This is a genomic window from Streptomyces showdoensis (assembly GCF_039535475.1).
Classification (GTDB): domain Bacteria; phylum Actinomycetota; class Actinomycetes; order Streptomycetales; family Streptomycetaceae; genus Streptomyces; species Streptomyces showdoensis.
Window position 1 is genome coordinate 112,774 of sequence record NZ_BAAAXG010000012.1, and the last position, 223,089, is coordinate 335,862.

Consider the following 223,089-nt stretch of genomic DNA (forward strand, 5'->3'; position numbering starts at 1 on the left):
AGAAGGGGGCCGGGCGTCCTTACCACCGCACTGGCTCGGCGCCGCCGCGGTCCTCACGCTGTCCGGTTCACCGACCACCCCTCATCCGGGCCGGTGTCCCGGACCGCGTACGATGCTGACCTCCCGTCAGGCACCGTACGCAGTCTGGATGTTCGCAGGATCAGTCCTCGCGCAGAGCGCGGACGGCCTCCTCGACGCGCTTGCCGTAGTCGGCGTCGGCGGCGGCGAAGTGGGCGATGTTCTTCTCGATGACGTCCTCGCGGGAGACCTGGGAGAGGCCGCCGGCGATGTTGGCGATCAGGCGGCCCTTCTCGTCCTCGGACATCAGGCGGTAGAGCTCGCCGGCCTGGAAGAAGTCGTCGTCCTTGGCGTGCTGCGGCGCCGCGTGGGTGCCGGTCCAGCCGTGGATCGCGAGCGGCGCGGAGAGCGCGGCGTCGGTCTGCGCCGGACCCGAGTACGAGTTGGGCTCGTAGTTCTTGTCGTGGCGCGAGCCGTTGCGGGTGGCCATGTGGCCGTCGCGGCCGTAGTTGTCCGCGGTGGTCGCCTTGGGGGCGTTCACGGGCAGCTGGGTGTGGTTGACGCCGAGGCGGTAGCGGTGGGCGTCCGCGTAGGCGAAGAGACGGCCCTGGAGCATCTTGTCGGGGGAGGGGCCGATGCCCGGAACGAAGTTGTTCGGGGAGAAGGCGGCCTGCTCGACCTCGGCGAAGACGTTGTCGGGGTTGCGGTCGAGGACCAGACGGCCCACGCGCTGCAGCGGGTAGTCGCTGTGCGGCCACACCTTGGTGAGGTCGAAGGGGTTGAAGCGGTAGTCGGCGGCCTCGGCGGCCGGCATCACCTGGACGTAGAGGGTCCAGGAGGGGCTCACGCCGCGCTCGATCGACTGGAGCAGGTCGGTCTGGTGCGAGTTGGCGTCCTTGCCGACGAGCTCGGCGGCCTGCTCGGCGGAGAGGGAGCGGATGCCCTGGTTCGTCTTGAAGTGGTACTTGACGAAGAAGGCCTCGCCCGCCTCGTTGGTCCACTGGTAGGTGTGCGAGCCGTAGCCGTTCATGTGACGGTACGAGGCGGGGATGCCGCGGTCGCCCATGAGCCAGGTGATCTGGTGGGTCGCCTCGGGGGCGTGCGCCCAGAAGTCCCAGACGTTGTCCGGCTCCTGCTTGCCCGTGAAGGGGTCGCGCTTCTGGGAGTGGATGAAGTCGGGGAACTTGATCGGGTCCTTGATGAAGAACACCGGGGTGTTGTTGCCGACGAGGTCGTAGTTGCCCTCTTCGGTGTAGAACTTCAGCGCGAAGCCGCGCGGGTCGCGGACCGCGTCCGCGCCGCCGAGCGAGTCGGCCACGGTGGAGAACCGCAGGAAGGTCTCGGTCTTCTTGCCGACCTCGGAGAGGAAGTCCGCCTTGGTGTAGGCGGTGACGTCGTCGGTCACCTCGAAGTAGCCGTACGCGCCGGAGCCACGGGCGTGCACCACGCGCTCCGGGATGCGCTCACGGTTGAAGCGCGCGAGCTTCTCCAGCAGGTGCTGGTCCTGCAGCAGGATGGGGCCACCGACGCCGGCGGTGGCGGAGTTCTGGTTGTCGGCGACAGGGGCGCCGGACTCGGTCGTAAGCACGCGCTTCGACATCGTGACCTTCCGTACGGGAGCTGCACTGCTGGGAGTGCTCTGGAGCGTATGTACGCCCGTCGAGCAGCGTCAACAGTTTGTTGAAATTGAAGTGTGGTGTTCCGGACGGCGGCGGCGCCTGGGCGCGACAGGACAGGTGTCAGCGCCACCGCCGCCCGGAAATCAGGGCCCCGTCAGGACGGGGGGCGGGTCAGACCTGGCTGCCGGAGAGGCGCTCGACGGCACGCAGCAGGGCCGAGTGGTCCAGGCCGCCGTCGCCCTGGGCGCGCAGCGACGCGACCAGCTGGGCGACCACGGCGCCGACCGGGAGGGCCGCACCGACGTTGCGGGCGGCGTCGGTGACGATGCCCATGTCCTTGTGGTGCAGGTCGATCCGGAAGCCGGGCTTGAAGTCCCGGTTCAGGAAGTTGTCCTTCTTGCGGGTCAGGACCGTGGAGCCGGCCAGGCCGCCGTTGAGGACGTCCAGGGCGGCCTGGAGGTTCACGCCGGACTTCTCCAGGAAGACCACGGCCTCGGCGCACGCCTGGATGTTGACGGCGACGATCAGCTGGTTGGCGGCCTTCACCGTCTGGCCGGAGCCGTGCGGGCCGCAGAGCACGATGGTCTTGCCGAGGGTCTCCAGGACCGGGAGGGCCTCGTCGAAGTCGGCCTGCTCGCCGCCGACCATGATCGAGAGCACGGCCTCGATGGCGCCGGCCTCGCCGCCGGAGACGGGCGCGTCGATGACGCGGATGCCCTTCTCCGCGGCGTTCTTCGCCAGGTCGACCGAGGTCTGCGGGGTGATCGACGACATGTCGACGATCAGCGCGCCCTGCCGGGCGTTCTCCAGGATGCCCTCGGGGCCGTAGGAGATGGCCTCGACCTGCGGGGAGGCGGGCACCATCGTGATGATGACGTCGGCGTCCTTGACGGCCTCGGCGATCGAGCCGGCGGCGGTGCCGCCCGCCGCGGCCAGGCGGTCCAGCTTGTCCTGCTCCAGGGTGAAGCCGGTGACCGGGTAGCCGGCCTTCAGGAGGTTCTCGGACATGGGGGAGCCCATGATGCCGAGACCGATCCACGCGATCTTGGGGAGGTTGCTCATGAGGGTGCCTCTCAAAACAAGGTGGTACGGGGAGGGGGCCTGCGTCAGCGGGCCGGGCGGGCCTCGGCGGGAAGCCACTCGAAGGACGCGGCGGCGTCGGCGGCCTTGTACTCCAGGCCGACCCAGCCGTCGTAGCCGGCCTTCTTCAGCTCGTCGAGCAGCTGTTCCAGGGGGAGCTCGCCGGTGCCCGGGGCGCCGCGGCCCGGCTTGTCGGCGATCTGGACGTGACCGGTCCTGTCCGCGTACTCCGCGATGACCCGGCTGACGTCCTCGCCGTTCATGGCCAGGTGGTAGATGTCGAGGAGGAACTTGGCGTTGCCGAGGCCGGTGGCCGCGTTCACCTTGTCGACGACCTCGATCGCGGAGGGGGCGCTCACCAGCGGGTAGAGCGGCGACTCCGGCTTGTTGAGGGTCTCGATCAGCAGGATCGCGCCGACCCGGTCGGCCGCACGGGCGGCCAGCACCAGGTTCTCCAGGGCGAGCTCGTCCTGGACGGCCGGGTCCACGCCCTCGACCCGGTTGCCGTAGAGCGCGTTGAGCGCCTTGCAGCCCACCGAGGCCGCGAAGTCCGCGGCGAGGTCGATGTTGGCCCGGAAGCGGTCGGACTCCTCGCCGGGCACCGAGACCGCGCCGCGGTCCGGGCCGGGGAGCTGTCCGGCGTAGAAGTTCAGGCCCACCAGCTGGGTGCCGGCGTCCTCAAGGGCCTTCTTGAGGGCGTCGAGCTCGCTCTGCTCGGGGGTGGCGGTGTCGATCCAGGGCCACCACAGCTCGACCGCGGTGAAGCCCGCCGCGGCGGCGGCCGCGGGGCGCTCCAGGAGCGGGAGTTCCGTGAAGAGGATCGACAGGTTCACATCGAAGCGCTGGTCCGTGTATCCCATGAGGGGCGGCGCTCCTTCCGTATTGCGGAAGTAAGTTTCTGTCTGACGGAATGTTGCAAGCGGACCGGCCGACTTGTCAAGAGGTCCCCGCAGGTCCGGGGCTCCCGTGGGCCGCGGGCGGGCCGTAGCGTGGGGGCATGGTGCGTTTGAGAGTGGAGTTCACGACCGAGCCGTTCGACCTGGACGAGGCGCCGGCGCACGCGGTCGTGGCCCGTGAGGTCATCCAGTCGGCCGAACTGGACGCGGTCGATGTGGGGCCCTTCGGCAACACGGCGGAAGGCGGTGCCGACGCGGTGCTCACCGCGGTGGACGCGCTGCTGCGCGAATCCCTGGCGGCCGGGGCGACCCGGGTCTCGCTCCAGGTGAACGTGATCGGGGAGACCGGCGGGGCCGAGGAGGGGGAGAAGTGAGCGAGCACCCTCTGGTGGCGGCCGTCAAGCCGCTGGTCGACGCGATGGGCGCCGAGCTGCTGGTGCCGGAGCAGGCCGGGGCCGACGACGTCGTCCTCGCCTGGGAGGGCGAGGACGTGCTCGCGGTGCGGCTGCCGCAGCTGTCCGAATCGCTGGATCACATTCTGGCCGCTATGGAGCGGCGGCACGGGATGCCGCTCGCCGAGCTGGACCGCAAGAGCAAGCAGGAGGTCGTCCGGATCCTGGAGGCACGTGGTGCCTTCTCCGTGCGCCATGGCGTGGAGACGGTCGCGGGGGCGCTGGGTGTCAGCCGCTTCACCGTGTACAACTACCTGAACAGGGAGACCGCCCTGAACAGGGAAAAGGCCCCCAAGAGCGGGTAGTTGATCATGAGTGGCCACAAGCCGTCGTCCAGATGTCGGGACGACGGCTTTTGTGTGGCCGACTTTTCAACAAAGTGTTGACGTCGTGTTGCGGAGGGCGTTAGCTATCCGCAGCCCGTCCGACGCACAGCGAAAAACAGCCACGGAGGCTTCCCGTGACTTCAGGTACGACACCGGGTCTCACCCGGTTCAACACCTCGGCGGACGGCGACGCCGTCGCCGCACTCCACGAGGTGTGCTCCAGTTCGGCGTGGGGGAGCAAGCTGCTCGCCCAGCGCCCGTACGCCACCGCAGAAGCCCTCTTCCTCGCCAGTGACGCCGCCATGGCGGAACTGACCGCCGAGGACCTGGCCGACGCGATGGCGGGCCACCCGCCGATCGGTCGTCCGAAGGCAGGGGACCCGACCTCCTCCCGCGAGCAGAGCGGGATGGCCGGCGCCTCCGCGGAGCTCAAGGCCGAGATGCTCGAACTCAACCTGGCCTACCAGGACCGGTTCGGCCATGTCTTCCTCATCTGCGCCACCGGCAGGACCGGCGAGCAGATGCGCGACGCGATCCGCGAGCGGATCGAGAACTCGCCCGAGCAGGAGCGGGAGATCGTCCGCACCGAACTGGGCAAGATCAACCGCATCCGCCTGACCCGTCTCGTCGAGAACGAGGAAGAGAACTGATGAGCACCGACACCACCGCTTCGGTGTCCACCCACATCCTGGACACCAGCGTCGGCCGTCCGGCCGAGGGCGTGGCCATCACGCTCGCGGCCCGCGCCGGCTCCGACGCCGGGTGGACCGCCCTGGGCGGCTCCGCCACCGACGCGGACGGGCGTTGCAAGGACCTCCCGGCCCTGCCGGAGGGCACGACCCACGTACGGCTCGACTTCCAGACCGAGGCGTACTTCCTGAGCAAGCAGGACAAGCAAGCCGAGGCGCAGCAGGACGCCCCCGCGAATCGGGACAGTGGTACGACCGGAGCGTTCTTCCCGGAGGTGGCGATCACGTTCGCCGTCGTCCCGGGCGAGCACTACCACGTACCGCTGCTGCTCAACCCGTTCGGCTACTCCGTTTACCGAGGGAGCTAGCAGACATGCCCACGATTCTCGGCCAGAACCAGTACGGCAAAGCAGAGAACCGCGTCGTCAAGATCACGCGGGACGGCGCGACCCACCACATCAAGGACCTGAACGTCTCCGTCGCCCTCTCCGGCGACCTCGACGACGTCCACCTCACCGGCTCCAACGCCCACTGCCTCCCCACCGACACGACGAAGAACACCGTCTTCGCGTTCGCCAAGGAGTACGGCATCGAGTCCGCCGAGCAGTTCGGCATCCACCTGGCCCGTCACTTCGTGACCAGCCAGAAGCCGATCCACCGGGCCCGCATCCAGATCGAGGAGTACGCCTGGGAGCGGATCGCCGGCTCCGACGCCAACTCCAAGTTCATCGGCTCGGACGAGGTCAACCACTCCTTCGTCCGCCAGGGCCAGGAGACCCGCGTCACCCAGATCACCTTCGACGGCACGAACTGGGAGGTCATCTCCGGCCTCAAGGACCTGGTCGTCATGAACTCCACCAACTCGGAGTTCTGGGGCTACATCAAGGACAAGTACACGACCCTCCAGGAGGCGTACGACCGCATCCTGGCCACGCAGGTCTCCGGCCGCTGGCGGTTCAACTGGACCGACGACGAGCAGCGGATGCCCAACTGGGAGCGGTCCTACGCCCAGACCAAGAAGCACATGCTCGAGGCCTTCTCGGAGACGTACTCGTACTCCCTGCAGCAGACGCTGTACCAGATGGCCACGCGGATCATCAACCACCGTTCGGAGATCGACGAGGTCCGTTTCTCGCTCCCGAACAAGCACCACTTCCTGGTCGACCTCGAGCCCTTCGGCCTGAAGAACGACAACGAGGTCTACTACGCGGCCGACCGCATGTACGGCCTCATCGAGGCCACGGTCCTGCGCGACGGCGCCACGGCGCAGATCCCGGTCGACATGACCAACCTCTAAGCGGCACCGAGTGACCGCCCCCGCCCCGCCCCGCAGTCGGGCGGGGGCGGTCGCACCGGAGGGAACTTCCATGGCACAGCCTGCAAAGGGGCCGGCAACCGCCGAAGGCCCGTGTTCCACCCCGTCCACCCCGGCCGCCTGCCACCCGGTGGACGAGAAACTCCCCGCCTCGCGGCTCGTCCCCGCGGCACTCCAGCACATCGCCGCCATGTACGCGGGCGTCGTCACCCCTCCGCTCATCATCGGTCAGGCGGTCGGCCTGGACGCCGCCGGAATGACCCGGCTCATCGCCGCCAGCCTGCTCATCGCCGGCTGTGCGACCATCCTGCAGACCCTCGGCCTCGGCCGCTTCGCCGGCAACCGGCTGCCCTTCGTGAACGCCGCCTCCTCGGCCGGCATCGCCCCCATGCTCGCCATCGCCGAGACCAGCGCCCCCGGGCACCAACTCCCCGCCATCTACGGCGCGGTGATGGTCGCCGGAGTCTTCTGCCTCGCCGTCGGTCCCTTCTTCGGCCGGCTCCTGCGGTTCTTCCCGCCGCTCGTCACCGGCGTCGTCATCACCCTCATCGGGGTCACCCTGATGCCCGTGCCGGTCGGCTGGGCCCAGGGCGGCGACAAGACCGCCGCCGACTTCGGCGCCATGACGTACCTGGCCCTCGCCGGCTTCACCCTCGTCGTCATCCTGCTCTTCCAGCGCTTCGGCAAGGGCTTCGTCAAGCAGATCGCCCTGCTGCTCGGTCTCTTCATCGGCACCCTCGCCGCGGTCCCCTTCGGCATGGCGGACTTCTCCGCGCTGCGGGAGGCCCCGGTCGCCGCGCTGCCCACGCCCTTCGCCTTCGGCGCCCCCGAGTTCCAGCCCGCCGCGATCCTCTCCCTGTGCATCGTGATGCTGGTCCTGATGACCGAGTCCAGCGCCGGCATGCTCGCCCTCGGCGAGATCTGCGAACGGCGCAGCGACGGCCGGACCATCACCCGCGGACTGCGCACCGACGGCATCGCCACCCTGCTCGGCCCCGTCTTCGGCGGCTTCCCCACCTCGGCCTTCGCCCAGAACGTCGGCGTCGTCTCGCTGACCCGGGTGCGCAGCCGGTACGTGGTCGCCGTGGCCGGCGGCGCCCTGCTGGTCCTCGGCGCCTTCCCGGTGCTCGGCGCGGTGGTCTCGATGGTGCCGATGCCGGTCCTCGGCGGAGCGGGCATCGTCCTCTTCGGCTCGATCGCCGTGAGCGGCATCCGGACCCTCTCCGAGGCCGGGCTCGACGACAGCTCCAACATCATCCTGGTGGCCGTCGCGCTCGGAGCGGGCATCATCCCGCTCGCCGCGCCCACCTTCTACGCCGGATTCCCCGCCTGGGCGCAGACCGTGCTCGGCTCCGGCATCAGCGCGGGAGCGCTCGTCGCCGTCCTGCTGAATCTGTTCTTCCACCATCTCGGCACCCGGAGCCGTCACGCGGCTCCGGCACTCAAATCCTCCTAGGGTCCTGCCGTGCCCGAACATCCCCCCCAGGAATGAAGGAAGCACCGCCATGGCAGCACCTTCGGCAGCCCAGCGCATCGTCATCGAGAACGCGGCGATCGCGACCGTCGACGCGCACGACACCGAGTACGCCACCGGTTACCTCGTCGTCGCCGACAACAGGATCGAGTCCATCGGTGCCGGCAAGGCCCCCGAGGGCCTGGAGAACGTGGTCCGGCGGATCGACGCCACCGGCCACCTGATCACGCCGGGACTCGTCAACACCCACCACCACTTCTACCAGTGGATCACCCGGGGTCTCGCGACCGACCACAACCTCTTCAACTGGCTGGTCGCGCTCTACCCGACCTGGGCCCGCATCGACGAGCAGATGGTGCGCGTCGCCGCCCAGGGATCGCTGGCCATGATGGCCCGCGGCGGTGTCACCACCGCCATGGACCACCACTACGTCTACCCGCAGGGCTCCGGCGACCTGTCCGGCGCCATCATCGGCGCCGCCCGCGACATGGGCGTCCGCTTCACCCTGGCCCGCGGCTCCATGGACCGCAGCGAGAAGGACGGCGGCCTGCCGCCGGACTTCGCCGTCGAGACCACCGAGGGCGCGCTCGCCGCGACCGAGGAGACCGTCAAGAAGTTCCACGACGCCTCCTTCGACGCCATGACCCAGGTCGCCGTCGCCCCCTGCTCCCCCTTCTCCATCTCCACCGAACTGCTCCGCGAGGGCGCCGCGCTCGGCCGCCGCCTCGGCGTACGGATGCACACCCACGGCTCGGAGACCGTGGAGGAGGAGAAGTTCTGCCACGAGCTCTTCGGCATGGGCCCGACGGACTACTTCGAGTCCACCGGCTTCCTCGGCGAGGACGTGTGGATGGCGCACTGCGTCCACATGAACGACTCCGACATCGAGGCCTTCGCCCGCACCAAGACCGGTGTGGCGCACTGCCCCTCCTCCAACGCGCGCCTCGCCGCCGGCATCGCCCGCGTCCCCGACATGCTCAAGGCGGGCGTGCCGGTCGGCCTCGGCGTCGACGGCACCGCCTCCAACGAGTCGGGCGAGCTCCACACCGAGCTGCGCAACGCGCTGCTCATCAACCGGCTCGGCGCCCACCGCGAGTCCGCGCTCAACGCCCGCCAGGCCCTGCGCCTGGGCACCTACGGCGGCGCGCAGGTCCTCGGCCGCGCCGACAGCATCGGTTCGCTGGAGGCCGGCAAGCTGGCCGACTTCGTGCTCTGGAAGATCGACGGCCTCGGCCACTCGTCGATCGCCGACCCGGTCACCGCCATCGTCTTCGGTGCGGCCGCCCCGGTCACCGCGTCCTTCGTCAACGGCCGGCAGATCGTCGAGAACAACCGACTGCTGACCGCCGACGAGGACGAGATCGCGCGCGAGGCGCGCACGGAGGCACAGCGCCTGGCCCGCATCGCGGCCCAGGGCTGACCCTCCCCATGGAGTCCGGTCGAGGGGGACGGCCCTCGACCGGTCGCCGCGGACCCGAGCGGGGTCCGCGGCAGCCCGACCGGGGGGTGACGTGCGCCCAGTCGTACGCACCCCCCGGGACGGTGAACGGTTTCCGTGCCCGACCCGGGCATTCCCCATCGGACACCCCGTCAGCGCCGCACCCCCTCCGCCGGCGACGCATGGCTCCACCCCGCAACGAGCCGCACCTCCTGCACTTCGCACCGCATCGCACCACCTCCCTGACACCCACGTCTCCGTCGACGTGTACCCGACCGGAGGAACCGCCGTGGCCGCCAAGCCCCAGGTTCGCAATGCACAAGACGCAGGGTCCGCCCCCGAGGCCCGGGACACACACCCGGTAGACGAGGTCCTGCCCCCACTGAAGATGCTCACCAGCGGTCTGCAACACGTGGCCGCCATGTACGCGGGGGTCGTCGCCCCGCCCCTGATCGTCGGAGCGGCCGTCGGCCTCTCCGGAACCGAACTCACCTTCCTCACCGGAGCGAGTCTCTTCACCGCGGGACTCGCCACCTTCCTGCAGACGCTCGGCGTCTGGAAGATCGGCGCCCGCCTGCCGTTCGTCAACGGCGTCACCTTCGCCGGCGTCGCCCCGATGCTCGCCATCGTCGACACCACGAAGGACAAGGCCGACGCGCTTCCGGTGATCTTCGGCGCGATCATCGTCGCCGGACTCCTCGGCTTCCTCGCCGCCCCCCTTCTTCTCCAGACTCGTACGCTTCTTCCCGCCGGTCGTCACCGGCTCCGTGATCACCCTCATCGGTGTCTCCCTCCTCCCGGTCGCCTTCGGCTGGGCCCAGGGGCCCAACCCCAGGGCGGACGACTACGGTTCGACCACCTATCTGTCCCTCGCGGGCATCACCCTGGTCGTGGTGCTGCTGCTGCGCCGCTTCACCCGCGGCTTCCTCAAGCAGGTCGCCGTCCTGGTCGGCCTCGTCGTCGGCACGCTCATCGCGATACCGTTCGGCGTCACCGACTTCAGCCCGGTGACCGAGGCGGACATCGTCGGCTTCCCGAGCCCGTTCCACTTCGGCGCCCCGCAGTTCGCCCTCGCCGCGATCGTCTCCATGTGCGTGGTCATGCTGGTCTCCATGACCGAGTCGACCGCCGACATGCTGGCGCTCGGCGAGATCGTGGAGCGGCCGGCCGACGAGAAGACGATCGCGGCCGGACTGCGCGCCGACACCCTCGGCTCCGCGCTCAGCCCGCTCTTCAACGGCTTCATGTGCAGCGCCTTCGCGCAGAACATCGGCCTGGTCGCCATGACCCGGATCCGCAGCCGCTTCGTGGTCGCCTGCGGCGGCGGCTTCCTGGTCCTGATGGGCCTGTCGCCGGTGGCCGCCTCGCTGATCTCGGTCGTGCCCCGACCGGTCCTCGGCGGCGCGGGCGTCGTCCTCTTCGGCTCGGTCGCCGCCAGCGGCATCCAGACCCTCGCCAAGGCCGGCCTGGAGAAGGACAACAACGTGCTGATCGTCGCCGTCTCGCTGGCGGTCGGCATCATCCCGATCACGAAGCCGGAGTTCTACCACGCCTTCCCGGAGACCGCGAAGATCATCCTGGACTCCGGGATCTCCACCGGCTGCGTCGCGGCCGTCCTGCTCAACCTGGTCTTCAACCACCTGGGCAAGCGCCGTGACGAGGACACGGTGACCGCGCCCATGGAGCCGGGCGAGGAGATCTCCGAGACGGCGACGGCCAAGGCGGCGCACGTCCACTGAGCCGGCGCCTCCCGCCCCCGACCGCCCCGGTCCCCGCGCACGCCGCGGGGGTCGGGGCGGTCGTGCTGGTCAACCCCAACACCTCCGCGGCGACCACCGCGATGATGACCTCCCTCGCCCGCCGCGCCCTGACGGGCACCGGACTGCGCGTCCGGGGCGTGACCGTCGCGCACGGCCCGGCGATGCTGACCGACCCGGAGGCCCTGCGCGCCGCCGCCCCGCGGGTCGTCGCCACCGCCCTGGCCGCCCGCGCGGCGGGGGACTGCGCGGCGCTGGTCGTGGGCGCCTTCGGCGATCCGGGGGCGGCGGAGCTGCGGGCGGCCGTCGGGGACGTCCTGCCCGTCGTGGGCCTCGGCGAGGCCGCGCTCGCCGAAGCCGCGGCCCACGGGCGCCGCTTCGGCGTCGCCACGACCACCCCGCGCCTCGCGGACGCGATCGCCGCCCACGTCGAACGGCTCGGTCTGGACGCGGCGTACACCGGCCCCCGCTTCACCGCCGGCGACCCCGAACGCCTCGCCGCCCGCCCCGAGTCGCTCCTCGCCGCTCTCGAGGCCGCCGCCCGCGACTGCCTCGTGCGGGACGGCGCCGAGGCCGTCGTCATCGGCGGCGGCCCACTGGGCGACGCGGCCGCCGCCCTGAGCACCCGCCTGACCGCCCCCGTGATCGCCCCGATCACGGCCGCCTGCCACCGCGTGGCGCGGCTCCTCGGCACCGCCGCGGGCTGACCGGCCGAACCGACCGCGCCCGCCCGGACCGCGCCTGCCCGCGCGGCGCCCGCCCGGACCACGCCCGCCCGGACCCGTGTTGCGCTGCCGAGGACCTCGGCCGCCCGGGCCCCGGCCTCCCGGGCCCGCGCCCCCCGGGACCCGGCCGCTCGGACCGCGCCCGCCCGGACCGCGCCCGCCCGGACCTCGGCCGCCCGGGCCCCGGCCTCCCGGGCCCGCGCCCCCCGGGACCCGGCCGCTCGGACCGCGCCCGCCCGGACCGCGCCCGCCCGGACCTCGGCCGCCCGGGCCCCGGCCTCCCGGGCCCGCGCCCCCCGGGACCCGGCCGCTCGGACCGCGCCCGCCCGGACCGCGCCCGCCCGGACCTCGGCCGCCCGGGCCCCGGCCTCCCGGGCCCGCGCCCCCCGGGACCCGGCCGCTCGGACCGCGCCCGCCCGGACCGCGCCCGCCCGGACCTCGGCCGCCCGGGCCCCGGCCTCCCGGGCCCGCGCCCCCCGGGACCCGGCCGCTCGGACCGCGCCCGCCCGGACCGCGCCCGCCCGGACCCCGGCCTCCCGGGCCCCCGCCACCCGTCCGCGCCCGCCCCGGCCGCGGGGTGTCCTCACCGTTCCGCCTCCGTCCGCCGTCGGCACTCGTGGGCCAGCCCCGGGTACGCCGCCGCGATCGCCTCGTACAGGCGGCGGCGCAGCAGGCGTTCGGCCTCGGCGCGGCCCGTGTCGCCGTACAGGCCGTCGAGCAAGGTCTCGTAGCGGGCGAGAGCCTGGCGCAGGTAGCCGACCTGCCAGCGGACCATCGCGCCCGCGGTGATGCCGCCCGGCCCGCGCGCCCCCAGCAGGTGGCGGTGGCGCACCGCGCGGCGCTCCAGCTCGGCGGCGGGCAGCCGGGGCACCTCGATGGGCTCGGCCCGGATGGCGGCGAGCACCGCCCTGCGCCTCCGCTCGGCGCCCGCCCCGGTCGCGGCCGAGCCCCGCCCGGCGACGGAGGCGGCGTGGAGGAACTCCGGCGTGCGCTCGACGGCCTCGACGCGGGCGAGCAGATAGAGCCGCACCGGGGCCGGGGACCAGCGTCTCGGGTCCCGGCCCTGCACGTCCGCCTGGCCCAGCAGCTCGCCGATCATCGCGTCGTTCCAGCCGCGCACGCGCAGCCCGGGCACGGTCACATAGGTCGTACGGTCCGTCACGGATCCCCCTGATTCGACTACGGAGAGTGATGAATCCAGTGAAGCGCACCCCACTGACAACGCCCCTCCCCGCCCGCCCCTTGTCGGGCCGCCCACCCCTGTGTCATACAGGTCCAGACCTTTCCCGGATCGTCCGGCCCGACGGAGGCGTCCCGTGCAACGCCCGCTCACAGCAAGCCTGTTGAACGCCACGACCGCGACCGTCACCGGCGCCGTCCTCCTCGCCCTCGCCGCCTGCTCGGCGGCGCCCGCGCAGGACACCACGGCCCCCACCGCCCCCACCGGGGTCACCGCCGCCGCGGGCAGCGCCAGCACCGTCCACGTCATGTGGAGCGCCGCCACCGACGACCGGGCCGTCACCGGCTACGCCGTCTACCGCCAGGGCCGCAAGGTCAAGGAGCTCCCCGCCGAGACCCTCATGACCGACGTCACCGGCCTCGCCCCCGCCACCCCGCAGATCTTCACCGTCCGGGCCCGCGACGCCGCCGGGAACCTCTCCCCGGACAGCGCCGCCGTCAGCGCCACCACCCTCGCCGCCACCGCCGAGGACCGCACGCCCCCCACCCGCCCCACCGCCCTGCGCGTCGCCCCCGCCGGACCCGACGGCGCCACCCTCAGCTGGCGGCCGGCCCGCGACGACACCCGGGTCACCGCGTACGACGTCTACCAGGCCGACGCCCGCGTCCACACCGTCCCCGGCACCGATACCACCGCCCGGCTCACCGGCCTGCGCCCCGGCACCGCCTACGCGTTCACCGTCCGGGCCCGCGACGCCGCCGAGAACTCCTCCCCGGACAGCGCCCCCGCCGACCTCACCACCGCCCCCGCCCCCGGCGCCCCGCCCAACACCGCCCCCACCGCCGTCACCGCCGAGGCCGTGAAGGGCGCCGTCACCCTCACCTGGACCCCGCCCCGCACCACCGCCCCCGTCAAGGAGCACCAGCTCTACCTGAACGGCCGATTCGCCACCACCATCGTCTGGGGCGCCCAGCCCCCGCCCGGGCCCGCCACCTACACCCTCACCGTCCCCACCACCCCCGGCAGCCGCTACACCGTCACCCTCCGCGCCCGGCTCCCCGACGGCACCTGGGGCGACTTCTCGGCGCCCCGCACGGTGGTGACGCCCTGAGGGGTGACCCCTTGAAGGCACGCACGCACACCGTGTCGGAACTACGCTGGGAAGCGTGGCCGAGATCGTCCTCACCAACACCGGGCTCGCCGCGTTCCTGGAGGCCAGCCCCGAGCTCCGCGGGCCTGGATCGCGCAGGGCCGCCGACGCCGTGCTGAGCCTGCTCGCGCTGCGCGGGGCGGACCGGGCGACGGGGGTGCCGGAGCCGACGCCGGGTCTGGTGCGACGGCTGCTCGTGGAGGACCTGCCCGCGTTCGTGTGCGCGGCCCCCGAGGAGCTGGCCGCCTACCCGGCCGTGCTCCGGGCGCTCGCCCGGCGCTTCGACGGCTCGGGCCGGGCGGTCGAGGGGGTGATCGGGGAGGCCGCAGACGACTTCGAACGGGCCATGGGCGACCCCGGGAACCTCACCTGGCCCCGCTGGTACGCCCAGCTCCTGCGGGCCGACGGCACCGACCCCGACGACCCCGCGGCCGTCCGGGCCTGGCTCGCCCGGCTCGACGGGCCGCCCGTCCCCGACGGGATGCGCCGCGCCGACCTCATGGGCCGCACCGCCGTCGCCGACGTGCTGCTCGCCGAGGCGCTCACCCGGGCGTACGTGCGCGACGCCCGGCAGGCGCCGCCCGCCGGACCGCTGCTGACCGACCACGACGTGGCCCAGGGCATCGGGACCGTCGCCGCCGCCCTGCTCGACCGGTGGACCGCGGCCGGCCTCGCCGAGGGCCTCGCGGGCGACTACGCCCACCTCGCGCCCGGACCCGACGCCTTCCCGCACCTCGTCCTCGCCGACGCCCTGCTCGACGAACACCTCGACTACTACGGCGATCCCGCCGAGCCCCTCCCGCCGCCGGAGCAGGAGGCCGTCCCGGCCGACCCGGAGGCCGACGCCGACCTGCTCGCCGCCGCCGTCGAGGAGCTGGCCGACGAGGGCACCTACGGCGGCGAGGCGGCCCACCTGCTCTACACCCTCTACCAGCGCGGCTGCTCCGCCGAGTCCGTCGCCCGCCGCGCCGCCGAGTTCGAGGACTGGCCGGTCGACCCGGCCCTGGAGGACGCCCCGGTCCGCGTACCGCCGCCGGGCTCGCCCGCGTACACGACCCCGACGGCCGGCGAACTCGCCCGGCTGCTCGGCGCGCCCGGCATCACCGACGCCGACCGGACCCGGCTCGACGGACCCGCCCACGAACTGGCCGCGGTCGTCGACCGGCTGGCCGGCACCGGGCTCGTCTTCCGCCGCGGCGACGCCTTCGGCCTCACCCCGCGCGGCTGCGCCGCCGTGCGCTATCTGCTCGCCGTCCGCGGGGTCGCCGTGCCCGACGCCGCCGAGACCGCCGCCTGGGACGCGTCCACGCTGGTGGCCGCCGCCTCCGGCTGGCCCCCGGCCGCCGCCGGGCGGGCGCTCGGGGAGTGGCTGCGGGCCCTCGAAGCCCCGCCCGGCGACGGTGACGAGCAGGCCTGGACGCAGCTGCTGGGCGCGGTCGGCCGCGTCAATGCCGGCACCTCGGACGCGGCCGCCACCCGGGGGCTGCTCGCCGTCCTCGACCTGGCCGAGGCCCCCGCCGGGGCCCTGCGCCACGCGCTCGCCGACCCGGTGACCGGGGCCCGCGCGGAGGCCGCGCTGCGGGCCCGGGGCGAGGACGTCGACCCGCGGCTGGTGCCGCCGGCCGCCCGGGCGCTGGCCGTCCTCGACGGGCTGCCCGGCAAGAGGGGGCCGCTGGAGTCCCGCCGTACCGCCTTCGACGCGGCGGCCGCGCGCTGGCCGGGCGGCTCGGCCGCGCTGGTGGCCGCGATGACCGCGGCCGACCCGCACGAGACCGCGCGCGTCCTGGGCCCGCTGGGCATCGGCCCCGCCGGCCCCGTCGGCCGTGTCAGCCCGCCGTGAGGTACATCCCCGAGGCGCCGCTGCCCGCCGTGTTGCGGCAGCTGTAGTTGCCGGTGGTCCGGGCGTTGACCAGGGCCAGGCAGCGGCCCAGCGCCAGCTGCCCGTAATAGTTGGGGTGCATGTCCTCCTGGAGCGGACCCTGGGTCTCGTTCTGGTCGATCCAGCGCGCCCACTCGCTCGTCGACGCCGAGGCCGGCGCGGTCGAGCTGACCAGCTTGCTGGACTTCGCGCACACCTCGCGGCCCTGGAGCATGTCGCGCAGATCCATGAACTGCGCGCCCTTGGCCTGTGCCACCGCCTTCAGCCGGTTGGCGATCTGCGGGACGAGGGAGTCGCGGGCCCAGTCGGAGTCGGCGTTCCAGAAGGGACAGCCACCGGTGTTCGTCCGGGTCCAGCCGCTCTCGCCGTAACGGTTCTCCGTGGACCGGGGGATGGGGGAGGGGTACGACTGGAGGACGATCCGGTAGTCGGCGGCGGCGTATCCGGCGCCGGTCATCACGGCCCGGATCTCGTCGATCGACTTGCCGACGGCGGCCATCGCCCCGTCGATCTTCGCGTCGACCGCGGCCTGCTGGTCGTCGTGGCAGTAGGAGTACCAGACGATGTAGTCGGTGGCGCAGGTCGTGATGACGTCGGCGAAGCCGAGGTCGTTGCCGCCGATGGACAGCGCGATCAGCTTCACGTCGCGGGAGGCGGCGACGGCGGCCAGCTGGTCGGCCTGCGGGGCCTCGCCCTTGTAGGCCACGCCGCCGTTCGAGGCGCGGAAGACGTTGCGGGTGGTGGCCCCGGAGCAGGCCAGGTTGATCAGCTCGGCGGCCAGGGCGCCCGCGCTCTTCACCTCCGCCGAGTCCGAGCGGTGGCAGCCGTTGGCCTCCGAGCTGCCGTACACGCGGCTCGGGTCGTAGCCGCCGCCGGTCCAGGCCCGGTCGGTGCCGAGCCGGCCGCCGCTGGTGGTGAGGCTGTTGCCCTGCCAGCGGCCGCCCTCTCCGGAGATGTAGCTGTCGCCCATGGAGACGACGGCGGTGGGACCGGTGCCGGGCGCGGCCGCGGCGGGGGTGGGGGCCAGCGAGGCGAGTCCGGCGGCGACGCACAGGGCGAGCAGTCCGCGCAGGGCGCGGTGGGGGGACGAAGACATGGCTGTGCTCCTGCGGTATGCGGTGCGCAGTGAGTGGGGGACAGCCGCCGGCCGGTGGCATGGCGGAATCTCGCACGGCGCGACTTATTACCGCTAGGTAGCTGCGTGTTTCGGTTACGTCACGTGACTTGTGAAACGCCATGGATCGAAAAGACGCGCAAAGGCGCGAACGCACGGAAAGGGGCTCCGCCCCCGCTGCCTGGGCAACGGGGGCGGAGCCCCTTCGAGAGCTTCGTGCGAGCTGTTCGGCCGCTGTGCGGTCAGCCGACCAGCTGGTCGTACGCGGGGAGGGTCAGGAAGTCCGCGTAGTCGGCGTCCAGGGAGACGTGCAACAGCAGGTCGTGCGCCTGCTGCCACTTCCCGGCCGCGAACGCCTCGTCGCCGATCTCCGCGCGGATCGCGGACAGTTCCTCGGCGGCGACCTCGCGGGCCAGCTCCGGGGTGGCCCGCTCGCCGTTCTCGAAGACGACCTCGGCGTTGATCCACTGCCAGATCTGCGAGCGGGAGATCTCGGCGGTCGCCGCGTCCTCCATCAGGTTGAAGATGGCGACGGCGCCCAGGCCGCGCAGCCAGGCCTCGATGTAGCGGATGCCGACCTGGACCGCGTTGCGCAGGCCCTCGTAGGTCGGGTGGGCGTCCAGGGAGGCGATGTCGATGAGCTCGGGGCCCTCGACGTGCACGTCCTCGCGCAGCCGGTCCTTCTGGTTCGGCTTCTCGCCGAGCACCGCGTCGAAGGAGGCCATCGCGATCGGGACCAGGTCGGGGTGGGCGACCCAGGAGCCGTCGAAGCCGTCGCCGGCCTCGCGGTCCTTGTCGGCCTTGACCTTCTCGAAGGCGACCTTGTTGACCTCGGCGTCCTTGCGGGACGGGATGAAGGCCGCCATGCCGCCGATCGCGTGCGCGCCGCGCTTGTGGCAGGTGCGGACGAGGAGTTCGGTGTAGGCGCGCATGAACGGGGCCGTCATCGTGACCAGGTTGCGGTCCGGCAGGACGAACTTGGCTCCGCCGTCACGGAAGTTCTTGACGATGGAGAACAGGTAGTCCCAGCGGCCCGCGTTCAACCCTGCGGCGTGGTCGCGGAGTTCGTAGAGGATCTCCTCCATCTCGTACGCGGCCGTGATGGTCTCGATGAGGACGGTGGCGCGGACGGTGCCCTGCGGGATGCCGACGTAGTCCTGGGCGAAGACGAAGATCTCGTTCCAGAGGCGGGCCTCCAGGTGCGACTCGGTCTTCGGCAGGTAGAAGTACGGGCCCTTGCCGAGGTCGATGAGGCGCTGGGCGTTGTGGAAGAAGTAGAGGCCGAAATCGACCAGCGCGCCGGGCACCGGGCGGCCCTCGACGGTCAGGTGACGCTCCTCCAGGTGCCAGCCGCGCGGCCGCATGACGACCGTGGCGAGCTCCTCGGCCGGCTTCAGCGCGTAGGACTTGCCCGAGCGCGGGTCGGTGAAGTCGATGTTCCGGCTGTACGCGTCGATCAGGTTGACCTGGCCGAGGACCACGTTCTCCCAGGTCGGCGCCGAGGCGTCCTCGAAGTCCGCGAGCCAGACCTTCGCACCGGAGTTCAGCGCGTTGATCGTCATCTTGCGGTCGGTCGGGCCGGTGATCTCGACCCGCCGGTCGTTCAGGGCCGCCGGGGCGGGCGCGACCCTCCAGGAGTCGTCGGCGCGGACCGCCGCGGTCTCGGGAAGGAAGCCCAGCGTGGAGGTGCGGGCGATCTCGGCGCGGCGCTCGGCGCGGCGGGCGAGCAGCTCGTCGCGGCGCGGGGTGAACCGGCGGTGCAGCTCGGCCACGAAGGCGAGGGCCGCGTCGGTCAGCACCTCCTCCTGGCGCGGCAGGGGCTCGGCTTCGACGACGACCAGGGAGGACGGCGCTGGTGCGGACATGAACTGTCACTTCCTTCAGCGGGCTTCACGGGCGGTGCCAGGCGGCCGCCGGGCGTCGCGATACGGCACGCAGTGCCACAGGCGCCGAGGTACGGCCGCGAGCGCCGTCTCGGAGATCAGGCGCTTCTGAACAGTGGATACTAGTTTCCTCATGGTGGAAGTTCAATGGTTTGTTGATGTCGAGATTCTTCGGGTCGACACAATGTGTCGCTCGGTGCCACCCCCCTCACTCCAGGTGCACCAGATCCGCCTCCGTGTCGATGTCGTAGGGCTCGGCCACATCCGAACAGTCCACGAGCGTGATCGCATCCCGGTGCGCCTTCAGGTAGTCGCGCGCCCCCTGGTCCCCCACCGCCCCCGCCGCGATCCCCGCCCAGCGCCCGGCGCCGAACAGCACCGGATGCCCCCGCTTCCCCTCGTACGAGGCGGCGGCGAGGGTGTCCCGCGAGCGGTACGCGGCCCGGACCCGGGCCACCGCGGCCGCCCCGATCCCCGGCTGGTCCACCAGCGACACCAGGGCCGCGTCCACCGGCAGCGCCGCCGCCTTCAGGGACGCCAGGCCCACCCGCAGCGAGGACCCCATGCCCTCGGCCCAGTCCGGGTTGTCGACCAGTACGCAGCCCGGCAGCAGCGCCTGCTCCCGCACCCGGTCGGCCGCCGCCCCGAGCACCACGTGCACCACCTCGCAGCCGCCCTCGCGCAGCACCCGCACCGCGTTCTCCACGAGCGGGCGCCCCCGGTGCGGGAGCAGTGCCTTGGGCCGGCCGCCGAGCCGCCGGCCGCCTCCCGCGGCCAGCAGCAGCCCCGCCACGAGGGGCTCTTCCGTCTCACCACTCGGTTCTCGCGTCTCACCAGTCATGGGGACTGCATACCGCATCACGCCCGGATCACACGGACGCCTGAATTACGTCCGCCCGCTGGCGCGCCGGGCGCGCGAAGGAGTTAACTGGCCCGCGACCCCGGGCGCCCGACCACCGCCCGACGGGCCGGCACAGGGACGTGCACGAGGGGGAGAGCCATGTTGCGAAGCGTGGGGCAGAGGCGAGTGACCGGCGAGGGCGTGGACCCCAGGGTGGACGGGCTGAGGACCGCCGTCTCCCGGCTCAGGCGCGAACTGGCCGCGCTGCGCACCGACTTCGCCGACCGGGGCATCGCCGAGGACGAGCTCGGCGCGCTGGACGCGATGGCCGCGGGCGGCGCCCCCGAGGTACGGCGGCTGCGCCGCTCCCTCCTGCTCGTCGCCGGCTCGGTCGGCTCCGTCAGCGCCCTCGCCGACGCCCTCACCGCCCTCCGCCGCGCCGTCGACCTGTTCGGCCCGCCGCCCCCGGCGGGAGACGCGGTGCCGGGACCGGTGCCGGGACCGGTGCCTGGATCCGGACTGGCGCCCGGATCCAGGCCGGTGCCGGGATCCGGGCCGGGTGCGGGGTCCGAACCGGGCCCGGGATCCGGCCCGGGGTTCGGCCCGGGTGCGGGGCCGGCCTCGCCTAGCGCCTGATCAGCCGCCGGGCCGTCGCCGCCGCCACCGCGGCCGTGCGCGAGTCGACGCCCAGCTTGGCGAAGATGTGCACCAGATGGGACTTCACCGTCGCCTGGCTCAGGAACAGCGCCTTGCTGATCTGCTGGTTCGACAGCCCCTCGCCCACCAGCTGGAGCACCTCCAGCTCCCGCTTGGTCAGCGCCTCGGCCGGGGTGCGCATCCGGTCCATCAGCCGGTGCGCGACCGCGGGCGCCAGCGCCGACTGGCCGGCCGCGGCGGTCCGTACCGCCGCCGCGAGCTCCTCCGGCGGGGCGTCCTTCAGCAGATAGCCCGAGGCCCCGGCCTCCACCGCGGCCAGGATGTCCGCGTCCGTGTCGTACGTCGTCAGGACCAGCACCCGCGGCCCGCCCGCGACGGCGGTGATCGCCGCCGTCGCCTCGGAGCCGTGCATCCCGGCCCCGAACTGGAGGTCCATCAGGACCACGTCCACGCCCCCGGCGGCGGCCAGCTCCACCGCCCGCTCGGCCGTCGCGGCCTCCGCGACCACGGCGAAGTCCGGTTCGGTGTCCAGGACGGCCCGGAGCCCGGCCCGGACCACCGGGTGGTCGTCGGCGAGCAGCAGTCGGATGGTCATGCGTCGGCTCCAGCGGGCAGCGGGGTGGCGGGCAGGGGAAGGGTCACGGCGACGGCGGTCCCCTGGCCGGGCGCCGACTCGACGGTGAAGGCGCCGCCCAGGGACTCGGCCCGGGAGCGCATCGCGGGCAGCCCGAAGCCGCCCTCGGAGGAGGGCCGCACCGCACCGGGCTCGAAGCCCTTGCCGTCGTCCACGACGTCCAGCGCGACCGAGCCGCCCATGAACGACAGCGTGATCTCCGCCCGCGAGGCCGCGGCGTGCCGGACGGTGTTGGCGAGCGCCGACTGGGCGATCCGCAGCAGCGCCACCTCGTACGGGGTGGGCAGCTCGGCCGGCGTGCCGCTCACCGAGAAGCGCACCCGGGGGCCGTCCGGCCCGGCCGTCCCGCACAGCCGCTCCAGGGCCCCGGCGAGCGAACCGTGCTCCAGGTCGGGCGGGGCGAGGGCGCGGACGAAGCGCCGGGCCTCCGCCAGGTTGTCCTGCGCGGCCCGCCGGGCCTCCTCGATGTGCCCGGCGGCCGGGGAGCCCTCCGGCAGTGCCCGCTCGGCGGCCCGCAGCAGCAGCTGGATCGAGGAGAGCCCCTGCGCCAGCGTGTCGTGGATCTCCCGGGCCAGCCGCTCGCGCTCGGCGAGCGTCCCGGCGTGCCGCTCGGCCGCCGCCAGCTCGGCCCGGGTCGAGATCAGCTCCTCGATGAGCCGCCGCCGCCGCTCGCTCTCCCGGTACAGCGCCTGGTAGCCGAGCACGGTCGCCACGGCCACCGCCCCGCCCAGGAGCGGCCCGATGAACACCCCCGGGTTGAGCTGGGCGCCGTGCCGCACGTACGACAGGATCGCCGCGCCCGCCGTCAGCGCCACGGCCGGCAGCGACCAGCGCACCGGCAGCAGGTGCAGCTGGAGGAAGTAGAGCGGGAAGGCCACCCACAGCCCGTCGGGCGTGGTCCAGAGCAGCAGCAGCCAGGCCGCGGACAGCGCGCCCAGCCAGATCGCGGCGCCCCGCTGCGAGTCCCGTACGGAGGGCAGCAGCGAGCCGGCCGCGTAGACCGCGGCGGTCAGCACGGCCGCCGCGACGCCGGCCGCCGACTCGGCGCGCAGGGCGGCGAGCGCCAGCAGCCCCGCCATCAGCAGGTGGACGCAGAGCCGCAGGGCGCGCAGGACGGGGGTGAGCGAACGGGGATCCATGGTCCGTCCAGCGTATGCGCGCGCGAGGGCCGGTCCGGACATTCCGGACTCAACCGAAAGTTTGATTGCGGAGCCATCCGTGGCGCGATGCCCGGGGGCACCCCCTCCGAGCAGGCTTGGCCCCATGTTCGTGGCATGGAGAGACCTGAGATTCGCCAAGGGGCGATTCACGTTGATGGGCACGGTGATCGTCCTGATCACCCTGCTGGTGGGACTGCTGTCCGGCCTCACCGCCGGGCTCGCGCGGGAGAACATCTCCGCGATCACCGGCCTGCCCGCGGACCGGCTGGCCTTCGCGGCCCCGCCCTCGGGCCAGTCGGTCTCCTTCACCAACTCGACCGTCACCGAGGGCCAGTGGCGGGACTGGGCCGCGCGGCCCGGCGTGGCGAGCGCCGAGCCGGTCGGCATCCGGACCCTCAACGCCACCGCCGGCGACCGCACGGCCGCGCTCTCCGCCTTCGGTACGGAGCCGGGCACCGGGATCGCCCCGCGGAGCGGCGAGCTGGGCCCGGGCAAGGCGGTCCTCTCGGAGTCCGCCGCGAAGGAACTGGACGTCGAGGCGGGCGACTCCGTACGCCTCGGCCCCGTGGAGGCCACCGTCGTCGCGGTCTCCGGCGACGCCTCGTACAGCCACACGCCCGTCGTGTGGACCTCCCTCGACGACTGGCAGAAGCTGGGCCACAGCGGCACCACGGCGGAGGAACAGGCCACGGTGATCGCGCTCAGCGGCTCCGGCGTGGACTGGGCCGCCGGGGACGCGGCGGAGAAGACCTCGTCCAAGACGCCGGACGAGGCGCTCACCGCCATAGGGTCCTACCAGGCGGAGAACGGCTCGCTGCAGATGATGCGCGGCTTCCTGTTCGCGATCTCCGCGCTCGTCATAGGAGCCTTCTTCACCGTCTGGACCATCCAGCGCAGCGGTGACGTGGCCGTCCTCAAGGCGCTCGGGGCCTCCACCCCGTACCTCCTGAAGGACGCGCTCGGCCAGGCCGTGATCATGCTCGGTGCGGGCACCCTGGTCGGCACCGGCCTCGCCACCGGCATCGGCGCGCTGATCAGCGGCGGGGACGTGCCCTTCGTGCTCCAGCCGCTGACCGTGCTGGGCCCGGCCGCCGTGATCATCGTGCTCGGTGTGCTCGGTGCGGCGCTTTCCATCCGGCGGATCACCGCCGTCGACCCCCTGACCGCCCTCGGGAGCGCGCGATGACCACGGACAACGGCCTCGTCCTCGACGACGTGACCCTGACCTATCCGGACGGCGACGGCCGGCTGACCGCCCTCGACGCGGTCTCCCTGGACGTCCCCGCGGGCACCCTGACCGCCGTGGTCGGCCCCTCGGGCTCCGGCAAGTCCAGCCTGCTCGCGGTGGCCGCGACGCTGGTGACCCCGGACAGCGGCCGGGTCGTGGTGGCCGGCACGGACGTCGGTCCGCTCACCCCGGCGGCCAAGGCGGAGCTGCGGCGGGAGAAGATCGGCATCGTCTTCCAGCAGCCCAACCTGCTGCCCTCGCTCGGCGCGCTGGAGCAGCTGGAGGTGATGGCGCACCTGTCCGGGCGGATGGGCCGGGAGTCGCGGCAGCGGGCCCTGGGGCTGCTCGACGCGGTCGGCCTCGCCGAGGCGGCGCACAAGCGCCCGCACCAGCTCTCCGGCGGCCAGCGCCAGCGGGTGAACATCGCCCGGGCCCTGATGAACGAGCCCTCGGTCCTCCTGGTCGACGAGCCGACCAGCGCGCTGGACCACGAGCGCGGGGCGGCCGTCATGGAGCTCCTGGCCGGCCTCACGCGCGAGCGCGGCACGGCGACGGTCCTGGTCACCCACGACCGCACCCACCTGGGGCGCGCGGACCGGGTGGCGACGGTGCGGGACGGGCGGCTGACGGAGGACGCGCGGGTGTGACGCCCGGACGCGCCGAAGGGGCGCCCGGAGTCCTCGGACTCCGGGCGCCCCTTCCGGTGCGCCGGCCTCAGCCCTGCGCGGTGCCCGACGTGTTGGCCAGGGCCGCCGACAGCTCCTCGGCCACCTGCTGGAGGATCGGCACGATCTTCTCGGTCGCCGCCTCCGTCACGCGTCCCGCCGGGCCGGAGATCGAGATCGCCGCCGCGGTGGGGGAGTCGGGGACGGAGACCGCCAGGCAGCGGACCCCTATCTCCTGCTCGTTGTCGTCGACCGCGTACCCGGTCTCGCGCACCGCGGCGAGCGCGTCGAGGAAGCCCTCGGGCGTGGTGATGGTCTTCTCGGTGGCGGCCGGCATGCCCGTACGGGCGAGCAGGGCGCGGACCTCGTCCGCCGGGGTGTAGGCGAGCAGCGCCTTGCCGACGCCCGTGGAGTGCGGCAGCACCCGCCGGCCCACCTCGGTGAACATGCGCATCGAGTGCTTGGACGGCACCTGAGCCACGTACACGATCTCGTCGCCGTCGAGCAGCGCCATGTTCGCCGTCTCGCCGGTCTCCTCGACGAGCCGGGCCAGGTACGGCCGGGCCCAGGTGCCGAGCAGGCGGGAGGCCGACTCGCCGAGGCGGATCAACCGGGGGCCCAGCGCGTACCGGCGGTTGGGCTGCTGGCGGACGTAGCCGCAGGCCACGAGGGTGCGCATCAGGCGGTGGATGGTGGGCAGCGGAAGCCCGCTGCTGGCGGAGAGCTCACTCAGCCCGACCTCGCCGCCTGCGTCGGCCATCCGCTCCAGGAGGTCGAAGGCACGCTCGAGGGACTGGACGCCACCGCTCGCGGCGGCGGGCTTGGCGGCGTCGGTGGTGCTGGCGCTGGACGTCGGCACGGCAACGGTCCTTTCGGGGCAGGCGGGCAAGGCAGCAGCCTACCGGGCGGGTGGGCCGTCCACACGGCCCGGTTCCGGCGTCCGGGCCGGTCAGGGGGGTGTTTGTCCGGTGTCGGAGGCCGCCCGGAGGGCTCCTGGTCCGCCCCGCATGTGCGGAGCTACGTTCTACTGTACGAAATTTACATTCCACTTCGTGGAAACGTCCAAGGTGGGTTCACGAGCGTCCCATGCTGGAAGTGTGCCCTTGACGACATGTCGTCTCGCGTGAAGACTCCTTCAACAGTTCGTTGAATTTCGTGGAAGAAGGGGTACGGGTGGACGTCAACCTGGTCCTGCGCTCGACGCGCGTCATCACTCCCGAGGGGACGCGCGCCGCGTCGATCGCCGTCGCCGGCGGGACGATCGCGGCCGTGCTGCCGTACGACGCCGAGGTACCCGCCGGCGCCCGGCTGGAGGACGTCGGCGACGACGTCGTCCTGCCCGGACTCGTCGACACCCACGTCCACGTGAACGACCCCGGCCGCACCGAGTGGGAGGGCTTCTGGACCGCCACCCGCGCCGCGGCCGCCGGCGGCATCACCACCCTCGTCGACATGCCGCTCAACTCGCTGCCGCCCACCACCACGGTCGACAACCTCCGGGTCAAGCAGGACGTCGCCCGCCCCAAGGCGCACATCGACACCGGCTTCTGGGGCGGCGCGCTGCCCGACAATGTCAAGGACCTGCGCCCGCTGCACGACGCCGGAGTCTTCGGCTTCAAGTGCTTCCTCTCGCCGTCCGGCGTCGACGAGTTCCCGCAGCTCGACCAGGACCAGCTGGCCGCCTCGCTCGCCGAGATCGCCGGCTTCGACGGTCTGATGATCGTCCACGCCGAGGACCCGCACGAGCTGGCCGCCGCCCCGCAGAAGTCGGGCGAGAAGTACGCGGACTTCCTCGCCTCCCGGCCGCGCGTCGCCGAGAACACCGCGATCGAGAACCTGATCAACCAGGCGCGCCGGCTGGGCGCCCGCGTCCACGTGCTGCACCTCTCCTCCTCCGACGCGCTGCCGCTGATCGCCGCAGCCAAGGCCGAGGGCGTCCGCATCACCGTCGAGTCCTGCCCGCACTTCCTCACCCTCACGGCCGAGGAGGTCCCGGACGGCGCCACCGAGTTCAAGTGCTGCCCGCCGATCCGCGAGGAGGCCAACCAGGACCTGCTCTGGCAGGGCCTGGCCGACGGCACCATCGACTGCATCGTCTCGGACCACTCGCCGTCCACCGCCGACCTCAAGACCCCGGACTTCGCCTCCGCCTGGGGCGGCATCTCCTCCCTCCAGCTCGGCCTGCCCGCCATCTGGACCGAGGCCCGCCGCCGCGGCCACGACCTCACCGACGTGGCCCGCTGGATGTCCGAGGCGCCGGCCAAGCTCGCGGGCCTCGCGCAGAAGGGCGCCATCGAGGCCGGCCGCGACGCCGACTTCGCCGTGGTCGACCCGGACGCCACCTTCACCGTCGACCCGGCGGAGCTCCAGCACCGCAACCGGGTCACCGCCTACGCGGGCCGCACCCTGTACGGCGTCGTCACCTCCACCTGGCTGCGCGGAGAGCGGATCGCCGACCGCGGCACCCTCGCCGAGCCCTCCGGCCGCCTCCTCGAAAGGAACAACTGACGTGTCGTCCATACCCAGCTTCACCGGTGACGCCAGCCCCTACGGCGGCGGCGACCCGTACGCCGACTACCGCACGTCGGACTTCCCCTTCACCCAGTACGCGGACCTCGCCGACCGCCGCCTCGGCGCGGGCGTCATCGCCGCCAACGACGAGTTCTTCGCCGAGCGCGAGAACCTGCTGAAGCCCGAGGCCGCCGAGTTCGACCCCGAGCACTTCGGCCACAAGGGCAAGATCATGGACGGCTGGGAGACCCGCCGCCGCCGCGGCGTCTCCGCCGCCGTGCCGCACCCCACCGAGGACGACCACGACTGGGCCCTCGTACGGCTCGGCGCCCCCGGCGTCGTCCGCGGCATCGTCGTCGACACCGCCCACTTCCGCGGCAACTACCCGCAGGCCGTCTCCGTCGAGGCCGCCTCCGTGGCCGGCTCGCCCTCGCCCGAGGAACTGCTCGCCGACGACGTGAAGTGGACGACGCTCGTCCCGCGCACCGCCGTCGGCGGCCACGCCGCGAACGGCTTCGCCGTCGACGTCGAGCAGCGCTTCACCCACCTGCGGGTCAACCAGCACCCGGACGGCGGCATCGCCCGCCTCCGCGTGTACGGCGAGGTCGCCCCCGACCCGCGGTGGCTCGGCGTGCTCGGCACCTTCGACCTCGCGGCCCTGGAGAACGGCGGCCGGGTCGAGGACGCCTCCGACCGCTTCTACTCCCCGGCCACCAACACCATCCAGCCCGGCCGCTCGCGCAAGATGGACGACGGCTGGGAGACCCGCCGCCGCCGCGACAAGGGCAACGACTGGATCCGCTACGGCCTCGCCGCCGAGTCCGAGATCCGCGCCGTCGAGATCGACACCGCGTACCTCAAGGGCAACAGCGCCGGCTGGGCCGCCCTCTCCGTGGCCGCCGAGGGCTCCGAGGAGTGGACCGAGATCCTGCCCCGGACCCGCCTCCAGCCCGACACCAACCACCGCTTCGTGCTCGACGTGCCGGCCGTCGGCTCCCGGGTGCGGATCGACATCTTCCCCGACGGCGGCATCTCCCGCCTCCGTCTCTTCGGCTCCCTCACCGAGGCGGGCACGGCGCGGCTGACCGCCCGCCACCAGGAGCTGGGCGGCTGACGCCACCCGGACCCACGACCTGGGCGGGCACGACACCCCGCCCGGCACACGAGGGCGCACCGACCCGACAGCACCGGTGCGCCCTCACCCCCTCTTCGAGGCTCGGTTCGCCTCCGGCCGCCTTGAGCCGGTCGCACGGCACCGACCGCGCTCGCCTCCCTCGTTCCTCGGGCGGCTCCGCGTGCTCGGCGCCGTGCGGCCGGCGCGCCCTTCGGCTCGCTCGCCGGGCCGGGTGGCGGCCCTACGCCGCGTGCCCGCCGTCCACCGAGAACTCCGCGCCCGTCACGTACGCCGCGTCCGGACCGGCCAGGAAGGTCACCACGGCGGCGACCTCCTCGGCGGTGCCGAAGCGGCCGAGGGCGGTCAGCTGGATCTGGGGTCCCGCGTACGGGCCGTCGGCCGGGTTCATGTCGGTGTCCGTCGGACCCGGGTGGACGATGTTCGCGGTGATGCCCCGGTCGCCCAGCTCCCGCGCCAGCGCCTTCGTCAGGCCGACCAGCGCCGCCTTGCTCGTCGCGTACAGCGTGCCGCCGGGGCCGGGGACCCGCTGCGTCATGCAGGTGCCGACGGTGACGATCCGGCCGCCCCGCTCCATCCGCGCGACGGCCGCCTGCGAGGCCAGGAAGGCCGCGCGGACGTTGACCGCGAGCACCCGGTCGACCTCGGCCAGGGTCAGCGTCTCCAGCGGGCCGAGCACCCCGACGCCCACGTTGTTGACGAGCACGTCGAGCCGCCCGAGGGCGTCCGCGGCCCACTCCACCGCGCCGGCCGCGTCGCCCGCGCTCCCGGCGTCGGCCCGGAGCGCCAGCGCCTTCCCGCCGGCGGCCTCGATGCGCGCGGCGACCTCGCGGGCCCGGTCCTCGCCCTGGACGTAGGTGAAGGCCACGTCCGCGCCCTCCCGGGCGAACCGGACGGCGGTCGCCGCCCCCACGCCCCGGCTGCCGCCGGTGACCAGAACCGCCTTGCCGCTCATGCTGGACATGTCGAACTCCTCCGAAGTCGTGCGGCGCGTGTGCCGCGCCGTGTCGTTGCGAGTTCAATCAAACGTGGGGCGAGGCCCCGTCGCTGGCGGGAATCGGACCCCGAGACGATCACCGCCCGGCGACCGATGAGTTCCGCCGGGCGGCACGGTCGAAAGGGGTGGGACACGATGGTCCGGAAGAGAAAGGGCACCCGCCATGGCCACCCTGAGCCTCACCCAGTTCCTCACCCTCGACGGCGTCCACCAGGCCCCCGGCGGCCCCGAGGAGGACCCCAGCGGCGGCTTCGACCTCGGCGGCTGGTCCGTCCCGTACGGGGACGAGGACTTCGGCCGCTTCATCACCGAGGTCTTCGAACGGCCCACCGCCTTCCTCCTCGGCCGCCGCACCTACGAGATCTTCGCCGGCTACTGGCCGCGGCAGGCCGACCCGGCCGACCCCGTCGCGACCAAGCTCAACGCCCTCCCCAAGTACGTCGCCTCGCACACCCTCACCACCGCCGACTGGAACGGCACCACCGTGCTCTCCGGCGACGTGGCGAAGGAGGTCGCCGCCCTCAAGGAGCGGCTCGACGGCGAGATCCAGATGCACGGCAGCGCCGGACTCGCCAAGACCCTGATGGCGCACGACCTCATCGACACCCTCCACCTGGCCGTGTTCCCGGTCGTCCTCGGCAAGGGCATGCGGCTCTTCGCCGACGGCGCCACCCCGAGCGCCTTCCGGCTCACCGCCGCCCGCACCACGGCCGCCGGGGTCGCCATCCAGACGTACGAGCGGGCCGGCCGCCCCGCGTACGGGAGTTACTGAGTCCCGCGCCCCCGAAAGGTGTAGCCACCACCGGCCGCTTTGGATACGGTGATCGTCCCGCGTGCGAGCCGCCGAAGTCTCCACCCCGTTCGTCGAGTCGGAGCAGGCCCCGTGTCCTCGTACGCCGTACCCGTGTCCCTCGGCGCGCCCCGCCGCGCCTGGCTCACCGACCTGCCCGTCCTCGTGGTCGCGGTCGTGTGGGGCACCAGCTACCTCGCCGCCAAGGGCATCACCACCACCCACACCGTCATCGCGGTGCTGGTCCTGCGCTTCGCGGTGGTGCTGCCCGTCCTCGTGGCGGCCGGATGGAGCCGGCTGCGGGCCCTGACCGCCGCCCAGTGGCGCGGGGCGGGGACCCTGGGCCTGATCCTCGCCGGGATCTTCCTCCTGGAGACCTACGGGGTGGTCCACACCTCCGCCACCAACGCGGGCCTGATCATCAGCCTCACCATGGTCCTCACCCCGCTGGCCGAGGCCGCCGTCACCCGCCGGAAGCCGCCCCGCGCCTTCCTCGCCGCCGCCGGACTCTCCGTCGCGGGCGTGGTGCTGCTGACGCAGGGCGGCGGGTTCACCGCCCCCTCCCTCGGGGACCTGCTGATGCTGCTCGCGGCGTTCGCCCGCACCGTGCACGTCCTCGCGATGTCCCGGATCAAGGCCGTCCGCAGCGCGGACTCGCTCTCCCTGACCACCGTCCAGCTCGGCTCCGCCGTCGCCGTCTTCGCCGTGCTGGCGGCCGTGCCCGGCACCGGGGCCTCGCCCTGGACCGTGGCGCTCGGCTTCGGCGCGCGCGAATGGGCCGGGCTGCTCTTCCTCTCCGTCTTCTGCACGCTCTTCGCCTTCTTCGTGCAGATGTGGGCGGTGCGCCGGACCTCCCCGTCCCGGGTCAGCCTGCTGCTCGGCACCGAGCCCCTGTGGGCGGCCGCCGCCGGCATCGCCCTCGCCGGCGACCGCCCGGGCGTCCTCGGCCTCGCGGGCGCGGTCCTCGTCCTGGCGGGCACCGGCTGGGGCCGCCGGGCGGCGGACGAGGCGGCGGACCGGGCGGCGGACCGGGCGGCCGACCGAGCGGCCGACCGGTCCGCCGGATAGGCGTCAGGACTTCGGCACCCGGTCCGACACGATCATGATCACCAGACCGAGGGCCGCGATCACGATGTTCGCGAACAGCTCCCGGCCCTCCAGGAACCCCACGTGGTCGGTCAGGAACCGGGTCACCGCCATCAGCCCGAACCAGCCCCCGGTGAGCTCGCGGATCACCCCGCACACGCCGAAGACCATGACCAGAAAGCCGGTGACCTCAAGGAATCGCTTCATGCCCCGAGCTTGATCCACTCGGGGCCCGGCCCGCGTCGGCCGCCGGTATCCCGTCCGCGGCCCCCCGTCCGACCGAAGTCGCGGCCGGTGCGACTTTGGTACCGACCCGCCGCTCCGCCCCCGCGCGGGCCGCCCCCGTCTGCGTACATTTCCGGTATGACACGCACGGCACGCCCGGAGCGGCTCACCTGGCTGCTCCCCTCCCACCTGGTCGAGGCCGCCGGGACCGAGACCTCCGGTCCGCGGGGCCGGCCGCGGCGCACCGTGCGGGACTGGATCGTCGACACCACGATCTTCCTGCTCGCCGCCTTCGTCGGGCTGCTCGCGGCCGAGACCAGCGTCAAGTACAGCAGCGAGCCGGTCGCCCTCACCGACCAGATCGTCGGCGGCCTCGCCTGCTGCGCGCTCTGGCTGCGCCGCCGCTGGCCCACCGGGCTCGCCGTCACCCTCTCCGCGGTCAGCGTCGTCGCACCCACCGCGAGCGGCGCCGTCCTCGCGAGCCTGTTCAGCGTCGCCGTACGGCGCCCCTTCCGCGAGGTCGCCTGGATCGGCGCCCTCGCCGCGGCCGCCTCCGTGGTCCAGGTCTTCGTCCGGCCCGACCCCACGATCAACGTCGTCGTCGCCATATGCCTCGGCATCGTCCTGATCCTCCTCGTCACCGCCTGGGGCATGCTGGTCCGCTCCCGCCGCCAGCTCGTCGAGGCACTGCGCGACCGGGCCCTGCGCGCCGAGGCCGAGGCCGAACTCCGCTTCGAGCAGGCCCAGCGGCTCGCCCGGGAGGCCATCGCCCGCGAGATGCACGACGTCCTCGCGCACCGGCTCACCCTGCTCAGCGTGCACGCCGGCGCCCTGGAGTTCCGGCCCGACGCCCCGCCCGAACAGGTCGCCCGCGCCGCCGGGGTGATCCGCGACAGCGCCCACGAGGCCCTCCAGGACCTGCGCGAGATCATCGGCGTGCTGCGCGCCCCGGGGGAGGAGGCCGCCGACCGGCCCCAGCCCACCCTCGCCACCCTCGACACCCTGGTCGAGGAGGTCCGCGAGGCCGGGATGCGGGTCGTCCTCGACAACGCCGTCACCGACCCCGGCTCCGTCCCCGCCTCCACCGGCCGCACGGTCTACCGGATCGTCCAGGAGGCCCTGACCAACGCCCGCAAACACGCCCCCGGCACCGAGGTCACCCTCATCCTGCGCGGCCGCCGGGGCGAAGGGCTGACCGTCGAGGTCCGCAACCCCGCCCCCACCGGACCCGTCCCGGCGGTCCCCGGCTCCGGACAGGGCCTCATCGGACTGACCGAGCGCGCCACCCTCGCCGGTGGCCGGATGGAGCACGGCCCCACCCCCGAGGGCGGGTTCGCCCTGCGCGCCTGGCTACCGTGGCCCGCATGACCATCCGCCTGCTCATCGTCGACGACGACCCCCTGGTCCGCGGGGGCCTCACCCTCATGCTCGGCGGCGCCGAGGACATCGAGATCGTCGGCGAGGGAGCCGACGGGGCCGAGGTGCCCGGACTCGTCGAGCGGCACGCCCCCGACGTCGTCCTCATGGACATCCGGATGCCGCGGGTCGACGGCCTCACCGCCACCGAACGGCTGCGCGCCGCGGCCGGCGCCCCCGAGGTCGTCGTCCTCACCACCTTCCACGCCGACGAGCAGGTGCTGCGCGCCCTGCGGGCCGGGGCCGCCGGCTTCGTCCTCAAGGACACCCCGCCCGCCGAGATCGTCACCGCCGTCCGCCGGGTCGCCGCCGGCGAGCCCGTGCTGTCCCCGGCCGTCACCCGGCAGCTGATGAGCCACGTCGCCGCGAACCCGCACGAGCCGCCCCGCCGCACCACCGCCGCCGAGCGCCTGGCCCTGCTCGCCGACCGCGAGCGCGAGGTCGCCCTCGCCGTCGGACAGGGCCGCTCCAACGCCGAGATCGCCGCCGCGCTCTACATGGGCGTCCCCACCGTCAAGACCCACGTCTCGCGGATCCTGGCCAAACTCGGCCTCAACAACCGTGTCCAGATCGCGCTGCTCGTCCACGACGCCGGACTGCTCGATCTTCCCGACGGCGAGGACCGTGCCTAGGCTGGACCGATGTCCGTCATCGATCTGGGGGAGTACGGCGCGGACTTCACCGCGAACCCGTACCCCTACTACGCCAAGCTCCGCGCGCAGGGGCCCGTCCACGAGGTCCTGACCCCGGACGGCATGCCGGCCTGGCTGGTCGTCGGGTACGAGGAGGTCCGCGCCGCCCTCGCCGACCAGCGGCTCTCCAAGTCCTTCTCCGCCTTCGGCATGCCCCTGCCCGAGGAGGAGATCATCGGGCCGAACCTGCTCATCGTCGACCCGCCGGACCACACCCGGCTGCGCAAGCTGGTCGCGGGCGAGTTCACCGGCCGCCGGGTCGAGGCGCTGCGCCCGCGCATCCAGCGGCTGACCGACGAGCTGCTGGACGCGATGGAGCCGGACGGCCGCGCCGACCTCGTCGACTCCTTCGCCTTCCCGCTGCCCATCACCGTCATCTGCGAGCTGCTCGGCGTCCCCGCAGCCGACCGCGACTCCTTCCGCGCCTGGTCCAACGAACTGGTCGCGCCCACCGGCGCGCTGGGCGACCAGGAGGCGGCCGTCGAGGGCTTCGGCGGCTACCTCGACGCGCTCATCGAGGACAAGCGGGCCGCCGGCCCCGCCGACGACCTGCTCTCCGCCCTCATCACCACCCGCGCCGAGGACGGCGACCGGCTCTCCCTGCCCGAACTGCGGGCCCTCGCCTACCTGCTGCTCATCGCGGGCCACGAGACCACCGTCAACCTGATCTCCAACACGGTGCGCGCCCTGCTCACGCACCCGGAGCAACTGGCGGCCCTGCGCGCCGACTTCGGCCTGATCGACGCCGCCGTCGAGGAGGGCCTCCGCTACGACGGCCCGGTGGAGAACGCCACCCTCCGCTTCGCCCCCGAGGCGCTCACCCTCGGCGGCACCGAGATCCCCGCCGGCGCGATCGTCCTGATCGGCCTCGCCGCCGGCGCCCGCGACCCGGGCCGCTTCCCGGACCCGGACCGCTTCGACATCCACCGCGACCCGCGCGGCCACCTCGCCTTCGGCCACGGCATCCACTTCTGCCTGGGGGCCCCGCTCGCCCGCCTGGAAGGCAAGATAGCGATTCGGACACTCGTCGAACGCTTCCCGCGGCTCGAACTCGACCCCGAGGCCGGCCCGCTGGAGTGGCTCCCCGGCATGCTGATCCGCGGCGCGCGCCGTCTGCCGGTCGTATGGTGACGCACATGAGCCTCGACCCGCGGACGGCGCAGAAGATCCTGGACGCCCAGCCCTTCAGCCGGCTCCTCGGCGCCCGGATCACCGCCTTCGGCGAGGGCGAGGCGACCCTGGAGCTCGACATCCGCGAGGAACTGCACCAGCAGAACGGGTTCGTCCACGGCGGGGTCCTCTCCTGCGCCGCCGACAACGCGCTCACCTTCGCCGCCGGCGCCGCGCTGGGCCCGGCCGTGCTGACCGCGGGCTTCTCCATCCAGTACGTCCGCCCGGCCCGCGGCACGCTCCTGCGCGCCCGCGCCTCGGTGGTGCACGCGGGCCGCCGTCAGGCGGTCGTCCGCTGCGACTTGCTCACCGTGGACGCGGATGCCGACGGGGCCGCCGCCGACGGCGGTACGGAGACCCTGTGCGCGGTGGCCCAGGGGACGGTGCTGTCGACGGCCACCTGAGGCCGCCCGGGGCCGCGGGAGGTGCCGGGCGCCGCCGACGACGGCCGGGTTCTCCCTCGCGGTTCCCGAAGACCCCACGGCCCGGCTCCCCCTCGCGCGGGGAGCCGGGCCGTACGCGTTCCGGCCAGATCGCTCGGGCGGCCCGCTCGCTGCGCCGCGGCCGTTCGCCCCTCCCCACCGCCTTTCGCGGACGGGTCGTTGGCGTGATCTCCACCCCGCGCTGTTGACCGTGATCACAGTGCGCCCGAAACTTTCACGCGACCCGCACAACCGTCACGTCGTCACCACGACCGCCCGCCAGGCAGGTCGACCGGTGGCCCGTCTCCGTAAGGATCCCGCGATGCGCCGTACCGCCGCACTGTTAGCCTCCGTCCTGCTCGCGGCAGCCGCCGCGCTCACCGCGCCCGCCGCCGCCACCGCCGCCGAGCGCCCGGCCCCCGCCACGGTCGCCGCGCAGTCCGCGGCGACCGTCCCGGGCCCCGGCGGCGTCGGGAGCTGTACCGAGTCCGGCTCGTCCGCCACCTGCACCGGCCTCGACCCGATGCAGACCTGGAGCGTCGGGGGATCCTGCGCGAGCTGGGACTGGAACACCAACACGTACACCTTCTCCCAGGCCTGGAGCGGCTGGGTCAGGGGTGACACCACCACCTCCGCGAGCTGCTTCGGCACGGGCACGTGGTGGGGCGGCGGCGTCTCGTTCGGGCCCGCGGTCCCGGCCGGCCCGGTCGGGCAGGTCACCGGCTTCGCGGGCAAGTGCCTGGACGTGCGCGGCGGCAGCATGGGCAACAAGACGCCCACCCAGATCTGGGACTGCCTCGGCAACGTCAACCAGAGATGGAAGATCGGCACCGACGGCACCATCCGCGCCGTCGGCGTGTGCCTGGACGTCTGGGACGGCCGCACCGGCAACGGCACCCAGGTGCACACCGGCCCCTGCAACGGCAACGTCGCCCAGCAGTGGTGGGTCCGGAGCGACGGCGCGATCGTCAACACCAAGTCCGGCCGCTGCCTGGACGTCCGGGGCTACGACAGCGCCAACGGTGCCATCGTGCAGATCTGGGACTGCAACGGCACCTCGAACCAGCTGTGGCAGCTGCCCGCCTGACACGCTCCGGCCACCCGGCCCCGGCCGTCGACCCGCAGGCCGTGGGCACCCCGCCGCGGGCCCGGCCTGACACGCCCAGGTCCTGCCCGGAAAGTCCCGCCCGGCTCTGTGGGCAGACGGCGCCGCTTTCCTGACACGACCTAAGGGATCTCCGCCACCCGCACCACCCGCCGCTCCCGCCGCGACAGCTCGCACGCCTCCGCGACGCGCAGCGCGGCGAGCGCCTCGGCCCCGTCGCAGGGGTTGTCGCGCTCGCCGCGCACCAGGCGTACGAAGGCGTCCAGCTCCGCCTCGTACGCCGGGCCGAAGCGGTCGAGGAAACCGCTCCAGGGCTTCGCGGGCGGGCGCGGTCCCAGGGGCTCGACCGACTCCACCGGGGTCCGGTCGTCCCAGCCCACCGCGATCTGGTCCAGCTCGCCGGCCAGCTCCATCCGCACGTCGTAGCCGGCCCCGTTGCACCGGGTCCCGGTCGCCGTCACCAGCGTCCCGTCGTCCAGGGTGAGGAGGGCGGCCGCCGTGTCCACGTCCCCGGCCTCCCGGAACATCGCGGGACCCGCGTCCGAGCCGGTCGCGAAGACCTCCACGACCTCCCGCCCGGTCACCCACCGCACGATGTCGAAGTCGTGCACCAGGCAGTCCCGGAAGAGCCCGCCCGACAGCGGCAGGTAGCCCGCGGGCGGCGGGGCCGGGTCGGAGGTGGCCGCGCGGACCGTGTGCAGGCGCCCGAGCCGCCCGTCCGCCACGGCCTCCCGGGCCGCCCGGTACCCGGCGTCGAAGCGGCGCATGAAGCCCAGCTGCAGCTCGGTGCCCGCGGCCGCCACGGCCCGCAGCGCCTCCAGCGTCCCGGGCACGTCCAGCGCGATCGGCTTCTCGCAGAAGGCCGGCAGACCGGCCGCCGCGGCGCGCCCGATCAGCTCCGCGTGCGCCGCCGTCGCCGAGGCGATCACCACGGCGTCCAGCGGGTGCCCGAGCAGCGCGTCGACCGACGGGGCCGCCCCGGCCCCCAGCGAGCCGGCCAGCCGCTCCGCCCGCACCGCGTCGGCGTCGGCCAGGACCAGCTCCTCGACCTCCGGATGCCGGGCGAGCACCCCCGCGTGAAAGGCCCCGATCCGTCCCGTGCCGATCAGTCCGATACGCATGGCCCCAAGGTGGTGCGGAAAGCACCCCCTGTCAAGGAAATGTCAGGACAACAGGACGCCACGCCTTCCCGGCGCCGAACCCCGGGGCTACGCTCCCGGACGTGCTTCCCCAGCCGCCGGAATCCCCTCCACCCGCATCCCCTCCACCCGCATCCCCCACCCCCCGCCCCGCCCGCACACCGCCCGACCTGTCCGTGGACCGCGCCAGCCCGGTGCCCCTCTACTTCCAGCTGGCCCAGCAGCTCCAGGCGGCCATCGAGAACGGCGCACTCACCCCCGGCACCCTGCTCGGCAACGAGATCGAGCTGGCCACCCGCCTCGGCCTGTCCCGGCCCACGGTCCGCCAGGCCATCCGCACGCTCGTCGACAAGGGCCTCCTGGTCCGCCGCAGGGGCGTCGGCACCCAGGTCGTGCACAGCGGCGTCCGCCGGCCCCTGGAGCTGAGCAGCCTGTACGACGACCTGGAGGCGTCCGGGCAGCAGCCCGCCACCCGGGTCCTGGCCGACCGGCTCGAAGCGGCGAGCGCCGAGGTCGCCGCGGCCCTCGGCGTCGCGGAGGGCACCGAGGTGCGCTGCCTGGAGCGGCTCCGCACCGCGCACGGCGAGCCCCTCGCGCACCTGCGCAACCACCTCCCGGCGACCCTGCTCGACGCGGACGCCGCGCGCCTCGCCGAGACCGGCCTCTACCGGCTGCTGCGCGCCACCGGACTGACCCTGCACAGCGCCCGCCAGACCGTCGGGGCACGCGCCGCCGGACCCGCGGAGGCGGAGCTCCTCGGCGAGCGCCCCGGCGCCCCGCTGCTCACGATGGAACGCACCACCTTCGACGCGACGGGCCGCGCCGTGGAGTTCGGCTCCCACCTCTACCGGGCCTCGCGTTACTCCTTCGAGTTCCAGTTGCTGGCGCGTGGGTAGGCCCCCTGAAGATCGGCACGACCCCCATGACCGATACTGCAATGCACGCAGAAGGACACAAAGGAGGGCACGGCCTCGTGACCAGGGTTCCTAATGGAGGGGTACGCGCGGCCATCGGCGCCGTGCTCGCGGTGGCGCTGACCGCCGCGCTCGCGGGATGCAGCAGCACCGGCGGCAAGCGCGCGGAGGACGCCCGCAAGGCGGCCGCGGCCCAGGGACGGGCAGCGGTGGACACCCCCCGCTGGACCTTCGCCATGGTCACCCACTCGGGCGATGGCGACACCTTCTGGGACATCGTCCAGAACGGTGCCAAGCAGGCCGCCGTCAAGGACAACATCAACTTCCTCTACGCCCACAGCGACGAGGCCCAGCAGCAGGCCCAGCTGATCGACTCGTACGTGGCCAAGGGCGTCGACGGCCTCATCGTCACGCTCGCCAAGCCGGACGCGATGAAGACCGCCGTGGAGAAGGCCGTGAAGGCCGGCATCCCGGTGATCACGGTGAACTCCGGCGCCGACGCCTCCAAGGCCTTCGGCGCCCTCACCCACATCGGCCAGGACGAGACCGTGGCCGGCGAGGCGGTCGGCGACGAGCTCGACAAGCGCGGCCGCAAGAAGGCCCTGTGCGTCCTGCACGAGCAGGGCAACGTCGGCCACGAGCAGCGCTGCGCCGGGGCGAAGAAGACCTTCGACGGCGCGCTGCAGAACCTCTACGTCGACGGCACCAACATGCCCGACGTCCAGGCCTCCATCCTGGCCAAGCTGCAGTCCGACCCGTCCATCGACGCCGTCGTCACCCTCGGCGCGCCGTTCGCCGACGCCGCCGTCCAGGCGAGGAAGAGCGCGGGCAGCAAGGCCGAGGTCGACACCTTCGACCTCAACGCCAAGGTCGCCGACGCGCTCGCCGCCGGCACCCTCGGCTTCGCCGTGGACCAGCAGCCCTACCTCCAGGGGTACGAGGCCGTCGACCTGCTCTGGCTCTACCGCTACAACGCCGACGTCCTCGGCGGCGGCAAGCCGGTGCTGACCGGACCGCAGATCATCACCAAGGACCAGGCCGCCGCGCTCAAGGGCTACACGGAGCGGGGTACCCGATGAGCGCCGCCGCCCCGCCACCGGCGCCCGCCGACGGCCTGGACCACGTCGACGAGCGGCTGCTGCGCACGTCCCCGACGAAGAAGCTGCTGGCCCGCCCCGAGCTGGGCTCGGTCGTCGGCGCGATCGCCGTCTTCGTCTTCTTCTCGGTGGCCGCCGACAGCTTCCTGAAGGCCTCCAGCCTCGGCACCGTGCTCTACGCGGCCTCCACCATCGGCATCATGGCGGTGCCGGTCGCGCTGCTGATGATCGGCGGCGAGTTCGACCTCTCCGCCGGTGTGCTCGTCACCAGCTCGGCGCTGATCTCCTCGATGTTCAGCTACCAGATGACCGCGAACGTCTGGGTCGGCGTCGGCGTCTCGCTGCTCGTCACCCTCGCCATCGGCGCGTTCAACGGCTTCATGCTGACCCGCACCAAGCTGCCCAGCTTCATCATCACGCTCGGCACCTTCCTCATGCTGACCGGCCTGAACCTCGGCTTCACCAAGCTGATCAGCGGCACGGTCTCCACCAAGTCGATCGCCGACATGGAAGGCTTCCCCTCCGCCAAGAAGCTCTTCGCCTCCACCTGGACGGTCGGCGGCGTCGAGCTCAAGGTCACCATCCTGTGGTGGCTCGCCCTGGTCGCCGTCGCCACCTGGATCCTGCTGCGGACCCGCTTCGGCAACTGGATCTTCGCGGTCGGCGGCGGCTCCGACGCCGCCCGCGCGGTCGGCGTCCCGGTCTACAAGACCAAGATCGGGCTCTACATGGGCGTGGCCTTCTGCGCCTGGATCGCCGGCCAGCACCTGCTCTTCTCCTTCGACGTCGTCCAGTCGGGCGAGGGCGTCGGCAACGAGCTGATCTACATCATCGCGGCCGTCATCGGCGGCTGTCTGATCACCGGCGGCTACGGCTCCGCCATCGGCTCGGCGGTCGGCGCCTTCATCTTCGGCATGACCGGCAAGGGCATCGTGTACGCCGAGTGGAACCCCGACTGGTTCAAGTTCTTCCTGGGCGCCATGCTGCTGCTCGCGACCCTCCTGAACGCCTGGATCCGCAAGCGCGTGGAGGCCACGAAATGACCACCGAAGCCCCGGCGAACCCGGCTCCCCTCGTGGAGCTCGACGACGTCAGCAAGTACTACGGCAACATCCGGGCCCTCGAAGGCGTCTCCCTGGAGGTCCGCGCGGGCGAGATCACCTGCGTCCTCGGTGACAACGGCGCCGGCAAGTCCACCCTCATCAAGATCGTCGCAGGGCTGCACAAGCACGACGGCGGCAGCTTCCGCATCGAGGGCGAGGACGTCGAGCTGGCCAACCCGCGCGACGCCCTGGACCGGGGCATCGCCACCGTCTACCAGGACCTCGCGGTGGTCCCGCTCATGCCGGTCTGGCGCAACTTCTTCCTCGGCTCCGAGCCCACGAAGGGCAAGGGCCCGTTCAAGCGCCTCGACGTCGAGCTGATGCGGGCGACCACCCGCACCGAGCTGCTGCGCATGGGCATCGACCTGCGCGACGTCGACCAGCCCATCGGCACCCTCTCGGGCGGCGAGCGGCAGTGCGTGGCCATCGCCCGCGCGGTCCACTTCGGCGCCAAGGTCCTCGTCCTCGACGAGCCGACCGCCGCGCTGGGCGTGAAGCAGTCCGGGGTGGTCCTGAAGTACGTGGCCGCCGCACGTGACCAGGGCCTCGGCGTGGTCCTCATCACCCACAACCCGCACCACGCGTACCTCGTCGGCGACCGTTTCGTGCTGCTGAAACGCGGCGTCATGGCGGGCAGCCACACCAAGGACTCCGTCACCCTGGACGAGTTGACCCGCCAGATGGCCGGCGGCAGCGAGCTGGAGGACCTGCGCCACGAGCTGGAGCGGCCCGCCGGCCCGGCGGATCCGTCCGGGCCGGCCTCCGCTTCGTAACGCGTCCCACACACCCCGCCTGGCAGAATCGAGCCGATGAGTACCTACCGTGACCTCACGCACCGCGGCTCGGCTCGCGGCACGGTCCTGCGGACCGTCGGCACCCGGGAGCGGCGCTCGCACCTGACGGCGCCCCGGGTGCCGACCGTCGGCATCGACATCGGCGGTACGAAGGTGATGGCCGGCGTCGTCGACGCGGACGGCAACATCCTGGAGAAGATCAAGACCGAGACGCCCGACAAGTCGAAGAGCGCCAAGGTCGTCGAGGACACCATCACCGAGCTGGTCCTCGACCTCTCCGACCGCCACGACGTGCACGCCGTCGGCATCGGCGCCGCCGGCTGGGTGGACGCCGACCGGGCCAGGGTGCTCTTCGCCCCCCACCTCGCCTGGCGCAACGAGCCGCTGCGCGACGCCCTCCAGGACCGGCTGGCCGTCCCGGTCATGGTCGACAACGACGCCAACACCGCCGCCTGGGCCGAGTGGCGCTTCGGCGCCGGCCGCGGCGAGGACCACCTGGTCATGATCACCCTCGGCACCGGCATCGGCGGCGCCATCCTGGAGGACGGCCAGGTCAAGCGGGGCAAGTACGGGGTGGCCGGCGAGTTCGGCCACATGCAGGTCGTCCCCGGCGGCCACCGCTGCCCCTGCGGCAACCGCGGCTGCTGGGAGCAGTACAGCTCGGGCAACGCGCTGGTCCGCGAGGCCCGGGAGCTGGCCGCCGCCGACTCCCCGGTCGCGTACGGCATCGTCGAGCGGGTCAAGGGCAACGTCCCCGACATCACCGGCCCCCTCATCACCGAGCTGGCCCGGGAGGGCGACGCCATGTGCGTCGAGCTCCTCCAGGACATCGGCCAGTGGCTCGGCGTCGGCATCGCCAACCTGGCCGCCGCCCTCGACCCCTCCTGCTTCGTCATCGGCGGCGGCGTCTCGGCCGCCGACGACCTGCTCATCGGCCCCGCCCGGGACGCCTTCCGCCGCCACCTCACCGGCCGCGGCTACCGTCCCGAGGCCCGGATCGCCCGCGCCCAGCTCGGCCCCGAGGCCGGCATGGTCGGCGCCGCCGACCTCGCCCGGCTGGTCGCCCGCCGCTTCCGCCGCGCCAACCGCCGCCGCGTCGAGCGCTACGAGCGCTACGGGCGCTACGCCCAGGTCCTGCGCGGGGTCCCCGCGGCGGACCGGGAAACCCGCAACCCCCAGGACCCGCCTTCATGACCCTGCACCACCCGACGGCCCCCCAGGACGGAAAGCTCCCCGAGGACCGGCGCCACATGCTGCGCCGCCGCTGGCTGACCGCGATCACCATCGTGCTCCTCGTCGGCATCCCGGCCGGCTACCTGGTCATCTCCGCGGGCCAGAGCCGGGACAGCGGACGCGACAAGGAGCGCGAGTCCTCGGCCGTCGGCCTCCAGGACAACTGGCCCTCCCAGATGAAGCGCCGGGTCTTCGAGATCCCCGTCCCCACCGGCGCCTGGGACGTCAGCTACTACGAGACCAGCAACTGGAAGACCAGCCGGCTCTACGTCCAGTTCACGACCACCGCGAACGGGCTCGACACCTACCTCCACGACAGCGGCACCAGCCGCGCCGCCCTCACCCCGGGCGTCTCGGTCGGCGACCACGACGCCGGCATCGTCGGCTGGGACTTCCACCCGGACCGCACCTGGAGCGGCACCACCGTCTCCCGCGAGCAGCCCCGCCCGACGAGCGACATCACCGTCGACCTCACGGACCCGGCCTTCCCGCGCGTGTACGTGGTCTCGGCGACCTCGCCCTGACGCACGGGGGCCGTGCCTTGTCGCCCGCCCGCGGAGACAGTACTGTCCGGCGTACCTAATCAACTCGTTGAGTATTGAGGGGTACGTGCCCATGCACCCGTTCCGCACCGCGGTCGAGGCCCGCGACCTCGACGCCGTCGAGGCGCTGCTCGCCGAGGACGTCGTCTTCACCAGCCCGGTCGCCTTCAAGCCGTACCCCGGGAAGGCCATCACCGCCGCGATCCTGCGCGCCGTGCTGCGGGTCCTCGAGGACTTCACGTACGTGCGCGAGATCGCCGACCCCGGCGGCCGTGACCACGCCCTCGTCTTCACCGCCACCGTCGGCGGTCGGCGGATCCAGGGGTGCGACTTCCTCCACTTCGACGAGGACGGCAGGATCGACGACTTCACCGTCATGGTCCGCCCGCTCTCGGCGGCGCAGGCGCTCGCCGAGGCGATGGGGGAGCAGTTCGAGCGGATCGCCCGGGAGGCGGCGGAGGTTTCCTGACGTCCGGGGAAGTCTCTACGTCGCCAGCACACTCCCGCGCGACGAAGGTCCGGTGCCATGGATCCGGAGACAGATGCCCTGAACGAGCTCCACCGGCGGCTGAGCGGCCTCCGGGACGGGCGGGTCGCCGACTACATCCCCCAGCTGGCCCTGGCCGACCCCGACGACTTCGGGATCGCCCTGGTCAGCATGGGCGGCAACACCTACCGGGCGGGGAAGGCCGACAGCGTCTTCACCCTCCAGTCGGTCTCCAAGCCCTTCGTCTACGCCCTCGCGCTGGGCGACCTCGGCCCGCGGGAGACCCTGCGCCACGTCGGGGTCGAGCCCAGCGGCAACGCGTTCAACGCCATCAGCCTGGAGCCCGGCACCGGGCGCCCGGCCAACCCGATGATCAACGCCGGGGCCATCGCCACCACCGCGCTGGTCCGGGCCGACGGCCCGGCCGAGCGCTTCGGCCGGATCCTCGCCTGTCTGTCGGCCTTCGCCGGCCGCACCCTCGACGTCGACGAGGACGTGTACGCCAGCGAGGCCGCCACCGGCGACCGCAACCGGGCCCTGGCCTACCTGATGCGCTCGGCCGGATCGCTGCGGGCCGACCCGGCGGAGGCGGCCGACACGTACTTCCGGCAGTGCGCGGTCCGGGTCACGGCCGCCGACCTCGCGGTCATGGCCGCGACCCTCGCCAACGGCGGCCGCAACCCCGTCACCGGCGTCCGGGTCGTCGCCGAGCCGGACGCCGTCCGCACCCTCGCCGTCATGGCCACCTGCGGGATGTACGACGGGGCCGGACAGTGGCTCCTGGACGTCGGCCTGCCCGCCAAGAGCGGCGTCTCCGGCGGCCTGATCGCCGCCAGTCCGGGCCGCTTCGGCGTCGCCGTCCACAGCCCCCCGCTGGACGCCTCCGGCAAGCCGGTCCGGGCCGTGGCCGCCCTCGGCGAGATGGCGGAGCGCTTCGGCCTGCACATCATGCACAACTCGGGACTGCACGCGGCGACGGTGACCGGCGCCGAACGCGTCGAACGCGAGGGCCGGACCGTCGGCGTGGTCACCGCCCAGGGACGCCTGGAGTTCACCGAGACCGAGGCACTGCTGTACGCCCTCCGGGACCTCACCCCGCCCCCGCTGGGCCGGCTGGTGCTCGACCTGACCGCGGTCTCCACCGTCCTGCCCGGCGCGGCGACGGCGCTGGCCGCGGTCCTGGCCGACCTCGTCGCCCAGGGGCACCGGGTCGCCGTCGCCGCCCGGCTGACCTTCGAGGCGGTGGGGGAGGAACGCCCGCGGACCTGGCAGGTGTTCGGCACCCGGGAGGCCGCGCTGACCTGGGCGGCGGGCGCCGACGGAGCCTGAGCGGCGGGACGGCCCGCCGGCGGACGGCTTACGACAACACCATTGACGTGTGCGGAGCGCGACGGCTTTCATGGCGCCCATCCGGACCGCGCATGCGTCAACAGGCCGTACCCATCGGGCAGTACGTCACAAGGAACAGACACATGACCGACACCACCGAGCTCGCCTACCTCCCCGCCACCGAGGCGCTGCGCCGGTTCCGCGACCGCACGCTGTCCCCCGTGGAGCTGATGGGCGCCGTCATCGCGCGCGCCGAGGCCGCGGAGCCGGTCGTCAACGCCCTGGCCGAGCGCACCTTCGACGAGGCGATGGCCGCCGCCCGCGAGGCCGAGGCCCGGTACGCGGGCAAGGGCGAGCCGCCGCGCCCGCTGGAGGGGCTCGCCGTCGCCACCAAGGAGGAGCAGCCGATAGCGGGCCGCCTGGCCACCGACGGCTCCCTCGCCTTCAAGGACGAGATCGCGGACGAGACCCACCCGGTGGTCGAGCGGGTGCTGGCCGCCGGCGGCATCGTCCACGCCCGCACCACCACACCGGAGTTCAGCAGCGCGGCCGTCACCCGGTCGCGGCTCTGGGGCGTCACCCGCAACCCGTGGAACCCGGCCTACTCGCCCGGCGGCTCCTCGGGCGGCGCGGGCGCGGCCCTGGCGGCGGGCGAGACCACCCTCGCGACCGGCTCCGACATCGGCGGCTCGATCCGCATCCCCGCCTCGTCCACCGGCACGGTCGGCTTCAAGCCCCCGTACGGGCGGGTGCCGGCCATGGCGCCCTTCAACCTCGACACCTACTGCCACGACGGTCCGATGGCCCGCACGGTCGCCGACTGCGCGCTGCTGCAGAACGTCATCGCGGGACCGCATCCGCTCGACGCGGTCTCGCTGCGGCCCAAGCTGGTGCTGCCCGAGCGCTTCGAGGGCGCCGCGGGCGTCACCGGACTGCGGGTCGCGCTCTCCGTCGGCCTCGGCGACTGGCCGGTCGACCCCGAGGTCGAGGCCAACACCCGGGCGGTCGCCGAGGCGCTGCGCGCGGCGGGAGCGGTCGTCGAGGAGGTCGAGGTCCCCATCACCCGGGCCCAGGTCCGCAAGGCGGCGATGATCCACTTCGGCTCGGTCTTCGGCCCGTACGTGGCCTCCGTCGCCGCCGAGCACGGCGAGCTGCTCACCCCGTACGCGCTCGCCTTCGCCGAGGACACCGCCCGGTTCGTGGCCGAGCCGGGCAGCTTCCTGGAGGGCCTGGTCGTCGAGGGCGAGGTGCAGGCGGCGCTCGGCACGCTGCTCGACCGCCACGACGTCCTGCTCTGCCCGACCCTCGCCATCCCGGCCTTCGACGCCGACGACGACTACGTCGGGACGAAGGTCGTGGTCGCCGGCGTCACCCTGGACCACTACCTGGACGCGGCCCTCACCACGGTGTTCAACATCGCGAGCCGCTGCCCGGTGCTGAGCGTGCCGTCCGGCTTCGCCTCCACCGGGGTGCCGACCGGGGTGCAGATCGTCGGTCGCACCTACGACGACGAGACGGTCTTCCGTACCGCCGCCGCGATCGAGGCCGTCCGCCCGTGGGGCGGCGTCCCGGCGCTCTGACGGATCATCGGGTCCGGCCCGGTGCCTGCGGTAGGTTCCGCCCATGACCGCACTCGGGCCCGCAGACTGGCCGCCTTCCGCCCCGATATCCACCCCTCGCCTCGTGCTGAGGCCCTCCGAGGCCCGGGACCGCCCGGCCTTCGTCGAGCTGTTCTCCTCGCCGGAGGTGGGTGCCCACATCGGCGGCGCCCGGCCCCGCGAGGAGGTCGAGGGCGCGATGCCCGAGGTGCCCGGGCGGCGCCCCGGCGCCTTCGTGGCCGAGCTGGACGGGGCGATGATCGGGCTGGTCACGCTCGATCCGCGCGACCCCGGGCGCCCGGACCCGGTCCGTCCGGAGGCCGGCGGGACCGAACTCGGCTATCTGTTCCTGCCGGAGGCCTGGGGGCGGGGCTACGCCGGCGAGGCGTGCGCGGCCGCCCTCGACTGGTTCGCGGCGACGCTCCCCGGCGAGCCGGTGGTGCTGTGCACCCGGACGGACAACGCGCGCGCCCTGCGCCTCGCCGAGAAGCTGGGCTTCACCGAGCTGGAGCGCTTCGAGGCGTACGGCGCCGAGCAGTGGCTCGGCGTGCGCTGAGGGCGCGAGGGGGCTCCGCTACCCCCGCGGTGCGGCGCTGAGCAGCGCGCCGATGGCGGCGTGCACCTGCCGGGCCACCGCCTCGGGGGTGGAGGCGTCCAGCTTGCCGTCGAGGTGCAGGAAGGCCAGGCCGTGGACGACGGCCCACACCCCCGTGGCCAGCGCCTCCGGATCCGCGTCGGGGAAGACGTCCCCGACGAGCCCCTGCACGTACTCCCGGACGGCCGTGGTGGCCGCGGCGCGCTCCGCGTCGGCCGGGTCGCAGGGCTCGGCGAACATCGCTCGGAAGACCGCCGGGTGCTCCAGCGCGAAGCGGACGTAGGCGACGCCGATCTCGGCGAGGTCCTCGGGGGCGCGCGGGGCGGGGTGCGCCGCCGTGAGGCACGTGGCGAGCTCGCCGTAGCCCTGCACCGCGACGGCCGAGACGAGCGCCTCGCGGTCGGCGAAGTGGCGGTAGGGGGCGGTCGCCGAGACCCCGGCCCGCCGGGCCACCGCCCGCAGCGACAGGGCGCCGCCGCCGTCCTCCTCCAGCAGCTCCCGCGCGGCCCGCAGGCAGGCGGCGCGAAGGTCGCCGTGATGGTACGAGGCGTTCGCCTGTGGCATGAGCCACTCCCTCTCGATGTGTGCACTGCTCACATCACGAGCTAATGTGAGCGCTGCACACATTCTATCGAGGAGCGGAGCCCCCATGACCGACGAACCGACCGACGACCTCTTCGCGCCGCTCCACCTGAGCTCGGGCCCGGCGCTGCGCAACCGGATCGCCAAGGCGGCGATGGAGGAGAACCTGGCCGGCGACGGCCAGCTCCCCGACGCCCGGATCGTCGCGCTCTACCGGCGCTGGGCCCGCGGCGGCGCCGGACTGCTGATCACCGGCAACGTCATGGTCCACGCCGAGGCGCTGACCGGACCGGGCGGCATCGTGCTCGACGAGGCCGCGCCGCTCGCCCCCTTCGAGGAATGGGCCGCGGCCGCCAGGTCCGGCGGCGGCGCGGTCTGGATGCAGATCAACCACCCCGGCCGCCAGGTCGCCTCCGACATGCCCGGCGTCGTCTGGGGCCCCTCCGAGGTCGGCGTCGACCTGGGCCGGCACAGCGGCCGCTTCGGCCGCCCCGTCGCCATGACCCCCGAGCAGATCGGGGCCACCGTCGCCCGCTTCGCGGTCACCGCGGCACGCGCCGAGGAGGCAGGCTTCGACGGGGTGGAGATCCACGCCGCCCACGGCTACCTGCTCTCGCAGTTCCTGTCCCCGCTGGTCAACCGGCGCACCGACGCGTGGGGCGGCTCCCTGGAGAACCGGGCCAGGATGCTGCTGGACGTGGTCCGTGCCGTCCGCGCCGCCGTCTCGCCCTCCTTCGCGGTCGCCGTCAAGCTCAACTCGGCCGACTTCCAGCGCGGCGGCTTCGACGCCGACGACGCCCGCCGGGTGATCGAGTGGCTCGCGCCCCTCGGGGTCGACCTGGTCGAACTCTCCGGCGGCAGCTACGAGAGCCCCGCCATGAACGGCCGCGCCGCCGACGCCCGCACCCGGGCCCGCGAGGCGTACTTCCTCGACCTCGCGAAGGAGCTGGCCGTCACCAGCCCCCTGCCGCTCATGCTCACCGGCGGCATCACCCGGCGCGCGACCGCCGAGCGGGTCCTCGACGGCGGCGTGGCGCTGGTCGGCATGGGCACGGCCCTCGCCGTCACCCCGGACCTGCCCGACCGCTGGCGCGACGGCCGCGAGGCCGCACACCGGCTGCGCCCGGTGACCTGGTCCGACAAGTCCCTCGCCTCGCTCGCGACGATGGCGCAGGTCCGCCACCAGCTGCGCCGCACCGCCGCCGGCCGCGCCACCCGCACCGGCGCCCACCCGGCGTACACCCTCCTCACGGACCAGCTCCGCCAGCGGCGGGCCCTGCGCCGCTACCGTGCCTGGCTGGCCGGGGAGCGGCGGCCCGCGCCCGCCCCCGTACGGCCCTCCTGACCGGCCGCAACCCGTACTCCACCGCGGCCGTCACCGCGAAGCCCGTCGAGACCCCGAGCGGGCCCCGGAGCGACCCGGCGGCACGGGGCCCGGCGGGAGATGAGAGGGTCGGGCGGGTGAGTGAGACAGCGACGAACACCCTGCAATTCCGATCCGACGGCCCGGAAGACGCCCCCGTCCTGGTCCTGGGCCCGTCCTTGGGCACCACCTGGCACATGTGGGACCGCCAGATACCGGAGCTCACCCGCGAATGGCGGGTCGTCCGCTTCGACCTGCCGGGGCACGGCGGCGCGCCCGCGCAGCCCGCCGCCTCGGTGGCCGAACTCGGCGACCGGGTGCTCGCCACCCTCGACGAGCTGGGCGTCCAGCGCTTCGGGTACGCGGGCTGCGCGCTCGGCGGCGCCATCGGGCTCGACCTGGCGCTGCGGGCGCCGCACCGGGTGGCCTCGCTCGCCCTGGTCGCCACCTCGCCCCGCTTCGGCACGGCCGACGAGTTCCGCCGGCGCGGGGTGATCGTGCGGACCAACGGCCTCGAACCGATCGCCCGCACCGCCCCGGAGCAGTGGTTCACCCCCGCCTTCGCCGCCGCCCAGCCCGCCATCGTCGACTGGGCCGTGCAGATGGTCCGCACCACCGACCCCGGCTGCTACATCGCCGCCTGCGAGGCCCTCGCCGTCTTCGACGTCCGCGAGGCGCTCGGCCGGATCGGCGTCCCCGTCCTGGTGCTGGTCGGCGCCGACGACCAGGTCACCGGCCCGGCCGAGGCCCGCACCCTGGTCGCCGGGATCGCCGACGCGCCGCTGGCCGTCGTCCCGGGCGCCTCCCACCTCGCACCCGTCGAACAGCCGGCCGCCGTCACCGAACTGCTCGTCGGCCACTTCGCCGGCCTCGCCCAGGACACCGGCGCCCTGACCGCCCCGCCGATGCCGCCGGCCGCCGCCCCCGCCGTGCCCGCCGGCGAGACCGCCGCCGCCCCGGCCGAGGAGGACGCGACGCCGCGCCCCGACCCGTACGAGCACGGGCTCACGCTGCGCCGGGAGATGCTCGGCGACGCACACGTGGACGAGGCCCTGGCCGACGGGTTCGGAGGCGACTTCCAGAGCCTGCTCACCCGCTTCGCCTGGGGCGAGGTGTGGAGCCGCGAGGGCCTCGACCGGCGCACCCGCAGCGCCGTCACCCTCGCCGCGCTGATCGCGGGCCGCCACCACGAGGCCCTCGCCGACCACACCCGGGCCGCCCTGCGCAACGGACTCACCCCGGACGAGATCCGCGAGGTCCTGCTGCAGACCGCCGTCTACTGCGGGCTGCCCGCGGCCGAGAGCGCGCTGCGGGTCGTCGGCCGGGTCGTCGAGGAGGACACCACACCGCAGGCCTGACGGGCCCGGGCCGTGTCCTCCGGATCGGGCCCGGCACGATCCGGAGGACACGGCCTAATGTGGGAGCCGTGAAGCTGACGAAGAACACGCACGCCTGTGTCCGGCTGGAGAAGGACGGGCGGTCGCTCGTCATCGATCCCGGCGCGTTCACCGAGCGGGACGCCGCGCTCGGCGCGGACGTCCTGCTCGTCACCCACGAGCACCCCGACCACTTCGACGAGGGGCGGCTGCGGGCCGCCCTGGAGGCCGACCCGGCCGCGGAGCTGTGGACCCTGCGGAGCGTCGCCGAGCAGCTGGCGGCGGCGTTCCCCGGGCGGGTCCACACCGTCGGGCACGGCGACACCTTCACGGCGGCCGGCTTCGAGGTCCAGGTGCACGGCGAGCTGCACGCCGTGATCCACCCCGACATCCCGCGGATCACCAACGTGGGCTACCTGGTCGACGGCTCCGTCTTCCACCCCGGCGACGCCCTCACCGTCCCCGACCACCCCGTGGAGACCCTGCTGCTCCCGGTGATGGCCCCCTGGAGCAAGATCTCCGAGGTCATCGACTACGTACGCGAGGTCAAGCCGCGCCGCGCCTACGACGTCCACGACGCCCTGCTCACCGACCTCGCCCGGCCCATCTACGACCGCCAGATCGGGTCCCTCGGCGGCACCGACCACGGGCGGCTCGCCCCGGGGGCCTCGGCGGAGCTGTGAACCGGTCGCGGGCCCGTCGCCCGGGCCGGGTCCCGGTGAGTGTCAGAGGGCGCGGCTAGGCTTGCGCTCATGCGCATCGCCACCTGGAACGTCAATTCGATCACGGCCCGACTGCCCCGGCTCCTGGCCTGGCTGGAGACCACCGGCACCGACGTGCTGTGCATCCAGGAGACCAAGTGCAGCGCCGAGCAGTTCCCCACCGAGGAGCTGCGGGCGCTGGGGTACGAGTCGGTGGTCAACGCCACCGGCCGGTGGAACGGGGTCGCCCTGGTCTCCCGGGTCGGCCTGGAGGACGTGGTCGGCGGGCTGCCCGGCGGCCCCGACTACGAGGGCGTGCAGGAGCCGCGGGCCATCTCCGCGACCTGCGGCGGCGTCCGCGTCTGGTCGGTGTACGTGCCGAACGGGCGCGAGGTGGAGCACGACCACTACGCGTACAAGCTGCGCTGGCTGGAGGCGCTGAGGGCCGCCGTCGCCGAGGACGCCGCGGGGGAGCGCCCCTTCGCCGTGCTCGGCGACTACAACATCGCCCCGACCGACGAGGACGTCTGGGACATCGCCGAGTTCGAGGGCCTGACCCATGTCACCGAGCCGGAGCGGGCCGCGCTCGCCGCGCTCCGCGAGGCCGGACTCGGCGACGTGGTGCCCCGCCCGCTGAAGTACGCCCACCCGTACACGTACTGGGACTACCGCCAGCTGCGCTTCCCGAAGAACAAGGGCATGCGCATCGACCTCGTCTACGGCAACAAGGCCTTCTCCGACGCCGTCAGGGACAGCTACGTCGACCGCGAGGAGCGCAAGGGCAAGGGCGCCTCCGACCACGCTCCGGTCGTCGTCGACCTCGACGTGTGACGCGCGCCCACCGATGATCTCCGCGCGCCGGGTGGTGCCCCGGGAGGGTGCGATGCGACGCTGTTCGGATGAACATTCCTTTCCTGGACAACTGGCGCAAGAAGCATGATGCGGGGCGTTCCCCTCTGGTCTCGGCCTTCGACCGGGACCCGGAGGGGGCCGCCGAACTGCTCGCCGAGTGCGAGCTGCTGCGCGCCCGTGCCCAGGAGGCCGGGGTGGCGCTCGACGACACCCCCCGCTCCCTCGCGGCGCTCGACCAGCTCCCGCCGCGCTGGCGCGACGACCCCGAGGAACTCCCCTGGATCGGCAACGACGCCGGGCTCTACCTGGGCACGGTCATCGTGCGCACGGTCCCGGCGGCCGGCTGGCGGCTGCGGCCCGACGGTCAGCCGGTCGTGCTGCTGCCCTCGGGGCGCGAGGTCAACGTGGTGGAGGCCGGGCTCGACTGGGCCGCGACCGGGGCCCCCGAGCTCTCCCAGGTCTACGCCGAATCGGCGGAGTACTGACCCGCCCGTTGACCCTTCCGCAGTAAATACGGCTTATCCCGCTTATCCCGCATTCATGCGTGTCGGCGGTGAAGTCCCTTTTCGAGCTGGATAGTTTGCGCTGACCTCGACACCAGCCGAGAGACACAGGGGCAGGGCAGCGTATGGCCGTCGTCGATGATCCGTTGATCGAACTGCGTGGCGTCAACAAGCACTACGGCACGCTGCACGTCCTCCAGGAGATCGACCTCACCGTCGGCCGCGGCGAAGTGGTCGTCGTCATCGGCCCCTCCGGTTCCGGGAAATCGACGCTCTGCCGGGCCATGAACCGCCTGGAGACCGTCGAGTCGGGCGAGATCCTCATCGAGGGCCGGCCGCTGCCCGAGGAGGGCAAGGCGCTCGCCCGGCTGCGGGCCGAGGTCGGCATGGTCTTCCAGTCCTTCAACCTCTTCGCCCACAAGACCGTCCTCGCCAACGTCTCCCTCGCCCAGATCAAGGTCCGCAAGCGCAAGCGGGAGGAGGCGGACCGGCGCTCGCTCGCCCTCCTCGAACGGGTCGGACTGGCCGCGCACGCCGACAAGTTCCCCGCCCAGCTCTCCGGCGGCCAGCAGCAGCGCGTGGCCATCGCCCGCGCCCTCGCCATGGATCCCAAGGCCCTGCTCTTCGACGAGCCGACCTCCGCCCTCGACCCGGAGATGATCAACGAGGTCCTGGAGGTCATGCAGCAGCTGGCCCAGGAGGGCATGACGATGGTCGTGGTCACCCACGAGATGGGCTTCGCGCGCTCCGCCGCCAACCGCGTGGTCTTCATGGCCGACGGGAGGATCGTCGAGGACCGCGCCCCCGAGGACTTCTTCACCGCCCCGCGCAGCGAGCGCGCCAAGGACTTCCTGTCCAAGATCCTCAAGCACTGACCGGACCGGGAGCCATGCAGCGTACGAAACGAACCCTCGCCGCGCTCGCCCTGCTGCTCGCCGCCGCGCTCGGCGGCACGGCCGGCTGCGGCAGGGAGGGCAGCCCGCCGGTCAAGGGCCCACAGCCCGGTCAACTCCCCGTCTACCAGGTCCGGTCGGGCTTCACCCTGCCCGACTCGCCGACCTGGAACCGGGCGAGGAAGCGCGGCCACCTGGTGGTCGGCGCCAAGGAGGACCAGCCCTACATGGGCGAGAAGGACCCGGCGACCGGCACCTACTCGGGCTTCGACATCGAGATCGCCCGCATGATGTCCGCCTCGCTCGGCTTCGACCCGGCCACCATCGGCTTCCGCACTATCGCCTCCGCCAACCGCGAGACAGCCCTGCAGAACGGCCAGATCGACTACTACGTCGGCACCTACACCATCAACGACAACCGCAAGAAGCTCGTCGGCTTCGCCGGCCCCTACTACATGGCCGGCCAGTCGCTGCTCGTGCGCACCGACGAGAACGACATCCACGGGCCGCAGGACCTCGACGGCAAGCGCGTCTGCTCGGCCGCCGGATCGACCCCGTACCAGCGGATCCAGAAGGAGTACCCGAAGGCCGAACTCGTCGCATACGACACCTACTCGGTCTGCGTCGACAACCTGCTCACCTACCAGGTCGACGCGGTCACCACCGACGACACCATCCTCATGGGGTACGCGGCCAAGGTCCCCGACGAACTCAAGCTGGCCGGAAAGCCGTTCTCGAAGGAGCCCTACGGCATCGGCGTGCCGCACGACGACGACGCGCTGCGCTTCGCCCTCGACGACGCCCTCGCGGTCCACGAGGCGAACGGCGACTGGAAGAAGGCCTACGACGCGACCCTCGGCCTGTCCGGGGTGCCCGCGCCGACACCGCCCGCCATCGACCGCTACCCGGCCGGCTGAGGAAGGAGCGCCCCCCACCCATGGACGTCCTGACACAGAACTTCTCGCTCTACGGCGAAGGCTTCCTCGGCACCGTCGAACTCACCTTCTACGCCTCGATCCTCGCCCTCGTCCTCGGCTTCCTCATGGCCTCCTTCCGGGTCGCGCCCGTCGGCTCCTTCCGCGTCTTCGGCACCGTCTGGGTCGCGGTCCTGCGCAACACCCCGCTCACCCTGCTGTTCTTCGCGGTCATGCTCGGACTGCCCCGGTTCGGACTCGTGCTGCCCTTCAAGCTGTTCGCGATCCTCGCCCTCGGCTGCTACACCTCGGCCTTCATCTGCGAGGTGCTGCGCTCCGGCATCAACACCGTGCCCCTCGGGCAGGGCGAGGCCGCCCGCAGCCTCGGCATGACCTTCGGCCAGACCCTCGGCGCCGTCGTCCTGCCGCAGGCCTTCCGCTCGGTCATCCCGCCGATCGGCTCCACCCTCATCGCCCTCGCCAAGAACTCGGCCATCGCCGGGGCGTTCAGCGTCACCGAACTCCTCGGCACCTACAAGACCCTGAGCGAGCTCGGCTACAACATCGTCTGGACCTTCGTCTGGATCGCCGTCGGCTACCTCATCATCACCCTCGCCATCAGCGCGCTCTTCCACGTCCTGGAGAAGCGCTGGGGAGTCGCCCGATGACCACCGCCACGACCGTCGCCTCCACCGCGCTCTACGACGTCCCGGGCCCGCGCACCCGCAGGCGCCACCTGATGTACGGCGTGATCTCGACCGTCGTCATCCTGGGTCTTGCCGCCTGGATCCTCTACCTCCTCTTCGACACCGGCCAGTTCACCGCCACCAAGTGGGCGCCCTTCACGTACGAGGGGATCCAGGAACTGCTGCTGCGCGGCCTGGGCAACACCCTGAAGGCCTTCGCGTACGCCTCGGTGCTCTCCCTCGCGCTGGGCGCGGTGCTGGCCGCCGGGCGGCTCTCCGAGCACCGGGTCTTCCGCTGGACCTGCACGGTGCTCGTGGAGTTCTTCCGGGCCATGCCGGTGCTGGTGATGATCTTCTTCATCTTCGTGGCGCTCAAGGTGCAGCCGCTGCCCGCGCTGGTGGCCGGCCTCGCCCTCTACAACGGCTCGGTGCTCGCCGAGGTCTTCCGCACCGGCATCCACGCGGTGGCCCGGGGCCAGCGGGAGGCGGCGTACGCGCTCGGCATGCGCAAGACGCAGGTGATGACGTACGTCCTGGTGCCGCAGGCGGTCCGGGCCATGCTGCCCGCCATCATCAGCCAGCTGGTGGTGGCGCTGAAGGACACCTCGCTCGGCTACCTCATCACCTACGAGGAGTTCCTGCACGCCGGCAAGCTCATCGCGTCCAACCTGGACTACGACCTGCCGTTCATCCCCGTCGTGATGGTGATCTCGCCCCTCTACATCGGGATGTGCATGCTGCTCTCCTGGTTCGCCACCTGGGTGGCCAGGCGGGAGCGGCGCGATCCGCGCACCAGGGCCGCGGACGTCGCCCCCGCCGAGCCGGTCACGGTGCTGCCGGGCCGGGAGTAGCCCGCCCCGCACGGGCCCTGCCCGCCCGGCAGCAGCCGGTGATCACTCCGCCCGCAGCGGGACCGACACGTAGGACGGGTCGGCCGTGGGGGAGGAGAAGGTCAGCTGCGCGCCGGTCGGGTTGTGCTCGATGTAGAGCGGGTCGACGGTGTCGACGACCAGGGCGAGCCGGTGTCCGGCGGGCACGTCGTACGCGGTGGAGAACAGGTCCAGGTCGACGGCGAAGGCCTTCCCCGGCGTCCGGTCGTGGAAGGTGTACGGGGCGTTGGTCACCAGCTTGCCCACGCCGAGCGGGCCCACGTCGTAGAGGTACGCGACGAAGGTGCCGCTCTCCGCGGTCGGGGTGACCGTCGTGTGCAGCCGGGCCGTGCCGCGCACCCGCTGCTCGGTGGCGTACCGCTCGGACTGCCACACGCCCGCGAAGGCGCGGGGGAGCAGCGGGATCGAGGCGACGGGCGGTGCCTGGAAGAACTGGTCGAGGAGGTTGGACAGCATGGTCACCCCGCCGTTGGCGCCGGAGTCCACGTTGGCCCACAGGTGCTCGGAGTCGCGGAGCGCGAACTTCCGCTGGTTCGCGTTGACCGACTTCCAGTCCGCGTAGCCCTCGTAGCCGGCGTCGGAGCGCGGCTTGAGCTGGACGGGCTGCTCGCGGTCCACGCCGTTGTCGGCGCCCTTGAGGTAGTGGTCGAACCAGCGGTGGGCGTTGGTCCAGGTGTCGTTGGGCAGCCCGAGCAGACCGGTGGCCTCGGCGGTGGCGTGGTCGCCGGGGCGGAACTCCAGCCGCTTGGGGCCGCTGAGCTTCTCGTAGAAGCTCGCGAACTGGTTGGGCGGGAAGATGGTGTCGCCCCAGGCGTTGCCCAGCATGATCGCCGGGCGGTTGGCGTTGAGGGCGTCGAGATGGGTCGCGGCGGAGCGCGCGCGCCCCCAGGCGATCATCTCGTCCTCCTTGTCCAGGTTGGAGGAGAGGAAGTCGTTCAGGATCTGCCGGAGTTCGGGTCCGGGGCGGCCGGTGAGGTAGCCGGCGCCGCCGAGCAGGGCGGCGGCCTGGAGGTGCTGGGTGCGCCCGCTGTAGATGGAGTCGATGAGGTCCGCCCAGCCGCTGAGCGCGGCGACGGCCTTGATCCGCTTGTCGTGGGCGGCGGCGAGCAGGCTGATGCCGGCGCCGTACGAGACGCCGGCCATGCCGACCTTGGCGGGGTCCGCGGGGGTGTTGGCCAGCGCCCAGTCGATGACCAGGGAGGCGTCGGCGATGTCCTTGGGGCCGGCCGTCTCGATCTCGCCGCCGGACTGCCAGAAGCCGCGCGAGTTGTAACTCACCACGACGTAACCGGAGTCGGCCAGCTTCCTGGCCTGGGCGAGGTATTCGATCTGGGGCATGGCCCAGCTGGTGGGGAGCACGATCACCGGGTAGCGGGCAGAGCCGTCGGCGCCGGCCGGGGTGACGACGTTGGCCTTGAGGACGGTCCCGCCCTCCCCGGCGATGTCGACGAAGCGGAGGGAAGCGTCGGTTCCGGCGGCCTGGGCGGCGGGGGCGAGCCCGAGGGCCGTCCCGGCGACCAGGGCGGCCGAGACGGCGAAGGCCAGGGCTGTGCGCACGGGTCACTCCTCACTGGTTCACTGAATGGGGGGCAGTGAAAGTGACCCGACGGTAACCGGGGTGGCTTACCTTAGGTAACTGGTCGGTAAGTTACGCGAGGGTAACGATTGCTCGCGCGATCCCGCGCGGGCGCGTCACCGGAGTGCGCTCCTGCTCCGCCACTCGTCCCACGAGAGGTTCCACTCGCCGTAGCCGTTGTTCAGGGCCTGGGTCCCCTTGGCGTCGGAACCGGTGATCTCGAACGGGTCGCCGACCTGCACCTGGTCGTATACGGCCTTCGCGTTCGCGTCGCTCATCCCGATGCAGCCCGAGCTCTTGTTGGCGCTGCCGAAGTAGGCCGCGTTCCACGGGGCCGCGTGCGCGTACATCCCGGACCAGGTCAGCCGCATCGAGTAGTCGACCATCTTGTCGTACGCGTCCCCGAGTCCGACCGTCTCGGAGCGCATGTTGATGGTGCCCTCCTTGGCCATCAGGACCGTCTTCCCGCGCCAGGACGCCTTCTCGCCGCCCGGCGTGCCGGCCGACATCGGCACGTCCGCCACCTCCTGCCCGTCCCGCAGCAGCCGCAGCCGGTGGGAGTCCAGGTCGACCTTCACGACCTGGCTCCGGCCGACGGTGAACATGGTCGTGTAGTCGCGCACGAACCAGCCGCCGGAGCCCGAGTCGATCCCGTTGAGGTCCGCGGCGAGGGTGACCTTCGTCCCGGACTTCCAGTACTCCTTCGGGCGCCAGTCGATCCGGTCCTTGCCCGACCAGTCCTGCATCCACCCCCAGGAGCCGACGGTGCCGTTCGAGGTGGTCACCTTCAGCTGCCGCTCCACCGCGGCCTTGTTCCTCACCGGGTGGTCGAAGACGATCGACAGCGGCTGGCCGATGCCGACCGTGGTGTTCTTCCCGGGCGCCAGCGTCAGCTTGTTCACCTTGTCCGCCGCCGCGGTGCCGAAGGAGGCCGTCGCGCTGCCGCCGTCCGCGACCCGTGCCTCCACCGAGTACGCGGTCCCCGGCGCGGCCGGCCGCTCAGAGGTCCAGCTCGCGCCGTCGGCGGCGACCTTGCCCGCCAGGTTCCCGCCCCGGGAGTCGGTCACCGTCACCTGCTCGAGCCGCTGCCCCTCGGCCGCCCGCACCACCACGGGCGTGCCCGGCGCCGCCCGGGTGCCGGTCAGGTTGACCGAGATGCGCACCGGCGGCGCCTCCTGAGCGGAGTCGCCCGCCCCGCCCTTGCCGCCGGATCCACCGGAACAGGCCCCGAGCGTGAGGGCGAGGGCGGTGGTGACGAGCAGGGCGGGGACGGGTATGCGGCTCACGGGAACGACCTCCGGTGGTGATCTCTTACGGGGGGAGAGAGTCCCGGCGGTCGGGGGTGGTTCCGCAAATATGAACTATTTCGGGGATGTCGGATGTGAGATGGGCGATACGGGGCCACCGGATACGAGCCCGTGGGATTCGGGCATGTCGGACGCGGGTGCGTCGGATGCGGGCTCCTCGGACACGCGCCCGCCGGACGCGGGGCCGTCGAGGAGTTCCACGGCCTCCGCGAAGTCCCGGCGCGCCTCTTCGTACCGCTTGACGGCCAGCAGGAACATCGCCCGGTCCGCCAGCGCCCGCGCCGCCGCGGACGGCGTGCCGGGCAGGCGGCGCGCCAGCGCGACCCCCTCGTCGAACTCCGGGAGCAGTTCCTCCTCGGCCCGGCGGCCCGAGGTCTCCCAGGCCACCGCCCTTCGGACGGTCAGGCGCCGGTGGACGGCGACCAGTCCGGGCAGGTCGCCGGCCGCGCTCAGGTCGGCGACCCGCCGTTCGAGCGCGGGGACGGATGCCGACCAGGCGGCGCGCGTGTCGAGGGACCAGCCGTGGCCGGCGTAACAGCCGAGTGCCGGGAGCGGGGCGTCGGGCGTGGCCGCCGGCTCGTCCGGCCGCCCCGACAGGGCGAACAGGGTGACCCAGGTCGCCTGGATGTTGCTCCAGCTCACCGGCTCGCCGCCCGCCGCGAGACGGTCGAGCAGGACCAGTGCCTCCCGCCGGGCGTCCGCCGCCCCGTCCTCGCGGCCTGCGGCCACGAGCATCCCGGCGTAGTGGTGCAGCTGCCACACCAGTGCGGCCAGCGGGCTCCGGTCCGCCGCCGCCCTGCTCCGCTCGTCGGCCACCAGACCCGCGAAGACCTCCAGGGCCCGCTCGCCCCGCCCGGCGGCGTCGAGGGCGGCGGCCCACTCGATCAGCGTCCAGTCGGACGCGTCCTCGCCGCCGCTCCCCAGGTGCCGGTCGTACAGGGCGGCCGCCTCCGCGTGCCGCCCCTCCTCGGCCAGCACCGTGGCCAGCGGCCCGTACGCCCCCTCCGACGCCAGCTCCTCGTACACCGCGCGCCCCTCGTCCCGCCGCCCGGCGGCGGGCAGGTGCCGCGCGCAGGCGCTCAGCGCGTTCCGCAGCAGCTCCGCCCGCTTCGGGTCGCCGGCGTCGAGCCGCCTGGCCGCGGCCGCCGCCTCCCTGAACAGCGCCAGCGCCGACTCGGGGTCCCGCAGCCGGTAGCCCTGCACGACCAGCGCGTGGGCCAGTTTGGGCAGGTACGCCCGCGGGCTCACCTCGGCGAGCACCCGGTACGCGGTCACCTCCTGCCACAGGCTCAGCCGCCCGGACCCGAGCAGCAGCACCCGCGCCCGCAGCACCGCGTCGTGATCGATCTTCCCCGAGTTACCCGAGTTGCCCATGTGCCCCCTGTTCTCCGTCTGATGCACGACGGAGATTCTGGGAGTCGCGGGGCAGTCCGGACAAGGCTCCCGAACTGTGCGTTCCGTCCTACGAAAAACGCCCCTGAGCTGTCATGATGGTGACGTCTTCACCCCGACGGGAGGGCCGGTGAGGGATCCGGGCGACGCACCCGACGTCTTCGACCCGCGGCTCTACGCCGCAGGCATCCCGCACGACCGGTTCCGCGTCCTCCGCGACCACCATCCCGTCGCCCGCCAGGACGAGCGCGAGATCCTCGGCTGGCCCGCCGGACCCGGGTTCTGGGCCGTCACCCGGCACGCCGACGTCGTGCGGGTCCTGAAGGACTCCGAGGCCTACTCCTCGTACCTCGGCGCCACCCAGATCCGCGACCCGGACCCCGCCGACCTGCCGTTCATCCGGCGCATGATGCTCAATCAGGACCCGCCGCACCACGGCAGGTTGAGGCGGCTCGTCAGCCGGGCCTTCACGCCCGGCAGGACCGGGCGGTTCGCCGGCACCGCGCGGCGGCGGGCGCGCGAACTGCTGCGCGAGGCGCGGGAGAGGGAGGGCGAGGGGGACGCGGGGGCCGGGACCGACCTCGTGCGGGCCGTCACGGACGACTACGCCCTGCTCAACCTCACCGACCTGCTCGGCGTGCCGCCCGGCGACCGCGCCCTGCTGCACGCCTGGACCGAGCGGGTCATCGCCTACCAGGACCCGGACGAGCCGCCCGTCCTGGACGCCGGGGGGCGGCCGGTCAACCCCCGCTCACCGGCCATGCTCGCCGAGATGTTCGGCTACGCGCGGGAGCTCGCCGCGCACAAGCGCGCCCACCCCGCCGACGACGTCATGACCGTGCTCGCGCACTCCGAACTCCGGGACGCCGAACTGGAGATGTTCTTCTTCCTGCTGACCGTCGCGGGCAACGACACCGTCCGCAGCGCCGCCCCCGGCGGGCTGCTCGCGCTCGCCGGGCACCCCGGCGAGCGGCGCCGGCTGTGGGACGGCGGGGCCGGATTCGACACGGCCGTGGACGAACTCCTGCGCTACCACCCGCCGGTGCTCTCCTTCCGGCGCACCGCCACCCGCGACACGGAGCTCGCCGGACGGGCCGTCGCGGCGGGTGACAAGGTCGTCGTCTTCCACGCCTCCGCCAACTACGACGAGCGGGTCTTCGCCGACCCCCTGCGCCTCGACCTCACCCGCGCCCCCAACCCGCACGTGTCCTTCGGCGACGGCCCGCACGTCTGCCTCGGCGCGCACTTCGCGCGGCTCCAACTCCGGCTGCTGTACGAGGAGACGGTGGCGGCGACGGTCGGCCTGGAGCTCGCGGGCCCGCCCCGGCGGCTCGTCTCCAACTTCATCAACGGGGTGAAGTCGCTGCCGCTGCGGGTGGAGTGGCGGGGCTAGGTGCCAGGGCCTGCCGGGTCACATCGGCCACCAGCTCGACGACGTCGGGGCCGTACGCGCGCGAGTTGACCACCTTGAGGAGCAGGACGAAGCTGCCGCCCCGATGGGTGCGGGCCAGCCGCTCGTGGTGCCGGGCCAGATAGCGGGTGGCCGCCTGGTTGGTGATCGCCCGCTGACCGCAGAAGAGGAAGACCGGGCGGCCGCCCTCGCCCGCGGTGATCCGGGCGAGGAGGACGTACTCGGAGAGGCCCGGGTCCATCAGGTAGCGGTCCTCGCCGACGCGTATCGCCCCTCGCTCCGCGACCGGCTCGCGCTCGGTGCTCATGGCCAGGCCCGGAAGCAGCGAGGACAGATGGGCCGCCATCCTCCGGTTGGAGCCCGGGCCGCCGACGCAGAACTCGGTGCGGTCGCCGAAGCCGAGCTGGGCCAGGTCGTGCTGGACGATCTGCGCGTGCGCCCCGCAGTCCTTGATCAGCGCGGCGAGTTCGAGCAGCGCCGAGACGTCGAAGCGGTGCACGGCGCCGTCGTTGCCGGCCTCCCGGTTGACGACGAGCAGGCACTCCGAGTGGCTGGGAAGACCGAAGAACGCCTGCTTCCTGCGGAGCCGCCGCCGCCAGAGGTGGGTGCGGGTCAGCCAGCCGAGGGAGCCGCTGACCCCGGTGGCGAGCACGCCCAGCACGATGTTGCGCAGGTCTTCGTTCATGGGCGCGCATGCTAGCGGGGGAGCGACCGGTTGTTCGAGCCGTGGGGTGCGGGGTGGGGCCGGAGCGCGAGCGTGACAGTCCTGTTGCGGCCCGGAGGCGGTCCTGACGGGGAGCGGGGGCAGAAGTTACGCTGCGCGGAAGGGCGTTGACTGGAGGTACGGATGCAGTCTCGGATGCGGCGTTCCACCGCACGGCACCTGGCGGTTCTCACCGTCGCCGCGACGGTCCTCTCGGTGGGGGCCGCGGCTCCGCCGACGGCCGCGCGGCACGGCTCGCCGCCGGTGAAGGTGCCCGTCGCCAGCGGCTGGGGCGGGGCGGTCGCGAGCGTCGACGCGGACGCCTCCGCCGCCGGGATCGAGGTGCTGCGCAAGGGCGGCAACGCGGTGGACGCCGCCGTGGCCGTCGCCGCGGCGCTCGGCGTCACCGAGCCGTACTCGGCCGGCATCGGCGGAGGCGGCTACTTCGTCTACTACGACGCCAGGACCCGTACCGTCCACACCGTCGACGGCCGCGAGACCGCCCCCGGCTCCGCCGGCCCGGAGCTCTTCGTGGAGAACGGCAGGCCCATCCCGTTCGAGGAGGGCCAGACCAGTGGCCGCGGGGTCGGCACCCCCGGCACCCCCGCCACCTGGGACACCGTGCTCGACGCGTGGGGCAGCAAGCCGCTGGGGAGGCTGCTCGAACCGGCGGAGCGGCTCGCCCGCGACGGATTCACCGTGGACGCGACCTTCCGCGCCCAGACCGCCGCCAACGAGGCCCGCTTCCGGGACTTCCCGGCCACCTCCGAACTCTTCCTGCCGGGCGGCCAGTTGCCCGTCGTCGGTGCCACCTTCAAGAACCCGGACCTGGCGCGTACGTACGCGAAGCTGGGCCGCGAGGGGGTGGGCGCGCTCTACCGGGGCCCGCTCGCCCGCGACATCGTGAACACCGTCCAGCGCCCGCCGGTCCGGCCGGGCGCCACCCGCGTGGTGCGCTCCGGCGACCTGACGGAACGCGACCTGGCCGGCTACGGGACGATCCTGCGCAAGCCCACGAAGGTGTCCTACCGGGGCCTGGACGTCTACTCGATGCCGCCGTCCTCCTCCGGCGGCACCACCGTCGGCGAGGCGCTCAACATCCTGGAGGGCGCCGACCTCTCGGCCGCCTCGCAGGCCCGCTATCTGCACCGCTTCATCGAGGCCAGCCGGATCGCCTTCGCCGACCGGGGCCGCTGGGTCGGCGACCCGGCCTTCGAGGACGTGCCGGCGCGCGAGCTGCTCTCCCAGCGGTTCGCCGACTCCCGGGCCTGCCTGATCCGCGACGACGCCGCCCTGACCAGCCCCCTCGCGCCGGGTGACCCGCGCCACCCGGCCCCCTGCGCGAGCGGCGGGACGGCGGCGCCGACGACGTACGAGGGCGAGAACACCACCCACCTGACCGTCGCCGACAAGTGGGGCAACGTCGTCGCCTACACCCTCACCATCGAGTCCACGGGCGGCAGCGGCATCACCGTCCCGGGCCGCGGCTTCCTGCTCAACAACGAGCTGACCGACTTCTCCTTCGCCCCGGCGAACCCGGCCGTCCACGATCCCAACCTGCCGGGCCCCGGCAAGCGCCCGCGCTCCTCCATCTCGCCGACGATCGTGCTCGACAAGACGGCCCGGCCGGTCCTCGCGCTCGGCTCGCCGGGCGGCGCGACCATCATCACCACCGTGCTGCAGACCCTGACCGGCGTCGTGGACCGCGGCCTGCCCCTGGTCGACGCCATCGCCGCCCCGCGCGCGAGCCAGCGCAACCAGGCCACCACGGAACTCGAACCCGCCCTGTGGAACAGCCCGCTCCGCGCCGAACTCGAGGCGATCGGCCACGGCTTCCGCCAGAACCCGGAGATCGGCGCCGCCACCGGCGTCCAACGCCTCCCGGACGGCCGCTGGCTGGCCGCCGCGGAGACCGTCCGCCGGGGCGGCGGCTCGGCGATGGTGGTGCGCCCGGCGCGCTAGGGACGGACGCGGGGCCGTTCGGACGGCCGCTACAGCGCCGTGAGGATGCGCGGCCCCTCGTCCGTGATGGCCACGGTGTGTTCGGTGTGGGCCGCGCGGGAGCCGTCGAGGGTGCGGATGGTCCAGCCGTCGCGGGCCGTGTAGTGGTCGTCGCGGCCGCCGCCGATGAGCATCGGCTCGATCGCGAGCACCATGCCGTGCCGCAGCGGCATGCCCCGGCCCGGGCGGCCCTCGTTGGGGACGCCCGGGTCCTCGTGCATCGTGCGGCCCACGCCGTGGCCGCCGAGGCCGTCGGGGATGCCGTAGCCGGCGCGGCGGCAGACCCGGCCGATCGCGTGCGCGATGTCGCCGACCCGGTTGCCCACCCTCGCCGCGGCGATGCCCGCCTCCAGCGCCTCGTACGCCGTGTCGATCAGCCGGGCGTCCTCCGGCCGGGCCCGGCCGACCGTGAAGCTCACGGCCGCGTCGCCGACCCAGCCGTTGAGGACCGCGCCGCAGTCGGCGCTGACCAGGTCGCCGTCGGCGAGCCTCGTGCCGTCCGGGACGCCGTGCACGATCGCGTCGTTCACGGAGAGGCAGACCACCGCGGGGAAGGGCACCGGGGCCCACTCCGGGTGGTAGTCCAGGAAGGGCGATCCCGCCCCCGCCCCGGCCAGTACCTCGCGGGCCGCCCGGTCCAGTTCGGCCGGCGTGACGCCGGGCGCCGCCTTCTCCCGTACCGCCGCGAGGGCCTGGGCCACCACCCGGCCCGCCTCGCGCATCGCCAGCAGGGTCGCATCCGTCTTGATCTCCACCATGCCAATTACTATACCGGTATTAGAATGGGTGACATGGTGCGCACCCCCCTCACCCCAGAAGAGCGCGAACGCGGCGAACGCCTCGGCACGCTGCTGCGCGAGGCCCGTGGCGGACGCTCGATGGCCGAGATCGCCGCCGCGGCAGGCCTCTCCGCCGAGACGCTCCGCAAGATCGAGACCGGCCGGGCCCCGACCCCCGCCTTCTTCACCGTCGCCGCGCTCGCCGGAGTGCTCGGGCTGTCCATGGACGAGCTCGTGACCCGGTGCGCACTCGCCCCCGTATAGGGCCCGGGGCGCCGAGTGGGCCGTCGGCCCTCCGGCCGACCGCCCCGCCCGACCGCCCTCCGGCCGACCGCCCCGCCCGACCGCCCTCCGGCCGACCGCCCCGCCCGACCGCCCTCCGGCCGACCGCCCCGCCCGACCGCCCTCCGGCCGACCGCCCCGCCCGACCGCCCTCCGGCCGACCGCCCCGCCCGACCGCCCTCCCGCACCGCCGGCAGCCCGGTGGCCTAGCAGGGGATGCGCGACCGGGTGGCCCGGGCCACCGTGGACGCGTGAACCGTCGTCAGAAGCCCCGCTCCGCCCGGCGCGCCCGCCCGGTGCGCGCCGCCACCGCCGCCGCGCTGCTGCTCGTCGCCACCGGCTGCGGATCGGGGTCCGGGGCACCCGAGACGGCGGCACCGCCCGCCTTCACCGCGCCCGAGCGCTTCACGCACCCCGGCGTCCTGGTCGGCGGCGCCCAGCTGGCGGCCGTCCGCGCCCACGTCGCCGCCGGACGGGAGCCGTGGAAGTCCGCGTACAAGGCGATGGGCGGGAGCAGGTACGCCTCGCTCGACTACACCCCGCACCCCGCGAAGGTCGTCGCCTGCGCCTCCAACGCCGGCACCGACGCCTGCGTCGCCGAGCGCGAGGACGCCATCGCCGCCTACACCCAGGCCCTGATGTGGTCCGTCTCGGGCGACCGGGACCACGCCGCCAAGGCCGTCGAGATCATGGACGCCTGGTCGGGGACGGTGAAGGAGCACACCCGCGACGACGCCGACCTCCAGACCGCCTGGTCCGGCTCCTCCTGGGCGCGCGCCGCCGAGATCGTGCACGCCGGGTACCCCGCCTGGAAGGGCCCGGAGGTGCAGCGCTTCAAGTGGATGCTCCGCAAGGCCTACCTGCCGGAGGTGTCCGCCGCGGTTCCCGACCACAACGGGAACTGGGAACTGGCGATGGCCGACGCCGCCATCGGCATGGCGGTCTTCCTGGAGGACCGCAGGGTCTTCGAGGACGCCGTGCGCCGCTACCGCGCCCGCGTCCCCGCCTACTTCTACCTGGCCTCCGACGGCGCACTGCCCAAACGTCCGCCCGGCGGGACCATCGACACGGCCGACGAGCTGGCCACGTACTGGTTCGGTCAGCGCACCTACCGCGACGGCGTCGGCCAGGAGACCTGCCGCAACTTCATGCACATCGGCTACTCGCTCGCCGCCACCGCGCACATCGCCGAGACCGCCTGGCACCAGGGCCTCGACCTCTACCGCGAGCAGGCCGACCGGCTCGCCGCCGCCCTGGAGTTCCACTCCCGCTACCAGCTCGGCGAGACCGCCCCGGTCTGGCTGTGCGGCGGCCGGATCGAGCGCACCATGGGCCCGGACGTCGAGGTCGCCCTCAACCACCTCCAGGGGCGGATGCACCGCAGGCTCCCGCAGACCGCGAAGCTGGCGCAGAGCCAGCGGCCCGGCGGCACCGACGACCTGTTCGTGGCCTGGGAGACCCTCACCCACGCAGCCAACCCGACTCCTGCGTAGGCTCGCCGGCATGACGCCCGACACGATCCCCGACGAGCTGCGCCGCGGCCGCTACGTCAGTCTGACCACCTTCCGGAAGAACGGCACCGGGGTCGCCACCCCCGTCTGGTACGCGGTCGACGGCGACCGGCTGTACGCCTGGACCCGCACCGACTCCTGGAAGGTCAAGCGGCTGCGCCGCGACCCCCGGGTCGTGGCCGCCGTCTGCGACGTGCGCGGGAACGTCGCCGAGGGGGCCGAACGGGTGGAAGGCACGGCCCGGCTGGTGACGGGGGAGGAGCTCCGCCGGGTGCGCCGGCTGCTCTCCCGCAAGTACACCTGGCAGTTCTGGGCGGTCGACTGGCCCGCGACCGTCGCCCGCCTCGGCAAGCGCCCGCACACCGGGATCGTCGTCAGCTTCCCGGGCTCCTGACCGAAAACTCTGCGTAGCCGTCCCGTAACACGACTGCGGTCCAATGCCGGTGGACCGAAAGGCAGTGGTATGACGGTGCATCAACTTCCGGTGGAAATGGTTGCGTTCGCCGGCTGGCTGAGCGAGCTCGCCGGCCGGCTGAGGCCGGGCGGGGGCTGGTACGGGGTCTTCGCCGCCCGTGACCCGGAAGGGCTGCGCGCCTGCTTCGACGGTACGGAGCTCCCGCCCTGGGACGTCGTCGAGTCCCTGCTCCAGGACCTCGGGGAGCCGCCCGGCGCGCCCCGGGCCGTACGGGGCCGGGTCCTGCACCAGGCCGCGGCCGCCGTCCACGACCGCGCCCCGGGCGCGGCGGACGACCTCGCCGACCTCCGCCGCCTGAGGGAGCGCGAGGCCCGGCAGGCCGAGACCCGCGTCCTCGACCTCGCCCGGACCCCGGGCCCCGAGCTGGCCTGGGCCCGCGACGACCTGTCCCGCGCCCGGGCCCGGATCGCGGAACTGACGGCCCGGCTCGCCCGCGTGGAGGAGAGGCGGACCCCCGCACCCGCCCCGGCCCCCACCCCCGCGCCGGCCAGGCGCCGCCCCCGTGGCGCCCGGTACGCGTGGCTCGACTACACCGATGACGCCGGCGACGCCGGCGACCTCGTGGACGCCCCCGGCGCCGGCCGCACCGCCACCGTGGCCGGCCCCGCACCGCAGGCCGTCCCCGAGCTGCCCGTGGCGGGCGCGGCTCCGCGGGGTGCCCGTTTCGGGGGCGCGGCCGTCGCGCCCCCGCCCGCTGCACCCGCCCCGCCCGCCGACCCCGGGCAGGCGGCCCGTGCCGCGGGCAACGCCGTCTACGCGCTGCGGCGGCTGCGCGCGCAGGGGCGGGGCGGCGACGCGCACGGGCTGCTCTGCGAGGCGCTCGCCGGGCCGCCCGCCTGGCTGCCGGTGCTGGCCGCCGAACTGCACCGGGCCGGCCTCGCGGCCGACTGGGCCACGCTGCTGTGGGAGGCCGCGTCGCTGCCCCCGGCCCGGCTGGCCGCCGTCGCGGGCGCCCTCGCCGACGCGGGCCGGCCGCACGACTGCGACCAGCTCCTCCGCCAGGGCGTCGCCCGCCCGGTGGAGGAGCTGGCGGGCGCCTGTGCCGCCCTGTTCGCCGAGGGGCACCAGCCCGAGGCGCAGGCGCTGTTGGCCGCGTTCCTCCGGGTCCGCACCCCGGAGGACGCCGCCCGCCTGGCCGCCCTCGACCCGGCCGCGCTGACCCCGCGGCTCCTCTCCGCCGCCCGTGCCGTCTCGCCGTCCCGCGAGCGGGACCTGCTGCACGCGCTGCGGGTGGCCGGTCTGGCCTGAGGCGGCGGGCCACCGGCGCCGTACTGCCCCGACCCGCCCGTCGCTACCCTTGCCTGCCCTTGCCCGCCCTTGCCCGCCCTTGCCTTCCTGGGCCCGCCCTTGCCTTCCTGGACCTGCCTTCGCCTTCCTGGGCTTGCCTTCGCCTTCCTGGACCTGACCTGACCTGACCTGACCTGGCCCGCCTGGACCTGCCCTGGCCTGCGAAAACCGTTCGTCCGTCGTCCGTCCGTGGGCGAGGATGGGGCCCATGCCCCTGCACGAGACCCTCGCCCGCGTCGACGCCGACCTCGCCGCCGGCCGCGTTCCCATGGCGCGCCAGCGGCTGCGCGGCCTCGTCGGCTCGTTCCCGGACGACCTGGCGCTGAGGCGCCGGCTCGGCGAGGTGTACCGGCTGTACGGCGAGCCCGCCGAGGCCGGCCGGTGGACGTATCTGGAGGAGGACCGGGACCCGGCGGAGGTCGCCGCCTTCGAGGCGCGCTACCACGCCCCGGGCCACCGGATGAAGGCCCTCGCCTGGAGCGGCCCCGAGTCCGCGGCCGGATCCGCCGTCGCGCGGACCCGGTTGGCGCAGGTGCGGGAGGAGTGCTCCAGGGCGCTGGGCCGGCCGGTCGACTGGAGCATGCCGCTGGAGGAGCTGGAGGCGTGCGAGCCCGTCGCCGAGGCCGGTGGGAAGGAGAGGCTCGCCGACCTCGCGGCCGGTGCCGGCTGCCTCCTCGCGGTGGTGGCGGCGATCGCGCTCTGGGTGAACGGGCTGGTCGCGCTCTTCGGCTGACGCACGGCGGCCTCGCACAAGGGCGCGATCGCTCGAAACGGACGTGTCGGTACGTGTCCGACGTGGACCACTCGGGTATGAAACATGATCGACTCCGCCGGTTCGCGGCAGTGGTCTTGCTCCGGGCTGTGACGGGGCTTACGTTCTCCTCCTACGCATCGCGTCTACGTGCGTAGAGGCTCTCTGACGCCGTGCCGAAGGAGCAGCTCATGACCGACGTCGTACGCGCCGCGCTCGTCCAGGCGACCTGGACCGGCGACACCGAATCCATGATCGCCAAGCATGAGGAGCACGCCCGCGAGGCGGCCCGGCAGGGCGCGAAGGTCATCGGGTTCCAGGAGGTGTTCAACGCCCCCTACTTCTGCCAGGTGCAGGAGCCCGAGCACTACCGCTGGGCCGAGCCCGTGCCCGACGGACCCACCGTGCGCAGGATGCAGGAGCTCGCCCGGGAGACCGGGATGGTGATCGTCGTCCCGGTCTTCGAGGTCGAGGGCGCCGGGTTCTACTACAACACCGCCGCCGTCATCGACGCCGACGGCTCCTACCTCGGCAAGTACCGCAAGCACCACATCCCGCAGGTCAAGGGCTTCTGGGAGAAGTACTACTTCCGGCCGGGCAACGCCGGCTGGCCCGTCTTCGACACCGCCGTCGGCCGGGTCGGCGTCTACATCTGCTACGACCGCCACTTCCCGGAGGGGTGGCGCCAACTCGGTCTGAACGGTGCCCAGTTGGTATACAACCCCTCGGCCACCTCGCGCGGCCTCTCCGCCTACCTCTGGCAGCTGGAACAGCCCGCCGCCGCCGTCGCCAACGAGTACTTCGTCGCCGCCATCAACCGCGTCGGCCAGGAGGAGTACGGCGAGAACGACTTCTACGGCACCAGCTACTTCGTCGACCCCCGCGGGCAGTTCGTCGGCGAGGTCGCCTCCGACAAGGCCGAGGAACTCGTCGTCCGCGACCTCGACTTCGGGCTCATCGAGGAGGTCCGGCAGCAGTGGGCCTTCTACCGGGACCGCCGCCCCGACGCGTACGACGGGCTGGTGCGGCCGTGAGCAGCCTCTACGAGCGCCACCGCGCCGTCATCCCCGACTGGGTCGCCCTGTACTACCGCGACCCCATCGAGATCACCCACGGCGAGGGCCGCCATGTCTGGGACGCCGACGGCAACCGCTACCTCGACTTCTTCGGCGGCATCCTCACCACGATGACCGCCCACGCCCTCCCCGAGGTCACCAAGGCCGTCGCCGAACAGGCCGGACGGATCATCCACTCGTCCACGCTCTACCTCAACCGTCCGATGGTGGAGCTCGCCGAACGGATCGCCACCCTCTCCGGCATCCCCGACGCCCGCGTCTTCTTCACCACCTCCGGCACCGAGGCCAACGACACCGCCCTGCTCCTCGCCACCGCGTACCGCCGCTCGAACCAGATCCTGGCGATGCGCAACAGCTACCACGGGCGCTCCTTCTCCACCGTCGGCATCACCGGCAACCGCACCTGGTCGCCCACCGGCCTCTCCCCGCTGCAGACGCTCTACGTGCACGGCGGCGTCCGCAACCGCGGCCCCTACGCCGCGTACAGCGACGAGCGGTTCACCGAGGCCTGCGTCGCCGACCTGGAAGACCTCCTCGGCCACACCCGCGACGTCGCCGCCCTCATCGCCGAACCCATCCAGGGCGTCGGCGGCTTCACCTCTCCGCCCGACGGCCTCTACGCCGCCTTCCGCCGCGTCCTCGACCGGCACGGCATCCTCTGGATCGCCGACGAGGTGCAGACCGGCTGGGGCCGGACCGGCGAGCACTTCTGGGGCTGGCAGGCGCACGGCCAGGCCGGTCCGCCCGACATCCTCACCTTCGCCAAGGGCATCGGCAACGGGATGTCCATCGGCGGGGTGGTCGCCCGCGCCGAGATCATGAACTGCCTCGACGCCAACTCCATCTCCACCTTCGGCGGTTCGCCCGTCACCATGGCCGCGGGCCTCGCCAACCTCACGTACCTGCTGGAACACGACCTCCAGGGCAACGCCCGACGCGTCGGCGGCCTCCTCATCGAACGGCTGCGCGCCGCCGCGGCCGGCTCCCCGCACGTACGGGAGGTCCGCGGGCGCGGACTGATGATCGGCATCGAGCTCACCGAGCCGGGCACCGACCGCGCCGCCCCCGAAACGGCCGGCGCCGTCCTGGAGGCCGCCCGCGCCGGTGGCCTGCTGATCGGCAAGGGCGGCGGCCACAACACCAGCGCCCTGCGCGTCGCACCCCCGCTCTCGCTCACCGTCGCCGAGGCCGAGGAGGGCGCCGCCGTCCTCGAACAGGCCCTCCGCTCGCTCTAGTCCGCCGCGGCGGCCGGCCCGCCCGTCCGCGGCGGCCGGCCCGGAAGTCCACGGCTGACGGCCCGGAAGTCCGCACCAGACCGCACCAGACCGCACCCGTCCAGTTCGCAGGGGAGAAGTCCGTGAGCACCCGTACTCTCATCCGGGGCGGTCTGGTGATCACCGCCGCCGACGAGCTCCACGCCGACGTGCTGATCGAGGACGGCCGGATCGCCGCCCTCGCCGCCCACGGCTCCGACGTCGCCGCCGGCTGGACCGCCGAGCGGACCATCGACGCCACCGACCGCTACGTCATCCCCGGCGGCGTCGACGCCCACACCCACATGGAACTCCCCTTCGGCGGGACCGCCGCCTCCGACACCTTCGAGACCGGCACCCGCGCCGCCGCCTGGGGCGGCACCACCACCATCGTCGACTTCGCCGTCCAGAGCGTAGGCCACTCCCTGCGCGAAGGGCTCGACACCTGGTACGCCAAGGCCGACGGCGTCTGCGCGGTCGACTACGCCTTCCACATGATCCTCTCCGACGTCGACGAGCACTCCCTGAAGGAGATGGACAAGCTCGTCCAGGAAGGCATCACCTCCTTCAAGCTCTTCATGGCCTACCCCGGCGTCTTCTACAGCGACGACGGCAGGATCCTGCGGGCCATGCAGCGCGCCTCCGGCAACGGCGGGCTGATCATGATGCACGCCGAGAACGGCATCGCCATCGACGTCCTGGTCGAACAGGCCCTCGCCCGCGGCGAGACCGACCCCCGCTACCACGGCGAGGTCCGCAAGGCGCTCCTGGAGGCCGAGGCCACCCACCGGGCGATCCAGCTCGCCCGGGTCGCCGGCAGTCCGCTCTACGTCGTGCACGTCTCCGCCGAGGAGGCCGTCGCCGAGCTTGCGGCCGCCCGCGACAAGGGGCTGCCGGTCTTCGGCGAGACCTGCCCGCAGTACCTGTTCCTGTCCACCGACAACCTCGCGGAGCCGGACTTCGAGGGCGCCAAGTACGTCTGCTCGACGCCCCTGCGGCCGAAGGAGCACCAGGAGGCGCTCTGGCGGGGGCTGCGCACCAACGACCTCCAGGTGGTCTCCACCGACCACTGCCCCTTCTGCTTCAAGGGCCAGAAGGAGCTCGGCCGCGGCGACTTCTCCAAGATCCCCAACGGTCTGCCGGGCGTCGAGAACCGCATGGACCTGCTCCACCAGGCCGTCGTCGACGGGCACATCTCCCGGCGCCGCTGGATCGAGATCGCCTGCGCCACCCCGGCCCGGATGTTCGGCCTGTACCCGCAGAAGGGCACCCTCGCGCCCGGCGCCGACGCGGACGTCGTCGTCTACGACCCGCACGCCCGCCAGACCCTCTCCGCGGCCACCCACCACATGAACGTCGACTACTCCGCCTACGAGGGGCGGACGGTGACCGGCCGGGTCGAGAGCGTGCTCTCGCGCGGCGAACTCGTCATCGACCACCGCACGTTCACCGGACGCGCCGGACACGGCAGCTTCGTACCCCGTTCCACCTGTCAGTACCTGAACTAGGAGACCGCCCCTTGGACTTCGGACTCGTCCTGCAGACCGACCCGCCCGCCTCGCAGGTCGTCGGCCTGATGCGCCGGGCGGAGCGCAACGGGTTCCGCTACGGCTGGACCTTCGACTCCGCCGTGCTCTGGCAGGAACCCTTCGTCATCTACAGCCAGATCCTCGCCCACACCACCAAGCTGCACATCGGCCCCATGGTCACCAACCCGGGGACGCGGACCTGGGAGGTGACGGCCTCCACCTTCGCCACCCTCAACGACATGTACGGCAACCGGACCGTCTGCGGCATCGGCCGCGGCGACTCCGCCATGCGCGTCGCCGGCCGCAGACCGAACACCCTGGCCCGGCTCGGCGAGGCCATCGACGTCATCCGCGACCTGGCCGAGGGACGCGAGGCGGAGGTGGACGGCAACCCGATCCGGATCCCGTGGATCAAGAACGGCAAGCTTCCCGTCTGGATGGCCGCGTACGGGCCCAGGGCGCTCGCGCTGGCCGGCCAGAAGGCCGACGGCTTCATCCTCCAGCTCGCCGACCCCTTCCTCACCGAGTGGATGGTCAAGGCCGTCCGGGACGCGGCACGGCAGGCGGGACGCGACCCCGACGCGCTCACCATCTGCGTCGCCGCGCCCGCGTACGTCACCGCCGACGACTCGCCCGAGGCCCTGGCCCACGCCCGCGACCAGTGCCGCTGGTTCGGCGGCATGGTCGGCAACCACGTCGCCGACCTCGTCGCCAAGTACGGCGAGCACTCCTCGATGGTCCCGGAGGAGCTGACCGCCTACATCAAGGACCGGCAGGGCTACGACTACTCCCACCACGGGCGGGCCGACAACCCCGACACCGCGTTCGTCCCCGACGAGATCGTCGACCGCTTCTGCCTCCTCGGCCCGGCGGAGACCCACATCGCCAAGCTCCGCCACCTCAGGGACCTGGGCGTCGACCAGTTCGCCGTCTACGACATGCACGACAACCGGGAGGGCACCATCGACGCGTACGGCTCCACGGTGATCCCCGCCCTCGCCGGCTGACGCCCCGCCCCGCCCGGGCCGCCGAACCCCCGCCGGCCCCGCACGGCTCGTTCCTTCCCCCGCCGGAGACGAACGAAGGGTTCCACCGCCATGACCGCCACCGCCCCCTCCGGAAGACCCGGCATACGCGACGGCCGCGTCGAGCTCAGGCCCGGCGCGGCCGGCACCGACCCGCGCTTCGTCAACGACGACCTGCTGCCCGTCCCGGTCGCCGACCGCCGCTGGACCACCTACAACTTCGCCGCCCTCTGGGTCGGCATGGCCCACAACATCCCGTCCTGGCTGCTCGCCTCCGGGCTCGTCGCCCTCGGCATGGACTGGCTCCAGGCCGTCCTCACCATCGCCCTCGCCAACCTGATCGTGCTGGTGCCGATGCTGCTCACCGGGCACGCCGGACCGAAGTACGGCATCCCCTTCCCGGTCCTCGCCCGCGCCTCCTTCGGGCTGCGCGGCGCCAACCTGCCGGCGCTGGTCCGGGCGGGGGTCGCCTGCGCCTGGTTCGGCATCCAGACCTGGATCGGCGGCCAGGGCATCTTCGTGCTGCTCGGCACCGTCTTCGGCGGCTGGGCGGAGGCGGCCCGGATCGGCGGCCAGCCCTGGACCCTGTGGCTCTGCTTCCTGCTCTTCTGGGCCCTGGAACTCGCCATCATCCACCGGGGGATGGAGACCCTGCGGCGCTTCGAGAACTGGGCCGCGCCCTTCGTCATCGTCGGCGCGCTCGTCCTGCTGGTGTGGATCGCGGTCAAGGCGGGCGGCTTCGGCCCGCTCCTCGACCAGCCCTCCCGGCTCGGCTGGGGCGCCGACTTCTGGCCCGTCTTCTTCCCCGCCCTCATGGGCATGATCGCCTTCTGGGCGACCCTCAGCCTCAACATCCCCGACTTCACCCGCTTCGGCTCCGGCCAGCGCGCCCAGATCCGCGGCCAGGCCCTCGGCCTGCCGACCACCATGACGGCGTTCGCCGTGCTCTCGGTGCTCGTCACCTCCGGATCGCAGGCCGTGTACGGGGCGCCCGTCTGGGACCCGGTGGCGCTCGTCGCCAGGACCGACAACGTCTTCGGGCTGCTCTTCGCCCTCGTCACCGTGCTGGTCGCCACCCTGTCGGTGAACCTCGCCGCGAACGTCGTCTCCCCGGCGTACGACCTCGCCAACCTCGCCCCCCGCTTCGTCGACTTCCGCAGGGGCGCCCTGATCACCGGGGTGGTCGGCGTGGTCATCATGCCGTGGAAGCTCACCGCCACCCCCGAGCTCTACATCTTCACCTGGCTGGGCCTGGTGGGCGGTCTGCTGGGCACGGTCGCGGGCATCCTCATCGCCGACTACTGGCTGGTCCGCCGGACCGTCCTCGACCTCGAAGGCCTCTACCGTCCCGACGGCCCCTACTGGTACCGGGGCGGCTGGAACCCGGCCGCCGTGCTCGCCTTCCTGGTGGGCGGCGTGCTCGCGGTGGGCGGTTCCCACTCGGAGCCCGGCGCGGGACCCTTCCCCGAGGAGGGCCTGATCCCCGTCCTGAAACCCCTCGCCGACTACGGCTGGGCCGTCGGCCTCGGGGCCTCCCTGCTGCTGTACACCGCGCTCATGAAGCGACGCCGTCCGTGAAGTGCAACCCTTCGGTTGCGGATGGGGGAGTGAAGTGCAACCCTTGAGTTGCACGTGAGAGTATGGCGCGAAGCTCAAGGAGTGTTTCCCATGAACGCGAACCTCATCGAACGAGAGACCCTGATCGAGGCCCCGGTGGACCGGGTCTGGCCGCTGGTGGCCGAGCCCGGCTTCTGGGTGGCCGACGACGGGAGCACCGCCGGCACCGTGGCCCGGGAGGGCGAGACGACGGTCGCGAAGAACGAGCGGTACGGGGACTTCCCGGTACGGGTCGAGAAGGTGCAGCCGCCGACCTACCTCGCGTACCGCTGGGCCAGTGCCTTCCCCGGCGAGGAGCTGCGCGAGGGCAACAGCACCCTCATCGAGTTCACCCTCACCGCCGAGGGCGACAGAACCCGGCTGCGGGTGGTGGAGAGCGGCTTCGCCGCGCTGGACGGCTCGGACGAGCTGCGCGGCGGGGCGTTCAAGGACAACACCGACGGCTGGGCCCAGGTCATGGCCTCGTTCAAGACCCGCGCCGAAGCGCCGTCCGTGTGACCGAGGAACAGCCGCAGGGCGTCGGGCCGACCGTGGACGCCGTCCTCGCGGCGCTCGCCGAGCCGACCCGGCGCCGGCTGCTCGACCTGCTCGCCGCGCGGGGCGCCGTCACCGCGACGGCGCTGGCCGAGGAGCTCCCGGTCTCCCGGCAGGCGGTCGTCAAGCACCTCGCCGTCCTGGAGTCCGCCCAGTTGGTGACCGGTACGCGGGCCGGCCGCGAGGTGCGGTACGCGGTGCGGCCCGCGGCGCTGGACGTCACGGCGCGGTGGATGGCCGAGCTCGCGGCGGACTGGGACCGGCGCCTGGCGCGGGTCAAGCGCCTCGCCGAGGCGGCGGAGCGCGACGGGCGGTAGGCCGGGGCGGGGGAGGCCGGAGTCGGGTCAGGCGTCCGCCGCCCAGGTCCGGCGCAGGTGGCCGAGCTCCACGGCGACGGCCTCCCGCATCAGGGTGCGGGCGTGGGCCACGGACAGGCCGTCGGTCAGCCAGCGCGTGCTCAGGCCCTCCAGGAGGGCCGTCAGCCGCTCCGCGGACGCGGTGAGGGTCGGGGCGGGGGCCGCGGGGCAGGCCTGGGCCAGCAGGGACGCGACCTCGTGCACCCAGGTGAGGCCGGCCCTGGCCAGGTCCGCGCGCAGCTCCGGCTCGAAGACCGCGCTGGCGCGCAGCTCGCCCCAGGCCGTGCTGTTCTCCCGGACCTCGGGGAGGTCCTGGAACTCCAGCAGCAGCGATCGCTCCAGCTCCTGGTGGGGGTCGAACGGCCCGTCCGTCCCCTCCGCGTCGGCGGTGTAGCGGTCGGCGCGGTCGCTGATGAACTCGAGCGTGTGGCGCAGGATGCCCGCCCGGTCCTTGAAGTGGTAGTAGATCAGCGCGGTGGACACCCCCGCCTCGGCCGCCAGTTCCTCCACCCGCAGTCCGCGCACTCCCCGCCGGGCTATCACCCGGGCGGCCCCCTCCAAGATTGCCGTTCGGCGGTCCGTGGCCAACTCTTCCTCCTCGTGGTCCGGACGATTGTCTCATGCTGACTGAATCTTCAGTTGGCATGTTGACTGAAAATTCAGTCCGGGCCAGGATGACGGGCGTCCTCCCGTCCCTCATCAGGGGAGTCCCATGAACACGCCCGTCACCTCCCGGCGCCGCCTGCTCCGGTTCGGCGCCGCCGCAGTGCCCCTCGCCGCTCTCGGGGCCGCACTGCCGACGGCCGCCCGCGCGGCCACCGCGCCGTCCGGCGCCACCCTCCGGATGCCCGCGGAGACCGACCCGCACGTCCGCACCTTCATGGCCTGGCCCGCCCTCTCGTCGGTCTGGCCCCGGTCCCTCGGCGCGGTCCGCCGGGACATCGCCGACGTCGCGTACGCCCTCTCGCGCTTCGAGCCGGTCGTGATGCTGGCCCGCCCGAGCCAGGCCGCCGAGGCCCGCTACCAGTGCGGCAGCGGCGCCTACTACGGCATCGAGGTCGTCGAGATCCCCAACGACGACCTGTGGATCCGGGACTTCGGCCCGACCTTCGTGGTCGCCCCCGGCGCCGTCGCGGGCGTCGACACCAACTTCAACGGCTGGGGCAAGGCCGGCACGAAGTACGCGCAGCCCTACGCGAACGACGCCGCCGCGGCCGCGACCCTGCTCGGCCAGTACGGCGTCGACCGCGTCCAGGCCTCCTTCGTCGGCGAGGGCGGCTCCCTGGAGACCGACGGCCAGGGCACCCTGCTCGCCACGGTCAGCTCGCTCGTCAACCCCAACCGCAACCCCGGCACGTCCCAGGACCAGGTCGAGCAGGCCATGAAGTCCGCGCTCGGCATCGACAAGGTCATCTGGGTGCCCGGCCTGGCCGGCCAGGACATCACCGACTGCCACATCGACTGTCTGGCCCGCTTCGTCGCGCCCGGGCGGGTCATCCTGGACAAGCCGGGCTCCAAGACCGACGCGCAGTGGGTCGCCGTCTACGAGGAGACCAAGCGGGTGCTGCAGAGCGCCACCGACGCGCAGGGCCGCCGGCTCACCGTCACCGAGCTCCCCGGCCCCGACCGCGCCGCCATCCGCCGCAAGGACGAGGACGGCTTCCTGTCCAGCTACACCAACTACTACACCGCCAACGGCGCCGTCCTGGTGCCGCAGTTCGGCGACGCCTACGCCGACGGCGTGGCCTACGCGATCCTGCAGGCCGCGTACCCCGACCGGACCGTCGTCCAGCTGAACATCGACAACATCGCGAGCGGCGGCGGGGGCATCCACTGCGCCACCCAGTCGCAGCCGGTCGTCCCGCCGGCCGTCTGAGCGACATGAGAGAACGCGTGTTCCGCACGGTCTCCGACGCCGTCCTGATCGCCGTGACCGCGGCGACGGTCGGCGCGCTCCTCGACTGGGACAGCTGGAGCTCCGAGCAGGACGCGCTCTTCGGCACCACCGGCCAGCTCGCGACCGCCGCCGGCGCGGCGGTCGCGGTGCTGGCCCGCCGGGCGGCACCCGCGACGGCCCTCGCGGGTGCCGCGCTGCTGGTGGCCCTGGAGCCGCTCACCGGCGGGGCCCTGGCCGCCGTGGCGTACACGGCCGGTCTGCGCTGGGCCCGGCTCCGCGGCCGGGTCCCGCTGCTGGCCGCGTGCACGACGCTGCCCCTGGCGGTGACGGCGGCCGAATCGGCGGCGGAGCCGACCCCGATCCTGGAGTACGACGTCATGGTCGTCCTGGTCACCGGCATGGTGTGCGGGGTGCTCCCCGGCCTCGTCGGCGCGCTGGCCGGACAGCGCGAACGACTGGTCCACGCCCTGGCGGAACGCAACGCCTTCCTGGAGGAGGCCCACCACTCCGCGGAGGAACAGGCCCGGGCGCGGGAACGCTCCCGCATCGCGGGCGAGATGCACGACCTGCTCGGCCACCGGCTGAGCCTCATCGCCCTGCACTCGGGAGGGCTCGGGATGGCCACCGAGGGCGGCGACCCCGACGTCCACCGCAGCGCGCTGCTGGTGCACAGCACCGTGCGGCGCGCGATGGCCGAACTCCGCGACATCCTGGGCGTCCTGCGCGCCGGGGACCCGGTGGCCGGACCCGAGCCGCTCACCGCCCGGACCGGGACGCACGCCGAGCTCGTCGCGATGGTGGCCCAGTCCCGCACCGCCGGCATCGCCGTGGACCTGGAGTGGACCGGCGCCGACCTGGCGGGGGAGAGCCCCACCGCGCGGCGGGCCGTGGACCGGGTGGTCCGCGAGGCGCTCACCAACGTGCACAAGCACGCGGCCGCCGCCGACGTCCGGGTGGTCGTGCGCCGGGAGGCCCGCGAGGTGCGGATCGACGTGCGCAACGGGCCCGAGACGGACGACGCGCGCCCGTACCGCCTGCCCGGCAGCGACCTCGGCCTGGTCGGCCTGCACGAGCGGATCCGCCTCCTCGGCGGCACGCTGCGCGCCGAACCCGCCGACGGCGGCGGGTACGCCGTGGCCGCGCGCATCCCCCTGGGAGCCGGCCCGGCGCCGGCGAGCACGCCCCGGCCTCCCGGGCACCGGGCCGTGTCGGCGGAGCGGACCTGGGGGGACCGGGCGGCGGCCGCCGCGGCCATGGTGCTCGGGGTCGTCGGCGTGGTCGCCCTGCAGTTCGTCACCCTCGCGTTCGTCCCCTATCCGGAAGGGGACGCCCGCACCGTCGTCGAGGAACCGGTCGTCGAGGAGTCCGTGGTCGACGAGCCCTTCGTCGAGGGGCCCTTCGTCGAGGAGCCCGGCGCCGAGGAATCCGCGCGTGCCTTCCGTACGCCACCCGTCAGAGCCGTCCCCCACACCCCGAGGCTTCCGCAGTGATACGTGTTCTCCTCGCCGACGACCAGGACCTGGTCCGCGCCGGCATCCGACTGGTCCTCAAGCACGCCGACGACATCGAGGTCGTGGCGGAGGCGTCCGACGGACCCGAGGCGGCCCGGCTCGCCGGACGGCACCGCGTCGACGTGGCCATGCTCGACATCCAGATGCGGGGCACCGAGGACGGACTGGAGGCGGCGGAACGGATCGCCGCGACGGCCCCCTCCGTACGGGTCGTCATGCTCACCACCTTCGGCGAACACACCTACGTGGCCCGCGCCCTGAAGGCGGGGGCGATGGGCTTCCTCCTCAAGGACAGCACGCCGCAGGAGCTGATCCAGGCGGTCCGCAGGGTCGCCACCGGCGCACCGGTCGTCTCCCCGCCGATCACCCGTCACCTGATCGACCACTACCTCGGCAGCGGCGAGCCGCCCGCCGATCCGCGCCTCGGCCGGATCGCCGGCCTCACCGACCGCGAGCGGGACGTGCTCGCGATGGTGGGGACCGGCGCCTCGAACGCGGAGATCGGCAAGCGGCTGCACCTGGGGGAGGGGACGGTCAAGGCGTACGTGAGCCGGATGCTCACCAAGCTGGGCTGCGCCAACCGCGTGCAGGCCGCCCTCCTGGCCCACGACGCCCGGCTCAGCCGGGGGACGCGCTGACGGTCGGCGCCGGCGTCTGCGTCGGCGGCAGCGTCTGCGTGCGTGTCGGTGTCGGCGCCGGTGCCGTGTCCGCGGGCGGCGTCGGCCCCAGGGGCGGCGACGGGGCCGGCCGGGCGCCCGCCGCGCTGAACGCCAGAAAGGCGCCGGCCGCCCCGGCGACGACGGTCTTGGTCACGAGCGCGGTCCACGCGGTCCGGTGCATCAGTGGCTCCTCGGGGTTTCGACCGCGGCGATCAGACCGCGCCCGGTGACGTTCTGGATCTGCAGTCCCGGGCGGGCGTTGACCTCCAGGACCAGCGGCCCGCGGTCGGCGTCGACGACGATGTCCGCGCCGAGATAGCGCAGTCCGGTGGCCCCCGCGCAGCGCCGCGCCGCGTCGAGCACCTCCGGCCAGTGCGGGACGGTCGCCCCGATCAGGAGCGCCCCGGTGTCGGGGTGGGTGTCGGTGGACTCCTTCCCGACCAGGGCGTGGGTGATCCGGCCGGTGGGCAGGTCCACGGCGGCGCCGATCGCCTTCTGGTGCAGGTTGGCCCGGCCGCCGCTGAACCGGGTGGGCAGCCGCAGCATCGCCAGCTGCGGCCGGTCCCGTTCGCAGATGACGCGGATGTCGGGCAGGCCCTGGTGGGAGAGTCGGGCGAGCCCGGGGTGGGCCCGGATCAGGGGCTCGAACAGGGCCCAGTCGCTGGGCCGCGGGGAGAACTCCCCGTCCACGATGCGGCGCAGCTGGTCGGCGACCAGCGCCCGGGTGATCCGCTTCCCGGAGGAGGACGTCCAGTGCGCGCGGCGCCGGCCGAAGGCCAGCAGGATGCCGTTGCCGCCCAGGCTCTGGTTCGGCTTGAGCGCCCAGGAACCGGGCAGGGCGTCCCAGTCGAGGCCGGCGATCTCGCGCCGGGAGCGCAGCACGGCGAGGGTGGGCGAGGTGGGGGCGCCGACCGCGGCCAGCGCCTCCTTGGTGGCGTACTTGTCGTTGACGAGCCGGATGGCGGCGGTCGAGTTCTGCCGGGAGATCCGGGCGTTGCGCAGGTTCATGCCCATGACGGGGTCCCAGCCCCGGAGCCGGATCACGACGCGCCCTCCTGGGCCCGGGCGGCGGGGGCGAACCGGAAGAGTTCGCTCAGCCGCAGGCCGCGGTAGGTGCCGACGACCGCCGTCCAGACGGCGCAGACGACCGCGAGCTGGAGCGGGACCGCTTCGGCGAGCTCCCTCACGTACGGGGTGAGCAGGAGCGACGCCACCAGGACGGCCGTGCCCATGGTGAGGGCGGCGCCGGTGGCGGCGGCCCGGACGCCGTCGAGGTCCCAGGCCTCCCAGAGGCGTTCGGTCACGATCGCCGTGACGACGATGGGCAGGGACATGCCCCAGGAGTCGGAGAGTCCGAAGCTGCCCAGGCCGAGCTGGGCGGCGATCAGTCCGGACGTGACGATGGCGATCAGCACGCCGAGCCGGGCGACCCGCGGCAGGTGGAGCCCGCGCAGCAGGGGCTGCAGCGCGAACCCGAGCGCGAACATCGCCAGGGTCAGGGGGACGCCCAGGGGCAGGCCCGACTGCGCGTACGCGAGGGCCAGCAGCACCGGGCTGAACGTGCCGAGCGTGTTGAGCCCGACGACGACCCGGAGCAGCACGATCAGCAGGGCGGCCAGCGGCAGCAGGGCCATCATCGAGACCGGGTCGATCGCGGGCGCCTTGGCGAAGAGGATCCGCAGGGCCGAGGGCGCTGCCGTCGCGTCGGGCTGGGTGAGCAGCCGCTTCCCGACGGCGACGTGCAGGCCCTGGACGTCCTGGCGGCCCAGCAGGACCGGGGTCTCGCGCTTGGACCGGTTGTTGACGCTCGTCTTCGCGACGAACGAGCGGCCGGCCAGGCGCACCGTCGTGTCGACCACCGGGCGCCGCTCGCGGCCGAGCGCCGAACCCACGGTGATCTCGGGCGCCGCCGCCAGGTCGAAGCCGAGCTCCCGGGCGAGGCCGGTGTCCAGCGAGGACGCCGAGGCGCCGGTGTCGATCAGGGCGAGCACCTCGGCCGACTTGCCGGTGGGGCCGCTGACGCGGACCATCTCCCGCTCGCCGATGACCTCGGGGCCGGGGCCGAGGGGGCGGTCCGGGGAGCCGAGCACCGCGAGGAGGAGGACGCCCAGGCCGGCCACGGCCGCGAGCACCTTCACGAGGGCGGGTGCCTTGCGGCGCCCGCGCCGGTGGCCCCTGCCGTCCGTATACGTTTCGTTCTTCAGGAGGTCTTGCACGTCGACAGCCTTCAACGGCGGGCCGGGCGGCCGAAACTGCCGATCGGCCACGGCGGGGCAACGAAAGTTGTGCCGCACGGGTGCACCGACGTCCGGACGCACGGACGCACGGACGCGACGGCCCGCCCGGTACGGGGTACCGGGCGGGCCGTCGCGTCGGGGCAGTGTGCCGTGCGGGACTCAGGGAGCGGGTGTGGCCGCGGGCGCGTCCGCGGGGGCGTCCGGGCCGGGGCCCGTGGCGGGCGGCTCGGCCCGCATCCCCGCCACGACCACCGTGACGAGGCAGAACGCGACGATCGTCTCCGCCCAGAGGAAGGCGAGGTAGTCGAGCAGGGAGCCGATCGGCGGGGCGCCGGGGGCCGTGTTGCGGAAGGCGGCCAGGGCGAAGAGCGTGGCGGCCATCCAGCCGAGGGCCGGCCAGGTCAGGCCCTTGCGCCGGGTGACCAGGTACCAGGCGCCGATCAGTACGGACACCGCCAGGGCCCACATCGCCACCATCATGAAGACGGCGAACACCAGGACGCTGTTGGAGCGCGCCAGCCCGACCTCGAAGACCGCGACGCCGTCGCTGTCGGAGGCGTCCACCGAGGCCGAGAACAGGGCGTCGTTGTTGGAGAGGCGCATGTGGACCGGGACCTTCTCACCGCCCTGCGTGGCACCGAACTCCAGGGCCGTCTCGTACGCGTCGAAGGGGTAGTCGGTGATGGGGCCGCCGGTGAGGGCGACCGGCACGTCCCGGGTGGAGATCCGGCTGTGGGCCTTGAAGGTCAGATCACCCCCGGTGGAGGCCGAGGTCTGCACGACCAGGTCCTCGGCGGGGGAGATCCCGCCGGCCTCGGCGAGCTCCCCGCGCGGGGTCACCAGGACCCGCAGCACCAGCTCCCGGCCGGCGGCGTCGACGCGCTGGACGGTGGCGTCGACGTCCACCCGGTCGGGCTCCGCACCGCCCGCCGAGTACACCGTGTCCAGGGCCTGGCGTTCGCCGAACTGCAGCCACGCGCCCACGGCGACGGCCGACACCACGGCGACCAGGAGCAGCCCGGGGACCAGCGTTCTCCTGCGGGTGCGCGGTTGGCGCCGGTTCTTGGACACGGTGACTCCGGGGGTGCTCGTGGTGCGTGCGGTGCGGATGGTGCGGGCAGTGCGTGTGAGGCGCGTGGTGCGCGGGGTCAGGCGGCGGGCTTGCCGGGCTGGTCGTGGGTGGAGCAGTGGATGCCGCCGCCGCCCGAGGCGATCGTGTCGATCGGGACCGGGACGACGTCCCGCTTGGGGAAGTGCTCCTGGAGGATGCTCTTCGCCCGGTTGTCGGCCTTGCGGTCGCCGAACCTGGGCATGAAGACGGCGTCGTTGGCGATGTAGAAGTTGGCGTAGGTCGACACGAAGTCGTCGCCCTCACCGGTGATCCTGTTCAGGTCGGGCTGCGGCAGGTCGATGATCTCGAAGCGCCGGCCGCGCGCGTCGGTGGCCCGGGACAGGACGGACTTCGCCTGGTCGGCGGAGCGGGACCAGGAGTCGGCGGGGGTGCCGGGGTACGCCCGGTCCAGGAGGACGACGCCGGGGGCGGTGAAGCGGACGAGGCTGTCGACGTGCGCGTCGGTGATGTCCTCGCCGCGGACGCCCGCGAGCCAGACCACCTTCTCGATGCCGAGGGTCTCCTTGAGCTCGGCCTCGATGCGGTCGCGGCTCTTGCCCCGGTTGCGGTTGTCGTTGACGATCGAGCTCTCGGTGATGAGCAGCGTGCCCTCGCCGTCGGTCTCGAAGGAGCCGCCCTCGGCCACCAGCGGCGCCTCGACCCGCGGGATCCGGTACTTCCCGAGCAGGGTCTCGCCGACCAGGGCGTCGTTGTCGTGCCGCTGCTTGTTGCCCCAGCCGTTGAAGTTGAAGTCGACGCCGGTGACGACGCCGTCCTCCTCGACGAAGACGGGCACCGTGTCGCGGGCCCACAGGTCGTCGACCTCCAGGGGGATGACCTCGACCTGGGAACCGCACGCCCGCTGGGCGGCCTTCAGCTGGTCGGGCCGGGCCATCATCACGACGGCCTCGTACTCGCCGACGGCCCGCGCGATCCGCGCGATGTCCTCGCGCACGTAGCGCAGGTCGTCCTCCCAGACCGCCTCCAGGGCCGGCCAGGACATGAAGGTGCGGGTGTGGCTCTCCCACTCGGCGCCCAGCCGGCGCCCCCCGTCCGCACCGGAGTCCGTGCCGGCGCTGCCGGCGGCGCCGACCAGGCCGGGGTCGGAGGGGCCGCAGGCCGAGACGCCGAGGACGAGTGCGCCGATGCCGGCGAAGGAACGGAGGGCGGAGCGGCGGGAGGGGAGGAAGGTCACGGTGGACTCCGATCGTGGACTGACGGGAGGGAGGCGTCCGGCCGAGGTGGGGGGCACGGGGAGAGGGGGCGCGAGAGCGCCGTGCGAGTCCTGCTTCAAGAGTGCGTGATGCGGACCCCGAGCGCCGGTTGCCGCGACGGCGGGTACGGCCTCATGGTCCACACTGTGACACTGACTGGAATTTCAGTCAAACGCCGGGAGAGGCGTGGGCGGCGGGGGTGACGCGGGGCGCACCGGCGGTGCGGGTGCCGCCGGAGTCATGGGCGGCGTGGGCGAGATGGGAGAGTTCCACCCCGATCGCCTCCCGCATCAGCGCGCGGGCGTGTCCCATGTGCAGGACGCCGCCGAGCCGCCGCGCGTTGAGCCCCTCGCGCAGGGCGGTCAGGCGCTCGGCCGAGGAAGCCAGCCGCTCGGGGCCCGCGGCCGGGCGGGCGAGGGCCAGCAGCTCCGTGACCTCCCGGATCCAGGCCTCGCCCGCCTTGGCCAGCGCCTCCCGGAGCCCGGGCTCGAAGATCGCGCCGGCGCGCAGCTCGCTCCAGGCGGTGCTGTCGGCGCGCACGTCCGGGAGCTCCTGGAACTCCCACAGCAAGGCGAATTCCAGCAGGCCCCGCGGGTCGGTGGGGGCCTCGGTGCCGCTCTGTCCCGCGGTGTACTGTCGTGCCCGGTCGGTCATGAACTCCAGGGTGCGTCCCAGGAGGCCGGCCCGGTCCTTGAAGTGGTAGTAGACCAGCGCGGTCGACACTCCGGCCTCGCTCGCGAGCTCGTCCACGCGGAGTCCGCGGACCCCCCGCCGGGCCAGGGTGCGGGCTGCCGCCTCCAGGATGGCCGTTCTGCGATCCGTCACCCCATCGTCCCTTCCGGTGGTCTCCGGCCACCATCGTCTCATATTGACTGAAACTTTAGTTAGGGGCACGATGCGGGGGCCTCACGCCCCCTCGCCGAAAGAGCCGCCGCATGTCCGCTCAGCCCCCCGGTGCCCAGCCCGCCCGCACGGCTCTGTCTCCCGACGACCCCCGCGAGATCGGCGGCTACCGCCTGCACGCCCGGCTGGGCGCCGGCGGCATGGGCGTCGTCTACCTGGCGTACACCCCGGGCGGCCGCCCCATCGCGCTGAAGGCCGTACGGGAGGAGTTCGCCGCGGATCCCGAGTTCCGCGAGCGGTTCGCCCAGGAGGTGGCCAGCGCGCGCCGCATCCACGGCCTGTTCACCGCGCAGGTGGTCGACTACGGCGTGGACGCCAGGACGCCGTGGCTGGCGACCGCGTACGTCCCCGGCCCCACCCTCCAGCAGGTCGTCCAGCGGCACGGCCCGCTGCCGGTCCGCACGGTGCTGCCGCTCGTCGCGGGCATCGCCGAGGCCCTCCAGGGGATCCACGGGGTGGGCGTCGTGCACCGGGACCTCAAGCCCGCCAACGTGCTGATCGCCGCCGACGGTCCGCGCGTGATCGACTTCGGGATCGCGCGGGCCGCCGACGAGGCCGCGCTCACCGGCACGGGGCTGCGGATCGGCACCGCCGCGTACATGGCTCCCGAGCAGGCGCTGGGGCACCCGGTCACCCCCGCGACGGACGTGTTCGCGCTCGGCGCCCTCGCCGCCTACGTGTCCTGCGGCACGGCGCCGTTCGGCAACGGGCCGGAGGCCGCCGCGCTCTACCGCGTGGTCCACGAGGGGCCCGACCTCGGCCGCGTGCCGGCCGGGCTGCGGGAGCTGATCGGGCACTGCCTCGCCAAGAACCCCCAGGACCGGCCCACCACCGTCGAACTGATCGCGGCCGTCCACGCCCACCCGGCCGTGGGTCCCCGCCCCGGCTTCGCCGACGACTGGCTGCCCCACCCGGTCAGCGACGACATCGAGGGGTACGGGGCCGGCCCGACGCCCCCGCCCCTCCCGGCGCCGGGCCCCGCCTCCGCGCCGACGCCGTTCCCCACCCCGACGCACGTGCAGGCCACCGTCACGGCCTCGGCGGCCACCCCGTACGGGCGGCCGCACCCGCGAGGCGACGGCACGGGAACCGGGAGCACGGGAACCGGCGCGCCGGGGCCGCTCCCCGCGGACGGCTCCCGGGCGTCGCGCCGCGCGCCCCGCCGGGGCCGCCGACTCCTGGTCACCGCCCTGGTGGCGCTGCTCGCCCTCCTCGCGGGAGGGGCCGTCGTCTCCTACCTCGACCACCCGCCGGAGGAGGGGACGGGGGCGGGGACGGCCGGGAGCTCCGGCGCGCCGTCGGTTCGGCCGACCGCTCCTTCCGCCGCGGCCGGGTACGCGCCCGCGTACGCGAACACCGAGCTCACCTCGCCCGACGCGAGCTACGAGTTCGACCTCCGGGCCGGCAAGGTCGTCCCCGAGGAGACGGCCGCCTGGTACCTCGCCCGCAACGCCGGGGCCTTCGTCGTGTCCGAGGAGAGCGACGCCTTCATCGCGGCCGGGGACGACCTGAGCGTCGCCGACTGCGTCAAGGGCATCGAGACGCAGCCGGTGACGACGCTGCCCTTCGCCGAGCTCGCGGACGAACGGCCGTTCTGCGTACGGAGCGCCGACCAGAAGGACGTCGCGATCGTGCGCCTGGTCGAGGCCGCCGCGGGCGGCGGGTCCGTCACGGTCACCGTCGACCGCCACCACCGGGAGGGGTGAGCGGGGACGGGCGGCCGGGCCCCGACCGGGTGCGCGCGGGGCCGCGAGGCCGCCAGGTAGGGTTCGGGCATGGCGACTCGTAGTACTCAGATCCTGGAAGCCGCCGCGCGGGTGATCGCCCGCCGCGGGATCCGCGGGCTGCGGGTGGAGGAACTCGCGGCCGAGGCGGGCGTGTCCACGGCGCTGATCTACTACTACTTCAAGGACCGCGCCGGGATCCTGCGTCACACGCTGGAGTTCATCAACGACCGCGCCGAGCGCTACACGACCGACCGCGACCCGGACGCCCCGCCGCTGAGCCCGCGCGAGGAGCTGGAGGAGACGCTGCTCCTGGAGCTCCAGGACACCGTCGAGGTGCGGGAGAACAGCGCGGCCTGGGGTGAGTTGCGGGCGAGCGCCGTCTTCGACGAGCTGCTGCGCGAGGACCTCGCCCGGGCCACCCTGGTGTGGACCCAGGAGGTGGCCGCGCTGCTCGGCCAGGTGCTGCCGATGGCGCCCGCCTCGGCGCTCGCGGCCGCGGGGGAGCGGCTCACCGCCCTGCTGGAGGGGCTGAGCATGCGCTGGCTCGGCGGCGGCATCCAGATCGACCACGCTCGCGGCCTGCTGCTCGGCGCCATCGAGGCGGAGCTCGCCGGCCTCCGCTGAGCCCCCGCTGAGCCCTCGCACCCGTCCCCACCTGGTGGGGTGGTGCCTCGCCCGAAACCTTGACTGTCTTTTCAGTCAATGTCACAGTGAGTCCACGCCGAGCTCGGATCCGCCCTCGCAGCCGCCGGCTCCCGGGCCTTCGGGGCCCTTCGCGGGACCCCGCCGCCCTCCCTGCTCCCTCTGACGCCCCCGCGTCCCCCTTGACGTACCCGCACCGTGGATTCGCTTCGGCCCTGTCATGACGCACTCTTGACTGAAAATTCAGTTGAGAGGAAGATTCCAGCCACCCAAGAGAGAGCTTCAGATGACCGCATTCCGTATGCCCGCCGAGTGGTCCGCGCACGAGGGCTGTCTGATGGCCTGGCCCACCCGCCCCGACCTGTGGGGCAGTGTGCTGAACGACGTCAAGGAGGAGTACGCGAACGTCGCCAAGGCCATCGCCGAGTTCGAGCCGGTGACCATGGTCGCCCCGCCCGGTCACGGCGACGACGCCCGCACCTGGTGCGGCCCGGAGATCACCGTCGTGGAGCTCCCGGTGGACGACTCCTGGTTCCGCGACTCCGCCCCGCTGTTCGTCCTCGACGCCGAGGGCCGCCGGGCCGGCGTCGACTTCCGCTTCAACGCCTGGGGCCGCAAGCACCACCCCTACGACGCCGACGACCGGATCAGCTCCCTGCTCCTCGACCACCTCGGCGTGGAGCGCATCGGCTCCGAGATGATCCTCGAAGGCGGCGCGATCACCGTCGACGGCGAGGGCACGCTGATCACGACCGAGCAGTGCCTTCTGCATCCCAACCGGAATCCCGGCATGAACCGGGACGAGATCGAGGCCGAGCTGAAATCCCGGCTGGGCGTCCGTAAGGTTGTCTGGCTTCCGTACGGTGGTCTGCTCGACACCGAGACCGACGGCCACGTGGACGGGGTGTGTGCCTTCGCCGCCCCCGGCAAGGTCGTCGTCTCCCTCCCCGAGGACCCCGCGCACCCCGACTACGCCCGGATGCGGGCCAACCGCGCGGTACTGGAGGTCACCACCGACGCACAGGGCCGCCGCCTGGAGATCGTCGACGTGCCGCAGGCCGCGTTCGTCGACGTCGCCGACGGCGAGGTCGAGGTGTCGTACCTGAACTACTACGTCGCCAACGGCGGTGTCGTCGTGCCCGTGGCCGGTCTGCCCCAGGACGACGCGGCCCTCGCGGTGATCGCCGCGGCCTACCCCGGCCGCAAGGTGGTCGGCGTGCGGGCGCTCGCGATCGCGTTCGGCGGCGGGGGAGTGCACTGCATCACGCAGCAGATCCCCGTCGCCCAGCCCCTGCCGTAACCGGACCGGCCCCCGACCGCTCCTGCCGGACCGTCCGCCGCGGTCCGGCAGCCTCCCCCATCGCGTACGCACAGACCGTACGGAAAGAGAGCGCGACGATGATCACACCCGTACTGCGCGCCAGCAGACGCGCGGGCACCCGACGCGGCCGTGCGTCCGGCCGCCCGCTCGCGGCCGCGGCCGTCCTCCTGACGGCCACGGCCCTGGTCGCGGCCTGCGCGGGACCGCCCAAGGGCGGAGGCGACGCGGGCGACGTGTCCCTGTCGAAGACCACGCCCGCCGCGAAGGGCGAGATCGACTCCTTCACCTGGGCCGTCTACGCCGAGCCGCCCACGCTCGACTACACGGTGGCGTTCGACTACCCGCAGAACACCATCCTGTCCAACGTGTGCGAGAGCCTGATGCGCTGGACCCCGGGCCTCACCCTCGAGCCGGGCCTCGCCCGCAAGGCCTCGAACCCGGACCCCACCACCTGGGTCTACGACCTGCGCGCCGGGGTGAGGTTCCACGACGGCGGGACGATGACCGCCGACGACGTGGTCTACAGCCTCGGCCGGCAGACGGACCCCGACAACGCCGCCGCCTGGGCCCAGAACTTTCAGAACGTCGCCACCGTCCGGAAGACCGGACCGCTCCAGGTCACCGTCAAGCTGAAGAAGCCCGACTCCCAGTTCCCCCAGTACATGGCCACCGCCGCCGGGGTCGTGGCGTCCAAGGCCGGGGTCGAGAAGGCCGGCAAGGACTACGGCACCTCCGGCGGCCTCGCCTGCACCGGTCCGTTCGAGCTCGGCACCTGGAACAAGGGACAGTCCGTCGAGCTCGACCGCTTCGACGGCTACTGGGGCCGCAAGGCCAAGTCCGGCAAGGTCGTCTTCCGCTTCATGACCGATCCCTCGGCCCGCACCAACGCCCTGCTCAGCGGCGAGGCCGACGGCGGCTACCTCATCCCGACCGAGAGCTACGGCCGGCTCAAGGGCAGCGGCGTCGGCACCCTCTACTTCGGCGAGGGACTCAGCACGGTCAACGTCAACATCACGAACATGAAGGGCCCGCTCGGCGACGTCCGGGTCCGCCGTGCGCTCTCCCTCGCGCTCGACCGCTCCGGCTTCGTCGAGGCCGGCCTCGGCGGCGCGGGCACCGTCACCCACTCGCTCACCACCCGGGCCGCCTGGGCCGCGGGTTCACCGGAGACCCGGAAGGCCGCGCTCGACGGCCTGCCGCCCACGGCACCCGACCTGGCGAAGGCCAAGGCGCTCATCAAGGAAGCCGGCGCCACCGGCAGGACCCTCACCGTCGCCACCAGCTCGATCGGCCAGGACGTCTCGCTGCTCGCCACCGCCGTCCAGTCGGCCGGCGCCCAGATCGGCCTCGACATCCGGCTCAAGACCATCGCGCCGAACGCGTTCACCGCCCTGTTCACCGATCCCAAGGCGCGCGAGGGCATCGACATGTTCCCGCTCACCTACTACGACTCGATCACCGACCCGCTGGACCTGCTCCAGAGCTTCAAGACCGGCGCGTACCTGAACTTCGCCGGCTACAGCGACAGGGCGTACGACGAGGGCGTCGACCGGGCCACCGCCGAGTACGACCCCGACAAGCGCCTGACGATCGAGACGCAGCTGCAGAAGCACGCCGCCGAGCGGCTGCTGTGGATCCCGGTGGCCGAGTGGCCCACCGCCGTCTTCCTCAACAAGCGGATCACCGGCGCCCCCACCACCATCGCGTACATGTACTACCCGTGGGCCGCCGATGTGGGGGCCGCACGGTGAGCTTCACGAGATTCGCCGTCCGACGGCTCGCCGAGATGGCCGCCACGCTGCTGTGCGCGTCGTTCGTCGTCTTCGGCGCGATGTACCTGGCGCCGGGCAGCCCCGCGAGCTTCCTGCTCTCGGGCCGCTCGGCCTCGCCCGAGGCGCTCGCCGCGATCAACGCCCAGTACCACCTGGACGACCCCTTCCTGGTCCGGTACCTGCGCTGGCTCGGCGACATGCTCCAGGGCGACTTCGGGCGGTCCATCACCTACCGGACCGACGTCTCCCGGCTGCTGGCCGACCGCCTCCCCACCACCCTGCTGCTCGTCCTGATGGCGCTGCTCGTGGTCGTGGCCGTCGGCCTGGTGCTCGGCCGGGTGGCCGCCGTGCGCGGCGGCGCCACCGACTCCGCCGTGCTCGTCACCACCACCTTCGCCGTGGGCACCCCGTCGTTCGTCGCGGCCGTCCTGCTCCAGGCGCTGTTCGCCGTCAAGCTGGGCTGGTTCCCCAGCGGCGGCGCCGGCGAGGGCTTCCTCGACCAGGTCTGGCACCTGACCCTCCCCGCGATCGCCCTCGCCCTCTACCTGATCGGCATGCTGGCCCGGGTCACCCGCTCGGCGATGCTCGAAGCCCTCGACAGCGAGCACGTCACCGTGGCCCGCAGCCGGGGCGTGCCCGAGCGCCAGGTCATCCGCCGCCATGTGTTCCGCAACTCGCTGGGCACCGTCCTGACCACCGGCGGCCTGATCGTCTCGACCCTGCTGGTCTGCACGATCCTGGTCGAGACCGCGTTCAGCATCGGCGGCATCGGCCAGCTCCTGGAACTGTCCACCTCCACCAAGGACTTCCCGACCGTCCAGGCCATCTCCCTGATCATCGTCGCCCTGTTCATGATCGTGAACCTCATCGTCGACCTCCTGCTCCCCCTGGTCGACCCGCGGATCACCCTCGGATCGAGGAGGTCCTCCGCATGACCGCCGTCCTCACCCGCCGGCCGGGCCTCGCCCGGATCCGTACGGCCGGCTCGCCGCTGCACCTGGTCTGTCTGGGCTTCGTCCTGCTGGTCGTGGCCGCGGCGCTGTTCGCCCCGCTCCTCGTGCCGTACGACCCGAACGCCGTCGACCTCGGCAACGCGCTCGCGGGACCCTCGCCCGAGCACCTGCTCGGCGTGGACGCGGCGGGTCGCGACACCCTCTCCCGGCTGCTCCTGGGAGCCCGCACCTCGCTGCTCGGCCCGCTCGGGGTGGTCCTCTTCTCGACCGTCGCCGGCGTCGTCGTCGGCATGGCCGCGGCCTGGCGGGGCGGCTGGCTGGACTCGCTGCTCTCGCGCAGCACCGAGCTGGTCTTCGCCTTCCCCGGCATGCTGCTGGCGATCCTCATCATCTCGATCTACGGCGAGGGGCTGCTGGCCCCGGTCCTCGCCCTCGCCGTCGCCTACCTGCCCTACGTCAGCCGGCTGACCCGCTCCCTGGTCCTCGCCGAACGCGCCCGCCCCTACGTCAGCGCCTACCAGGTCCAGGGCCACTCGGCGCTCCAGATCTGCCTGCGCCACGTGCTGCCCAACATCGCCCCCGTCGTCCTCGCCCAGTCCACCATCAACTTCGGCTACGCCCTCATGGACCTCGCCGGCCTCTCCTTCCTCGGACTCGGCGTCCCGGCGCTCACCCCCGACTGGGGCCGCATGGTCTTCGACGGCCAGACCGCCGTCCAGCACGGCTACCCGCTGTCCGCGATCCTGCCCTGCGCCCTCATCGTGCTGACGGTGGTCGCGTTCAACGTGGTCGGAGAGCGCTGGGCCGACCGCGTCGCCAGGAGAGACCGATGAACACGACCGACCGGCCCGCACTCGACGTCCGAGGGCTCCGGATCACCCTGCCCGGCACGGCCCGCCCCGTCCTCGACGGGATCGACCTCACCGTCGGGGCCGGCGAGACCGTCGCGCTCGTCGGCGAGTCCGGCTCGGGCAAGAGCCTCACCTCGCGCAGCGCCCTGCGCCTGCTGCCCCCCCGGCGCCGTCACCGAGGGCTCCGTCCTCGTCGACGGCGAGGACGTCCTCACCCTGGACGCCGACCGGCTGCGCACGCTGCGCACCGGCACCGCGGCCATGATCTTCCAGGACCCGCGGGCGGCCATCAACCCGCTCCGGCGCATCGGCGACTTCCTCACCGAGAGCGTCCGCCTGACGAGGACGATGACGGCGGACCGGGCCCGGGCCCGCGCCGTCGAACTCCTGGAGGCGGTGGGCCTGGACGACACCGCCCTGGCCAAGTACCCCGGCCAGGTCTCCGGCGGCATGCTCCAGCGCGTCATGATCGCCGCGGCCCTGATGGGCGACCCGGCCCTGCTGCTCGCCGACGAGCCCACCACCGCCCTGGACGTCACCACCCAGGCGGAGGTCGTCGCCCTCCTCGGCCGGCTGCGCGAGCGCTTCGGCACCGGGCTGCTGTTCGTCACCCACGACCTGGACCTCGCCGCCGCCATCAGCGACCGGGTGTACGTGATGTACGCCGGGCGGATCGCCGAGAGCGGGCCCGCGCGGGAGATCTTCGCGCACCCCCGCCACCCCTACACGGCCGCCCTCCTGGCCTCCACCCCCCGGATGGAGGGCCCGCGCGGCCGGCTCGCCGCCATCGACGGGCAGCCCCCGGACCTCCGGGCTGAGCTGCCGGGCTGCGCCTTCGCCGCCCGCTGCCCGCTGGCGACCGAGGTGTGCGACCTGCGGGCGCCCGCGCCGCTCTCCGCCCCTGGCCGGCCCGCGCACCGGGCCGCCTGCCACCACAGCGACCGGCTCGAAGGGAGCGCAGTCGATGTCTGAGAACCCCGGTGGGCCCGACGAGCCGGACGGTCCGGACCGTCCCGGGCCCGTGCTGGCCGTCGAGGGCCTGCGCCGCAGCTACGGAGCCGTCAAGGCCGTGGACGACGTGTCGTTCACGCTGCCGCACGGCGGATCACTGGGCATCGTGGGGGAGTCGGGCTCCGGCAAGACCACCACGGCGCGGATCGTCGTCGGTCTGGAGTACGCGGACGAGGGCGAGGTGCACGTCCGCGGCCGGTCCCGGACCGAACGGGGCCGCGGCCGGGCGCGGCGGCTGGCCCGGGCCCGCGAGGTCCAGATGGTCTTCCAGGACCCCTACTCCTCGCTCGATCCGCGGACCAGCGTCGAGGCGGCCCTGCGCGAGACGCTGAAGCTGCACTTCCCGGAGCGGGACCACGCCCGGCGGGTGCGGGAGCTGCTCGACCAGGTCGGGCTGGGGACGCGCGCGGCCGACGCGCTGCCGCGCCGGCTGTCCGGCGGGCAGCGGCAGCGGGTGGCCATCGCGCGGGCCCTGGCCGTGGAACCGGCGGTGCTCGTGCTGGACGAGGCGGTGGCGGCGCTGGACGTGTCCGTGCAGGCGCAGATCCTCAACCTGCTCGCCGACATCCGGGAGGAGACCTCGATCGGCTACCTCTTCATCACCCACGACCTCGGCGTGGTCCGCTGCGTCACCGACGAGGTCATCGTGATGCGGCACGGAGCCGTCGTCGAGGCCGGGCGCACCGAGGAGGTGCTGGCCGACCCGCAGCACCCGTACACCCGGCTCCTGCTGGAGTCCGTGCCGCGCCCGGGCTGGGACCCGGAGCGGATCGCGGCCGCCCGCCGGGCGCTGTAGGGGCGGCGGGAAGCGGGCGGCTCAGACGCCGGCCGCGAGGGTGCGGACCAGGGTCCGCAGCACCGCCCCGTCCTCGATCCCGGCCTCCAGCGACTCCACCGCCGCCAGTCCGTCGACGGCCGCGGCGACCGCCTCGCCGAGCGGGCGGGGGTCGATCCCGCCGCCGCGCTCGTCGGCCAGCACCTGGAAGAGGGCGACGAAACAGGCGCGCCAGCGCCGGTACTCCGCCGCCAGGGACTCCCGTACCCGCTCGTCGTTCAGGGCGTGCCAGTGCAGCGCGGAGTGGAGGTGGGCGAGGTCCGTGCTCTCGGGCCCGTCGAGCAGGGCGAGGACGCGTTCCGCGCGCTCGGCGAAGGTGCCGGGGGCGGCGACGGCCTCCTCCAGCGGCAGCACCCACTCGGGGCGGATGTCCTCGACGACGGCCAGCACGAGGTCGGTGCGGTCCTGGAAGTGGTAGTGGCACATCCCGTGCGAAACCCCGCACAGCGCGGCCACGTTGCGGGTGGTGAACCGCTCGCCCAGCTCGCCGGCCAGCAGGGTGCGGGCGGCCGCGATCAGGCGCGCACGGGTCTGCTCGCCCTTCGCCGAGGCCCGCGACCGCGGTGTCGCGGGCCTCGGGGGCGGGGGAGCGGTGAGGTTCCGGGAGTCCTTCGCGGATGCGGCCATGGGCTCACTCTAGCCAGGGCCCCCGGCCGTCACCTGCGGCTTCCGCGGCTTCGGCGGCCGATCCGCGGGGCGACGGGCGCGGTGCGGGCCGGGGTGGCCGAAGAAGGCCGTCCGAAAATATTGACCGAGCGCTCGGTCAGTTCTACGTTTCCGAAGCAACCGCGGGCGTTCCGCGGGGAGTTGACAGCTGGAGGCAGCAATGAACGATCACGCCGAGAGCGGCCCGCGCGGCGCCGGAGGCCTGGGCAGGCGCCGGTTCCTGAAGGCCGCCGGACTCGCGGCCGTCGGCACGGCCCTGGCCGGCACCGAGGCCTACGCGGGCGTCCGCTCGCTCGCCGCCCGGGCCGCGGCCGGCACGTTCGCCGTCCCGATCGAGGACGTCCGCCACACCCGTACCTGGATGGCCTTCCCCGACAGCACCTCGATCTGGGGCAGCAAGCTGAGCGGGGTCCAGGCGGACATCGCGCTGATCGCCCGCACCATCGCGAAGTACGAGCCGGTCATCGTGTGCGCCAACTCGGGCAGCGCCGCCAAGGCCCGCTCGCTGTGCGGCTCCACGGTCACCGTCATCAGCTCCATCCCCGTCGACGACTGCTGGATGCGCGACACCGGCCCGGTCTTCCGCACCGACGGGGCCGGCGGCCTCGACGCGGTCGGCCTCAACTTCAACGGGTGGGGCAACCGGCAGACCCACGCCAGGGACGAGCTCGTCGCCGAGCGGATCGCCGCCTACGTCGGGGTCCCCTTCACCTACGCCGACCTCGTCGGCGAGGGCGGCGCCATCGAACAGGACGGCGCCGGCACGCTGATGGCCACCCGCAGCAGCATCGTGAACAACAACCGCAACCCCGGGATGACGGAGCGCCAGATCGAGGCGGCCATGTGTGCCGCCTACGGCGCCTCCAAGGTCATCTGGTTCGACGGCGTCCGCAACCAGGACATCACCGACGACCACGTCGACGCGACCTCGCGCTTCCTCGCCCCCGGCAAGGCGCTGGTGCAGATGCCGCTGTCCACCGACACCGACGTCTACGCGAAGGACGCCCGCCAGCAGTACCAGATCCTGTCCTCGGCCACGACGGCCGGCGGCGCCCCGATGGCCGTCAGCAAGCTCCAGGGCCCCGACTACTACAAGATCCGCTCCACCAACAAGGACTTCCTCGCCTCCTACGCCAACTACTACGTCTGCAACGGGGCGATCATCTCCGGCCAGTTCGGCGACACCGCGGCCGACACCGCCGCCAAGGCCACCCTCGCCCGGCTCTACCCGGGCCGTGTGATCGAGCAGCTCAACATCGACCGGCTCGGCACCGGCGGCGGCGGCATCCACTGCGTCACCCAGCAGCAGCCCGTCCGCTGACGGACCCGCGTCCGGCCGGGATCGGGCGAACCGCTCCCGCCCCGGCCGGACGCCACCCCTCTCGTCCCGCACAGCCGAGGAAAGGCGCACAGGTGAGCGACAAGTCAGGCAACAACGGCGGGGGCGGCCTCCGGGCCGGCGGCCTCGGCACCTTCGACTCCGTGGTCATGGCGGTCGCGGGCTGCGGCCCCGCGTACACCGTGGTGGCCCTGATCCCCGCCCTCGTCGCGGCGGTCGGCCTCGCCGCCCCCGCCGCGCTGCTCTACGGCGCGGTCCCGATGGTCGGCATCGCCCTCGCCTTCCGGTACCTGGGGCGGCTGGACGTCAGCTCCGGCGCCACCTACTCCTGGGCCGCCAGGGCGCTGCACCCCGCCCTCGGCTTCCTCGGCGGGTGGGCCGTGGTCGCCGCGACCACGCTCTTCGTCATCGCCTCCACGACCCCCACCGGCGCGGCCACCCTGTCCCTGCTGGGCGCGCGCCCGGCGGAGGACGGCCTCCTCGCCACGGCGGTCGGCCTCGGCCTGTTCCTCCTGACGGCCGCCCTCACGGGCTCGGGCGTACGGATCGCCGCCGGGGTACGCGCCGTCGCCGTCGCCGCCCAACTGGCCGTCCTGCTCGTGGTGGCCGGGGCGGCGCTGACCCGGGACGCGCACGCCGCGTCCTTCTCCCTCTCGTGGTTCGGCCTCGGCCACTTCGACGCCGGCCACTCCTTCACCGCCGGCGCGCTGATCGTCGGAGCCCTCTACTGGGGCTGGGACGTGACGGCCAACCTCAGCGAGGAGACCCGCGGCGGCCGCGGCGGCTCGGGCCTCGGCGGACTGATCGGCCTCCTGGTCGTCGCCGCCACCCTGATCACCCTGACCGTCAGCGCGAACGTGCTCCTCGGCCCCGACGCCACGACCTGGGCGGACGGCGGCTTCCTGCGCCGGCTCGGCGAGGCCGCCTGGCCGGGCACCGGCGGGAACCTGCTCGCCCTCGCCGTACCGCTCGCCATGGTCGCGACGCTGGAGACCACCCTCCTCCAGGCCACCCGCACCCTGTTCGCCATGGGCCGCGACCGCACCGTCCCCGCCTTCCTCGGCCGCGTCCATCCCCGGCGCAGGACCCCCGTGGCCGCCACCCTGGCCGTCACCGCGGTCACCGTGACGAGCCTGGCCCTGGTCGCGCTCACCGACCGCGGGGTCGCCCTCCTCGACGACGCCCTCATGGGCATCGGCCTGCTGATCGCCTTCTACTACGCGCTGGCCGGCCTCGCCGTCGCCGTGGCCTGCCGCGGCGTGCTCCTCACCTCGCCCGGCCGCTTCGTCCTGCTGGGACTGTGGCCGCTCCTCGGCACGGCCTTCAACGTCTGGATCCTCGAAGCCTCGGTCCGCACGCTCACCGCCACCCAGCTCGCCATCGGCCTCGGCGCGCTGGCGACCGGCCTCGTCCCCCTGGGCACGGCGTGGTTCCAGGGCGGGCGGTCCTACTTCCGCCCCCGGCCGCTCGGCCCGTACGGCACGGGCACCGCCGAGGACCGCCTCACCGAACCGCTCCCGGCGCCCGGCCGGGCCGACGGCCGGCGCGACGGGCTCCTCTCGGACTTCTGAACCGCGCCGCCCCGCACCACGCGAGGGGAGAACCGACCCGATGAGGGAGCACCGCATGTCCGCATGGCTGCGCCGGGGCCCGGCGGCCCCCGACTACGACCCCGCCTTCGGCGACACCGAACTCGCCGAGGGACGCGAGGACGTGCTCCTCGGCCGCTGGGAGGGCGCCCGCGACCTGCTCGCGCGGACACCCGGCGACTGGGACCGGCGGGCCCACCGCATCCGGCTGCTCGCCGACGCCGCCGCCGGGCGCCGCACGGTGGACCTGTGGCAGGCGTCGGAGCCCGGCAACCCCGACGCCGCCGTGCTCCGCGCGGAGACCGAGGTGATGCGGATGTTCGCCGCCGCCCGCTCCGGACGCGCCCCGGACGCCGGACGGCTGGGCCGGGCGGCCCGGTTCTGCCACCGGGCGGCCGAGCTCGCCCCCGCCGACCCGCACCCCTGGGTCTCGCTGCTCGCCCTCGGCCGGCTCCACCCGGACGGGCACTCCGCGATGTCCGCGTGGTGGCGCGAGCTCCTCGCCCGCGACCCGTACCACCGGGAGGGGCACCACCAGGCGCTGCGCCACCTCTCCGCCCGCTGGCACGGCTCGTACGGAGCGGCGCTCAACTTCGCCTGGGACGCGGCCGGCTGCGCCCCGCAGGGCTCGCCGCTCGCGATCCTCGCGCAGGTGGCGCGGGCCGAGCACTACCGCCACCGGGTCCGTACGGAGGGGCGGGCGGCGCTCGGCCTGGCGCACCACTGGAGCGACGAGCGGGCCCGCGGGGACCTGCTGCACGCCCTCGACGCGTGGATCGTCCACCGGCGTCCGCACGCGCAGGACGTCGCCGACCTCAACCATCTGGCGCACGGCCTGGTCAAGGCCGGCATGACCGACCGCGCGGGCGAAGTCTTCCGGCTGCTCGGCAACCGGGCCACCGAGGTGCCCTGGGACTGCTCCGGGGACCCCGAGCGGCTGTTCACCCGCTGGCGGGACGCGACGGCGTCCGGCTGAACACCGGCCCCCGCCGCGCCCCGCCGGTCAGGCGGAACACCGGCCCCCGCCCCGCCGGTCAGGCCGACCGCAGCGCGTCCGTCGGGGACGAGCCGGCGGCGCGCAGTGCCGGGTAGATCCCGGCGAGCGCGGCCACCAGGACGGAGACCACCGGGCCCGCGACGCCCATGGCGAGCGGGACGGCGGCGGGCCACCCCTGGGCGAAGGCGTACCCGTACACGGTCAGCCCGCCCATGACGAGCCCGGCGACCCCGCCGACGAAGCCCATCAGCACCGCCTCCAGCAGGAACTGGGCGGCGATCTGCCCGCCCCGCGCGCCGAGCGCGCGGCGCAGCCCGATCTCGCCGCGGCCCTGGACGGCGACGGTCGCCACCGGCACCGTGGGCGACCGGGCCTTCATCGAGGTCGGCAACACCGGACCCGTCGTCGACCCCGAGGAGCTCCCCGAGCTGTTCGAACCGTTCCGGCGCGGAGCCGAGCGCCGCGCCGACGGCGCCGGCCTCGGCCTCGCCGTCGTCCGGGCGATCACGGCCACCCACCACGGCGAGATCACCGCCGGTCCCCGGCCCGGGGGCGGCCTCACGGTCCGGGTCGAACTGCCCCGCAGGTCCGGGGAGACCGCCGGCTCGTGACGACGCGCCGTGAACCCTGGACCAGGGCCCGCCCGTTGTCATAGCCTCCCCGTACCGAGACACGAAGGCCGTGCACCGGTCCGGCCCCTGCCCGTGTCCGGACGGACACGGGCCTCCGTAACTCGTTTCCCACGGTGTCGTTCTGCGTTCATACGACGCAACGAAGGCGGTCCTCAATGTCCGGCACGGAGTCCTCCGACTACACCCAGCGGCTCGCGCGGCTCGAGACCTCGGGCATCAAGCGGCTGTTGCCGACCCAGGCGCCGTACCGGTGGAACCTGAAGCGCCTGGGCCTGGGCCGGGTGCTCGACGTGGGCTGCGGACTCGGGCGCAACCTGCTGAACTGCGGCCCCGACAGCGTCGGCGTCGACCACAACGCGACCTCGGTCGCCACCTGCCGCGAGCGCGGCCTGACCGCCTACACGCCGGACGAGCTCGCCGGGGCCGAGGACTGCGGACCCGGCTCCTTCGATTCGCTGCTCTGCGCCCACGTGCTGGAGCACATGGACGAGGCGCTGGGGAACTCGATCCTGGAGCAGTACCTGCCGCTGGTGAAGCCGGGCGGCTCGGTGGTCCTGATCTGTCCGCAGGAGGCGGGCTACAAGACGGACGCCACCCACGTGCGCTTCGTCGACTTCGAGGGCCTGCGCGGGCACGCGGAGAAGGTGGGCCTGACCATCGACCGCACCTACTCCTTCCCCTTCGCGCGCTCGGTCGGCAAGGTCTTCCCCTACAACGAGTTCATCCTGGTCGCCCGCACCTAGCCCGTGTCTTCCGGATCGGGCCCGGCCCCGCCTCACGGCACCCGGGCGGTCCACTCCGGGGTGGCGAACTTCGTCTCCGCGAGCTCCTTCGCCCGGGCCAGCTCCTCCTCCGTGACCGTGCCCTCGGACAGGCCGTAACGGGAGCGGAAGGAGGCGACCATCCGCTCGATGACCGCCTCCCGGGGCAGCCCGGTCTGGCGGCGCAGCGGGTCCACGCGCTTCTTGGCGCTCTTGGTGCCCTTGTCGGAGAGCTTCTCCCGGCCGATGCGCAGCACCTCGGTCATCTTGTCGGCGTCGATGTCGTACGCCATGGTCACGTGGTGCAGCACCGCACCGCCGCCCGTGACCATGCGCTTCTGCGCGGCGCCCGCGATCTTGCCCGCCTCGGTCGCGATGTCGTTGAGCGGCTGGTACCACGCCTTGACGCCCATGTCGCCGAGGGCGCCCAGCACCCAGTCGTCCAGATACGCGTAGCTGTCGGTGAAGGACAGGCCCTGGACCAGGGCGTCGGGGACCGAGAGCGAGTACGTGATGGTGTTGCCCGGCTCGATGAACATCGCCCCGCCGCCGCTGATCCGGCGCACCACCTCGATGCCGTGCCGCTCCGCCGCCTCCGGGTCCACCTCGTTGCGCAGCGACTGGAAGCTGCCGATGACGACGGCGGGGGAGCCCCACTCCCACACCCGCAGGGTCGGCGGCCGGCGGCCCGCGGCGACCTCGGCGGTCAGCACCTCGTCGAGCGCCATGTGCAGGGCGGGGGACTGCGGCGGCTCGTGGATCAGCTGCCAGGCGTAGTCCGTCCAGTCCGTGGCGTGCGCCAGGGCCCGGCGGACCGCCACCCCGATGCCCTCCGTGGTCAGCCCGTACATCTGCGTCCCCGGCGGCAGCGCCGCGTCGATCCGGGCGGCGAGACCGGCCGCGTCCGTGTCGGCCGCTGCGCCCTCCAGCGCGCGGTCGATCGCCAGGATCGCCTCGTCGGGTTCCAGGAAGAAGTCGCCCGCGACCCGGACCCGGCGCAGCGCGCCGTCCTCCACGTCGAGGTCGACGACGACCAGCTTGCCGCCCGGAACCTTGTACTCGCCGTGCACGGGACCCTCCCTGGATGTAAGGGGTGAACTCGATCAAAGCGTACTCGGGGCCCGCCGGTCGTCCCCCGGTTGTCCACAGGTCGTCGCGGGGCCTCCGGAATGTCAGCCGGTTGTGCTTGGCTGGTCACATGACCGGACACAGCGAGCTCACGGACCCGACCGCCCCCTCCGCCGACGCCTTCGGCGCCTTCCTCGCCCACGTCCTCGCCGGCGGCACGAGCGAGGTGGAGGAGGCGGTCCGCAAGGCGGCGGCCGCCGAGATCATGCCGCGCTTCCGGCAGCTCGGCGCGGAGGAGATCGTCGAGAAGAACGGGCCGCACGACCTGGTCACCGTCGCCGACCGGGCCGCCGAGGCCCACCTGACCGCCTCCCTCACCGCCCTGCTTCCCGGCTCCGTCGTCGTCGGCGAGGAGGCCGTGCACGCCGACCCCGCGGTGTACGAGGCGCTCAAGGGCGACGCCCCCGTCTGGATCGTCGACCCCGTGGACGGCACCCGCCAGTTCGTGCACGGTGAGGCGGGCTTCTGCACCCTGGTCGCCCTCGCCCGGCACGGCGAGCTCCTGGCCTCCTGGACCTACGCGCCCGTCCTGGAGGAGCTGGCCGTCGCCGTGCGCGGCGGCGGGGCCACGGTCAACGGGGAGGTCATACGGTCGGGCTCGCCCGCCCCGGGAGCGGCCCTCGCCATCGCCACCTCGCACCCCGACTACACCACCCCCGACCAGAAGCGCGCCCTGCTCGGACTGCGCACCGAGGGCGTCCGCCCCCGCCCCTGCGGCTCGGCGGGCCTGGAGTACCTGGCCGTCGCCAAGGGCGAGCTCGACGCCGTCGCCTTCTCCTGGGAGTACGCCTGGGACCACGCCGCCGGACTGCTCCTGGTCGCGGAGGCGGGCGGCACGGACCGCACCCTCACCGGCGAGCGGTACCGCATCACCGGGGGCAACGCGCTGCCCTTCACCGCGGCCCGGGACGCGGCCACCGCGGAGTGGGTCCGGTCACTGCTCGGGGCCGGGTAAGTCCCTTACGGAGCCGCACCTATGCTGGGATCCTGGCCATCGGCTGACGAAGGAGTCCGAAGGTGACGTCGATGCTCGATGCCGTCGTCGTGGGGGCGGGACCCAACGGACTGACCGCCGCCGTGGAGCTCTCCCGGCGCGGCTTCTCCGTGGCGGTCTTCGAGGCGAAGTCCACCGTGGGCGGCGGAGCGCGGACCGAGGAGCTCACGCTCCCCGGCTTCCGCCACGACCCCTGCTCGGCGGTCCACCCGCTGGGCGCCGGATCGCCGGTCTTCAAGACGATGCCGCTGGACCGCCACGGCCTGGAGTGGCTGCACCCCGCGCTGCCCATGGCCCACCCCTGGGACGACGGCACCGCGGCCGTCCTCTCCCGCTCCGTCGCCGAGACCGCCGCCTCCTTCGGCCCGCGCGACGCCGGCACCTACCGGCGGCTCGTCGCGCCCTTCCTCGGCAGGTGGGACACCCTCAGCGCGGACTTCATGCAGCTGCCGCTCACGGCGCTGCCCCGCGACCCGGTCACCCTCGCCCGCTTCGGACTCGCCGGCGTCCCGCCGTCGACCTGGCTGACCCGCCGCTTCCGCGACGAGAAGGCGCGCGCCCTGTTCGCCGGGCTCGTCGGCCATGTCATCGCCCCGCTCGACGGCTTCGCGACCAGCGCCGTCGGCCTGGTCTTCGCGCTGGCCGCGCACGCGGGCGGCTGGCCGCTGCCCCGCGGCGGCTCCCAGTCCATCTCCGACGCCCTCGCCGCGTACCTCAAGGAGCTCGGCGGCGCCGTCCACACCGACTACGAGGTCAAGCGGCTGGACGACCTCCCGCCGGCCCGCGCGTACGTCTTCGACACCTCGCCCACCGCCCTCGCCCGGATCGCCGGCCTCGGCGGCCACTACGACTCCTACCGCTACGGCGCCAGCGCGTTCAAGATCGACTACGCGCTCTCGGGGCCCGTGCCGTGGACCGCCGAGGCCGCGCGCCGGGCCGGCACCGTCCAGATCGGTCCCACCGCGGGGGAGATCGGCACCGCCCTGCGCCAGGCCTCCTCCGGCACGGCCCCCGACACCCCCTTCCTCATCGCCGCCCAGCCCAGCCTCGTCGACCCCGGCCGCGCCCCCGAGGGCAAGCACGTCTTCTGGGTCTACGGCCACGTCCCCAACGGCTGGCGGGGCGACCTCACCGACGCGATCGAGCGGCAGATCGAGCGCTTCGCCCCCGGCTTCCGCGACCTCGTCCTGGCCCGCGCCACCGCCGGCCCGCCCGAACTCGCTGAGCGCAACGCGAACTACGTCGGCGGCGACATCGCCTGCGGTGCCGCCCGCGGCCTCCAGCTGGTGCTGCGCCCCAAGCTGTCCCTCTTCCCCTACTCCACCCCGCACCCGGCGGTCTTCCTCTGCTCCTCCGCCACCCCGCCGGGCCCCGGGGTCCACGGCATGTCCGGGCACAACGCGGCCAAGGCGGTCTGGCGCCGACTGCGCGCCCTCGTCCGGTAGGCCGCCGCCGGGACCTCCGCCCGCCCCCGGGCCGACCCGGCCCGCCCCGCTCCGTCCGGTAAAGCCCGTGCGGGACCGGGGCGGGTGGCGGGAGGATGGAGAGATGACCAGCAGGCCCTCGATCGTCCTCGTCCTGGGCGACATCACGTACCAGCACGCCGACGTCATCGTGAACGCCGCCAACTCCTCGCTGCTCGGCGGCGGAGGGGTGGACGGCGCGATCCACCGCAAGGGCGGACCCGCGATCCTCGCCGAGTGCCGCGCCCTGCGCGCCGGCCACTACGGCCGCGGCCTGCCCACCGGCCGCGCCGTCGCCACCACCGCGGGCGAGCTCGCCGCCCGCTGGGTCGTCCACACCGTCGGCCCCGTGTACAGCCGGGAGGAGGACCGCTCCGAGCTGCTGGCCTCCTGCTACGGGGAATCCCTGCGGGTGGCCGCCGAGCTCGGGGCCGAGACCGTCGCCTTCCCCGCCGTCTCCACCGGGATCTTCGGCTGGCCCATGGACGACGGCGCGCGCATCGCGATCCGCACCGTCCGCGAGGAGGCCGCCGCCCCCGTCAAGGAGGTCCGCTTCGTGCTCTTCGACCGGGAGGCGTACGAGGTCTTCGTCACGGCGCTCGCGGAGGCCGACGCCGGCGGACGTTGATGTCGTTTTCTCGCCAGCCGGGCCGCCGCCGATCACGGATCCTTGAGCCATGCACACCGACACCGAGCGCTGCGTGCGGGCCGTCCGCTCGAAGGACGCCCGCTTCGACGGCGTCTTCTTCACCGCCGTCCGCACCACTCGGATCTACTGCCGGCCCAGCTGCCCGGCCGTCCCGCCCAAGGACGAGAACATGGAGTTCCACCCCAGCGCCGCCTCCTGCCAGCGGGCCGGGTTCCGGGCCTGCAAGCGCTGCCGCCCCGACACCAGCCCCGGCTCGCCGCAGTGGGACGTGCGCGCCGACGCCGTCGCCCGTGCCATGCGCCTGATCCGGGACGGGGTCGTGGACCGGGAGGGCGTGCCGGGGCTCGCCGCCCGGCTCGGCTACTCCGCCCGCCAGATCGAGCGGCAGCTGCTCGCCGAGCTCGGCGCCGGGCCGCTCGCGCTCGCCCGCGCCCAGCGCGCCCAGACCGCCCGGCTGCTCATCGAGACCACCCCGCTGCCGATGGCCGAGATCGCCTTCGCGGCCGGCTTCTCCTCCATCCGCACCTTCAACGACACCGTCCGCGAGGTCTTCGCCCTCGCCCCCGGCGAACTCCGCTCCCGCGCCGGCGGACCCCGCACCGCCCCCGCCGCGACCCCCGGCACGATCGCCCTCCGGCTGCCGTTCCGCGCCCCGCTCAACCCCTCCAACCTCTTCGGCCACCTCGCCGCGACCGCCGTCCCCGGCGTCGAGGAGTGGCGCGACGGCGCCTACCGCAGGACCCTCGCCCTCCCGTACGGGCACGGCATCGTCGCCCTCGCGCCCCGCGCCGACCACGTCCTGTGCCGGCTCTCCCTCACCGACCCCCGCGACCTCACCCACGCCATTAGCCGCTGCCGCTGGCTGCTCGACCTGGACGCTGACCCCGTCGCCGTCGACGGGCAGCTGCGCGCCGACCCGCTGCTCGCGCCGCTGGTCGACGCGGCGCCCGGACGACGGGTGCCGCGCACCGTGGACGCCGCCGAGTTCGCCGTCCGGGCCGTGCTCGGCCAGCAGGTCTCCACGGCCGCCGCCCGCACCCACGCGGCCCGCCTGGTCACCGCGCACGGCGTCCCCGTCGACGACCCCGAGGGCGGTCTCACCCACCTCTTCCCGGCCCCCGCGGCCCTCGCCGGGCTCGACCCGGAGACCCTCGCGCTGCCCCGCAGCCGCCGCACCACCCTGCTCACCCTCGTCCGGGCCCTCGCCGACGGCGCCCTCACCCTGGGCCCGGAGAGCGACTGGGACGAGGCCCGTGCCCGGCTGCGGGACCTGCCCGGCTTCGGCCCGTGGACCACCGAGGTCATCGCGATGCGCGCGCTCGGCGACCCCGACGCCTTCCTCCCCGGCGACCTCGGCGTCCGCCGTGCCGCCGAAGGCCTCGGCCTGCCCGGCACCCCCGCCGCGCTCACCGCCCGCGCCGCCCACTGGCGGCCCTGGCGGGCCTACGCGGTCCAGTACCTCTGGGCCACCGACGCCCACCCGATCAACCACCTCCCCGCCTAAGGAAGCGCCGCCCCATGCCCACCCTCCAGCACACGGTCGTGGACAGCCCCTACGACCCGCTGACCCTGGTAGCCGTCGACGGCGTCCTCAGCCGCATCCACATGACCGGCCAGCGCCACCGCCCGCCGGAGGACACCTTCGGCACGCCCGACCCCCGCCCCTTCGACGAGGCGGTCCGCCAGCTCGACGCCTACTTCGCCGGCGAACTCACCGCGTTCGACCTGCCGTTGCACCTCGTCGGCACCCCGTTCCAGCTGCGCGTCTGGGAGCAGCTGAGGCTCATCCCGTACGGGGAGACCCGGACGTACGGCGAACTCGCCGAGGCCCTCGGCAACCCCGGCGCCTCCCGCGCGGTCGGCCTGGCCAACGGCAAGAACCCGGTCTCCATCGTCGTCCCCTGCCACCGCGTCATCGGCGCCGGCGGCTCCCTCACCGGCTACGGCGGCGGCCTGGACCGCAAGCAGCGCCTGCTCGCCTTCGAGTCGGGCGCCGGAGCCGCCGGGGACACCCTCTTCTAGGCGGTGTCTAGCGCAGCCGCTCCAGCAGCGCGGGCAGCGCCGTCCCGATCGGCTCGCGCACGACCTCGTCCGCCAGCGGATCGTACGGCGTGGGCTCGGCGTTCACGATGATCAGCCGGGCCCCGTGCTCGGCCGCGATCCCCGCGAGCGAGGCGGCCGGCTGCGCCTGCAGGCTCGTGCCGACGGCGACGAACACCTCGGCCGCCTTGGCGATGGACATCGCGTTCCCCAGCACCACCGGGTCCAGCCGCTGGCCGAACATCACCGTCGCCGTCTTGAGGATCCCGCCGCACTCCGCACAGGCCGGGTCGTCCTCGCCGGCCCGCACCCGGTCCAGGGCCTCGGCCGTCGACGAGCGGGCGTGGCACGCGGTGCAGACCACCGAGCGCGCGGAGCCGTGCAGTTCGAGCACCTTGCGCTCGGGGACCCCGGCGGCCTGGTGCAGCCCGTCCACGTTCTGCGTCACCACCCGCAGCGCGTGCCCGCTCTTCTCGAAGGCCGCGACCGCGTGGTGCGCCACGTTCGGCTCGGCGCTCAGGACCGGACCGTCGAGCCGCATCCGCCAGGAGCGGCGGCGGACGTCCGGGTCGGCCATGTACGGCCCGTAGGTGACGAGCCGCTCGGCCTCCGGGTCGCGCCGCCAGAGCCCGTCGGGGCCCCGGTAGTCGGGGATGCCCGAGTCGGTGGAGATTCCGGCTCCGCTGAGGATCGCGACCATGCTCATGCCGCGAGCGTAGAGCGGCCCGAACGCCCCGCGCGAGCCGATAATCCGGTCGGCGTCCCTGCCCGTGGCCGCACGGCTCAGCGGGCCGGGCGGCCGTCCTCCAGCTCCGCCGGGCCGTTGCCGGCCGCCAGGGCGTCGAGGGCCGCCAGCACCCGCGGGCCCAGACTGCCCGGCAGGTGGGCCGTGGCCTCGGCCGGGTCGATCAGCTTCCAGGAGACCAGCTCCTTCTCCTGGAGCCGGATCGCCGCGCACTGCGCGTCCGACAGCACCCCGCCGTCGTACAGGTACGCCACGATCGGCGGCCGTCCCGTCCGCTGCGCCCAGTCGACCGCCAGGAGCGGGCCCAGCGGCACGTCCAGGCCGATCTCCTCGGCGGTCTCCCGGCGGGCCGCCTGGCGGGGCGTCTCGCCCGTGTCGGACTCGACCGTGCCGCCCGGCAGCGCCCAGCCCTCCCGGTAGTTCGGCTCCACGATCAGGATCCGGCCGGCGGCGTCCCGGAAGAGCGCGGCGGCCGCGGCCAGCACACGGGGCAGGCCCGCGATGTACGTGGCGTAGTCGGCGGGTTCGGAGGTCGTCATCCCGTCAGCGTAGCGAGCCGCAGGGTCCGTTCGGCGAGTTCGCCGATCCGCACGCCGTCGTAGCCGGACACCGCGCTGCGCACCCGGTCGCGCAGCGGCTCCGACCACTGCGGCGGGATGGCCGCCGCCCCGCACAGCACGCCGGCCACCGAGCCGGCGGTCGCCCCGTTGGAGTCGGTGTCCAGCCCGCCGCGCACGGTGAGCGTGATGGTACGGGTGAAGTCGCCCTCCCCGTACAGGAGTCCGGCGGTCAGCACCGCCGCGTTGGGGACGGTGTGGATCCAGCCGAGGCCGCCGGTCTCCTTCCGCAGCTCGGCGAGGGTCTCGGACCACTCCAGGCCCGCCTCGTGCAGGGTCATGGTGTGCCGCACCGCCCTGGCGAGCCGGCTGCTCGCCGGGACGCGCTCCAGGGCGGTCTCCAGGGCGGCGCGCGGGCCGGGCGCGGTGAAGGCCGCGGCGACCAGGGCGGCCGCCCACATCGCCCCGTACACCCCGTTGCCCGTGTGCGACAGGACCGCGTCCCGGCGGGCCAGCGAGGCGGCCCGGCGCGGGTCGCCGGGGGAGGTCCAGCCGTAGACGTCCGCACGGATCAGCGCCCCGATCCACTCCTGGTGCGGATTGTCGTACGTGGCCGTCAGCGGGGGCTTCAGCCCGTTGGCGAGGTTGCGGTAGGCGACCCGCTCGGCGGTGAAGGTCTGCAGATAGGGCAGCCGCAGCAGCCACAGCTCGCCGACCTGCTCGGTGGTGAAGGCGAAGCCCCGTGTCTCCAGGAGGTGCAGGACCAGGATCGAGTAGTCGATGTCGTCGTCCCGGCAGCTGCCGTGGATCCGGCCGCGCACGCACTGCGGCCACTCGGGCCGCAGCTCGAAGCCGTCCGCGTCGGCGGTGGGGGGCGGGGGCAGGTAGTCGGTGAGCGGGAGGGCGTCGGTGAGCCGCAGGTAGGCGTCGATCCGCTCGGGCGTCCAGTGGTCGCCGCGCTCGACCGGCTTGCCGAGCATGTTCCCCGCGATCCGCCCCGTCCAGCCGCCGAGGATCCGGTCGGCGAGTTCGCCGTGCTTGAGGAGGCCCATGCGTCCGGTGTACCGAACGCGCCGGCGCCGCGCGCGCCGACGCACCCGCGCGGCCCAGCGCGCCCGGTCCGACCGGTGGCCCGGGCGGCGGGTCCGGCCCGGCCGGCCGGTTCCCCCCCCCGGGCCGATGCCCGGCGCCCGCTCCGGGCCCGCGCGGCCCGATCCCGCGCCGGTCCGGGCCCGCGCGGCCCGATCCCGCGCCGGTCCGGCCCCGTCGCCCTGATCCGGCACCCGGTCCCGCCGCTCAGCCGTCCTCGCCGCCGGTACGGGACTTCGCCGCCCGGCGCAGCCGGTGGTGCCGGGACGGACCCTGCTCGGTGATCGCCTCGCCGACCGCCGCCCGGACCGCGTCCCGCACCCCGTGCAGCGCCTGGTGCCGGGCCGGGCCCGCGCCCGGGTCCTCGCGGAGCTCCTTCAGGAGGGCCCAGCACAGGCCCAGCATCACCAGTACGAAGGGCAGCGCGACCAGGATGGTCGCCGTCTGCAGCGAGCTGAGTCCGCCCGCCACCAGCAGCACCGCCGCGACCGCGGCCATCAGCACGCCCCAGGCCACCACCAGCCAGGTCGGCGGGTCCAGCGCGCCCCTGCTGGTCAGCGAGCCCATCACCAGGGAGGCCGAGTCGGCGCTGGTCACGAAGTAGGTCATCACCAGGAGCATCGCCAGGTACGAGGTGACCGTGCCGATCGGCAGCGCGTCGAGCATCGCGAACAGCGAGGCCTCCGGGCCGTCCTTGACCGCGCTCGCCAGGTCCGCCTCGCCGGTGGACTGCAGCCGGATCGCGGTGCCGCCCATCACGCAGAACCAGATGACCGTCGCCCCCGAGGGCACGAGCAGCACCCCGAAGAGGAACTCCCGCACGGTCCGGCCGCGCGAGATGCGGGCGATGAAGGTGCCGACGAAGGGGGCCCAGGACAGCCACCACGCCCAGTAGAAGATCGTCCAGGCGCCCAGCCAGGCCCGGTCCGTGAACGCCCCGGTGCGGCTGGCCATCGGCAGCAGCTGGTGCAGGTAGCCGCCGACCGAGGCCGGGATGGTGTCGAGGACGTAGACGGTGGGGCCGATCAGGAAGACGAAGAGCGCCATGCAGCCGGCGAGCACGATGTTCAGCGTGGAGAGCCACTTCACGCCCTTGTGCAGGCCGGAGAAGGCCGAGAGGACGAAGGCCGCCGACAGCGAGACGATGATGATCAGCTCGGTGGCCGTGGAGTCCTTCACCCCCATCGTCAGGTTCAGGCCCTCGGCGACCTGGAGCGCGCCGAGCCCCAGGCTGGTCGCCGTGCCGAAGACCGTCGCGAAGACCGCGAGCAGGTCGATCGCCTTGCCCGGCCAGGACCGGGCCCTGCGCTCGCCCATCAGCGGGACGAAGGCGGCGCTGAGGGTGTTGCCGCGCCCCTTGCGGAAGCCCGCGTAGGCCAGGGCGAGGCCCGCGATGCCGTAGATCGCCCACGGGGTGAGCGTCCAGTGGAAGAACGAGTACTCCAGGGCCGTCCGGGCCGCCTCCCCGGACTGCGGCGGCACCCCGCTCGCCGGTGGCGGGCTCAGGAAGTGCTGGAGCGGTTCGCCCACGCCGTAGAACATCAGGCCGATGCCCATTCCGGCGCTGAACATCATCGCGATCCAGGCGAGATTGGTGAATTCCGGCTCCGAATCGTCGGCGCCGAGCCGGATACGGCCGTAACGGCTCAGCGCGATCACCACGCACAGCACCAGGAAGACGTCGGCGGCGGTCACGAAGAGCCAGGCGAAATTCGACAGGACCCAGTTCAGGGCGGAGGAGGAGGCGCTGTCGAAGGAGTCCTTGCCGAGGGCCGCCCAGCCGACCACGCCGACGACGACCGCCATGCCGAGGGCGATGACTTTCGCGTCGGGGCCGGGGGAGGGGGCCGGACCAGGGCCTTCTCCTGATGTTTGATCGATCGGTTCCGTACTCATGATGGCCCACTATGGTGCGGAATATCGCTTTATCAGGGGGTGGCACGCCGTCTTGCCGTGCGGATAAGGTCGGCCTCGGCGCGACTGCACGTTCGAAAGCAAGGGATGCAAGGTGACGGACGGAGCAGTAACTGAGGTCGCACGCGTACTGGTCGCGGCCGACAAGTTCAAGGGTTCGCTCACGGCCGTACAGGTCGCGGAGCGGGTCACGGCCGGCCTGCGACAGGTCGTCCCGGAGCTCGAAGTGGAGACACTGCCCGTCGCGGACGGCGGCGACGGCACCGTCGCGGCCGCGGTCGCGGCCGGGTTCGAGCGCCATGAGGTCACCGTGACCGGGCCGCTCGGCGAGCCCGTCACAGCGGCGTTCGCGCTGCGCGGGACCACGGCGGTGGTGGAGATGGCGGAGGCCTCCGGCCTCCAGCTCCTGCCGGCCGGAGTCTTCGCGCCGCTCACCGCCACGACCTACGGCTCCGGCGAGCTGCTGCGCGCGGCCCTCGACGCCGGTGCCGACACGATCGTCTTCGGCGTGGGCGGCAGCGCCACCACGGACGGCGGCGCCGGCATGCTCGCCGCGCTCGGCGCGGTCTTCCTGGACGCGGACGGCGCCCCGGTCGGCCCCGGCGGCGGCGCCCTCGCGGGCCTGGCCTCCGCCGACCTGTCCGGAGTCGACCCCCGCTTCGCCGCCGTGGACCTGGTCCTCGCCAGCGACGTGGACAACCCGCTGACCGGTCCGAAGGGCTGCGCCGCGGTGTACGGCCCGCAGAAGGGCGCCACCCCGGAGGACGTGGCCGCCCTCGACGCGGCCCTCGCGCACTACGCGCGGATCCTGGAGAAGGCCATCGGCCCCAAGGCCGCCGAGCTGGCCGCCTCCCCGGGCGCCGGCGGCGCCGGCGGCATCGGCTACGGTGCCCTGCTCCTCGACGCGAGCTTCCGTCCCGGCATCGAGCTGATGCTGGAGGTGCTGGGCTTCGCCCCGGCCCTGGAGCGCGCCACCCTCGTCATCACCGGCGAGGGCTCTCTCGACGAGCAGACCCTGCACGGCAAGGCCCCGGCGGGCGTCGCCGCGGCGGCCCGGGCGGCGGGCAAGGAGGTCGTCGCGGTCTGCGGGCGGCTCGCCCTGCCTCCCGAGGCCCTGGGGTCCGCCGGGATCCGGCGCGCCTACCCGCTGACCGACCTGGAGCCGGAGCCCGCGAAGTCCATGGCCGACGCGGGACCGCTCCTGGAACGGGTCGCGGCGAACATCGCACGGGACTTCCTCCGCTAGGCGGCGTCTTCCGGACCGGGCCGGATCAGGAGTCACGGCCCGGCCCCCGGAGCCGCCGGACACGTGTACGTAACACGCACATGTGAAGCTCGGCCGCATGAACGCACGTATCGACAGCATCCGGCCACTGACCGCCGAGGATGTCCTCCAGGAGGCCCCTGACGGGCTCGCGGAGCTCCTGGTGGACGCGGTGGCCGGCGGGGCCTCCATCGGCTTCCTGGCGCCCCTGGACGCCGCGGAGGCCGCCGCCTGGTGGGCCGCGGTGGCCGGCACCCGGGCGGTCTGGGCGGCGTACGGCCCGGAGGGCGAGGTGCTCGGGGCCGTCACCCTGGTCCGGGACGACAAGGCCAACGGGCGGCACCGCGGCGAGATCGCCAGGCTGGTGGTGCACCGCGCGGCCCGCGGCCGGGGCCTCGGGCCGCGGCTCCTGGCCACCGCCGAGGCCCACGCGGCCGCCACCGGGCTCACCCTGCTGGTCCTCGACACCGAGACGGGCAGCCCCGCCGAGCGCCTCTACCGGGCGGCGGGCTGGACCGAGGCGGGCACGATCCCGGACTTCGCCGCCGCCCCGGACGGCACGCTCCGGGCCACCACCCTCTTCTACAAGCGGCTGGGCTGACCTGGAGGCGGCCGAGCCGCGGACGTACGCGGAAGGGCCCCGGACGCTCTCACGTCCGGGGCCCTTCCGTATGTCCTGCGGTCCCGCTACGGCAGCTGCGCCGCCTGCGCCTGCCGCGCCTCCCGGCTCTCACGCCGGTTGTCGCGGAAGGTGTTCACTCGCCGGGCCGTCGCGAAGAGGGGGATCACGGCGCCCAGCACCACCTGCAGTGCGCAGCCGGTCTGGAGCAGGAAGGCTCCGCCCGGTGCGTCGAACGCCCACGCCGCGAGCATCGCCATCGCGCCGACGATCCAGCTGAGCATCGCCACCGCGAGGACGCCCCGCGGCTTCGGGTACTCGACCCGGCTCACCATCAGCCAGGCGACCCCGATGATCGCGAGCAGCGTCGGGATGAACGGCAGCTCCAGCAGGATGATCGACACGACGGTCAGCGCGCCGAAGGGGCTCGGCATGCCCTGGAACATGCCGTCCTTCATCGTCACGCAGGAGAACCGGGCGAGTCTCAGCACCACCGCGAGCAGCACCACGATCGCGGCGAGCGCCGAGACCTTCTGCTGCGCGTCGTCCGCGACCATCCCGTACACGAGCACGAAGTAGGCCGGGGCGAGGCCGAAGCTGATCAGGTCCGACAGGTTGTCGAGCTCGGCGCCCATCGGCGAGCTGCGGAGCTTGCGCGCCACGATGCCGTCGAAGAGGTCGAAGATCGCCGCGGCCAGCATCAGGATCACGGCGGTGGCGGCGCTGTTGCGCGCCATGCCGGTCTCGCTGCTGCCGGTCAGGTGCGGGATGAGGATGCCGGTGGTGGTGAAGTACACCGCCATGAAGCCGCACGTGGCGTTACCGAGCGTGAGGGCGTCCGCTATGGACAGCCTCAGCGACAGCGGCATCTCCTCGGCGTCCTCGGCGGCCTCCGCCTCCGCGTCGGCGACCCAGTCGGCCGCCCGTGTGTCGGGATCAATCACGGTCAATGCGAGTCACCCCCGCGGTCGTGGTCTGTCCGACCTCGACGGCGACCTCGACACCCTCCGGAAGGTAGATGTCGACGCGCGACCCGAAGCGGATCAGACCGATGCGGTCACCCTGCTCGACCTTCGTCCCCTGGGGGATGTACGGCACGATGCGCCGGGCGACGGCACCCGCGATCTGGACCATCTCGATGTCGCCGAGCTCGGTGTCGAAGTGCCAGACAACGCGCTCGTTGTTCTCGCTCTCCTTGTTGAACGCCGGCACGAAGCCGCCGGGGACGTGCTCCACGGACGTCACCGTGCCGGCCAGCGGCGCCCGGTTGACGTGGACGTTCAGCGGGCTCATGAAGATGGCGACGCGGGTGCGCCCGTCCTTCCACGGCATGATGCTCTGCACCACGCCGTCGGCGGGCGAGATGACCCGGCCCTGAGCGATCTCGCGCTCGGGGTCGCGGAAGAACCACAGCATGCCGGCCGCGAGAGCGGTGGTCGGCACGGCGATCGCCGCGGCGCGCTTCGACTTGCGGGAGCGCGCGAGGCTGAGCGCCGCGGTGGCGACGGTCGGCAGAAGCCACGGCGATGCTCCGCGTGCGATGCGAACGCCCTTGCGGCTGTCGCGAGGTGCAGAGGTTTGGCTGTGGGGCATGGATGACCTTCGTAGCGGATGATGCCGCGCTGGCAACAGGGGGACGGCGGCTTTCCGGCGATGCTATCGGTTGCGGGGCGCAACTGGGCAAGCCAGGAACCGAGTCGGCGGCCGGAAGGCGAACACGGGGTGTGATCTTCTTCGCGGCCGAACCGACTCAAAAGCGACAATCAGCCCTGGAATCGGTACTCCTCCAGGAGGCGGCGGCCAATGATCATTTTCTGGATCTCGGCGGTACCTTCACCGATGAGCAGCATCGGGGCCTCGCGGTAGAGGCGCTCGATCTCGTACTCCTTCGAGAACCCGTAGCCACCGTGAATGCGGAACGCATCCTCGACGACCTCCTTGCAGTATTCGGAGGCGAGGTACTTCGCCATCCCCGCTTCGAGGTCGTTTCGTTCCCCGGAGTCCTTTTTGCGTGCTGCGTTCACCATCATCGCATGAGCGGCCTCGACCTTGGTAGCCATCTCGGCCAGCTTGAACTGAATCGCCTGGTGCTGGGCGATCGGCTTACCGAAAGTATGACGCTGCTGGGCATACTGGACGCCGAGTTCGAAAGCACGCTGCGCGACGCCGCAACCACGGGCCGCCACGTTGACGCGGCCGACCTCCACGCCGTCCATCATTTGGTAAAACCCTCGTCCGGTCTCGCCGCCGAGGACCCGATTGGCCGGAATGCGCAGTCCGTCCATGATGAGTTCGGTCGTGTCGACGCCCTTGTAACCCATCTTCTCGATCTTGCCGGGAATGGTGAGTCCGGGCCGGACCTCTCCGAATCCGGGCTCCTTCTCGACGAGGAAGGTCGTCATCGACTTGTGGGGGGCCGTCCCCTCGGGGTGTCCTTCGTCACTTCGGACGAGAACGGCGACCAGCGTTGACGTGCCGCCGTTCGTCAGCCACATCTTCTGGCCGTTGAGGACGTACTCGTCGCCGTCCCTGACCGCCTTGGACGTGATCGCCGACACGTCCGAGCCCAGGCCCGGCTCCGACATCGAGAACGCGCCCCGCGTCTCGCCGGCGGCCATCCGCGGGAGGAAGTAGTCCTTCTGCTCCTGGGTGCCGTGCTGCTTGAGCATGTACGCCACGATGAAGTGGGTGTTGATGATGCCGGAGACCGACATCCAGCCGCGCGCGATCTCCTCCACGCACAGCGCGTAGGTGAGCAGCGACTCACCCAGGCCCCCGTACTCCTCGGGGATCATCAGACCGAAGACGCCGAGCTCCTTGAGCCCGTCGACGATCTGCTGGGGGTACTCGTCACGGTGCTCCAGCTCCGTCGCGACCGGGATGATCTCCTTGTCGACGAAGTCCCGGACGGTGGCGAGGATCTCCTGCTGGACGTCGGTCAGACCGTGGGTCTGGGCGAGTCGCGCCATGACTACTTCCCCTGTTCCTTGAGCTGGGGGCGGCCGGGCTGCTCGCCGCCGCGCGCTTCGATGTACTCGGCGGTCGGGACCATCACCTTGCGGCGGAAGACGCACACCAGGGTGCCGTCCTGCTTGTAGCCCTTGGTCTCGACGTAGACGATGCCCCGGTCGGTCTTCGACTTCGACGGCGTCTTGTCCAGGACGGTCGTCTCGCCGTAGATCGTGTCGCCGTGGAAGGTCGGCGCGACGTGGCGCAGCGACTCGATCTCCAGGTTGGCGATCGCCTTGCCCGAGACGTCCGGGACGGACATGCCGAGCAGCAGCGAGTAGATGTAGTTGCCGACGACGACGTTCCGCTTGAAATCGGTCGTGTTCTCCGCGTAATTCACGTCCATGTGCAGCGGATGGTGGTTCATCGTCAGCAGGCAGAAGAGATGGTCGTCGTACTCGGTGACCGTCTTCCCGGGCCAGTGCTTGTAGACGGCGCCGATCTCGAATTCTTCGTAGGTGCGGCCGAACTGCATGGAACTCAGGCCTCCGGGATCTCGAACTTGGTGGTGCGCTGCATTCCGGCGGCCCGGCCCTTGCCGGAGATGACCAGGGCCATCTTGCGGGAGGCCTCGTCGATCATCTCGTCGCCGAGCATGGCCGAGCCCTTCTTCCCGCCGGCCTCGGACGTGTAGTAGTCGTACGCGTCGAGGATCAGCTCCGCGTGGTCGAAGTCCTCCTGCGCGGGGGAGAAGATCTCGTTCGCCGCGGCGACCTGGTCCGGGTGCAGCACCCACTTGCCGTCGAAGCCGAGGGCGGCGGCGCGCTGGGCGACCGCGCGGTAGCCCTCCTGGTTCCGGATCTGGAGGTACGGGCCGTCGATCGCCTGCAGGTTGTTGGCGCGGGCGGCCATCAGGATGCTCATCAGGATGTGGTGGTACGCGTCCGCCGGGTAGCCGGGCGGCTGCTCGCCGACGACCAGGGACTTCATGTTGATGGAGGCCATGAAGTCGGCCGGGCCGAAGATGATGGTCTCCACGCGCTGCGAGGCCTGGGCGATCGCGTTGACCTGGGTGAGGCCCTGGGCGTTCTCGATCTGCGCCTCGATGCCGATCTTGCCGACCTCGAAGCCCATGGTCTTCTCGATCTGGGTGAGCAGCAGGTCGAGCGCGACGATCTGCTCGGCGTTCTGGACCTTCGGCAGCATGATGCAGTCGAGGTTCTGGCCGGCGCCCTCGACGACCGTGACGACGTCCCGGTAGGTCCAGTGGGTCGTCCAGTCGTTGACGCGCACGACCCGGGTCTTGCCGGTCCAGTCGCCCTCGTTGAGGAACTTCACGATGGTGTGCCGGGCCTCGGGCTTGGCCAGCGGCGCGCAGGCGTCCTCCAGGTCGAGGAAGACCTGGTCGGCCGCGAGCCCCTGGGCCTTCTCCAGGAAGCGCGGGTTCGAGCCGGGCACCGCGAGGCAGGAGCGACGGGGGCGCAGCCGGTTCACGGGCGTGCTGGTCATGCGGGAACCTCCAGGGGGTCGAGCTTGTTCGCTTTCCGGATCTCGTCGACGATACGGCCGATGATCCCGGTGATACCGAAGTCCTTCGGGGTGAAGACGGCGGCCACTCCCGCGGCCCTGAGCTCCTCGGCGTCGGCGTTCGGGATGATCCCGCCGACGACCACCGGGATGTCGGCCGCGCCGGCCACCTTGAGGCGGTCCAGGACGTCCGGCACGAGCTGGGCGTGCGAGCCGGAGAGGATCGACAGGCCGACGGCGTGCACGTCCTCCTCCAGGGCCGCGTCCACGATCTGCTCCGGGGTGAGCCGGATGCCCTGGTAGACCACCTCGAAGCCGGCGTCGCGGGCCCGCACGGCGATCTGCTCGGCGCCGTTGGAGTGCCCGTCCAGGCCCGGCTTGCCGACCAGGAAGCGCAGCTTGCCGACGCCCATGTCCTCGGCCGTGCGGTCCACCTTGCGGCGCACCTCGGCCAGCGGGGAGCCCGCCTCGGCCGGGACGGCCACCGGGGCGGAGGAGACGCCGGTCGGGGCCCGGAACTCGCCGAAGACCTCGCGCAGCGCCCCGGACCACTCGCCCGTGGTGACGCCGGCCCTGGCGCACTCCAGGGTCGCCTCCATCAGGTTCCCGGTGCCCTTCGCGGCCTCCTTGAGCTGCTCCAGGGCCTGCTGGGTGGTGGGGAAGACGAAGGGGTCGCCGTTGCCCTGCCGGTCCGTGGACTCCTGGCGCTCGGCGCGCCAGCGGCCGAGGGCGGCCACGACCCGGGCCTCGACGGCCGGGTCGACCGTCTGGATCGCGGTGTCCAGGTCGGAGGTGAGCGGGTTGGGCTCGGTCGTCTCGAAGATGTTGACGCCGATGATCTTCTCCTCGCCCGACTCGATGCGGGCGCGCCGCTCGGCGTGCGAGGAGACCAGCTGGGCCTTGAGGTAGCCGGACTCGACGGCGGCCATGGCGCCGCCCATCTCCTGGATCCGCTCGATCTCGGCCAGGCACTCGGCGACCAGGGACTCCACCTTGGCCTCGATGACGTGCGAGCCGGCGAAGATGTCCTCGTACTCCAGCAGGTCGGACTCGTGGGCGAGGACCTGCTGGATGCGCAGCGACCACTGCTGGTCCCAGGGGCGCGGCAGGCCGAGCGCCTCGTTCCAGGCGGGCAGCTGCACCGCGCGGGCGCGGGCGTCCTTGGAGAGGGTGACGGCCAGCATCTCCAGGACGATGCGCTGGACGTTGTTCTCCGGCTGGGCCTCGGTCAGGCCCAGCGAGTTGACCTGCACGCCGTAGCGGAAGCGGCGCTGCTTGGCGTCCTCGATGCCGTACCGCTCGCGGGTGATTGTGTCCCAGATGCGGCCGAAGGCGCGCATCTTGCACATCTCCTCGATGAACCGGACCCCGGCGTTGACGAAGAAGGAGATGCGGGCGACGACCTCGCCGAACCGCTCCTCGGGGACCTGCCCCGAGTCGCGGACGGCGTCGAGGACGGCGATCGCCGTGGACATCGCGTACGCGATCTCCTGGACCGGAGTGGCTCCCGCCTCCTGCAGGTGGTAGCTGCAGATGTTGATCGGGTTCCACTTCGGGATGTGGTTGACCGTGTAGCAGATCATGTCCGTCGTGAGGCGGAGCGAGGGGCCGGGCGGGAAGACGTGCGTCCCGCGCGACAGGTACTCCTTCACGATGTCGTTCTGGGTGGTGCCCTGGAGCTTGGTGATGTCCGCGCCCTGCTCCTCCGCCACCACCTGGTAGAGCGCCAGCAGCCACATCGCGGTGGCGTTGATGGTCATCGAGGTGTTCATCTGCTCCAGGGGGATGTCCTGGAACAGCCGCCGCATGTCACCGAGGTGCGAGACGGGCACCCCGACCCGGCCGACCTCGCCGCGGGCGAGGATGTGGTCGGGGTCGTAGCCGGTCTGCGTGGGCAGGTCGAACGCGACCGAGAGGCCGGTCTGGCCCTTGGCGAGGTTCCGCCGGTAGAGCTCGTTCGACGCCTCGGCGGTCGAGTGGCCGGCGTAGGTCCGCATGAGCCACGGCCGGTCCTTCTGACGCTCTGTCATCTGTGGTCCCGGGGTCAGATGTTACGGAAGCGGTTGATGGCGTCGAGGTGCTCGGCACGCATCTCCGGGTCGCGGACGCCGAGGCCCTCCTCCGGGGCGAGGGCGAGGACGCCGACCTTGCCCTGGTGCAGGTTGCGGTGGACGTCGTACGCGGCCTGGCCGGTCTCCTCCAGGGAGTAGACCTTGGAGAGGGTCGGGTGGATCTTGCCCTTGGCGATCAGGCGGTTGGCCTCCCACGCCTCGCGGTAGTTGGCGAAGTGCGAGCCGATGATCCGCTTCAGCGACATCCACAGGTAGCGGTTGTCGTACTGGTGCATGTAGCCCGAGGTGGAGGCGCAGGTGGTGATGGTGCCGCCCTTGCGGGTGACGTAGACCGAGGCGCCGAAGGTCTCGCGGCCCGGGTGCTCGAAGACGATGTCGATGTCCTCGCCGCCGGTCAGCTCGCGGATCTTGGAGCCGAAGCGCTTCCACTCGCGCGGGTCCTGGGTGTTCTCGTCCTTCCAGAACTTGTAGCCCTCGGCGTTGCGGTCGATCACCGCGTCGGCGCCCATGGACCGGCAGATGTCGGCCTTCTCGGGGGAGGAGACGACACAGATCGGGTTGGCGCCGCCGGCCAGCGCGAACTGCGTGGCGTACGAGCCGAGTCCGCCGCTCGCGCCCCAGATGAGGACGTTGTCGCCCTGCTTCATGCCGGCGCCGTTGCGGGAGACCAGCTGGCGGTACGCGGTGGAGTTGACCAGGCCGGGGGCCGCCGCCTCCTCCCAGCTGAGGTGGCCGGGCTTCGGCATCAGCTGGTTGGACTTGACCAGCGCGATCTCGGCGAGGCCGCCGAAGTTGGTCTCGAAGCCCCAGATGCGCTGCTCGGGGTCGAGCATCGTGTCGTTGTGGCCGTCCGAGGACTCCAGCTCGACGCTCAGGCAGTGCGCGACGACCTCGTCGCCGGGCTTCCAGGAGTTGACGCCCGGGCCGGTGCGCAGGACGACGCCCGCGAGGTCGGAGCCGATGACGTGGTACGGCAGGTCGTGGCGCTTGGTGAGCTCGGACAGGCGGCCGTAGCGCTCCAGGAAGCCGAAGGTCGAGACGGGCTCGAAGATCGAGGTCCAGACCGAGTTGTAGTTGACCGAGCTGGCCATGACCGCGACCAGGGCCTCGCCCGGACCGAGCTCCGGGAGGGCGACGTCGTCGAGGTGGAGCGACTTGCGCGGGTCCTTGTCGCGGCTCGCGAGCCCGGCGAACATCTCGGCCTCGTCCTTGTGGACGGTGACGGCGCGGTACGACTCGGGGAGCTTGATGTTGGCGAAGTCGGCCGACGTGGAGTCGGGCGACTGGATCGCGTCCAGGATGTCCTTCACGGGATGCCTCCGGCGGTGCGGCGTCCGATGCGGGACGCGCTGAGGGTTACGTCGGGGTGTGCTGCTGTGGAGGTGTGCCGTCGGTTCGGCTCGGTGGTGCGGTGGCGGCGCCGGGTGGGGCGCGAGGGTGCCTGTGACGCAGGCGTCCGGGCGCACCGAGCGGGATCGCCGGTGGGGACAGCCGGCGAGCGAGGAGTTCCTCTGCGCGCCGGCCGCCCGGACAACATCAACGTATGGCACGCCGTGTCACCTGACAAGGCACTGCGTGCCAACAATTTCACTCAGATGCAATCTGGTGCTCACGGATGAGCGATGATCGATCGAAAGCCGGGCTGAGCTGCGCAAACGCGACATGGGCCGCCCCCGGAAAACCGGGAACGGCCCATGCCTGAGGGTGCCGAAGGGGCCCCGAGGGGCCCGCGAGGGGCGCTCAGCCCTGCTTGAGTGCCTTCTGGATCGTCCGCATGACCTCGTCGAGCGGTGCGTCCGTCCGGGCGACCGCGATGACCACGTCACCCGCCGCCGAGGCGGTCGCGACGGGTGCCGGCTCGGCGGACGGGGAGGCCGCCTGCGTCCCCGCGGGCGTCGCCGGACGGCCCGCGCCTATGCCCGTGCCGAAGGTCTCCCGCACGATCGCGAAGGCGTGGTCGAGCTGCGTCTCGACGTCGCCCTGGCCGCCCGCCCGCAGCCACCGCCGCAGCACGTGGTTGTGGGCGGTGACCACCGCGGAGGCGGCCACCTCGGCGAGCAGCGGGTCGTCGTTGCCGTCGTGGTGGTCGCGCTCGTCGAAGTGCCCCAGCAGATAGCGCGTGAACAGGCGCTCGTACCGGGCCACCGACGCGATCTCGCGCTCCCGCAGGGTCGGCACCTCGCGGGTGAGCCGGTAGCGCTCCACGGAGACCGCGGGCGAACCGGCGTACATCTTCATGACTTCCTTGATGCCCCGGCACACCGTGTCCAGCGGGTGCTCGTGCGGCGGGGCCGCGTTCAGGACCGCCTCGGCGCGCACCAGGGTGTCGTCGTGGTCCGGGAAGATCGCCTCTTCCTTGGAGCGGAAGTGCCGGAAGAAGGTCCGCCGGGCCACCCCGGCCGCCGCGGCGATCTCGTCGACCGTGGTGGCCTCGTACCCCTTGGTCGCGAAGAGCTCCATGGCCGCGGCCGCGAGCTCCCGGCGCATCTTGAGCCGCTGTGCGGCGGCTCGGGTCCCCGCCGCGCTCTCCTGAGCGTCGGGCGTGGACGTGGCACGGGGTGTCTTCGCGACCTTGGACATGTCCCGAACGTACTGCATCGGAGCGGGAGTGTGCCCAGGTGGGGGAGGGGCGCCGGCCCCGGCACCCGGGGTGCCCGAGGGGCTCAGCAGCCCTCCCCACTGCCCGTACGGCTCGGTGTGGGCCTCAGCGGCGGGCATATTCGCGGAAGCCGCGCCCGGTCTTGCGGCCCAGGCAGCCCGCGGCCACCAGGTGCTCCAGGAGCGGGGCGGGGGCGAGGCCCGGGTCGCGGAACTCGCGGTGCAGCACCTGCTCGATGGCGAGCGAGACGTCGAGGCCGACCACGTCGAGGAGCTCGAAGGGCCCCATCGGGTAGCCGCCGCCCAGCTTCATCGCGGCGTCGATGTCGTCCAGGGTCGCGTAGTGCTCCTGGACCATCTTGATCGCGTTGTTCAGGTAGGGGAAGAGCAGCGCGTTCACGATGAAGCCGGCCCGGTCGCCGCAGTCCACCGGGTGCTTGCGGATCTTCGCGGTGACCTCGCGGACGGTGGCGTGGACGTCGTCGGCGGTCAGGACCGTACGGACGATCTCCACCAGCTTCATCGCGGGCGCCGGGTTGAAGAAGTGCATCCCGATGACGTCCTGCGGGCGGCTCGTCGCCTTCGCGCAGGCGACGACCGGCAGCGAGGAGGTGGTGGTGGCGAGCACCGCGCCCGGCTTGCAGATCTTGTCCAGGCGGGCGAACAGCTCCTGCTTGACCGCCAGGTCCTCGGCGACCGCCTCGACCGCCAGGTCGACCTCGGCGAAGGCGTCCACCGAGCCGGCCGGGACGATCCGGGCCAGCGTCTCGTCGCGCGCCTCGCCCGTCATCCGGCCCTTGTCCACGGAGCGGGCCAGGGACTTGGCGATCCGGGCCTTCGCGGTGTCCGCCTTCTCCTGCGAGCGGGCGGCCAGGACCACCTCGTAGCCGGCCTTGGCGAAGACCTCGGCGATGCCGGAGGCCATGGTGCCGGAGCCGGCGACGCCCACCGAGCGGACCTCGCGGCCCTCGCCCGCGGCGGCGGCGTCGCCCGGGGTCAGCGCGTCCGGGACCACCTCGGCCGAGCCGGGCGCCGCGTAGCTGTAGAAGCCGCGGCCCGCCTTGCGGCCGGTCAGGCCCGCCTCGCTGAGCTGCTTGAGGATCGGGGCGGGGGCGTGCAGCCGGTCCTGCGAGGAGGCGTACATGGCCTCCAGGACGGTACGGGCGGTGTCGACGCCGATCAGGTCGAGCAGCGCCAGCGGCCCCATCGGCAGACCGCAGCCGAACCGCATGGCCGCGTCGATGTCCTCCCGGGAGGCGTACTTGGACTCGTACATCGCGGCGGCCTGGTTCAGGTAGCCGAAGAGCAGTCCGTCGGCGACGAAGCCGGGCCGGTCGCCGACCGCGACGGGCTCCTTGCCGAGCTCCTGCGCGAAGACGGTGACGGCGTCGACCGCCTGCGGGGAGGTCAGCACCGAGGAGACCACCTCGACCAGCTTCATCGCCTGGACCGGGGTGAAGAAGTGCAGGCCGAGGACCCGCTCCGGGTGGGCGGAGTCGGCCGCGAGCCGGGTCACGGAGAGCGCGTTGGTGCCGGTGGCGAGGATCGCGTCGGGGCGGACGATGCCGTCCAGGGCCCGGAACACCTCCTGCTTCGTCTCGTACGACTCGGGCACGACCTCGATGACGAGGTCGGCGTCGGCCGCCGCGTGCAGGTCCGAGTACGTGCGGAAGCGGGCCAGGACGTCCTGCCGCTCCTCCTCGGTGATCCGGCCGCGCTCCACCGCGCGGGCGGTGGAGGCTTCCAGGGCGGCGACGGCCTTGGCGGAGGCGTTCTCGCTGATGTCGATGCCGATGACCTCGCGGCCGGCCCGGGCGAGGACGTCGGCGATGCCGGTGCCCATGGTGCCGAGGCCGACGACGGCGATGGTGGAGAGAGGGGTGTCCATCAGGGGACTCCTGGGAGGAAGAGTGACGACTGAAGGCAGTGCGCGGAGAAGGGGCGCGAGAAAAGGGCGACGGACCCTGTCCCGGAGTCACGTCGAAACTGCCGAACCGAAAGACCACACACAACGGCTGCGTCACCAGGCCGTTGTGAAAGCGCGGGGGGTGGCCCGCTCACCTGAGACTAACTGCCCGGTAACGAGCGCACCAGTCCTCGGAAGTTGAGGAAAGTGTGATCTGGGTCGCGGATAGGCTGCGGAATATGAATTTCGCTGCGGACCCCGAATTCTGCTCGATGATCGATCGTTTGCGTGAAGAGATCGAGAATGGGGACGGGGAAGTCCCCGCCGCATTCGAAGAACTCGCCGGGCCAGTGGCGGCGGAGGAACTGCACCGCGCCCTCACCGCCCCCGGACAGCCGCTGTGGGCCCGCGAGATCGCCGCCTTCCGGCTCGGCCTCGCGGGGGACCCGAGGTCTTTCGAGGCGCTGGTCCTCCTCCTCAACCACCGCGACCCCGAGCGCTGCGTCTCCGCCGCCTACGCGCTGGCCCGGCTCGGCGACCCGCGCACCGCCCGGGCCGCCGCGGCGCTCGCCACCAACGAACTGCGCGTCGGTTACGCCCTGTCGCCGGTCCGCCTGCTCGCCGAACTGCGCGCCCCGGAGAGCGTGCCCGCCCTCGTCGCGGTCCTGGAGCGGCGGCTGGCGGCCGGCGACCCGCACTGGCGGGTCGGGCTCGCGTGTGTCGAGGGGCTCGGCTCGCTCGCCGACGGCCGCGCGCGCGGGGTCCTGGAGGCGGCGCTGCCGCACCCGCGGTTCGGGGGAGCGGCGCGGGAGGCGCTGGGGCGGCTCGACGGGTAGCGCGGCGGCGAAGGGGCTGCGCGCACTTGACAGTTCTCATTAGAGTGTCGGATGTCGTCCACTCTCATGTGTTCTGTCAGGCCGAGGAAGCGGAGGCGCGCCATGCCCCTTCTGAGCACCGCCGGTCCGGCGGTCAGCGCCCACCGGGTGCGGCGGATGATCGGCGCCGCCCTCGCCGACGGTCCCGTCCCCCCGCCCGAGGAGCTCGCCCGGCGACTGGCCGTCAGTCCGCAGACCCTGCGCCGCCGGCTGGCCGCCGAGGGGACCACGTACCGGCTGCTGCGCGACCAGGCCCGGCGCGACCACGCCCTCGCCGCGCTCGCCCGCGGCCCGCAGTCGATCGAGGGCCTCTCGCGGCGGCTCGGCTTCTCCGAACCCAGCGCGTTCCACCGGGCGTTCCGACGCTGGACGGGAGTGACCCCGGGGGCCTACCAGCGGCACGGGGGCTGAGGGGCGGGGGGAGTGGTGAGGCTGAGCCCTGATGCTGAGTCGTGAGGCTGAGCGCGGTGGGGTCGAGGGGTGGGGCCGGCGGTCGGGCTGAGCGGCGAGGCTGAGCGGTACGGTCACGGCGGGCGGCCGCCGGGCCGTCCTACCGTCCCGGCCATGGAAGCGATCCCCCGGCCCCGCCGGCTCCCCCGGGCGGCGGCGGCCGTCCTCGGCTGCCTGGTCGTGCTCCTCCTGCTCGCGGGCGTCGCGGTGACGGTGCTGAGCGTGCGGGTCGAGGGGGCCAGCATGACCCCCACCCTCCACGACGGCGACCGGCTCCTCCCCGTGCCCGGCTCGGCGGGCGAGGTGCGCCGCTTCGACGTGGTCCTGCTGCGCTCGCGCCACCAGGACGCCCTGCTCGTGAAGCGGGTGATCGCGGTGCCGGGCGACCGGATCGCGATCGTGTCCACCGCGGACGAACCCTTCCGCGTCCTGCTCCAGGAGCACGGCGCCGGGCCCGTCCGCCGGGTGACGGCCCCTCAGTGGGCCGACCGGGCCCGGCGCACCGGCAACTGCTGCGGGCCGGACGGCACCCGCTCGGCGCGGCCCGCGCTGCGGACCGTACCGGCGGGCTTCTTCTTCTACCTCGGGGACAACCCGGACCTCTCCGACGACTCCCGCACCTACGGCTGGGGCGAGATCGCCCGGGTCGAGGGGCGGGTGGGGCTGAGCGGCGGTCCGCTGCCGACCTCGTCGCGGCTGGGCGGCCGGCCGGCCCTGGAGGAGGACCACCGGGGGGTGCGGCCGTGAGGGGCGGGGTGCCTCCCTGACTCGTGTCCGGAAGGGAGCGCCGGGCGGGACGTTCCGGATGCGAGCTAGGAGGCGGGGACCGGGTCCCCGGGGCTGCGCGCGATCCGCAGGAAGGTGTCCGCCACGCGGCGGGCCGACTCCTCGGGCGAGCCCGCGGCCTGGACCATGTGGCTGGCGGTCAGGCGCACGGCGGCGTCGACCGCCAGGTCCCGCGCGACCGGGTCGACGGCCGGCCAGGCCTCGGCCACGTAGGCGTCGGCCATCGCCGTGGCGGTGGCGAAGGCCGAGGTGGAGCGGGTGGTCAGATAGGGGAGCAGTCCGTCGTCCCCGGCGCTGGTGAGCGCCGCCTTCACCAGCGGGTTGCGGGCGGCGAGCGTCAGGGTGAAGCAGACGGCGGCCGACACGGCCGCCCGCAGGTCGTCCCGGTGCTCGTCGAGGGCTGCCTGGACGCCGACCAGGCAGCGTTCCAGCTCGCGTTGGAGCAGCGCCCGGCCGACCGCCTCCTTGGACGGGAACTCCGAGTACAGCGTCTGCCGGCTCACGCCCACGGCGGCGGCCACGTGCGCCATGCGCAGCTTCTCGAAGCCCCGCTCGGTGACGAGCTCGTACGCGGCGTCCAACAGGCGCTCGCGCAGCAGCGTGCGCACCGTCTCCCTGAACCTGGCCATCGGCCCAGCCTAGTCCAGCAGGAATTCAGGTCGAGAGTGTCCAGACTGTTGACACATCCTCTAATACTGTCCAATTCTCGAACGAGTGGCCACGCACTGTCACATCCCCTCGACACCACGACAGTTGGAGAAGGCACATGACCGAAGAGACGAGACGGACGGCTCCGGAGCCGCGCGGCGTCACCCGCTGGCGCAGGTCCGTGTTCCTGGCCCTGCCGGCCGGTGCGGCCGTCGCCGGGATGGCCACGGCCATGGTGCAGGGCGCGCTCGCCGCGAACCTCTCGCTGACCAGCGTCCCCTTCACCCTCAGCTCCCGGACGGTCGCCGCGCCCACGGGCATCGGCGCCGTCATGCACACCGTCGACGCGGGCGGACCCAAGGGCGCGGCCGAGGTCGGCATCGCCCAGGCCGGCCTCGACGGGCTCTGCGTCCACGCCACCCAGTCCGTCAACCTGCCGGTGATCGGGAGCCTCGGCACCTGGTCGCTGAACATCTCCTCGCCGGCCGCGGCGACCCCGCTCACCTCCGACCAGCTCGCCGGGGGCGAGGGCCTCCAGGCGCGCAAGCTCATCCTCGACGCCCAGGCCCTCAAGACCTCCAAGGCCACCCTCACCGCGAGCGACGCCACGCCCAACGTGATCGGCGCCGCCGCCGACGGCAACGGCATCAAGGGGAGCGGCATCAACGACGGCACCCCGGGCCAGTTCGGCCTCGACGCCACCGGCGGCCGCACCACGATCGAGGGCCTCAAGGCCGACGCCAACGGCGCGACCATCGCGGGCGCGATCACCCTGCCGGACCTCACCATCGGCATCGCCCACGGCACCACCAGCTGCTGACCGGAGCCACCCGCACCACGAACCCCCCACCGGTCCGGGGCGCCGCACGGGACGCGGCGCCCCGGACCACCCGCCCTCCCCGGCTCCCCGGACCACCCCGTACGCACCCATCGACCGCCGCATCGACCGTTGCGAGGCCCCCATGCCCCCGACCGACGACCAGACCGCCGCCCCGACCGCCACCCCGCCCTCCGGTCCCTCCGGTCCCTCCGGTCCTACCGGGCTCCGCCCCGGCCCCGGAGCCTCCGCCCCGCTGCGGGCCCGGCTAGCCTTCCGGCGCTGGCGCCGCACCCGGCCCTTCTGGGCGGGGATCTGGACCGGGCTCGGCGGCTTCGTGATCTTCTTCCTGCCGCTGGCCCCGCTCGGCAAGATCCTGCAGATCGGCGTCGGCGGCATCGCGGGCATGGCCGGCGGGGTCGTCCTGATGGCGATGGCCCTGCTGATCCTGCTGCTGCCCGGCCAGCGGCACACGGCGGGCGTCATCGCCGTGATCGCCGGAGTCGCCTCGTTCCCGCTCTCCAACCTCGGCGGCCTGTTCCTGGGCATGTTCCTCGCCGTGCTCGGCGGCTCGATGGCCTTCTCCTGGCTGCCCGGCAAGCCGGCCGGACGCCCGCGGCGCCGCCGCGCCCACGAGGGGAGCGCGACCGCATGAGTCCCCTGCCCGGCCCCCGCGAGGCCGCCCGCTCCCTGGCCCGCGCCGCCGCCGCGTGGAACACCGCCATGCTCGCCGAGGCGGCGGACGGCACCCGCCGCGGCACCCGGTGGGGGCGCGGCGCGTTCGCCTTCGTCCCCTCCGCGCTCGCCGTCGGCGCGCTCGGCGCCGCCCTGGCCCAAGGGGCCCTCGCCGCCAACTTCAGCGTCACGGGCCAGCCCTTCTCGCTCACCTCCAACGGCATCTCGGGCACCGGCTTCGGGGCCATCGTGAACACCCCGCCGGTCGGGCGCCCCGACGGCGGTACGACGACCGACACCGGCATGGCCCGGGTCGGCTTCGCCAGCGCGGGCCTCGCCGGACTGTGCGGGATCGTCCACCAGTCGATCGCCGGGGTGCCGTACTCCCTGCTCCTGACGGCCGGCCAGAAGGTGACCGCGACCCCGCCCGGCACCTTCACCACCGACATCGACGCCTCGAACCTGTTCATCCAGGCCACCGAACTGAAGTCGTACGGCCCCACCACCCTCCAGAACGCGGTGATCGGCCAGTCCGCCGACCAGGTCCTCGTGGACGGCAAGCCGCTCACCGGCGCCGTCCCCGGCGGCTTCGGGCTCGGCTCGGCCGGCGGACCGGGCGGCAGCTCGGTCACCCTGCACGGCCTGAACGCCACGGCCTACGACGCCGAGATCGCGGGCGCCCTGGTGCTGCCCCAGCTCGACATCCGGATCGTCGGCGGATCGGCGGCGACGTGCTGAGCGCGGCGGCCTCGCGCGCGGCCCTCGCGCGCGCCTGGTTCCGGGCCTTCCGGCGGACCCGGCCGTTCTGGGGCGCGGTGTGGCTGGTGGCGGGCGGGTGGACCGTGCTGCGCCTCTCCCTCAGCTCGGTCCAGCTGATCGTCAGCACCGGCTTCGGCGCGCTGGCCGGCTACCTCACCGGCGGCGGGATGATCCTGTGCGGCCTCGTCCCGCTGGTGGCCCCCCGGCAGCGCTACACCTTCGGCCTGATCGGCAGCGTGCTGGCCGTCGTCTCGCTCGTCGTGTCCAACCTGGGCGGCTTCCTCCTCGGCATGGCGCTGGGGGTGCTCGGCGGCGCGATGCTGGTCGGCTGGGGCCCGAAGCGGCCGCGCCGGAGCCGGCTCCAGGAGGCGCGATGAGCGGGATGCGGGCCTGGCGCCGGGCCCTCGTCGTCGGCGCCGTCCTCCTGGTCGCCGTCGCCACCGCGATCGGGCCCCGGCAGCTCAGCGGCGCCGCGCCCCGGGCCGCCGCGCCCGTGCCGATGGGGGTGCCGTTCCTGCCCTCGCCCGACCCCCTGGACGTGCGGATCGACAGCCTGCTCGCCGTCTCCCTCACGGTCGAGAAGGACGTGACGATCCGGCTCTCCGACGGCAGCGAGGTGCGGACCAACAAGTACACCTTCACCAAACTGAGGATCCGCCGCCACATGAACGTGACCCAGCGCGCGGCGGGTCACACCCTCACCATCGACGTGCCGGACGAGGGCTCGCTCGGCGGCTACGACAGCGCGGGCAAGGCCGAGACGACCGTGATGTGGGGCCGCATCGACCGCATCTGCGTCCTGCTCATCGCCTGCAACGTCCAGGGACTGCTCGACTGGTTCGGCCAGTTCATCCCCCTCACCGCGGGCGCCACCGAGTTCGCGGGCACGATCTACGCGATCCGCACCGTCGACGACCACGCCGCCCTCGGCAGCACCGACAACCCCGTCCACCTGCCCGGCACGATCACGGTGACGAGCCCGTGAGCGGCGCCCCGGCCCCCGTGGAGGGGCGCACCCACTGGCGCCGCTCGCTCGCCGTCGCGCTGCCCGCCCTGCTCGTGGCGGGCGCCCTCGCCGGCGCGATGGCCCGGGGCGCGCTCGCCGTCGGGCTGCGGATGCAGGACCGGCCCGTCGACTTCACCACCAGCAGCCTGTACGGCACGCAGTACGGCGCCGCCGTCGTCGACCAGGCCGTCGCCCGGCCCGACGGCACCACCGGCACCGTGCGCGTACTGCGGATGGGCTTCGCCGACGGAGTCCTCAACGGGCTGTGCCTGAGCCAGCGCCAGCAGATCGCGGGACTCACGTACACCCTGCTGCTGACCCTCGGCGACGGCGACCCCGGGACCTGGGAGATCAGGACCAGGAACACCGTCCTCGACCTGCGGACCGCCACCGGCACGCTCGACATGGACGGGATCGTCGACCTCAACGTCAACGGCGCCGACGTGCGGACCGTGAAGGACGCCTCGGGCGGCTACGTCGTCAACCCGCTGGACAGCCCGCAGCACCGCTTCGGGATCCAGGCCCGCTACGCCAAGTTCGACGCGATCACCGGCACCGCCCAGGACATGCAGATCCCCGGCCTGCTGACCACCCCGCGGCTGAGCCTGTCGGTGAAGCGCGGCACGGTCGCCTGCCCGGGACCGGCCGAACCGACGGGCACGCCGGGGACGCCCGGGATGCCCTAGCGGGTGGCTAGCCCCGGTCCTCCGGTATAAGCGCGAACGCCTCGATCTCGAGGAGGAGTTCGGGCCGGACCAGGGCGCTCACCTGCACCGCCGAGCTCGCCGGGAGCGGCGCCGCGCCGAAGGCGGCGTCACGGGCGGCGCGGACCGCGGGCAGGTGCGCCACGTCCGTCACGAAGTACGTCAGCTTCACGACGTCCCCGAAACCCGCGTCGGCCGAGGCCAGGCAGCGGCGCAGGTTGTCGAAGACCTGATGGGCCTGCGCCGCCGGGTCGCCGACGCCGACGACCGCCCCCGAGGCGTCGAAGGCGCACTGCCCGGACACGGCCACGAACCGGCCGGTGCCCCACACCACATGGCTGTACTGGGGGCTCGGCGCGAGGCCCTCGGGCGCGGGCACATGGGTCAGGTGCGTGCTCATGCGTCACATCCTGACGCACGCCACTGACAGTCCGGCCGGGCGGGCCCGGCTCAGTGCCGGTGGCCGAGCAGCCCGTGCAGCGCGGTGCCGGCCGACGGGGCGCCCTCGCGCTTCGCCGCGGCCTTCACCGCCCGGGGCTCCGGCAGCGCCTCGCAGACCGCGTCCGTCTCCGAGCCGGCCGCGCCGCGCGGCACCGTGCCGGTGGCCAGGTACGCGTCGAGGTGGGTGTCGAGGCAGTCGTTGCCGGCCAGGGTCACCCCGTGGTTGCCGCCGCCCTGCTCGACCACGAGGCTGGAGCCGCCCATCATCCGGTGCAGGGCGACCCCGCCCTCGTACGGGGTGGCCGCGTCGTCGGTCGCCTGGAGGATCAGCACCGGGGGGAGCCGGTCGTTGGTGACGTCCGGCGGGGTCAGCGACGCCACCGGCCAGAAGGCGCACGGCGCGTTGTACCAGGCGTTGTTCCAGGTGGAGAACGGCGCCTTGGCGTGCGCCTCCCAGTTGTCCTTGCGCCACACGTTCCAGTCGCGGGGCCAGGCGGCGTCGCGGCACTGGACGCTCGTGTAGACCGAGTAGCCGTTGTCCGCGGCGGCGTCCGCGGCGCCGTAGGTCTCGTAGGCCTTCACCAGCGGCGCGGGGTCGGCGTCGTTGACGTAGGCGGCGAACGCGGCCGCGAGCGGCGGCCAGTAGCCGTCGTAGTAGCCGCCCGGCAGGAAGGTGTCCTCCAGCTCGGCCGGACCGACCTTGCCGCCGGCCGGCTCGGCGCGCAGCGCCTCGCGCATCCGGTACCAGGCCGCGTCGACCTCGGCGGGGTCGGTGCCGAGCCCGTACGTGGCGTCGTTGCGGGCCACCCAGGCGGTGAAGTCCTTGTGCCGGGTGTCGAAGGCGTAGTCCTGCGCGAGGTTGTCCTCGTACCAGACGCCGTGCGGGTTGACGACGGAGTCGAGGGCCATGCGGCGGACCCGCTCGGGGAACAGCCGGGCGTACACGGCGCCCAGGTAGGTGCCGTAGGAGTAGCCGAGGTAGTTGACCTTCGGCGCGCCGAGCGCCGCGCGGATCGCGTCGAGGTCCCGGGCGGTGGAGACGGTGTCGATGTACGGCAGGACGTCGGCGTACTTGTCGCCGCAGGCCTTGGCGAAGGCCTGGGCGCGCTCCATGCCGGCCCGCTCCTCCTCGGCGCCGCGCGGGACGGAGTCGGGGCGGACGGGGGCGAAGTGGCCGGGGCGGCAGTCCAGGGCGGGCTCGCTCCCGCCGACCCCGCGCGGGTCGAAGCCGATGACGTCGTACTGCGCGGCCACCTCCGGCTTGAGCGAGGCCGCCACGTAGCCGGCCATCCCGCGGCCGCTGCCGCCCGGACCGCCCGGGTTGACGAGCAGCGGCCCCTGGTAGGCCTTGGCCGTGTGCGCGACCCGGGTGAGCGCCAGCCGGATCGTCCGGCCGGTGGGGCGGTCGTGGTTCAGCGGCACCTTGAGGGTGGCGCACTGGAGCCTCGGGTAGGCCTTGGTGCCGCAGCCGGTCCAGAGCAGCGGGGCGGCGGGACGGGCGGCCGGGGCGGGCCCGTCGGGGGTGGTGCCGGTGGCTGCGGACGCGGGCAGGACGGTGACCGTCCCGGCGACCAGCGCCCCAGCGGCGATCAGCGTTCCTGCGCGTGGTTTCATACGGCGTCCGTGCCCCGAACACGGTCCGGAAGGACCGGTTCCGGCCAGAGTTGACCCGATCAGAGGACGTTCCGGCGCCCCCGGTACGTCGATTCAGAGCAGGGTCAGCTGTTCGGCGGTCGCAGGCGGCGCGTGGTGGTCGGGCACCGGGATGCGGCGCGGGGCGCCCCGGTGGGCCGGGCCGATGCCGAACTCGGCGGCCAGCTCGTGCACCTGACGGGTGATCCGGCGCTGGTACCAGGTCGGCGCGTACGCCCCGGTCCCGTACATCCGCTCGTACCGCCCCACCAGTTCCGGATGGTGGTGCCGCAGCCAGCCGAAGAACCACTCGCGGGCGCCGGGCCGCAGATGGAGCACGAGCGGGGTGACGGAGGAGGCGCCGGCCTCGGCGATGGCGCGGACCGTGGCGCGCAGCTGCTCGGGGCGGTCGCCCAGGAAGGGCACGACCGGGGCCATCAGGACCCCGCAGTCGATGCCGTGCCCGGCGAAGGCGCGGACGACGTCGAGGCGCCGCTCGGGGGAGGGGGTGCCGGGCTCGATCGTGCGCCAGAGCTCGCGGTCGGTGAAGCCGACGGAGACGGACACGCCGACCTCCGTCACCTCGGCGGCCTGCCGGATGAGCTCCTGGTCGCGCAGGATCAGCGTCCCCTTGGTGAGGACGGAGAACGGGTTGGCGCGGTCCCGCAGCGCCTCGATGATGCCGGGCATCAGCCGGTAGCGGCCCTCGGCGCGCTGGTAGCAGTCCACGTTGGTGCCCATCGCGATGTGGGCGCCCTGCCAGCTCCGGGAGGACAGCCGGGCGCGGAGCAGTTCCGGGGCGTTGACCTTGACCACGATCTGGGAGTCGAAGCCGATCCCGGTGTCGAGGTCCAGATAGGCGTGGGTCTTGCGGGCGAAGCAGTACACGCAGGCGTGCGTGCAGCCCCGGTACGGGTTCACCGTCCATTCGAACGGCATCCGGGAGGCGCCGGGCACCCGGTTGACGATCGACCGGGCCCGCACCTCGTGGAAGGTGATGCCGCGGAACTCGGGCGTGTCGAACGTGCGGGTGGTGACCGCGTCCGTACCGAACAGGGCGATGTCGGCGGGCGCGGCCGGCGTGGCGGCGGTGGCGGGGCTGTCGGCCAGACGGTCCCATCGCATGGCGCCTCCTCGGTGGCGGGGGTGGGAACCAGAATAGAACACATGTTCCCTTGATCGCCGCAACCCGGATTTCGCACCCCGGCGCGCAGGTGGTTGGCTTGGCCCGCACCTTCGAGAAACCCCGAGAACCAAGCTGGAGGACCCCCATGGCGCAGGTCGAGGCCACGACGGAGCGGATCATCGCCGCCGGCCCGGAGGACGTGTTCGACGCCCTGGCCGACTACAGCGGCACCCGGCCGAAGCTGCTCCCCGAGCACTTCAGCGAGTACGAGGTGCGCGAGGGCGGCGACGGCCAGGGCACCCTCGTCCACTGGAAGCTGCAGGCCACCAGCAAGCGCGTCCGCGACTGCCTCCTGGAGGTCAGCGAGCCCACCGACGGGCAGCTCGTCGAGAAGGACCGCAACTCCTCCATGGTCACGACCTGGACCGTCACCCCGGCCGGCGAGGGCAAGGCGAAGGTCGTCGTCAGCACCGTCTGGAACGGCGCGGGCGGCATCGGCGGCTTCTTCGAGAAGACCTTCGCCCCCAAGGGCCTCGGCCGCATCTACGACGCCGTGCTCGACAAGCTGGCGGCCGAGGTCGGCAAGTAGACCCGGGAGGGAGCCGCCGAGCGGCGCTCCCGAGAAGTAGCCTCGGGAAACGGTCGGGGAAGTAACGCCCCGATCCGTCACCGATTCGAGTGGTTTCCCCGCGACCCCCGCACGAGCGCCCGGCGCACCCAGGGGTCGCGGGAAGCCCCGTAAACGCCCTGATGAGCGCCCCAAGTGCGCCGTCCTCCAGGGGGGTTAGGGCCCCGTCGCCCCACCTCCCTCCCGTCCCGCCCGACTTGCTCCCGCTTCGCGCGCAATGCGAAGAATGGCGCGCGCAGACGCCGTGACGAGGGGAGCAGCACGTGGGTGCGATCACGCTGGCGAAGCACGCCCGGGGGCCCGAAGCCGCCCGGGCCGCCCTGGAGAGCGGCGAAACGGTCCCGCTCCTCGCCGAAGGCGCCGAAGGCGGCGACGCCCCGCCCGCCGGCCAGGAACCGCCGTCCGGACCGCAGCCGGGCCTCGACCCCCGACGGGTCCGGCTGGTCTTCTGCGGACTCATGCTCGCGCTGCTGCTCGCCGCGCTGGAGCAGATGATCGTCGCCACCGCCCTGCCGAAGATCGTCGGCGAACTCCAGGGCCTGGACCGGATGTCCTGGGCGATCACCGCCTACCTGCTCACCGCCACCATCAGCCTGCCCGTCTACGGGAAGCTCGGCGATCTCCTCGGCCGCAAGGGCGTCTTCCTCTTCGCCATCGTCGTCTTCGTGATCGGCTCGGGCCTGGCCGGCTGGTCGCGCAGCATGGACGAGCTCATCGCCTTCCGCGCCCTCCAGGGGGCCGGAGCGGGCGGGCTGATGATCGGCGTCCAGGCGATCATCGCCGACATCGTCCCCGCCCGGGAACGCGGCCGCTACATGGGTCTGATCGGCGCCGCCTTCGGACTCGCCTCCGTCGCCGGACCGCTGCTCGGCGGCTTCTTCACCGACCACGTCTCCTGGCGCTGGTGCTTCTACTTCAACGTGCCCTTCGGCCTGGTCACCCTCGCCGTCGTCGCCGTCGTCCTCAAACTCCCCAAGCCCGCGGCCCGGGCCCGCTTCGACGTCCTCGGCGCCCTGCTGCTCGCCGCCGCCTCCACCTGCCTGGTCCTGCTGACCAGTTGGGGCGGCACCCGCTACGCCTGGGACTCCCGGGCCGTCCTCGGCCTCGGCTGCGGCGCCCTCGTGGCCGCCGCCCTCTTCCTCGTGGTCGAGCGCTTCGCCCCCGAACCGCTCATCCCCCTCCGCCTGTTCCGCGACCCCGTCTTCACCGTCACCAGCCTCATCGGCATCGTGGTCGGCATCGCGCTCTTCGGCGCCGCCAGCTACCTGCCCACCTTCCTGCAGATGGTCGAGGGCGCCTCCGCCACCGAGTCCGGCCTGCTCATGCTCCCGCTCATGGGGGGCATCGTGGCCGCCTCCGTCGTCTCCGGCCGGCTCATCAGCCGCACCGGCCGCTACAAGATCCACCCCCTGCTCGGCGGCGCCGTCGCCGCCCTCGGCATGTGGCTGCTCTCCCGCATGGACACCGACACCCCCCGCCTCCAGCACAGCCTCTGGCAGGCCGTGCTCGGCACCGGCATCGGCCTGATCATGCCGGTCCTGGTGCTCGCCGTGCAGAACTCCGTGCGCCCCGCCGACCTCGGCACCGCCACCAGCGCCCACACCTACTTCCGGCAGATCGGCGGCAGCGTCGGCGCCGCGGTCTTCGGCACCCTCGTCGCCTCCCGCCTGGACCACGCCCTCGCCGAACGGCTCCCCGCGGACGGCGCCGCCGCGCTGCCGCCCGCCGACTCGATCACCCCGCAGGCGGTCCACGCGCTGCCGCCCGCCCTGCGCGACGCCTTCGTCCAGGCGTACGCCGACGCGATGCCCCGGATCTTCCTCTACCTCGTGCCGGTCCTCGTGCTCGGCCTCGCCCTCGCCTTCTTCCTCAAGGAGAAACCGCTGGTGTCCCACCACACCCCCGCCCCCGAGGCCCCCGCCACCGACCCGGTCACCCACGCCACCCACGCCGGCACGGTCCCTCCGGCCCGGACGGCGTTCGCCTCCGGGGTGCCGGTCTGCGGCCACGTGCAGCACCCGGACGGGAGCAGCGTCCCGCGAGCGGCCCTCACCCTCATCGACGTCGCGGGCCGGCAGATCGGCCGCGGAGCGAGCGGCGAGGACGGGCGGTACGCCCTCGCCGTACCGGGCTCCGGCGCGTACGTCCTGATCGCGGCCGCAGGCGGCCACCAGCCGCAGGCCGTCTCGGTGACCGTCGGCGAGCGCCCGGTCGACCTGGACGTGGTCCTCGGCGGCGCCGGCCGCCTCGCGGGCAGCGTCCTCACCGCCGACGGCGCCCCCGTGCGGGACGCCGCCGTCACCCTCACCGACGTGCGCGGCGAGGTGGTCGCCAGCACGCGCAGCGGACGCGAGGGGACGTACGCCATGGGGGAGCTGGTCGCGGGGGAGTACACGCTCGCCGCCAGCGCCCCCGCCTTCCGGCCCGCCGCCGTCCCGGTCAGCGTCCAGTCGGCGCGGGAGACCCGCCAGGACATCGAGCTCGCGGGCGGGGCCGTGCTCCGGGGCACCGTGCGGGCCGGCGGCGGACGTCCGGTCGAGGACGCCCGCGTCACCCTCCTCGACGCCGCGGGCAACGTCGTCGACACCCTGACCACCGGCCCCGACGGCACCTTCCGCTTCGTCGACCTGTCCTCCGGCGAGTACACGGTGATCGCCGCCGGGTACCCGCCGGTCGCCACCGTCCTCCAGGTGGCGGGCGGCGGGCGCACCGAGCGCGACCTCCAGCTCGGTCACGAGGACTGAGCCGGCCCCCGGTGGGAGATCAGGAGGCGGTCGTCGCCTTGCGGATCGCGCTGATGCAGGCGCCGATCGCCTCCTGGAGCGCTTCGAGGCGCTGCAGCATGTCCTCCTCGACGACGTCCTCCTCCAGGACCTCGTCCAGGGTCAGCTCCTCGAAGACCTTCGTGGCCTTCTGCAGGCTGTTGTAGAACTTCGTCCGGCGCTCCTGCACCCGCAGCGCCGGGTCAGCCTCCACGGCCTGGGCGACCAGCGTCCTCACCGTGTCGTACGCCTCGCCGGCCCACTCGCCCGCCTCCTCGGAGTCGTCGAGCTCGTCGATGAGCGACAGGTGCCGTTCGGCCTCCGCGCGCAGCTCCGCCGGCGCCTCGACGGTCTGCCCCGCGGGCGTCCTGATCTGTCCGCCCTCGGCGATCTGCCGGACGTAGCCGATCCGGTCGGCCGCCTTCGCCTCCTGGGCCACCGCCTTCTTCAGGTCGCCGGTGCGGGCGATCGCCCGGGCCATCTCGGTCTGCAGCGCCGGGTCCTCCTTCATCCGGTCGAGCAGCGCGCCGCGCGCCGCCTCGGCCGTGCCCGGGTCGGCGAGGATGGCCGCCCGCAGCGCGGTCGGGTTCTCGGCCACCTCCAGCGCCTTGGTCGGCTTGATGCCCTCGGCCTCGGCCGCCGCGGTGATCGCGTGGCCGCGCACGGAGGTCGCGCTGGAGCGGGAGGAGTAGTACGACAGCCAGACGTCGGCCTCCGGCAGCTCGACGTCCGCGCCGGGGACCAGCGCCTCGAACTGCGGCACCAGGCCGTCGTCCGCGGCCATGTCCCAGGCCTTGTAGTAGCGCATGACCCGCTCGGGGGAGCAGCCGGCGAGTTCGGCGAAGGCCTTCGCCGAGACCTTCTCCGTGCCCTCGGCGGCCTGGCCGCCCGGCCGCACGCTCCGCGCCACCTTGAGCGCGAACGCCCAGCCGCCCGTCCGGGCGTACACCCCGAAGTCGCGGGCGTCACGGACGACGGCCTCGGCGACGGCCTCCGCGGCGGGTTCGACCCACTCGCCGGTGTCGATCACGACGGGGGCCTCGTCGAGGTCGGTGTCGACGTCGGCGGGGGTCTCGGACGGGGCGAGCGAGGTGGTCACCGAGGGGTCTCCTGGGGTGTGCGGGCCTGCGGGGGCGAGAAAACTGCGCCCGTCAGCCTATACGTACGAGATGAAAGGATTCGCCCCGAATCACCGGCCGAACCGTCACCCGGAGACGGGCCCGGAGCGGGGCCGCGTCACCGCCACTGGTCCACGCCTCCGACACTTTTCCACAGGGGTGGTCGGGCCCGCCGGTCGGCGCGTACGGTGCCAGGCATGAAGATCCTGATCAGCGCCGACATGGAAGGCGCCACCGGTGTGACCTGGCCCGCCGACGTGCTGCCCGGCACCCCCCAGTGGGAGCGGTGCCGGTCCCTGTTCACCTCGGACGTGAACGCGGCGGTGCTCGGCTTCTTCGACGGCGGCGCCGACGAGGTGCTGATCAACGAGGCGCACTGGACCATGCGCAACCTCCTGCTGGAGCGGCTCGACGAGCGGGCCGAGATGCTCACCGGGCGGCACAAGTCGCTCTCCATGGTCGAGGGCGTCCAGCACGGGGACGTCGACGGCGTCGCCTTCGTCGGCTACCACACCGGGGCGGGTGCCGAGGGGGTCCTCGCGCACACCTACCTCGCCAACTCCATCACCGGGGTCTGGCTCGACGGGGTCCGCGCCAGCGAGGGCCTGCTCAACGCGCACGTGGTCGCCGAGTTCGGGGTCCCCGTCGTCCTCGTCACCGGCGACGACCTCACCTGCGAGGACGCCCTGGGGTACGCGCCGGAGGCGCACAAGGTCGCCGTCAAGGACCACGTCTCGCGGTACGCGGCGGTGTGCCGGACGCCCGCCAGGACGGCCGCCGACATCCGTGCGGCCGCCAAGGCCGCGGCCTCGCTGGCCGTGCGGCACGAGCCGGTCGCCGGCGGACCGTTCACGGTGGAGCTGGAGTTCGACGCGGAGCACCTGGCCGCCGCCGCCACGGTGGTCCCCGGAGCCGGGCGGAGTGGCGAACGCAAGGTCGCCTACACCAGCGAGACGATGTACGAGGCGATTCGCACGTTCAAGGCGGTCACGACCATCGTCTCCGCCGCGGTGGAGGAACAGTATGGCTGAGGAGAACCGGGGGACCGAGGAGGTCCGGGGCCCGGACGCGACGGCGCTCGACGAGGTGGTCACCTTCACCTCCGAGCTGATCAGGATCGACACCACCAACCGCGGCGGCGGCGACTGCCGCGAGCGGCCCGCCGCCGAGTACGTGGCGCAGCGGCTCGCCGACACCGGCCTCGAACCGGCCCTGCTGGAACGGACCCCCGGCCGCACCAACGTCGTCGCGCGCATCGCGGGCACCGATCCGACGGCCGAGGCCCTGCTCGTCCACGGCCACCTGGACGTCGTCCCGGCCGAGGCCGCCGACTGGACCGTGCACCCGTTCTCCGGGGAGGTCCGCGACGGCGTCGTGTGGGGGCGCGGGGCCGTCGACATGAAGAACATGGACGCGATGGTGCTCGCCGTCGTCCGCTCCTGGGCCCGGGAGGGCTTCCGGCCCCGCCGCGACATCGTCCTCGCCTACACCGCCGACGAGGAGGCCAGCGCCGAGGACGGCTCCGGCTTCCTGGCCGACCGGCACCCCGGCCTCTTCGAGGGCTGCACGGAGGGCATCAGCGAGTCGGGCGCCTTCAGCTTCCACCCCGACCCGGGGACCACCCTCTACCCGATCGCGGCGGGCGAGCGCGGCACCGCCTGGATCAAGCTCACCGCCCACGGCCGGGCCGGCCACGGATCCAAGGTCAACACGGCCAACGCGGTCACCCGGCTCGCCTCGGCCGTCGCCCGGATCGGCGCCCACGCCTGGCCCGTCCGGCTCACCCCGACCGTCCGCGCCGCGCTCCGCGAACTGGCCGCGCTGTACGGGATCGAGGTCGACGTCGACGCCCGCGACTTCGACACCGACCTGCTCCTGGAGAAGCTCGGCCCGGCCGCGGCCCTCGTCGAACCCACCGTGCGCAACAGCGCCAACCCCACGATGCTGGACGCGGGCTACAAGGTGAACGTGATCCCGGGCCAGGCCGTGGCCTACGTCGACGGGCGGACCGTGCCCGGCGGCGAGGAGGAGTTCATCGCGACCATGGACCGGCTCACCGGCCCGGACGTCTCCTGGGAGTTCCACCACCGCGAGGTGCCCCTCCAGGCGCCGGTCGACTCGCCGACCTTCGCCAAGCTGCGCGCCGCCGTCGAGCACGTCGACCCGGCCGGGCACGTCGTCCCCTTCTCCATGTCGGGCGGCACCGACGCCAAGCAGTTCTCCCGCCTCGGCATCACCGGCTACGGCTTCTCGCCGCTGAAGCTGCCGCCCGAGCTCGACTACGGGGCGCTCTTCCACGGCGTCGACGAACGCGTCCCCGTGGACGCGCTGCACTTCGGCGTCCGCGTCCTCGACCGCTATCTGCGGACCGCCTGACACCCGTCCCGCAGAAGGTCGCGGCAGCCCGCCGCGACCATGACACCCACCGTTCCGCACGCTCCACCCAGGGGGGATCGAGATGGTAACCACGGCCGCCTACGGCAGCTGGCCGTCACCCATCGGCGCCGCGCTCGCCGCCGCACGCGACGGGCGGCCCGACCACGTCGGGGTGCTCGGCGACGAGGTGTGGTGGACCGCACCGCGTCCCGCCGAGGGCGGCCGACGCGCCCTCGTGCGCCGCCGGCCCGACGGCACCGAGGAATCCGTGCTGCCCGCCCCGTGGAACGTCCGCAGCCGGGTCATCGAGTACGGCGGACAGCCCTGGGCCGGCACGGTGCGGGCCGACGGCTCGCCGCTCCTCGTCTTCTGCCACTTCCCCGACCAGCGGCTCTACGCCCACGAACCGGACGCCGGGCCCGGTGCCGAGCCCCGGCCGCTCACCCCGGTCTCGGCGACCGGCGGCGGGCTGCGCTGGGCGGACCCGGTGGTCCACGCCGAGCGGGGCGAGGTCTGGTGCGTCCTGGAGGAGTTCACCGGGCCCGCGCCGACCGACGTGCGCCGGGTGATCGCCGCCGTTCCCCTGGACGGCTCCGCCGCCGAGGACCGCTCCCGGGTGCGCGAACTCTCCGACGGCCGGCACCGGTTCGTCACCGGACCGCGGCTCTCGCCCGACGGCCGGCAGGTCGCCTGGATCGGCTGGGACCACCCCCGGATGCCCTGGGACGGCACCGAGGTCCAGCTCGCCGCGATCGCCGAGGACGGCACCTTCCACGACGCCCGCACCGTCGCCGGCGGCCCCGAGGAGTCCGTGCCCCAGGTCGGCTGGACCGCCGACGGGCGGCTGCTCCACCTCAGCGACCGCACCGGCTGGTGGAACCTCTACCGCACCGAGGAGGACGGCTCCCAGGCCGCGCTCTGCCCCCGCCCCGAGGAGTTCGGCGGACCGCTCTGGACGCTCGGCCGGAGCTGGTTCGCCCCGCTGGAGAGCGGACTGATCGCCGTCGTCCACGGCAACGGCGCCACCGCCCTCGGCATACTCGACCCCGACAGCGGCGAACTCGTCGACGCGGCCGGCCCCTGGACCGAGTGGTCCCCGACCCTCGCCGTCCACGGCACCCGGGTCGTCGGCGTGGCCGCCGGACCCCGCAGCGGCGCCGAGGTCGTCGAGCTCGACACCCGCACCGGCCGCACCCGGGTGACCGGCTCCGCCCACGACGACCCGGTCGACCCCGCGTACTACCCCGAACCCCTGATCCGCACCTTCTCCGGACCCGACGGCCGCGAGATCCACGCCCACGTGTACCCGCCGCACAGCCCCGACCGGACCGCGCCCGGCGCGGAGCTCCCGCCCTACGTGGTGTGGGCGCACGGCGGCCCCACCGGGCACGCCCCGCTCGTCCTCGACCTGGAGATCGCCTACTTCACCTCCCGGGGCATCGGCGTCGCCGAGGTCAACTACGGCGGCTCCACCGGCTACGGGCGGGAGTACCGCGAACGGCTCCGTGAGCAGTGGGGGGTGGTCGACGTGGAGGACTGCGCCGCCGTCGCCCGCGCGCTCGCCGACGAGGGCACCGCCGACCCGGACCGCCTCGCGATCCGCGGCGGCAGCGCGGGCGGCTGGACCACCGCCGCCTCCCTCGTGCACAGCGACGTCTACGCCTGCGGCACGATTATCTACCCCATCCTCGACCTCACCGGCTGGGCCGTCGACGAGACCCACGACTTCGAGTCGCAGTACCTGCACTCGCTGATCGGCCCGCTCGACGAGGTGCCCGCCCGCTACCGGGAGCGTTCCCCGCTGGAGCACGTCGAGCGGATCACCGCGCCCTTCCTGCTGCTCCAGGGGCTCGACGACGTCATCTGCCCGCCCGTGCAGGCCGAGCGCTTCCTCGCCCGGATGGCCGGCCGGGGCGTCCCGCACGCCTACGTCGCCTTCGAGGGCGAGGGGCACGGCTTCCGCAGGGCCGACACGATGATCCGCGCCCTCGAAGCCGAACTCGCCCTCTACGTGCGGACCTTCGGCATCGACCGGACGGACGTCCCCGAGCTGGAGCTCCGGAAGTGACCCGCACGGCCGGCGTGGCCGGGGCGACGGGCGCCGACCCGGCCACGCAGGTCCCCGCGCTCACCCGCCCGCCCCGGCTGCGCCCCGGTGCCCGCGTGGCCGTCGTCGCGCCCAGCGGGCCCATCCCGGAGGACCGGCTCCAGGCCGGCCTCGACATCCTCCGCGGCTGGGAGCTCGACCCGGTCGTGGCCCCGCACGTCCTCGACACCCACCCCCGCCTCGGCTACCTCGCCGGCGCGGACGAGGACCGCGCCCGCGACCTCACCGAGGCCTGGTGCGACCCGGACGTCTCCGCCGTGTTCTGCGCCCGCGGCGGCTACGGCGCCCAGCGGATGGTCGACCTCGTCGACTGGGCGGCGCTGCGGGCCGCGGGCCCCAAGGTCCTCGTCGGGTACAGCGACATCACCGCCCTGCACGAGGCCTTCGCCACCCGGCTCGGCCTCGCGACCCTGCACGGCCCCATGATCGCGGCCGCCGCGTTCCTCCAGGACCCGCACACCCGCGAGTCCCTGCGGGCCACCCTCTTCGAACCCGAGACGGTGCGCACGATCGCCACGGCGACGGCCGGGGCCCTGGCGCCGGGCCGGGCCCGCGGGGTCACCCTCGGCGGCTGCGTCAGCCTGCTCGCCGCCGAGCTCGGCACCCCGCACGCCCGGCCCTCCGCCCGCGGCGGGCTGCTGCTCCTGGAGGACGTGGGGGAGGAGCCGTACCGCCTGGACCGGATCCTCACCCAACTGCTGCGCTCCGGCCGGCTGGACGGGGTCGCCGGGATCGGTCTCGGCTCCTGGGAGGAGTGCGGGCCGTACGAGGAGGTCCGCGCGGTGCTCGCCGACCGGCTCGGCGGGCTCGGGGTCCCGGTCGTCGAGCGGATGGGCTTCGGTCACGAGGCGAGCGCGCCGACCGTGCCGTTCGGGATCCCGGGCGTGCTGGACGCGGAGGCGGGGACGCTGACGCTGGAGGTGCCGGCCCTGAGCTGACCGGCGCGAAGCCGCGCGGCCCGGAGGCGCGCGGTCCCGGAGACGTACGCCCCTTTCGCTGAATCTCCGTCAACAAGCCCGGTCCGGCGCGTTGACGGGCAGTGACGCGCGTCACACGATGGGTGCGGATGGGTGCCCGCCCGCAGGCGGGCACCCCGTGCGTCCTCGGTGTGGAGGTCCCCGTGTCCCGTGTCCCGCCCCGCTCCCGCAGGCTGCTCGCGCTCACGGCCGGGGCCGCGCTGGCCGTGCCCCTCGCGCTCGCCGCGCCGGCGCGGGGCGCCGAGGCCGGCACGTACACCGTCACCCCGCTGAGCTTCACGGTCCAGGCGGGCGGGCGCCGGTGCACCGTGGACGCCGACCTCTACCGGCCCGAGGGCGTGGACGCCGCCCACCCGGCCCCGGCCGTCCTCGCCACCAACGGCTTCGGCGGCAGCAAGGCCGACGGCACCACCGACGCCCTCGGCAGGGCGGTCGCCGCCCGCGGCTACGTCGCCCTCGTCTACTCGGGCCTCGGCTTCGGCCGGACCGGCTGCCTTATCTCGCTCGACGACCCGCTCGTGGACGGGAAGGCGGCCACCCGGCTCGTCGACTTCCTGGCCGGCGCCCGCGCCGCCGACGACGGCACCCGCGTGGACTTCGTGACCCGGGACGGCACGGGCGACCCCCGGGTCGGCATGGTCGGCGGCTCCTACGGCGGCGCCGTCCAGCTCGCCACCGCCTCCGTCGACCCCCGGCTCGACGCGCTCGTCCCGCTCATCACCTGGAACGACCTCGCCTACTCCCTCGCCCCCAACGGCGCCGACCGCGCCACCCCCGGGGTCTTCAAGTGGCAGTGGGCCAACGCCTTCTACCTGATGGGCGAGGGCCAGCCGCTGCTCGTGCCCTCGCTCGACCCCAGCCGGATCAACTCGCTGAGCTGCCTGCACTTCGTCACCGACGCCTGCGACACCGTCCGGCTGCTCAACTCCGGCCGGTACCCGGAGGGCGAGACCAAGAAGGTCCTCGACTTCGCCCGCAGCGTCTCCCCGGTCTCCTACCTCGACCGGGTCAAGGCCCCCACGCTGCTCGTCCAGGGCCAGGCCGACAGCCTGTTCAACCTCAACGAGGCCCGGGCCACCTACGAGCGGCTGGAGAGCAGGGGCGTCGAGACCCGCATGATCTGGCAGTCCTGGGGTCACAGCGGAGGGCAGAAGCCCGGCGAACTCGACCTCGGACAGGGGGACCTGGAGAGCAGCTACGTCGGCCGGCGGGTGCTCGCCTGGTTCGACCGCCACCTGCGCGGCGACCGCACGGCCGACACCGGCCCCGAGTTCGCCTACTACCGGGACTGGGAGAGCGGCTACGGCACCGCGGCCGCCGTGCCCGCGCTCAGCCAGAAGCTCTACCTCTCCGGCGACGGCAGGCTCGTCGACGACCGCGCCGAGGTCGCCCGCGGCTCCCGCTGGTACCTCAACTGGCCGCTGCCGACCAGCCACTCCGAGTCCTCGATCGCCGGCCTGGTCGGACTGCCCGACCCCGCGCCGTACGACCTGGCGGGCACCTACCTCGGCTGGCGCAGCGCCCCGCTCACCGCCCCCGCGGACCTCGTCGGCTCGCCCCGCGCGACCCTCCGGGTGCGCGCGCCGGGCACCGAGCGGGTCCAGGACTCCGGCGACGCCGCCGACAAGCTGGTCCTCTTCGCCAAGCTCTACGACCTCGCCCCCGACGGCACCCGGACCCTGGTCAACCGGCTCGTCGCCCCGGTCCGGGTGCCGGACGTGACCCGGCCCTTCACCGTCGAACTCCCGGGCATCGTGCACCGCTACGCGACCGGCCACCGCCTGGAGTTCGTCATCGCGGCCAGCGACACCGCGTACGTCGGCAACCGGGGCATCAGGCCCGTGACCGTCACCAGCGCCCCCGAGGACACGGGGACGCTGGAACTGCCCCTGGTGCGGGGGCGGGTCGGCTGAGTACGTGACCTAGCCGGCCGCGAGGGCCGCGTAGCCGGGGCGGACCAGCTCGTCTATCAGGCGGCGGCGCTCCGGCAGCGGCAGGAACGCGGCCTCCAGGGCGGCCACCGTGAACTCCTCGAAGACCTCCGGGCCGTAGCCGAAGGCGTCCGCCATGTGCTGGAACTCCTCGCTCATGGTGGTGCCGGAGACCAGCCGGTTGTCCGTGTTCAGGGTGATCCGGAAGCCCAGGCGGCGCAGCTCGTCGATCGGGTGCGAGGCGTAGTCCTTCGCGGCGCCGGTCTGCAGGTTGGAGGTCGGGCAGACCTCCAGGGCGATCCGGTTGTCACGGACGTACGAGGCGAGCCGGCCCAGCGTGCCGTCCTCGGCGATGTCGTCGGTGATCCGCACGCCGTGGCCGATCCGCTCGGTGCCGCAGACCTGCACGGCCTCGTGGATCGACTCCGCGCCGACGGCCTCGCCCGCGTGGATCGTGAAGTGGCAGTTCTCCCGCTTCAGGTGCTGGAAGGCGGGGAGGTGGCGGGCCGGCGGGTTGCCGATCTCACCGCCGGCGATGTCGAAGCCGGCCACGCCCTTGTCGCGGTGGGCGACGGTCAGCTCCGCGATCTCCAGCGAACGGTCGGTGTGCCGCATGCCGGTGAGCAGGGTGCGGACGGTGATCCGGCCGCCGGAGCGGCGCTCGCCCTCGCGGAAGCCCGCGTTCACGGCCTCGACCACCTCGTCGAGGCTCAGCCCGCCCTCCAGGTGCTGCTCGGGGGCGTAGCGGATCTCGGCGTAGACGACGCCGTCCGCGGCCAGGTCCTCGGCGCACTCGGCCGCGATCCGCTCCAGCGCCTCGCGGGTCTGCATCACCGCGCAGGTGTGGGCGAAGGTCTCCAGGTACCGCTCCAGCGAACCGGAGTCGGCGGCGTCCCGGAACCACACGGCGAGCTCCGCCGGGTCCTCGGTGGGCAGCGCGGTGTAGCCGCAGGCGCGGGCCAGTTCGACGATCGTGGCCGGGCGCAGGCCGCCGTCGAGGTGGTCGTGCAGGACGGCCTTCGGGGCCTCGCGGATCCAGTCGGCGACGGCGGGCGCGGCCACCGGGGACACCGGGGAGACGGGGGAAGCGGTGGGGGCGGCAGGGTTGTCAGACAAGTGCATGGCCGGGAAGTGTACGCCACCGCGGCGGGACGCGGATGTGACCCCGGCGACACCGCTCCCCGGCCGGGGCGGCGCACCGCACCGGCCGGCTCAGTTCGACTGCAGCACGGGCAGGGTCGGCGCCCCGGTGGGCAGCATGTGCTTGGCCGCCAGGACCGGGGTCTCCCCGACCCGTACGACCTGGGTGACGAGCACCGCCGGGGTGTCCGCCGAGCGGCCGAGCTGCTCGCCCCTGCGGCGCCCGAGCAGGGTCGCGCTCACCGCGCTGTGGCCCGCGAGCTGCACCCCGCGCGAGGCGCCGGCGAGGACGGCCAGCATCGAGGTGCGCTCCGGCGGGGGCGCCGCGCGCAGGGCCTCGGCGAAGGCCGGGTGGGTCCGCTCCAGGACCTCGTCGGCCGCCGCCCACTCGTGGCTGAGCGCCGCCGGGCCCGCCTCGCCGGTGAGCACGGACTCCCAGAACCGCAGCTCGGCGCCGGCCGGGGCGAGCAGGTGCTGGGTGGTGAAGTCGGTGGGTTCCTCCGTGGACCGCAGCAGGCCCCGCACCCGCAGCTGCGCCGCCTCGCCGAGCAGCTCCTCCAGGGGCTGGAGGTGCTCGAAGCCGCGCCGGGGCGGGTGGGCGTTGACCGTGCGGCCGACCCCGCGGCGCACGGTGAGCAGTCCGTCCTCCTGGAGCAGCAGCAGCGCCTCGCGCAGGGCGGGCCGGCTCACGCCGAGCTCGCCCGCCAGCTTGGGTTCGGAGGGGAGCGTCGAGCCCGGGGGATAGGTCCCCTCGTGGATGGCGTCCGCGATCCGTTCGTAGAGCGCGACGACCGGTCGCCGCTGCTGTCCGCCGGCTGCCACGGATCCTCCTCGTGCTCGCGCCCGCAGGGGTGCCTGCGGCTCCAGCTCTTACGGTAGCGGCCCCACCTTGTCTGACAAGTCACTCGGACGGGCGCCTCCACCGCCGCCACGGGGTGCGAATCGGCCCATCCTGGTGGGACGGACGACGGAGGAGAGGGCCGGCGATGAGTTCCAGGGAGACGTCGAGCACGGGCAGGGCGGCCCGCTCCGGCGGGGTCTTCACGCCCGGGCGGATCGCCATCGCGGCGGTCCTGGTCCTGCTGCTCGTCTTCATCTTCGAGAACACCCGGCAGGTACGGATCCGGCTGCTGATCCCCGAGGTCTCCATGCCGCTCTACCTGGCCCTGCTGATCACCACGGTGCTGGGCGCGGTCTGCGGCTATTACGCGGCGGCCCGGAGGCGCAAGTGAGGCGCGCGGCGATCGGGGGCGTGGTGGCCGTGCTGGCCCTCGCCGCCATGGCGGTCGGTTCGGCGGACGCGGCGGCCGAGGCCGAGGCGCGGGCGGCGGAGGACGGGCCGGCGGAGGGCGGCGGGCAGCCGATGCCGGAATTCCTCGGCAAGGGTCTGTGGCGGGTCTTCACCTCGCTGGACCCGCGCACCCGGCTCGACGTCCACGACGTGGGCGGCGGTGACCGCCGGGTGCTGTGGCCGCCGAACTGGCGCGTCTGCACCCAGCACCCCGCACCGGGTGCCGAGCGCGGTTCGCGGGGGCGCGTGGTGGTGGGCGTGGTGAAGAAGGGCGAGGTCTGCCCGGCCCGCGTCACGGCGGCCCGGCGCTGAGCACGTCCCCGGGCGGGCGCGTGTCCCGCCGCGGCCCGCCGTCAGCGCTTGTAGTTGATCTTCATCGTGTCCATGTCGGTGACCTTGGACCGCAGGTCGCGGAAGCCGTGCCCGAGCTCCTTCAACGCGCCCTCCACCCGGTCCTCGGCGATCGCCCCGGCCATCTCGTCGCCGTCCGCCGCCTCGGAGACGACGACCAGGCGGTACGAGAAGTGCTTCAGGTTCCGGTCGTAGGCGAGCGAGCCCTCCTCGGTGAACCGCATCGCCGACATGCCGTGCTCCTCGGCCTCCGCGAGCAGCCGCTCGCGGCTCTCCTCGGTCAGCCCGTCGAACGTCCCGCGCACGATCACCCGGTAGGTGTGCTGCGTGCCCATGCCCTGCCTCCTCGGTAAAGAAACCACCCTACGGCGGCGCGTGTACGCCGCAACGGAATTTCCCGGCGCCCCGGGCGGGGCCGTTGTCCACCCTCTGGCCAGCGGTGGTTCCGGCGTGTTCCATGGTCGTCATGACGACCGTACGACGTGCCGTACTCACCCTGTCCGCGGCGCCGTTGGGCCCGGACAACCCCCTCCCGGCCCTGCACCTCCTCGACGGGGCCGCCGCCCCCGCGGTCGACGAGCGGGCCGCGCTTCCGCGCGACATGGCCCGGCAGCTCGGGCACGCCCCGCTGCGCACCCTGCTGCCCACCCGGGTCAGGGACGGCTACGGGCGCGCGCGGACGCCCGTGGACCTCGACGCGATCGTGATCGAGAACGAGCGGCTGCGGGTCACCGTGCTGCCCGGCCTCGGCGGACGCGTCCAGTCCCTCTTCGACAAGGCGGCAGGGCGCGAACTGCTCTACCGCAACCCGGTGTTCCAGCCCGCGGCGTTCGCGCTGAACGGCGCCTGGTTCTCCGGCGGCATCGAGTGGAACATCGGCGCCCGCGGACACACCACGCTCTCCTGCGCCCCGCTGCACGCGGCGGTCGTTCCCGCGCCCGACGGAGGCGAGATGCTCCGGCTGTGGGAGTGGGAGCCGCTGCGCGACCTTCCCTTCCAGGTCGACCTGTGGCTGCCGGCCGACGGCGCGCACCTGCGGGCCGCGGTCCGGATCCGCAACCCGCACGAGCGGGCCGTCCCCACCTACTGGTGGTCCAACACGGCCGTCCCCGAGGACCGCAGGATCCTCGCCCCCGCCGAGCTGGCCTGGCAGTACGGCTACGAGCGCGCCCTGCGCCGGGTGCCGGTGCCCGCCGCCCCGGACGGCCCCGACCACACGTACCCCCTGCGGAGCACCCATGCCGCCGACTACTTCTACGAGGTGCCGGACGGGCGGCGCCGCTGGATCGCCGCGCTCGGCGAGGACGGCACCGGCCTCGTGCAGACCTCCACGGACGTGCTGCGCGGCCGCAAGCTCTTCCTGTGGGGCTCGGGGCGTGGCGGGCGCCGCTGGCAGGAATGGCTGACCGAGCCCGGCACCCCCGGGTACGCCGAGATCCAGGCCGGACTCGCCCGCACCCAGCTGGAGCACCCCACCCTGGAGCCGGAGACCGAGGTCTCCTGGATGGAGGTGTACGGGCCGCTGGCCGCGGACCCGGCGGCCGTCCACGGCGCGGACTGGGCCGCGGCCACCGGTTGCGTCGAGGAGGCCCTCGGCCGGGTGCTGCCCCGGGAGGAGGTCGAGGCCGCGTACGCGTTGTGGCGGGAGCGGTCCGCCGACGCCGAGCCCGGTGCGGCCCTGGCCGCCGGTTCGGGCTGGGGCGCGCTCGAAGTCCTGCGCGGCGGCTACGCGCTGCCCGGAACGCCGTTCGCCGAGGACCAGCTCGGCGCGGAGCAGCGGCCCTGGGTGCACCTGCTGCGCACGGGCGCCCTGCCCGAGGCGGAGGAGGGGGCCGTCGGGCGCACGCCCGTGTCCGGGGCCTGGCGGGACATGCTGGAGACCGCCCCGGCCGACCCGGCCACCGAATACCACCTCGGCGTCGCCCAGTGGGCCGCCGGCGACCTCGCCCAGGCGGTACGGAGCTGGGAGCGCGGCCTGAAGAACGCCTCCGTGCGCTGGCCGCTGCTGTACTGCCTGGCCGTCGCCGACCGCGAGGGCGGCCACCCGCGCCGCGCGGCCGAGCGGTACGCGGAGGCCTTCGAGGAGCAGTGCGGGGGCGACCCGCTCGTCACCGCGGCCCTCGGGCGCGAGACGGCGACCGTGCTCCTGGAGACCGGCGCCGCCGCGCAGGCCCGCACCGTCCTGGAGCGGCTGCCCGAAGAGGTGCGGGCCCGTGGGGCGTTCCGCTTCCTGGAGGCGCGGCTGCTGCTCGCCGAGGGGCGCAAGGACGAAGCCCGCGCCGTGTTCGACGCGGGCTTCGAGGTGGCGGACCTGCGCGAGGGGGCCGAGGTCCTGGGCGAGGTCTGGGCGCGGATCACCGATGAACCACTCCCGGACGCCTACGAGTTCAGGATGCGGCCCAGCTGAGGCCCGGGTGCGGGGGCGCGGGCCGGCCGGGCCCCCGCCCGGCGGTCAGGCGCGGCACAGGATCTCGCCGTGCGGGACCATGAACCAGGCGTCCTCCTGGGCGGCCCAGGTGCGCCACGCCCCGGCGATGCCGTCCAGCTCCTCGCGGGTCGCGTGGCCGCCGTCGACGGCCAGCGCGGCGTACACCGACTGCGTGGTGCGGTCCGCCCACAGGCCGCTCCACCAGGCCCGCTCCTCGGGCCGGGCGAAACACCAGGTGCCGGCGGTGGCGGCGATGTCGGTGAAGCCGGCCCGGCGGGCCCAGGACAGCAGCCGCCGGCCCGCGTCCGGCTCGCCGCCGTTGGCCCGGGCCACCTGCCGGTACAGCGCGGACCAGCGGTCCAGGCCCGGGTTCTCGGGGAACCAGGTGAACGCCCCGTAGTCGCTGTCCCGGGCGGCGACCACGCCGCCCGGCCGGCACACCCGCCGCATCTCCCGCAGCGCCCGGACCGGGTCGCCGACGTGCTGCAGCACCTGGTGGGCGTGGACGATGTCGAAGGAGTCGTCGGGGAAGTCCAGGGCGTGGACGTCGGCGACCGCGAACTCCACGTTCTCCACGCCCCGTTCGGCCGCCGCTGCGCGCGCCTTCTCCAGCACGTCCTCCGCCGCGTCCACCGCCGTCACCCGGCCCGGCGCGACCCGCGCCGCCAGGTCCGCGGTGATCGTGCCCGGCCCGCACCCGACGTCCAGGACCTCCAGCCCGGCCCGCAGTTCGGGGATCAGATAGGCGGCCGAGTTCTCCACCGTGCGCCAGCTGTGCGACCGCAGCACCGACTCGTGGTGGCCGTGGGTGTAGACGGCGGTCTCGTGCTGCGGCGCGGTCTGCTCGTCGGCGTGCGTCATGGCCGGACTCCCTCGTGTGAGTTGGTGCGGCAACGGTACGCCGATCACTCACATCCTGAGACCCCATTCTCGGAATGTGGACACGTCAGCTGAACGGCCCCGTCCTGTAACGGAGTTCGGTGAGCATGCGGCCACCCGTCTCCTCCGTGACGGACGTGCCGTCCGGACGCCACCCGGCCGCCCCGTAGAAGGCCCGCGCCCGGGGGTTCCCCTCCAGCACCCAGAGTCCCGCCGCACGGAAACCGGCCGCCGCCATCGCGGCGACCGTCGCGGCCAGCAGGTCCCGCCCCACGCCCCGGCCCCAGGCCTCCGGCACGGCGTACAGGGCCGAGAGCTCGGCCGTCACCGACGCGTCCCACTCCCCGTCGGGCCACGGGCGGAAGCAGGAGAACGCCACCGCGCCGTCCTCCTCGGCCAGCAGCACGGTCGGCGCGCCGGGCGCCGACAGCCGGTCCCGCCACACCTCCGTCCGCTCCCCGACGTCGAGGGAGTCCAGATACGCGTCTGGCACGAGGCCGCGGTAGGCGGCGCGCCACGAACGGACGTGCACGGAGGCGACGGCGGCGGCGTCGGAGGGACCCGCCGCACGGATCGCGCGCACCGAACGGACCGCACGGACCGCACGGACCGCACGGACCGCACGGACCGCACGGACCGCACGGACCGCACGGACTTCGGGGATCTCGGGGATCGGCATGGGCGCATTCTGGAGACCCGGCGGGGCGCACGGCCAGCCGGTTTCCCCGCGCGAGGTGCCCGGCCTACGCCTCCCCGCACGCCTCCCCGCCCTCCGTCGGCCCCGTCAGGCCCGCGCGCTCGGCGAGGGCGCCGCCCTGGAAGCGGCTCTCGGCGCCCAGCTCTTCGAGCAGTTCGGCGATGTGGCGGCGGCAGGTGCGCAGGGACATGCCCATGCGGCGGGCGATCACCTCGTCCTTGGCGCCCTCGGCGAGCAGCCCCACCAGGGCGCGGCGCAGGCTCGGGCCGACGTCCTTGTAGGCGGCCTCGCTGGTGCCGTGGAAGGGGATGGCGCCGGACCAGTGCTGCTCGAAGACCCGGCACAGGTACGCCACCACGTCGGGGTCCCGGACCAGGACCGCGCCCTCGCCCGTCCCGCCGTCGGCGCGGCGCGGCAGGAAGGCCACGGAGCGGTCGAACACCACGGCCCGGTCCGGCAGTTCGGCCGCCGTACGGTACTCGGCACCGGCCTCGGTGAGCCGCTCCACGTACCCCTGCGTGGAGAGGCTGGCACGCGCCGAGTGCTGATAGAGGGTGCGCATCCGCACGCCCCGGTCCAGCATCGCCAGGTCCCGGTCGATCGCGGCGCCCAGCCGCCCGGGCGCCCGCCCGCCACCCGGCTGGATGCTGAACACCTCCTCGCGGCAGCGCGCCGACTCCTCCGTGAGCATCGCGGACGCGGAGGCCATGTCGGGCAGCAGGTCGACGCCCTGCCGGCGGGCCTGTTCGCGCCGCGCGGCCCGGTACTGCGGCATCAGCGCGTGCAGTTCGTCGCGGACGGCCTGGGCGTGCGCGGCGGCCTGGGCGAGCTCCGCCTCCAGGGGGCCGACGACCTCCGCCGCCGCCGCGTCCGGGCTCACCGGTATCAGCTCCTCGGGCCTTCCGGGGGCCGGGCGCAGCAGCCGCAGCCGCAGCAGCGTGCGGGACGCCGCCTCCACCTCCTCCTGGCTCAGGCCGAGCGCGGGCACGACGTCGGGCGGCCAGCGGGTCAGGCTGCCGCGCGCGAGCACGTACTCGAAGACGGCGACGGCCCGTGCGTCCAGTCGTGGCATTTCATCGAGATGTGTCCCCATCGGGATGCTTTCCCCCCGCTTTGCGGCCCTGCTACTTCCGTGCCATGCAGGGTATTGCCAGGTCGCGGCCCTGGACCAAGCGGGCTCGCCGGGATGGACTGAGGAGGTCCGACGGGGTCAAACCCCGCCAGGGCGACATCCGGTGCGAACCCGTCGAACACGGGTCATGCGCGCCACCCGACGCGTCCCGAACCAGGAGCCTTCGCATGTCCGCAGCCGTCCGCTGTCTCCTCGCCCTCACCGTCCTGCTCACCGGCGCCGCCGCCGCGACCGCGGGGCAGCCGGGGGACGGGACGCTCACGGTGCGCACGGTCGCCGCCGACCCGATGGACACCAGCTGGGGCGACCACTACGTCAAGCCGCAGCAGTAGGACGGGACGCAGACCGTGTCGACCTCCCCCTCCGCGGCCCCCGCGTCCGCCGCCTCCGCGCTCACCACCGGCCCCGGCCCCCGCCGGGCCCGCCCCGAGCACGCCGCCGACCTCGCGCTCCTGCCCGATCTGGTGCGCGCCGCCGTCGCCCGCTCCGGCGCCTCCGGCTGGTCCGTCGAACCCGGCGCGTTCTGGTGCCACGTCGTGCCCGCCGACGCGGTCCGCCGGGCACAGGGCTGGAAGCTGCACGTCTCCGCCACCCCGCTGTCCGCCCCGCTGGTCCTCGCCCGCGCCGCCGAGGTGCTGATCGCCCACGGAGCGGCCTTCAAGTTCGCCGGCAGCCCCGCCCGGGTCGCCGCCCTGGTCTCCGGACGCTCCGCGCGCGGCGGGGGCGGCAAGTTCCTCACCGTCTACCCGGCCGACGACGACCGCTTCCGACTGCTCGCCGAGGAGCTGCACCGGGCCACCGCCGGCCTGCCCGGGCCCGCCGTCCTCTCCGACCGCCGCTACCGGCCCGACAGCCAGGTCTCCTACCGGTACGGCGTGTTCACCGGCGTACGGGAACTGACCGAGGACGGCGGCTTCGCGGCCCGGCTCACCGACCCCGAGGGCCGCCCGGTCGCCGACGAGCGCAACGCCTGGTTCAGCCCGCCCGCCTGGGCCGGCGACCCCTTCCCGGACCGGCCCGCCGCCGCGCCGCGCAGCACGGCCGCCGCCCGGCCCGTCCTCCTCGCCGACCGGTACGTCGTCAGCGGCGCCATCCAGCACTCCAACAAGGGCGGGGTGTTCCGCGCCGAGGACACCCGCACCGGCGCCCAGGTCGTCGTCAAACAGGCCCGCCCCCACGTCGGCGCCGGGCTCGAAGGCCTCGACGTACGGGACCTGCTGCGCCGCGAGGCGAGCCTCCTGGCCCGCTTCGCCACGGCCGCCCACGACGTCGTCCCGCAGCCGGTCGAGGTGTTCGAGCAGCAGGGCAGCGTCTTCCTCGCCACCGAGTCCGTACCCGGCGCGACCCTGCGCCGCACGGTCGCCGAGCGCCTCGCCGAGGACGGCGCCGCCTGCCCCGACGAACGCACCGCCGGCTCGCTGGTCTGGCAGCTGATCGAGCTGGTCGCCACCGCGCACGGACTCGGCGTCACCCTCCACGACTTCAACCCCAACAACGTCATGGTCACCCCCGACGGGCGGCTGCTCCTCATCGACCTGGAGATGGCCGCCGCCCCCGGCGAACGCTGGGTGCTCGGCGCCACCCCCGGCTACACCGCGCCCGAACTGCGCGCCGCCGACCAGGTGGCCCCCGCCTTCCCGCCGGCCGTCGACCTGTACGCCCTGGGCGCGACCGTCCTGCACGCGCTCAGCGGCGCCGACCCGCTGTTCGCCCCCGACCGGCCGGTCGCCGACGCCCGCCCCGACGAGGAGCGGCTGGCCGGACTCGTCGCGCTGCTGGCCCGCGACCACCCGCTCGTCCGCCGCTTCGCCCCGCTCGTACGGGGGCTGATGCGGGACGCCGCCGAGGACCGGTGGAGCCTGGAGCGGGCCCGGACCTTCGTCACCGGGCTCCGCGGGGACGGGGGACCGGCCCCCGCGTCCGTAACCGCGCCCGCGGCCACCCGCGAGGCGGAACCGCCGGACCCGTCGCCGACCCGCACCCGGCTGCTGCGCGACGGCCTCGCCCACCTGCTGGCCACCCTGCGCCCGGACGACCCCGAACGGCTCTGGTCCTCCGACTCGTTCGGCGAGAACTGCGACCCGGTCGCCGTGCAGCACGGCTCGGCCGGCGGGGTCGCCGTCCTGGCCCGGGCACTGCGGCACGCGGACGCCCTGGACACCGCCGGAGCGGCCCCGGACCGGACGGCGCTGCGCGAGGGCCTGGAGACCGCGGCCCGGTGGACCGCCGACCGGGTGGACACCCTGCCCGGACACCTGCCCGGCCTGCACTTCGGCCGCTCCGGCACCGCCTGGGCGCTGCTCGACGCCGCCCACGCGCTGGACGATCCCGACCTGGCCGGGCGCGCCGCCGAACTCGCGCTCACGCTGCCCGTCCGCTGGCCCAACCCCGACGTCTGCCACGGCGCCGCCGGATCCGGCCTGGCCCAGCTGCACTTCTGGCGCGCCACCTCCGACCCCCGCTTCCTCGACCGGGCGGCCCAGGCCGCCGAAGGGCTCCTGGAGGCGGGGCGGCGCACCCCCGAGGGGCTGTTCTGGCCGGTGCCGGAGGACTTCGGGTCCGCGCTCGCCGGAGCCTGGCACTACGGCTTCGCGCACGGCGTCGCCGGAGCGGGCACCTTCCTGCTGCTCGCCGCCGGGGCGACGGGGGAGGAGCGCTACCGCGCGGCGGCCGTCGAGGCCGGGGCCACCCTGGCCGCGGCCGCCCGGGGCGGAGCGGCCGGTGTCCTGTGGCCCGTGGACCGGGCCCGCCACCTGTCGAACTCCCCGGAACTGGCCCGGCACTGGTGCAGCGGCTCGTCCGGCGTCGGCACCTTCCTGGTGCGGCTCTGGGCCTCCGAGGGCGGCGCCGACGAGGGGCTGCTCGCCCTGGTCGACGGCGCGGCCCGCGCGGTCCGGGCGGGCCGGGTCACCGACTCGCCCGCCACCTGCCACGGCCTCGCCGGCAACGCCGAGTTCCTCCTCGACGCCGCCGGGCTCACCGGCGACGCCCGTCACCGCGCCGACGCGGAACTCCTCGTCGAGCACCTGGCGGCGCAGGCCGTCCTGCGCGACGGCCGGCTGCTCGTGCCCGACGAGAACCGCAGGACCGTGCTCGCCGAGTACGCCACCGGCCTCGCCGGCAGCCTCTCGCTCCTGCTGCGGCTGCACTGCGGCGGGCCCCGCGCCTGGCTGCCCGAGGGCTGAACGGCCCCACCCCCCCCATGGACTTCCGTCGGCCGCCGGCCGGCGGACGCCGGTCCCGCACGGGCCGGCACCCACCCGAGAAGAGCGAAGGAGAACGCCATGATGGAGCACGACATCGACGCCCTGCAGGTGCTGCCCCAGGAGGTCCGCACCGAGGACGCCCGCGGTGAGGAGCACGCCGCCGCGCTCATCACCGCCTGCCGCTGGCTGACCAGCGGCTGCTGACCCACAGCCGAGAGCGGGACCCCTTCCCCGTGGGGTCCCGCTTGGCGTTTCGGGGGTCGTGCCGGGCCCGAACCCCGTCTTCCGGGCCTACGCCGCCCACTCCCAGCGCCGCTCCCCGTCCTCGAACGCCTCCGTCGGAGCCAGGCCCGCCGCCGTGGCCACCGCCGCCGAGGCGTGGTGGTCGGGGTGGACGTGCGCCAGGATCACCGGGGTGCCGAGCGCGCGCAGCCAGTCCGCCAGCGCGGCGGCCGCCTCCTTGGCGAGCCCGAGGCCCTGCCAGGCGGTCCCGGTCACCCAGGCGATCTCGGCCGCCCCGGCGGTGACGGTGGCCTGGACGGTGCCGACGGCGGCACCCGTGTCCCGCAGCCGCAGGACCCAGTTGCACCACGCCGTCCCCGGATCCGCCGGGCCGGCCAGCATCCGGGCGTAGCGGGCCCTGAGCTCCGGCTCGGGCAGCGGGGCGCCGCCGATGAAGACGTGCAGCGCCGGATCGGCCAGCGCCCCGGCCATCTCGGGGGCGTGGTCGAGCCGCAGCGGCTCCAGGTCCAGGCGCGCGGTGTGCAGGGGGACGGCGGTGACGACAGGGATCATGGGACCAGTCTCGCCCGTGACCGCTCCGGCTGCTTCGGCCGGTCCGTTCGGTCCGGTAGGTCCGGTCAGTCCGGTCGGTCCGGTCGGTTCGGCTGGTCCGGTCGGACCGTTTGGTCCGACCAGTCCGTTCGGTCCGTTCGGTCCGGTCGCCGATCCGGACGGCCGACCTGACGAATGTTCATATGACGGCTCCGTGAACGGCCCGCCCCGGCCCCCGGCCCGCCCCTAGGGTGTGCCGGACCCCGCCCCCGACGTGCCGAGGAGACCCTCCGTGCCCGCCCGCCGCACCCTGCTGAAGGCCCTCGCCGGCGCCCCCGCCCTCCCCCTCCTGGGGAACGCGCCCGCCGCCGCCGCGCCCGCCCCCGCCCCCGGCATCGTCAAGCCGACACCGTCCGCGTACTTCACGCTGCGCGGCACCAACGCCGAGGCCCGGTACGAGACCTTCGCCGACACCGGGCCGCTCACCCCGGTCGACCGCTTCTTCGTCCGCAACCACACCACCACGCCCGTCCTCGACGCCGCCGCCTGGAGCCTCACCGTCTGGGGCGACGGACTGCACGGCCGCACCCCCGTCCGCTTCGGCTACGGGCAGCTGCGCGACCTGCCCGCCGTCACCCGCACCGCCCTGGTGGAGTGCGCCGGCAACGGCCGCAGCCTCTACGCCACCCAGCAGGGCGAGACGGTCACCGGCACGCCCTGGACCCTCGGCGCGATCGGAGCCGCCCGCTGGCGCGGCGCCCGCCTCTCCGACGTGCTGCGGCGCGCCGGGATCGCCGCCGACGCCGTCGACGTCCAGCCCCGCGGCCTCGACGACCCGTACGTCACCGGCGGCGTCGACCTCGGCCGGGTCCGCCGCCCGCTGCCCGTCGCCAAGGCCCTCGACGACGTCATCCTCGCGTACGAGATGAACGGCGAGCCCCTCCCGTACGACCACGGGTACCCGGTCCGGCTGATCGTCCCCTCCTGGATCGGCATCGCCTCCATCAAGTGGCTCGGCGACATCGAGGTCTCGCGCTCCCCGCTCGCCTCGCCCTGGTCCACCGACTACTACCGCCTGTTCGGCGCCGCGCATCCGCCCGGCGGCAGCGCCCCGCTCACCCGCCAGACCCTCAAGAGCGCCTACGAACTGCCCTTCGGCGCCACCCTGGAGACCCACCGGACGCACCGGCTCACCGGCCGCGCCTGGTCCGCCCACGCGCCCGTGCGCCGCGTCGACGTCTCCACCGACGGCGGTGCCCACTGGCGGCCCGCCCGGCTGCTCGACGCGCCCCGGCGGGCCGGCTGGGTCCGCTGGGCCACCACCTGGCGCCCGCACGGCACCGGGCCCGCCACCCTGCTCTCCCGGGTCACCGACGCGGCCGGCAACGTCCAGCCGGAGCGGGCCGTCCACAACACCCAGGGGTACCTCTTCGACGCGATCGTCCGGCACCCCGTCACCCTCGCCTGAGCCGGCCGGACCCCACCCGGCCCGCCCGAGCGGCGGGATATCCCGAACCTCCGTATAAAGGCACTGGGGTCCCGTTCGCGCGGTCAGGGCCGTGTGCGCGTGCCGTTCGGGTGCCCCGGCACAGTCCCAGGAGGTCCGGGAGGTCAGGGCGATGCGGCAGACAGCTCCGGAGGGCCGCGGGCCGGTGCGCTTCGGACCGCCCGCTCCGGAGTCCGGCCTCCCCGTGCTGCCCGGTCTCGCCGCCCTCCTCGCCGCCGCGGCCGGCCGGGCCGCGCCCGAACCGCCCGGCGGCGGCCCGGTCCTGCGCGGGGCCGCCGCCGGCTACTGGTGGCGCCGCGGCCTGCGCACCCACGCCGAGGACGTCGTCGCCGCCCCCGGCGCCCCGCCGCTGCTGCTCGCCCTCATCGCCGCCCACGGCGGCGACCTCCTCCTGCCGCGGCCCTGCCCCGCCTGGTGGACCCCGCAGGCCCGGCTGCTCGGCCGGCCCGCCTACCACGTGCCCACGCCCGCCGAGTGCGGGGGCGTGCCCGACCCGTACGCCCTCCTGGAGACCGTGCGACGGGTCCGCGCCGAGGGCGGCGACCCCCGGCTCCTCCTCCTCTCCGTCGCCGACGACCCCACCGCCACCGTCGCCCCGCCCGAACTCGTCCGCGAGGCCTGCGAGGCGGCCGTCGCCGAGGGGCTGCACATCATCAGCGACGAGACCTGGCGCGACACCGTGCACCGCCCCGAGGACACGGTGCTGCTCAGCCCCGCCGAGATGTGCCCCGAGGACGTCACGGTCCTCAGCGACCTGTCCGGCGCCCTCACCCCCGCCGGCTGGCCCTGCGCCGTCGCCCGCTTCCCGCCCACCGCCCCCACCCGCACGGACCGGTACGCCGACCGCAGGGCCCGCACCCTCGACATCCTCACCGCGCTCGGCGCCCTCGTGGCCGGACCGGTCGCCCCGGCCGCCGCCCACGCCCTCGACGAACCCGAGGACGTCGTCGTGCGGATCCGGACCACGGCCGCCCTGCACGGGCGGATCGCCGCGGCCGCCCACCGGGCCGTCCGCGCCGCCGGGGCGTTCGCCCGGCCCCCGCAGGCGGGCCGCCACCTCTACGCCGACCTGGGCCCGCTGCGCGCCGGGCTCGCCGCCCGCGGCGTCACCGACTCCCTGGAGCTGGAGAACCACCTGACGGAGCGGCTCGGCACCCCCCGTCCCCGGCGGCCACCGCTTCGGCGACGAACTCGGCGCGCTCCGCGTCCGGTTCGACACCGCGGCCTTCCTGGGGGACACGGAGGAGGAGCGGACCGAGGCACTCGCCTCCGCCCGCCCCGAGGAATCGCCGCACGTGGCCCGCGCGTTGAGCACGTTCGGGGAAGCGCTGGACGAACTGGCCCGCTAGTGGAGGCCGTCGAGGACGGCCGGCACCGGATGGAAGGAAAGACGGAGGTCGCAGCGATGACGGAACAGACCGCCCGGCCACCCCGGGCCCCGCACTCCGACCGCACCCCCCGTACCGCCGGAGCCGCCGGGTCCGCCGGGTCCGCCGGGTCCGCCGGGTCTTCCCGGGCCGCTGGGGCCGCCCGCGCAGGCCAGGTCGCTGAAGCCGACCGGTCCTCCCAGCTCGCCCAGCCGGCCGGAGCCTCCCAGCTCGCCCAGCCGGCCGGAGCGTCCCAGGCCTCCCAGCCGGCCGGAGCGTCCCAGGCCTCCCAGCCGGCCGGAGCGTCCCAGGCCGCCCAGCCCGCCGGAGCCTCCCCGGCCTCCCCACCAACCCCGCCCGCCCCGCACCCCGCTCCCGTGCTCCAGCCCCTCGGCCGGGTGCGTCTCGACTGGCCGCGGTCCTTCGCCGACCGGCTCACCGCGCCCCTGCCCGGGGTCCGTGCCCTGGCCCGGCTGGCCCGCGAGGGCGCCGTCCGCCCCGGGCCCGCGGGGCTGCGGGACGTCCCGCAGCTGCCCTTCGCGCCCGGACCGCTGCCCGAGGCCGGGCCGGGCACCGTCGCCGTCACCTGGGCCGGGCACGCCAGCTGGGTGGTCCGGATCGGCGGCCTGACCGTGCTGACCGACCCCGTCTGGTCGCGCCGGATCCTCGGCACCACGGCCCGGCTCACGCCCGTCGGGGTCCGCTGGGAGGACCTGCCCCCGGTCGACGCCGTCGTCATCAGCCACAACCACTTCGACCACCTCGACGCCCCCACCCTCAAACGGCTCCCGCGCCACACCCCCGTGTTCGTGCCCGCCGGGCTCGGCCGCTGGTTCACCCGGCGCCGGTTCGACCGCGTCACCGAGCTGGACTGGTGGGAGGCGGCCGAACTCGGCGGCGTGCGCTTCGAGTTCGTCCCCGCCCACCACTGGTCCAAGCGCACCCTCCTGGACACCTGCCGCTCCCTGTGGGGCGGCTGGGTGATCGGCGAACGCGAGGGGCGGCGGGTCTACTTCGCCGGGGACACCGGCTACGGCCACTGGTTCGCCGAGATCGGCCGCCGCCACCCGGGCATCGACCTCGCCCTGCTGCCGATCGGCGCCTACGACCCGCGCTGGTGGCTCGGCGACGTCCACACCGACCCCGAGGAGGCCGTGCGGGCCTTCCAGGACCTCGGTGCGCGGCGGATGGCCCCCATGCACTGGGCGACCTTCGTCCTCTCCTCCGAACCCGTCCTCGAACCGCTCACCCGCGTGCGCGCCGCCTGGGCGCGGGCCGGCCTGCCCCGCGAGGACCTGTGGGACCTGCCGGTCGGGGCGTCCCGGGCGGTGGGCCCGTAGGCGCTCGGCCCGAGGCGCCCGGTCCGGAGCGTCCGGTGGGCGTCCGGCCCGAGGCGTCCGGTCCCGGGCGTCCGGTCCCCGGGCGTCCGGCCCAGGGTGCCAGGACCTCCAAGGGGGCCCGGCCTCCGGACTAGGGCGCGCCCGGCCGGCCGGACCGTCCCCGCAGCCGCCGCCACAGGGCGGGCGCCGCGCCGATCAGCACCGTGAGGCCGACCGCCGCCACCACGCCCTGCCACGGTTCCGGGAAGAGCGAGCCGCCCAGGATGCCGATCAGCTGGTACGTCGCCGCCCAGGCCAGGCAGGCCGGCAGGTCGCCGCGGGCGAAGCGGCGCAGCGGCATCCCGGCGAGCAGACAGGCCAGCATCACCGGGATCCGGCCCGCCGGGACCAGCCGGGAGAGCACGAGCACCGGGACCTGGTGGGTGTCCAGCCGTTCCTGCGCCTGGGCCAGTCGCTCCGGGGTGACCCGGCCGCGCAGCGCCGCGAGCCAGCGCGAGCCGTTGCGGGAGCGGACCCCGCGCCGGCCGAGCCAGTACAGGGCCAGGTCGCCCAGGAACGCGGCGGAGGCCGACACCACGAAGACGTACAGCAGCGCCAGCGGCGCCGTCTGGTGGAAGGCCACCACCGCCGCCGAGCTCACGATCGCCCCGGTCGGCACCACCGGCAGCAGCGCGCCGAGCGCCACGAGCAGGAACAGCGAGGGGTAGCCGACGGCCTGTTGCGTCGACTCCGGCGGCAGCTCCCGCACCGCCGTCACGATCCGGTCGATCACCGGGCGACCTCCGGCCGCACCCGCTCGCCGTGGCCCAACAGGTGTACCGCCACCTTCGGGGCGAGCCGGGCCGCGTGCCGGACGAACTCGTCGCCCGGCGCGTGGAACTCGTGGGGGCGGACCGCGTCCATGCCGATCGGCCAGTACGTGCCGTAGTGCACCGGCACCGCGGCGGCGGGCGACAGCGCGGCGAGCGCCTGCGCGGCACGGCCCGCGTCCAGGTGCCCGTGGCCGAGGTAGGGCCCCCAGCCGCCGACCGGGAGGAGCGCCACGTCCACCGGGCCGACGGCCTCCGCCATGTCGTCGAACAGGCCGGTGTCCCCGGCGAAGTAGGTCCGCGCCTCGCCCTCCACCACGTAGCCGAGCGCGGGGGAGCGGTGCGGTCCGAGCGGCAGCCGCCGCCCGTCGTGCAGGGCGGGGACGGCCCGTACGGTCACGCCCTCGACCTCCACCTCGTCGCCCGGCGCCACCTCGGTGAGCCGCAGGCCCCGCCCGTCGAGCCGGCGCAGGGCCGGGACGGCGCGCGGGGCGCCGGCCGGGACGAGCACGCGGGTGCCGGGGGCGAGCCGGGCCAGCGAGGGCAGGTGGAGGTGGTCGGCGTGCAGGTGCGACACGAGCACCGCCTCGGCGCGGGCGGCCTCGGGCGGGGGCAGCTCGCCGCGCCGGCGCCGCAGGTGCGCGAGGCGGCGCGCGAAGAGCGGGTCCGTCAGGAAGCGGACCCCGGAGTCCTCGACCGTGCACGTGGCATGACCCCACCAGGTGATCTCCACCGGCACGCCGCCCTTCCTCGTCCGTTCCCGCCCGTCGTTCCCGCCCGTGTCCCGGACCGCCGACCAGGCCTTCCGTAACGAGGGTAAATGTCCGGTGCCGTCGGTGTGGCCGGTCTTCGACGGACCGGGCGGGGCCGGAGCGCCGAAGATCTCCTCGGGTGTCCGGCGACACAGTAGGGTCGCTCCATGGACGACGTTCGGGTGGCGGCGATCGCCAGCCTCACCCCGCTCGAAGAGCTCGACGAAGACCCCTTCCTGGTCGACACCCGCAGCCAGCACGCCATGTGCGTGCGCTGGGCCGTGGACAAGGGGTACGTGGTGGCGAGGCAGCTGCTGTTCTACGGCATCCGGCCGGACCACGAGGCACTGTGGGCGGACGTGGACGCGGGCGTCGTGGACCTGTTCGTCGCCCCGAACGAGCGCGTCCTGGCCCGCGCGTTGACCGACGTGCCGGAGTTCCTCGCCGAGTGCGAGCGGCGCGGGGTGCGCCTGGAGACCGCGGGACTCGACGAACCCGCGTACGACGCGCCGATGAAGGCCTGGGTGCACCGGCGGATGTCCATGCCCACCGCCGGGTACGACGGCTGCTGAGGGCCGGCCCCGGCGGTCGGACACACGCGCCCTTCCCGGCTGACCTGCGTGCCGCGGCCGTTGTGCCACGCTTGAGGCAGGAAACGGGTGAAAGGTGAACCAGGCGTGGGTGAACGGCGAGGGAGTCCCCCCGGCCGCTGGCGGAGCGCGGGCCGGGCCGTGATGCGGGTGGTCACGGTCTGGGCGGTGTCCACGCTCACCCTGCTCGTCCTCGCCGGGCTGCTGCCCGACTTCCAGCTCCAGTCCCGCGACGGCGACAGCCTCACCACCATCGCCTTCACCGCCGCCCTGGGCGCCGGGGCCTTCGGTCTGCTCAGCGCGCTGGTGTGGCCGCTGATCGTGCGGGCGCTGCTGCTCGTACCGGCCCTGGTGCTGGGCCTGTTGGTGTTCTTCCTCAACGGCTCGCTGCTGCTCGTCGCCCTCTGGCTGACCCCGGACGGGCGCGGCACCGCGGCGCCCCAGACCGCCGTCCTGGTGGCCGCGGTGATGTCCGCGGTCGCCTCGGCGACCTCCACCGCCCTCGCCGTGCGCGACGACGAGGCCTACCGGCGGCGCCTCTACCGGCTCGCCGACCGCAAGCGGCCGCGGATCGCGCGCGGCCCGGAACCCGCCCCCGGCACCGTCTTCCTGCAACTCGACGGGGTCGGCCACCGGGTGCTCGGCGACGCCGTCGCCGACGGCCTGATGCCCACCGTCGCCGACTGGCTCGCCACCACCCACCGGGTCGCCCCCTGGCGCACCGACTGGTCCAGCCAGACCGGCGCCAGCCAGCTCGGCATCCTGCACGGCTCCAACGAGGACGTGCCCGCCTTCCGGTGGTACGAGAAGGACACCGGCCGGCTCATGGTCTCCAACCGGCCCGCGAGCGCGGTCGAGCTCCAGCGGCGCGCGGTCGAGCGCACCGGCGACGGCGGGCTGCTCACCCTCGACGGGGCCTCCCGCGGCAACCTGTTCAGCGGCGGAGCCGACCAGCTGGCCCTGGTCCTGTCGATGGCCGCCCGCCGGGGCCGCCGCAACCGCTCGCGGTCCGGCTACTTCGCGTACTTCTCCGACCCCGCCAACGCCGTCCGCACCGCCGGCTCCTTCGTCACGGAGACGCTGCGCGAGATCGTCCAGTCGACCCGGGCGCGGCTGCGCCGCGAGAGCCCCAGGGTCTCCCGGGGCGGCCTCTACCCCCTCGTCCGGGCCTTCGCCACGGTCATCGAGCGGGACGTGGTCGTCTCGGCCGTGATGGGCGACATGCTCGCCGGCCGGACCGCGGTCTACGCCGACCTGGTCGCCTACGACGAGGTCGCCCACCACTCGGGGCCGCACGGCCACGACACCGACCAGGTGCTGCGGCGGCTCGACCGCTCGCTCGCGCTGATCGCCCAGGTCGCCGAGCACGCGCCCCGCCCGTACCGGATCGTGCTGCTCTCCGACCACGGCCAGAGCCCGGGGGAGACCTTCGAGTCCGCGTACGGGCTGACCCTGCGCGACCTCGTCCGGGCCGGCTGCGGGCTGCCGGTGCCGCGCCGGGTGCGGCGGACCCGCAGCGGGTCGGAGGCCAGGGACGCGGCGAAGGACGCGCTGCGCGGCGCGCTGCACCGGAGCCTGGACGAGGCGGCCGAGCAGGGCGAGGAAGGGGCGGAGGCGGCCGCGGTGGCCGCCGCGCGGGCCCCCGAACCGCTCGTGCTGGCCTCCGGCAACCTCGGCCTGATCTCCTTCCCGGGCGTGCCGCACCGGATGACCCGTGAGGAGATCGAACGCCTCCACCCGGCGCTGCTGCGCACTCTGGCGCACCACCCGGGGATCGGCTTCCTGCTGGTGGCGAGCGAGGAGCACGGCTCGGTGGTGCTCGCCCGCGACGGCGTCGAGGTCCCGGTCGCGGAGCTGACCGACGACGGGCCGCTCGCCGTCTTCGGCCCGGGAGCGGCGGACGCGGTGCGGCGCACGGACGGCTTCCCGCACGTCGCCGACATCATGGTCAACTCGATGTACGACCCGGCGACGGGCACCGTGCACGCCTTCGAGGAGCAGATCGGCTCGCACGGCGGCCTCGGCGGCGAGCAGGCGCACCCGTTCCTGCTCTGGCCCCGCGAGCTGACCGGTCCGCCCGCGGAGATCGTGGGCGCCGAGCAGGTGCACCGGGTGCTGCGCGGCTGGCTGCGGGAGGCCGAGGGGCCGCAGGTGCCGCTGGAGATTTCGCCGCCCGGCGGCGATGCGGAAGCGTTTCTTCCGGTCGACGACCAGGCCGTACAGGACAAAAGCGGGTGATTTGGAGCGCCGTCTCGGCTGTCGGACGATGAGGGCGTTTGTCCGACGAGAGGCGCACCACCCCCCATGAGCACGGCCATCCCCGAGACCCACCCCGGCACCCCCGCCGAGGACCCGCAGCACGAGCACCGGCCGGACGGGGAAGCGCCCAGCAGGCACGCCCGCAGCTTCGGACTGCCCGTCGCCACCGCCCTCGTCGTCGGCAACATCATCGGCGGAGGCATCTTCCTCCTGCCCGCCTCCGTCGCCCCCTACGGCACCATCAGCCTGGTCGCCTTCGGCATCCTCACCCTCGGCGCCCTCGCCCTCGCCCTGGTCTTCGGCCGGCTCGCCCACCGCCACCCCCAGACCGGCGGCCCCTACGTCTACGCCCGCGCCGCCTTCGGCGACTTCGCCGGATTCCTCGCCGCCTGGTCGTACTGGATCACCACCTGGGTCTCCAACGCCGCCCTCGCCGTCGCCGCCGTCGGCTACCTCGACGTCCTCGTCCCGATCCACGCGTCCAAGGCCGCCACCATCGGCGCCGCCCTGCTCCTCCAGTGGCTGCCCGCGCTCGCCAACCTAGCTGGCACCCGCTACGTCGGCGCCGTCCAGCTCGTCGCGACCGTGCTCAAGTTCCTCCCGCTGCTGCTGGTCGCCGTCGGCGGACTGTTCTTCTTCGACAGCGCCAACCTCGGCCCCTTCCGGACCGGCGACGCGAGCGCCCTCGGCGCCGTCTCCGCCTCCGCCGCGATCCTGCTCTTCAGCTACCTCGGCGTCGAGTCCGCCGCCGTCAGCGCCGGCGAGGTCCGCGACCCGCGCCGCAACGTCGGCCGCGCCACCGTCCTCGGCACCCTCGGCGCCGCCACGCTCTACCTGCTCGGCACCCTCGCCGTCTTCGGCACCGTCGCCCACGACAAGCTGGTCACCTCCACCGCGCCCTTCTCCGACGCCGTGAACGTCATGTTCGGCGGCTCCTGGGGCGGCGCCGCCGTCGCCTGCATGGCCCTGGTCTCCATGGTCGGCGCGCTCAACGGCTGGACCCTGCTCAGCGCCCAGGCGCCGTACGCCGCCGCCCGCGACGGCCTCTTCCCGAAGGTCTTCACGGTCAAGCGGCGCGGCGTCCCCACGGTCGGCGTCCTCGTGACCGTCGTCCTCGCCTCGCTCCTGACGGTCTACAACTACACCGCCGGCACCCAGGGCGTCTTCGAGGTCCTGGTGCTGGTCACCACCTTCACGGCCACCGTCCCCTATCTGCTCTCCACGGCCGCCCAGATCTACTTCCTGCTCTCCGGGCAGGGCGAGAGGGTCTCCCGCGCCCGCCTCACCCGCGACGCCGTCCTCGCCGTCGCCGCCTTCGGCTTCTCCCTCTGGCTCGTCGCGGGCTCCGGCTACGCGGCGGTCTACCAAGGCGTCCTCTTCCTCTTCGCGGGCGTCCTCGTCTACGCGGCGATGGCGGCGCGCCGGACCCGGGCGACGGCGGACCCCGGCTCCGGCCGTCCGGACGGGCGGGCCGACGGGCACGTGGCAGGGCGCGCGGACGGGCGCGCGGAGGACTGACGGCCGGGCGCCGTCGCGCCCCGGCGCGTGCGCCCCGCCACTGCGGTGAATCGGGGGCCCGGAGTGTAGGCCGCCCGGGCGGTTGTGGGGTCCGGCGCGCCTCGGGGCCGCCCGCACGGGGCAGGAGGGACCCCTATGAGGTCCCTTCCCGCGCGCCCCGGCGTCCCCGCCGTGCGGGCCCGGCGGTTCGCCGTCGCGGTGCTGCTCGTGCTCGCCGCGCTGCTCGGGACCGGCGCGGCGTTCGCCGGGACGGCGGGCGCGGAACCGCGCACCGTCGGCGCGTCGGCCGAGCCCGCCGCCGAGGTCCACGACCTCGCCGGGAACGAGGCGACCACCCCCGTCCGCGGAGCGCGCCGCCCGGCCCCGCCCCGCAGCGTGCGCACGGCCGCCGCCGTGCCCGCGCCCGCCCCCGTGCCCGCCGCGCCCCCGGGCGACGGTGCGCCGCGGTCGGCGGTGATGCGGTGCTGAGAGGCCCTGCCTCCCCAGCACCCCCTCACCCCACCGCAAGGAGCTTCGTCATGCCCGTCGACCCCTTCGCCGTGCTCAACGCGCTGCTGCGCGCCGAGGCGGCCCGTCAGGAACGGTCCCTCCGCCACGCGGAAACGGAACGCGAACCGGAACGGCGGCCCCTGCGCACCGCTCCGGGCACGGCCGCCGAACCGGAACCGAAGCTGGACTGACACCCCCGGGCCAGGCCCGGAACCCGCCCCGGCGGGCCGGTTTGCGCATGTCCGTACGGTGTACGAGGCTGAACCGATGACCTCGACCGACCGGCAGCCCACCGCCCCCGATCGGTCCGCCGGAGCGGGCAGGATCCGCGCCTTCGCCCGCCGCCCGTACACCGCCCGGCACTGGCCCGACCTCATCGCGCTGTGCTGGGCGACCGTCTTCTTCTGGGCCTCCCTCAGTCCCTCCCTGGTGCCCCGGCCCTGGTACCTCCAGGGCGTCGTCGGCGGCATCACCGCCGCCATCGGCTACGCGCTCGGCGCCGCCGTCTCCTGGCTCGCCCACGCCCTGGTGCCCTGGCGCCCGGGCGAGCGGACCCGGGCCCGGCTCTGGCAGGCGTACTGGCTGCTCCTCCCGGTCCTGACCGTCCTGCTCATCTCGGAGAGCGCCCGGATGCAGCGCCGGCTCCGCGTGCTCCAGGGGCTGCCGCCCTCGCTCACCTGGCACACCCCGGTCATCGCCCTCTTCGCGATCCTGCTCTGGCTGGCCCTGCTGCTGGTCGCCCGCGCGGTCCGGCTCGGCGCGCGCCGGCTGATCCGGCTGCTCGGCCGGCTGCTGCCGCGGCCCGCCGCGTACGCCCTCGGCGCCCTGCTCACCGCCCTCGCCGTCCTCGTCGGCGTCCGCGACGTCGTCTTCGACCGGGGCGTCGTCGACCTCGCCGACCGGATCGCCGAGGCCACCAACGACGGCACCGAGGACGGCATCCACCGCCCCGCCTCCGGCCGGGTCTCCGGCGGCCCCGGCTCCCTGATCCGCTGGCAGGACCTCGGCTACCAGGGACGCAACTTCACCGGCTCCGTCCCCACCCGCGACCGCATCACCGCCTGGACCGGGAAGCCCGCCCGCGACCCGGTCCGCGTCTACATACCCTCCGCGCTGCCCGCCGCCTTCCAGGACGAGCGCCCCTTCGCCGCCCAGGCCCGCCTCGCCGTCCGCGAACTCGAACGCACCGGCGCCTTCGACCGCCGCGTCCTCGCCGTCGCCGGCACCACCGGCACCGGCTGGGTCAACCCCAACGTCGCCGAACCCCTGGAGTACATGTACGGCGGCGACACCGCGATCGTCGCCGTCCAGTACTCGTACCTGCCCAGCTGGGTCTCCTTCCTCGTCGACAAGGAGAAGGCCGGCCAGGCCACCCGCGCCCTCCTCGACGCCGTCCGCGCCCGGCTCGCCGAACTCCCCGCGGACCGGCGCCCCAAACTGGTCGTCACCGGCGAGAGCCTCGGCGCCTACGCCGTCGAGGCCTCCTTCGGCAGCGCCGAGGCCCTCCTCGACGGCACCGACGGCGCCCTGCTGCTCGGCGCGCCGAACTTCTCCCCGGTCTCCGCCGAGATCCGCCGCGACCGCGACCCCGGCAGCCCCGTCTGGCGCCCCCAGTACCGGGACGGCGCTCACTACCGCTTCGCCCAGTTCCCCCGCACCGACCTCGAACGACCCCCCGGCCCGCTGGGAGTTCCCGCGCGCCGTCTACCTCCAGAACGCCTCCGACCCGGTCGTCTGGTGGTCGCCCGACCTCCTCCTGGAACGGCCCGCCTGGCTCGACGAACCCCTCGGCCCGGACATCACCCCGGAGATCGACTGGTTCCCGTTCGTCGCCTTCTGGCAGACCTCGGTCGACATGGCGGTCTCGTACGGGGTACAGGCGCCGCACGGCCACCGCTACGGCACGGGGGCCGTCGACGGCTGGGCGGCCGTCGTCCCGCCCCAGGGCTGGACCCGGGCCGACACCGACCGCCTGCGCGCCTACATCGGGCACCGGAAGGCGGCGTACTGATCCACCCCGCGCGGTACCCGCCTCCGCGCGGTACCCCCGGCTCCGCGTGCGCCTACGCCTCCGCGTGCGCCGCCGCGCCCGCCGCCCCCACCGCGCGGCCGTGCGCCGTCACCAGGACGCTCACCCCGGCCGCCAGCAGGGCCACCGCGAGCAGCGCCGGGACCAGGGTCACCAGCGGACCCGCCACCAGGCAGCACGCCCCGCCCACCAGCAGGGCCGTCGGGCGCCGCCCCGAGGAGCGCAGCACGATCGCCGCCGCGCCCAGCAGGAAGACCCCGACCCCGCCCGCCAGCGCCCAGGCCACCGTGCCGTGCAGGGGCTCGGCGAGGCCGTAGTGGCCGGTGTCGGCGACCTGGGTGAGCACCTTCTTCATGCCGAGCGAGGTCAGCACCACGCCCGCCACCAGCGGCAGGTGCAGGAACGTGTACACGTCCCGGGCGAAGCGGGTCCGCTCGTCGCCGTCCAGGGCCGCCAGCCGGTGCTCGGCGGGCTCCCCGAACCGCCGGAAGTACAGCGCCCACAGCGAAGCCGCCAGCAGCAGCCCCGCCGCACACGCCGCGATTACCGCCGGCGTCAGCGGGAAACCGGCCATGCCCACGCCCATCGCCACGATGGACTCGCCGAGGGCGATGATCACGATGAGGCCGTGCCGCTCGGAGAAGTGCCCGGGGGAGTTGACCCGCCAGCCGGACGAGCCGGTCACGTAGATCCCGCCGTAGTCCACGGCGACCGCGCTCAGCCACAGCGCCAGCCGCGGGGTCCCGTCGTACGCGCAGCCGATGAGCAGCAGCGCGAACGGCGGCGCCACCGAGATCATGGCGGTCCGCCGCAGCGTCGCCCGCAGGGCCGTGTCGCCCGGGCTGGAGACCCAGTACGACACCAGGTGCAGCACCCGCACCAGGCCGTAGCAGACCACGAACACCAACGGCGCCGGCAGCCCGCCCGGCGCGTCAGCGAACACCTCCGGCACCGCGAGCGACACCACGAACACCACGGTCATCACGGTGACCAGCACCGCGAACAGGGCGCCGGAGTCGGCCCGCACCACGTTGCCCAGCCAGGCGAAGGCGCTCCAGCACCACCACAGCAGCGCGAGCACCGCCATCGCCCCGACCACCCGCACCGGGTTCGGGTGGGCCGCCATCAGAGCCGTCACCTGCGTGATCGCGTAGACGAAGACCAGATCGAAGAACAACTCGGCGGGCGTCACCTTGTGATCGTCCCCGGCCGCGACCATCCGCGCCCGTTCCCTACCGGCCACCGCATCCCCCTTGCGCAGCACGTACTTTCGGCCATCCAGGCGCGCACCCTACAACGGCCCGGCATTACCCCGGGAGTAATCGACCCCCGCCGCGGCCCCCGGCATGCTCGTGAGCACCGGGTCCCGGGCGGCGCACTCCGCCCGGGGACCGGCCCCGATCCCAGAGAAACAGCCTTTTCAGGAGGGTGATCCACCATGTCCCAGGCCCTGCTCGCCGGTCTCTCCCGCACCACGGCACCGCGGTCGATGTGCGCCGGTTCCTCGCGCTCGACGCCGTCGTCACCGGCGGCAACGGTCTCGCCTACCTCGCCGCCTCCGGCCCCCTGGGCGAGCTCCTCGGCGTGGGCCGGGTCTGCTGCTCGAACTCGGCGTGTTCCTCACCGCGTACGCGGCCGGCGTGGCCTGGCTGGCGAGCGCCCGCAGCCGCCGGTCCTCGGCGTGAAGGCCGTCGTCGACGCCAACCTGCTGTGGGCGGCGCTCAGCGTCCGTCGCGCGCTTCGTCGCCTGCTGGAGCCCAGCACCGCGGCGCCGTCTGGACCCTGCTCCAGGCGGGCACCGTCCGCCGGTTTCGCGGCCTGCAGTGGGCCGCGCTGCGGGCGAGCGCTACCCTTGAGCGACTGGAGGTAGGCGAACCGTCTCCGGGTCGGCCGGGAGGAAGGTCTCGATGGCCAGCTCCGGCGACCGGTCACGTCCAGCGGCGTGTTGAACGTCGAGATCGACGACACGAACGACAGCACCCGCCCGTCGTGCTCGAATCCGCAGCGGCAGCGCGAAGTACGGGTAGGGCACCGCGTCCTCCCGGTCCGCCGGGTCGCCGGCCCCCTCCGGCAGCGGATACCCGCCACCTCCTCGTACAGCGCCCGCAGCGACTCCGAACGGAACCAGACCGACCGATCTGACGCTCCATCTGGGCGAGCAGATGCCCCCGCCACTCCCGCAGGTTGCGGATGCGCGGGGCCAGGCCCTCCGGATGGAGGGTGATCCGCATGGCGTTCAGCGGCGGGGTCAGCAGGTGCTCCGGCAGCCCCGCGAGGAGCATCCCGATGCCCTGGTTGGCCGCCAGCACCGTGTACGAGCCGTCCACGACCAGCGCCGGGTACGGCTCGTAGCCCTGGAGCAGCTGCCCGATGCCCTCGCGCAGCGACTCCAGCAGCGGCGCGTCCATCGTCGACTCGGTGAAGCGCGGCGCGTAACCGGCCGCCAGGAGCAGCGCGTTGCGCTCCCGCACCGGCACCTCCAGGTGCTCGGCCAGCCGGAGGATCATCTCCTCGCTCGGCCGCGAACGGCCCGTCTCGATGAAGGAGATGTGCCGCGCGGACGAGTCCGCCCGCAGCGCCAGCTCCAGCTGGCTCAGCCGCCGCTGCTCGCGCCAGCCGCGCAGCAGTGGCCCCACACCCGTGTCGGTCGCGACAGTCGTCATGGTCGGACGGTATCCCAGAGAGCGACTCGGGTACCTTCTCCCAGGTGACCACCCGGCCACCGCAGGACCCGACCGGAGGGAGCAGCACGTGCCCACACAGCCCCTGTCGCAGAAGGAGATCGAGGACCGACTGCGGGAGCTCCCCGGCTGGTCCCTCGCCGGCGACCGCATCACCCGCACCTACCGGCTCGCCGACCACTTCGCCGCGACCGCCCTCGTCGTCCACGTGGCCAGCATCCAGCAGGAGCTCGACCACCACAGCGATCTGACGCTCGGCTACAACAGCGTCGTCCTGTCCGTGAACACCCACACCGCCGGCGGTGTCACGGAGAAGGACTTCGCGCTCGCCGACCGCGTCGAGGCCGTGGCCTCCGGACACGGCGCGAACTGACGGCACGTCATGCTCCCCCGTACGATCACCGCATGGGGGAGACGATGCTCGACTACGAGACCGAGGCCGCGCGTTACGACGAGACCCGCGGCGGGGTGCCCCGGGCGGCCGCCGCCGCGGCCGCGGTGCTGCGGCTGCTGCCGCCCGGCACCCGCACCCTCGTCGACGTCGCCTGCGGCACCGGTCTCGTCACCGCGCGCCTGGCCCGGACCGGACTCGCCGTGTACGGGATCGACGCCGCCGACGCCATGCTGCGCGCCGCCGCCGGCCGCATCCCGGGCCGCGCGGTCCGCGCCGACGCCCGCCGGCTCCCGCTGCCGGACGGCTCCGTCGACGCCGTCAGCGCGATCTGGCTGCTCCACCTCGTGCCGTTCGCCGAGGAGATCGTCGCCGAGGCGGCCCGGGTGCTGCGCCCCGGCGGCGTCCTCGTCGCCACGGTCGACAAGGACGCGGCCCACGACGTCGGCAGCGACATCGACGCCCTGCTGCGCCCGCACCGCGCGGCCGGGGCGGGCTCCGACCGCGCCGACCTCGTGACCGCCCACGCCGCCGCCCACGACCTGGCCCCCGCGCCCGGCACCACCTTCACCGGCCACGGCCAGGGCGCAAGCCCGCGCGGGACCGCCGAGAAGCTGCGGCGCGGCTACTTCGCCTCCTGGTTCCACGGCACCCCCGTGTCCGTGGACCTGCTCGCCACCGCCCTCGCCGGCCTGCCGGACCAGGACCGCCGCCGTGACGATCCCGCGTACCGGCTGGCCGCCTTCGTGAAGCGCGCCCCCGGCACCGCCCCCGGCGTCACGCGCGGCTGAACGCCGGCCCCCGGTTCACCCTCCGCTGCTCGGCACCGGCACCGGCCCCGTCGTTCCGGCGGGCAGCGCGTCCGCGAGGTAGCCGGCCAGGTCCGGGCGGTCCGGGGCCAGCATGTGCCGCACCCAGGCGTCCCGTTCGTGCCCGATCGGCGGCAGCTCCCACACGCAGCCGATCCAGTTCCGGGCGCCCGGTTCGAGGCGGACGAAGTGCGCCGGATCGGTGTCGGGGCAGTCGAGGGCCGGCTGGCCCGCCGCCGCGCCGGCGAAGTGGAGCACGTTGTCCCACACCCAGCTGTACACGTTCAGGTACGCGCCGGTGTCGCCGCCCCGGTGCAGCACCGCGAAGCTCGCCGCGGGGGTGCCGTCCGGCTCCGGAAGGAGCTCCGGGAGCAGCGCGTACGCCGCCTTCTCCACCTCCGGCTCGATGCCGGCCGGGTCGGCGGTCACGTGGTAGCGCTTGACGTGCCGGCCGGCGATCTCGACCGGCTCCGGGACGAAGAGGTACTTCTCTGCGAAAGCCATGGCTGGACTGTAGGAACCCTTCACTGACACCTTGTGTCAGTGAAGTCCAGCCGACTCCTGTCGATCCTGCTGCTGCTCCAGACCCGGGGCACGATGACGGCCGCCCGGCTCGCCGAGGAGCTGGAGGTCTCCGTCCGCACGGTCTACCGGGACGTCGAGGCGCTGCACGCCGCCGGGGTGCCGCTCTACGGGGACGCCGGGCACCGAGGCGGCTACCGGCTGCTCGCCGGGCACCGCTCCCGCCTCACCGACCTGTACGCGCGCGAGGCCGAGGCGCTCGTCCTCGCCGGGCTGCCCGTCGCCGCCGACGAGCTCGGCCTCGGCGGACACTTCGCCGACGCCCAGCTGAAGCTGCGCGCCGCCCTGCCGGTGCCGCTGCGCGAGCACGTCGACCGGCTGCGCACCCGCTTCCACATCGACGCCCCCGGCTGGTACGCGGAGGAGACCGAGGCCCCCTTCCTCTCCGGGGTCGCCGAGGCCCTTCGCACCGGGCGGGTGCTCGCGGTCCGCTACCGGCGCTGGAAGGAGCCGAGCGAGGTCGACCGGAGGCTCGAACCGTACGGTCTCGTCCTGAAGGCCGGCCGCTGGTACCTGGTCGCCGGGCCCGGGCCGCGCACCTACCGCGTCGACCAGATCCTCGACCTCACGCTCACCGAGGAGGAGGCCCGCATACCGGAGGGCTTCGACCTGGCCGCCCACTGGCGGGCGAGCCAGGCGGACTTCCACGCCCGGCTCCACCAGGGGGACGCCCTCGTCCGGATCTCCCCGCGCGGCGCGGCCCGGCTCACCGGCGCCGCCGCCCGGGCCCTCGCCGAGAACGGCACCCCGGAGCCCGACGGCTGGACCCGCGCCACCCTGCCCGTCGAGTCGCCCGAGCACGCCCACGGCTTCCTCCTCGGGCTCGGCGAGGAGGTGGAGGTCCTCGCCCCCGAGGAGCTCCGCGAACGGATCGCCGCGACGGCCCGGACCCTGGCCCAACGGTACGGGTGAGCCGGGGCGTCCGTGGCGTCCGGGGCGTCCGGGTGTGCCGGGTGTGCCGGGCGGGCTGGGTGTGCCGGGCCAGCCGGGTGCGGCGAGGTCCTCGGAGGGGCCTGCGCGGGCCTCCGGCACGGGGTCACGCCCGGCCCGCCGCCCCCGCCGCCCCCGCCGCAGCGCCGAACGCCCGCTCCGCGTACGCCGAGAAGTCCCGCGGCTCCCTGCCCAGGACCCGCTTCACCCCGTCCGTCACCGACGCGTTGTGCCCGTCGAGCAGCGTCGTGAAGAGCCCCGCCAGCCAGACCGCCTCCGGCTCCGGCAGCCCGAACTCGCCGAGCATGCGGGCGAATTCCGCCTCCTCCATCGGCACGTACACGACCTCGTGCCCGGCCGCCCGGGAGAGCTCGGCGGCCACCTCGGCGAAGGTCAGCACCCGAGGACCCGTCACCTCGTGCACCAGGCCCGCGTGTTCCTCCTGGAGCAGTGTCGCCACGATCACGTCCGCGAGGTCGTCCGCGTCGATGAACGGCTCCGCCGTGTCGCCCGCGGGGAAGGCGATCGTGCCGGCCGCGACCCCCTCCGCGAGCAGCCCCTCGTCGAAGTTCTGCGCGAAGAACGCGGCCCGGACCACGGTGAGTCCGACCCCGGTCGCGCGCAGCGCCTCCTCCGCCGCCACCGCCTCCGGTTCGCCCCGCCCGGACAGCAGCGTCACCCGCTCCACCCCGTGCGCGACCGCCAGCTCGCCGAAGGCCGTGAGCGCCTCCGCCGCTCCGGGCGCGGCGAGGTCCGGGTAGTAGGCGACGTACGCCGCGTCCGCGCCGTCCAGGGCCGGGCCCCAGGTGGCCGGGGACTCCCAGTCGAACGGGGTGGAGCCGGACCGCGATCCCGCCCGTACCAGCGCCCCGTGCTCCGTCAGGACCCGCGCCACCCGGCGCCCGGTCTTCCCGGTCGCGGCCGTCACGAGGACCGTCGGCCCCGCGGCGTCGTGCTGCGTGCTCCGCGTGCTCTGCGTGTGCTTCGTGTTCGTCGTCATGGCTCCACCTTCGCGGCCCGGCCGCCGCGATCCCATGCTCCACCGGCTCACCCGCATACGCGTCCGTCTACGCTTGCCGCCATGGACGCACTCGCCGGCCTCCTCGACGGGCCGAGGGCCCAAGGCGCCTTCATCCTGCGCATGGTCATGTCCCCGCCCTGGTCCGTCCGGATCGAGGACCGGGCCCCGCTCTGCCTGATGTGCGTCACCAACGGCGAGGCCTGGGTGGTGCCGGACGCCGGAACGCCCGTCCTGCTGCGCCCCGGTGACATCGCCATCGCCCGCGGCCCCGCCCCGTACACGGTGGCGCACGCCTCCGACGCGCCGCCGACCGCGGTCATCGGCCCTGGCGGCCGGTGCACCACCCTGCGCGGCGAGCCCCTCGCCGAGGCGATGGACCTGGGCGTACGGACCTGGGGCAACGCCCGCGACGGCGCCACCAGCGTCCTGGTCGGCACCTACCAGCTGGCCGGCGAGGTCAGCCGTCGGCTCATGGACGCGCTGCCGGAGCTGCTGCACCTGCCGGCCGAACTGTGGGACTGCCCGCTCATGCCCTTCCTGGAGGACGAGATCTCCCGCGACGAGCCCGGCCAGAGCGTCGTCCTCGACCGGGTCCTCGACCTGCTCCTGATCGCCGCCGTCCGCGCCTGGTTCTCCCGGCCCGGCGGCGAGGCGCCCGCCTGGTACCGGGCGATGGGCGGCCCCGTCGTGGGCCGGGCGCTGCGGCTGCTGCAGAACGACCCCGCCCATCCCTGGACGGTCGCCGCGCTCGCCGAGAAGGCGGGGGTGTCGCGGGCCGCGCTCGCCCGCCGCTTCACCGAACTGGTGGGGGAGCCCCCGATGGCGTACCTCACCGGCTGGCGGATCGACCGTGCCGCCGACCTGCTGCGGCAGGGCGAGGCGACCGTCGAGTCCGTCGCCCGCCAGGTCGGCTACAGCAGCGCCTTCGCGCTGAGCGCCGCCTTCAAGCGGGTCCGCGGGGTGAGCCCGCAGGAACACCGGGGAGCGCGGGGCTGACCCGGGAGCCGCCCCGAACGCTTGCCGGAACGGCAAGTTTCCTCGCGATTCCGGCAGCAACGACGCAGGCTGTCCGCATGAGTGAAAACGACCTCCACGACGGACACCGCCACGGCCACCGGCACGGGGACGCCCCCTGCAAGGGCGAGGGCCACGCACACGGCGAGGGGCAGGGACACGGCACCGGCCACGGACATCGCACCGGCCAGGCCCAGGGCGGGGGCCACGGTCACGGTCACGCGAACGGGAACGGTCACCGCCACGACCACACCCACCTCGACTGGGCCGAGCTCGCCCCGCTGCTCACCGTCCAGGCCGAGACCCAGAGCCCCCTCTACAAGGAAGCCGCCGCCTGGCTCGCCGGGCTCGCCCCCGCTGGCCGGGTCCGCCGGGTCCTGGACTTCGGCAGCGGGCCCGGCGTCGGCACCGCGCTGCTCGCCGAGGCCTTCCCCGAGGCGGAGGTCGTCGCCGTCGACGCGACCCCCGAGCTCCTCGCCCTCGCCAAGGAGCGCGCCGAGGCCCGCGGGCTCGGCGACCGGGTCACCACCCTGCGCGCCGAACTCCCCGGGGACTTCGGCATCCTGGGCACCGCCGACCTGATCTGGGCCAGCCACTCCCTGCACCACATCGGCGACCAGCGGGCCGCGCTCGCCGCCTTCGCCGAGGTGCTGAACCCCGGCGGGATCATCGCCCTCGCGGAGGGCGGCCTGCCGGCCCGGCACCTGCCGTGGAACGCCGGCGTCGGGCGTCCCGGCCTGGAGGCCCGGATCGACGCGGCCGCCGCCGACTGGTTCGGCGAGATGCGGGCCTCGCTGCCCGACGCCAAGGAGGAGATCGACGACTGGAACGCGCTGCTCACCGGCGCCGGGCTGACCCCGTTTGGCACCCGCAGCTTCCTGTCCGACGTGCCCGCGCCGCTGCCGGACCCGGTGCGCGGCCAGATCGTCGCGCACTACGAGCGGCAACGCGACGGCCTGGCCGAGAGCCTCGCGGCCGATGACCGCGCGGCCCTCGACCGGCTGCTCGACCCGGCCGACGCGCTCTCGCTGCACCGCCGTCCGGACCTGTTCCTGCTCACCGCCCGCACGGTCCACACGGGACGCCGGGCGGGCTGAGGTTCAGGACACCGGCTCCAGGCGCCACCACTGGGACGGGGAGTCGGTGTCCTCCCACTGCCGGACGTCGGCGCCGTCCTCCGTGGAGCCGTCCGCGACCTCCAGCAGCAGCCCGCTGACGAAGCTGACCAGCGCCACCGTGCCGGGCGACTGCAGGTCCTCCTCGATGGTCCACTCCTGGGCGCCGAAGTTGTTCGGCTTCCACTGCTGGATCCCGGCGCCGTTCTCGGTCGAGGCGCCCTTCACGTCGAGGCGCTTGCCGCCGGCGACGTTCACCAGGTGGTAGAGGCCGCCGCCGTTCGGGACCGGCGCGATGTGCCACTGCTGGCCCGGGGTACCCCGGGCCACGGCCTGCCGCACCGGGGCCCCGCTGCGCGTCGAGCCCTCGTACACCTCCAGGAGGAGCCCGCTGGCCACGTTCCGTATCCGGTAGACGCCCTCCACGACCTGCACGGATCAGGCCCCGACGTGGAACTCGGCCGGGTCCGGGCCCAGCCGGCGGCCCTCGTCGAGCGCGGTGAGGCCCGCCATGTCCTCCGCGTCCAGCTCGAAGTCGAACACGGCGATGTTCTCGCGGATGCGGGACGGGGTCACCGACTTCGGGATGACCACGTTGCCGACCTGGACGTGCCAGCGCAGCACGATCTGGGCCGGGGTGCGGGCGTGCTTCTGCGCGATGGCCACGATCGCGGGGACCTCGAGCAGGCCACGGCCCTGGCCCAGCGGCGACCAGGCCTCGGTCGCGATGCCGTGCCGCGCGTGCACCTCGCGGGCGGCGGCCTGCTGGAGCTGCGGGTGCAGCTCGATCTGGTTGACCGCGGGGACCACCGAGGTCTCGGCGATCAGCCGCTCCAGGTGCTCGGGGTGGAAGTTCGAGACGCCGATGGCCCGGGCGCGCCCGTCGGCCAGGATCTTCTCGAAGGCGCGGTACGTGTCGACGTACGCGTCCTTGTTCGGCACCGGCCAGTGGATCAGGTACAGGTCGACGTGGTCCAGGCCCAGCTTGCCGAGGGAGTCGTCGAAGGCGCGCAGGGTCGCGTCGTAGCCCTGGTCGCTGTTCCAGAGCTTCGTGGTGACGAAGAGCTCCTCGCGGGGGAGGCCCGAGGCGGCGAGGGCCTTGCCGGTGCCGGTCTCGTTGCCGTAGATCGCGGCGGTGTCGATGGAGCGGTAGCCCGCCTCCAGGGCCGTGCCGACGGCCTGCTCGGCCTCCGCGTCCGGCACCTGCCAGACGCCGAAGCCGAGCTGCGGCATCCGCACGCCGTTGTTGAGGGTGAGGAAGGGGACCTTGCTGTCCGTGCTCACGAGCGGTCGATCCTTACGTCGTCGTCCAGTACTGGCGTCAGCTTCAACGATCGGCGCGCAGATCTCATTCCGCCGTGCCGGGGGACGCGGAGGAGGCCCCCGCCCGGCCCGCGTCCCCCGCCGCGTCTCCCTCGGTGTCCCCCTCCGCGGTCCCCAGATAGGCCGCCCGCACCCGCGGGTCCGCCCGTACCCGCTCCGCCGGCCCCTCGGCCAGCACCCGGCCCAGGTCGAGCACCACGACCCGGGCGCACAGCTCCATCACGAAGGAGACGTGGTGCTCGACGAGCAGCACCGCGCACCCCTCCTCGTCCGCCACGTACCGCACCACGGCCGCGAGTTGCCCCCGTTCCTCGGCCGACATGCCGGAGGCCGGCTCGTCCAGCAGGAGCAGCCGCGGGGGGTCGGCCAGGGCCCTGGCCAGCTCCACCATCCGGGCCTGTCCGACGGGCAGCGCGCCCGCGTACGAGCCGGCCAGCGCGTCCAGCCCGCAGGAGCGCAGCACCCGGGCGGCCCGGTCCCGGCGGGCCGCGACCGGGCCCCGGCGCCACTCCTGGGCGACGACCAGGTTGTCCGTCACCGTCAGCTGGCCGAAGAGCTGCTGGCGCTGGAAGGTGCGCCGCACCCCGTGCCGGGCCCGCCACACGGGGGAGCGGCGCGAGACGTCCGCACCGTCCAGGAGGACCCGGCCGCGGTCCGGCCGGCGGATCCCGGACAGCACGTCGAAGAGGGTCGTCTTGCCCGCGCCGTTGGGCCCGATGAGGCCGCAGACCTCACCGGGCCGCACGGAGACGTCGACGTCGTCGAGGGCGCGGACCCCGCCGAAGCGGACCCCGATGCCCCGGGCGTCGAGCAGCTTCCCGTCGGTCATGTCCGGACCCCCATGCCCAGGTAGGCGTCGGCCAGCCGGTCGGCGTCGGCCTCGGCGCGCGGCCCGCACCACACGATCCTGCCCTCGGCCAGATAGGCGACGGTGTCCGCGAGGCCCAGCGCCTCGGCGGCCTTCTCCTCGACGAGGAGCAGCGCGGTGCCCCGCGTCCGGAGCTCGGCCAGCAGCCGGAAGACCTCGTCGACGATCCGGGGCGCGAGCCCGAGGGACGGCTCGTCGGCGACGAGCACGGCGGGCGGGCGCTGCAGCAGCGGGGCGAGGGCGAGGAGTTGCTGTTCGCCGCCGGAGAGCGAGCCGGCGGGCACGGTGCGGCGGGCGGCGAGCGCCGGGAAGCGGGCGTAGACGGCCTCCCGGTCCGCGGCGTCGGGGAGTTGGAGCGCCAGGTTCTCCTCGATGGAGAGCCCCGCGAAGATCCCCCGCCCCTCGGGCGCGAGCCGCACCCCGCGCCGGGCCCGGGCGACGGCCGAGTCCCCGCGCGCCTCGGCGCCGTCGACCCGGACGGCCCCGTCCCGGGCCGCGAGGAGCCCGCCCGCGACCCGGCACAGGGTGGACTTCCCGGCGCCGTTGGCCCCGAGGACGGCGACGATCTCGCCGGGGCGCACGAGGAGGTCCACCCCGTGCAGGACGTCCGCGCCGCCGGTGTACCCGGCGCGCACGCCGGTGAGTTCCAGGGCGCCGGGCCGGGGCGGCGCGGGCGCGGCGGGACCGGGACCGGCCTCCGGCCGCGCGGAGCTCTTCGCCCGGCGGGCCGCCCAGCGGGCGGGGACGGCCGCCGCGTAGCCGTCCGGGTCGTTGGCCAGGGCCAGGCCCGCGAGTCCGAAGAGCACGACGGGCAGATGGGCGGAGTCGGTGACGTACGCGGCGAGCAGCTGCGGGGCCACCGCGAAGACCAGGCCCGCGAGCACCGCGTACTGCGGCCGCCGCACCCCCGCCGCGACCACCACCGCGAGCCAGACCAGACCCGTCATCGCCGGGAAGTCGGTCGCCGTGATCCGGGTGTTGTACGAGGCGTACAGCACCCCGCCGAAGCCGGCGATCGCCGCCGACAGGGTGAACACGAGCAGTTTGGTGCGGACCACTGACACCCCCGAGGCCGCCGCGGCGGCGGGGGCCGAGCGGACCGCGAGCATCGCCCGGCCCCGCCGGGAGTTCCGCAGCCGGGTCAGCCCCGCGACGCCCGCCGCGCTCAGCAGCACGAGGGCGACGCCCATGGCCCGGTCGTCGGACAGGTCGAGCGGCCCGAGGACCGGACGGGGGATCTCCCAGCCGGTGTCGCCGTTGCGCAGCCACCCGAACTGGAAGAGGACCTGGTCGGCGAGGAAGGCCAGGGCGAGCGTCGCCAGGGCCAGCGACCGTCCGCCGAGACGCAGCGCGGGCAGGGCCACGACCGCGCCGAGCAGCGCCGCCACCGCCGTCCCCGCGAGCGCCGCCGCGGCGAACGGCCAGCCTCGGCTCATCAGCAGCCCGGCGACGAGCGCCGCGCTCGTCACGAACGTGGCCTGGGCGAGCGACACCATCGCGCCGAGCCCGGTCACCACCGCGAAGGAGAGGAAGACCAGCCCGATCGCCAGGCCCTGCGCGAGGATCCCGCTCCAGAACGGGGTGGTGACGGTGTAGAAGGCCGCGCACAGCAGCGCCCCGGCCACCGCCCACGGCCCCCAGCGGCGCAGCTGCCCCAGGCCCGCGAGCCGGTCGTCGGGCGGCGGGTCGGCGGCGGCGGTGCCCGCGGCCCGCTCGCGCCGGGCCAGCAGCACCAGCCCGGCGAACAGGATCAGGAACGGCACCGCCGTACGGAAGCCGGTCAGGCCCTCCGCGAAACTCGCGTACCCGGCCACCAGGTTCTGCACCACGCCCAGCGCGAGCCCGCCCGCGAAGGCCAGCGGCACCGACGCGAAGCGGCCGAGGACCGCCGCGGTCGCCGAGACGAACAGGAAGAGCGTGTAGTCGTGCGCGGAGAGCCCGAGCAGCGGGGTCGCGAGCACCCCGGCGAGGCCGGCGAGCGCCGAGGACAGCATCCAGGCGACGGAGGAGAGGCGGTCCGCGTCGACGCCCCGCAGCTCCGCGAGGGAGCGGTTGTCGACGGCCGCCCGCAGCCGCAGCCCGAGCCGGGTGTGCCGCAGCAGCACCCACAGGCCGGCGGCCACCGCCGCCGTCACCACCCAGGTGATCAGCTGGTCGGAGTCGACGCCGACCCCGTCGATCCCGAGGCCCTCGAAGGGCTGCCAGGAGACGGCCGGGCTCGGGCCGACGCCCGGCAGCCCGAACTGGTTCTCGGCGGGCCGGACCGGGGCCCCGGCCCGCTCCAGCAGTTCCACCGCCCACAGCCCGGCCGCCGGCAGCGCCACCAGCAGGCCGATGGTCGCCGTGATCTGCGCGGTCTCGCCGACCCGGGCCAGCTTGCGGAACATCAGCCGGTCCAGCGCCCAGCCGAGGCCCGGCGCCACGACGAGGACCAGCACCAGGGCGGTCGGCACGGCGGGCCGGCCGAAGCCGGAGTGGAGCTCGTGGAAGGCGAGGGCGCACAGGTACGCCGTGGCGCCGTGCGCGAAGTTGAAGAGACCGGAGGCGGCGGAGGAGAGCACGAGACCGGTCGCGAGCAGCGCGTACAGCGCCCCCGAGACCAGTCCGCTCAGCACGAAGCCAAGGAGGTCGCCCACGTGGCCGCGCCCCTAGCCGAAGGGGATCGGCGGGTAGCAGCGGAAGGGCACGGCCACCTCGTACCGTCCGTTCTTCAGCCGGACCAGCGCGCCGCAGCCGAAGCTCTCCTTCTGTCCCTTGGGCTCGGCCCGGTCGCCGACGAGGGTGCCGGTGTCGGAGAAGCCGGCCGCGGCCTTCTGGAAGGACTCGACGCTGAGCTCCTGGCCGGCCTTGGCGGCGATGGCGAGGAAGAGGTCGGCGCTCATGTATCCGGTGAGCATGTGCATGTTCAGCGGAACGTCCTTGCCGCCCGCCGCCTCCCGGATGTCCGCCTTGAACCGGCTCATCTCCGGGCTGTCGGACTCGAAGGGCTGGAACTGCAGCAGGACGACGACCCCGTCGAGGGCCTGCCGGGTGGCGTCCTTGGCCAGCAGTCCGGGGTCGTAGTCGGTCGGGTCGGAGAGCACGCCCTTGTACCCGGCCCGCTTGAGCGCGGTGAACAGGCCGATGTTGTACGGGGTCTGCATCACCGACACCACGGCGTCCGGGGCCCGGCCGCCGGGCCCGGAGCGCAGGATCTCCTTGGTGTACGCGGACCAGTCGCTCGGCAGCGAGGTGGCGGGCACGGACGCCTCGGCGTAGGCGAGTCCGAAGCCGGCCGCCTTGAAGCCCTGGGTGAAGGTGCGGATGCCGAAGCGGCCGGCGTCGCTGTCGCCGGCGATCAGTGCGACCGAGCGGCCCTTCGCGCCGCCGAGGACCCGGGCGAGGCCCTCGGGCCAGGTCTGGTTGAGGGTGCCGCCGGGGGTGGGGACGAGGCAGCCGTTGAAGCCGTAGATGTGCTTCGGGCCGCAGAAGGAGGGGAGGGTGCCCCAGCCGACGGTGGGGGACGGCCCGGGAGTCGAGGAAGTCGGCGCCGGCGAAGGTCACCGAGCTCATCGGCGCGACGGCGAAGACCTGCTCCTGCTGGACCAGCTTGCGGGCGGCGGCGAGGTTGCGCGCGGGGTCCTGGCCGTCGTCCTCGGCGCCCAGGTACTCGATCCGGCGCCCGTTGACGCCGCCCTCGGCGTTGGCGCGGGCGTACCGGGCCCGCGCGCCCAGGTCGGTGTCCTTCTTGGAGTAGCCGCTGGCGCTGGTCATCGAGACGATGCCGCCGACCTTGATCGAGTCGGCGGTCACTCCGCGTACCGTGCCCTTGGCGTCCGTGGGCCGCGTCGGGCCGCCGTTGGTGGAGGCGGAGTTGCAGGCGGTGGCGAGGAGCAGGGCCGCCGCCGCGGTGGCGAGGGTGCGGATCGTTCTGGACACGGTCGGTCATCCCTCCGTCGGGTGACCGCATTCTGTGAGCGACCTGATGAACCGTCAAGAACTGATGCACCGTCAATTAACGGGTGCGGTTCAGTCGTACAGCGCGTCGACCTCCGCCGCGTAGGCCTTCTCGATCGCCTTCCGCTTCAGCTTCAGGGACGGCGTGAGCAGCCCGTGCTCCTCGCTGAACGGATGGGCCAGGATGCGGAAGGTGCGGATCGACTCCGCCTGCGACACCGCCGTGTTGGCCGTCACCACCGCCCGGCGGATCTCCGCCTCCAGGGCCGGGTCCCGCACCAGCTCCGCCGCCGGCAGCGGGGCCCGGTTCTGCATCGCGAGCCAGTGGTCCACCGCCTCCTGGTCCAGGGTCACCAGCGCGGCGACGTACGGCCGGTCGTTGCCCACGACGATGCACTGGGCCACCAGGGGATGGTTGCGCACCCGCTCCTCCAGGCCGGACGGGGCGACGCTCTTGCCGCCCGAGGTCACCAGGATCTCCTTCTTCCGCCCGGTGATCGTCAGATAGCCGTCCTCGTCGAGCACGCCCAGGTCCCCGGTGGCCAGCCAGCCGTCGTTCAGCACGGCGGCCGTCGCCCGGGGGTCGTTGAGGTAGCCGGAGAACACCTGCCCGCCGTGCAGCCAGACCTCGCCGTCCTCCGCGATGTGCACCGTCGTCCCCGGCACCGGCTGCCCCACGGTCCCGTACTTGGTGCGCTCCGGCGGGTTCGCCGTCGCCGCCGCCGACGACTCCGTCAGGCCGTACCCCTCGAAGACCGTGATGCCCGCGCCCTCGAAGAAGAGGCCCAGCTGCCGGTTCATGCCCGAGCCGCCCGACATCGCGTGCCGCATCCGGCCGCCGAGGGCCTCGCGGATCTTCCCGTACACCGTCTTCTCGAAGAACTGGTGCTGCATCCGCAGCGCCGCCGACGGGCCGGGACCGATTCCGAAGGCCTTGTGCTCCAGCGCCTCCGCGTAGCGCACCGCGACGTCCACGGCCTTGTCGAACGGACCCCGCCTGCCCTCCGCCTCGGCCCGCCGCCGGGCGGCGTGGAAGACCTTCTCGAAGACGTACGGCACCGCCAGCACGAAGCTCGGCCGGAACGCGGCCAGGTCCGGCAGCAGCTCCGCGGCGGCCATCACCGGCTGGTGGCCCAGCTTCACCGCGCCCCGGATCGCCGCCACCTCCACCATCCGCCCGAAGACGTGCGCCAGCGGCAGGAAGAGCAGGGTGGCCGCGGCGTCCCCCGGACGGGACCGGAAGACCGGCTCCCAGCGGCCGATCAGCATGTCCGTCTCGAACATGAAGTTGGCGTGGGTGATCACGCAGCCCTTGGGCCGGCCCGTCGTCCCCGAGGTGTAGATGACCGTCGCGACCGAGTCCGGCGTCACCGCCCGCCGGTGCCGGTGCACCACGTCCTCGTCGATCTCGGCGCCCGCCTCGGTCAGCTCGGCCACCGCGCCGCGGCCCGCGTCCAGCTGCCACAGCCGCTGCAGCCGGGGCAGCCGGTCGATCACCGAGCCGACCGTCATCGCGTGGTCCTCGTGCTCCACCACGCAGGCCGTGACCTGGGCGTCGTGCAGCATCCAGAAGACCTGCTCGGCCGAGGAGGTCGGATACACCGGGACCGGCTGCGCCCCGAGCGTCCACAGCGCGAAGTCGAAGAGCGTCCACTCGTACCGGGTCCGGGACATGATCGCGACCCGGTCGCCGAAGCGCACCCCGTGCGCGATGAGCCCCTTCGCGAGGGCCAGCACCTCGTCCCGGAACCCGGCGGCGGTCACATCCCGCCACACCCCGTCGGCGTCCTTGCGCCCGAGCGCGACCCGGTCCGGATCCCGCTCGGCATGATCGAACACGGCGTCCGCCAGACCGCCGACCTGAGGCGCCGCCTCGACGGGCGGCACGGTGAACTCGCGCACTGACCTGCTCCTCGCCCGCTCGATGTCGCGATCCGTACGGCGCCGGTGACGGTACCCCACGGCGCTCACGGGCGGGAGGGCCTTCACCAAGCCGCGACATTGACCGTATCCACAGGTCAGGCCCGGGAAACCGGACAAGTGGAGGCGGCCGGGGGCCCGTTGCGTGACCGCCGGTAAGCCGTGGGGGCCGGAATCTCCACGGAATCTGTACGGGCCGCTCACCGGGACACCCGGTGAGCGGCGGGGGAAGGGGGCGCAAGAGGGGTGTCGGCCGTTTCCGGGCGGGGACGGTCCGAAGTCCCGGGGGCTTTCCCCCGGGGGGAGGTCGCAGGCCCGCCCGGCTCGCGCGCCGCGCCCTCAGCGCGGCCGGTGCAGCCGGTCGCCGCCGGCCAGGATCGCCGCGGCCAGCGCGTCCGCCGCGTCCTGGGTCGCCCCGCCCCGCCGCCCCGTGCGCAGCACGAAGTCGACCGCGCCCAGCTCCGGCAGCCCGGCCCGCGCGGGGACCTCCACCAGGCCCGGCGGGACCAGGCCGCGGGTGTGCGCCATCACTCCGAGGCCGGCCCGGGCCGCCGCCACGTTCGCGCTCAGGCTCGTGCTCGTGCACGCGATCCGCCACGGCCGCCCCTGCTCCCGCAGGGCCTCCAGGGCGCGGGCCCGGGTGATCCCGGGCGGCGGGAAGACGATCAGCGGCACCGGGCGCTCCGGGTCGAGCCGCAGCCGCGGCGAACCGATCCACACCAGCACGTCCTGCCAGACCAGCTCGCCCCCGGTCTCGTCGCCCCGCCGCTTGGCCAGGATCAGATCGAGCCGCCCCGCCTCCAGCCGGGCCTGGAGCGTGCCGGACAGCTCCACCGTGAGCTCCAGGTCGACCTCGGGGTGCTCGCGCCGGAAGGCCTCGAGGATCTCCGGCAGACGGGTCGTCACGAAGTCCTCCGAGGCGCCGAAGCGCAGCCGCCCGCGCAGCCGGGTGCCGGTGAAGAAGGCCGCCGCCCGCTCGTGCGCCTCCAGGATCGTGCGGGCGAAGCCGAGCATGGCCTCGCCGTCCTCGGTGAGCTCCACGCCGTGCGTGTCCCGGACGAAGAGGGGGCGGCCGGTCGCCTCCTCCAGGCGGCGCACGTGCTGGCTCACGGTCGACTGGCGCAGTCCGAGCCGCCGGGCTGCCTGGGTGAAGCTCAGGGTCTGCGCGACCGCGAGGAAGGTGCGCAGCTGCGTCGGCTCGTACACGGTCACGGTCACCCGCCGACCGTACCGCGCGGGAGGGCGGTCATCACGTTTCGTGATGACAGTCAGTGTGCTGTGCGGGATTCCCGATCGCCCGGCGGTCGACCAGGATGGACGCATGAGCTCCCCCGCGTCCCGTCCGTCCCGCAGGCCCCTGCTGCCGTCCTGGCTGCCGGTCGACCCGTACATACTCGCGCTGCTCGGCACGGTCGGCCTGGCCGCGCTGCTGCCCGCCTCCGGGACGGCCGCGACGGTGGCGGAAGGCGCCTCGAAGGCGGCCGTGGCGCTGCTGTTCTTCCTCTACGGGGCGCGCCTGTCGACCCGCGAGGCGCTGGACGGGCTCACCCACTGGCGGCTCCACGTCACCGTCCTGGCCTGCACCTTCGTCCTCTTCCCGCTGCTCGGGCTGGCGGCCCGGGGGCTCGTGCCGGCGGTGCTCACGCCCTCGCTGTACGGCGGCCTCCTCTTCCTCTGCCTGGTGCCGTCCACCGTCCAGTCCTCGATCGCCTTCACCTCGATCGCCCGCGGCAACGTGCCCGCCGCCATCTGCGCCGGCTCCTTCTCCTCGCTCGCCGGGATCGTCCTCACCCCGCTCCTGGCCGCGGCCCTGCTCGGCAACGGCGCGGGCGGCTTCTCCTCCGACTCGCTGGTCGAGATCGTGCTCCAGCTGCTCGTGCCCTTCCTGGCGGGACAGCTGCTGCGCCGCTGGGTGGGCGGCTTCCTCGTCCGGCACAAGAGGGTGCTCGGCTACGTCGACCGGGGCTCGATCCTCCTCGTCGTCTACACCGCCTTCAGCGCGGGCATGACCCAGGGCGTCTGGCGGCTCGTCACCCCGGCCCGGCTCGGCCTGCTGCTGGCGGTCGAGGCGGCGCTGCTGGCCCTGATGCTCTCGCTGAGCTGGTACGGGGCCGAAACGGCTCGGCTTCGGGCGGGAGGACCGGATCGCGATCCAGTTCGCCGGATCCAAGAAGAGCCTGGCGGCCGGACTCCCCATGGCGAGCGTCCTGTTCGGCGCCCAGGCCGCGCTCGCGGTGCTGCCGCTCATGCTCTTCCACCAGATGCAGCTGATGGTCTGCGCGGTGATCGCCAGACGGCGGTCGCGGGATCCGGAGGAGGGGACCACCGGCCACGGCACGCCCCTCCCGGGCCAGGACTCCGTTGGCGGGATCACATCCCCGGCCGTCCCGCGATGATCATCGGGGCCGCTACGGTGCTCCCATGCCCGCACTCGATCCCGGCAGCACCGCGCTCGTCCTCGTCGACCTGATGGAACGCATCGTCGCGCTGCCCCTCGCCCCCCGCCCCGGCACCGACGTCCTCGCCGCGGCCGACCGCCTCGCCGAGGGCTTCCGGGCCGCCGGCGCGCCCGTCGTCCACATCCGGGTCGAACGGCCGGGCGTCGACACCCAGCCGCCCGGCAGCGAGCTCGTCGCCGCACTCGTCCACGAGGGCGACCCCGTGGTCGTCAAGCGCACCATCGGCGGGTTCCAGGACACCGCCCTGCACGAGCTCCTCGCCGGACACGGCGTCTCCACCCTGGTGTTCGGAGGCATCGCCACCAACCTCGGCGTCGAGTCCACCGCCCGCGCCGCCGCCGACCTCGGCTACGAGCTCGTCTTCGCCGAGGACGCGATGACCGCGCTCACGGCCGACGAGCACCACGCCTCCGTCCGGCTCGACTTCCCCCGCCTGGGCACGGTCGCCGCCACCGCCGAGATCACCCTGGACGGCTCCTCATGACCCGGGTGCCGATACGGTACGGGGCCCCGCCCCTGCTCGCTCGTCGTCTGCCGCGGCTTGCTGCTGCGGCGACGCCCGCAAGAACCCCGGCATGGACCACGCCGGCCAGCTCGCCCGCCTCCGCGAGGCCGCCGCGGCCTCCGGCGGCCGGCTCCTCGTCCGCACCAGCGACTGCCTCGGCCCCTGCGCCCAGGCCAACGTCCTCGTCGTCCAGCCCTCCACCGAGGGCCGCCGCCGCGGCGGCCGGGCGGCCTGGATCGGCTGGAGCGCCGACCAGGACTGCCTCGACGAGATACTCGCCTGGACGGCCGCGGGCGGCCCCGGCGTCGCCCCGGCCCCGGCCGCGCTCCAACTCCAGATGATCGACCCGCCGAAGAACTAGAACCGGCCGTTCGGTAGGCTCCTTCCGCAACACGACGCTGAGGCGAAAGGGTCACGGGGTGGCGCGAGTTGCAGTGATGGGCGGGGGCATCGGCGGGCTGGGGACGGCGCTCATGCTCGGCAGACGGGGCCACACGGTGACCCTGTTCGAACAGGACCCGCGCCAGGCCGGGGACGACCCGGACCAGGACTTCCACGACTGGGCCAGGCCCCGCGTCCCGCAGGCCGTCCAGCCGCACTCGTTCCTCGCCCCCGTGCGCACCGTGCTGCGCGCCGAGGCGCCGGACGTCTACGAGGACCTGCTGGCGCGCGGCGCCCGGGAATACCACGACTTCGACTGGTTCGACCGGCATCCGCCGCACCGGCCGGGCGACGAGGACCTGGTGACCCTGCGCACCCGCCGCATCGTCCTGGAAGCCGCCCTCGCGGCGGCCGTACGGCGGGAGGGCGCCGTCGAGGTCCGCGGCGGCCGCCGGGTGGACGGCCTGACCTTCGAGGCGGGCGCCCCCACCCGGGTCACCGGCGTCCGGACGGGCGAGGAGACGCACCGGGCCGACCTGGTCGTCGACGCCTCCGGGCGCCGCTCGCGGGTCCCCGGCTGGCTGACCGAGGCCGGCTGCCGCCCGCCCGTCGTCGAGAGCCACCGCACCGGCATCGCCTACCTGTGCCGCTGGTACCGCCTGCGCCCCGACGGACCGCGCGACCCCGGGCGGGTGCAGAACGGCTCGTCCGCGCCCTTCGCCCTCGCCGGCGTCTTCCCCTCCGACAACGACACCTTCGCGCTGCACCTGGTGGTCTCCACCGGCGACCCGACCCGCGGCGCGCTCACCGACCCCGCCGTGTTCGAAGCGGCCGCACGCCGTTTCCCCGCCACCGCCGCCTGGCTCGACCTGGACCCCGAACCCCGGTCCGCCGTCCTCGCGATGGCCGGCCTGGACAACCGCTGGACCTCCCTCACCGACGCCGAGGGCCCCGTCGTCGCCGGCCTGGTCAACGTCGGGGACAGCCTCCTCCACACCAACCCCACCCTGGGCCACGGCGTCGCCATGGGACTGCGCGCCGCCCAGCACGTCGCCGCCCACGCCGACCGCATCGCGGCCGACCCCACCGCGTACCACGACTGGACCGCCGAGGCCCTCCGCCCGCTGTTCGACGCCCAGGTCACCGCCGACCGCGGCCACGAACAGCGCCTCGCCGAGGGCGCGGCGCCCGCCGAGGAAGCCCTCGACGGCACGGCACCCCCCCGAAGGCACCCCCGAAGGCCCCGCCGAGGACGCGACGCCCGCCGACCTCCGCGTCGCCGCCCGGTCCGCCTGCGCCTTCGACGACCCCGTCGTCATGCGCGCCCGCGCCCAGGTGCGCCACCTCCTGCTCACGGCCGACGAGGCCTACGGCACGGAGGAGGTCCAACGGCACCTCACCGCCTGGCTGGACGCCCGGCCCGAGTTCACCCCCGGGGACGACGGCCCCACCCGCGAGGAGTGGAACACCCTCACGCGCGTCTGACGCGCACACCGGGCGACGAGCCCCGCCCCGGGCGCCGGCACGGACCGGCGCCCGGGGAACGCCCCCGGCTCGGGCCCCCGCCTCAGGCCCCCGCCTCGGGCCCCCGGCTCAGGCCTCCGCCGCCGGCACTCCCAGCGCGATCCGGTGCTCACCCGCGTACACGTTCATGTCCTGCCCGCGGAGGAAGCCCACCAGCGTCAGCCCCGTCTCCGCCGCCAGGTCCACCGCGAGCGAGGACGGCGCCGACACGGCCGCGAGCACCGGGAGGCCCGCCATCACGGCCTTCTGCGCGAGCTCGAAGGAGGCCCGCCCCGACACCAGCAGCACCGCCCGCTCCAGCGGCAGCAGCCCCTCGCGCAGCGCCCGCCCCACCAGCTTGTCCACCGCGTTGTGCCGGCCCACGTCCTCCCGCACGTCCAGCAGTTCGCCGTCCTCCGAGAACAGCGCCGCCGCGTGCAGACCGCCGGTCCGGTCGAAGACGCGCTGGGCCGCGCGCAGCCGGTCGGGCAGGGCGGACAGCAGGGCGGGCGTGAGCCGCAGCGGGGGAGCGTCGGCGATGGGGAAGCGGGCCGTGGTCCGCACCGCGTCCAGACTGGCCTTGCCGCACAGACCGCAGGACGAGGTGGTGTAGACGTTCCGCTCCAGGGTGATGTCCGGGACCGCCACCCCCGGCGCGAGCTGCACGTCCACCACGTTGTACGTGTTGGAGCCGTCCTCCTTCGCCCCGGCGCAGTACACGATGTTCCGCACGTCCGACGCGGCCGCCAGCACGCCCTCGCTGACCAGGAACCCCGCCGCCAACGCGAAGTCGTCCCCCGGCGTGCGCATGGTGATGGCGATCGGCCGCCCGTTCAGCCGGATCTCCAGCGGCTCCTCCGCCACCAGGGTGTCCGGCCGCTCGTTCACCGCCCCGCCCCGGATGCGCACGACACGCCGTCGCTCGGTGACCCGTCCCATTGCCTGCACCCGATTCCGTCCGTGCGGTAAGCCCCCTGGGGCCTGACCGCCCCATTCTCCTCTTGTCACGGTCGGACAGGCACTTCGGGTGAATCTTGGTGGTTTACGTCACCTGTTACCCATCAGTCGCTCACGAGACTGGGTGGTCCTGCCGACGAACGAACCACCGAGGGGGTCCCGGGCATGACGGGCACTCGAATCGCCGCGCTCGGGCACTACCAGCCCGCCAAGGTGCTCACCAACCACGACCTGGCCGCTCTCGTCGAGACGAGCGACGACTGGATCACCAGCCGGGTCGGCATCCGCACCCGGCACGTCGCCGGACCCGAGGAGCCGGTCGACGAGCTCGCCGCCCACGCCGGCGGCAAGGCGCTCGCCGCCGCCGGCCTCTCCGCGGCCGACGTCGACCTGGTCCTGGTCGCCACCTCCACCGCCATCGACCGGTCGCCGAACACCGCCGCCCGCGTCGCCGCCCGGCTCGGCATGGGCTCGCCCGCCACCATGGACCTCAACGTGGTGTGCGCCGGCTTCACCCACGCGCTGGCCACCGCCGACCACGCCGTCCGCGCGGGCGCGGCCCGCCGCGCCCTGGTCATCGGCGCCGACAAGATGACCGACGTCACCGACTGGACCGACCGCACCACCTGCGTCCTCGTCGGCGACGGCGCCGGCGCCGCGGTCGTCGAGGCCACCGAGACCGACACCGGTGCCATCGGCCCCGTCCTGTGGGGCTCGGTCCCCGAGATGGGCCACGCCGTCCGCATCGAGGGCACCCCGCCGCGCTTCGCCCAGGAGGGCCAGTCCGTCTACCGCTGGGCCACCCAGCAGCTGCCCGCCCTCGCCCGCCAGGCCTGCGCGCGCTCCGGCATCGCCCCCGAGGAGCTGGCCGGCGTGGTGCTGCACCAGGCCAACCTGCGCATCGTCGAGCCGCTCGCCGCGAAGATCGGCGCCGTCAACGCCGTCGTCGCCCGCGACGTCGTCGACTCCGGCAACACCTCCGCCGCCTCCGTACCGCTCGCCCTGTCCAAGCTGGTCGAGCGCGGCGAGCTGCCCTCCGGCGCGCCGGTCCTCCTCTTCGGCTTCGGCGGCAACCTCTCCTACGCCGGGCAGGTCGTCCGCGTCCCGTGACGCGCGACCGGGGCCCGCGCAGGCCCTGACGCGGCGGCCCGCCGCCGGTGCACCGTTCGGCGGAGCCCGGTGGCGGGGCACCGGGGGCGGGCCTAGCTTCGATCGCGGCGAGGGTCTTTTGACGGCCCGTCCGCGGAATCCCTCCGCGTCCGCCCCTGCGTGATCCGGAGGACCGCCATGCGCGCGATACGCGTCGCCACCGCCCTGCTCGCCGCCCCCCTCGCCACCGCCGCCCTCGCCCTCGCGGCGCCGGCGGCGCTGGCGGAGGACGGCGGACCGAAGGACGGCACGGGACACGGCATCACGTCCTTCGGCTTCTCCGTCACCCCGCAGACCGTCGCGCCCGGCGGCACCGTCACGCTCAAGGCCGACGGGTGCGAGGTGCCCTCCGTGACCGTCGAGTCCGGGGTCTTCGACACCGTCACCCTCTCCGAGGGCCACCAGGGCACCGCCACCGTCGACTTCGACGCCAAGGCGGGCACCCAGTACGAGGTGACCTTCGACTGCAAGGGCGAACGCGGCACCACCCAGCTCACCGTCTCCGGCACCGGCGGACACCAGGACGGCGGCACCACCGGCGCCCACAAGGGCGTCAAGGCCGGCTTCGGCACCGCCGCGGGCGCGGACGGCTCCGACGGCATCGGCGTCACCGAGGCGGTCACCGGCGCGGTGCTCATCGTGGGCGCGCTCGGCGCCGCCGTGGTGCTGATCCGCCGCCGCGGCACCTCCGGCACCTGAGCCGGGCCGAGGGGAACCCGATACGGCCCCTCCGCCCCGGAGTGACGAGGTCCGGAGCGGAGGGGCGCCAGTCCCACCCCCGCACGGGGGTACGAGGAGAGGGCGAGGGCGGACGGTGCAGGGGTCGAACGGGCCGGGACGGCGCGGCGCCTGGGGCGTCGTCGCCGTCGTCCTCCTGATCGGGGTGCACCTCCTGCGCGGCGGCACGGACGCGCTCCGGGCCGACGGCCCGCCGCAGCCCCTGGCCGCCGCCGCCCCCGACACCGCCGGAGCGGTCCCCGCCGCCGTCCCCGACGCGGCCCCCGGCCCGCTGCCCGCCTCGCCGCCCGTCCGGGTCCGGGTGCCGGCCCTCCGCGTCGACGCGCCGGTCGCCCGGGTGGGCCTGGACGCCGACGGCTGGATCGAGGCCCCGCCCCCGCGGGAGCGCGCCCTCGCCGGCTGGTTCACCGGCGCCGTCACCCCCGGCGAACGCGGCACGGCCGTCGTCGTCGGGCACGTCGACACCCCGGAGGGCCGCGGGGTCTTCTACGATCTCGGCGCCCTCGCCAAGGGGCGGCAGGTCGAGATCGCCCGCGCGGACGGCCGCACCGCCGTCTTCACCGTGTACGGCATCGAGCTCGTCCCCAAGGACGGCTTCCCCGCCGCCCGCGTCTACGGCTCCACCGGCCTGCCGGAACTCCGCCTGATCACCTGTGGCGGCCCGTACGCGCCGGACGGCGGCTACGCGGGCAACGTGGTCGTCTCGGCCCGGCTGACCGCCGTCCGGAGCCGGTGACCCCCGCGACCGGCCCCGGACGCGACCTGACGGACTTCCGGAACGGACTGGACCGGGACCGGAGGGGGGCCGTCAATGGGAGGGCAGGGAGCCGGCGTCGGGGGGCGTCGGGCTCCCACCGGCACCCCGGCGCTCAGCCGATGCCCTGTCGGTCCGGCTCCAGGGCGAAGGCCCGGTCCGCCGCCTCCGGCACCGTGCGCTCCACCAGCTGGACCAGGAGCGTGCGGTGCCGCAGCAGCGGCTCGGCGCGCTCCGGCGGGACCCGCGTCAGCAGGTCGTCCAGGCCCGCGAGCATCCGCCGCGACACCTGGGGGCTGCCCGCCGCGCAGCCGCGGATCTCGGCGAAGCCCAGGTCCACCAGGTCCGTCCACTCCGGCCCGTCCTGCACGAGCCGCACCGTCCCGCCGCCGCGCCGCCGGTCCCGGTACGCGACCGCCCCCAGCGGCCGGTCGGCGAGCGCCGCCAGGAACTGGACGATCCGGTCCAGGCACTGCACGGCCGTCGTCGGGTCGTTGACGGCGGGGGAGAGCGCCCGCAGCGCGATGTCCGAGAGCTGCCGCAGCCCGAAGCCCAGGTCCTGGTGGAAGGTCCGCTCGATGCCCACCGACACCGCGCTCGCCACCCGGCGCGGCACCGTCCCGCCGTGCACGGCCAGGATCGGCGTCCCCGGCACCACGAAGTCGCCGATCCGCGGCAGCAGCCGCAGCACCACCCCGTGCCGCCGGGCCGCCGCGACCAGGAGCGCCGTGTTCACGTCCCGCAGCACCCCCGCCCGGCCCCGGTACACCAGCTCGCCGCTCGCCGGCCCGAGCTCCCCGGCCCCCGCCGGGTGCGCCGGGGTCTTCTCCAGCACCCGGAACGCCTCCCAGGTGATCCGGTCGACCACGTGGCCCACCCGCATCAGCCGCAGCGTCGAGTTCACGTACGCCACGAAGAGCAGCAGGCTGAGGGCCACCATCACGAGCGTCAGGATCGACTGCACCAGGGGCACGGTCGTCACGAGCCGCGGGTCGGTCTCGCTCTCGTACGAGGTCAGCACGAGCAGCGACAGCAGGAAGGTGGAGAGGAAGACGGAGAAGGCCGCCTTCGTGATCCGGCTCCGGATGAAGATCCGCACGATGCGGGGGCTGAACTGCCCGCTCGCCATCTGCACGGCGACCAGCGAGATCGAGAAGACCACACCGATGAAGGTCATCATGGCCGAGCTGATGGTGGTCACGATCGTCTTCGCGTCGTCGGCGATCCCGACGAGGTCCGTGACCGCCTCGTACTCCCCGGCCTCCTGCAGCGTCTCGACGATCGCCGTGTCCAGGCCGGAGCATCCCCACCACAGCAGGGTGATCAGCACCATCGACGCGACGGGCGCGAACCAGAAGGTGTCCCGCAGGTGCTCGCGCAGCGGCGAGAGCATCCGGGGCCTGCGGTACGGGACGGAGGGCGAAGGACGGTCCATCCGGCGCAGGGTAGGCGCAGTCGTCCCCTAGGGAGCGGCGACGCCCCGTGCGCCCCGAGTCGTACCCGGAACGGTCCTCCGGACGTACGAGACCGGGCCCCGGCGGCGCCGAGGATGGAACACATGAACCGCACCGCCCTCGCCCTCGCCGCCGCCGGCACCTTCGCCGCCCTCGCCTTCACCGGAGCCGTCGCCGCTCCCGCCGTCTCCGACTGGTGGGACGGCCGCCACGACGAGTACGCGTCGTACGCGACCGGCTCCGCCGCCAAGGCCGACCGGGCCTCGGTGCCGCGCTGGCTCCCGGACGCCGCCGCCTCCGTCGAGTACGGCATGAAGACCACCGGCGGCGACCGCGCCCTGAAGGCCGGCCTCCCGTCGGCCGAGCTGCCCGCCGGGTGCACGCCCCTCCCGTCCGACGCCTCCCGCCCGGCCCCGGTCCTCACCCCCGACTGGTTCCCCGAGGACGCGAAGGAGAAGGCCACCGCACGCTGCGGCCTCTACTACGCGTACACGGACGGCCACACCCTGTACGCCTGGCAGGACAACCAGGACTGGATCAAGGACAACAAGGCGGGTTCACCCCACTGACCACGGAAAACGCTGGTGAAAGGCACCTCGAACCCCTGGTAGAGTTATCCATGTCGCCGCGGGGAACACCCCGGAGCGGCAGACACCCGGTCCGGGTGGCGGAATGGCAGACGCGCTAGCTTGAGGTGCTAGTGCCCTTTATCGGGCGTGGGGGTTCAAGTCCCCCCTCGGACACCAGACGGAAAGACCCCAGCGAGAGCTGGGGTCTTTCCGCGTTTCTACCCCTCGGCCTTGCGCGCCACGACCAGCCGGCAGTTGGGGCTGCCGTCCTCCCGCACGCCCAGGGAGGGCAGCGGCAGCAGCTCCACCCGGAATCCGGCCGCCTCCAGGCGGCGGCGGACGTCCGCGAGGCGGAAGGTGCGGTAGTACATGACGAACGGGGGCCGCCACAGCGCGTTGCGGACCCGCATCACCGCGTCGAAGCCCCACAGCGTCCAGTAGGGGGCGGAGCCGACGCGGGGCGGGGCGGGCAGCGGGAAGGCGAGGGTGCCGCCGGGGCGCAGGGCCGCGTGGACGCCGCGGAAGAGGGTCTCCTGCTCGGCGGGGAGGAAGTGGCCGAAGGCGCCGAAGCTGACCGCGAGGTCGAAGACCGGGGCGAAGGGGAGGTCGAGCGCGTCGGCCCGGACGAGGGTCGCCTCCGGGTGCGCCGTACGGGCCCCGGCGAGCATGCCGGCGCTGAAGTCGACGCCGGTGACGGGCCCCGCGCACACCGAGCGCAGGACCGAGAGCCCCGCGCCCGTGCCGCAGCAGACGTCCAGGCCGGTGTCGAAGGGGCCGAGCGGCTCCAGGGCGTCGGCGACCGCGCCCAGCAGGCGGTCCGGGGTGCGGAACGGGGTCGCGTCGAACGTGGCGGCGAGCAGGTCGTAGCCGTGCTCGACCGACGAGAGGGCCTGCACGGTCAGCTCGCGGAGGGTGGGGCCCTCGGGGGAGAACATGCCCCGACCCTACGGTCTACCGCCCGGCGGTCACAGGGTGCTGCGCACCTGCGGCGGCACGCTCCAGGCCGGGGCGATCCCGGTCAGCTGGCAGATGAGCAGGTAGAGCGGGATGGGCGGGGTGTACGGGGAGCCGCCGTCCGGGTGGTGGATCAGCCGAGGGCGGCGGTCGGGGACGACGGCGCCCGGGGCGTAGCAGGAGGGCAGCGGCCAGGTCAGGTCGAGGTCGGAGCCGGCCGGGACCAGCCACCACCACCAGTCGCCGTCCGCGTACACACAGCCCTTGGCGGGGAGCCGGGACAGGATGCGGAAGCCGTAGCGGGCGGGGACGCCGACGGCGTCGCAGCCGAGGGTGGCGGGGAGGTCGGCGGGGAGGCGGAGGCGGGTCACGCCGACGGGGTTGCGGCGGGGGTAGTTCTCGGGGCTCTTGCGGGCGCGCGGGACGAGCAGCGTCGCCATGGACCTCAGCACGGCTCCGCCATGCCGTGCGCGAGCTCCGCCCAGACGACCTGCGCCGTGCCGTGTCCGGTGCGGTCGGCGCCCCAGGCCGCGCAGAGCGCGTCGACGAGGATGAGGCCGCGGCCCCGCTCGTCCTCGCCGCACTCGCGTATGCAGGGTCCGGCGGGGCCGCCCTCGTCGCGGACGGCTATCCGCAGCCGCTCCTCGCCCTCGCGGAGCTCGCAGACGACGCGGGCGCTCGCGGTGTGGACGACGGCGTTGGTGACGAGCTCGGAGACGACGAGCAGGACGGTGTCGCGTATCTCCGGGTCACAGCCCCACAGGACGAGGCGTTCCTCGGCGAGGCGGCGGGCGCGGGCGACGGACTCGGTGCGCGCGGGCAGTTCGAAGGCGAACCTGCGGACGTCGGAGTGGGGGCGTGGGCGCTGGGTCATGACGCGAGGGCTCATGAGACCTGAGGAGTGCGCGTTACCAGAAGCCACGACCGGATCCTCACAACTGTGGGCAGGATGCCGTACGCACTCCTCCGCGGCGGCGCACGGCGGCAGTGCGTACTGGTACACCGGAATACTGTGCTCCTGAGTCGGACACTTGGCAAGTGGCACTCTGAAAATTGCAGAGTGCTGTGTTCTCTCTGGCGGTGTTCGTGGCACACTCGTCCAAACAGCGCGTCGGGGAGGTCTTGAGAGTGAGCGAGCCGCGGTCCGCCCCCACGGTGGGACAGGTCGTACTCGGCAAGCGTCTGCAGGATCTGCGGGAGCGGGCCGGCCTCAAGCGGGAAGAGGCCGCCAAGATCCTCCGGGTGGCCCCGGCCACGATCCGGCGCATGGAGACGGCCGAGGTCGCGCTGAAGATCCCGTACGTCCAGCTCCTGCTGAAGGCGTACGGCATCAAGGACTCCGAGGCGGAGGGCTTCGTCGCCCTCGCGGAGGAGGCCAACCTCCCCGGCTGGTGGCAGCGGTTCCACGACGTGCTGCCCGGCTGGTTCTCCATGTACGTCAGCCTGGAGGGGGCCGCGAGCCTCATCCGTGCCTACGAGCCCCAGTTCGTCCCCGGTCTGCTGCAGACCGAGGACTACGCCCGTGCCATTCTGCGCAGCGGGGCGGTCGGCGGCAGCAACGACGCCGAGGAGATCGACCGCCATGTAGCCCTCCGCATGGAGCGCCAGTCCCTGCTCACCAGGGAGGACGCGCCCAAGTTCTGGGTGATCATGGACGAGACGGTCTTCCGCCGACCGGTCGGCAACGGGCCCGAAGTGATGCGCGACCAGCTCGACCGGCTGCTCGAAGCGTCCGAGCTGCCGAACGTCACCCTGCAGATCGCGGAGTTCGGCTCCGGCCATCACCCCGGCACCTACGGGCCGTTCGTCCTCTTCCGCTTCGCCATGCCCGAACTCCCGGACATGGTCTACAGCGAGTACCTGACCGGCGCGGTCTACCTCGACGCGCGTCCCGAGGTGGCCTCCCACCTCGAGGTCATGGACCGCATGGCGGCTCAGGCCGCGACTGCACAACGCACGAAGGAGGTTCTGCGGAACCTCCGCAAGGAGCTGTGAATGGATCGCATATACAACGGCATGCCCGCCGCTGAGCTCGGTGCCGAGGGATGGCACAAGCCGTGGAGCGGCGGGAACGGGGGCAACTGCGTCGAGGCCATGAAGCTGGCCGACGGCAGAGTCGCCGTGCGACAGTCCGCAGACCCTGAAGGACCCGCGCTCATCTACACCCACGGGGAGATCGCCGCATTCATCCAGGGGGCCAAATCAGGTCAGGCTGACTTTCTGCTCACCTGACCCCTTCCGTCCCACCCCGCACGTCGCGTAACTCTTGCAGTAAGCACCACTGTTGGACCCGCCGAGGAGAGCCGATGACCCAGGACCCCAGATCCGTGAGGATCGACACCAGCAAGCCGCACCCCGCGCGGATGTACGACTGGTTCCTGGGCGGCAAGGACAACTACCCCGTCGACGAGGAGATGGCCCGCCAGCTCCTCACCGTCGACGCCCGGGGCCGGGACATGGCCCGCGTCAACCGGGCCTTCATGCACCGCGCCATCCGCTGGCTCAGCGCCCACGGCGTACGCCAGTACCTGGACGTCGGCACCGGGATCCCGACCGAGCCCAACCTGCACCAGATCGCGCAGGGGGCCGCGCCGGAATCCCGGATCGTCTACTGCGACAACGACCCGATCGTGCTCGCGCACGCGGCCGCGCTGCTGCGCTCGACCCCCGAAGGGGCCACCGAGTACATCCAGGCGGACGCCCGCGACCCCGAACTGATCCTCGAAAGGGCCGGAAAGGTCCTTGACTTCGACCAGCCCATCGCCCTGTCGATGCTCGCCCTGCTGCACTTCGTCGGGGACGAGGACGGCGCGTACGAGCTGGTCGGCAAGCTGGTCGAGAAGCTGGCCCCGGGCAGCTACCTCGTCCTCTCGCACGTCACCGGGGACTTCGACCCCGAGGGCGCGGCGAAGGCCGCCGCCATGTACCGGGCGCGCGGTCTGACCCTGCGGCCGCGCTCCCGCGACGAGCTGGCCGCCTTCTTCGACGGCCTCGACCTGGTCGAGCCGGGCGTCTCGCTCACCGCCGAGTGGCACCCGGAGCTGGGCGAGCCGGTCCCGGTACCGGGCGACGAGCCCATCCCCGGCTGGGCCGCCGTCGGCCGCAAGCGCTGACCGACCCGCAGGACGCCCGAAGGCCCGCCGGCACCCCGGCGGGCCTTCGGCGTGTGCCCTGGGCCGTGTCCGGAAAGTCCCGCCCCGGCTCGCCTGCGGGCAGACGGCGCTACGTTCCGGACACGACCTGGCGCTTCTCCAGCGTCACCAGGAAGCTCCGCGCCGGGCCGACGTTCCCCGCCGCGTCGACCGTGCGGTACTCCACCGTGTGCGTGCCGTAGTCCGGCGTGGCGTCGTCCCACGGCACCACCCGGCTGCGGCCCAGCTTGCCGTAGACGAGGTCGTCGATCACCGTGCCCGAGGGGGAGAAGCGGAACGGCGCCCTCGCGTCCGTCGGCCAGCCGTAGTACGTGTACCAGCCGTCGCCGTCCACCCGGAACTGGCTCACGACCGCCCCGTCCCGGTCGTCCCGCGCGGTCAGCCGCATCGTGAACTCGGCGTCGTAGACGTACTCGACGGGCCGGCCCGGCCGGTGCACCGTGCGCAGCGGCGGCGACAGCTCGTACCCGACGGAGGCGGCGACCGCGTCCACCGTCCAGCTCAGCTCCTCGTCCGTGCCCGGGATCCGGGCCGTCACGGTGTGCGTGCCGGGGGCCAGCCGCAGCGCGCCCAGGTCGAGATCGCGGTCGTTGCCCGGGTTCGGCACCGTCCGCCCGTCGAGCGTCCACCGCACGGCCGGGATCCGGCGCGCCGGATGCGTGGTGTCCGCGTACACCACGGACCGCGCGCCCACGGGGGCGCCCGTCGCCGTGTGCCCGGTGAAGGCGGCGCGGGTGGTGTCCCTCGGGGTGCGCAGCGCCGGGTCCACGGTCCAGCCCACCGTCCGGGTCAGGGCCGCCGAGGCGCGCACCGCGGGGTCGCGGACGAACGGGGTCGGGTCCGTGACCGTCGCCGTCAGCGCGTACGTGCGTCCCGGTGCCAGGTCCAGGGCGCGCAGGTCGAGCGTGCGGGCGCCCCCGGTCCGCAGCGGGCGCCCGTCGAGCCGCCACTCGACGGAGAGTTCACCGCCCACCGGGTGCAGCGTGTCCACCCACAGGGTGCGGTCGGCCCCGACCGGCGCCGCGTTCGGGGCGTGGTCCTGCACGAGGTCCACCTTCGCCGCGATCGCCCGGACCATCACCTCGCGCTCCACCTGGTCGAAGGCGTAGCCGAGGGTCTTCATCATCGAGTGACGGCTCGGCCGCCAGACGCCCCGGGTGCTGTAGAGGCCGCCCTCGTGGCGGCCGATGACCCCGCCCGACTCGCTCTCCTCGCCCAGCCAGCGCCACCACTTGGCACGCCGGTCCCGCATCTCCCGCTCCGTCAGCAGCGTGTGGTGCGCCGACGACGGCTCGGCACCCGTGTACGCCCCGCCCGGCACGCCGCGCCCGTAGTAGTCGTACTCGTCCTGGAGTCCGCCGAGCGAGTGCCCTATCTCGTGCGGGGTGATGAGCGCCGACAGCGCGTTGCCGCCGGACGCGGTGGCGTAACTCCCGCCCGCGCCGCCGTAGGTGGAGCTGTTCGCCAGCGCCACGATCTGCCGGTTGGCGCGGCTCGTCCCCGCGACGAGGTCGGCGAACCCGGCCGCCTTCGCGCTGTCGACGGTGAGCAGCCGCTGCACGCTGCCGGGGTTGCAGCCGCCCCAGAAGCCCATGTCGAGCGCGGTGTCGCGGACCGGCGCGTCGAGCCCCGGATCGCAGTCCACGCCCGAGTCCTTCGACGGCACCTCCACCGCCCACACGTTGATGTACGAGCGGTACGAGGCGAAGGGCTCGATGCTCCACAGCGTGCTCAGGTGCCGCTCCAGGTCCGCCCGGAACTTCGGCAGCTCGGCGGCCGTGTACCCGTCGCCCATCACCACGAGGTTGAAGCGCTTGTCGGCGGGCCCGGTGGTCTGCACCGGCACGACCGCCGCCCCGCCGGCCTCCGCGGCCTGCGCGGCGGCCGGGCTGCCGCCGCCGGCCACGGACCCGGTACCCACCAGGCCCGCGGCCAGCAGACAGCCCGCGGCGAGCCGGGCCACTCCTCTTCGAACACCCCTGCGTCGCTGTGAAGTCATGGGGCGCGAGCCTAGGCCGCGCCCCCGACCGCGTAAAGATGTTCGTCGGCCGTCCACCTCACCGACGCAGGTAGGCAAGTCCCGCGTGCTCGGCGGTGTAGCCCTCGACCAGCCGGCGGGCCACCGTCACCGAGTCGACCAGCGGATGCAGCGCGAAGGCCTTCACCGCCGTCGCCCGGGAACCGCTCTCCGCCGCGGCGAGCACCTCCCGCTCGACCGCCTTCACCGCCGTCACCAGGCCCACCGCGTGGTACGGCAGGGGGTCCACGGACACCGGATGGGCGCCGGCCGCGTCGACGAAGCAGGGCACCTCGATCACCGCGTCCGCGTCCAGCACCGACAGGGTGTGCCGGTTGCGGACGTTGAGGATCAGGGTGGCCCGCTCGTTGCGGGCGATGGCCCGCATCAGCGCGAGCGCCACCTTCTCGTAGCCGCCCGACTCCAGGTCCTCCTCGTCCCGGTCGCCGACCCCGGCCGCCTCCCGGTTGTGCGCCATGTAGGTCGCCTCGCGCTCGGCGAGGGTGCGGTGCCAGGCGGGCAGGGCGGGCGCCTCGGGGCGGCCCATCTCGTCGTAGAAGCCGGACTGCTGGTCCAGCAGGTACGCGCCCCGGGTCCGCTCGGCCTCCCGGTAGGCGCGGACCGCCTCCCGGTTGAAGTAGTAGTAGTGCAGGTACTCGTTGGGGACCGCGCCCAGCGAGCGCAGCCACTCCGTCCCGAAGAGCTTGCCCTCCTCGAAGGAGCCGAGCAGCCGGTCGTCCTCGAACAGGCGCGGCAGCAGGTCCTCCCCGCCGACCCGCAGGCCGCGCAGCCAGCCCAGGTGGTTGAGGCCCACGTAGTCGATCCACGCCTCGCCGGGGCGCGCGCCGAGCACCCGCGCGACCCGGCGGCCCAGGCCCACGGGGGAGTCGCAGATGCCGATCACCCGGTCGCCGAGGATCCGGGACATCGCCTCGGTGACCATGCCCGCCGGGTTGGTGAAGTTGATGACCCAGGCGTCCGGGGCGAGTTCGGCGACCCGGCGCGCGATGTGCGTGACGACCGGCAGCGTCCGCAGCCCGTACGCGATGCCGCCGGCGCCCACCGTCTCCTGGCCCAGCACGCCCTCGGCCAGGGCGATCCGTTCGTCGGCGGCCCGGCCCGCGAGGCCGCCCACGCGGATCGCCGAGAAGACGAAGTCCGCCCCGCGCAGCGCCTCGTCGAGCTCCGTCGTCGCGGTGACCACCGGGGCGTCCGGCACCCCCTCGCCCTGCTCGGCGAGGACCCGGGCGATCGCCGACAGGCGCCCCGCGTCCAGGTCGTACAGGGTCACGTGGGTGACCCTGCCCTCGGCGTGGTCGCCGAGGAGGGCGCCGTACACGAGCGGCACCCGGAATCCGCCGCCTCCGAGAATCGTCAGTTTCATGGCCGTACGCTACTCGGCCGGACGCGGCGGCCACGGGATCCGCCCGCGCCCGTCCGTTTCCGTGACCAGCCCTTGGACGCCCCCGCCGGCCGGCCCGGGAGCGCCGGCCGGCTCACCCCAGGTCGAGCGCGTTGCGCAGGCCCAGCCGGTAGCGCAGCCGGTCGTGCCGCTTGAGGCCCTCCAGCTCCGGCGGGCGGAACAACGGCCGCACCGTGCAGCGGGCGGCGGTCGAGCCGGTGCGGTCGAGCAGCGCGTTCACGGCCTGGCGGGCGGAGGCGTTGGCGCCCTCCATGGTGGCCAGGTCGATGTCGACGGCCACGTAGTCGCCCGCGAGGTACAGGTTCGGGACCCGGGTGGCCGCCTTCGGGCGGTTGTGGAAGGTGCCCACCGGGTGGACGAGGAGCTGGTCCTCGTTGGTCGGGTTCGGCGTGCCGAGGCCGTCCACCCCGGGGTCCAGGAACCAGGAGTGCAGCGCGCCGTCCTTCAGCACCGTGCGGCCCGTGTCGTTGAACGCGGCCTTCAGCTGGGCCCACACCTCCTTGGCGACCTCCGCGCGGGTGCACTGCTTGGCTGTCTTGCCGTACAGGATGCCCGGCCGGTCCCACTCGGAGATGTCCACGGACAGACAGTCGACGACCGCTCCGTCGCCGTAGTCGGCGGCGAAGTCCCGGGTGGGCCAGTGCCGGGCCTGCTGGATCGCGGTCAGGGACCAGGGCGAGTCGATGCAGTTGGCGTGCCCGGCGAGCAGCGGGGCGCTCTCCGTCAGATAGAACTGGATGCCGGTCATCCAGTCCGTCTCCAGCGCGTCGCAGCGGGCCAGCTGCGGGTCGGCCGCGCGGAGCGCGGCGCCCCAGGTCCGGCGGGCGTGCTCGACCGGCATGGCGGACACGTAGTGGTCCGCGGTCACGCGGCGGCGGACCCCCTGTGGATCCTCGGCCAGCACCGCCGCGATCCGCCCGGCCCCGGCGTCGTAGTCCAGCTCCCGCACGGTCCAGCCGACCCGGAACTCCACCCCGAGGCCCGTCAGATGGGTCACCCAGGGGTCGATCCACGCCTCGTTGGTGGGCAGGTCCAGGATCCGGTCCAGGGGCCCGTCGGCGCCCCGCCCCAGCGCGTTGAAGGCGAAGGCCTCCAGCAGGGTGGCGACCGTGCGCGTACTGGCCTCCTCCGCCTTGGTGGCCACGATGTTGCGGGTGAGCCCCACGGCCAGGATGCGCTGGTAGTCGTAGCTCATCCGCTCGGCCCGCAGGAACTCCCACCAGGGCGTGCGCTCCCAGGTGTCGTCCCGCCGCTCCTGGCAGCTGGTGAGGAAGACCAGGAAGCGGTCCACGAAGTACGCCGCCTCGTGGAGGGGGATGGAGCGGGCGGTTTCCAGGAGCGCGGTCAGTGCCCGGCGGATCTCGTCGAGGGTGAGCTCGGCCGGGCGGTGGCCGGGCCAGGGCAGCGGGATGCGCAGGTCCTCGCGGCCGGTCCGGGAGAAGGACATCTCGGCGGGGGCCACCAGGTTGTCCCACACCCCGTTGGCGTTGCCGGGGAAGGGAATGCGCCGGAGCGTGTCGGGGAGGTTGTGGTAGATGCCGGGGATGAAGCGGAAGCCGTGTTCGGCGGGGAGCGGGCGGCGCCCGCCGCGGGCGCTCTCCGGCACGTCCATGGAGCGGGCCTTGCCGCCCAGCGCCCGGCGCTCGTAGACGGTCACGCGGTAGCCGCGCTCGGCCAGTTCGTGGGCCGCGGTCAGCCCCGCGACCCCGCCGCCCAGCACGGCGACGGAGAGCGGCGCCGGAGCCTCCGCCGCGCGCGCCGGCCCGGCGCCGACGGCGACCGCCGAGGTGACCGCGGCTCCCGTGACGGCGGCCGCGCCCGCCACGAATCCGCGCCGCGAGGTGCCCGTACGCTCCATGCCCCACCCCTTTACCGCCGGTAACAGTACGGTCCGGCGCAGGAGCATAGAGGCGGCCCCCGGACACCGGAAGCACCGTGCGGGCGACCGCTCCGCACATGGCGCGATCCCGCCCCCGCCCCCGCACGGGACAATGGGCGCATGTCCCGACGCAACGCCCGCACCACGCCGGCCCGCCCCGCGCGCCCCGCCCTCACCCCCGACTCACCCTGCCCCTGCGGCCTCGACGCCCCCTACGGCGCGTGCTGCGGCCGCTTCCACGCCGGACCGGCCACCGCGCCCACCGCCGAACTGCTCATGCGCTCCCGGTACAGCGCCTTCGTCGCCCGCGACGAGCCGTACCTGCTGCGCACCTGGGCACCGCGGACCCGGCCCGCCGACGTGGACTTCGACCCGGCGCTGCGCTGGACCGGCCTGGACATCGAGGAGACCGGCGACGGCACCCCCTTCCACCAGCACGGCACCGTCACCTTCCGGGCCCGCTACCGCCAGGGCGGCGCGGCGGGCGAACTCCACGAACGGAGCCGCTTCGAGCGGCACGAGGGGGCGTGGGTGTACGTGGACGGGGAGTTCCTGGACTGAGGCGGGGGAGGGGCGGCGGATCCGAGGTTCGGGTTCCGGGGTCCGGGGTCCCGTATCCGAGCTCCCAGGTCCCAGCTCCCGGATACGGGATCGGAGCTCACCGCGCCGCCGCGCCCACCGTCTCCTGCTCCCGTCGCGGCAGCCCCTGCGCCAGGTCCTCCGCGATCAGCTTCTTCGCGATGGCGTCCGTCGCGGCCCGCAGCTCCGGGCCGCTGGGCCGGCCGCTCTCCTGCTCGACCCGGTCGCTCAGCCAGTCGCCCCACGCCCGCGTGATGACCTCCGCCTCGCGCTTCCCGGCGGAGGTGTGGGAGAGCAGGTTGCCGTCCCGGGTGAGGAAACCCTCCTCGACCATGCGCTGGAAGACCGGCAGCAGGACCTCGGGCGGGACCCGGCGGCCCGCCGAGATCAGGCCGAGGCTCGCGTGCCCGACCAGCCGGGTGAAGAGCTCCACCTGCATGACGGCCCACGCCCCGGCCGTGTCGAGCCGGGTGTCGGAGGCGGTGACGATCCGCCGGGCGGTCTCGAAGTCGGTCTTGCGGATGATCCGTCCCACGGCCAGCTCCAGGAGCTTGGCCGAGTCGCCGCTGCCGGTGGGGGAGGCGAAGCCCTCACCCATGTCGGGGGCGGAGGCGCGGGCGGTGTCCCGCAGCGGCACCTGCTTGAGGAAGAGCGCCACGACGAAACCGACGGCGGCCACCGGCACGGTCCACAGGAAGACGGTGTGCAGCGTGTCCGCGTACGCCTGCACGATCGGCTCCGCCACCCCGTCCGGCAGCCCGTGCACGCCCGCCGGGCTCTGCGAGGCCTTGGCGACGGCCGCCGGGTCCAGGCCCAGGCCCGCGCCGATCGCCGACGCCTCCGCCGCGCCCTCGGTGAGGTTGGGCCGCAGGGAGTTGGCGTAGATGGTGCCGAAGACGGCGGTGCCGAAGGAACTGCCCAGGGTACGGAAGAAGGTGACGCCCGAGGTGGCCGTGCCCAGGTCCGCGTAGTCGACGGTGTTCTGCACGGCGATGGTGAGCACCTGCATGCACAGGCCGATGCCGACGCCGAGCACGAACATGTACAGCGACTCCAGCCAGGTGCTGGTCTCGGGGCCCATCAGCGAGAGCAGGTACAGGCCCACGCCCATCACGAGGCAGCCGACGATCGGGAAGGTCCGGTAGTGGCCGGTCTTGCTGACGACGTTGCCGCTGAAGACGGAGGCGATGAGCAGGCCGACGACCATGGGCAGGGTGCGGATGCCGGAGACCGTCGCCGAGTCCCCGTCGACGTACTGCAGATAGGTCGGCAGGAAGGTCATCGCGCCGAGCATCGCGAAACCGACGATGAAGCTCAGCACCGAGCAGACGGTGAAGACCGGATTGCCGAAGAGCCGCATCGGCAGCATCGGCTCGGCCGCGCGGGTCTCCACCCAGCAGAACAGCGCCAGGGCGATCAGCCCTCCGGCGAAGAGCCCGATGATGACGCCGGAGGTCCACGCGTACTCGTTCCCGCCCCAGCTGGTGGCCAGGATCAGGGCACTGGAGCCCGCGGCGACGAACGCGATGCCCGCGTAGTCGATGACCGGGCGGCTCGCGGAGCGCACCGAGGGGATGGTGCGGGCGGCGGCGATGACGACCAGGATCGCGATCGGGACGTTGACGTAGAACGCCCAGCGCCAGCTCAGGTGGTCGGTGAACAGCCCGCCGAGGAGCGGCCCGATGACGGTCGAGACGCCGAACACCGCGCCGATGGCACCTTGGTACTTGCCGCGCTCGCGCAGCGGGATCACGTCGGCGATGAGCGCCATCGAGGTGACCATGAGGCCGCCGGCGCCGATGCCCTGCAGACCGCGCCACACGATCAGCAGCGTCATGTTGGTGGCCAGGCCGCACAGGAACGAGCCGGTGATGAAGACGATCGCGGAGATCTGGAAGATCACCTTGCGGCCGAAGAGATCGCCGAACTTGCCGACGAGCACGGTCGCGACGGTCTCGGCGAGGAGGTACGCGGTGACCACCCAGGACATGTGGGCGGCGCCGCCGAGGTCCGCGACGATCGTCGGCAGGGCGGTGCCCACGATCGTCTGGTCCAGGGCGGCCAGGAGCACGCCGAGCATGATCGTGCCGAAGACGATGTTGCGGCGTCGGCGGTCGAGCACGGGCGGCTCGGCGGCCTGGGGCGCGGGGGCGGCTTCGCTGGTGGTGGTCACTCTCGCAGCCTCACACCGACGGCGGCGTCCCGCATGTGGGGTACGTCCGAACCGGTGCGGGGACGGGGCCGCGCCCCGAATGGCCGAGAGCCGCGGGGTGTTCGCCGTGGCGCCGGGGAACGGCGTCCCTTCAGCCCCCGGGCGTCAGCACCCCGGGCGCACCGGCAGCTGCGGGTGGTGCTTGGCGAGCACCTTGTTGGCCCGGGCCAGCGCGGCCAGCGCGTGCTCGCGGTCGGCCCGGTCCTCGGCGCACAGCGGCCCCCGGAAGCGGTACACCTCGCGCGCCGCGCAGTCGGCGTCGACCTCGGCCTGGAGCACGTGCAGTGGCAGGCAGGACCCGATCAGCGCGGCGACGCGGTCGGGGATCGGGACGGGTACCAGGGGCGAGGGCGAGGCGATCACGGTCAGTCCTTGTGGGTCTGTCGGGCGGGAGAGGTTCTCCCCTCCATACGTACCGGATCGCGGTAGCGGTTCGACGACGGGTCCGTCACCGCGCGGCAACGCCCCCGCGCCGCTTTCGGCGAGCCGTACGGGCCCGGCGGCCGGACCGCGCGGCGTCGTCGCAGGTACACCCCGGTGCAGACACCGGATCGTTCACCAGTTCACCGAACGCAAATGCGGGGAAAGGGAGTTGCCGCGCTCCCGGGTGTGGGGCATCTCACCCCAGGATCGCGTTCAGGTCGTACGAGACCGGCTCCTCCAGCTGCCCGTAGCCGCAGGACTCCGGGGTGCGGTCCGGGCGCCAGCGCTTGAACTGCGCGGTGTGCCGGAACCGGTCGCCCTCCATGTGGTCGTACCCCACCTCGCAGACCCGCTCCGGGCGCAGTGCCACCCAGGACAAGTCCTTCTTGCCCGACCAGCGGCTCGGCGCGCCCGGCAGCCGCGCCCCCTCGTGGGCCGACTCGTCCGTCCAGGCCGCCCAGGGGTGCCCGTCGGGCGGGTCCATCCGCAGCGGTTCCAGCTCCTCGACCAGCTCCGCCCGCCGCTTCGCGGTGAAGGCGGCGCAGACGCCCACGTGCTGGAGGGCGCCCCCGGCGTCGTACAGGCCGAGCAGCAGCGAGCCCACGACCGGGCCGCTCTTGTGGAGGCGGTACCCGGCCACGACCACGTCGGCCGTGCGCTCGTGCTTGATCTTGTACATCAGCCGGGCGTCCGGCCGGTAGGGCAGATCGAGGGGCTTGGCGATCACGCCGTCCAGACCGGCGCCCTCGTACTGCTCGAACCAGCGCGCCGCGAGCTCCGGATCGCGGGTGGCGGGGGCGAGGTGCACCGGGGCGTCCACTCCGGCGAGGGCCGCTTCGAGGCCGGCCCGGCGCTCGGCGAGCGGCGTGTCGAGGAAGGCGTCGTCACCGAGGGCCAGCAGATCGAAGGCGATGAAGCGGGCGGGGGTCGTCTCCGCGAGCATCCGCACCCGCGACGCCGCCGGATGGATGCGTTCGCTGAGCCGGTCGAAGTCGAGCCGGCCGCCGTGCTCGACGACGATCTCCCCGTCCACCACGCAGCGCTCGGGGAGCCGGGCGAGCAGCGCGTCGACGAGCTCGGGGAAGTAGCGGGTCAGCGGCTTGCCCGTACGGCTGCCGATGAACAGCTCCGGCCCGTCCCGGTGCACCAGGGCGCGGAAGCCGTCCCACTTGGCCTCGTACTGCATCCCGGGCGGGATCCGCTTCACGGCCTTCGCCAGCATCGGCTTCACGGGCGGCATCACCGGCAGGTCCATGCCGCGATTCTAGAGACCTTTCGTGGAAAACATGCCGATACGAGACGGTCGAGGCCGATATGCGGCTTACGTTCCTCCGGCCTAGGCTGACCGCCATGGCAGGCAAGGCGGACGCGGTGGAGCTCGAGGTCGGCGACCGGACCGTGCGGGTGTCCCATCCGGACAAGGTGTACTTTCCCGAGCCCGGCTACACCAAGCTGGACATGGTCCGCTACTACCTCGCGGTCGGCGACGGCATCACCCGCGCCCTGCGGAACCGCCCCACCACGCTGGAGCGCTACCCCGACGGGGTGACGGGGGAGTCCTTCTTCCAGAAGCGGGCGCCGAAGTACCTCCCGGACTGGATCCCGACGGCCCACATCACCTTCCCCAGCGGCCGCTCGGCCGACGAGATGTGCCCGACCGAGCCGGCCGCCGTGCTGTGGGCGGCCAACCTGGGCGCCGTCACCTTCCACCCCTGGCCGGTGCGCCGGGAGGACACCGACCACCCCGACGAACTCCGCATCGACCTCGACCCCCAGCCCGGCACCGACTACGGGGACGCCGTCCGCGCGGCCCACGAGCTGCGGGCCGTCCTCGACGAGCACGGGCTGCGCGGCTGGCCGAAGACCTCCGGCGGGCGGGGGCTGCACGTCTTCGTGCCGATCCTGCCGAACTGGACCTTCACGCAGGTCAGGCGCGCCGCGATCGCCTGCGGGCGGGAGCTGGAGCGGCGGATGCCGGACCGGGTCACGATCAAGTGGTGGAAGGAGGAGCGCGGGGAGCGGATCTTCGTGGACTACAACCAGACCGCCCGCGACCGCACGATCGCCTCCGCCTACTCCGTCCGCCCCCGTCCGCACGCCCCCGTCTCCGCACCGCTGCGCTGGGACGAGGTCGACGACGCCGTGCCGCGGGACTTCGACATCCGCACGATGCCGGAGCGGTACGCCGAACTCGGCGACGTGCACGCGGACATGGACGACGAGCGCTTCGACCTGGAGCCGCTCCTGGAGCTGGCCCGCCGCGACGAGGCGGACCACGGCCTGGGCGATCTCCCCTATCCGCCGGAGTACCCGAAGATGCCGGGCGAGCCGAAGCGGGTCCAGCCGAGCCGGGCGAAGAAGGAACCCGGGGCGAAGTAGGAAGCCGGGGCGAAGAAGGAAGCCGGGGCGAAGAAGGAAGCCGGGGGCGAAGAAGGATGCCGGGGGTGAAGAAGGAAGCCGGGGGCGAAGAAGGATGCCGGGGGTGAAGAAGGAGCTCCCGACGACGGGGGAGCCTCAGGCGAAGGGGGACCCCGAGTGACGGGGGAGCCCCAGTGACGGGGTGAGCGTCCGTCGGCCCGCCGGGGCCGGACTCCACGGCACCCGCGCACCACTGAAACTATACGAACGATCGTGCTAGCATTTTTCTGTCGAGGGTGAGCGAGAACGATCGAGGAGATCCGGCATGATTCCGAAGGCTCTGCTGGTCCGCGCCACGAGCACCGCGCTGAACGCCGCCGCGCACGTTGCCCCCGGCCCCACCGGGCGGGCCGTCTTCCACCTCTTCGTCCGCCCGCTCGGCCGGGCCCGCGTCAAACCCGCGGAGGAACGGCTGATGGCCGCCGCCCGCGTCGACCGGATGCGGGTCGCGGGCAAGGAGGTCGTCACGTACGCCTGGGGCGACGGCGAGCGGCCCGTGCTGCTCGTCCACGGCTGGTCCTCGCGCGGCTCGCGCCTCGCCGCCTTCGCCGAGGCCCTGCTGGCCCGCGGCTACAGCCCGGTCGCCTTCGACGCCCCCGGGAACGGGGACGCGTCCGGCCGGGCGAGCAACATCATCGAGTACCGCGAGATCATCCGGCGGCTGCACGCCCGGCACGGCGACTTCGACGCCGTCGTCGCCCACTCCTTCGGCGTCGTCGCCGCCCTCTTCGCCCTCCGCGACGGCGTCCGGACGGGCCGCTTCGTCGGCATCGCGGGGGTCGGCTCCTTCGGCCTGCTCACCGCCGCCTTCCAGGGCATGACCGGCTTCGGCGACCGTGCGCTCGGCGCGATGCGCCGCCATGTCGAACGGAAGCTCGCACCCGAAGAGCCCGGCGTCTGGGGGCACTTCGACGCCTCCTGGCGGCCCGAGGACCTCGGTGCGCCCGTCCTGCTGATCCACGACGAGTCCGACGGCCTGGTGCCGCTCGCCCACGCGCACGCCATCCGGAAGGCGCACGGGGAGCGCGCCCGCCTGGTGGTCACCCGGGGGCTCGGCCACCGGCGCATCCTGACGGACCCTCAGGTCGTCGCCGAGGCGATGGAGTTCATCAGCGCTCCGGCATCGGCATCGGCATCGGCGCCGGTGGCGGTGCCCGCCCCGACGGAGGCGGCCGTCGGCTCCCGCTGACCTCGGCGCCCACCCCCTCCGGTGGGCGGGGCGTCAGGCCCCGGGGGCGTCGATCCCGTCCCGCGCCCCGTCCGTCGCCTCGGCCCGCAGGCGGCGGGCGATGCCCCGTTCGGCCCGCTCGTACGCCGAGGGGTCGGCGAACAGGACCGACTGGGCGTTGGCCGACTCCATCAGGGCGATGATCTCGAACGCGAGCTGCGCGGCGTCGGTGTCCGGCACGAATCCGCCCGCCTGCCGGGCCTCCTCGACCGTCCGCTCCACGTAGCCGATCCAGTCCCGGCGGGCCTGCGCGATCGCGTCGTGGACCGGGCCCGTGCGGGCGTCGAACTCGGCGGAGACCGCGTAGAAGAAGCAGCCGCCCGCGAAGACCCGCTCCGCGGAGTAGGCGAGCCAGTTCCGGCACAGCGCCCACACCCTGCCGGGGCCGGGCGGGAGGTCGGCGAGCGGGGTGACGACCGCGCGGGCGAAGATCGCGGCGGCGGCCCGTACCGTGGCCAGCTGGAGCTCCTCCTTGGAGCCGAACAGGGCGAAGACGCCGCTCTTGCTCAGCTTCAGCTCGGTGGCGATCCGCCCGAGCGACAGCCCCTCCAGGCCCTCGACCGAGGCGATGTCCATCGTGCGGCCCAGCACGAGCCGCCGGGTCTGGTTGCCGCGCTCGACGCGCCCGTCCGTCCTGGTGCTGCCGCTCATGACCCCATCGTACTGTCCGCACGATCGTGCGGACACTCTGGCGGCCGGACCTACGCCTCCGGGACGCGCCGCTCGCCCGGCGCGAGCAGCAGCACCTCCAGGGCGCGGGCACAGGCCCGCGCCTGTGCCAGGAACCAGTCGAGCCGCTCGTCGGTGATCAGCGAAGGCGTCGCCCGCACCGCGAGCGCGAAACGCGCGTGACCGGCCCGCTCCAGGACCGGCACCGCGACCGTCCGCACCCCGAGCGCCGACTCGCCGTCGTTGAGGGCGTACCCCTGCTCCCGCACCCGCGCCAACTCACCCGCGAGGGCACCGGGTTCGACGATGGTCCGCTCGGTGAACGCGTACAGCGGGGGCAGCGCCTGCGGCCCGCCCTCGCCCGCCCGCGGCCAGGCGAGCAGCACCTTGCCGAGCGCCGTCGAGTGGAGCGGCCGGCGCAGACCGACCTTCGGCGTGACCGAACCGCCCGCCACGATCACCGCGTAGCCGCCGCTGCGCAGCGCCAGATCGGCCGTGGCGCCGGTGCGCGCGGCCAGGTCGGCCAGCTCCGGCGCGGCCAGGTGCAGCCCGCGCTGGTGGTACGAGAGCCGGCCCAGCTCGGTGACGGCCGGGCCGAGCCGGTAGCGGGCCGTGCGCGCGTCCTGCTCCAGGAAGCCGGCCCCCAGCAGCGTCCTGGCCAGCCGGTGCGCGGTCGACGTCGACAGGCCGAGCCGGCGCGCCAGGTCCGAGGCGCTGAGATCGGGCCCGTTGTCGTGGAAGCAGTGCAGGACGTCCAGGGCCCGGCGCACCGCCTGGGCCCCGGCCGGTGCGCGGACCGGGCCGGCCTCGGTGGTCATGTGTGGTTCGCTCCCCCTCGCCGAATGCTCCGAACGGCCTCCCACGCTCCCACATGGCGGGAGCCGAAGCAGCACCGGGACGAGGTCGGAAACATGCCGTTCATGTGCAATCCCACATCGTGGGAGACGAGTTGAACGCGCCGGAACGTCCATGGCAAGGTTCCGGCCAACGCCGCCGCGACGCACCGCGGCGGCCGACACGGACGAGCAGCGGGACGAGCACGGAAGGGAGCAGGGCCGCCATGACCGCACACCGACGCGCCGTACCGCCCGCTCCCGCGGCCCTCACCCGCCGCCGCCACATCGACCTGGCCCGCGTCACCGCCACCGCCTGTCGCTGACCCCACCGCCGCCCCGGCGGTGACCCGGGCCGCCCGAGCGCGGCCGCGGCCACTCCGCGCGGCCGGTTCCGCACGCTCGCTCCCGCGCCGTCGCCTCCCGCGGCGGCCGCCCGGTCCGGGCCGCTCTCTTCGTGGATTCCTCGACGGACTCCTTCGTGGACTCCCTCGCGGACTCCTCCACGGACTCCTTCGCCGAAACCCCGTTCGACCTCCCCGGTCCGAGGTCTCCGTCCGGCGCCCCCGTCCGGCGTCCGCCTCCCTCCCCACGCCTCCTCCTCTCCCGGAAGACCCCATGACCTCTGCCCCCGTGCCCGACACGCTCTGGTTCACCCGCTGCCCCGTGCCCACCGCCACCGGCATCGCCGCCGACCGCGGCTGGCTCGCCGAGGCCTTCGCGCCGGACGGCATCGCCGTGCGCTCGCTCCAGGACGCCGAACCCGGCGCCGACCGCTCCGCCCACTACACCCACGCCCTCCCCGGCCTCTTCCGCGAGGGCGGCAACGTGCCCGCCCTGTGGGCCCGTTCGCGCGGCGAACGCACCCGGCTGATCGGGCTCACCTGGATCGAGGAGCGCCAGGCCGTCCTGGTCGCCCCCGGCTCCCCGGTGCGCTCGGCCGACGACCTGCGCGGCCGCCGGCTCGCCCTGCCACGGCACCGGATCGCCATCGACTTCTGGCGGGCGATGGCCCTGCGCGGCTTCGAGGGGGCACTGGCCTCCGCCGGGCACGGCCTGCCGGACGCCGTCCTCGTCGACGTGGACGCCGAGGGCCACCACGGCCAGTGGGCGGCCGAGCTGGCCGCCCTGCGCCGGGGCGAGGTGGACGCGGTGTACGTGAAGGGCGCCCTGGCCGTCGAGGCCGCCCGCCGGGCCGGGGCCGAGGTGGCCGTCGAGCTCGACCAGCTCCCCGATCCGGCGCACCGCGTCAACAACGGCACCCCGCGCCCCCTCACCGTCCACCAGGACCTCCTCGACCGCAGCCCCGAGCTGGTCGACCGCTTCCTCGCCGTCCTGCTCCGCGCCGCCGACTGGGCGGCGGGCGAGCCCGACGAGGTGGCCCGCATCCTCGGCGCCGAGACCGGGGCCGGACCCGAGGGCGTCGCCGGGGCCTACCGCGGCGGCACCCACCGCACCCTGCACCCCGACCTCTCCGCGACCCGGCTCGACCTGCTCGCCCGGCAGTCGGCGGCCCTGCGCGCCCACGGCTTCCTGGCCGGCGCCGTGGACGTCCGGGACTGGGCCGACCCGGAGCCGCTGCGCCGCGCCCGGCTCCTGGTCGGCGCGCCGGCATCGGATGCGGCACCCGCGCCGGCCGCCGGCTCCGGCTCCGGGTCCTTCTCCGCCCCGCAGGCGAAGCACCCGTGACCCCCACGCCCACCGAGCCCGCCGACCCTGCGGAGCCCGGCCCGGCCACCCCGGCCGCCCCGGCCGCCCCGACCAACCCGACCAACCCGGCCGGTCCGGCCGCCCCGACCAGCCCGGCCACCCCGGCCGCCCCGACCAGCCCGGCCGCCCCGACCAACCCGGCCGCCCCGACCAACCCGGCCGCCCCGGCCGCCCCGACCAACCCGGCCGGCCAGACCAACCCGACCAACCCGGCCAACCCGGCCGCCCCGGCCTTCCCGACCGCCCCGACCACCGCCCGCCCGCCCGCCCGCGCACCGAAGGACCTCCGCCATGCGTCCGCTCCGCGTCCTCGCCGCTCTCGCGGCCCTCGCCGCCCTCCCCGCGCTCGCCGCCTGCGGCGGCGGCTCCCCCTCCGACGCCTCCGGCAAGGGCACCGTCACCGTCCGCATCCCCGACCCCCGGCAACTCCGGCGTGCTGGCCCGGGGGAAGAAGGACGGCAGCCTCGACAAGGCGCTCGCCAAGGTGAACGCCAAGGTCGCGTGGACCGGCAGCGCCGGGCCCTTCGCTCCGGCCGCGCAGGCCATGAACGCCGACCAGCTCGACATCGCCACCGGCTCCATCACCTCCGGGATCACCTCGCTCGCCCAGAGCCCGGGCTTCGTGTTCTTCACCGCCACCGATCCGGACCCCGTCGGCGAGGGCATCCTCGTCCGCGAGGGTTCCGGCATCGACTCGGTCGCCGACCTCGTCGGCCGGAAGGTCGCCGTCAACAAGGGCGGGACCGGTGAGTACCTGCTGCTCAAGGCCCTCGCCAAGGCGGGCGTCCCGGCCGGGAAGGTCGAGCGCGTCTACCTCCGCCCCGACCAGACCGCCGCCGTCCTCAACGCGGGGCAGGTCGACGCCTGGGCCGTCTGGTCCACCTACGCGGTCGCCGAGATCGGCGGCGGCAAGGCCCGCTTCGTCGCCGACGGCGCCGCGATCGGCTCCGACAACTACAGCCTCAACGCGGTCCGCAAGGGCTTCGCCGACGCCCACCCCGAGATCGTCCGGGCGCTCTACGACTACCTGCACGAGGAGAGCGCCAAGGAGCGCCGGGACCCGGCCGCCTACCTCAACGTCTTCACCGACGCGGGACCGACCGCCGTCACCGGCCGGGCCCGCGAGGTCCAGCTCGGCTTCACCGCCAAGGGCGGCACCGTCGACCCCATCGGTCCCGAGGACGTGAAGCGCTTCGAGGAGGTCGCCCGGTTCTACGCCGAGCAGAGGGTGACCCCCGCCAAGGTCGACATCGCGGCCCACCTCCTCGACGTCGAGAAGCTCTCATGACCCCGGCCCCCGAAGCCCGCACGCCCGTGGCCGCAGCCGTCCCCGCACCCCTCCCCGCCTCCGAGGGCCGTGCCCCGGAGCCGTCCCCGCTCGTCCGGCCGCGCCCTCCCGCCCGCCGCGCCCGCTCCCGTACGTACACCGTCGTCGTCCGCGCCCTCGGCCCGGTCGGACTGCTCGCCCTGTGGTGGGCGGCCTCCGCGACCGGGGCGCTGACCCCCGACGTGCTCGCCTCGCCCGCCCAAGTCCTGGAAGCCGTAGCAGAGTTGTGGGGCAACGGTCAGCTGCCCGACGCGCTCGCCACCTCGCTCACCCGATCCGGCGTCGGCCTGGCGATCGGGCTCGTGACCGGCCTGGCCCTGGGGGTCGTCACGGGCTTCACCCGGCTCGGCGACGAACTGCTCGACTCCTCCCTCCAGACCCTGCGGACCGTCCCCTTCCTCTCCCTCGTCCCGCTCTTCATGGTCTGGTTCGGGATCAACGAGACGGCGAAGATCCTGCTCATCGCGGTCGCCACCACCTTCCCCATGTACGTCTCCACCGCCGGCGGCGTCCGGGACACCGACCGCCGGCTCGTCGAGGCGATGCGCGCCTTCGGACTCGGCCGGCTCGCGATCGTGCGGCAGGTCGTCCTGCCCGGTGCGCTGCCCTCGCTCCTCGCCGGGCTGCGGCTCTCGATGACCCTCAGCGTCATCGCGCTCATCGCCGCCGAGGAGATCAACGCCACCGAGGGGATCGGCTATCTGATGGCCCAGGCGCAGAGCTACGCCCGCACCGACGTCCTCGCCGTCTGCATCCTCGTCTACGGGCTGCTCGGCCTCACCGCCGACGTGCTCGTGCGCGGCCTGGAACGGGTCCTCATGCCCTGGCGCACGGCCGGCCCGGGCGGCGGAGGTGCCCGATGACCGACGCCGTACGCGTACGGGGCCTGCGCCGGGTCTTCGGTGACCGGGCCGTCCTCGACGGCCTCGAACTGAGCATCCGGCGAGGCGAGTTCGTCGCCCTGCTCGGGGCGAGCGGCAGCGGGAAGACCACCCTGCTGCGCATCCTCGGCGCCCTCGACGGCGCCGACGGGGGAGAGGCCCTGGTCCCCCGCGGCCCGCACCCTCGTCTTCCAGGAGCCCCGGCTCATCCCCTCCAAGAAGGTGCTCGCCAACGTCACCATCGGCCTCCCGCGCGGCGCGCGCACCCGGGCCACCGGGCTGCGGGCGCTCGCCGAGGTCGGTCTCGAACGGCACGCGGACGCCTGGCCGGCCACCCTCTCCGGCGGCGAGGCCCAGCGCGCGGCACTGGCCCGCGCCCTCGTCCGCGAGCCCGAACTCCTTCTGCTCGACGAGCCGTTCGCCGCGCTCGACGCGCTGACCCGGCTGCGGATGCAGGACCTCGTCGGCGAGCTGTGCCGGATCCACCGCCCGGCCGTGCTGCTCGTCACCCACGACGTCGACGAGGCCATCCGGCTCGCCGACCGCGTGGCCGTGCTGCGCGAGGGCCGGCTGATCACCGACGAACCCGTCGCCGTCGACCGGCCCCGCGACCCCGGCGACCCCGCCTTCACCACCCTGCGCCGCCGCCTCCTCGCGGACCTCGGCGTGCACACCCCCGAACCGGCACCGGCCGAACCGGCACCGGCCGAACCGGCACCGGCCGAACCGGCACCGGCCGAACCGGCACCGGCCGAACCGGCGCCCGCCCGCACCTCGCACACCCCCCTTGCCCCCCTCGCCCCTCTCGGAACGGAGCTCTCGGCATGACCGTCACCATCGGCGTCCACAACAGCAACCCCACCCTCTTCCACCTCTCCCGCCTCGGCTACGCCGAGGAGGAGCTGGCCGCCCTCGGCGAGACCGTCGCCTGGCACCCGTACACCGACGGCGTCCGCACCGGCGCCCATCTCGCCGACGGCACCATCGACTTCGGCGGCACCGGTTCCACCCCGCCGGTCACCGCCCAGGCCGAGGGCCACGACATCGTCTACACCGCCGTCTCCGCGCCCCGCCCCGGCCACGGCGCCCTCCTCGTCACCGAGGACGGGCCCGTCCGCACCGTCGCCGACCTCGCGGGCGGCACCGTCCACCTCGCCGTCGGCTCCTGGCAGACCCACCTGGTGGCCAAGGCGCTGGACGACGCCGGCCTCTCGTACGCCACCGACATCACCGCCGTGCGCTCCGGCGACGACAGCGAGGAGCTGCTCCGCTCCGGCGCGATCACCGCCTGGGTCGCCCAGGGCGACCGGCTCGCCGCGGCCCGCCGCACCGGAGGGCTGCGCGTGCTGATCCCCACCGGCGAGGTCATCTCCGACCGCTCCGTCTTCTTCACCCGCCGCGACCTGGCCGAGCGGCGTCCCGAGCTCGTCGCGGCGCTGACCCGGGCGCTGCGGCGCGCCGACGCGTGGGTCGCGGAGCGTCCGCGCGAGGCCGCCGAGGTCACCGCGGCCGCGCTCGGCGGTTCCGCCGACGACTGGGAGACCGCGCTGCGCGCCCTGCCCTGGACGATCGAGGAGGTGTCGGAGGAGTTCCTGGCCGAGCAGCAGCGGGCCGCCGACATCTTCCACCGCACCGGATTCACCGGCCGCCCCGTCACCGTCGCCGACGCCCTGCCCCGAGAGGCCCGCCGCGCATGAGCCCGCAGACCGCACCCGAAGTCCTCTGGTACGTCATCCCGCGCGAGGGCGCCTATCCCTGGGAGCCCGAGGGGCGGCGCCCGGTCGACCTCGGCTACCTCCAGCAGTTGGCCGGCTCGGTCGAGCGGCTCGGCTTCAGCGGCGCGCTGCTCGCCACCGACCTGCACGACGTGTGGCCGCTCGGCAGCGCGCTCGCCGCGGCGACCGGCCCCGGCTTCCGGCCGCTGCTGGCCGTCCACCCCGGGCTGATCTCGCCGACCCTGCTCGCCAAGATGGCGCTGACCTTCGACCACCTCTTCGGCGGCCGGCTGCGCTTCAACGTCGTCAACGGCTCGACCCGGGCGCTGCAGGAGTACGGGCTGCACGTCGGGCACGACGAGCGGTACGCGCTGAGCGCCGAGTACTGGTCGATCGTGAAGCGGCTCACCGCGGGCGAGGTCTTCGACCACAAGGGGCGCTTCTACGAGCTGAAGGACGCCGGCGCCTCGCTGCGCGACCTGAGGCCGGTCCAGGCGCCGCACGTGCCGCTCTGGTTCGGCGGCTCCTCGGCGGCGGGCATCGAGATGGCCGCCGAGCACGTGGACGTCTACCTCACCTGGGGCGAGCCGCCGCACCTGCTGAAGGAGAAGCTGGACCACGTCCGCGCCCGCGCCGCCGCGTACGGCCGCACGCTGCGGATCGGCCTGCGGCTCCACGTGATCGTCCGCGACACGGAGCAGGAGGCCTGGGCGGCGGCCGACCGGCTCCTGGACGTCACCAGCGAGGCGACCTACAGGCGGCAGCTCGGCGAGCGCGCGGGCGAGGACGGGGTGGGCTGGCAGCGCCAGTTCCGGCAGCACGGCGGCCGGGTCCCGGCGCGGGCCCGCGAACTGGAGACCCATCCCAACCTGTGGCCGGGCATGAGCCTGTTCCGCCCGGGGCCGGGCACCGCCCTGGTCGGGGCCGCGGAACAGATCGTCGAGCGACTGCGCGAATACCAGGCGCTCGGAGTGGACACCTTCATCCTGTCGGGCAATCCGCTGCTCGAAGAGGCCTACCGGGTCGCCGAAACGGTGCTGCCCGCGCTCGGCGCGCCGCGTTGATCGGACGTTGATGGCGCGTTTAGGCGGCCGCGGGAGTCTCTTCCCATGCAGACCGACACGATGCCCTTCGCCCCGCAGAGCCTCATGGCCCCGGACCTCTCCTGGCAGGAGGACGCGCTGTGCGCGCAGGCGGGACCGGAGTTCTTCTTCCCGGCGCCCGGCTCCTCGACCCGCGAGGCGAAGCAGCTGTGCGGGGCGTGCCCGGGCCGCGCGGCGTGCCTGGAGTACGCGCTCACGCACGACGAACGCTTCGGGGTGTGGGGCGGGCTCTCGGAGAAGGAGCGGATCAACCTCAAGCGGCGCCGGGGCTGACCGCGCCCGGCGCCGTGCGGGTGGGGGCTCAGCCCGCCGCCCGCGCCGCCATCCGCGACTTGCGCGCCGCCAGCCGCTCGTCGAACTTGGACGCCTCGCCGTCCAGCCCGTTCATGTACAGACCGAGCTCCTCCTGGGCCTTCAGACCCTCCGGGCCGAGGCCGTCGATCTGGAGGACCTTGAGGAAGCGCAGCACCGGCTGGAGCACGTCGTCGTGGTGGATGCGCAGGTTGTAGATCTCGCCGATCGCCATCTGGGCGGCGGCCCGCTCGAAGCCGGGCATGCCGTGTCCGGGCATCCGGAAGCCGACGACGACGTCCCGCACGGCCTGCATGGTGAGGTCGGGGGCGAGCTCGAAGGCCGCGCCGAGCAGGTTGCGGTAGAAGACCATGTGCAGGTTCTCGTCGAGCGCGATGCGGGCCAGCATCCGGTCGCAGACGGGGTCGCCGGACTGGTGGCCGGTGTTGCGGTGCGAGATGCGGGTGGCGAGCTCCTGGAAGGCCACGTACGCGACCGAGTGCAGCATCGAGTGCC

At 73.9% G+C, this 223,089-nt stretch carries 206 protein-coding genes, 1 tRNA gene and 14 pseudogenes (1 of these 221 only partly in view); 139 read left to right on the forward strand and 82 right to left on the reverse strand.

What is annotated here, in order from left to right; genetic code table 11:
• Window positions 1-160 precede the first annotated feature (160 nt).
• From ABD981_RS07175 to ABD981_RS07185, 3 genes are all read right to left on the reverse strand, one after another.
• The gene (locus tag ABD981_RS07175) at window positions 161-1,618 is read right to left on the reverse strand and encodes a catalase (RefSeq protein WP_046908057.1); all 1,458 of its coding nucleotides are present in this window, start codon (window positions 1,616-1,618) and stop codon (window positions 161-163) included.
• Between the two features lie 190 nt (window positions 1,619-1,808).
• Window positions 1,809-2,699 (reverse strand): 2-hydroxy-3-oxopropionate reductase, encoded by an 891-nt coding sequence (locus ABD981_RS07180; RefSeq protein ID WP_046908058.1) that lies wholly within the window; start codon window positions 2,697-2,699, stop codon window positions 1,809-1,811.
• A 44-nt stretch (window positions 2,700-2,743) separates the two neighbouring features.
• A complete protein-coding gene (locus ABD981_RS07185) occupies window positions 2,744-3,577 on the reverse strand; it encodes a TIM barrel protein (RefSeq protein ID WP_046908059.1) in 834 nt (277 codons plus the stop codon).
• 140 nt (window positions 3,578-3,717) lie between these two features.
• Here ABD981_RS07185 and ABD981_RS07190 point away from each other — a divergent pair, with 140 nt between their 5' ends.
• The 9 genes and pseudogenes from ABD981_RS07190 (at window position 3,718) to ABD981_RS07230 (ending at window position 11,771) form a co-directional block, all read left to right on the forward strand.
• Window positions 3,718-3,987 carry a YkoF family thiamine-binding protein gene (locus ABD981_RS07190; protein WP_123954509.1) on the forward strand — a complete coding sequence of 90 codons (270 nt, stop codon included), beginning with the start codon at window positions 3,718-3,720 and terminating at the stop codon, window positions 3,985-3,987.
• A 44-nt stretch (window positions 3,988-4,031) separates the two neighbouring features.
• Window positions 4,032-4,370 carry a helix-turn-helix domain-containing protein gene (locus tag ABD981_RS07195; RefSeq protein WP_046908105.1) on the forward strand — a complete coding sequence of 113 codons (339 nt, stop codon included), beginning with the start codon at window positions 4,032-4,034 and terminating at the stop codon, window positions 4,368-4,370.
• Window positions 4,371-4,525: 155 nt separating this feature from the next.
• Complete coding sequence (uraD, locus tag ABD981_RS07200) at window positions 4,526-5,041, forward strand: 2-oxo-4-hydroxy-4-carboxy-5-ureidoimidazoline decarboxylase (protein WP_046908061.1); 516 nt, start codon at window positions 4,526-4,528, stop codon at window positions 5,039-5,041.
• Window positions 5,041-5,448 (forward strand): hydroxyisourate hydrolase, encoded by a 408-nt coding sequence (uraH, locus tag ABD981_RS07205; RefSeq protein ID WP_046908062.1) that lies wholly within the window; start codon window positions 5,041-5,043, stop codon window positions 5,446-5,448. The genes uraD and uraH overlap by 1 nt, the downstream gene beginning before the upstream one ends.
• Before the next feature lie 5 nt (window positions 5,449-5,453).
• Complete coding sequence (pucL, locus tag ABD981_RS07210; RefSeq protein ID WP_046908063.1) at window positions 5,454-6,377, forward strand: factor-independent urate hydroxylase; 924 nt, start codon at window positions 5,454-5,456, stop codon at window positions 6,375-6,377.
• Between the two features lie 70 nt (window positions 6,378-6,447).
• Window positions 6,448-7,851 (forward strand): nucleobase:cation symporter-2 family protein, encoded by a 1,404-nt coding sequence (locus tag ABD981_RS07215; RefSeq protein ID WP_046908064.1) that lies wholly within the window; start codon window positions 6,448-6,450, stop codon window positions 7,849-7,851.
• A 49-nt stretch (window positions 7,852-7,900) separates the two neighbouring features.
• The gene (locus ABD981_RS07220; RefSeq protein WP_046908065.1) at window positions 7,901-9,289 is read left to right on the forward strand and encodes an 8-oxoguanine deaminase; all 1,389 of its coding nucleotides are present in this window, start codon (window positions 7,901-7,903) and stop codon (window positions 9,287-9,289) included.
• Window positions 9,290-9,695: 406 nt separating this feature from the next.
• Window positions 9,696-11,046 (forward strand): annotated as a pseudogene (locus ABD981_RS07225) (nucleobase:cation symporter-2 family protein).
• Between the two features lie 62 nt (window positions 11,047-11,108).
• A complete protein-coding gene (locus ABD981_RS07230) occupies window positions 11,109-11,771 on the forward strand; it encodes an aspartate/glutamate racemase family protein (protein WP_165590936.1) in 663 nt (220 codons plus the stop codon).
• Between the two features lie 601 nt (window positions 11,772-12,372).
• Here ABD981_RS07230 and ABD981_RS07235 read toward each other — a convergent pair.
• Window positions 12,373-12,951 carry a hypothetical protein gene (locus tag ABD981_RS07235; RefSeq protein WP_046908067.1) on the reverse strand — a complete coding sequence of 193 codons (579 nt, stop codon included), beginning with the start codon at window positions 12,949-12,951 and terminating at the stop codon, window positions 12,373-12,375.
• Window positions 12,952-13,105: 154 nt separating this feature from the next.
• On the opposite strand from ABD981_RS07235, the gene ABD981_RS07240 reads away from it, so the two are divergent.
• Complete coding sequence (locus ABD981_RS07240; protein ID WP_046908068.1) at window positions 13,106-14,080, forward strand: fibronectin type III domain-containing protein; 975 nt, start codon at window positions 13,106-13,108, stop codon at window positions 14,078-14,080.
• Window positions 14,081-14,135: 55 nt separating this feature from the next.
• Window positions 14,136-15,959 carry a hypothetical protein gene (locus ABD981_RS07245; RefSeq protein ID WP_046908069.1) on the forward strand — a complete coding sequence of 608 codons (1,824 nt, stop codon included), beginning with the start codon at window positions 14,136-14,138 and terminating at the stop codon, window positions 15,957-15,959.
• Here the strand turns inward: ABD981_RS07245 and ABD981_RS07250 are convergent.
• The 3 genes from ABD981_RS07250 to ABD981_RS07260 all read right to left on the reverse strand — a co-directional run bounded on the left by ABD981_RS07250 (window position 15,946) and on the right by ABD981_RS07260 (window position 19,836).
• The gene (locus ABD981_RS07250; protein ID WP_046908070.1) at window positions 15,946-17,094 is read right to left on the reverse strand and encodes a GDSL-type esterase/lipase family protein; all 1,149 of its coding nucleotides are present in this window, start codon (window positions 17,092-17,094) and stop codon (window positions 15,946-15,948) included. The genes ABD981_RS07245 and ABD981_RS07250 overlap by 14 nt on opposite strands.
• Before the next feature lie 260 nt (window positions 17,095-17,354).
• Complete coding sequence (gene aceB, locus ABD981_RS07255) at window positions 17,355-18,977, reverse strand: malate synthase A (RefSeq protein ID WP_046908071.1); 1,623 nt, start codon at window positions 18,975-18,977, stop codon at window positions 17,355-17,357.
• A 226-nt stretch (window positions 18,978-19,203) separates the two neighbouring features.
• Window positions 19,204-19,836, reverse strand: coding sequence for a nucleotidyltransferase family protein (locus ABD981_RS07260; protein WP_046908072.1), 633 nt, complete (start codon window positions 19,834-19,836; stop codon window positions 19,204-19,206).
• Between the two features lie 159 nt (window positions 19,837-19,995).
• On the opposite strand from ABD981_RS07260, the pseudogene ABD981_RS07265 reads away from it, so the two are divergent.
• Window positions 19,996-20,301, forward strand: a pseudogene (locus tag ABD981_RS07265) (DUF5955 family protein); the annotation flags it as partial.
• 160 nt (window positions 20,302-20,461) lie between these two features.
• On the opposite strand, the gene ABD981_RS07270 reads toward ABD981_RS07265, so the two are convergent.
• Window positions 20,462-21,088: a response regulator gene (locus tag ABD981_RS07270; RefSeq protein ID WP_046908073.1), complete on the reverse strand. Its 627-nt coding sequence runs from the start codon at window positions 21,086-21,088 to the stop codon at window positions 20,462-20,464.
• The gene (locus ABD981_RS07275) at window positions 21,085-22,266 is read right to left on the reverse strand and encodes a sensor histidine kinase (protein ID WP_046908074.1); all 1,182 of its coding nucleotides are present in this window, start codon (window positions 22,264-22,266) and stop codon (window positions 21,085-21,087) included. Before ABD981_RS07275 ends, ABD981_RS07270 begins: the two co-directional genes overlap by 4 nt.
• A 124-nt stretch (window positions 22,267-22,390) precedes the next feature.
• Between ABD981_RS07275 and ABD981_RS07280 the strand changes: the two genes are divergently transcribed.
• Window positions 22,391-23,473 carry an ABC transporter permease gene (locus ABD981_RS07280; RefSeq protein WP_046908075.1) on the forward strand — a complete coding sequence of 361 codons (1,083 nt, stop codon included), beginning with the start codon at window positions 22,391-22,393 and terminating at the stop codon, window positions 23,471-23,473.
• Window positions 23,470-24,162: an ABC transporter ATP-binding protein gene (locus tag ABD981_RS07285; protein WP_046908076.1), complete on the forward strand. Its 693-nt coding sequence runs from the start codon at window positions 23,470-23,472 to the stop codon at window positions 24,160-24,162. The genes ABD981_RS07280 and ABD981_RS07285 overlap by 4 nt, the downstream gene beginning before the upstream one ends.
• Before the next feature lie 67 nt (window positions 24,163-24,229).
• Here the strand turns inward: ABD981_RS07285 and ABD981_RS07290 are convergent, their stop codons facing one another.
• Entirely contained in the window at window positions 24,230-25,039 is an 810-nt protein-coding gene (locus ABD981_RS07290; RefSeq protein ID WP_046908077.1) for an IclR family transcriptional regulator, read from the reverse strand.
• 314 nt (window positions 25,040-25,353) lie between these two features.
• On the opposite strand from ABD981_RS07290, the gene allB reads away from it, so the two are divergent.
• Together allB and alc are read left to right on the forward strand one after the other, a co-directional pair.
• Window positions 25,354-26,688 (forward strand): allantoinase AllB, encoded by a 1,335-nt coding sequence (allB, locus tag ABD981_RS07295; protein WP_046908078.1) that lies wholly within the window; start codon window positions 25,354-25,356, stop codon window positions 26,686-26,688.
• 1 nt (window position 26,689) lies between these two features.
• Window positions 26,690-27,805: an allantoicase gene (alc, locus tag ABD981_RS07300; RefSeq protein ID WP_046908079.1), complete on the forward strand. Its 1,116-nt coding sequence runs from the start codon at window positions 26,690-26,692 to the stop codon at window positions 27,803-27,805.
• A 241-nt stretch (window positions 27,806-28,046) separates the two neighbouring features.
• Here alc and ABD981_RS07305 read toward each other — a convergent pair whose 3' ends face one another.
• A complete protein-coding gene (locus ABD981_RS07305) occupies window positions 28,047-28,787 on the reverse strand; it encodes an SDR family NAD(P)-dependent oxidoreductase (protein WP_046908080.1) in 741 nt (246 codons plus the stop codon).
• A 196-nt stretch (window positions 28,788-28,983) separates the two neighbouring features.
• Here ABD981_RS07305 and ABD981_RS07310 point away from each other — a divergent pair, with 196 nt between their 5' ends.
• Together ABD981_RS07310 and ABD981_RS07315 are read left to right on the forward strand one after the other, a co-directional pair.
• Entirely contained in the window at window positions 28,984-29,592 is a 609-nt protein-coding gene (locus tag ABD981_RS07310) for a dihydrofolate reductase family protein (protein WP_046908081.1), read from the forward strand.
• A gap of 111 nt (window positions 29,593-29,703) precedes the next feature.
• Window positions 29,704-30,678, forward strand: a complete 975-nt coding sequence (locus ABD981_RS07315) for a DMT family transporter (RefSeq protein ID WP_046908082.1) — start codon at window positions 29,704-29,706, stop codon at window positions 30,676-30,678.
• Window positions 30,679-30,681: 3 nt separating this feature from the next.
• On the opposite strand, the gene ABD981_RS07320 is transcribed toward ABD981_RS07315, so the two are convergent.
• Complete coding sequence (locus ABD981_RS07320; RefSeq protein WP_046908083.1) at window positions 30,682-30,903, reverse strand: hypothetical protein; 222 nt, start codon at window positions 30,901-30,903, stop codon at window positions 30,682-30,684.
• Between the two features lie 156 nt (window positions 30,904-31,059).
• Between ABD981_RS07320 and ABD981_RS07325 the strand changes: the two genes are divergently transcribed.
• The 5 genes from ABD981_RS07325 to ABD981_RS07345 all read left to right on the forward strand — a co-directional run bounded on the left by ABD981_RS07325 (window position 31,060) and on the right by ABD981_RS07345 (window position 35,708).
• Complete coding sequence (locus tag ABD981_RS07325; protein WP_046908084.1) at window positions 31,060-32,289, forward strand: sensor histidine kinase; 1,230 nt, start codon at window positions 31,060-31,062, stop codon at window positions 32,287-32,289.
• Complete coding sequence (locus ABD981_RS07330) at window positions 32,286-32,969, forward strand: response regulator (RefSeq protein ID WP_046908108.1); 684 nt, start codon at window positions 32,286-32,288, stop codon at window positions 32,967-32,969. The genes ABD981_RS07325 and ABD981_RS07330 overlap by 4 nt, the downstream gene beginning before the upstream one ends.
• Before the next feature lie 9 nt (window positions 32,970-32,978).
• Window positions 32,979-34,160: a cytochrome P450 family protein gene (locus tag ABD981_RS07335; protein WP_046908085.1), complete on the forward strand. Its 1,182-nt coding sequence runs from the start codon at window positions 32,979-32,981 to the stop codon at window positions 34,158-34,160.
• Window positions 34,161-34,165: 5 nt separating this feature from the next.
• Window positions 34,166-34,603: a PaaI family thioesterase gene (locus ABD981_RS07340; protein WP_240495239.1), complete on the forward strand. Its 438-nt coding sequence runs from the start codon at window positions 34,166-34,168 to the stop codon at window positions 34,601-34,603.
• 340 nt (window positions 34,604-34,943) lie between these two features.
• Entirely contained in the window at window positions 34,944-35,708 is a 765-nt protein-coding gene (locus tag ABD981_RS07345; RefSeq protein WP_205628174.1) for a ricin-type beta-trefoil lectin domain protein, read from the forward strand.
• Between the two features lie 140 nt (window positions 35,709-35,848).
• Here the strand turns inward: ABD981_RS07345 and ABD981_RS07350 are convergent, their stop codons facing one another.
• Window positions 35,849-36,847, reverse strand: coding sequence for a Gfo/Idh/MocA family protein (locus tag ABD981_RS07350; protein ID WP_046908087.1), 999 nt, complete (start codon window positions 36,845-36,847; stop codon window positions 35,849-35,851).
• Between the two features lie 194 nt (window positions 36,848-37,041).
• Here ABD981_RS07350 and ABD981_RS07355 point away from each other — a divergent pair, with 194 nt between their 5' ends.
• The 10 genes from ABD981_RS07355 to ABD981_RS07400 all read left to right on the forward strand — a co-directional run bounded on the left by ABD981_RS07355 (window position 37,042) and on the right by ABD981_RS07400 (window position 46,518).
• Entirely contained in the window at window positions 37,042-37,761 is a 720-nt protein-coding gene (locus tag ABD981_RS07355) for a GntR family transcriptional regulator (protein ID WP_046911808.1), read from the forward strand.
• A gap of 41 nt (window positions 37,762-37,802) precedes the next feature.
• Entirely contained in the window at window positions 37,803-38,858 is a 1,056-nt protein-coding gene (locus ABD981_RS07360) for a sugar ABC transporter substrate-binding protein (protein WP_123955182.1), read from the forward strand.
• Window positions 38,855-39,919, forward strand: coding sequence for an ABC transporter permease (locus tag ABD981_RS07365; protein ID WP_046911806.1), 1,065 nt, complete (start codon window positions 38,855-38,857; stop codon window positions 39,917-39,919). Before ABD981_RS07360 ends, ABD981_RS07365 begins: the two co-directional genes overlap by 4 nt.
• Window positions 39,916-40,752 (forward strand): ATP-binding cassette domain-containing protein, encoded by an 837-nt coding sequence (locus ABD981_RS07370; RefSeq protein WP_046911805.1) that lies wholly within the window; start codon window positions 39,916-39,918, stop codon window positions 40,750-40,752. Before ABD981_RS07365 ends, ABD981_RS07370 begins: the two co-directional genes overlap by 4 nt.
• Before the next feature lie 36 nt (window positions 40,753-40,788).
• The gene (locus ABD981_RS07375) at window positions 40,789-41,967 is read left to right on the forward strand and encodes an ROK family glucokinase (RefSeq protein ID WP_046911804.1); all 1,179 of its coding nucleotides are present in this window, start codon (window positions 40,789-40,791) and stop codon (window positions 41,965-41,967) included.
• On the forward strand, window positions 41,964-42,530 hold the full coding sequence (locus tag ABD981_RS07380) for a hypothetical protein (RefSeq protein ID WP_046911803.1): 567 nt from the start codon (window positions 41,964-41,966) through the stop codon (window positions 42,528-42,530). Before ABD981_RS07375 ends, ABD981_RS07380 begins: the two co-directional genes overlap by 4 nt.
• Before the next feature lie 91 nt (window positions 42,531-42,621).
• Entirely contained in the window at window positions 42,622-43,017 is a 396-nt protein-coding gene (locus ABD981_RS07385; RefSeq protein ID WP_046911802.1) for a nuclear transport factor 2 family protein, read from the forward strand.
• A gap of 57 nt (window positions 43,018-43,074) precedes the next feature.
• Entirely contained in the window at window positions 43,075-44,364 is a 1,290-nt protein-coding gene (gene glsA, locus ABD981_RS07390; RefSeq protein ID WP_046911801.1) for a glutaminase A, read from the forward strand.
• Window positions 44,365-44,507: 143 nt separating this feature from the next.
• Window positions 44,508-45,944 (forward strand): amidase, encoded by a 1,437-nt coding sequence (locus ABD981_RS07395; RefSeq protein ID WP_046911800.1) that lies wholly within the window; start codon window positions 44,508-44,510, stop codon window positions 45,942-45,944.
• Between the two features lie 43 nt (window positions 45,945-45,987).
• A complete protein-coding gene (locus ABD981_RS07400; RefSeq protein WP_046911799.1) occupies window positions 45,988-46,518 on the forward strand; it encodes a GNAT family N-acetyltransferase in 531 nt (176 codons plus the stop codon).
• A gap of 18 nt (window positions 46,519-46,536) precedes the next feature.
• Here ABD981_RS07400 and ABD981_RS07405 read toward each other — a convergent pair whose 3' ends face one another.
• Window positions 46,537-47,121: a TetR/AcrR family transcriptional regulator gene (locus ABD981_RS07405; RefSeq protein ID WP_046911798.1), complete on the reverse strand. Its 585-nt coding sequence runs from the start codon at window positions 47,119-47,121 to the stop codon at window positions 46,537-46,539.
• An 85-nt stretch (window positions 47,122-47,206) separates the two neighbouring features.
• Here ABD981_RS07405 and ABD981_RS07410 point away from each other — a divergent pair, with 85 nt between their 5' ends.
• From ABD981_RS07410 to ABD981_RS07450, 9 genes are all read left to right on the forward strand, one after another.
• A complete protein-coding gene (locus tag ABD981_RS07410; RefSeq protein ID WP_046911797.1) occupies window positions 47,207-48,484 on the forward strand; it encodes an NADH:flavin oxidoreductase/NADH oxidase family protein in 1,278 nt (425 codons plus the stop codon).
• A gap of 116 nt (window positions 48,485-48,600) precedes the next feature.
• Complete coding sequence (pcaDC, locus tag ABD981_RS07415) at window positions 48,601-49,860, forward strand: bifunctional 3-oxoadipate enol-lactonase/4-carboxymuconolactone decarboxylase PcaDC (RefSeq protein ID WP_046911796.1); 1,260 nt, start codon at window positions 48,601-48,603, stop codon at window positions 49,858-49,860.
• Between the two features lie 68 nt (window positions 49,861-49,928).
• Window positions 49,929-50,561: an MBL fold metallo-hydrolase gene (locus ABD981_RS07420; protein ID WP_046911811.1), complete on the forward strand. Its 633-nt coding sequence runs from the start codon at window positions 49,929-49,931 to the stop codon at window positions 50,559-50,561.
• A 69-nt stretch (window positions 50,562-50,630) separates the two neighbouring features.
• Entirely contained in the window at window positions 50,631-51,410 is a 780-nt protein-coding gene (locus ABD981_RS07425; RefSeq protein WP_046911795.1) for an exodeoxyribonuclease III, read from the forward strand.
• A gap of 68 nt (window positions 51,411-51,478) precedes the next feature.
• The gene (locus ABD981_RS07430; protein WP_046911794.1) at window positions 51,479-51,916 is read left to right on the forward strand and encodes a DUF6278 family protein; all 438 of its coding nucleotides are present in this window, start codon (window positions 51,479-51,481) and stop codon (window positions 51,914-51,916) included.
• 143 nt (window positions 51,917-52,059) lie between these two features.
• Window positions 52,060-52,809, forward strand: coding sequence for an amino acid ABC transporter ATP-binding protein (locus ABD981_RS07435; protein WP_046911793.1), 750 nt, complete (start codon window positions 52,060-52,062; stop codon window positions 52,807-52,809).
• Window positions 52,810-52,823: 14 nt separating this feature from the next.
• Complete coding sequence (locus ABD981_RS07440) at window positions 52,824-53,744, forward strand: glutamate ABC transporter substrate-binding protein (protein ID WP_046911792.1); 921 nt, start codon at window positions 52,824-52,826, stop codon at window positions 53,742-53,744.
• Between the two features lie 20 nt (window positions 53,745-53,764).
• Window positions 53,765-54,409 carry an amino acid ABC transporter permease gene (locus ABD981_RS07445; protein WP_046911791.1) on the forward strand — a complete coding sequence of 215 codons (645 nt, stop codon included), beginning with the start codon at window positions 53,765-53,767 and terminating at the stop codon, window positions 54,407-54,409.
• Window positions 54,406-55,278 (forward strand): amino acid ABC transporter permease, encoded by an 873-nt coding sequence (locus ABD981_RS07450; RefSeq protein WP_046911790.1) that lies wholly within the window; start codon window positions 54,406-54,408, stop codon window positions 55,276-55,278. The genes ABD981_RS07445 and ABD981_RS07450 overlap by 4 nt, the downstream gene beginning before the upstream one ends.
• Window positions 55,279-55,320: 42 nt before the next feature.
• On the opposite strand, the gene ABD981_RS07455 is transcribed toward ABD981_RS07450, so the two are convergent.
• The 3 genes from ABD981_RS07455 to ABD981_RS07465 all read right to left on the reverse strand — a co-directional run bounded on the left by ABD981_RS07455 (window position 55,321) and on the right by ABD981_RS07465 (window position 59,601).
• The gene (locus tag ABD981_RS07455; RefSeq protein WP_046911789.1) at window positions 55,321-56,874 is read right to left on the reverse strand and encodes an alpha/beta fold hydrolase; all 1,554 of its coding nucleotides are present in this window, start codon (window positions 56,872-56,874) and stop codon (window positions 55,321-55,323) included.
• Window positions 56,875-57,009: 135 nt separating this feature from the next.
• On the reverse strand, window positions 57,010-58,179 hold the full coding sequence (locus ABD981_RS07460) for a L,D-transpeptidase (RefSeq protein WP_046911788.1): 1,170 nt from the start codon (window positions 58,177-58,179) through the stop codon (window positions 57,010-57,012).
• Between the two features lie 75 nt (window positions 58,180-58,254).
• On the reverse strand, window positions 58,255-59,601 hold the full coding sequence (locus ABD981_RS07465) for a hypothetical protein (protein WP_131723945.1): 1,347 nt from the start codon (window positions 59,599-59,601) through the stop codon (window positions 58,255-58,257).
• A gap of 121 nt (window positions 59,602-59,722) precedes the next feature.
• Here ABD981_RS07465 and ABD981_RS07470 point away from each other — a divergent pair, with 121 nt between their 5' ends.
• The gene (locus ABD981_RS07470) at window positions 59,723-60,985 is read left to right on the forward strand and encodes a cytochrome P450 (protein ID WP_046911787.1); all 1,263 of its coding nucleotides are present in this window, start codon (window positions 59,723-59,725) and stop codon (window positions 60,983-60,985) included.
• Here the strand turns inward: ABD981_RS07470 and ABD981_RS07475 are convergent.
• Window positions 60,939-61,688 (reverse strand): hypothetical protein, encoded by a 750-nt coding sequence (locus ABD981_RS07475; RefSeq protein ID WP_046911786.1) that lies wholly within the window; start codon window positions 61,686-61,688, stop codon window positions 60,939-60,941. The two genes, ABD981_RS07470 and ABD981_RS07475, sit on opposite strands and share 47 nt — an antisense overlap.
• Before the next feature lie 174 nt (window positions 61,689-61,862).
• Between ABD981_RS07475 and ggt the strand changes: the two genes are divergently transcribed.
• Complete coding sequence (gene ggt / locus ABD981_RS07480) at window positions 61,863-63,668, forward strand: gamma-glutamyltransferase (RefSeq protein ID WP_046911785.1); 1,806 nt, start codon at window positions 61,863-61,865, stop codon at window positions 63,666-63,668.
• A 29-nt stretch (window positions 63,669-63,697) separates the two neighbouring features.
• On the opposite strand, the gene map is transcribed toward ggt, so the two are convergent.
• Window positions 63,698-64,465, reverse strand: a complete 768-nt coding sequence (map, locus tag ABD981_RS07485; protein WP_046911784.1) for a type I methionyl aminopeptidase — start codon at window positions 64,463-64,465, stop codon at window positions 63,698-63,700.
• Window positions 64,466-64,498: 33 nt separating this feature from the next.
• On the opposite strand from map, the gene ABD981_RS07490 reads away from it, so the two are divergent.
• From ABD981_RS07490 to ABD981_RS07545, 12 genes are all read left to right on the forward strand, one after another.
• Window positions 64,499-64,750, forward strand: coding sequence for a helix-turn-helix domain-containing protein (locus tag ABD981_RS07490; protein WP_046911809.1), 252 nt, complete (start codon window positions 64,499-64,501; stop codon window positions 64,748-64,750).
• 269 nt (window positions 64,751-65,019) lie between these two features.
• Window positions 65,020-66,261, forward strand: coding sequence for an alginate lyase family protein (locus tag ABD981_RS07495; RefSeq protein WP_240495507.1), 1,242 nt, complete (start codon window positions 65,020-65,022; stop codon window positions 66,259-66,261).
• 10 nt (window positions 66,262-66,271) lie between these two features.
• Window positions 66,272-66,673: a PPOX class F420-dependent oxidoreductase gene (locus ABD981_RS07500; protein ID WP_046912518.1), complete on the forward strand. Its 402-nt coding sequence runs from the start codon at window positions 66,272-66,274 to the stop codon at window positions 66,671-66,673.
• A 96-nt stretch (window positions 66,674-66,769) separates the two neighbouring features.
• On the forward strand, window positions 66,770-68,002 hold the full coding sequence (locus ABD981_RS07505) for a UL36 very large tegument protein (RefSeq protein ID WP_345528655.1): 1,233 nt from the start codon (window positions 66,770-66,772) through the stop codon (window positions 68,000-68,002).
• A 247-nt stretch (window positions 68,003-68,249) separates the two neighbouring features.
• Window positions 68,250-68,774 (forward strand): DUF6584 family protein, encoded by a 525-nt coding sequence (locus tag ABD981_RS07510; RefSeq protein WP_046911100.1) that lies wholly within the window; start codon window positions 68,250-68,252, stop codon window positions 68,772-68,774.
• Window positions 68,775-68,983: 209 nt separating this feature from the next.
• Window positions 68,984-69,826: a nitrilase-related carbon-nitrogen hydrolase gene (locus tag ABD981_RS07515; protein WP_046911099.1), complete on the forward strand. Its 843-nt coding sequence runs from the start codon at window positions 68,984-68,986 to the stop codon at window positions 69,824-69,826.
• Window positions 69,823-71,103 (forward strand): aspartate aminotransferase family protein, encoded by a 1,281-nt coding sequence (locus ABD981_RS07520; RefSeq protein ID WP_046911098.1) that lies wholly within the window; start codon window positions 69,823-69,825, stop codon window positions 71,101-71,103. The genes ABD981_RS07515 and ABD981_RS07520 overlap by 4 nt, the downstream gene beginning before the upstream one ends.
• 122 nt (window positions 71,104-71,225) lie before the next feature.
• The gene (gene hydA / locus ABD981_RS07525) at window positions 71,226-72,629 is read left to right on the forward strand and encodes a dihydropyrimidinase (protein ID WP_046911097.1); all 1,404 of its coding nucleotides are present in this window, start codon (window positions 71,226-71,228) and stop codon (window positions 72,627-72,629) included.
• Window positions 72,630-72,640: 11 nt separating this feature from the next.
• Complete coding sequence (locus ABD981_RS07530; protein ID WP_046911096.1) at window positions 72,641-73,657, forward strand: TIGR03842 family LLM class F420-dependent oxidoreductase; 1,017 nt, start codon at window positions 72,641-72,643, stop codon at window positions 73,655-73,657.
• A gap of 90 nt (window positions 73,658-73,747) precedes the next feature.
• The gene (locus ABD981_RS07535) at window positions 73,748-75,253 is read left to right on the forward strand and encodes an NCS1 family nucleobase:cation symporter-1 (protein WP_046911095.1); all 1,506 of its coding nucleotides are present in this window, start codon (window positions 73,748-73,750) and stop codon (window positions 75,251-75,253) included.
• A 90-nt stretch (window positions 75,254-75,343) separates the two neighbouring features.
• Window positions 75,344-75,790: an SRPBCC domain-containing protein gene (locus tag ABD981_RS07540; protein WP_046911094.1), complete on the forward strand. Its 447-nt coding sequence runs from the start codon at window positions 75,344-75,346 to the stop codon at window positions 75,788-75,790.
• Entirely contained in the window at window positions 75,787-76,143 is a 357-nt protein-coding gene (locus ABD981_RS07545) for an ArsR/SmtB family transcription factor (RefSeq protein ID WP_046911093.1), read from the forward strand. The genes ABD981_RS07540 and ABD981_RS07545 overlap by 4 nt, the downstream gene beginning before the upstream one ends.
• 27 nt (window positions 76,144-76,170) lie before the next feature.
• Here the strand turns inward: ABD981_RS07545 and ABD981_RS07550 are convergent, their stop codons facing one another.
• A complete protein-coding gene (locus tag ABD981_RS07550) occupies window positions 76,171-76,707 on the reverse strand; it encodes a TetR family transcriptional regulator C-terminal domain-containing protein (RefSeq protein WP_382748316.1) in 537 nt (178 codons plus the stop codon).
• Window positions 76,708-76,894: 187 nt separating this feature from the next.
• Here ABD981_RS07550 and ABD981_RS07555 point away from each other — a divergent pair, with 187 nt between their 5' ends.
• The 3 genes from ABD981_RS07555 to ABD981_RS07565 are packed head-to-tail and all read left to right on the forward strand — an operon-like array spanning window position 76,895 to window position 80,228.
• Entirely contained in the window at window positions 76,895-78,058 is a 1,164-nt protein-coding gene (locus tag ABD981_RS07555; RefSeq protein ID WP_046911091.1) for an agmatine deiminase family protein, read from the forward strand.
• 5 nt (window positions 78,059-78,063) lie between these two features.
• The gene (locus ABD981_RS07560; RefSeq protein ID WP_123955066.1) at window positions 78,064-79,569 is read left to right on the forward strand and encodes a sensor histidine kinase; all 1,506 of its coding nucleotides are present in this window, start codon (window positions 78,064-78,066) and stop codon (window positions 79,567-79,569) included.
• Window positions 79,566-80,228, forward strand: a complete 663-nt coding sequence (locus tag ABD981_RS07565) for a response regulator (RefSeq protein WP_046911090.1) — start codon at window positions 79,566-79,568, stop codon at window positions 80,226-80,228. The genes ABD981_RS07560 and ABD981_RS07565 overlap by 4 nt, the downstream gene beginning before the upstream one ends.
• Here the strand turns inward: ABD981_RS07565 and ABD981_RS07570 are convergent.
• The 6 genes from ABD981_RS07570 to ABD981_RS07595 all read right to left on the reverse strand — a co-directional run bounded on the left by ABD981_RS07570 (window position 80,209) and on the right by ABD981_RS07595 (window position 85,636).
• Window positions 80,209-80,430, reverse strand: coding sequence for a hypothetical protein (locus tag ABD981_RS07570; RefSeq protein WP_046911089.1), 222 nt, complete (start codon window positions 80,428-80,430; stop codon window positions 80,209-80,211). The two genes, ABD981_RS07565 and ABD981_RS07570, sit on opposite strands and share 20 nt — an antisense overlap.
• On the reverse strand, window positions 80,430-81,293 hold the full coding sequence (locus tag ABD981_RS07575; protein WP_046911088.1) for a sugar-transfer associated ATP-grasp domain-containing protein: 864 nt from the start codon (window positions 81,291-81,293) through the stop codon (window positions 80,430-80,432). Before ABD981_RS07575 ends, ABD981_RS07570 begins: the two co-directional genes overlap by 1 nt.
• The gene (locus ABD981_RS07580; RefSeq protein WP_131723929.1) at window positions 81,290-82,465 is read right to left on the reverse strand and encodes a 7TM domain-containing protein; all 1,176 of its coding nucleotides are present in this window, start codon (window positions 82,463-82,465) and stop codon (window positions 81,290-81,292) included. Before ABD981_RS07580 ends, ABD981_RS07575 begins: the two co-directional genes overlap by 4 nt.
• Window positions 82,466-82,645: 180 nt before the next feature.
• Window positions 82,646-83,557: a DUF4436 domain-containing protein gene (locus ABD981_RS07585; protein ID WP_046911086.1), complete on the reverse strand. Its 912-nt coding sequence runs from the start codon at window positions 83,555-83,557 to the stop codon at window positions 82,646-82,648.
• A gap of 77 nt (window positions 83,558-83,634) precedes the next feature.
• Window positions 83,635-84,792: an agmatine deiminase family protein gene (locus ABD981_RS07590; protein ID WP_046911085.1), complete on the reverse strand. Its 1,158-nt coding sequence runs from the start codon at window positions 84,790-84,792 to the stop codon at window positions 83,635-83,637.
• Window positions 84,793-84,979: 187 nt separating this feature from the next.
• Entirely contained in the window at window positions 84,980-85,636 is a 657-nt protein-coding gene (locus tag ABD981_RS07595; protein WP_240495431.1) for a TetR/AcrR family transcriptional regulator, read from the reverse strand.
• 110 nt (window positions 85,637-85,746) lie between these two features.
• Between ABD981_RS07595 and ABD981_RS07600 the strand changes: the two genes are divergently transcribed.
• The 8 genes from ABD981_RS07600 to ABD981_RS07640 all read left to right on the forward strand — a co-directional run bounded on the left by ABD981_RS07600 (window position 85,747) and on the right by ABD981_RS07640 (window position 94,787).
• Window positions 85,747-87,420: a serine/threonine-protein kinase gene (locus ABD981_RS07600; RefSeq protein ID WP_205628290.1), complete on the forward strand. Its 1,674-nt coding sequence runs from the start codon at window positions 85,747-85,749 to the stop codon at window positions 87,418-87,420.
• Between the two features lie 69 nt (window positions 87,421-87,489).
• Entirely contained in the window at window positions 87,490-88,065 is a 576-nt protein-coding gene (locus ABD981_RS07605; RefSeq protein WP_046911084.1) for a TetR/AcrR family transcriptional regulator, read from the forward strand.
• Between the two features lie 304 nt (window positions 88,066-88,369).
• A complete protein-coding gene (locus ABD981_RS07610; protein ID WP_046911083.1) occupies window positions 88,370-89,383 on the forward strand; it encodes an agmatine deiminase family protein in 1,014 nt (337 codons plus the stop codon).
• Between the two features lie 98 nt (window positions 89,384-89,481).
• Window positions 89,482-91,155 (forward strand): ABC transporter substrate-binding protein, encoded by a 1,674-nt coding sequence (locus tag ABD981_RS07615; protein WP_123955064.1) that lies wholly within the window; start codon window positions 89,482-89,484, stop codon window positions 91,153-91,155.
• A complete protein-coding gene (locus ABD981_RS07620; RefSeq protein ID WP_123955063.1) occupies window positions 91,152-92,111 on the forward strand; it encodes an ABC transporter permease in 960 nt (319 codons plus the stop codon). The genes ABD981_RS07615 and ABD981_RS07620 overlap by 4 nt, the downstream gene beginning before the upstream one ends.
• Window positions 92,108-92,962 carry an ABC transporter permease gene (locus tag ABD981_RS07625; RefSeq protein WP_046911082.1) on the forward strand — a complete coding sequence of 285 codons (855 nt, stop codon included), beginning with the start codon at window positions 92,108-92,110 and terminating at the stop codon, window positions 92,960-92,962. The genes ABD981_RS07620 and ABD981_RS07625 overlap by 4 nt, the downstream gene beginning before the upstream one ends.
• Before the next feature lie 249 nt (window positions 92,963-93,211).
• Window positions 93,212-93,952 carry an ABC transporter ATP-binding protein gene (locus tag ABD981_RS07635; RefSeq protein WP_345528657.1) on the forward strand — a complete coding sequence of 247 codons (741 nt, stop codon included), beginning with the start codon at window positions 93,212-93,214 and terminating at the stop codon, window positions 93,950-93,952.
• The gene (locus ABD981_RS07640; protein ID WP_046911080.1) at window positions 93,945-94,787 is read left to right on the forward strand and encodes an ABC transporter ATP-binding protein; all 843 of its coding nucleotides are present in this window, start codon (window positions 93,945-93,947) and stop codon (window positions 94,785-94,787) included. Before ABD981_RS07635 ends, ABD981_RS07640 begins: the two co-directional genes overlap by 8 nt.
• A gap of 21 nt (window positions 94,788-94,808) precedes the next feature.
• On the opposite strand, the gene ABD981_RS07645 is transcribed toward ABD981_RS07640, so the two are convergent.
• Entirely contained in the window at window positions 94,809-95,453 is a 645-nt protein-coding gene (locus tag ABD981_RS07645) for a TetR/AcrR family transcriptional regulator (RefSeq protein WP_123955062.1), read from the reverse strand.
• A 199-nt stretch (window positions 95,454-95,652) separates the two neighbouring features.
• Between ABD981_RS07645 and ABD981_RS07650 the strand changes: the two genes are divergently transcribed.
• From ABD981_RS07650 to ABD981_RS07660, 3 genes are all read left to right on the forward strand, one after another.
• Window positions 95,653-96,813: an agmatine deiminase family protein gene (locus tag ABD981_RS07650; RefSeq protein WP_046911079.1), complete on the forward strand. Its 1,161-nt coding sequence runs from the start codon at window positions 95,653-95,655 to the stop codon at window positions 96,811-96,813.
• Window positions 96,814-96,905: 92 nt separating this feature from the next.
• Window positions 96,906-98,402, forward strand: coding sequence for an APC family permease (locus ABD981_RS07655; RefSeq protein WP_046911078.1), 1,497 nt, complete (start codon window positions 96,906-96,908; stop codon window positions 98,400-98,402).
• Window positions 98,403-98,457: 55 nt separating this feature from the next.
• The gene (locus ABD981_RS07660; protein WP_046911077.1) at window positions 98,458-99,396 is read left to right on the forward strand and encodes a hypothetical protein; all 939 of its coding nucleotides are present in this window, start codon (window positions 98,458-98,460) and stop codon (window positions 99,394-99,396) included.
• Window positions 99,397-99,454: 58 nt separating this feature from the next.
• Here the strand turns inward: ABD981_RS07660 and ABD981_RS07665 are convergent, their stop codons facing one another.
• Complete coding sequence (locus ABD981_RS07665) at window positions 99,455-99,769, reverse strand: ABC transporter permease (protein WP_240495430.1); 315 nt, start codon at window positions 99,767-99,769, stop codon at window positions 99,455-99,457.
• A 7-nt stretch (window positions 99,770-99,776) separates the two neighbouring features.
• Between ABD981_RS07665 and ABD981_RS07670 the strand changes: the two genes are divergently transcribed.
• Complete coding sequence (locus ABD981_RS07670; protein WP_046911076.1) at window positions 99,777-100,028, forward strand: sensor histidine kinase; 252 nt, start codon at window positions 99,777-99,779, stop codon at window positions 100,026-100,028.
• Window positions 100,029-100,204: 176 nt separating this feature from the next.
• The gene (locus ABD981_RS07675; protein ID WP_046911075.1) at window positions 100,205-100,792 is read left to right on the forward strand and encodes a class I SAM-dependent methyltransferase; all 588 of its coding nucleotides are present in this window, start codon (window positions 100,205-100,207) and stop codon (window positions 100,790-100,792) included.
• 32 nt (window positions 100,793-100,824) lie between these two features.
• On the opposite strand, the gene lplAB is transcribed toward ABD981_RS07675, so the two are convergent.
• On the reverse strand, window positions 100,825-101,880 hold the full coding sequence (lplAB, locus tag ABD981_RS07680) for a lipoate-protein ligase LplAB (protein ID WP_046911074.1): 1,056 nt from the start codon (window positions 101,878-101,880) through the stop codon (window positions 100,825-100,827).
• A gap of 128 nt (window positions 101,881-102,008) precedes the next feature.
• Between lplAB and ABD981_RS07685 the strand changes: the two genes are divergently transcribed.
• From ABD981_RS07685 to ABD981_RS07705, 5 genes are all read left to right on the forward strand, one after another.
• Window positions 102,009-102,893 (forward strand): inositol monophosphatase family protein, encoded by an 885-nt coding sequence (locus tag ABD981_RS07685; RefSeq protein WP_123955060.1) that lies wholly within the window; start codon window positions 102,009-102,011, stop codon window positions 102,891-102,893.
• Window positions 102,894-102,955: 62 nt separating this feature from the next.
• Entirely contained in the window at window positions 102,956-104,377 is a 1,422-nt protein-coding gene (locus ABD981_RS07690) for a phytoene desaturase family protein (protein WP_046911073.1), read from the forward strand.
• Window positions 104,378-104,480: 103 nt separating this feature from the next.
• Window positions 104,481-105,023 carry an O-acetyl-ADP-ribose deacetylase gene (locus ABD981_RS07695; protein ID WP_046911072.1) on the forward strand — a complete coding sequence of 181 codons (543 nt, stop codon included), beginning with the start codon at window positions 104,481-104,483 and terminating at the stop codon, window positions 105,021-105,023.
• Window positions 105,024-105,072: 49 nt separating this feature from the next.
• On the forward strand, window positions 105,073-106,548 hold the full coding sequence (locus ABD981_RS07700) for an AlkA N-terminal domain-containing protein (protein WP_046911071.1): 1,476 nt from the start codon (window positions 105,073-105,075) through the stop codon (window positions 106,546-106,548).
• Window positions 106,549-106,562: 14 nt separating this feature from the next.
• Window positions 106,563-107,066, forward strand: coding sequence for a methylated-DNA--[protein]-cysteine S-methyltransferase (locus ABD981_RS07705; protein ID WP_046911070.1), 504 nt, complete (start codon window positions 106,563-106,565; stop codon window positions 107,064-107,066).
• A gap of 7 nt (window positions 107,067-107,073) precedes the next feature.
• Here the strand turns inward: ABD981_RS07705 and ABD981_RS07710 are convergent, their stop codons facing one another.
• The 4 genes from ABD981_RS07710 to ABD981_RS07725 all read right to left on the reverse strand — a co-directional run bounded on the left by ABD981_RS07710 (window position 107,074) and on the right by ABD981_RS07725 (window position 111,371).
• Window positions 107,074-107,790, reverse strand: coding sequence for an SIR2 family NAD-dependent protein deacylase (locus tag ABD981_RS07710; protein WP_046911069.1), 717 nt, complete (start codon window positions 107,788-107,790; stop codon window positions 107,074-107,076).
• Between the two features lie 77 nt (window positions 107,791-107,867).
• Window positions 107,868-108,368 carry an NUDIX domain-containing protein gene (locus tag ABD981_RS07715; protein WP_046911068.1) on the reverse strand — a complete coding sequence of 167 codons (501 nt, stop codon included), beginning with the start codon at window positions 108,366-108,368 and terminating at the stop codon, window positions 107,868-107,870.
• Window positions 108,365-109,438, reverse strand: coding sequence for an ADP-ribosylglycohydrolase family protein (locus ABD981_RS07720; protein WP_046911067.1), 1,074 nt, complete (start codon window positions 109,436-109,438; stop codon window positions 108,365-108,367). Before ABD981_RS07720 ends, ABD981_RS07715 begins: the two co-directional genes overlap by 4 nt.
• Before the next feature lie 244 nt (window positions 109,439-109,682).
• Window positions 109,683-111,371 carry a BCCT family transporter gene (locus ABD981_RS07725; protein WP_046910694.1) on the reverse strand — a complete coding sequence of 563 codons (1,689 nt, stop codon included), beginning with the start codon at window positions 111,369-111,371 and terminating at the stop codon, window positions 109,683-109,685.
• A gap of 112 nt (window positions 111,372-111,483) precedes the next feature.
• Here ABD981_RS07725 and ABD981_RS07730 point away from each other — a divergent pair, with 112 nt between their 5' ends.
• Together ABD981_RS07730 and ABD981_RS07735 are read left to right on the forward strand one after the other, a co-directional pair.
• Complete coding sequence (locus tag ABD981_RS07730) at window positions 111,484-112,635, forward strand: glycerate kinase (RefSeq protein ID WP_046910695.1); 1,152 nt, start codon at window positions 111,484-111,486, stop codon at window positions 112,633-112,635.
• A 97-nt stretch (window positions 112,636-112,732) separates the two neighbouring features.
• Window positions 112,733-113,254: a GNAT family N-acetyltransferase gene (locus tag ABD981_RS07735; RefSeq protein WP_046910726.1), complete on the forward strand. Its 522-nt coding sequence runs from the start codon at window positions 112,733-112,735 to the stop codon at window positions 113,252-113,254.
• Between the two features lie 86 nt (window positions 113,255-113,340).
• On the opposite strand, the gene pssA is transcribed toward ABD981_RS07735, so the two are convergent.
• From pssA to ABD981_RS07780, 9 genes are all read right to left on the reverse strand, one after another.
• On the reverse strand, window positions 113,341-114,216 hold the full coding sequence (pssA, locus tag ABD981_RS07740) for a CDP-diacylglycerol--serine O-phosphatidyltransferase (protein ID WP_046910696.1): 876 nt from the start codon (window positions 114,214-114,216) through the stop codon (window positions 113,341-113,343).
• A complete protein-coding gene (locus tag ABD981_RS07745) occupies window positions 114,209-114,865 on the reverse strand; it encodes a phosphatidylserine decarboxylase (RefSeq protein ID WP_046910697.1) in 657 nt (218 codons plus the stop codon). Before ABD981_RS07745 ends, pssA begins: the two co-directional genes overlap by 8 nt.
• 170 nt (window positions 114,866-115,035) lie before the next feature.
• The gene (locus ABD981_RS07750; protein ID WP_046910698.1) at window positions 115,036-116,241 is read right to left on the reverse strand and encodes an acyl-CoA dehydrogenase family protein; all 1,206 of its coding nucleotides are present in this window, start codon (window positions 116,239-116,241) and stop codon (window positions 115,036-115,038) included.
• Window positions 116,242-116,243: 2 nt separating this feature from the next.
• Window positions 116,244-116,756 (reverse strand): MaoC family dehydratase, encoded by a 513-nt coding sequence (locus ABD981_RS07755; RefSeq protein WP_046910699.1) that lies wholly within the window; start codon window positions 116,754-116,756, stop codon window positions 116,244-116,246.
• A 5-nt stretch (window positions 116,757-116,761) separates the two neighbouring features.
• Window positions 116,762-117,730, reverse strand: a complete 969-nt coding sequence (locus tag ABD981_RS07760; protein ID WP_046910700.1) for an HpcH/HpaI aldolase/citrate lyase family protein — start codon at window positions 117,728-117,730, stop codon at window positions 116,762-116,764.
• A complete protein-coding gene (locus ABD981_RS07765) occupies window positions 117,727-119,778 on the reverse strand; it encodes a protein meaA (protein ID WP_046910701.1) in 2,052 nt (683 codons plus the stop codon). The genes ABD981_RS07760 and ABD981_RS07765 overlap by 4 nt, the downstream gene beginning before the upstream one ends.
• A 14-nt stretch (window positions 119,779-119,792) precedes the next feature.
• The gene (gene ccrA / locus ABD981_RS07770) at window positions 119,793-121,130 is read right to left on the reverse strand and encodes a crotonyl-CoA carboxylase/reductase (protein WP_046910702.1); all 1,338 of its coding nucleotides are present in this window, start codon (window positions 121,128-121,130) and stop codon (window positions 119,793-119,795) included.
• Between the two features lie 430 nt (window positions 121,131-121,560).
• On the reverse strand, window positions 121,561-122,400 hold the full coding sequence (locus tag ABD981_RS07775) for a TetR family transcriptional regulator (protein WP_240495408.1): 840 nt from the start codon (window positions 122,398-122,400) through the stop codon (window positions 121,561-121,563).
• A 124-nt stretch (window positions 122,401-122,524) separates the two neighbouring features.
• Entirely contained in the window at window positions 122,525-124,306 is a 1,782-nt protein-coding gene (locus tag ABD981_RS07780; RefSeq protein ID WP_046910704.1) for a 3-hydroxyacyl-CoA dehydrogenase family protein, read from the reverse strand.
• A 257-nt stretch (window positions 124,307-124,563) separates the two neighbouring features.
• On the opposite strand from ABD981_RS07780, the gene ABD981_RS07785 reads away from it, so the two are divergent.
• The 3 genes from ABD981_RS07785 to lepB all read left to right on the forward strand — a co-directional run bounded on the left by ABD981_RS07785 (window position 124,564) and on the right by lepB (window position 126,396).
• Window positions 124,564-125,160 carry a HEAT repeat domain-containing protein gene (locus tag ABD981_RS07785; protein ID WP_046910705.1) on the forward strand — a complete coding sequence of 199 codons (597 nt, stop codon included), beginning with the start codon at window positions 124,564-124,566 and terminating at the stop codon, window positions 125,158-125,160.
• Between the two features lie 102 nt (window positions 125,161-125,262).
• Complete coding sequence (locus tag ABD981_RS07790; RefSeq protein ID WP_338058651.1) at window positions 125,263-125,610, forward strand: helix-turn-helix domain-containing protein; 348 nt, start codon at window positions 125,263-125,265, stop codon at window positions 125,608-125,610.
• A 153-nt stretch (window positions 125,611-125,763) separates the two neighbouring features.
• Window positions 125,764-126,396, forward strand: coding sequence for a signal peptidase I (gene lepB, locus ABD981_RS07795; RefSeq protein WP_046910706.1), 633 nt, complete (start codon window positions 125,764-125,766; stop codon window positions 126,394-126,396).
• Window positions 126,397-126,461: 65 nt separating this feature from the next.
• Here the strand turns inward: lepB and ABD981_RS07800 are convergent, their stop codons facing one another.
• A complete protein-coding gene (locus tag ABD981_RS07800) occupies window positions 126,462-127,064 on the reverse strand; it encodes a TetR/AcrR family transcriptional regulator (protein ID WP_046910707.1) in 603 nt (200 codons plus the stop codon).
• Window positions 127,065-127,201: 137 nt separating this feature from the next.
• On the opposite strand from ABD981_RS07800, the gene ABD981_RS07805 reads away from it, so the two are divergent.
• The 6 genes from ABD981_RS07805 to ABD981_RS07830 all read left to right on the forward strand — a co-directional run bounded on the left by ABD981_RS07805 (window position 127,202) and on the right by ABD981_RS07830 (window position 131,026).
• Window positions 127,202-127,903, forward strand: coding sequence for a DUF6230 family protein (locus ABD981_RS07805; protein WP_240495409.1), 702 nt, complete (start codon window positions 127,202-127,204; stop codon window positions 127,901-127,903).
• A gap of 142 nt (window positions 127,904-128,045) precedes the next feature.
• Entirely contained in the window at window positions 128,046-128,555 is a 510-nt protein-coding gene (locus ABD981_RS07810) for a DUF6114 domain-containing protein (protein WP_276205606.1), read from the forward strand.
• Window positions 128,552-129,313 (forward strand): DUF6230 family protein, encoded by a 762-nt coding sequence (locus ABD981_RS07815; protein WP_046910708.1) that lies wholly within the window; start codon window positions 128,552-128,554, stop codon window positions 129,311-129,313. Before ABD981_RS07810 ends, ABD981_RS07815 begins: the two co-directional genes overlap by 4 nt.
• Window positions 129,307-129,711 (forward strand): DUF6114 domain-containing protein, encoded by a 405-nt coding sequence (locus ABD981_RS07820; RefSeq protein ID WP_240495410.1) that lies wholly within the window; start codon window positions 129,307-129,309, stop codon window positions 129,709-129,711. The genes ABD981_RS07815 and ABD981_RS07820 overlap by 7 nt, the downstream gene beginning before the upstream one ends.
• Window positions 129,708-130,319 (forward strand): hypothetical protein, encoded by a 612-nt coding sequence (locus ABD981_RS07825; protein WP_240495411.1) that lies wholly within the window; start codon window positions 129,708-129,710, stop codon window positions 130,317-130,319. Before ABD981_RS07820 ends, ABD981_RS07825 begins: the two co-directional genes overlap by 4 nt.
• Window positions 130,316-131,026: a DUF6230 family protein gene (locus tag ABD981_RS07830; RefSeq protein ID WP_046910709.1), complete on the forward strand. Its 711-nt coding sequence runs from the start codon at window positions 130,316-130,318 to the stop codon at window positions 131,024-131,026. Before ABD981_RS07825 ends, ABD981_RS07830 begins: the two co-directional genes overlap by 4 nt.
• Window positions 131,027-131,033: 7 nt before the next feature.
• On the opposite strand, the gene ABD981_RS07835 is transcribed toward ABD981_RS07830, so the two are convergent.
• The 3 genes from ABD981_RS07835 to ABD981_RS07845 form a co-directional block, all read right to left on the reverse strand.
• Window positions 131,034-131,444, reverse strand: a complete 411-nt coding sequence (locus tag ABD981_RS07835) for a RidA family protein (RefSeq protein WP_046910710.1) — start codon at window positions 131,442-131,444, stop codon at window positions 131,034-131,036.
• Between the two features lie 50 nt (window positions 131,445-131,494).
• Window positions 131,495-133,099 carry an alpha/beta hydrolase gene (locus ABD981_RS07840; RefSeq protein WP_046910711.1) on the reverse strand — a complete coding sequence of 535 codons (1,605 nt, stop codon included), beginning with the start codon at window positions 133,097-133,099 and terminating at the stop codon, window positions 131,495-131,497.
• 93 nt (window positions 133,100-133,192) lie between these two features.
• The gene (locus tag ABD981_RS07845; RefSeq protein WP_046910712.1) at window positions 133,193-134,242 is read right to left on the reverse strand and encodes an Rv2578c family radical SAM protein; all 1,050 of its coding nucleotides are present in this window, start codon (window positions 134,240-134,242) and stop codon (window positions 133,193-133,195) included.
• A gap of 146 nt (window positions 134,243-134,388) precedes the next feature.
• Between ABD981_RS07845 and ABD981_RS07850 the strand changes: the two genes are divergently transcribed.
• Together ABD981_RS07850 and ABD981_RS07855 are read left to right on the forward strand one after the other, a co-directional pair.
• Window positions 134,389-134,832, forward strand: coding sequence for an SRPBCC family protein (locus ABD981_RS07850; protein WP_046910713.1), 444 nt, complete (start codon window positions 134,389-134,391; stop codon window positions 134,830-134,832).
• A 359-nt stretch (window positions 134,833-135,191) separates the two neighbouring features.
• Window positions 135,192-137,615 (forward strand): MFS transporter, encoded by a 2,424-nt coding sequence (locus ABD981_RS07855; RefSeq protein ID WP_046910732.1) that lies wholly within the window; start codon window positions 135,192-135,194, stop codon window positions 137,613-137,615.
• A gap of 19 nt (window positions 137,616-137,634) precedes the next feature.
• Here the strand turns inward: ABD981_RS07855 and ABD981_RS07860 are convergent, their stop codons facing one another.
• Window positions 137,635-138,732 (reverse strand): hypothetical protein, encoded by a 1,098-nt coding sequence (locus ABD981_RS07860; protein ID WP_123954991.1) that lies wholly within the window; start codon window positions 138,730-138,732, stop codon window positions 137,635-137,637.
• A 216-nt stretch (window positions 138,733-138,948) separates the two neighbouring features.
• On the opposite strand from ABD981_RS07860, the gene ABD981_RS07865 reads away from it, so the two are divergent.
• The 5 genes from ABD981_RS07865 to ABD981_RS07885 all read left to right on the forward strand — a co-directional run bounded on the left by ABD981_RS07865 (window position 138,949) and on the right by ABD981_RS07885 (window position 146,124).
• A complete protein-coding gene (locus tag ABD981_RS07865; RefSeq protein WP_046910714.1) occupies window positions 138,949-139,782 on the forward strand; it encodes a M55 family metallopeptidase in 834 nt (277 codons plus the stop codon).
• The gene (locus ABD981_RS07870) at window positions 139,775-141,127 is read left to right on the forward strand and encodes a M20/M25/M40 family metallo-hydrolase (RefSeq protein WP_046910715.1); all 1,353 of its coding nucleotides are present in this window, start codon (window positions 139,775-139,777) and stop codon (window positions 141,125-141,127) included. The genes ABD981_RS07865 and ABD981_RS07870 overlap by 8 nt, the downstream gene beginning before the upstream one ends.
• Window positions 141,128-141,209: 82 nt before the next feature.
• The gene (locus ABD981_RS07875; protein WP_046910716.1) at window positions 141,210-143,195 is read left to right on the forward strand and encodes a prolyl oligopeptidase family serine peptidase; all 1,986 of its coding nucleotides are present in this window, start codon (window positions 141,210-141,212) and stop codon (window positions 143,193-143,195) included.
• Complete coding sequence (locus ABD981_RS07880; protein WP_382748315.1) at window positions 143,192-144,172, forward strand: S66 peptidase family protein; 981 nt, start codon at window positions 143,192-143,194, stop codon at window positions 144,170-144,172. The genes ABD981_RS07875 and ABD981_RS07880 overlap by 4 nt, the downstream gene beginning before the upstream one ends.
• A gap of 170 nt (window positions 144,173-144,342) precedes the next feature.
• Window positions 144,343-146,124 carry a CocE/NonD family hydrolase gene (locus tag ABD981_RS07885; protein ID WP_046910735.1) on the forward strand — a complete coding sequence of 594 codons (1,782 nt, stop codon included), beginning with the start codon at window positions 144,343-144,345 and terminating at the stop codon, window positions 146,122-146,124.
• Between the two features lie 9 nt (window positions 146,125-146,133).
• Here the strand turns inward: ABD981_RS07885 and ABD981_RS07890 are convergent, their stop codons facing one another.
• Window positions 146,134-147,264, reverse strand: coding sequence for an adenosine deaminase (locus tag ABD981_RS07890; protein WP_046910717.1), 1,131 nt, complete (start codon window positions 147,262-147,264; stop codon window positions 146,134-146,136).
• Between the two features lie 90 nt (window positions 147,265-147,354).
• The gene (locus tag ABD981_RS07895) at window positions 147,355-148,104 is read right to left on the reverse strand and encodes a GntR family transcriptional regulator (RefSeq protein ID WP_046910718.1); all 750 of its coding nucleotides are present in this window, start codon (window positions 148,102-148,104) and stop codon (window positions 147,355-147,357) included.
• Between the two features lie 164 nt (window positions 148,105-148,268).
• On the opposite strand from ABD981_RS07895, the gene ABD981_RS07900 reads away from it, so the two are divergent.
• Together ABD981_RS07900 and ABD981_RS07905 are read left to right on the forward strand one after the other, a co-directional pair.
• Window positions 148,269-148,514, forward strand: coding sequence for a LapA family protein (locus ABD981_RS07900; protein ID WP_046910719.1), 246 nt, complete (start codon window positions 148,269-148,271; stop codon window positions 148,512-148,514).
• Window positions 148,511-148,885 (forward strand): hypothetical protein, encoded by a 375-nt coding sequence (locus ABD981_RS07905; RefSeq protein ID WP_046910720.1) that lies wholly within the window; start codon window positions 148,511-148,513, stop codon window positions 148,883-148,885. The genes ABD981_RS07900 and ABD981_RS07905 overlap by 4 nt, the downstream gene beginning before the upstream one ends.
• 41 nt (window positions 148,886-148,926) lie before the next feature.
• On the opposite strand, the gene ABD981_RS07910 is transcribed toward ABD981_RS07905, so the two are convergent.
• Window positions 148,927-149,259, reverse strand: a complete 333-nt coding sequence (locus ABD981_RS07910) for a DUF6204 family protein (protein WP_046910721.1) — start codon at window positions 149,257-149,259, stop codon at window positions 148,927-148,929.
• A gap of 122 nt (window positions 149,260-149,381) precedes the next feature.
• On the opposite strand from ABD981_RS07910, the gene ABD981_RS07915 reads away from it, so the two are divergent.
• Window positions 149,382-151,331 carry a DUF5107 domain-containing protein gene (locus tag ABD981_RS07915; RefSeq protein WP_046910722.1) on the forward strand — a complete coding sequence of 650 codons (1,950 nt, stop codon included), beginning with the start codon at window positions 149,382-149,384 and terminating at the stop codon, window positions 151,329-151,331.
• Between the two features lie 45 nt (window positions 151,332-151,376).
• Here the strand turns inward: ABD981_RS07915 and ABD981_RS07920 are convergent, their stop codons facing one another.
• The 3 genes from ABD981_RS07920 to ABD981_RS07930 all read right to left on the reverse strand — a co-directional run bounded on the left by ABD981_RS07920 (window position 151,377) and on the right by ABD981_RS07930 (window position 154,000).
• Window positions 151,377-152,213: a methyltransferase domain-containing protein gene (locus ABD981_RS07920; RefSeq protein ID WP_046910723.1), complete on the reverse strand. Its 837-nt coding sequence runs from the start codon at window positions 152,211-152,213 to the stop codon at window positions 151,377-151,379.
• Between the two features lie 85 nt (window positions 152,214-152,298).
• On the reverse strand, window positions 152,299-152,814 hold the full coding sequence (locus ABD981_RS07925; RefSeq protein WP_046910736.1) for a GNAT family N-acetyltransferase: 516 nt from the start codon (window positions 152,812-152,814) through the stop codon (window positions 152,299-152,301).
• 160 nt (window positions 152,815-152,974) lie between these two features.
• Window positions 152,975-154,000 carry a hypothetical protein gene (locus tag ABD981_RS07930; protein WP_123954994.1) on the reverse strand — a complete coding sequence of 342 codons (1,026 nt, stop codon included), beginning with the start codon at window positions 153,998-154,000 and terminating at the stop codon, window positions 152,975-152,977.
• Window positions 154,001-154,227: 227 nt separating this feature from the next.
• Between ABD981_RS07930 and ABD981_RS07935 the strand changes: the two genes are divergently transcribed.
• The 3 genes from ABD981_RS07935 (at window position 154,228) to ABD981_RS07945 (ending at window position 157,470) form a co-directional block, all read left to right on the forward strand.
• Window positions 154,228-154,392 carry a hypothetical protein gene (locus tag ABD981_RS07935; protein ID WP_165591006.1) on the forward strand — a complete coding sequence of 55 codons (165 nt, stop codon included), beginning with the start codon at window positions 154,228-154,230 and terminating at the stop codon, window positions 154,390-154,392.
• A gap of 15 nt (window positions 154,393-154,407) precedes the next feature.
• Complete coding sequence (gene lanL, locus ABD981_RS07940; RefSeq protein ID WP_123954995.1) at window positions 154,408-157,245, forward strand: class IV lanthionine synthetase LanL; 2,838 nt, start codon at window positions 154,408-154,410, stop codon at window positions 157,243-157,245.
• Window positions 157,246-157,344: 99 nt separating this feature from the next.
• Window positions 157,345-157,470 (forward strand): ALQxL family class IV lanthipeptide, encoded by a 126-nt coding sequence (locus ABD981_RS07945; RefSeq protein ID WP_205628270.1) that lies wholly within the window; start codon window positions 157,345-157,347, stop codon window positions 157,468-157,470.
• 87 nt (window positions 157,471-157,557) lie between these two features.
• On the opposite strand, the gene ABD981_RS07950 is transcribed toward ABD981_RS07945, so the two are convergent.
• Entirely contained in the window at window positions 157,558-158,061 is a 504-nt protein-coding gene (locus ABD981_RS07950; RefSeq protein WP_046910724.1) for a GNAT family N-acetyltransferase, read from the reverse strand.
• 232 nt (window positions 158,062-158,293) lie between these two features.
• Between ABD981_RS07950 and ABD981_RS07955 the strand changes: the two genes are divergently transcribed.
• The 3 genes and pseudogenes from ABD981_RS07955 to ABD981_RS07965 all read left to right on the forward strand — a co-directional run.
• Entirely contained in the window at window positions 158,294-159,508 is a 1,215-nt protein-coding gene (locus tag ABD981_RS07955) for a sulfite oxidase (RefSeq protein ID WP_046910725.1), read from the forward strand.
• Between the two features lie 151 nt (window positions 159,509-159,659).
• Window positions 159,660-160,896 (forward strand): annotated as a pseudogene (locus tag ABD981_RS07960) (aminotransferase class I/II-fold pyridoxal phosphate-dependent enzyme).
• A 326-nt stretch (window positions 160,897-161,222) separates the two neighbouring features.
• Window positions 161,223-162,254, forward strand: a pseudogene (locus tag ABD981_RS07965) (MBL fold metallo-hydrolase); the annotation flags it as partial.
• A 130-nt stretch (window positions 162,255-162,384) separates the two neighbouring features.
• Here ABD981_RS07965 and ABD981_RS07970 read toward each other — a convergent pair.
• Window positions 162,385-163,026 carry a DedA family protein gene (locus ABD981_RS07970; RefSeq protein WP_046912411.1) on the reverse strand — a complete coding sequence of 214 codons (642 nt, stop codon included), beginning with the start codon at window positions 163,024-163,026 and terminating at the stop codon, window positions 162,385-162,387.
• Window positions 163,023-163,802, reverse strand: a complete 780-nt coding sequence (locus ABD981_RS07975) for an MBL fold metallo-hydrolase (RefSeq protein ID WP_046912412.1) — start codon at window positions 163,800-163,802, stop codon at window positions 163,023-163,025. The genes ABD981_RS07970 and ABD981_RS07975 overlap by 4 nt, the downstream gene beginning before the upstream one ends.
• 180 nt (window positions 163,803-163,982) lie before the next feature.
• Between ABD981_RS07975 and ABD981_RS07980 the strand changes: the two genes are divergently transcribed.
• The 7 genes and pseudogenes from ABD981_RS07980 to ABD981_RS38775 form a co-directional block, all read left to right on the forward strand.
• On the forward strand, window positions 163,983-164,387 hold the full coding sequence (locus tag ABD981_RS07980) for a recombinase family protein (RefSeq protein ID WP_046912413.1): 405 nt from the start codon (window positions 163,983-163,985) through the stop codon (window positions 164,385-164,387).
• Window positions 164,388-164,549: 162 nt separating this feature from the next.
• Window positions 164,550-166,643 carry a phage holin family protein gene (locus ABD981_RS07985; RefSeq protein ID WP_046912414.1) on the forward strand — a complete coding sequence of 698 codons (2,094 nt, stop codon included), beginning with the start codon at window positions 164,550-164,552 and terminating at the stop codon, window positions 166,641-166,643.
• A 66-nt stretch (window positions 166,644-166,709) separates the two neighbouring features.
• A complete protein-coding gene (locus ABD981_RS07990) occupies window positions 166,710-168,182 on the forward strand; it encodes an amino acid permease (protein WP_046912415.1) in 1,473 nt (490 codons plus the stop codon).
• Window positions 168,183-168,317: 135 nt separating this feature from the next.
• Window positions 168,318-168,650: a hypothetical protein gene (locus ABD981_RS07995; protein WP_345528509.1), complete on the forward strand. Its 333-nt coding sequence runs from the start codon at window positions 168,318-168,320 to the stop codon at window positions 168,648-168,650.
• 50 nt (window positions 168,651-168,700) lie between these two features.
• A complete protein-coding gene (locus tag ABD981_RS08000) occupies window positions 168,701-168,862 on the forward strand; it encodes a hypothetical protein (protein WP_165591035.1) in 162 nt (53 codons plus the stop codon).
• 76 nt (window positions 168,863-168,938) lie between these two features.
• Window positions 168,939-170,264: pseudogene (locus ABD981_RS08005) on the forward strand (alpha/beta-hydrolase family protein); the annotation flags it as partial.
• Window positions 170,265-170,394: 130 nt separating this feature from the next.
• Window positions 170,395-170,682, forward strand: a pseudogene (locus ABD981_RS38775) (alpha/beta-hydrolase family protein); the annotation flags it as partial.
• 52 nt (window positions 170,683-170,734) lie between these two features.
• On the opposite strand, the gene ABD981_RS08010 reads toward ABD981_RS38775, so the two are convergent.
• The gene (locus ABD981_RS08010) at window positions 170,735-171,943 is read right to left on the reverse strand and encodes a low temperature requirement protein A (RefSeq protein WP_276205616.1); all 1,209 of its coding nucleotides are present in this window, start codon (window positions 171,941-171,943) and stop codon (window positions 170,735-170,737) included.
• Window positions 171,944-172,138: 195 nt separating this feature from the next.
• Between ABD981_RS08010 and ABD981_RS08015 the strand changes: the two are divergent.
• Window positions 172,139-172,545 (forward strand): annotated as a pseudogene (locus ABD981_RS08015) (hypothetical protein); the annotation flags it as partial.
• Window positions 172,546-172,570: 25 nt separating this feature from the next.
• Here the strand turns inward: ABD981_RS08015 and ABD981_RS08020 are convergent.
• Window positions 172,571-173,363: pseudogene (locus tag ABD981_RS08020) on the reverse strand (helix-turn-helix domain-containing protein); the annotation flags it as partial.
• A gap of 88 nt (window positions 173,364-173,451) precedes the next feature.
• Between ABD981_RS08020 and ABD981_RS08025 the strand changes: the two are divergent.
• Together ABD981_RS08025 and ABD981_RS08030 are read left to right on the forward strand one after the other, a co-directional pair.
• Window positions 173,452-173,754, forward strand: a complete 303-nt coding sequence (locus tag ABD981_RS08025; protein ID WP_046911714.1) for a 4a-hydroxytetrahydrobiopterin dehydratase — start codon at window positions 173,452-173,454, stop codon at window positions 173,752-173,754.
• Window positions 173,755-173,798: 44 nt separating this feature from the next.
• Complete coding sequence (locus ABD981_RS08030; protein ID WP_046911735.1) at window positions 173,799-174,563, forward strand: class I SAM-dependent methyltransferase; 765 nt, start codon at window positions 173,799-173,801, stop codon at window positions 174,561-174,563.
• A 15-nt stretch (window positions 174,564-174,578) separates the two neighbouring features.
• On the opposite strand, the gene ABD981_RS08035 is transcribed toward ABD981_RS08030, so the two are convergent.
• On the reverse strand, window positions 174,579-175,085 hold the full coding sequence (locus ABD981_RS08035; protein WP_046911715.1) for a hypothetical protein: 507 nt from the start codon (window positions 175,083-175,085) through the stop codon (window positions 174,579-174,581).
• Window positions 175,086-175,124: 39 nt separating this feature from the next.
• Between ABD981_RS08035 and ABD981_RS08040 the strand changes: the two genes are divergently transcribed.
• On the forward strand, window positions 175,125-176,075 hold the full coding sequence (locus tag ABD981_RS08040; protein ID WP_046911716.1) for a helix-turn-helix transcriptional regulator: 951 nt from the start codon (window positions 175,125-175,127) through the stop codon (window positions 176,073-176,075).
• A gap of 124 nt (window positions 176,076-176,199) precedes the next feature.
• Here the strand turns inward: ABD981_RS08040 and ABD981_RS08045 are convergent, their stop codons facing one another.
• Complete coding sequence (locus tag ABD981_RS08045; protein WP_046911717.1) at window positions 176,200-177,093, reverse strand: NmrA family NAD(P)-binding protein; 894 nt, start codon at window positions 177,091-177,093, stop codon at window positions 176,200-176,202.
• Between the two features lie 81 nt (window positions 177,094-177,174).
• On the opposite strand from ABD981_RS08045, the gene ABD981_RS08050 reads away from it, so the two are divergent.
• Together ABD981_RS08050 and ABD981_RS08055 are read left to right on the forward strand one after the other, a co-directional pair.
• Entirely contained in the window at window positions 177,175-178,110 is a 936-nt protein-coding gene (locus ABD981_RS08050) for an AraC family transcriptional regulator (protein WP_046911718.1), read from the forward strand.
• A 77-nt stretch (window positions 178,111-178,187) separates the two neighbouring features.
• Window positions 178,188-179,225 carry a class I SAM-dependent methyltransferase gene (locus ABD981_RS08055; RefSeq protein WP_046911719.1) on the forward strand — a complete coding sequence of 346 codons (1,038 nt, stop codon included), beginning with the start codon at window positions 178,188-178,190 and terminating at the stop codon, window positions 179,223-179,225.
• 3 nt (window positions 179,226-179,228) lie between these two features.
• Here the strand turns inward: ABD981_RS08055 and ABD981_RS08060 are convergent, their stop codons facing one another.
• From ABD981_RS08060 to ABD981_RS08095, 8 genes and pseudogenes are all read right to left on the reverse strand, one after another.
• Window positions 179,229-179,678, reverse strand: coding sequence for an RICIN domain-containing protein (locus ABD981_RS08060; protein WP_046911720.1), 450 nt, complete (start codon window positions 179,676-179,678; stop codon window positions 179,229-179,231).
• A 3-nt stretch (window positions 179,679-179,681) separates the two neighbouring features.
• The gene (locus tag ABD981_RS08065) at window positions 179,682-180,476 is read right to left on the reverse strand and encodes an aldo/keto reductase (RefSeq protein ID WP_046911736.1); all 795 of its coding nucleotides are present in this window, start codon (window positions 180,474-180,476) and stop codon (window positions 179,682-179,684) included.
• A gap of 115 nt (window positions 180,477-180,591) precedes the next feature.
• On the reverse strand, window positions 180,592-181,395 hold the full coding sequence (locus ABD981_RS08070; RefSeq protein WP_046911721.1) for an ABC transporter ATP-binding protein: 804 nt from the start codon (window positions 181,393-181,395) through the stop codon (window positions 180,592-180,594).
• Window positions 181,392-184,070, reverse strand: a complete 2,679-nt coding sequence (locus tag ABD981_RS08075) for an ABC transporter permease subunit (protein ID WP_046911722.1) — start codon at window positions 184,068-184,070, stop codon at window positions 181,392-181,394. Before ABD981_RS08075 ends, ABD981_RS08070 begins: the two co-directional genes overlap by 4 nt.
• Before the next feature lie 12 nt (window positions 184,071-184,082).
• On the reverse strand, window positions 184,083-184,886 hold the full coding sequence (locus tag ABD981_RS08080; protein WP_345528664.1) for an ABC transporter substrate-binding protein: 804 nt from the start codon (window positions 184,884-184,886) through the stop codon (window positions 184,083-184,085).
• Window positions 184,887-184,992: 106 nt separating this feature from the next.
• Window positions 184,993-185,187 (reverse strand): annotated as a pseudogene (locus ABD981_RS08085) (ABC transporter substrate-binding protein); the annotation flags it as partial.
• Window positions 185,188-185,442: 255 nt separating this feature from the next.
• Complete coding sequence (locus ABD981_RS08090) at window positions 185,443-187,272, reverse strand: AMP-dependent synthetase/ligase (RefSeq protein ID WP_046911724.1); 1,830 nt, start codon at window positions 187,270-187,272, stop codon at window positions 185,443-185,445.
• Window positions 187,273-187,629: 357 nt separating this feature from the next.
• Window positions 187,630-188,508, reverse strand: a complete 879-nt coding sequence (locus tag ABD981_RS08095; protein WP_382748313.1) for a LysR substrate-binding domain-containing protein — start codon at window positions 188,506-188,508, stop codon at window positions 187,630-187,632.
• A 103-nt stretch (window positions 188,509-188,611) separates the two neighbouring features.
• On the opposite strand from ABD981_RS08095, the pseudogene ABD981_RS08100 reads away from it, so the two are divergent.
• The 4 genes and pseudogenes from ABD981_RS08100 (at window position 188,612) to ABD981_RS08115 (ending at window position 192,120) form a co-directional block, all read left to right on the forward strand.
• Window positions 188,612-189,686 (forward strand): annotated as a pseudogene (locus ABD981_RS08100) (bile acid:sodium symporter family protein).
• A 25-nt stretch (window positions 189,687-189,711) separates the two neighbouring features.
• The gene (locus ABD981_RS08105; RefSeq protein ID WP_046911726.1) at window positions 189,712-190,233 is read left to right on the forward strand and encodes an isochorismatase family protein; all 522 of its coding nucleotides are present in this window, start codon (window positions 189,712-189,714) and stop codon (window positions 190,231-190,233) included.
• Between the two features lie 24 nt (window positions 190,234-190,257).
• Window positions 190,258-190,615, forward strand: a pseudogene (locus ABD981_RS08110) ((2Fe-2S) ferredoxin domain-containing protein); the annotation flags it as partial.
• Window positions 190,616-190,727: 112 nt separating this feature from the next.
• Window positions 190,728-192,120 (forward strand): annotated as a pseudogene (locus ABD981_RS08115) (NAD(P)/FAD-dependent oxidoreductase).
• Window positions 192,121-192,228: 108 nt separating this feature from the next.
• Here the strand turns inward: ABD981_RS08115 and fdhD are convergent.
• A complete protein-coding gene (gene fdhD, locus ABD981_RS08120; protein WP_046911729.1) occupies window positions 192,229-193,077 on the reverse strand; it encodes a formate dehydrogenase accessory sulfurtransferase FdhD in 849 nt (282 codons plus the stop codon).
• Between the two features lie 183 nt (window positions 193,078-193,260).
• Here fdhD and ABD981_RS08125 point away from each other — a divergent pair, with 183 nt between their 5' ends.
• The 3 genes from ABD981_RS08125 (at window position 193,261) to ABD981_RS08135 (ending at window position 195,718) form a co-directional block, all read left to right on the forward strand.
• Window positions 193,261-194,205, forward strand: coding sequence for a beta-ketoacyl-ACP synthase III (locus ABD981_RS08125; RefSeq protein WP_046911730.1), 945 nt, complete (start codon window positions 193,261-193,263; stop codon window positions 194,203-194,205).
• A gap of 177 nt (window positions 194,206-194,382) precedes the next feature.
• Entirely contained in the window at window positions 194,383-194,943 is a 561-nt protein-coding gene (locus ABD981_RS08130; protein WP_046911731.1) for a hypothetical protein, read from the forward strand.
• 115 nt (window positions 194,944-195,058) lie between these two features.
• Complete coding sequence (locus ABD981_RS08135; RefSeq protein WP_046911732.1) at window positions 195,059-195,718, forward strand: class F sortase; 660 nt, start codon at window positions 195,059-195,061, stop codon at window positions 195,716-195,718.
• A gap of 133 nt (window positions 195,719-195,851) precedes the next feature.
• On the opposite strand, the gene ABD981_RS08140 is transcribed toward ABD981_RS08135, so the two are convergent.
• On the reverse strand, window positions 195,852-197,171 hold the full coding sequence (locus tag ABD981_RS08140; RefSeq protein ID WP_046911733.1) for a DUF2254 domain-containing protein: 1,320 nt from the start codon (window positions 197,169-197,171) through the stop codon (window positions 195,852-195,854).
• Between the two features lie 123 nt (window positions 197,172-197,294).
• Between ABD981_RS08140 and ABD981_RS08145 the strand changes: the two genes are divergently transcribed.
• Window positions 197,295-197,759 (forward strand): hypothetical protein, encoded by a 465-nt coding sequence (locus tag ABD981_RS08145; RefSeq protein WP_046911734.1) that lies wholly within the window; start codon window positions 197,295-197,297, stop codon window positions 197,757-197,759.
• A gap of 89 nt (window positions 197,760-197,848) precedes the next feature.
• Window positions 197,849-197,936 (forward strand) — tRNA-Leu (locus ABD981_RS08150).
• A gap of 41 nt (window positions 197,937-197,977) precedes the next feature.
• On the opposite strand, the gene ABD981_RS08155 is transcribed toward ABD981_RS08150, so the two are convergent.
• The 3 genes from ABD981_RS08155 to ABD981_RS08165 are packed head-to-tail and all read right to left on the reverse strand — an operon-like array spanning window position 197,978 to window position 199,587.
• A complete protein-coding gene (locus ABD981_RS08155) occupies window positions 197,978-198,694 on the reverse strand; it encodes a class I SAM-dependent DNA methyltransferase (protein WP_046910424.1) in 717 nt (238 codons plus the stop codon).
• A 30-nt stretch (window positions 198,695-198,724) separates the two neighbouring features.
• Window positions 198,725-199,153, reverse strand: a complete 429-nt coding sequence (locus ABD981_RS08160; protein WP_205628262.1) for a hypothetical protein — start codon at window positions 199,151-199,153, stop codon at window positions 198,725-198,727.
• 5 nt (window positions 199,154-199,158) lie between these two features.
• Window positions 199,159-199,587: an ATP-binding protein gene (locus tag ABD981_RS08165; protein WP_046910425.1), complete on the reverse strand. Its 429-nt coding sequence runs from the start codon at window positions 199,585-199,587 to the stop codon at window positions 199,159-199,161.
• A gap of 254 nt (window positions 199,588-199,841) precedes the next feature.
• Here ABD981_RS08165 and ABD981_RS08170 point away from each other — a divergent pair, with 254 nt between their 5' ends.
• From ABD981_RS08170 to ABD981_RS08180, 3 genes are all read left to right on the forward strand, one after another.
• Window positions 199,842-200,708 carry a helix-turn-helix domain-containing protein gene (locus ABD981_RS08170; RefSeq protein ID WP_046910426.1) on the forward strand — a complete coding sequence of 289 codons (867 nt, stop codon included), beginning with the start codon at window positions 199,842-199,844 and terminating at the stop codon, window positions 200,706-200,708.
• Window positions 200,709-200,945, forward strand: a complete 237-nt coding sequence (locus ABD981_RS08175) for a DUF397 domain-containing protein (RefSeq protein ID WP_015037566.1) — start codon at window positions 200,709-200,711, stop codon at window positions 200,943-200,945.
• A 74-nt stretch (window positions 200,946-201,019) separates the two neighbouring features.
• Entirely contained in the window at window positions 201,020-201,826 is an 807-nt protein-coding gene (locus ABD981_RS08180; protein WP_046910427.1) for an SAM-dependent methyltransferase, read from the forward strand.
• A gap of 109 nt (window positions 201,827-201,935) precedes the next feature.
• Here ABD981_RS08180 and ABD981_RS08185 read toward each other — a convergent pair whose 3' ends face one another.
• The 3 genes from ABD981_RS08185 to ABD981_RS08195 form a co-directional block, all read right to left on the reverse strand.
• The gene (locus ABD981_RS08185) at window positions 201,936-203,864 is read right to left on the reverse strand and encodes a M64 family metallopeptidase (RefSeq protein ID WP_123954948.1); all 1,929 of its coding nucleotides are present in this window, start codon (window positions 203,862-203,864) and stop codon (window positions 201,936-201,938) included.
• Window positions 203,865-203,922: 58 nt separating this feature from the next.
• On the reverse strand, window positions 203,923-205,266 hold the full coding sequence (locus ABD981_RS08190) for a 6-phospho-beta-glucosidase (RefSeq protein ID WP_046910428.1): 1,344 nt from the start codon (window positions 205,264-205,266) through the stop codon (window positions 203,923-203,925).
• A gap of 112 nt (window positions 205,267-205,378) precedes the next feature.
• Window positions 205,379-207,163, reverse strand: a complete 1,785-nt coding sequence (locus ABD981_RS08195; protein WP_046910429.1) for a hydroxysqualene dehydroxylase — start codon at window positions 207,161-207,163, stop codon at window positions 205,379-205,381.
• 141 nt (window positions 207,164-207,304) lie between these two features.
• Here ABD981_RS08195 and ABD981_RS08200 point away from each other — a divergent pair, with 141 nt between their 5' ends.
• On the forward strand, window positions 207,305-207,745 hold the full coding sequence (locus ABD981_RS08200) for a YchJ family protein (protein WP_046910430.1): 441 nt from the start codon (window positions 207,305-207,307) through the stop codon (window positions 207,743-207,745).
• Between the two features lie 97 nt (window positions 207,746-207,842).
• Here the strand turns inward: ABD981_RS08200 and ABD981_RS08205 are convergent, their stop codons facing one another.
• The 3 genes from ABD981_RS08205 to ABD981_RS08215 all read right to left on the reverse strand — a co-directional run bounded on the left by ABD981_RS08205 (window position 207,843) and on the right by ABD981_RS08215 (window position 211,653).
• Entirely contained in the window at window positions 207,843-209,936 is a 2,094-nt protein-coding gene (locus ABD981_RS08205; protein ID WP_046910431.1) for an MDR family MFS transporter, read from the reverse strand.
• A 144-nt stretch (window positions 209,937-210,080) separates the two neighbouring features.
• Window positions 210,081-210,335, reverse strand: a complete 255-nt coding sequence (locus ABD981_RS08210; RefSeq protein ID WP_240495392.1) for a hypothetical protein — start codon at window positions 210,333-210,335, stop codon at window positions 210,081-210,083.
• Between the two features lie 259 nt (window positions 210,336-210,594).
• Entirely contained in the window at window positions 210,595-211,653 is a 1,059-nt protein-coding gene (locus tag ABD981_RS08215) for an ATP-dependent DNA ligase (RefSeq protein WP_046910433.1), read from the reverse strand.
• A gap of 95 nt (window positions 211,654-211,748) precedes the next feature.
• On the opposite strand from ABD981_RS08215, the gene ligD reads away from it, so the two are divergent.
• Together ligD and ABD981_RS08225 are read left to right on the forward strand one after the other, a co-directional pair.
• A complete protein-coding gene (gene ligD / locus ABD981_RS08220; RefSeq protein ID WP_046910434.1) occupies window positions 211,749-212,777 on the forward strand; it encodes a non-homologous end-joining DNA ligase in 1,029 nt (342 codons plus the stop codon).
• A 304-nt stretch (window positions 212,778-213,081) separates the two neighbouring features.
• Entirely contained in the window at window positions 213,082-214,005 is a 924-nt protein-coding gene (locus ABD981_RS08225) for an alpha/beta fold hydrolase (RefSeq protein WP_046910435.1), read from the forward strand.
• Window positions 214,006-214,038: 33 nt separating this feature from the next.
• Here the strand turns inward: ABD981_RS08225 and ABD981_RS08230 are convergent, their stop codons facing one another.
• Entirely contained in the window at window positions 214,039-214,695 is a 657-nt protein-coding gene (locus ABD981_RS08230) for a TetR/AcrR family transcriptional regulator (RefSeq protein ID WP_046910436.1), read from the reverse strand.
• Between the two features lie 50 nt (window positions 214,696-214,745).
• Window positions 214,746-215,531, reverse strand: a complete 786-nt coding sequence (locus tag ABD981_RS08235; RefSeq protein ID WP_046910437.1) for an IclR family transcriptional regulator — start codon at window positions 215,529-215,531, stop codon at window positions 214,746-214,748.
• A 633-nt stretch (window positions 215,532-216,164) separates the two neighbouring features.
• Here ABD981_RS08235 and ABD981_RS08240 point away from each other — a divergent pair.
• From ABD981_RS08240 to ABD981_RS08270, 7 genes and pseudogenes are all read left to right on the forward strand, one after another.
• A complete protein-coding gene (locus ABD981_RS08240; RefSeq protein ID WP_046910438.1) occupies window positions 216,165-217,235 on the forward strand; it encodes an ABC transporter substrate-binding protein in 1,071 nt (356 codons plus the stop codon).
• A gap of 312 nt (window positions 217,236-217,547) precedes the next feature.
• Window positions 217,548-218,544 (forward strand): annotated as a pseudogene (locus tag ABD981_RS08245) (NrtA/SsuA/CpmA family ABC transporter substrate-binding protein).
• A complete protein-coding gene (locus ABD981_RS08250; RefSeq protein ID WP_046910440.1) occupies window positions 218,541-219,446 on the forward strand; it encodes an ABC transporter permease in 906 nt (301 codons plus the stop codon). The pseudogene ABD981_RS08245 and the gene ABD981_RS08250 overlap by 4 nt, the downstream one beginning before the upstream one ends.
• Window positions 219,443-220,292: pseudogene (locus ABD981_RS08255) on the forward strand (ABC transporter ATP-binding protein). The gene ABD981_RS08250 and the pseudogene ABD981_RS08255 overlap by 4 nt, the downstream one beginning before the upstream one ends.
• Window positions 220,289-221,161: an ABC transporter substrate-binding protein gene (locus ABD981_RS08260; protein ID WP_046910442.1), complete on the forward strand. Its 873-nt coding sequence runs from the start codon at window positions 220,289-220,291 to the stop codon at window positions 221,159-221,161. The pseudogene ABD981_RS08255 and the gene ABD981_RS08260 overlap by 4 nt, the downstream one beginning before the upstream one ends.
• Window positions 221,158-222,243, forward strand: coding sequence for an LLM class flavin-dependent oxidoreductase (locus ABD981_RS08265; protein WP_046910443.1), 1,086 nt, complete (start codon window positions 221,158-221,160; stop codon window positions 222,241-222,243). Before ABD981_RS08260 ends, ABD981_RS08265 begins: the two co-directional genes overlap by 4 nt.
• Before the next feature lie 45 nt (window positions 222,244-222,288).
• Window positions 222,289-222,555 carry a WhiB family transcriptional regulator gene (locus ABD981_RS08270; RefSeq protein WP_240495390.1) on the forward strand — a complete coding sequence of 89 codons (267 nt, stop codon included), beginning with the start codon at window positions 222,289-222,291 and terminating at the stop codon, window positions 222,553-222,555.
• Window positions 222,556-222,583: 28 nt separating this feature from the next.
• On the opposite strand, the gene ABD981_RS08275 is transcribed toward ABD981_RS08270, so the two are convergent.
• On the reverse strand, window positions 222,584-223,089 hold the 3' portion of the coding sequence (locus tag ABD981_RS08275; RefSeq protein WP_046910444.1) for an acyl-ACP desaturase. Its footprint extends 469 nt past the window's final position; 506 of the gene's 975 nt are visible here — the last part of the coding sequence; its start codon lies off the right edge, out of view; it ends in the stop codon at window positions 222,584-222,586.

Excerpts from the sequence above, each read along its gene's own strand:
- ABD981_RS07445 (WP_046911791.1), top strand. The coding sequence starts at position 53,765 with ATGGACGTCCTGACACAGAACTTCTCGCTCTACGGCGAAGGCTTCCTC.
- ABD981_RS07705 (WP_046911070.1), top strand. The coding sequence starts at position 106,563 with ATGCCCACCCTCCAGCACACGGTCGTGGACAGCCCCTACGACCCGCTG.
- ABD981_RS07505 (WP_345528655.1), top strand. The coding sequence starts at position 66,770 with ATGGTTGCGTTCGCCGGCTGGCTGAGCGAGCTCGCCGGCCGGCTGAGG.
- ABD981_RS08065 (WP_046911736.1), bottom strand. The coding sequence starts at position 180,476 with ATGCCGCAGCTCGGCTTCGGCGTCTGGCAGGTGCCGGACGCGGAGGCC.
- ABD981_RS07180 (WP_046908058.1), bottom strand. The coding sequence starts at position 2,699 with ATGAGCAACCTCCCCAAGATCGCGTGGATCGGTCTCGGCATCATGGGC.
- ABD981_RS07405 (WP_046911798.1), bottom strand. The coding sequence starts at position 47,121 with ATGCCACAGGCGAACGCCTCGTACCATCACGGCGACCTTCGCGCCGCC.
- ABD981_RS07215 (WP_046908064.1), top strand. The coding sequence starts at position 6,448 with ATGGCACAGCCTGCAAAGGGGCCGGCAACCGCCGAAGGCCCGTGTTCC.
- ABD981_RS07220 (WP_046908065.1), top strand. The coding sequence starts at position 7,901 with ATGGCAGCACCTTCGGCAGCCCAGCGCATCGTCATCGAGAACGCGGCG.
- ABD981_RS07260 (WP_046908072.1), bottom strand. The coding sequence starts at position 19,836 with ATGACTGGTGAGACGCGAGAACCGAGTGGTGAGACGGAAGAGCCCCTC.
- ABD981_RS08070 (WP_046911721.1), bottom strand. The coding sequence starts at position 181,395 with ATGACCGACGGGAAGCTGCTCGACGCCCGGGGCATCGGGGTCCGCTTC.
- ABD981_RS07450 (WP_046911790.1), top strand. The coding sequence starts at position 54,406 with ATGACCACCGCCACGACCGTCGCCTCCACCGCGCTCTACGACGTCCCG.
- ABD981_RS07305 (WP_046908080.1), bottom strand. The coding sequence starts at position 28,787 with ATGTCCAGCATGAGCGGCAAGGCGGTTCTGGTCACCGGCGGCAGCCGG.
- ABD981_RS07175 (WP_046908057.1), bottom strand. The coding sequence starts at position 1,618 with ATGTCGAAGCGCGTGCTTACGACCGAGTCCGGCGCCCCTGTCGCCGAC.
- ABD981_RS08180 (WP_046910427.1), top strand. The coding sequence starts at position 201,020 with ATGACCCAGGACCCCAGATCCGTGAGGATCGACACCAGCAAGCCGCAC.
- ABD981_RS07985 (WP_046912414.1), top strand. The coding sequence starts at position 164,550 with ATGCGGGTGGTCACGGTCTGGGCGGTGTCCACGCTCACCCTGCTCGTC.
- ABD981_RS07350 (WP_046908087.1), bottom strand. The coding sequence starts at position 36,847 with ATGCGTATCGGACTGATCGGCACGGGACGGATCGGGGCCTTTCACGCG.
- ABD981_RS08225 (WP_046910435.1), top strand. The coding sequence starts at position 213,082 with ATGATTCCGAAGGCTCTGCTGGTCCGCGCCACGAGCACCGCGCTGAAC.
- ABD981_RS07185 (WP_046908059.1), bottom strand. The coding sequence starts at position 3,577 with ATGGGATACACGGACCAGCGCTTCGATGTGAACCTGTCGATCCTCTTC.
- ABD981_RS07845 (WP_046910712.1), bottom strand. The coding sequence starts at position 134,242 with ATGCGATGGGACCGTCTGGCCGACAGCCCCGCCACCGCCGCCACGCCG.
- ABD981_RS07250 (WP_046908070.1), bottom strand. The coding sequence starts at position 17,094 with ATGTCTTCGTCCCCCCACCGCGCCCTGCGCGGACTGCTCGCCCTGTGC.
- ABD981_RS07790 (WP_338058651.1), top strand. The coding sequence starts at position 125,263 with ATGCCCCTTCTGAGCACCGCCGGTCCGGCGGTCAGCGCCCACCGGGTG.
- ABD981_RS07385 (WP_046911802.1), top strand. The coding sequence starts at position 42,622 with ATGCACCCGTTCCGCACCGCGGTCGAGGCCCGCGACCTCGACGCCGTC.
- ABD981_RS07890 (WP_046910717.1), bottom strand. The coding sequence starts at position 147,264 with ATGCACTTGTCTGACAACCCTGCCGCCCCCACCGCTTCCCCCGTCTCC.
- ABD981_RS07515 (WP_046911099.1), top strand. The coding sequence starts at position 68,984 with ATGACCGACGTCGTACGCGCCGCGCTCGTCCAGGCGACCTGGACCGGC.
- ABD981_RS07695 (WP_046911072.1), top strand. The coding sequence starts at position 104,481 with ATGACCAGCAGGCCCTCGATCGTCCTCGTCCTGGGCGACATCACGTAC.
- ABD981_RS08055 (WP_046911719.1), top strand. The coding sequence starts at position 178,188 with ATGAGTGAAAACGACCTCCACGACGGACACCGCCACGGCCACCGGCAC.
- ABD981_RS08160 (WP_205628262.1), bottom strand. The coding sequence starts at position 199,153 with ATGGCGACGCTGCTCGTCCCGCGCGCCCGCAAGAGCCCCGAGAACTAC.
- ABD981_RS07500 (WP_046912518.1), top strand. The coding sequence starts at position 66,272 with ATGACGCCCGACACGATCCCCGACGAGCTGCGCCGCGGCCGCTACGTC.
- ABD981_RS07935 (WP_165591006.1), top strand. The coding sequence starts at position 154,228 with ATGTCCGCAGCCGTCCGCTGTCTCCTCGCCCTCACCGTCCTGCTCACC.
- ABD981_RS07490 (WP_046911809.1), top strand. The coding sequence starts at position 64,499 with ATGGTGCGCACCCCCCTCACCCCAGAAGAGCGCGAACGCGGCGAACGC.
- ABD981_RS07720 (WP_046911067.1), bottom strand. The coding sequence starts at position 109,438 with ATGGGCCTCCTCAAGCACGGCGAACTCGCCGACCGGATCCTCGGCGGC.
- ABD981_RS08035 (WP_046911715.1), bottom strand. The coding sequence starts at position 175,085 with ATGGCTTTCGCAGAGAAGTACCTCTTCGTCCCGGAGCCGGTCGAGATC.
- ABD981_RS08140 (WP_046911733.1), bottom strand. The coding sequence starts at position 197,171 with ATGGACCGTCCTTCGCCCTCCGTCCCGTACCGCAGGCCCCGGATGCTC.
- ABD981_RS07335 (WP_046908085.1), top strand. The coding sequence starts at position 32,979 with ATGTCCGTCATCGATCTGGGGGAGTACGGCGCGGACTTCACCGCGAAC.
- ABD981_RS07980 (WP_046912413.1), top strand. The coding sequence starts at position 163,983 with ATGGACGACGTTCGGGTGGCGGCGATCGCCAGCCTCACCCCGCTCGAA.
- ABD981_RS07910 (WP_046910721.1), bottom strand. The coding sequence starts at position 149,259 with ATGGGCACGCAGCACACCTACCGGGTGATCGTGCGCGGGACGTTCGAC.
- ABD981_RS07930 (WP_123954994.1), bottom strand. The coding sequence starts at position 154,000 with ATGCCACGACTGGACGCACGGGCCGTCGCCGTCTTCGAGTACGTGCTC.
- ABD981_RS07360 (WP_123955182.1), top strand. The coding sequence starts at position 37,803 with ATGCACGCAGAAGGACACAAAGGAGGGCACGGCCTCGTGACCAGGGTT.
- aceB (WP_046908071.1), bottom strand. The coding sequence starts at position 18,977 with ATGTCCGCACCAGCGCCGTCCTCCCTGGTCGTCGTCGAAGCCGAGCCC.
- ABD981_RS07510 (WP_046911100.1), top strand. The coding sequence starts at position 68,250 with ATGCCCCTGCACGAGACCCTCGCCCGCGTCGACGCCGACCTCGCCGCC.
- ABD981_RS07785 (WP_046910705.1), top strand. The coding sequence starts at position 124,564 with ATGAATTTCGCTGCGGACCCCGAATTCTGCTCGATGATCGATCGTTTG.
- ABD981_RS07325 (WP_046908084.1), top strand. The coding sequence starts at position 31,060 with ATGACACGCACGGCACGCCCGGAGCGGCTCACCTGGCTGCTCCCCTCC.
- ABD981_RS07870 (WP_046910715.1), top strand. The coding sequence starts at position 139,775 with ATGGCTGAGGAGAACCGGGGGACCGAGGAGGTCCGGGGCCCGGACGCG.
- ABD981_RS07435 (WP_046911793.1), top strand. The coding sequence starts at position 52,060 with ATGGCCGTCGTCGATGATCCGTTGATCGAACTGCGTGGCGTCAACAAG.
- ABD981_RS07800 (WP_046910707.1), bottom strand. The coding sequence starts at position 127,064 with ATGGCCAGGTTCAGGGAGACGGTGCGCACGCTGCTGCGCGAGCGCCTG.
- ABD981_RS08215 (WP_046910433.1), bottom strand. The coding sequence starts at position 211,653 with ATGGACCTGCCGGTGATGCCGCCCGTGAAGCCGATGCTGGCGAAGGCC.
- ABD981_RS07805 (WP_240495409.1), top strand. The coding sequence starts at position 127,202 with ATGACCGAAGAGACGAGACGGACGGCTCCGGAGCCGCGCGGCGTCACC.
- ABD981_RS07605 (WP_046911084.1), top strand. The coding sequence starts at position 87,490 with ATGGCGACTCGTAGTACTCAGATCCTGGAAGCCGCCGCGCGGGTGATC.
- ABD981_RS07710 (WP_046911069.1), bottom strand. The coding sequence starts at position 107,790 with ATGAGCATGGTCGCGATCCTCAGCGGAGCCGGAATCTCCACCGACTCG.
- lepB (WP_046910706.1), top strand. The coding sequence starts at position 125,764 with ATGGAAGCGATCCCCCGGCCCCGCCGGCTCCCCCGGGCGGCGGCGGCC.
- ABD981_RS08230 (WP_046910436.1), bottom strand. The coding sequence starts at position 214,695 with ATGAGCGGCAGCACCAGGACGGACGGGCGCGTCGAGCGCGGCAACCAG.
- uraH (WP_046908062.1), top strand. The coding sequence starts at position 5,041 with ATGAGCACCGACACCACCGCTTCGGTGTCCACCCACATCCTGGACACC.
- ABD981_RS08260 (WP_046910442.1), top strand. The coding sequence starts at position 220,289 with ATGACCGTCACCATCGGCGTCCACAACAGCAACCCCACCCTCTTCCAC.
- ABD981_RS07760 (WP_046910700.1), bottom strand. The coding sequence starts at position 117,730 with ATGACCAGCACGCCCGTGAACCGGCTGCGCCCCCGTCGCTCCTGCCTC.
- ABD981_RS07400 (WP_046911799.1), top strand. The coding sequence starts at position 45,988 with ATGACCGCACTCGGGCCCGCAGACTGGCCGCCTTCCGCCCCGATATCC.
- ABD981_RS07725 (WP_046910694.1), bottom strand. The coding sequence starts at position 111,371 with ATGAGTACGGAACCGATCGATCAAACATCAGGAGAAGGCCCTGGTCCG.
- ABD981_RS07900 (WP_046910719.1), top strand. The coding sequence starts at position 148,269 with ATGAGTTCCAGGGAGACGTCGAGCACGGGCAGGGCGGCCCGCTCCGGC.
- ABD981_RS07815 (WP_046910708.1), top strand. The coding sequence starts at position 128,552 with ATGAGTCCCCTGCCCGGCCCCCGCGAGGCCGCCCGCTCCCTGGCCCGC.
- ABD981_RS07285 (WP_046908076.1), top strand. The coding sequence starts at position 23,470 with ATGACCACGGACAACGGCCTCGTCCTCGACGACGTGACCCTGACCTAT.
- ABD981_RS07555 (WP_046911091.1), top strand. The coding sequence starts at position 76,895 with ATGAACACGCCCGTCACCTCCCGGCGCCGCCTGCTCCGGTTCGGCGCC.
- ABD981_RS07765 (WP_046910701.1), bottom strand. The coding sequence starts at position 119,778 with ATGACAGAGCGTCAGAAGGACCGGCCGTGGCTCATGCGGACCTACGCC.
- ABD981_RS07410 (WP_046911797.1), top strand. The coding sequence starts at position 47,207 with ATGACCGACGAACCGACCGACGACCTCTTCGCGCCGCTCCACCTGAGC.
- ABD981_RS08270 (WP_240495390.1), top strand. The coding sequence starts at position 222,289 with ATGCAGACCGACACGATGCCCTTCGCCCCGCAGAGCCTCATGGCCCCG.
- ABD981_RS08165 (WP_046910425.1), bottom strand. The coding sequence starts at position 199,587 with ATGACCCAGCGCCCACGCCCCCACTCCGACGTCCGCAGGTTCGCCTTC.
- fdhD (WP_046911729.1), bottom strand. The coding sequence starts at position 193,077 with ATGGGACGGGTCACCGAGCGACGGCGTGTCGTGCGCATCCGGGGCGGG.
- ABD981_RS08030 (WP_046911735.1), top strand. The coding sequence starts at position 173,799 with ATGCTCGACTACGAGACCGAGGCCGCGCGTTACGACGAGACCCGCGGC.
- ABD981_RS07430 (WP_046911794.1), top strand. The coding sequence starts at position 51,479 with ATGAACATTCCTTTCCTGGACAACTGGCGCAAGAAGCATGATGCGGGG.
- ABD981_RS07610 (WP_046911083.1), top strand. The coding sequence starts at position 88,370 with ATGACCGCATTCCGTATGCCCGCCGAGTGGTCCGCGCACGAGGGCTGT.
- ABD981_RS07995 (WP_345528509.1), top strand. The coding sequence starts at position 168,318 with ATGAGGTCCCTTCCCGCGCGCCCCGGCGTCCCCGCCGTGCGGGCCCGG.
- ABD981_RS08050 (WP_046911718.1), top strand. The coding sequence starts at position 177,175 with ATGGACGCACTCGCCGGCCTCCTCGACGGGCCGAGGGCCCAAGGCGCC.
- ABD981_RS07615 (WP_123955064.1), top strand. The coding sequence starts at position 89,482 with ATGATCACACCCGTACTGCGCGCCAGCAGACGCGCGGGCACCCGACGC.
- ABD981_RS07535 (WP_046911095.1), top strand. The coding sequence starts at position 73,748 with ATGACCGCCACCGCCCCCTCCGGAAGACCCGGCATACGCGACGGCCGC.
- ABD981_RS07675 (WP_046911075.1), top strand. The coding sequence starts at position 100,205 with ATGTCCGGCACGGAGTCCTCCGACTACACCCAGCGGCTCGCGCGGCTC.
- ABD981_RS07650 (WP_046911079.1), top strand. The coding sequence starts at position 95,653 with ATGAACGATCACGCCGAGAGCGGCCCGCGCGGCGCCGGAGGCCTGGGC.
- ABD981_RS08250 (WP_046910440.1), top strand. The coding sequence starts at position 218,541 with ATGACCCCGGCCCCCGAAGCCCGCACGCCCGTGGCCGCAGCCGTCCCC.
- ABD981_RS08240 (WP_046910438.1), top strand. The coding sequence starts at position 216,165 with ATGACCTCTGCCCCCGTGCCCGACACGCTCTGGTTCACCCGCTGCCCC.
- ABD981_RS07685 (WP_123955060.1), top strand. The coding sequence starts at position 102,009 with ATGACCGGACACAGCGAGCTCACGGACCCGACCGCCCCCTCCGCCGAC.
- ABD981_RS07825 (WP_240495411.1), top strand. The coding sequence starts at position 129,708 with ATGAGCGGGATGCGGGCCTGGCGCCGGGCCCTCGTCGTCGGCGCCGTC.
- pucL (WP_046908063.1), top strand. The coding sequence starts at position 5,454 with ATGCCCACGATTCTCGGCCAGAACCAGTACGGCAAAGCAGAGAACCGC.
- ABD981_RS07700 (WP_046911071.1), top strand. The coding sequence starts at position 105,073 with ATGCACACCGACACCGAGCGCTGCGTGCGGGCCGTCCGCTCGAAGGAC.
- ABD981_RS07425 (WP_046911795.1), top strand. The coding sequence starts at position 50,631 with ATGCGCATCGCCACCTGGAACGTCAATTCGATCACGGCCCGACTGCCC.
- ABD981_RS07840 (WP_046910711.1), bottom strand. The coding sequence starts at position 133,099 with ATGAAACCACGCGCAGGAACGCTGATCGCCGCTGGGGCGCTGGTCGCC.
- ligD (WP_046910434.1), top strand. The coding sequence starts at position 211,749 with ATGGCAGGCAAGGCGGACGCGGTGGAGCTCGAGGTCGGCGACCGGACC.
- ABD981_RS07365 (WP_046911806.1), top strand. The coding sequence starts at position 38,855 with ATGAGCGCCGCCGCCCCGCCACCGGCGCCCGCCGACGGCCTGGACCAC.
- ABD981_RS07915 (WP_046910722.1), top strand. The coding sequence starts at position 149,382 with ATGGTCGTCATGACGACCGTACGACGTGCCGTACTCACCCTGTCCGCG.
- ABD981_RS07600 (WP_205628290.1), top strand. The coding sequence starts at position 85,747 with ATGTCCGCTCAGCCCCCCGGTGCCCAGCCCGCCCGCACGGCTCTGTCT.
- ABD981_RS08190 (WP_046910428.1), bottom strand. The coding sequence starts at position 205,266 with ATGAAACTGACGATTCTCGGAGGCGGCGGATTCCGGGTGCCGCTCGTG.
- ABD981_RS07625 (WP_046911082.1), top strand. The coding sequence starts at position 92,108 with ATGACCGCCGTCCTCACCCGCCGGCCGGGCCTCGCCCGGATCCGTACG.
- ABD981_RS07340 (WP_240495239.1), top strand. The coding sequence starts at position 34,166 with ATGAGCCTCGACCCGCGGACGGCGCAGAAGATCCTGGACGCCCAGCCC.
- ABD981_RS07775 (WP_240495408.1), bottom strand. The coding sequence starts at position 122,400 with ATGTCCAAGGTCGCGAAGACACCCCGTGCCACGTCCACGCCCGACGCT.
- ABD981_RS07945 (WP_205628270.1), top strand. The coding sequence starts at position 157,345 with ATGATGGAGCACGACATCGACGCCCTGCAGGTGCTGCCCCAGGAGGTC.
- ABD981_RS08200 (WP_046910430.1), top strand. The coding sequence starts at position 207,305 with ATGTCCCGACGCAACGCCCGCACCACGCCGGCCCGCCCCGCGCGCCCC.
- ABD981_RS07865 (WP_046910714.1), top strand. The coding sequence starts at position 138,949 with ATGAAGATCCTGATCAGCGCCGACATGGAAGGCGCCACCGGTGTGACC.
- ABD981_RS07990 (WP_046912415.1), top strand. The coding sequence starts at position 166,710 with ATGAGCACGGCCATCCCCGAGACCCACCCCGGCACCCCCGCCGAGGAC.
- ABD981_RS07195 (WP_046908105.1), top strand. The coding sequence starts at position 4,032 with ATGGGCGCCGAGCTGCTGGTGCCGGAGCAGGCCGGGGCCGACGACGTC.
- ABD981_RS07275 (WP_046908074.1), bottom strand. The coding sequence starts at position 22,266 with ATGGATCCCCGTTCGCTCACCCCCGTCCTGCGCGCCCTGCGGCTCTGC.
- ABD981_RS07750 (WP_046910698.1), bottom strand. The coding sequence starts at position 116,241 with ATGGCGCGACTCGCCCAGACCCACGGTCTGACCGACGTCCAGCAGGAG.
- ABD981_RS07560 (WP_123955066.1), top strand. The coding sequence starts at position 78,064 with ATGAGAGAACGCGTGTTCCGCACGGTCTCCGACGCCGTCCTGATCGCC.
- ABD981_RS08130 (WP_046911731.1), top strand. The coding sequence starts at position 194,383 with ATGCGCGCGATACGCGTCGCCACCGCCCTGCTCGCCGCCCCCCTCGCC.
- ggt (WP_046911785.1), top strand. The coding sequence starts at position 61,863 with ATGCGGCGTTCCACCGCACGGCACCTGGCGGTTCTCACCGTCGCCGCG.
- ABD981_RS07660 (WP_046911077.1), top strand. The coding sequence starts at position 98,458 with ATGTCCGCATGGCTGCGCCGGGGCCCGGCGGCCCCCGACTACGACCCC.
- ABD981_RS08105 (WP_046911726.1), top strand. The coding sequence starts at position 189,712 with ATGCCCGCACTCGATCCCGGCAGCACCGCGCTCGTCCTCGTCGACCTG.
- ABD981_RS07875 (WP_046910716.1), top strand. The coding sequence starts at position 141,210 with ATGGTAACCACGGCCGCCTACGGCAGCTGGCCGTCACCCATCGGCGCC.
- ABD981_RS07330 (WP_046908108.1), top strand. The coding sequence starts at position 32,286 with ATGACCATCCGCCTGCTCATCGTCGACGACGACCCCCTGGTCCGCGGG.
- ABD981_RS07745 (WP_046910697.1), bottom strand. The coding sequence starts at position 114,865 with ATGCCCCACAGCCAAACCTCTGCACCTCGCGACAGCCGCAAGGGCGTT.
- ABD981_RS07570 (WP_046911089.1), bottom strand. The coding sequence starts at position 80,430 with ATGCACCGGACCGCGTGGACCGCGCTCGTGACCAAGACCGTCGTCGCC.
- ABD981_RS08000 (WP_165591035.1), top strand. The coding sequence starts at position 168,701 with ATGCCCGTCGACCCCTTCGCCGTGCTCAACGCGCTGCTGCGCGCCGAG.
- ABD981_RS07920 (WP_046910723.1), bottom strand. The coding sequence starts at position 152,213 with ATGACGCACGCCGACGAGCAGACCGCGCCGCAGCACGAGACCGCCGTC.
- ABD981_RS07780 (WP_046910704.1), bottom strand. The coding sequence starts at position 124,306 with ATGGACACCCCTCTCTCCACCATCGCCGTCGTCGGCCTCGGCACCATG.
- ABD981_RS07645 (WP_123955062.1), bottom strand. The coding sequence starts at position 95,453 with ATGGCCGCATCCGCGAAGGACTCCCGGAACCTCACCGCTCCCCCGCCC.
- ABD981_RS07850 (WP_046910713.1), top strand. The coding sequence starts at position 134,389 with ATGGCGCAGGTCGAGGCCACGACGGAGCGGATCATCGCCGCCGGCCCG.
- ABD981_RS08175 (WP_015037566.1), top strand. The coding sequence starts at position 200,709 with ATGGATCGCATATACAACGGCATGCCCGCCGCTGAGCTCGGTGCCGAG.
- ABD981_RS07395 (WP_046911800.1), top strand. The coding sequence starts at position 44,508 with ATGACCGACACCACCGAGCTCGCCTACCTCCCCGCCACCGAGGCGCTG.
- ABD981_RS07320 (WP_046908083.1), bottom strand. The coding sequence starts at position 30,903 with ATGAAGCGATTCCTTGAGGTCACCGGCTTTCTGGTCATGGTCTTCGGC.
- ABD981_RS07835 (WP_046910710.1), bottom strand. The coding sequence starts at position 131,444 with ATGAGCACGCACCTGACCCATGTGCCCGCGCCCGAGGGCCTCGCGCCG.
- ABD981_RS07380 (WP_046911803.1), top strand. The coding sequence starts at position 41,964 with ATGACCCTGCACCACCCGACGGCCCCCCAGGACGGAAAGCTCCCCGAG.
- ABD981_RS07755 (WP_046910699.1), bottom strand. The coding sequence starts at position 116,756 with ATGCAGTTCGGCCGCACCTACGAAGAATTCGAGATCGGCGCCGTCTAC.
- ABD981_RS07715 (WP_046911068.1), bottom strand. The coding sequence starts at position 108,368 with ATGACGACCTCCGAACCCGCCGACTACGCCACGTACATCGCGGGCCTG.
- ABD981_RS07345 (WP_205628174.1), top strand. The coding sequence starts at position 34,944 with ATGCGCCGTACCGCCGCACTGTTAGCCTCCGTCCTGCTCGCGGCAGCC.
- ABD981_RS07310 (WP_046908081.1), top strand. The coding sequence starts at position 28,984 with ATGGCCACCCTGAGCCTCACCCAGTTCCTCACCCTCGACGGCGTCCAC.
- ABD981_RS07370 (WP_046911805.1), top strand. The coding sequence starts at position 39,916 with ATGACCACCGAAGCCCCGGCGAACCCGGCTCCCCTCGTGGAGCTCGAC.
- ABD981_RS08265 (WP_046910443.1), top strand. The coding sequence starts at position 221,158 with ATGAGCCCGCAGACCGCACCCGAAGTCCTCTGGTACGTCATCCCGCGC.
- ABD981_RS07640 (WP_046911080.1), top strand. The coding sequence starts at position 93,945 with ATGTCTGAGAACCCCGGTGGGCCCGACGAGCCGGACGGTCCGGACCGT.
- ABD981_RS07475 (WP_046911786.1), bottom strand. The coding sequence starts at position 61,688 with ATGAACGAAGACCTGCGCAACATCGTGCTGGGCGTGCTCGCCACCGGG.
- ABD981_RS07950 (WP_046910724.1), bottom strand. The coding sequence starts at position 158,061 with ATGATCCCTGTCGTCACCGCCGTCCCCCTGCACACCGCGCGCCTGGAC.
- ABD981_RS08125 (WP_046911730.1), top strand. The coding sequence starts at position 193,261 with ATGACGGGCACTCGAATCGCCGCGCTCGGGCACTACCAGCCCGCCAAG.
- ABD981_RS08195 (WP_046910429.1), bottom strand. The coding sequence starts at position 207,163 with ATGGAGCGTACGGGCACCTCGCGGCGCGGATTCGTGGCGGGCGCGGCC.
- ABD981_RS08155 (WP_046910424.1), bottom strand. The coding sequence starts at position 198,694 with ATGTTCTCCCCCGAGGGCCCCACCCTCCGCGAGCTGACCGTGCAGGCC.
- ABD981_RS07280 (WP_046908075.1), top strand. The coding sequence starts at position 22,391 with ATGTTCGTGGCATGGAGAGACCTGAGATTCGCCAAGGGGCGATTCACG.
- ABD981_RS08235 (WP_046910437.1), bottom strand. The coding sequence starts at position 215,531 with ATGACCACCGAGGCCGGCCCGGTCCGCGCACCGGCCGGGGCCCAGGCG.
- glsA (WP_046911801.1), top strand. The coding sequence starts at position 43,075 with ATGGATCCGGAGACAGATGCCCTGAACGAGCTCCACCGGCGGCTGAGC.
- ABD981_RS07540 (WP_046911094.1), top strand. The coding sequence starts at position 75,344 with ATGAACGCGAACCTCATCGAACGAGAGACCCTGATCGAGGCCCCGGTG.
- ABD981_RS08185 (WP_123954948.1), bottom strand. The coding sequence starts at position 203,864 with ATGACTTCACAGCGACGCAGGGGTGTTCGAAGAGGAGTGGCCCGGCTC.
- ABD981_RS07735 (WP_046910726.1), top strand. The coding sequence starts at position 112,733 with ATGAACGCACGTATCGACAGCATCCGGCCACTGACCGCCGAGGATGTC.
- ABD981_RS07440 (WP_046911792.1), top strand. The coding sequence starts at position 52,824 with ATGCAGCGTACGAAACGAACCCTCGCCGCGCTCGCCCTGCTGCTCGCC.
- ABD981_RS07375 (WP_046911804.1), top strand. The coding sequence starts at position 40,789 with ATGAGTACCTACCGTGACCTCACGCACCGCGGCTCGGCTCGCGGCACG.
- ABD981_RS07810 (WP_276205606.1), top strand. The coding sequence starts at position 128,046 with ATGCCCCCGACCGACGACCAGACCGCCGCCCCGACCGCCACCCCGCCC.
- ABD981_RS07270 (WP_046908073.1), bottom strand. The coding sequence starts at position 21,088 with ATGACCATCCGACTGCTGCTCGCCGACGACCACCCGGTGGTCCGGGCC.
- ABD981_RS08045 (WP_046911717.1), bottom strand. The coding sequence starts at position 177,093 with ATGACGACGAACACGAAGCACACGCAGAGCACGCGGAGCACGCAGCAC.
- ABD981_RS08145 (WP_046911734.1), top strand. The coding sequence starts at position 197,295 with ATGAACCGCACCGCCCTCGCCCTCGCCGCCGCCGGCACCTTCGCCGCC.
- map (WP_046911784.1), bottom strand. The coding sequence starts at position 64,465 with ATGGTGGAGATCAAGACGGATGCGACCCTGCTGGCGATGCGCGAGGCG.